Genomic DNA, 225,393 nt, shown 5'->3' on the forward strand with positions numbered 1-225,393 from the left:
AGCGCGAGCGCCCGGTCGGCGAGGTGGGCGATCTTCTCCGACTTCTCCGTCGCGTAGGCGCGGAAGCGATCGGTGATGCCCATGTTGCGGCCTGTGATGTCGATGTCCATGACAACCTCCCAGTCGAGTACGGCGTGCCGCCTTTCTCCGGGCGGACCGTTCACGCCGTCCACCGAGCGTAGACCCGTGGTCGTCCGATCGTCATCGGGAGTTCATCAGGAAGACGCGCTCCCCCGCCGCGGAGTGCCCGCGAGCGCGACGGCGCCGGCCACCGCTCCCCCGCCCGCGCGGACGGCCCGGCGCAGCTCGAGCAGCGTGGCGCCCGAGGTGACCACGTCGTCGACGAGCAGGATCCGCTCGCCGTCCAGCGGACGCCTGGCGCGGAACGCGCCGTCGAGGTTCGCGCGCCGCTCGGCCCGGGCGAGGCCCACCTGGTCGAGGGCGAGCCGGGTCCGCGCGAGCGGCCGGGTGGGGCGCCCGCCGGCCGCGCGCACCAGCAGGTCGACGGGGTCGAAGCCGCGCCGCAGATGCCGCAGCCGCGAGCGGGGCGGTGCGACCAGCAGCGCTGGAGCGCCGTCGAGCGCCTGGAGCAGGACGGGCCGCAGCAGCGCGCCGAGCGGTCGCGCCGCGGCGACCCGCCCCTCCGCCTTGAGCGCGAGGACGAGGCGGCGCACCGTGCCGGAGTACTCCGCGCCGACGAGCACGTCGAGCGGGTCGTCGTCCGGGCGCAGCCGGCGCACGTCCGGCCGGGCCTCCGCTGCGAGCGCCGACGCGCAGCCCGGGCAGGGCACCCGCGTCGCCGGCAGCTCGCAGGCCGGGCAGTCCACCGGCAGCAGCACGGCGAGGGCGTCGAGGAGGTGATCGCGCAGCATCGGGCGAGTGTGCCCGGTGTCAGGACCCCATGCCGGTCTGCGTCGCGAGAAGCCCGATGCCCGTCGCGACGGTCTGCCAGGCCGAGCCGCGCTGCTGGCGCAGCTCGCCGCCCTCCGCGAGGATCCGGATCTGCGTCGAGGCGTTGCCGGCCGCGATCTGCACGGTGCCGGTCGTCGTGCCGAGCGGGGTGTCCCCTCCGCCGAGCTGGTTCATCGTCACGGTGTCCTCGCCCGTGGAGCCGCGCACGACCGAGACCACGTCGAGCTCGTCGGTCCAGGCGGCGGTGATCGCGGTGCCGAGGGTCGAGCGGAGCACGACGGGCTCGCCGATCGCGATCGGATCGCCGTTGGCCGAGCGGGTGACCCCGGCGACGAGCACCGTCGCCTGCTGCCCGTCCTGCGCGAGCGCGAGCATGCGCGTGCCGTCGCGCGAGAGCGCGAACGAGGCGATCGACTCGATCTCCGGCCAGGCCGTGGCGACCTGGAGCGATCTCGATCCGTCGGACGAGTAGGCGACGAGCTGGTTCGGCGCGGCGGTGGGCACCGACCAGACGTAGCCGAAGGGGTCCATCCCGGGGGCGGCGAGACCGCTCCGGGCGTCGAGCAGCACGTCGTCGGCACCGGGGGTCACCAGAGAGACGCCGGCCCCCGTGAGGACGGCCGCGGACGCGCTCGAGTCGGCACCCCGCTGCTCCCCCAGCACCGCGGCCCGGGGCTCGAGCGCGGCGATCCGCTCGGACACGCCGGTCTCGGCGAGCCCCGAGGAGCCGAGGAAGCCGAACTCGCCGTCCGTCAGCACCAGCGGCCGGGTGTCCACCCGCGGCGAGGTCGGCAGGCCGGTGACCTCGCTCGGGACCTCGATCGGGTTCTGCTGCACCGAGAGGGACACTCCGGTGACGTTGGAGACGTTGGCCAGGCTCCGGCCGAGCTGGAGGGCCATCCGGCGCCACTGCCGCTCGTCGGCCTCGAGCGCCGCGGAGTTCAGGTCGACGACGGCCCGCTGCGCCTCGACCGGCACCGTCTCGGCGGCGAGCGCCGTCCCGGTCGGGAAGGCCGAGACGACGGCGGACGAGTCGCGGAGCCAGGGCGTCGGCCCGCGCAGCAGCTCCGTGACGATCGTGGTGCTCGTGGAGCTGTCGGCCCGCGAGGCGAACCAGCGCAGGTCCGGCACGAGGTAGCTGTAGCTCGGGTCGAAGAAGTAGAGCGCGTAGGTGGAGAAGACCTGCTCGAAGGTGGTCCGGTCGATGACGACGCCGCTGGGCGGCGCGCTGATGCGCCACTCGCCGTTCTCCTGCACGAAGCCGTAGTCGAGCTCGAGCGCGGCGGTGGTCGCGACCTCGGAGTAGACACCGGTCGCATCGACCTCGGCCACCGGCGTGATCGTCAGCGAGAGCGTCGAGGCGCCCGGCTGGGTCGAGGAGCGCTGGCCCTCGTCGACGGTGACGTGCTCGCTCGGCGTCCAGTCGGCTCCGGTGGAGAGGAACTCGCGGGCGATCTTGTAGTTGTTCTGCGGGCTGGACGCGGCGTCGATGAAGCCGGTGAGGATCTCGAGCTGGTCGGCGCCCTCGGCGGGGCCGGAGGGGAGGAAGTCGTACTGCAGGTCCTGCGGCGCGGTGTCGGGCTGCCCGACGCCGACGTCGCCGCCGCGCGGGATGCCCGCGCAGCCGACCACGGCGGCCAGCAGCAGGACAGCCGCCAGGGCGGACCGCAGGCGCCTCACGAGACGACCCCGTGCTCGGGGACGCCGTCGACGGGCGGCATCGGCAGCGGCGGCAGGACGATCGGGCCGGTGAACTCCTGCTCGCCGGCGTCGACGGGCGGCAGCGGGAGCGGCGAGGCGTCGATCCGCTCGCCGCGGCGGCGCGGGACGGTGAGCCGGAAGCAGGCGCCGCGGCCGGGCATCGACCAGACCTGCAGCCAGCCGTGGTGCAGCGCCGTGTCCTCCTGCGCGATCGAGAGGCCGAGCCCGGTGCCGCCGAGGGTGCGGCGGCGCGACGGGTCGGCGCGCCAGAAGCGGTCGAACACGCGGACCACCTCCTCGGAGCTCATCCCGTGACCGTAGTCGCGGACGGCGAGCGCCACCGCCGTCGCGTTGCTGTCGACGGTGACCACGATCTCGCGGCCGTCGCCGTGCTCGATCGCGTTGCCGAGCAGGTTCCGCACGATGCGGCGGATCCGCCGGGCGTCCATTTCGGCGTCGAAGTAGCCGCCGGGGGCGGAGAGCGTCAGCCGCGAGCCGTTCGCCTCGGCGATGCCCCGCATCCCCTCCATCTCCTCGCCGGCGAGCCGCACGAGGTTCACCGGCTCGAGCTCGAGCTCGGCCGAGCCGGCGTCGTGGCGCGAGATCTCGAGCAGGTCGGCGAGGAGGCTCTCGAAGCGGCCGATCTGGCCGTGCAGCAGCTCGACGGTCCGCTCGGCGACCGGCGGGAAGCCCTCGCGCTGGTCGTAGAGCACGTCGCCCGCGAGCTTCATCGTGGTCAGCGGGGTGCGCAGCTCGTGCGAGACGTCCGAGACGAAGCGCTGCTGCACGCGGCTGAGCGTCGCGAGCTCGCTGATCTGCTCCTGGAGGCTGTCGGCCATGCCGTTGAACGAGCGGGCGAGGGTCGCGATCACGTCCTGACCCTTCTCGGGGATGCGCACGTCGAAGTCGCCGGCGGCGAGGCGCTGGCTGGTCTCCGCCGCCACCCGCACGGGGGCGACCACGATCCGCACCACGACCCAGCTGACCGCGCCGATCAGGAGGATCAGCAGGATGCCGGCGACGTTGAGCACCTGCTGGACGAACTGCAGCGTGCGCTCCGCGTCCGCGAGCGAGTAGCCGATGTAGAGCTCGTAGCGCCCGGCGGAGCTCGGCAGCTCGATCGTCGAGCCGACGACGATGCCCGGGAGCTGCTGCCCGGCGGTGCCGAGGGTGACCGACTGCCAGTACTGCCCGTCCGCGCCGGCCTGCACGCGCTCGCGGAGGTCGTCGCTGATCACGCCGTTCTGCAGATCGCGGTTGTAGCTGTCCTGCGGGGCGAGCGAGGAGGCCTCCTGGTCCGGGGCGCGCACCACGGCGATGAGCGCGGAGGAGGAGGCGTCGCGCACCGCGGTGCGCACCGAGTTCATCACCTCCTCCATGTCCTGGCGGGTCGAGACGGTCGCCGCGTCGAGGTAGCCCTGGGCGGCGCGGGTCGCCCGCGAGGTGTCGCCGGTGACCTGGTTCAGCCGCGACTGGAAGAGGTTGTCGCTGATGCTGTACGAGAGGTACGCGCCCGTCGAGCCGATCGCGATGCCGCTGAGCAGCACCGTGATCGCGACGGCGCGGAACTGCAGCGAGCTCCGCCAGGCGCGGAGCACCCTCCGCGGCCAGCGCCGGACCGACGGCATCCGGAAGCGGCGGGTGAGGCTCACGTCAGCTCGAGAGGACGGAGCCGGCGCGGTAGCCGACGCCGCGCACGGTCATCACGATCCGCGGGTCGTCCGGGTCCTTCTCGACCTTCGCGCGCAGGCGCTGCACATGGACGTTCACGAGCCGGGTGTCGGCCTTGTAGTGGTAGCCCCAGACCTGCTCGAGCAGCATCTCGCGGGTGAAGACCTGCTGCGGCTTCGAGGCGAGCGCCAGGAGGAGGTCGAACTCGAGCGGCGTCAGGCCGATGCGGGTCTCGCCGCGGCGGACCTCGTGCCCGGCGACGTCGAGGCTGAGATCGCCGACCTGCAGCACGGCGTTGGCGGCGACCTGGGAGGGGCGCAGACGCGTCTTGATCCGCGCGACCAGCTCCTTGGGGTCGAACGGCTTGACCATGTAGTCGTCCGCGCCGGACTCGAGGCCCTGCACGACGTCGGAGGTGTCGGACTTGGCGGTCAGCATGATGATCGGGACGCCGGACTCGGCGCGGATCCGGCGGCAGACCTCGATGCCGTCGATGCCGGGCAGCATCAGGTCGAGCAGGACGAGGTCGGGCCGGGCCCGGCGGAAGGCCTCGAGGGCCCCCGTGCCGTCGGCGCAGAAGGAGACGTCCCAGTCCTCCGCGCGCAGGACGATGCCGATCATCTCGGCCAGGGCCGCATCGTCGTCGACCACCAGGATTCGCGCGCTCATGGGCCTCAGGCTAACCGACGCGGGTGGGAGCGCCGCCGCGCCGGGACCGGCGGGCCCGGGCGGGGCTGTGACAGCATGGGAGGGATGACCGACGCAGCTCAGTGGCCACCGCCCGCCGGGGCTCCGGAGGGCGCCGACGCGCGGCCGCCGGTGGCGCCGATCGCACCCGTCTTCTCCCCCTCTCCTGTCGCTCCCGTCTCCTGGGCGCCGCTCGCGGGGCCCGGTGGCCCGGCGGCACCGCAGGGCTGGACTCCCCCGCCCAAGCCGGGGCTCATCCCGCTGCGGCCGCTCGGCTTCGGCACCCTGCTCGGCGCTCCGTTCGCCGTGCTCCGCCGGAGCCCGCGCACCACACTCGGCGTCGCGCTGCTCGTGCAGGGGGTCGGCTCGGTGCTCGCCCTCCTGATCTACGGCGTCATCGCGGTCCTGGCGGTCGGCCGGGTGACCCAGGCCGAGATCGCCGACCGCGACGCCGTCGGCGCGGGATCGCTCGCGATCGTCGTGCTCGCCGCGCTGATCCCGCTCGCCGTCACCCTCGCGACCGGAGCGCTCGTCCAGGGCGTCGTCGTGCTGGAGGTGTCGCGCGCCGTCCTCGGCGAGCGGCCGACGCTCCGCGCACTGCTGGGCCGGCTCCGCGGGCGCTTCTGGGCACTGGTGGGCTGGACGGTCCTGCAGGGCGTCGGCGTCCTGGTGCTGGTGCTCGCCGCGGCGGCGCTCTCGGTGCCCCTCTTCCTCCTCGGCGGGCAGGACGCGGGGACGAGCGCGGTGATCGGCGGGATCCTGGTGCTGGTGCTCGCCGGCCTCGCCGCGACCGCGGTCGGGGTCTGGCTCGCGACGAAGCTCGCGCTGGTGCCGAGCCTGCTGGTGATCGAGCGGCTCCCGCTGCGCCGGGCCGTCGCGCGCTCCTGGCGCCTCGTGACCGGCGGGTTCTGGCGGACGTTCGGCGCGCTCGTCCTGATGGCGGTCATCATCCAGGCGGCCGGCCAGGTCGTCTCGACGCCGTTCAGCCTGCTGATCCCGATCGGCGGGGCACTGATCGCGCCGACCGATCCGAACGCGCAGATCGTCGCCTCGGTCGTGGTCGCCCTCCTCTCGGTCGCCGTCGGCCTGGTCGTCGGCGCCGTGGGCACGGTGCTGCAGTCGGCCGTCACCGGGCTGGTCTACCTCGATCGCCGGATCCGGCGCGAGGGCTTCGACCTCGTGCTGCTCCGCCACGTCGAGGAGCGCGCGGCCGGGCGCGACTCCCCCGATCCCTTCCCCGCGCCGCAGCGGACCGCGCCGTGATCCGGCTTGTCCTCGCCGCGGCTCCGCTCGACCCCGACGCCGAGGAGGCCCGGCGCCTGCTCCTGGAGGAGCTCGCCGATCCGCGCTACCGCGCCGCGGAGCCGAGCTGGTTCGACCGCCTGGTGCAGGCGGTGCGCGACTGGTTCACCTCGCTCACCCTGCCGAGCGACGGGGTCGGCGTGCCGTTCGCCGCGGTGATCGGCGTGGCCGTCCTGGTGGTGCTGGTCGTGCTGGCGCTCGTGATCGCGGGGCGCCCGCGGCTGCGGCGGCGCAGCGGCGTGGCCGGAGCGGTCCTGGCCGAGGACGACGGCCGCTCGGCCGCGGAGCTGCGCGCCCTCGCCGAGGCGGCGGCCGCGCGTGGCGACTGGGACGAGGCGCTGGTGGAGCGGTTCCGCGCCCTGGTGCGCGCCCTCGACGAGCGCACGATCCTGACCGTCTCGCCCGGGACGACCGCGCACGGCTTCTCCCACCGGGCCGCCGCCGTCTTCCCCGCCTCGTCCGACGCGCTCCAGCGCTCGGCGGACGACTTCGACCGGGTCCGCTACCTCGGCCTGCCCTGCGGACCCGCCGAGTACGAGCGCGTCGCCGCGCTCGACCGCGCGCTCGCGGCCGCGGCGACGCCGCTCGAGGCCCTCCGATGACCGCGCCGACCGGCTCCGCCGCGCCCGCCGACACCGTCTCGTCGCCGACCCTCGGCGCCCTGCTGCGCCGCGGCCGCGTCTGGGCGCTCCTCGCGGTGATCGTCGCGGTGGGCACGCTGCTGCTGACCGTGGCGACCGGCTCCCCCGTGCCCGCGGACGACCTCGACGTCGACAGCGCGGCACCGGACGGCGCCCGCGCGGTCGCCCAGGTGCTGCGCGACCAGGGGATCGACGTCGTCCGCGCCGACGGGCTCGACGAGGCCCTCGGCGCGCTCGGCCCGGGCAGCACCCTCCTGATCGACGACCCGGGGTCCGCCCTGGACGAGGAGCAGTACGCCCGGCTCGCGGACGAGGCCGGCACCGTCGTCCTCCTGGAGCCGACCGGCGCGGCGCTCGAGGCGCTGCTGCCCGGGGTCGCCTTCGCCGGCGCGCCGCAGGACGACGGCGTGCTCGCCGCCTCCTGCGCGCTGCCCGCCGCGGAGCGCGCCGGCGGGATCCCCGCGGGCGGCAGCACCTTCCGCGTCCTCGACGGCGGGGCGGTGGGCTGCTTCCCGTCCGGCGACGACGCCTTCGCGCTCGTCGCCGACTCCTCCGCCGCGGGTCAGGACGTCCTCGCCGTGGGCGACGCGGACCTCCTGCGCAACGGCACGATCGCCGAGGAGGGGCGCGCCGCCCTCGCGCTCGGCCTCCTCGGCGGCGAGGACCGGCTGGTCTGGTACCGAGCGGGGGCGGCCGACGCGACGACCGCATCCGTCGACCCGGCCGATCTCGCCCCGGGCTGGGTCACGCCGGCGCTGCTGCTCCTCGTCGGCGTCTTCGCCGCCTCGGCCGTCTGGCGCGGCCGGCGCTTCGGGCCGCTCGCCGTCGAGCCTCTGCCCGTCGTCGTGCACGCGAGCGAGACCGCTCGCGGCCGCGCCCGCCTCTACGCCCACGGCGCCACCCGGGTGCGCGCGCTCGACGCGCTGCGGATCGGCACGCTGCACCGCGCCGCCGCCGTGCTCGGCCTCGCCCCGTCCAGCGGAGTCGACGAGGTCGTCGCGGGCGCCGCCGCCCTGCTCGAGCGCGACCCGCGCGCCCTGCGCCGGCTCCTCGTCGACGACGAGCCCGCCGACGACGCGGCGCTCGTCGCCGCCTCGGACGAGCTCCTGCGCTTCGAGAGCGCGCTCCGCGCCGCCCGCGCACCCCGCCTCGACACCGATCGACGCGACACCGCACGACGCGACACCGCACGACCCGACTCCGCACGACCCGACCACGAACGACCGGAAGGCCCCCTCCGATGAGCGACTCCTCCCTCCCTCCGATCGCGGACGACGAGCTCCGCCGCGAGCTCGACCGCGTCCGCACCGAGGTCGGCCGCGCCGTCGTCGGCCAGGACGGCGCCGTCTCCGGACTGCTGATCGCGCTGCTGGCGGGCGGGCACGTCCTGCTCGAGGGCGTCCCCGGCGTCGCCAAGACCCTGCTCGTGCGCGCGCTCTCGGTCTCGCTCGGCCTCGACACGCGGCGCGTGCAGTTCACCCCCGATCTGATGCCCGGCGACATCACCGGCTCCCTCGTCTACGACGCCTCGACCTCGGGCTTCGCCTTCCGCGAGGGACCGGTCTTCACCAACCTGCTGCTCGCGGACGAGATCAACCGCACCCCGCCGAAGACGCAGGCCGCGCTGCTCGAGGCGATGGAGGAGCGCCAGGTCAGCGTCGACGGCCGGACCCTCGCCCTCCCCGATCCCTTCCTGGTCGCGGCGACGCAGAACCCGGTCGAGTACGAGGGCACCTACCTGCTCCCCGAGGCGCAGCTCGACCGCTTCCTGCTCAAGCTGGTGCTCGACGTGCCGCCGCGGGACGTCGAGGTCGAGGTGCTCGCACGCCACGCGGCGGGCTTCGACCCGCGCGACCTCGCCGCTGCCGGCGTCCACCCGGTGCTGGACGCGGGGCGCCTGCGCGCGGCGCAGGCCTCCGTCCGCCGGGTCGGTGCGGGCCCGGACGTGCTCGGCTACATCGTCGACCTCGCCCGGGCGACCCGCGAGAGCCCGAGCGTGAAGCTCGGCGTCAGCCCGCGCGGATCGACGGCGCTGCTCGCCGCGAGCCGCGCCTGGGCCTGGCTCAACGGCTACGGCTCGATCACTCCCGACCACGTGCAGGCGATGGTGCTGCCGGTGCTGCGGCACCGGATGCAGCTCCAGCCCGAGGCGGAGCTCGAGGGCGTGCGCACGGAGGCCGTCCTCGGCGGCATCCTGCAGCAGGTCCGCGTCCCGGTCTGAGCCGTGCACCTCACCGGACGCTCCGTCCTCGTCCTCCTCGTCGGCCTCGTGCCGGTCGTCCTGCTCGGGCGCCGGGCCGAGGTCGCCTTCGCCGTGCTCGGGCTCTGGCTGCTGGTCTGGCTGATCCTGGTCGGCGTCGACCTGGCCGTGGCCGGCTCCGCCCGCGCCGTGGTGCTGGAGCGGCGGACGCCCGACCGGGTGCGGCTCGGCGAGCGCGCGGAGGCGACGCTGCTGATCACGAACACGGGGCGGCGGCGGATCACCGGCGTCGTCCGCGACGCCTGGGAGCCCTCGGCCGGCGCCCTCTCGACCCGCTCGCCGCTGCGGCTCCCACCCGGGGAGCGCCGCGCGATCCGCACCGTGCTCGAGCCGCGCCGCCGCGGGGAGCGCCGGGCGCTGCACGCGACGATCCGCTCGAACGGGATCCTCGGGCTGGCCGGCCGGCAGGCCACGCTCGCCGCGCCCGCGGTCGTCCGGGTGCTGCCGCCGTTCCGCTCCCGCCGCCACCTGCCCTCTCGCCTCGCCCGCCTCCGCGAGCTGGAGGGCCGCACCAGCCTGATGATCCGCGGCCAGGGCACCGAGTTCGACAGCCTCCGCGAGTACGTCCGCGGCGACGACGTCCGCTCGCTGGACTGGCGTGCCACCGCGCGGCGCCGCGAGCCCGTGGTCCGCACCTGGCGCCCCGAGCGCGACCGGCGGGTGGTGATCGTGCTCGACAGCGGCCGCACCTCCGCCGCCCGGATCGAGGACGAGCCGCGCCTGGACACCGCGATCGAGGCGTCCCTGCTGCTGTCTGCGCTGGCCGCCTCGGCCGGCGACCGCGTGGACGTCCTGGCCTTCGACCGCGCCCGGCGCGCCCGCGTCCACGGCGCGACCGGCACCGAGGTGCTGAGCCGCGTCGTCGATGCGCTCGCCCCGGTGCAGCCGCAGCTGATCGAGACCGACTGGTCGGCCGTGCCCGGGCAGGTGCGCACCCTGGTGTCGCAGCGCTCGCTCGTCGTCCTGCTGACCGCGCTCGACTCCGTGGGCGCGGCGGAGGGCCTGCTCGCCGTCCTGCCCCAGCTCACCCGGCGGCACACCGTCGTCGTCGCCTGCGCGATCGACCCGGAGCTGGCGCGGATGGCCGCCGACCGCAGCGACCGCGGCGCGGTCTACACGGCCGCGGCCGCGGAGCGCTCGCTCGCCGACGCGGACCGGCTCGCCGCGGCCGTGCGGCGGCTCGGCGGCGACGTCGTGCTCGCCTCGCCGGAGAAGCTGCCGCCCGCCCTGGCCGACCGCTACCTCGCGCTGAAGGCCACCGGCCGGCTCTGACGCCGGCGCGTCGGTCCGGATCCCCCGCTCAGGCCTCGCTGATGCTGCGCGAGCCCGCGTCGAAGCGGCCGAGGTCGCCGGTCTCCCCCGCCCGGACGGCCCGGCGGCCGAGCACCAGGAAGTAGGCGATGAAGCCGCCCAGCGCGAGCGCGCCGATGCCGATCTTCAGCCACCACGGCCACGGCGCCGGCGTCACGAAGCCCTCGATCACGCCCGAGACGAGCAGCACGAAGACCAGCCCGATCGCGACGGTGAACAGGCTCCGCGCGTCCTCCGCGAGCGCCTGCCCGCGGGTGCGCGGACCCGGCGCGATCCAGGCCCAGAAGATCCGCAGGCCGGCCGCCGCGGCGACGAACACCGCCGTCAGCTCGAGCAGGCCGTGCGGGAGGATGTAGAGGAAGAAGGTGTCGCCCTCGCCGACGTGGAACATCACGGCGACCGAGGTGCCGAGGTTCTGCGCGTTCTGCAGCAGGATGTACGGCACGTAGACGCCGACAATGCCGAAGGCGACGCACTGCGCCGCGATCCAGGCGTTGTTCGTCCAGACCTGGCCGGCGAAGGACGCCGCCGGGTTCTCGGAGTAGTAGTCGACGAAGTCCTCCTGCGCGAAGCGGCGCAGCTGCTCGTCGTCGCCGAGCGCGGCGAGCAGGCGCGGATCGCCGAGGATCCAGACCGCGAAGAGCCCGGCGACCAGCACGGTGGCGAGCGCGACCGCCAGGGTCAGCCAGCGGATCCGGTAGAGCGCGGCGGGGAGCGAGACGACCACGAAGCGGGCGACGGCGGCGAGCGGCTCCTCCCGGGTGCCGGTGAGCCTCCCTCGCGCCCGCGAGAGCGAGACGGCGAGGCGGGTGCCGACGGCGGTCGAGCCCGCGGTCGAGGAGATCGCGGCGAGATCGGCGGAGGCGGACTGGTAGCGCTCCACGAGCTCGTCGGCCTCGCCGCCGGTCAGCCGGCGCTTGCGCGCGAGCACGTCGAGGCGGGTCCACTGGGCGCTGCGCGCGGCCGAGAGAGCGTCGATGTCCATCTGCTGAGATGATAGCCGGGGCCGACGACCGAGGGAGCTGCTGCATGTCCGACGACCGCGACGACGCCGGCTTCGACGGTGCAGGCCTCGTGACGGGCGAGGCGATCGCCCTCGAGATCCCCGTCACCTCGTTCGTCCTGCGGGCCGCCGGCGCGATCATCGACCTCGTCGCCGAGGTCCTGCTCGCCTTCGGCCTGTTCTACCTGGTCGCCGTGCTCGCGGGCGACGGCGGGCTCGATCCCGCCGCCTCGGCCGCCGTCGCGATCGCCGCCCTCGTGGTCTCCATCGTGCTCGTGCCCGTCGCCGTCGAGACCGCGACGCGCGGGCGCTCGCTCGGCAAGCTCGCCGTCGGCGCCCGCGTGGTCCGCGACGACGGCGGCGCGATCGGCTTCCGCCACGCACTCGTGCGCGGGCTCACCGGCGTGCTCGAGATCGTGATGACGGCGGGCGGGCTCGCCGCGGTCGTCGGACTGCTGTCGAGCCGCTCCCGCCGCCTCGGCGACGTGCTCGCCGGCACCCACAGTCAGCTCGAGCGGGTGCCGGCCGCGCCGCCGCTCGTCGTCGAGGTCCCCGCGCCGCTCGCGGGCTGGGCAGCGACCGCGGACGTGGCTCGGCTGCCGGACAATCTCGCGCGGCGGCTGGCGCAGTTCCTCCGCCAGCGCTCGGGCATGACCGAGCCGTCGCGCTCGCAGCTCGCCGCCGCCCTCGCCCAGGAGGCCGCGCCCTTCGTCTCGCCGCTGCCGGCCGCGCCCGCCGAGGACTTCCTGCTCGCCGTGGCCGCGCTCCGCCGTCGGCGCGAGGAGCGGGCGCTGCAGCTCGTCGACCGGCACATCGCGAGGCTCGCGCCGGTGCTGGCGGACGCGCCGCGCGGCTTCCCCGTGCGCGACGAGGCGGGAGCCGGGCCGGTCGCCGAGCCCGCTCAGGCCGACGGCGGCTCGAGGTAGCGGACCGTCTCCCAGCCCCGGGGCACCAGCAGCCGGCGGTCGTGCTCGGCGCACAGGTCGTAGCCGTGCGGATCGGGCTGCGGGCTCAACGGCCCGACGGCGACGAGGGAGTCGCGGTAGTCGTAGGTCAGCGTCACGACCGCGGGGAGGCTGCACCCGGTGCGCGAGCACTGCCGTCCGTCCATCGCGCCACAGTAGCAACAGGCTCCGGGGCAATAAGCTGGTCCAATGCCCCGCGCACGCCGTTCCACCGCTCGTCAGGCGAGCTCGGTGCGCGGCGGCTCGCGCGATCGGCACGGCCGCGGCATCCGCGGTGCCGTCACCGGTCCGCACCTGCCGCCGCTGCAGACCCGGGCGGACTTCTTCGAGACGACCATCGGCTCGGCCTTCGACTACCTCCGCGGCGCCTGGCCGGACGAGCTGGCCGGCATCCGCGTCGACCTCGCCTCGACGCCGGACGTCGATCCGGCGCGACTGGAGGGCACGGGCATCGCCCGCTGGCGCGTGGACCACGCGGCCCGGCGCATCACGCTCTACCGCGTGCCGATCGAGCGGCTGGCCAAGCTGCACCACCGCGACGAGTGGCACCAGCGGATGATGATCGAGAGCTACGTCTTCCGCGCCGTCGCCGAGCTGCTCGGCCGCGATCCGTGGGACATCTCCCCGGACCGCTTCCGGCACCACTGACCCGGCCGGCACGGCTGACGAGACCGGCACCGCCGGCCGGGGGCCGCTCGCTCGGCTCCGGCGGCCCTCAGTGCGAGTAGACGGTGACCGGCGAGGACAGCGGCCCCGGCGGCACGATCGCGTAGCCCGCGATCCGCCCGTCGCTCGCGATCGAGACCGAGGCCTGAACGGGCTGATCGCTCGTCACGACCACGGAGTCGGCGCCGAGCTCGGCGGACACCGAGGCGAACGGACCGACGTCGAGCGTGCGCGATCCCGCCTCCGACTCGAGCTGCACCGACGCCGAGGTGTCGCTGCCGTTGGTCAGGTGCAGCACGGCCCCGGGCTCGCCGGTGTTGCCGACGCCGAACGGCAGCTCGGTCGCGGTCCCGGAGACGAACCAGGCGAAGTCGGTGCCGGCCGAGCCGGTCGACGTCGTGCGGCCGGCCGCGACGACCGGCTGGTCCGAGGTGAGCGTGACGCGGTAGGAGCCGTCCGCGAGACCGGAGAGCGGGACCTCGCCGACCCGGCCGGCGGGGACGACCACCTGGGTCGAGGTGCCGATCCCGCTCGGGTCCTCGTTCGCGACCTCGATCGAGACGGTGCTGTCCGCCTCGCCGGGCGCGAGGATCCGCAGGACCGGGGTGCCCTCGCCGCCGGTCCCGTCGTCGCCGGCGGTATCCGCCGGAGGTGAGGCGACGGTGAAGCCGGAGACGACGGTGAGGGTCGAGGGCGCCGCCGCGGGTCCCGTGGTCTCGACGCCCTGGGGGGTCAGTCCGGAGATGGCGCTGCTCTGCACGCTCGCCGCGATCTCGCCGCCGCGCGCGGTCATCCGGACGACGGGCTGGACGACGTCCGGAGCGAGCCCGGCGAGCGGAAGGGCACGGACGGTGCCGGCGGGGACGACGATGCCGGTGGCGCCCGTCGCGGAGACGACGCCGTTCTCGCCGTAGAGGGCGAGGTCCACGGTGGCCGCGACCTCGCTGGGGTTCGCGAGGACGACCACCGATGTCCGGCCGACGTCGGTCGACCCGGCGACGAGCCAGCTGTCGGCCGAGGGCTCCGCGCAGCCGAGCGCGGAGAGGCCGGAGAGCTGCTCGGTCGCGATCGACTGGGTCGTCACTCCGCCGGGGGTCGGGTCGGACTCCGCGGGGACGTCGAGCCGGGTGACGCCGGTCCCGGGGGCGGCCACGTCGGCCTCCTCGAGGGCCGACGGGTCGCCGGTCGAGTCCCGGGGCCAGATCGAGATCCCGGAGTCCGCGAGGGCGCGGAGCTCCTCGGGGTCGCTCGCGTCGATCAGGTCGCCCGCGCAGACCAGGGTGCTGTCGGCCGCCACCGGAGTGACGACGACGCCATCGGCGGCGACGGTCGCCAGCGGCGTCGGCAGGATCTGCGGCAGCACGACGGCGGCCGCGGCCAGAGCGAGGCCCGCGGCACCGGCGGCGCTGCGGAGCACGGTCCGGCGGTGACGGGCGGCCGAGACCGGCCGGTCACGCGACGTCGGCCGCTCCGACGACGCCGGCTTCGAGGCGCCGCGCTCGGCACGCCGCTCGGCGCGGGAGGGGCGGGACGGGGGCTGCGTCATGCGCTTCTCCTGGGCGGCGGGATCAGGCGTCGCGGAATCGGGCTTCGCGGAATCGGGCTCGGAGGAATCGGGCTTCGCCGCAGCCGGCGTTGAGGGATCGGGCTGCGAGGGATCGGGCGTCACCGAATCGGGCGTCGAGGGATCAGGCATCGTCGGTCCCGTCGTCGAACTGGCCGGTGGCCTCACCGGGCTCGTCGTCGATCCCGGCGACGGCGGCTCCCGAGCGGGAGCGCTCGAGCGAGAGGCCGGTGGGGACGGCGAGCAGGAACGCGACCAGGAACACGATGAGCAGGGCGATCGTATAGGCGACGCCGAACGGACCGACGACGCCCTGCGGCGCCGCGTCGATCCGCGTGCCCTCGGTGTCGACCGCGGTCCAGAGCAGGCCGTACTGGGTGTCGCCGACCGCGGAGAACGCCGCGTTGCCGTCGAGGGAGACCGCGGCGCGGGCGCTGACGGCCGAGGCGGCGTCGCCGGCCTCGGTGCTGGTCGGCGGGGCGAGCACGACGAAGCGGACACCGAGGTCCTGCAGGGCCGTGCCGATGTCGTAGCCGGTCCGCGAGACGAGGTTGCCGGCGAGCTCGTCGATCGCGTCGGTCCGCTCGGTGCCGGTCGCGGCGAGCGTCGACTGCTGGTCGAGGGTCGCTCCTGCACCGCGCTCGAGGCGCGCGAGGATCCCGCCGTCCGACTGCGGGACGAGCACGATCGTGCCCACCCGCGGCTCGTTCAGCGCCTCCGCGGCGACGTAGGCCGGCAGCGAGCGGTCGGAGCCGGCCGTGGTGACCGACGCGAAGCCCGTGGGGAAGAGGACGGCCAGCGGAGCGACCGCGACGATCGCGGCGGCCGTGACGACCAGCGCGGGCACGGGGCGGTAGGAGGGCAGCGCCGTGACCGAGAGCGAGAAGCCGACGACCAGGCCCAGCCAGTACAGGCTGAGGCCCGTCCCGCTCCAGACCGCGACCGTCTCGGAGCCGGTGGTGGCGACCTGGATGCCCTGCGCGAGCGCCGCGGTGAGCAGCCCGGCGGCGGCCACGCCGACTCCGCCGAGGGCCGAGAGGTTGTTCGGCAGCAGCAGGGCCGCGAGAGCCGAGATCACCAGCGGCAGGACGAGGACCGCGGTCGCCAGGCCGGCCGCCGCGGCGGGGATGCCGAGACCGCCGAGGAACCCGAGCCAGCCGGTCGTGAAGCCGGACGGGAAGCCCGCGACGAGCGAGAAGAAGTCCGCGCGGACGGAGGGCAGCGGCACACCGGGGTCGGCGAGGATCGCGAACCAGTCGCCGCGCTGGGCGTGCGCGACGATGATCGGGAAGAGCAGTGCGAGCGCCGGGATCGGCAGCCCGGCGAAGCGCCCGATCCGGCGCCCCGAGGTGGCCAGCACAACGATCCAGATCACCGCGAGCGGCACGGCCAGCACCGGGGCACAGGCGACGACCGCCGCCGCGAGGATCGAGGCGGTCGCCGACGACGACCACGAGCGGTAGGCGCCGAAGCCGGCGAAGAAGAGCCAGGGCAGCAGGACGTGCACGAGGATCGCGGCCGGGCGGCCCTCGGACTGGGCCGCGAAGAAGGCGGGGGCGAGCAGGTAGACGAAGGCGCCGGCGCCGCGCGCGATCGGCCGCGCGGTGAGGCGGGCGATCATCATCCAGGCGCCCATCGTGGCCAGCGGCAGCGCGGTCAGGTAGAGCAGGACGATCGAGAAGCTCGGCGCCCAGAAGGTCAGCGAGCCGAGCACGGCGAGCACCGCGGCGAACGGGTCCGCCGCGCCGATGAAGCCGGAGCCGAGATCGCGCCAGCCGTAGGCGGCGTTGCGCCACAGCTCGCCGACCGACGGCGAGAGGGTCAGCAGGCCACCGCCGCTCATGGCGGTAGCGGCGATCAGGCGCGTGTAGACGATCAGGCCGGCCAGGGCCGCGACCAGGACGATCCAGACTCCCCCGCCCTGGAAGAAGTGCAGCGGGTGCCGCTCGCGGCTCGCCTGCACCCGGACGGCGTCGTGCCGGACCGAGCGGAGCTGCCGGACCACGTCGAGCGGGATGCGCAGCGGGGCGATCGCCTTCCAGCCGACGTTCTTCGACGAGCGGAGGACCTTCCTGGCGTGGAAGACCTTGGTGCCGCCGAACGCGACGACGAAGGCGGCGAGCAACTCGCCGCCGACCAGGCCGGGCTGCTTGCGCAGGAGCCGGACGGCGGCGCGTCCGACGGCGAGCGGCACGAGCGACAGCCAGTGCACGACGAGGAGGGCGACCGGGGCGTAGGCGAGGCGGCGGTGCAGCTGCGCGGTGCGGTGCTGACGGGCGCGCCGGCGCTCTCCGCTGTCGATCCGCCGGCCGTCGGGCCGCTGGAGTCCGATGCGGGCGGTGGTCACGCGGGCGTCGGGGACGCGGCTGACCCGGTGCCCGGCGAGGCGGGTGCGGATCGAGAAGTCGAGGGCGTCGTCGACGACGGGCAGTCCGGGGTCGAAGCCGCCGAGCTCCTCCCAGAGCGCGTGCCGCACGAGCATGCCGCCCGCGGCGACGGCGAGCACGTCGGGTGTGGCGTCGTGCTGGCCCTGGTCCAGCTCGTCCTCGACGAGGTGGACGGTGGTGCCGTAGTTGGTGATCGACTCGCCGTAGCTGCGGATGTAGCCGGAGCGGGTCCAGTCCATCACCTTCGGCCCGGCGACCGCCACGGAGGGAGCGACCTCGACCGCACCGAGGAGCGCGGCGAGCGCACCCGGCTCAGGAGCGGAGTCGGCGGCGAGCAGCCACAGCCACTCGTCCTCCCCCGTCGGCGCCTGCATGACGCGCACGGCGCGGCCGACGGCCTGGCCGAACGGGAGGTTCTCGGCGACCTGCACGAACTGCGTCGGGCCCCAGCCGGAGAGCAGCTCGCCGGTCGCGTCCTTCGAGCCGCCGTCGACGAACACGGTCGCATCGGGCTGACGGGTCTGGGCCCGCAGCGCCGCGAGGGTTCGATCCAGGTAGGCCGCGCCGTTGTGCGCGACCAGGACGGCGGTGACTCGTGGATACATCGCGGACCACCCTAAGCGATGGGCGCACGGCGCCCTGCGGCGGCTCGCCGCCCCCGACGGGTCGGGGCCGTCACGCCCGGCGGCGCAGCTTGCGGCGCTCGCGCTCGGAGAGACCGCCCCAGATGCCGAAGCGCTCGTCGTTCTCCAGCGCGTACTCGAGGCACTGGGCCCGGACCTCGCAGGAGGTGCAGATCTTCTTCGCGTCGCGCGTCGATCCGCCCTTCTCGGGGAAGAACGCCTCGGGGTCGGTCTGCGCGCAGAGCGAGTCGACCTGCCACGACAGCACGCCACCGGGCGCCTGGCTGTCGGAGTCGATGCCCTGGCGGACACCGGGGACGCCGAGCCGGACCGGATCGACGAACCAGTCCTCCGGGACCGCCCGCATCTCGGAGCCGTTGCCGCCGCCGATGTCACTTCCGGAGACGCTGTCGGGAATCGCCATACCGTCTCCTACCCCGCCCGCGAACATGATCGGCGGCCGGCTCCTCCCGGAGCGACTGCCTCAGTAATTACATCGGTGTCATTCGCTGAGGTCAAGTCGCGGACCATAAACCCTCAACCCGCCGTGGAGGGTTCACGACACACCGGCGTGTCGCGACCGTGTCGAAGCTCGCGGCGGGCGTCAGGTCGTCGCGGCGCTCCGGGCGCGCCAGGCGCTCTCGACCATCTCGGCGACCGTGTGGCGCATCTCCCAGCCGAGGTCGCGGGCGGCGGTCTCGCCCGAGGCGACGATGCGGGGCGGGTCGCCCGGGCGGCGCGGGGCGACCTCGGGGGTGAAGGCGATGCCGGTGCTGTCGGCGATCGCGGTCATGATCTCGCCGACCGAGGCGCCGGAGCCGCTGCCCAGGTTGTAGACCGGATCGATCGGCTCGCCGCCGGCCAGGCGGCGGGCCGCCGCGACGTGGGCGAGGGCGAGATCGGCGACGTGGATGTAGTCGCGGACGCAGGTGCCGTCCGGAGTCGGGTAGTCGTCGCCGTTGATCCGCGGCGTGCGGCCGGCCAGAAGGGCCTCGAAGACGAGCGGGAAGAGGTTGTGCGGGCTGGTGTCGTAGACGTCCGGGTAGCCGGAGCCGACGACGTTGAAGTAGCGGAGCGAGGCGTGACGCACCCCGTGGGCGCGGCCGGCGTCGGCGAGCAGCCACTCGCCGATCAGCTTCGACTCGCCGTAGGGCGACTCCGGGCTCTTCGGGGTGCTCTCCGTCACGAGCTCGACGTCGACCGCGCCGTAGACCGCGGCGCTGGAGGAGAACACGATCGAGCGGACGCCGGCGCGCTCCATGGCGGCGAGCACGCGCATCGTGCCGGTGACGTTCTGCTCGTAGGTGTGCAGCGGGCGCTGCACCGAGACCCCCGCGTACTTGAAGCCGGCGACGTGCACGACGCCCTCGATGTCGTGCTGCGCGAAGACCTCGTCCAGCAGCGCCTCGTCGAGGATCGAGCCGCGGTGGAACGGCACGCCCTCGGGGACGAAGCCCTCGTGGCCGGACGACAGGTCGTCGAGGACGACGGGGTCGATGCCCTGCTCGGCGAACGCGCGCACCACGTGCGCTCCGATGTACCCGGCGCCGCCGGTGACCAGCCATGCCATGTGGATCCTCCTCGATGACGGAGCGCCGCGCGCGCACCGACGCCACCCTAGCGGCGGGGCGGAGAGGCCGTTATGGCGGGAAGTCGCGGTGTCGCGATATCCTGCCGTCGTGCTCAGCTCCGTCGCCGTCCTCGCCCTGCCCGGGGTCGCCCCGTTCGAGTTCGGCGTGGTCTGCGAGGTCTTCGGGATCGACCGGCGCGACCACGGCGGACCGGTCTTCGACTTCCGCATCGCGACCGCGGATCCGGGGCCGGTGCGCACTTCCCTCGGCTTCGACCTGATGATCGCCGACGGCCTCGACGCGGCCGAGGACGCCGATCTGATCGCCGTGCCCGCGCATCCGGTCGGCCCCGTCGACCCGCGGGTGCTCGCTCTGCTGCGCCGCGCCCACGAGCGGGGAGCGTGGATCCTCAGCGTGTGCAGCGGTGCCTTCGTGCTGGCCGAGGCGGGACTGCTCGAGGGCCGGCGGGCGACCACCCACTGGATGCACGCCGACGAGCTCGCCCGGCGCTACCCGGCGGTCGAGGTCGACCCGGACGTCCTGTTCGTGCAGGAGGGGCGGATCATCACCGGCGCCGGGACCGCGGCGGGGATCGACGCCTGCCTGCACGTCGTCCGCGAGGAGCTCGGTGCCGCGGCGGCGAACGTGGTCGCGCGCCGGATGGTGGTGCCGCCGCAGCGCCACGGCGGGCAGGCGCAGTTCATCCGCACGCCGATGCCGGAGGCGCGCGCGGACTCGCTCGCCGAGGTCACCGAGTGGATGCTGCGCCACCTCGACGAGGAGCTGAGCATCGACGTCCTCGCGCGGCGCGCGCTGATGTCGCCGCGGACGTTCGCCCGCCGCTTCCGCGCCGACCTGGGAACGACGCCGCTGGCCTGGCTGAACCGCCAGCGCCTCCTGCGCGCCCAGCAGCTGCTGGAGGAGTCCGACCTCACCCTCGAGGCGATCGCCGTCCGCGTCGGCTTCGGCACCGCCGCCGTCCTCCGCCACCACTTCACCCGCGTGCTGCAGACGACGCCGGCGGCCTACCGCCGCACCTTCGCGCCGGCGGCCGCGGCCGCCTCCTGACCATCGGGACCACCGGCACAGGCGGGCTCGATCACGTGGGTCTCGATACGCCCTGCGGGCTACTCGACCAGCATGGTGCGCCCTGCGCGCTGCTCGACCAGCATGGATCGCGCTGCGCGCTGCTCGACCAGCAGGGGAGAGCACATCCGCGAGAGGCACGGCGGTCCATGCTGATCGAGTAGCCCGCGCAGCGGGCGTATCGAGATCCGCGCCCGCAAGAACGACGGGCTGACGGAAGCGGGTCTCGATACGCGCTGCGCGCTACTCGACCAGCATGGTCGGGGCGCCCCGCGGCCTCTCCCCCACCACCGAGACGCGAACCTCATGCTGATCGAGTAGCCCGCGCAGCGGGCGTATCGAGATCCCCCACCGCAAGAACGGCGGGCCGAAGAGCCGCCCGTCAGACCGTGGCGACGAAAAGGGTGCCGCGGCCGGTCACCGAGAGGGCGCGCTCGGACGGCGTGACGTAGACGCTGCCCCCGCGCTCGACGGTCACGGAGCCCTCGGCGCCCTGCACGGTGAACGACCCGGCGGTGGCGATCGCGATGGCCGGACCGTCGAGCTCGACGCGCACCGGCTCGTCCGAGGTCGGCTCGACGACGGCGAGCAGGAAGTCCGGCACGTCCGGCCGGTACACGCGCAGGCCCGGCGCCGGCTCCTCGGCCGGCAGATACGGCACCGGCAGCGGCGAGAACTCGAGCACGCTCACCAGCTCGGGCACGTCGATGTGCTTGGGCGTGAGCCCGCCGCGCAGCACGTTGTCGGAGGCGGCCATCAGCTCGACGCCCGTGCCCGCAAGGTACGCGTGGATGTTGCCGGCGGGCAGGTAGAGCACCTCGCCGCGCGCGAGCCGCACGCGGTTGAGCAGCAGCGAGAGCACGACGCCCGGATCGCCCGGGTAGGCCTCGGCGAGCGAGAGCACCGTCGCGGTCTCGAGGCGGTCGTCGCCCTCCGACGCTCCCACCACGGCCGCGATCAGCGCCGCGACCTCCGCGCGGTCGCCGTCGGCCAGCAGCCACGAGACGGCCCGGCGGAGCACGACCGCCGGCTCGCCCGCGAGCTCCGCGGCGAAGCGCGTGATCGCCGCCGCCTGCTCCCCCGCGGCGCGACCGGCCAGCTCGGCCAGCAGCGCGCGGGTGCCCTCGAGCTCGCGGAACCCGCAGAGGGCGTCGAAGCTCTCGGTGAGCGCGTAGATCAGCTCGGGCTTGTGGAACGGGTCCTTGTAGTTGCGCTCGGCCGCGTCGCGCGGGACGCCGGCCTCGTCCTCCTCGACGAAGCGGCGCTGCGCCGTCTCGGACGAGGGGTGGGCCTGCAGCGAGAGCGGCGCCCCCGCCGCGAGGATCTTGAGCAGGAACGGCAGCCGCGGCGCTCCGGACACGGGATCGACCGAGCCGGCGACTCCGGCGAGCGCCGCGTCGGGCTCGCGGGCGATCCACTCGGCGAGGGTCGACGCGCCGACGGAGGCGGGGTCGAGGAGGCGGGCCGGCGAGCCCGGGTGCGCCCCCAGCCACAGCTCCGCTTCGGGACGGCCGGACGGCGCGATGCCGAGGGCGTCCGAGATGCCGGTGAGCGAGCCCCAGGCGTAGTCGCGGGGGGTGTTGCCGATCGGGATGAACACGGCGAGGGCCTTCCGTTCCGGGGCGGTGTGCGAGTCGGCACCGTCCGGATCCTGCCGGGGCGGGCCGGGCCCGACGCTAGCAGGATCTACAAGAGCGGCCCCGGAGGAGCGGCCGCCGCTTGGCGCCGATCGCCAGCGTCCGCGCCGCCCGGGCACCCCCTTCGTATCCTGGGAGGAGCCGCACCGCCGCCGCTCCTGCGGGCCGAGTCGCTGCGCGCCCGAGCGATGGAGCGATGGACCATGGACAGCACGACCTTCGAACTGCTCAGTGCCGACTTCTACGGCTTCGAGTCGCGGCTCACCCCCGCGGAGAAGGAGCTCCTCGTGGGCGTCCGCGCCTTCCTCGAGGAGCAGGTCCGGCCGATCGCCGACGAGTACTGGGAGCGCGCCGAGTTCCCCCGGCAGCTCATCCCCGGGATCCACGCCACCGGCGTGATCGGCCTCTCCTGGCCCGAGACGCGCGCGATCGAGAACTCGTCGGTGTTCCGCGGCTGGGTCGCTCTCGAGTTCGGCCGGGTCGACGCGAGCATCGCCACCTACGTCGGCGTGCAGAACGGCCTCGTGATGGGGACGGTCGGCGTCGCCGGCTCGGAGGAGCAGCGCGCCGAGTGGCTGCCCAAGCTCGCCTCGGGCGAGGTGATCGGCGCCTTCGGCCTCACCGAGCCGCACTCCGGCTCCGACTCCGCGCAGGGCCTGCGCACCACCGCCCGCCGCGAGGGCGACACCTGGATCCTCGACGGCGAGAAGCGCTGGATCGGCAACGCGACCTTCAGCGACGTCACCGTGATCTGGGCGAAGGACATCGCCGACGGCCAGGTGAAGGGCTTCCTCGTCCCGACGTCCACGCCGGGCTACCGCGCCACGGCCATCGCCCGCAAGCAGAGCCTGCGGACCGTGCAGAACGCCGACATCGTGCTCGAGGGGGTGCGCGTGCCGGAGTCGCTGCGACTGCAGGGCTCGAACTCGTTCCGCGACACCGCGAAGGTCCTCCGCCTGACCCGCGCCGAGGTGGCCTGGCAGGCGATCGGCGTCGCGATCGGCGCCTACGACGCCGCCCTGCGCTACGCCCGCGAGCGCGTGCAGTTCGGCAAGCCGCTGGTCGGCCACCAGCTGGTGCAGGACCTGCTGGTCAAGAGCATCGGCAACATCACCGCGAGCATCGCCCTGGCCACCCGGGTCTCCGAGATGCTCGACGCGGGCGAGCAGCGCGACGAGCACTCCGCCCTCGCCAAGGCGTACACGACGGCGCGGATGCGCGAGACGGTCGCCTGGTGCCGCGAGGTGATGGGCGGCAACGGCATCGTCCTCGACTACGGGGTGGCCCGGTTCTTCGCCGACGCGGAGGCGCTCTACTCCTACGAGGGCACCCGGGAGATGAACACGCTGATCGTGGGCCGCGCGATCACGGGCAGCGCGGCGTTCGTCTGAGCAGCGGCCCGCCCGCTCGCCGGCCCCCCGCTCCCTAGACTGTTCGCCATGATCCGACGCGCTGCGCCCGCCGCTCCCCGAGCGCTCGCGGTGGCGGTGCTCACCGTGATGCTCGGCGGCCAGGCGCTGCGGAACCTCGCCGGCTGGTGGGGCTGGGGCGTCGTCGTCGCGGCGCTGCTCGTCTGGGTCGTCGTCGTGCTGGTCCGCGTCCGGCCGCGCCTGCGCTGGAGCCGCACGCCCAAGGCGCTCGTCGCCTTCCTCGCCCTCGCCGTGCTCTCGCTGCTGTGGTCGGCGTATCCCGGCGCGAGCGCGATCGGCGTCGTCGCCCAGCTCGCCACGTCCCTCGGCGCGGTCGCCCTCGCCCTGACGCTCAGCACGGCGCAGTTCGTGAGCGCCCTCGGGCGCGCGCTGCGGATCACCGTCGGCGCGTCGCTCCTGTTCGAGCTCGTCGTCGCGGTCGTCGTCCGCGCGCCCGTGCTGCCGTTCGTCATCGACCTGCCGGCCGGCCGCATTCCGGACGCCTTCTACTGGTCGCAGGCCGCCCTCTTCACCGGCGAGCCGATCCAGGGACTGGTCGGCAACCGCAACCTGCTCGGCTTCCTCGCACTGCTCGGCCTGATCGTCGTGCTGATCGAGCTGGCCGCCCACAGCCTCCGTCCGCGCTGGGGCGCGGTCTGGATCGTCCTGTTCGCGGCGGCGCTCCTGCTCACCCGCTCCGCCACCGTGCTGCTCTGCGTCGTCGCCGTCGCGGCCGCCGCGGCCTTCGCGCTCTGGGCGAGGCGCCGCGGCGAATCGGAGCGGCGGCCCGTGTACGTCACGGCCGCCGCGACCGCCGTCGTCCTCGCGGGTGGCGCGCTCGCCGGCTGGGGCACCCTGCTGGGCCTGCTCGGCAAGAGCGAGGACGCGACGGGCCGGCTCGACATCTGGCGCTCGGTCTCGGCGCTGGCCGCCGAGCGGCCCGTCCTCGGCTGGGGCTGGGTCAGCTACTGGGCCCCCTGGGCCGCCCCGTTCGACACCCTCGCCGAGCGCAAGGGCGTCCTGTACCTCCAGGCCCACAACGCCTGGCTCGACGTCTGGTTCCAGCTCGGGATCGTCGGGCTGGTGCTCTTCAGCGCCCTCGTCGTCTCGACCCTCTGGCGCGCCTGGTTCCGCGCCGTCGACCGCCCGCGCCGCAGCGCGACCGCCGCGCTGCCCTACTCGGCCGTCTCGCTCGCCCCGCTCCTGCTGATCGTCGCCCTGCTCGCGCAGGCGCTGTTCGAGAGCCGGCTCCTGATCGAGAGCGGCTGGCTCCTGCTCGTCGCCCTGGCGGTCCTGACCAAGCAGCCCGCCAACGAGGAGGAGGACGCGCTCGCCGCCGAGCCCGTCCCCCTCGCCGGCCAGCGCACGGCCCGATGACGGGCGGACGGCCGTCCGCTCTGCCGGCCGCCCTTGCGGACGCGCTGGCGTCCCCGCAGTTCGCGGCGGCGCTCGCGCAGACCTCCCTCGTCGTCGTGCTCTGCGCGCCGGCGGTGCGCGGGATGATCGGCTGGCCCGGCTACATCGCCGCGATCGCCACGCTCACCGCGCTGGCCGCCGTCATGCTCGTGCTGCGGCGCGAGCTGCTCGACTGGGAGGGGCTGCTGCCGACCAGCATCCTGGTCTTCCTGGCCTGGATCGCCCTCAGCACGCTCTGGAGCGGCTACCAGTGGGCCACCGCCTCGAGCGTGCTCTACCAGCTGGCGCTCGCCTTCCTCGCGATCGCGATCGGCCTCACCCGCGACATCATCCAGGTCATCCGCGCGGTCGGCGACGTGATGCGGTTCGTCCTGATCGGCTCGCTGGCGGTCGAGGTGCTCTCCGGCGTCCTGATCGACCGGCCGCTGCACTTCCTCGGCGTCGAGGGACTGCTCGCCGTCGGCGGCCCGATCCAGGGACTGGTCGGCACCCGCAACCAGCTCGGGCTGGTCTGCCTCCTGGCGATCGTCACCTTCTCGGTCGAGCTGATGACGCGGTCGGTCGCGCGCGGCCCGGCGCTCGCCTCACTCGCCCTCGCGGTGCTGACGCTCGTGCTCACCCGCTCGGCGGTCAGCGCCGGCGTCCTCGTCGTCGCGGTGGTCGTGGCCCTGATCCTCCGCTGGGTGCGCCGCGGCACCGGCGAGCAGCGCCGGCGCCGCCAGGTCACGACGCTCGCGGTGGTCGCCGCCTCCGTGCTCACCGCCTGGCTCTTCCGCTTCCGGATCGTCGACCTGCTCAACGCCGGCAGCGAGTTCGAGTTCCGGATCACCCTCTGGCAGCAGGTCTGGCGCTTCACCGATCTCGCGCCGATCATCGGCTGGGGCTGGGTCGGCTACTGGCGCACCGACCTCTACCCGTTCAACGCGATCGACTTCCTCTCCGGCCGGCCGCACTCCTCGAGCCTGAACGCCCTGTTCGACCTCGCGCTGCAGGTGGGCGTCGTCGGGGTCGCGCTCTTCCTGGTGCTCGTCGGCCTCGCCCTCTGGCGCTCGTGGATCATCGCCTCCGAGCGCAAGGCCGTCGTGCACGTCTGGCCCGTGATGGTGCTGAGCGTCCTCGTCGTCACCTCGCTCGCCGAGAGCGCGCTCCTGGTCGACGCCGGCTGGCTCCTGCTGGTGATCTGCGCCATGCGGGCGGCGCAGGGCCTCAGCTGGCGGCGTCTCCTGCACCCCGGCGACCGGCCCGGCGGGCTGCCGCGACAGCCCACAGCACCGCCAGGTGCTCCTCGCGGCAGCGCTCCCAGCTGAACCGGGCCGCGCGCTCGACGCCCTTCGCGCCGAGCTCGGCGGAGCGCTCGATCGCCTCGAGGATCCCGTCGGCGATCGAGCGCGGCTCGAGCGGGTCGACGAGCACGGCGGCGTCGCCGCAGATCTCGGGCAGCGATCCGGAGTCGGCGGCCGCCACCGGGCAGCCCGAGGCCATCGCCTCGATCGGCGGGAAGCCGAAGCCCTCGTAGAGACTCGGGAAGGCGAGGACCGCGGCCCGCCGGTAGATCTCCGCCAGCTCCTCGTCGCCCACGTGGCCGCGCCACTCCACGAAGTCGGGCAGCGGGCCGAGCTTGTCCAGGTCGCCGCCGGTGAGCACCAGCCGCAGATCGTGGCCGTCGGCGCGGAGCAGCCGCATCGCCTCGAAGAGGCGGGCGTGGTTCTTGTGCGGCCAGGCGCGCGCCGGGTAGAAGACGAAGTCCTCGCGCTCGCCCAGGTGCGGGCGGAACCGCTCGGTGTCCACGCCGAGGTGCGACACGTGGATCCGCTCCTCCGGGATGCCGAGCAGCTCGACGATGCGCCCCTTGGTGAAGGCGCTGATGGTGATGATCGCGTCGGCCCGGCGGGCGGTGGCCTCGTAGGCGATCCGCCGGAAGACGCGCTCGACGCGCGGGAAGAGCTGCGGCAGATCGCGGTGCTGGAGGTCGAAGACCATCTGCACGTGCCCCTGGCGCCGCGAGGGCCAGGGCAGCGGCACCGTGAAGGGGAAGTAGAGGATCTCGTCCGGCCCGAGCAGGCGCCGGAGCCGGAGCGTGCGCACGAGCGCCTGGAGCATCCCCGTCGCCCGGCGGCGGTGGCCGGCCCCGCTGACGACGCCCTCGGCCACGATCTCGGGCACGCCCTCGCTGAAGCCGCGCGCGTTCTCCGGGACGAGCGCCTGCACGCGCAGTCCCTCCTCCCCCGGCCTGGTCACGAGCAGCCGGGTCAGCGCGCGGGCGTAGGTCTCGCCGCCGCCCATTCCGCCGGGGTCGACGGTGAGCACGGCGAGCGTGACGGGGAGGCGTTCCGGCATGGCGTCCGATCGGGTCGAGGCTCCATCGAGGAGCGGGCCGGGTCAGACTACCCGCGCCCGGCGCCCGCGCAGCGGACCGTCCCCGGCGGGTGCTCCCCGGCCCGGCGGAGGCCGGTGGGTAGTATGTAGCCCGCTGTCATCGACCCCGACGAAACGGACCACCACGTGCCCCGCGCTTTGATCACCGGAATCACCGGCCAGGACGGCCTCTACCTCGCCGAGCTGCTGCTCGAGAAGGGCTACGAGGTCTTCGGACTCGTCCGCGGGCAGAACAACCCCAAGTACGAGCTCGTCCGCCGCACCGTCCCCGCGGTGACACTGCTCACCGGTGACCTGACCGACGTGTCGAGCCTCGTGCGCGTGCTCGCCGCCTCGCAGCCCGACGAGGTCTACAACCTCGGCGCGATCTCGTTCGTCGCCTACTCGTGGGAGAACGCGTCGCTCACGACCGACGTGACCGGCAAGGGCGTGCTCAACATCCTCGAGGCCGTGCGCCTCTACGCCGGCGACGACATGTCGCGCGTGAAGTTCTACCAGGCGTCCTCGTCCGAGATGTTCGGCAAGGTCCAGCAGGTCCCCCAGAGCGAGGAGACCCTCCTCTGGCCGCGCTCGCCCTACGGCGTCGCCAAGGTCTTCGGTCACTACATGACCATCAACTACCGCGAGTCCTACGGCATGCACGCCTCGTCGGGCATCCTCTTCAACCACGAGTCGCCCCGCCGGGGACCCGAGTTCGTCACCCGGAAGATCAGCCTCGCGGTGGCCCGCATCAAGCTCGGCCTCCAGGAGACGCTGGAGCTCGGCAACCTCGACGCCAAGCGCGACTGGGGCTTCGCCGGCGACTACGTCGACGCGATGTGGCGGATGCTGCAGCAGCCCGAGGGCGACGACTACGTGGTCGCCACCGGCGAGACCCACGAGATCCGCGAGTACCTCGACATCGCCTTCAACCACGTCGGCATCGAGGACTGGACGCCCTATGTCACGCAGAACCCCGCGTTCATGCGCCCGGCCGAGGTCGACCTGCTCATCGGCGACCCGGCGAAGGCGCGCGACGTGCTCGACTGGGAGCCCAAGGTCTCCTTCCCTGAGCTGGTCTCGATGATGGTCGAGAACGACCTCGCCGAGCAGTCCGCGCTGATCAAGTAGCCGCCGTGCCCGCAGCGTTCGTCACCGGAGCGAGCGGACAGGACGGGGGCTACCTCGTCGAGCGTCTGCTCGCCGACGGCTGGGAGGTCTCCGCGCTCGTGCGCGACGAGGACGCCTCCCTGCCCGAGTCCGTCCGCCCGTTCCAGGGCGACCTCCGCGACGCCGCCGGTCTCGGCCGCGTCGTCGCCGAGGCGCGGCCCGACGTCGTCTTCCACCTGGCCGGGATCTCCTCGGTGGCGCAGTCCTGGCAGGAGCCGGTGCTCACCGCCGAGGTCACCGGCACGGCGGTCGCCGCCCTGCTCGAGGCCGCGCTGGCCCTGCAGGAGTCGGCGGGCCGCGAGGTGCGCTTCGTGCAGGCCTCCTCCTCGGAGATCTTCGGCGCGGCGACCGAGAATCCCCAGACCGAGTCGACGCCGATCCGACCCGTCTCCCCCTACGGCGCGGCGAAGGCGTTCGCGCACCACCTGGTCGGCGTCTACCGCGGCCGCGGGCTGCACGCGTCCTCCGGGATCCTCTACAACCATGAGTCGCCCCGGCGCCCGCTGAGCTTCGTCACCCGGAAGATCACCGCCGGCGCCGCCGCGATCGCCGCCGGCACCGCGACCGAGCTCTCGCTCGGCAACCTCGACGCCCGCCGCGACTGGGGCTGGGCGCCCGACTACGTCGACGCGCTCGTCCGCGCCTCGCGCGCCGAAACGGCCGGCGACTACGTCGTCGCGACGGGAGTCGCGCACTCCGTCCGCGAGTTCGTCGGTGCGGCCTTCGCGGCCGCCGGCATCGACGCCTGGGAGGACCGGATCCGCATCGATCCGCGCTTCGCCCGCCCCGTCGACGCCCCGGAGATGCGCGGGGACGCGTCGAAGGCCCGGGCCGAGCTCGGCTGGGCGCCGACGGTCGCCTTCGAGGAGATCGTCGCCCGGATGGTCGAGAACGACCTCGAGCAGGCCCGCGCCGCGAGCTGATCCTGCGGGCCGGCTCCCCGCGAGTGGGCCGGCCCGCAGCCGGACTCAGTCGGCGGCGGTGACGGGCGCAGCTGCGGCGGAACGGTCCTCCACGGGGACCGGCGCAGCCGGGTCGACGTCCTCGACGAGGTAGTCCCAGACCCGCTCGGCGTAGCGGTCCCAGGTGCCGCCGTCGATGGCCAGCGCCTCGGCGGTCAGCCGCTCGTGCAGGCGCGTGTCGGTCAGGAGCAGCTCGAGCGTGTCGGCGATGTCCTGGTCGTCGTGCGGATCGACGAACAGTGCGCCGCCCTCGGACGCGACCTCGCGCATGCTGCCGAAGCCGGAGGTGATCACCGGGGTGCCCACCGAGAGCGACTCGACGATCGGCAGCCCGTAGCCCTCGTTGATCGAGGGGAAGATCGTGCAGTGCGCCAGTCTGTAGGCGCTCCAGAGCAGGGCGTCCGTGATCGAGGACAGCGAGCGCACCGGGCGGCCGAAGCCCTCGAGCACCTCGAGGCGGTACTCGAACTCGGCGCTGCTCCAGGCGTTGCCGCCGATGAAGACGAGGCTGAACTCCACTCCGCGCCGCCAGAGGAGCTCAGCCGCGTGCAGCACGGCCAGGTGGTTCTTGCGCGGCTCGTGGCTGCCGACGCAGACCACGAGCGGCAGCCCCTCGGTCACGAGCGAGCGCGCCGCGGTGGCCAGCTGCTGCTCGGTGACGTCCTCGGGCTGCGACGGCAGAAGGATCGGCCGGATGTCCGGCCCCGCCACGCCGATGCTGCCGAGCATGTGGCGCCAGCCGGAGTACTCGGTCGCCGCGGCCGAGGAGATCGTCGCGATGCGGTCCATGTGCGAGACCGCGACGAGGGTGCGCGAGAAGGCCGCGCTGATGCCGGTGCTCGCCGTCTCCGCAGTGGTCACCGGGACGCAGTCGAAGCCGATCGTGCCGGTGCGGTTGCCGCTGAACTCGGCCAGTGCCGAGATGCGGGAGGTCCGCTCGTCCTCGACCGCGAGCTCGGGGAGGATGTACGTGCTCTCCCACGGGACGGTGACGCGCGAGCGGTCCTCCGCGGCGTCCGGCACGTCGCCGGCGACCGCGTTGCGGCTCTGCTCCGGGGTGAGCAGGACGAGCGACTCGTGCGTGCTGTCCCAGCCCGCGAGCAGGATCTCGTGGTCGCGGGACCACCGGGCGATGCTCTGCCGGACCACGCGCTGGATGCCGGTCGCGAGACCGGTCCGCGCGGTGTGGTGCACGTCGACCACGACGGCGCCGACCACCACCTCGACATCGGGGTGGTGGAAGCGGGCGAAGACGCGGTCCGAGGCGATCGTCGACGCCGCGTGGCGCAGCAGGCCCGCCGTGCCCTCGAGCCGCGCTCGGCGACGGCCGTCGACGACGTCCTCGCGGCGGGGGAGCGTGCCGCGGAGCACGGCCAGCACGAGCCAGACCTCGCGGTCGCTCGGGGCCGGCAGGAGGACGCTGAGCTGCCCGGTGAGCGCGTCGACGCTCGAGAGCGGCTCGACGGCCGGGGCGAGAGTGCGGACGAGGGTCGCGAGACGTGCGACGAGGTACTGCTTACTGCGCACGGCGTGCCTCCTCAGGCTCGGTGGACTCGGCGTCGAGCGTCGCCGGCTCGGCGGTGAGGAAGGCCGAGGGGGCGACCAGCGCCTCCCACAGCTCCTCGGCGTAGTCGTCCCACGTGCGCGACGGGCGCGCCGCAGCCTCGGCGCGCAGCCGCTCGAGCAGCTCGGAGTCCGTGAGCAGAGCGCGCATCGCGTCGATCAGCTCCTCGTCGGACGCTGGGTCGATCAGCACGCAGCCGCCGTGCTCGGCGATCTGCGCCGTGCTGCCGAACTGCGAGGTGAGGACGGGGAGGCCGATGGCGAGCGCCTCGGCGACCGGCAGTCCGTAGCCCTCGTGCAGCGACGGGAAGGCCAGGAACCTCGCCTCGCGGTAGCTGGCGACGAGCACGTCGTCGCCGACCCCGCGCAGCACCTCCACCGGCCGGCCGGCCGCCACGAGCTCGCGCACGCGCGGGTCGAAGACCTGGTGGGCCCACGGGTTCGCGCCGCCGATGAAGCGCACGCGGAAGCGCAGCCCGGCGCGCCAGAGGACCTCAGCGGCGTGCAGGACGGCGAGGTGGTTCTTGCGCGGCTCCTGACTGCCCACGCAGAGCACGAGCGGCAGCGACGACGTCGCCTCGCCGACGGCGCGGATCCCGTCGGGGAGCTCCACCGGCAGCGGCACGGCCTGCACCGAGGGGCCGGTCAGCCCCTGAGCGGGGAGCGCCCGGACGAAGCCCTCGTACTCCAGCGCGGCGGCGGAGCTCACGGTCGCCACTCGGACCGCGTGCTTGACCACGGAGAGGAAGTTCACGTAGCGCACCGTCTCCTCCGGCGGGACCGTGTCGGCGCTGACGACGGGGATGGCGTCGTGCCCGAGGACCACGACCTCGTTGCCCGAGAACTCCGCGAGCGCGGACAGCGGGCCGCACTGGTTGTACTCCGGAACGGACGGGATCACGACGACGCTGCGGTACGGCACCACGAACTCGGTCCGCTCGGGATCGCCGTGGCGCCAGGCGCGGCGGTCGGAGGCGGCCCAGTCGACCACTCGCTCGGTCTCGATCGGGCTGAGCCGGCGGAAGGAGAGCGAGCCGTGCACCCAGGCCACCGGGATGATCCCGTGGGCGGCGTGCCAGCGCGAGACGGTCTGGCGGACGACGCGCTGGACGCCCGTGTTGTGGCCGTGCCGGGCGGGGAAGTCGACGTCGATCAGGACGGCGCCGGTGACGACCTCGACCTTCGCCCCGAGATCGGCGAACCCGGTCGCGGTCCGCGATCCGGCCTCCATGAAGATCCGCAGGGCCGCCTCCTCGGGGGCCAGCGCGATCGCGCGCCGGAACCACTGGAACAGCTCGCTCGTCGGGTAGGCGGCGGTGAAGGCCACCAGGGCCACCCAGGTCAGCTCGTCGTCGCCGCGGCGCCGGATCTCCCGGGCCACCTCGTCGAGGTACACGCCCGCGCCGCGGGCGACCAGGGAGCGGCGGGTCGCGTCGTCGAAGAGGAGGGCGCCGATCTGCTCGAGGCGCTGCAGGATCGCCTCGGAGCGCTCCGCGCGCGCGGCGGCGGCCGTGCTCTCGCTCATCGTGCCCGACCGGACAGCCGGCGCTTGGCGAAGCGCGCCGAATGACCGATGGCGCCGGCCAGCCCGAGCTGCCGGACGCGGATCTGGAAGGTGCGCACGAGCCGCAGGGGCTTCGTGACCCGCCAGGAGAGCGTGTGCTCGAAGCCGGTGGCGGTCACGCCGCCGACCTGGATGCGCTCGACCCAGAGGTCGAACGGGTCGTTGAGCAGGGAGTCGACCTGGGTGCGCAGGCGCCGCAGCTCGGCGCCGTCGTCGCCCGGGCTCGTCTCCTCGGCGGGCCGGAGGGCCTGCAGGCTCGGGTCCTCGGCGATCGGCGCCTCCTCGGCCGAATCGGCGAGATCGGGGACCGGGTCGCCGGCGGTCTGGGCCACTGGCTCCAGCGGGACGTCGGATGGCTGCGTGGGCATGGCGAACACCTCGTTCGTGTCGTTCAGTCGGCGAGCGGGGACAAGACTACCCGCGCAGCGGCGGCGGTCGGCGCGCGCTCCAGCCGTGCCGCTCGGGTGCACACGTATAATGATGCGGTCCGTCGCACGGCGGAGGCCGAGACCTTGGAGTTCCATGCCCATCAGTCCAGTCGATCGCGCACGCTCGATCGCCGACGAGCCCTTCCAGCTCGCCGGCACCACCTCGGCGGTCGGCGGCGGATCCGGCGGCTTCATCGCCTCGCTCCTGGAGATCCTCCGGCACCGCGAGCTCCTGCGCCTCCTGGTCGGCCGCGAGCTCAAGTCCCGCTACAAGGACAGCAGCCTGGGCTTCGTCTGGAGCCTCGTCCGGCCGCTGATCATGCTGCTGATCTACTACGTGGCGATCGGCCAGATCCTCGGCGCCTCGCGCGGCGTGCCGAACTTCGCGATCTTCGTCTTCTCCGGGCTCACGCTCTGGGGCCTGTTCAGCGAGATCGTCACCGCCGGCACCACGTCGATCCTCGGCAACGGCGGTCTGATCAAGAAGGTGTACCTGCCGCGCGAGATCTTCCCGGTCGCCGCGATCGGCTCCGCGCTCTTCAACTTCGCGGTCCAGTTCGTCGTGCTCATGGTCGGCGCGGTCCTCACCGGCTCGCTGGTCTTCGGCCGGGACCTGCTCTACATCCTCCCGGCGCTCGCGATCACCCTCGTCTACGGCCTCGCGTTCGCGCTCGCGCTGTCGGCGCTCAACGTCTACCTCCGCGACGTGCAGTTCCTCGTCGAGGTCGGCCTGCAGATCTTCTTCTGGCTGTCGCCGATCGTCTACGCGTGGAACTTCGTGGTGACCGCGACGACCGGAGCCGGCCGGAGCTGGCTCGAGCAGCTCTACCTCTTCAATCCCATGTCCAACGCGATCCTCGCCTTCCAGCGCGCCGTCTGGGGTGACGGCTCCCGGGTCAGCATCATCGAGGGCAACGAGATCGCCCCCCAGGTGTGGCCGCCGGACATGGCGCTCCGCCTGATCATCGTCTTCGCCGTCGGGGTGGTGTTCGTCTGGATCGGGCACCGCATCTTCCGACGCCTCGAGGGCAACTTCGCCCAGGAGATCTGATCGTGACCCTCACCAGCAAGCCGGAGGCGGCCTCGGGCCCCACGGCCAGCCCCACCGTCGTCCGCGTCCGCGGCGCGTCCAAGCGCTTCGTGATCCGCAAGGACAAGTCGTTCAAGGAGCGCATCGTCAACTTCGGCCGCGGGCGCAAGCACCGGGACGAGTTCTGGGCGCTGCGCGACGTCGACCTCGAGATCCCGCTCGGCTCCACCGTCGGGCTCATCGGCGCGAACGGCTCCGGCAAGAGCACCCTGCTCAAGCTGATCGGCGGCATCGTCCAGCCGACCACCGGGACCGTCGAGCGCCGCGGGCGCCTCGCCGCCCTCCTCGAGCTGGGCGCGGGCTTCCACCCCGACCTCACGGGCCGCGAGAACGTCTACCTCAACGGCGCGATCCTGGGTCTGTCACGGGCCGAGCTCGACGGCAAGTTCGACTCCATCGTCGAGTTCTCGGAGATCGCCGAGTTCATCGACACCCAGGTGAAGTTCTACTCGTCGGGCATGTACGTCCGACTCGCCTTCGCGATCGCGATCCACACCGACCCCGACCTCCTGCTGGTCGACGAGGTCCTCGCCGTCGGCGACGAGCCGTTCCAGCGCAAGTGCATGGACCGCATCCGCGCCTTCCAGCGCGCCGGGAAGACCATCGTCCTGGTGACCCACTCCCTCGAGCAGGTCGGCGAGCTCTGCGACCGCACGATCGTGCTCGAGAAGGGCAACGTCGTGTTCGACGGCGAGACGTCGGAGGGACTCCAGGTGCTCCGCGAGAGCTTCGAGGACCGTCGCCAGGCCCGTCAGGAGCGCGAGGCGGCCGCCGCCGAGGCCGAGGACGAGCCCGCCCCGATGCTCATCGAGATCCTCGGCTGCGAGCTGCGCGGAGGGTCGATCGAGCACGGGGGCGTGGTCGTCCGCAGCGGCGAGTCGCTCGAGTTCGACGTCACGGTGCGCACCAGCCGGCCGGTCGACGACTGGAACATCGGCATGGGCATCGACACTCCGCTCGGCCAGCGGGTCTTCGGCACCAACACCGAGCGGATCGGCACCCCCCTGTCGAGCGTCGACGGCGAGATGACCGTCACCTTCACCCTGCCGGACCTGCACCTCGGTGGCGGCAACTACGCCGTCCATGCCTCGGCCGCCACGTTCTCGCAGGGCGAGACCATGCGGACCCCGGTCGCGGCGACCTTCACCGTCGAGCGCTCGTCCGTGCACGACGGCGTCGTCGACATCGACTCCGAAGTCCGCCTCAGCCGGCCGTGAGCGCTGCGCGCGGCCGGCTCCTGGTCGACGCGACCGCACTGACCGCCCCCCGGCTGACGGGCGTGGGCCGGGTCCTGCTCGGGCTCCTCCGCGCCCTCGACACGGACGAGGTCGCGGCACGCGCCGAGGTGCTGCTCGTCGTGCCGACGAGCGAGGCGCGTTCGCTCGAGCGGTTCGGCTTCCGCACCCTCCGCGTGCGCCCGGTGCTGCTCCCCCGCCGGCTGTGGAGCGCACTGACGAGGCTCCGCGTCCCGGGGATCGACCTCCTCCTGGGGCGCGGCGCCTACTTCTTCCCCAACTTCCGCAACTGGCCCCTCGCCCGCTCGCGGTCGCTGACCTTCGTGCACGACGTCTGCTTCGCGGTCCTGCCCGAGCTGGTCCCCCGCGAGCGCCGCGAGATGCTCGCGCGGGAGGTGCCGCGGTGGCTCGGGCGCTCCGATCTCGTGCTCACCGGGACTCCCTCGTCCGCGCGCGAGATCACGTCCGCGCTGGGTATCGACGCGGACCGCGTCCGCGTGCTGCCGACCACGGTCGACGTCGAGCTCTTCCACGCCCGCTCCGCCACCGAGGTCGCCCGGGCCCGCGAGGCGCAGTCGCTCGGCCGCTACCTCCTCTTCGTCGGCTCCATCGAGAAGCGGAAGAACCTCGTGACCCTCGTCGACGCCTACGCCGAGGCCGTGCGGCCGGCCGGGCACACCCTGCTGCTCGTGGGCGGCGACGGCTGGGACAACGGCGACGTGCACGAGGCCGTCGCGCGGGCGGTCGCCGCCGGTGCGGACGTGCGCTTCGCGACCGGGTACGTCCCGGACGAGGATCTGCCCGCCCTCCTGACCGGCGCCGACGCGGTCGCGATGCCGTCCTGGCACGAGGGCTTCGGCCTTCCCGCGCTCGAGGCGGTCGCCTGCGGGAGTCCCGTCCTCGCCGCCGACGTCCCGGGGCTGCGGGATGCACTCGCGGGCCGGGAGGAGGACGCCGTCTTCATCGCGCCCGCCGACCGGACCGGATGGGTCGCCGCGATCGAGGCGGCGGTCCGCAGCCCGCGGCGGATCCCGCCTCGAGACGTGCCGAGCTGGGACGGCGCCGCGCGCCTGCTCCTCGACCTCGCTCTCGCCGAGCGGACGGCCTGAGTCCGGATCAGCGCGGGTGGCGCATCAGCGCGCGCCGGGATCAGCGCGGGCGGGGGATGCGGCCGGTGTCCGCGGCGGCGGCCGCGTCGTCCTCGAACAGGGCGGCGGCGGCCTGCTCCGCCTCGCGGTTCGCGACAACGCCTCCGCTCCGGTGGTGACCGAAGACCCAGAAGCGGTAGAGCACGAACCGGAACGCCGTGGCGAGCAGGAGGCCGATCACGTTGGCCGAGATGTTGTCGGCGACGAGGTTGTCGAAGCCGAGCACGTAGTGCGAGATGTACAGCGGCAGCAGGTTGACCAGCATGCCGGCGACGGCGACGACGCCGAACTCCGCGAGCTCGAGCAGGTAGTTCGCCCGGCGGTGCTCGCGGAAGGTCCAGTAGCGGTTGCCGAACCACGTGACGACGGTCGCGGCGGCCACGGCGACGACCTTGGCCCCGATCGGACCCGACAGGACGTGCTCCCCGCCGATCCCGCCGACGCGCAGCAGGTTGAAGACGGTGACGTCGACGACGAGGCCGAGGATCCCGACGACGCCGAACTTCAGCACGTAGGAGATCAGGCCGCTGTAGAGCACCTTCGCGAGGGCGATCGGTCCGCGGCGCGGTCCGCTGTCACGAGCCACGGCCTCAGACCGCCGCACTCTGCGGGGGACGGGTGCGCGAGCCCTCGCGGACGCGGATCTTCAGGAGGATCCAGAGGGCCTCGAAGCCGTCCTTGACGGTGATCTTCTTGCCCTCCTCGCGGGTGCGGGCCTTGTAGCTGATCCCGACCTCGTACGGGCGGTAGCCGCGGGCCAGGAGCTTCGCCGTGACCTCCGCCTCCATGCCGAAGCCCTTCTCCTTGATGTGGAGAGAGCGGTAGAGGCTGAGCGGCATCAGCTTGAAGCAGGTCTCGACGTCCGAGACGTAGGCGTTGAAGAGGACGTTGGTGACGAGGTTCACGCCCTTGTTGCCGATGACGTACCAGTAGGAGAACGAGGTGTGGCTGCCGAAGGTGCGGCTGCCGTAGACCAGCTGCGCGTCGCCGTCCAAGACGGGCTGCAGCAGCGTCGGGATCTCGCTGGGCCGGTACTCCTCGTCGGCGTCGCAGATGATGACGTAGTCGCCGGTCGCCTCCTGCACGGCCCGGCTGATCGCCGCGCCCTTGCCCTGGTTCACCGGCTGGTGGAAGACGCGGATGCGCGGGTCCTCGAGAGCGTCGAGGATCTGCTTCGTGCGGTCGCGGCTGCCGTCGTTCACGATGACGAACTCGATCTCGACGCCGTCCTGGAACTCGATCGCGAGGACGCGGTCGACCGCCTTCTGGAGGGTCGCCTGCTCGTTGTAGACGGGCATGAGAATGGAAAGCTTCACGTCGGGATTCTCTCTCGTACGGCGCTGAGCGGACTGCGGCGCGCGGGATGCGCGGCACGCGGCGGGGATGCGGGGCGCAGCGCGGGGGTTCGGGGCGCGGAGGGCTACGGGGCGGCGACGGCGGCGGACCGGAACCAGGCGATGGTCCGGGCCAGTCCGTTCTCGAGGGGCACTGTCGGCTGCCAGCCGAGGATCTCCCGCGCCTTCGTGATATCGGGCTTGCGGCGCTCCGGGTCGTCGACCGGGCGCGGCTCGTAGTGGATCTCGGAGTCGCTGCCGATCAGGGCGATGATGCGGCGGGCGATCTCGCCCAGCTCCAGCTCGTCGACGCTGCCCAGATTGATCGGGCCCGCGTCCGTCGAGTCGGCCATGCGGAGGATCCCGTCGACGAGGTCGTCCACGTAGAGCAGCGAGCGGGTCTGGGTGCCGTCGCCGTGCATCGGGATCGACGTGCCGGCCAGCGCGGCCTTCACGAACGCCGGGACGGCGCGGCCGTCGTCGATGTCCATGTTCGGGCCGTAGGTGTTGAAGATCCGCACCACGCCGGTGTCGACGTCGAAGTACCGGCGGTACGCGAAGGTGATCGCCTCCGCGTAGCGCTTCGCCTCGTCGTAGACGCTGCGCGGCCCGTTCGGGTTGACGTTGCCCCAGTACTCCTCGTGCTGCGGATGCACGTGCGGGTCGCCGTACACCTCCGAGGTGGAGGACACGACGAAGCGGGCGCCGTCGCGCTTGGCGACCTCGAGCAGCGCCTCGGTCACCGTGGAGCCTGCGTGCAAGGTCTCGAGCGGGTGGGCGAGGTAGCGCGGCGGCGACGCCGGCGAGGCGAAGTGCAGCACCACGTCGAAGCGCCCGGGAACGGCGACCGCGTTCGCGGCGTCGTCGTGGACGAAGGTGAAGCGCTCGTGTCCGCGGACGGACTCGAGGTTGCGGGTCGAACCGGTCAGCAGCGAGTCGATCACGACGACGCCGTCGCCGCGACGGAGGATCTCCGCCGCGAGATGGGAGCCGAGGAAGCCGGCACCGCCGGCGAGCAGGTAGTTGCGGGTCACGGTCGTGGACCGCCTCCTCGGGAAGCTGGGTGGTGGGACGTGTGGAGCCCGGCGGAGCCCCATGAAATTACCATAGGGTTCCGGAGCGCCCGCTCCCCCTGCACCGTTCCCGTCCAGGCCGGGTGCCCGAACGAAGGACGATCGCCCAGATGACCCTCGAGGACGCGCCCGACAGCCCGACCGCCCCGGCGGAGTCGACCGCCCCGGCGGAGTCGACGGCTCCTGCGGAGCGGACCGCCCCGGCGGCCCGGCGGTTCCGCCGGCCGCCCGCCCTCCTCGCCGACGCGGGACTCACCCTCCTCACGGCCGTCCTCGCCGCGGCGCTCGGCCTGCTCGCCCTGCGCGTCGGCGTGGACCAGCTCGGGCAGCGCTGGAGCTTCGGCGGCGCCGACCAGGTGCTGCACTACGCGATCTTCTCCAGCGCGCGCGACGTGCTGCCCTTCTTCCCGAACGACCGGCTCGGCTTCCCCGAGGCGCAGAACCTGTTCTTCGCGCCGCTGTTCGACCCGTGGTCGGCCGCCTTCGTCGCCCTCGTCGGCCCGCTCACGCCCGACGGCGTGTGGCTGTTCAACCTGTACAGCCTGGCGGGCTTCCCCGCCGCGGGCGCCACGGCCTACCTCTTCTTCCGCGCCCTCCGCCTGCGCCGGCCGACCTCGCTCGTCCTCGGGGTGCTGACCGCGGTCCTGCCCTACCACTTCTTCCAGCTGGCGCTCGGGCACCCGTTCCTGGCGAACTACTGGTCGGTCCCGCTCATCGGCGTGCTCCTTCTCGTCATCGGCGGCGACGTGACCGATCCGCTCGCGCGCTGGACGTCCGGGCTCGGCAGCCGACGCCGCCGCGTCCTGCGGGGCGCCCTCGTGCTCGTGCTGGCGATCGCCGTCGCGTGGACCCAGTCCTACTACTTCGTCTTCGGCGCGATCGTCCTCGGCGCAGCCTGGGCCGTCGCGGTGATCGCCTCGCTCGTGCGGCGGGCTCCGCTGCGCAGCCTCTCCTGGCCGACGTTCGCGCTCGGAGCCCTGCTCGTCCTGATCGCCGTGCAGCTCGCCGTCCTCTCCGACGATCAGGGCGACCGCTACGAGAAGTACTTCCAGGGCCGCTCACCGCAGGAGTCGGAGCTCTACGGCGGGAAGATCCAGAACCTCCTGCTGCCCTCGCCCCTCAGCGGCTTCGGCCCACTGGCGGGTCTGGCCAAGAGCTACGAAGCGTCGACAGAGGTCGTGCCGAGGTCGGAGAACCCGGCGACGGCCGTGGTCGTCTCGGTCGCCTTCCTTATCGTTCTGCTGATCGTCCTGGTCACCCTCTTCAGCGCCGGCCGCCCCGCCCCCGAGCGCCGGTCGCGGCTCGGCGAGCTGGTCGCCGACGCCCGGGTCGGCCTGCTCAGCCAGGCCTTCGTCGTCGGGCTGCTCTTCTTCGTGGTGACCGGCTTCGGCACGATCCTGGCCTACGTCGTCAGCCCGGAGATCCGTGCCTGGTCGAGGTTCGCCATCGTGCTCAGCGTCCTCGCTCTCGGCGTGGCGGGACTCGCGATGGAGGCCGTCGCCCCTCGGCTGCGCGTCCTGCTCCCGATCCTCGCCGCCGTCGCGGTGGTGGGCCTGATCGACCAGGTCGGCGGCGCGAGCACGGCGGTCGGCATCGCCGCCACGGACGACTCCGCCCTCCGCTCCTTCGTCGACGACACCGAGCAGGTGCTCCGGCCCGGCTGCGGCGTGGTCCAGCTCCCGCTCAAGGACTTCCCCGAGACCGGGGCCGTCGGCGACATGGGCGACTACGACGAGGCCCTGCCGTACGTCTTCTCCTCGGACGAGGACGGACTGCGCTTCAGCTACGGAGCGGTCCGCGGGACGTTCTCGGCGGAGGACTGGGACGGCGCGGTCACGACGGCGGCGTTCGAGCGCGAGTACGCGGCGTCCGGAGCCTGCGCGGTCCTCGTCGACACGGCGGCCTACGTCGACGACCCCGACGGCTGGCGGGCCTTCGTCGACGCGGTCGCCGACGCGGACGCGCCCGTCGTCACCAGCACCGACGACCGGGAGCGCTGGCTGCTGTTCCGCTCGTGATCGGCGCCGCGGTCAGCGGGTGACGGGGAAGACGAGCCAGCGCCCCGACGAGGACTGCGCGGTCGGCGTGAGCGCTCCGCTCACCGAGACGACGTCGGCCTCCCAGACGCCCTCGCGTCCGACGTACGCGGCGGTGTCGACGGAGACGGCGCACGCCCCGCTGGCCCGCACGGCCGCAGCGAACTCCTCCGGCGTCTCGAGGTCGTCGAAGACCTCGTAGCCCTCCGTGCCGCCGACCGAGCCGTAGCTCCAGCTGAGGTCCTCCCCCTCGGTCCGCAGATACGGGAGGGCGGGGTCGTAGTCGCCCATGCTCCCGATGGCCCCGCTGTCGGGGAAGCTCTTGATCGGCAGCTGCACCACCCCGCAGCCGTCCGGCAGCGCGGCGTCCGCCTCGGCGACGAGCGCGGCGACCTCGCTGTCGTCGGTGGGTGCGATCGGCACCATCCGCGCGACGCCGGCGAGCTGGTCGAGGGAGGCGACGAGGACGATCAGGCCGGCTGCGGCGATCCGGACCCAGCGACGGGTGACCCGGCCGAGGGCGATCGCCACCGCTCCGAGCCCGAGCAGGATGATCACGATCGACAACCGGGACCACGCACGGATCGTCGGATCGAGGAACACCGCGATCGCCATGCCGAAGCCCGCGATGACGAAGAAGGCGAGCGTCCAGAGCGCCGCGATCGCGAGGACTCGCAGCCTCTCGTCCGAGAGCAGCCGGCCGACTGCGGTGAGGCGGAGCGCCCGTCCGCCGACCGCGCCGGTCAGCGGCAGTGCCAGCAGCAGGAGGCACAGGCCGACGATCGCGAGCACGGGCATCCCCGGCGGCTCGGTCGTCACCGCGACGGCGGTGCCCGTCGAGTACAGGTTCGTCAGCGCGCCGATCTTCGGCAGCTCGGTGCCCTGCCAGGGCAGGAAGAGCGAGAGGAGCTTGCCCGCGAAGATCTCGGACTCCCCCACGCCTCGGGTCTCGAAGTAGGCCGTCGTGCGCTCGCCGAAGCCGCTCCCGAGGACGGCGATCTCGATCGCCACGAGCGCGCCCAGGACCGCGAGCGGCGATCCCCGGCCGAGGACCGTGCGCAGCGGCACGCGGCTGGCGAGGCCGGCGAGCGCGCAGAGCGCCCACACCCCGCCGAGGACGAGCACGCTGAAGACGTAGTAGTAGCCGCTGCTCGATGCGATCAGGGCCGGGAGCACCAGGACGGGCACAGCACCGCGCAGCAGCCGGGAGCGGCGCGTCGCCGCCCGGGCCCGCCAGGCGCGGAACGGATCGGTCCGATCGCCGGCGGCGACGAGCACGAGGATGCCGAGGAGAGGGATCGCCCAGTACGCGGCGAGGAACGGGTGACCGTAGCCGACCCGCAGGAAGTGGTACGGAGCCAGGCTGAAGACGGCGGCCAGGAGCGACGACGCCCAGACCGGAGACCGCAGGCAGCGGAAGAAGGCGTACCCGGTCAGCGCGGTCGAGGCGAAGGTCAGCAGGGTGAAGACGTTGAGCAGCACGAGGCCGTCCCGGATCACCAGGCTCAGCACACCGGCCGTCACCGCGGCCGCCACGTCGAACTGGGCGGTGAAGAAGGCGTTGAAGCCGTCCGGGAAGCCCAGCGCCCCGTTCTCGGTGAAGGGGAACGCCTGCGTCGCGCTGCGGAAGAGCAGGTAGTGCAGGATCTGGTCGCCACCGCCCACCTGCCAGCGCTGCGCCATCGACTCGGGGGTCACCCCGAGCGCGAGCACGGCGGCGAGCACGCTCGCGCCGGCGGCGGCGAGCGCGGCGCCGACCTCGAGGAGCCACCGACGGCGGGTCGAGCCGCGCCCGCTCCGCGCATCGGGCGCGGACGGCGGCTGCCGCTCAGAAGCCACGATCGGCCTGCGCCGTCTCGATCCCGCGGCGGACGATCGCGTTCAGAGTCGCCTCTCCGTCGGTGCCGGCGTAGTCGTAGACGTCGAAGGTCGGGCAGGCCGTCACCGAGGCGGGCTCGCCGAGGGTGCCGAGCGCGAGCACGGCCCAGTCCGGATCCCGGTCGGCGAGCACGTAGCTGAAGGTCTTCGACCGGTACGCCGCCGCATTGTTCATCCAGAGCTGCGGGGTGAAGTCGAAGTTGACCTGCTGCACGTCGACGACCGTCCCCGCGTAGAGCTCGAGCGGCCGGGTGGTCCAGAACGAGCCGACGCCCGCGAGGTCGCGGCCGTCGAGCCACTGCTCGAGGCACGCGCGCTCGGGAGTCGCGCCGGCCTGGGCCGCGGCACTGCGGATCGGCGCCGCCGCGACGACCGCCCCCACGGCGGCGACGAGCACGACGAGAGCGGCGGCGGCGGCCCGCAGCGGCCGCGGCGGCCGGAGCCGGCGCAGCAGGCCGGCCCCGGGCAGGCCGCGCGGGACCCAGTCCTGGAGCGCGGGGAGCACCATCAGAGCGGGGAAGACCGCCAGCGGCAGCAGATAGCGGCTCACCAGGCTGCCGGTCACGATCTGCCCGAGCACGAGAGAGGCCGAGGCCACCAGGACGAACGTCGCGAGGACCACGCTCGAGTCGGCCACCGCCCAGGGCGTCTCCGGCCGGACCTGGGTCGCCACCGCGATGACGAGGGTGAGCACGGCCGCGAGCAGGAGCAGGGCGACGACGAGGATCTCGACCTTCCCGAACCGGGTGGAGCCGACGTCGCGCATCTGCAGGAGGAACCCGTCGACCGCCGCTCCCGCCCGCTCGAGGTGGAGGTAGGTGGCGGCGTCGACGGCGACGAAGCGCGCGAAGGCGCCCCGCGCCGCGTAGCCGATCCCGGCGCCGGCGATCAGCACCGAGGAGATCAGCAGCGCGCGCCGCCACGCCATCCGCCGGAGCACGAGGACGGCCAGCAGTGCGACCACGGCCGGTGCCGTGAACTGCAGGGCGAACAGCGGGTTGGCGAGCGTGGTCGCCGCCGAGACGACGGCCGCCCCGATCAGGGCGAGCACCGTGCGCCGCGCCGTCGGCAGCCGGGCCGGATCGAAGCCTCCGCTCGCCTCCGCCATCAGGGCGAGGGCCAGCACCGCCGAGAGCGCGACTCCCGAGTAGTACGTGGTCAGCAGGATGCCGCTCGCGAAGGCTCCCGCGTTGATCAGCCCGCGCCCCTCCGTCGCCGCGAGCAGGAGGACCACCGAGGTCGCCGCGACGGCCGCTCCGATCCGCCACCCTCGAGGTCGGCCGGCGAGGACGCGCGCTGCCAGCCAGCGGAGCGCCAGGTGCAGAACGGCGACGTTGACGAAGGCGTTGACGACGAGCGAGGCGACGGCGGACCCGCCGGCCAGCGCCAGGCTCAGCACGTAGAGGGGGAGCTCCGGGAAGAGCAGCAGCTGGCTCGTCATCACCCACTCGAAGGGCTCGCCGCGCTCGACCGACGCGACGAGCAGCGGGAGCGCGAGCGAGTCACCGTCGGTCAGCAGGTAGGACCACCACGGCGTCCGGGACAGCACGGCGAGCACGACCGCGGTCGCGGCGAGGACGAGGAGCAGGCCCGCCGCGTCCGCTCCGAACGCGCGGAACCTCGACCGCGTCGCGTCGACGCCCGTCATCGCGGGCTGCGGCGTCCCAGTCGGATGCGGAGGACGAGGAGGATGCTCTGCAGCATCGTGTTGCCGGGGATCTTCGACGTCCCCTCGGTGCGGTCGAGGAACACGATCGGGATCTCGCGGGCGCGGTTCGCCGCGCCGACCGCCCGGTGCTTGAGCGCGATCTGGAACCCGTAGCCGGTCGCGTCGACCGTCTCGAAGTGGATTCGCTCGAGCAGCTCGCGGCTGAAGAGGTTGTAGCCGCCCGTCCAGTCGGTGAGCCGCGAGCCGAGCAGCGCTCGCGCGTAGAGGTTGCCGCCGCGGCTGAGGATCTTGCGGTCGAGCGTCCAGTCAGGGGTGCCGCCGCCGGGGATGTAGCGCGAAGCGACCACCAGATCGGCGCCGGCCCGGACCTCGCGCAGGAAGTCGCGGAGGTACTTCGGGTCGTGCGAGAGATCCGCGTCCATCTGCAGGATGTGATCGGGCGGCTCCTCGGACGAGAGGACCTGGCCGAAAGCCCAGAGGTAGGCGGCCCCGAGCCCCTCCTTCGCCGTGCGCTCGAGCACGTCGACGGTGAAGGTGTCCGTCGACAGCCGGGCGCCGAGCTCGCGGGCCTTCGCGGCCGTGCCGTCGGGCGACGAGTCGTCGACGATCACGGAGCGGACCCTCACGTCCGTCTCGCGCGCCACCGCTTCGGACAGGCGACGGAGCAGCTCGTCGATGTTGTCCGCTTCGTTGTACGTGGGGGTGACGATGGTGAGGGCGAGCATCTGATCCAATTCCGGCAGGAGCATGAACGGTCCGCCGAGGCGGAGGCAGTGGAACAGTATCAGCGCCTGTCGGCGCCTCCCAAGTGGGAAGGACACGTGCAGGACCGGCCCGGCTCTCAGATTCCGGTGGTGCGGCACCGGGTCCGGCACAGATGCCGCACGTAGTGTGGGGCGCAGCGCGTCTTTTCCGCGCGAGGAATCGAAGGAGTAGTCGTGTCGCGTTGGCCGTTGTCGTCGCGGTGGTTGGAATCGCAGAAGGTGCGGTTCCTCGTCGCCGGCTCGCTCAACACCGCCCTCGACTTCCTCATCCTCAACGCGCTGGCACTGCTCGTCGGCCTGCCCACCCTGGTCGCGAACGTCGCGTCGGTGACCGTCGGCATCTCGATCTCCTACTTCCTCAACCACTACTTCGTCTTCCGGCACCCCGACCGGCCGACGGTGCGCACCTTCGCGCAGTTCTTCCTCGTCACCGGGTTCAGCTCCCTCGTGCTGCAGTCGCTGATCATCTACGGCTTCGAGATCTTCTTCGACACCCGCTTCGGCACCTCCCTCCTCTTCCTCCCCAGCGCGGGCGAGAAGGCGTTCCTCGCGATCAACGCCGCGAAGGCCGTCGCCGTGATGGTCGGCCTGGTCTGGAACTTCTGCCTCTACAAGTTCGTCGTGTTCCGCGCGCCCTCGGCGGCGATCGCCCCCGAGCTGGGCGAGGTCGTCGACGAGGTGGAGTCCGCCGCGCGCTGAGCGCCGGAGCCCCGCTCGGGGCCCGTGCTAGCCTCGTCGAGTTCTTCCGACGGTGCCCCCGCCCGTCGACGCCGCTCCCCCGGAGGCTCTCATCGCCCGTTCGACGTTGCCCATCGCGGTCGTCGTCGTCACCCACTTCTCGGGTGAGGTCCTCCGCGCCTGCCTCGAGTCGATCCCCGAGGCGACCGAGCACGACGTGAGCGTCGTCGTCGTCGACAACGCGACCACCGACGACTCCGTCCGCCGCGTCGTCGAGCGCCGCCCCGAGGTGCTCTTCCACGAGACCGGCGAGAACCTCGGCTACGGCAGGGCGATCAACTACGCGGTCGACCGGCTCGGCCCCGAGATCGAGTGGATCCTGGTGACGAACCCGGACACGGTGTTCCTGCCCGGCTCGATCGACGCGCTCTACGCGGCGGCGACCGCCGACCCCGGGATCGGCTCGATCGGCCCGCGCATTCTCGACTCGGACGGCACGATCTACCCGTCTGCCCGTGCCCTGCCCTCGCTCGGGACCGGCATCGGCCACGCGCTGCTCGCGCACGTCTGGCCGGGCAACCCCTGGTCGCGCCGGTACCGCCGCTCGCGCGCCGTCGAGACGATGCAGCACGGCAGCATGACGGCCGGCTGGCTCTCCGGCGCCTGCGTCATGGTGCGGCGCACCGCGTTCGAGCAGATCGGCGGCTTCGACGAGCGCTACTTCATGTACTTCGAGGACGTCCAGCTCGGCGACTCCCTCGGGCAGCGCGGCTGGTCCAACGTCTACCTCGCCGACGCGGTCGTGTCGCATCTGGGTGGGCACTCGACGCGGCTGGCCTCGGCCCGGATGCTCGCGGTGCACCACCGCAGCGCCTACCTCTACCTCGCGCAGAAGTACGACGCCTGGTACCAGGCCCCGGTCCGCGTCGCGGTCCGCCTCGGCCTCGGCGCCCGCGTCGCGCTGATGCGCCTGCGCCCCAGCCGCTGACGGCGCCCGGTGACCCCGCCCGCTGACGGCGGTGGATCTCGATTCGCCCGCTCCGCGGGCTACTCGATCAGCATGAGAACCATGCTGGGCGAGCAGCCGCGCAGCGGCGTCTCGAGACCCGCCCTGCTCAGCGTCCGAGCTCGAGCAGGCGCTGCAGGTACGCTCCGTAGCCGCTCTTCACGAGCGGGGCGGCGAGCGCCGCGAGCTGGGCGTCGTCGATCCAGCCGTGCCGCCAGGCGATCTCCTCGATGCAGCCGATCTTGAAGCCCTGGCGCTGCTCGATCACGCGGACGAACTCGGTGGCCTCGATCATCGAGTCGAAGGTCCCGGTGTCGAGCCAGGCGGTGCCGCGGTCGAGGACCTGCACGTTCAGCGTGCCTGCCTCGAGGTAGCGCTCGTTCACCGTGGAGATCTCGAGCTCGCCGCGGGCGGAGGGCTCGATCGTCTTGGCGATGCCGACGACGGAGTTGTCGTAGAAGTACAGACCCGGAACCGCGTAGTTGCTCTTGGGCGTCGCCGGCTTCTCCTCGATCGAGAGCGCGTGGAACGCGTCGTCGAACTCGACGACGCCGTACGCGCGCGGATCCGCCACCTGGTAGGCGAAGATCACCGCGCCCTCGATGTCCGTGTTCGCCGCGAGGGCCGTGCCGAGCGCCGTGCCGTGGAAGATGTTGTCGCCGAGCACCAGCGCGACGGAGTCGTCGCCGATGAAGTCCTCGCCGATCAGGAACGCCTGCGCCAGGCCGTCGGGAGACTCCTGCACTGCGTAGGAGAGCGTCATGCCCAGACTCGAGCCGTCGCCGAGCAGCGCGCGGAACTGGTCGTTGTACTCGGGGGTCGTGATGATCAGGACCTCGTCGATCCCGGCCATCATCAGGGTCGACAGCGGGTAGTAGACCATCGGCTTGTCGTAGATCGGCATCAGCTGCTTCGAGATGCCCTTGGTGATCGGCCAGAGCCGCGAGCCGGAGCCGCCGGCCAGGATGATGCCCTTCACGAGCGCGCTCCGTCCAGCTGGGCGTAGAGCGCCTTCGCCTCGGCCCAGGTGGGCAGGATCCCCTGCGCCTCCGCCTCGGCCAGGGTCGGCGCGTCGGTGTCCTTCGGCGAGAGCAGCGGCTCGCCCGCCTCGGCCGGGAAGCGGAGGGCGATCTGCTCGTCGAGCGGGTCGATGCCCTTCTCGCGGATCGGGTCGTAGGTCGAGGAGACGAGGTAGGAGACGACCACCCCCTCCGTCAGCGCGACGAACGCGTGGGCGAGACCCTCGGCGAGGTAGACCGAGCGGCGGTCGACGTCGTCGAGCAGCACCGAGTCCCACTGCCCGAAGGTCGGCGAGCCGACGCGCACGTCGATGATGTAGTCGAGCACCGCGCCGGAGAAGCAGGAGACGTACTTCGCCTGCGACGGCGGGATCTGCGCGAAGTGGATGCCGCGCACGGTGCCGCGCTTGGACACCGAGGTGTTGCCCTGCTGGAGCGAGAGCGGGTGCCCGACCTTCTCCGCGAGGCGGTCGAAGCGGTAGAACTCGTAGAACACCCCCCGGTCGTCGGGGAACTGCCGCGGCGTGACCTCGTAGGCGTCGGGGATCTCGAGCTCTCTGATCTGCACGGTCACGAGTGTACTGAGCGCGCGGCGGCCCGCTGTCGCCGCCGGTGCGCCGTCCCCGCCCGGTGCGCCGGGGTCCGCGCGTCGGAGGCCTCCGGCATGATGAACGGGTGACCTTCCTCCTCACGGGCGCCTCCGGCATGCTCGGCACCGACCTCCGCTCCTCCCTCGGCGATCGCGCCGTCACGGCGCTCGGCCGCGCCGACCTCGACGTGACCGATCTCGACGCCGTCCGCGCCGCCGTCGCCGGCCACGACGCGGTGCTCAACTGCGCCGCGTACACGCGCGTCGACGACGCGGAGAGCGACGAGGAGGAGGCGCGCCGCGTCAACGCGCTCGGCGCCCACCACCTCGCGATCGCCACCGCCGAGGTCGGCGCCGCGATCGTCCAGGTCTCGACGGACTACGTCTTCGACGGCTCGGCGACCAGCCCCTACGCCGAGTCGCACCCCCGCGGGCCGATCTCCGCCTACGGCAGGACGAAGGCCGAGGGTGAGGAGCTCGTCCTCGCCGCGAACCCCGAACGGGGCTACGTCGTCCGGACCGCCTGGCTCTACGGCGCGCACGGCGGCAACTTCGCGAAGACGATGGTCCGCCTGGCCGGCGTGCACCCCACCCTCACCGTCGTCGACGACCAGCGCGGCCAGCCGACCTGGACGGGCGACCTCGCCGACCGCCTGATCGCGCTCGTCGACGCCGCGGCTCCGGCCGGGATCTACCACGGCACCAACGCCGGCGAGACGACCTGGTTCGGCTTCGCCCGCGCCGTGTTCGAGAAGGCCGGGCTCGATCCCGAGCGCATCCGGCCGACCGACAGCGGCAGCTTCGTCCGTCCGGCCCCGCGGCCCGCCTACTCGGTCCTCGGCCACGACGCCTGGACCGCCGCCGGTCTCGCGCCGATGCGCTCCTGGGAGGACGCGCTGGCCGCCGCCCCGCTCGAGGCGGTCACGCCGTGACGACGACGCTCCGCGTGGTCGTCGACCAGATGCTCGCCCGCGTCCCCGGCGGCATCGGCCGCTACACCGAGGAGCTCACCCGCGAGCTGATCCGCACCGCCCCGCGCGACTGCGAGGTCGAGGCCGTCTTCTCCGCGCATCCGCCCGAGAAGGAGGAGGAGCTGCGGCTGCGCCTGCCCGGTCTCGCGCGCCTGCACCGCCTGCACCTGGGCCGCCGCGAGCTCTCCCGGACCTGGCAGTACGGCATCGGGATCCCGTCCGGCGGCGGCATGATGCACGCCCCGAGCCTCTTCGCTCCGCTGCGGAACCACGAGGGCCGCGAGGGCGAGCAGATCGCCGTCACGATCCACGACACGGTGCCGTGGACGCACCCCGAGACGCTCACCCCGCACGGCGCGAAGTGGCACCGGGCGATGGCGAAGCGCGCGCAGAAGTTCGCCGACGCCGTCGTCGTCCCGACCCACGCGGTCGCGCAGCAGCTCTCGCAGGTGCTCGACTTCGGCGACAGGATCCGCGTGATCGGCGGGGCCGTCGGCTCCGGACTCGTCCTGCCCGACGACGCGGAGGAGCGCGCGGCGGCCCTCGGCCTGCCGGCCGAGTACGTCCTCAGCGTCGGCACGCTCGAGCCGCGCAAGGGCCTGGTCTCGCTGATCGCCGCCTTCGGTGAGGCGTCTGCGCCGGAGCTTCCGCTCCTGATCGTCGGGCCGACCGGCTGGGGCGAGCTCGACATCGCGTCCGTCGCGGACGAGCAGGGACTCGGCGAGGACCGGGTGCGCGCGCTGGGCGTGCTCAGCGACACCGACCTCGCACTCGTGCTCAGCCGGGCGACCCTGTTCGTCTACCCCAGCATCGCCGAGGGCTTCGGTCTGCCGGTGCTCGAGGCCATGCACTTCGGCGTGCCGGTCGTGCACTCGGACGATCCGGCGCTGCTCGAGGTCGCGGCCGACGCGGGCGTCGCCGTCGAGCGCGGCGACGCGAAGCACTACCCGGAGCGGCTCGCGCTCGCGATGAGCAGCGTGCTCTCCGACACCGGGCTGCGCGAGCGCCTGTCGGTGGCCGGCCGCGACCGCTCCCGCGCCTTCAGCTGGCGCGACTCCGCCGAGCGCGTCTGGGCCCTGCACGCCGACCTCTGAGCCGCGGCGAGCCTGCAGACCCGACTCCTGACGCCGGTCAATCTCGATACGCCCGCTCCGCGGCCTACTCGATCAGCGTGCTGCCGCGAGCGTCGCCCTTCCATGCTGGTCGAGCAGCCCCGCAGGGGCGTAGCGAGACCCACGCCCGTCAGCAGGGCGGCTCTGCACACCCCGACTCCGGATTCCGGTGGATCTCGATACGCCCGCTCCGCGGGCTACTCGATCAGCATGCTGCCGCGAGGGTCGCGTGCTGCCGCGAGCGTCGCCCTTCCATGCTGGTCGAGTAGCCCCGCAGGGGCGTATCGAGACCCACGCCCGCCAGCACGGCAGGCCTGCAGACCCCCACTTCTGACGCCGGTGGATCTACTTGGAAGAGACGCCCGCAGACATGCTGGTCGAGTAGCCCCGCAGGGGCGTATCGAGACCCACCACCGCAAGGACGTCGGCCTCTTCCCCGCCCTGCGCTGGCGCCGAAGGCGCCCCCTCCGCTCGATACGCCCGCTCCGCGGCCTACTCGATCAGCAGGAACTGCCGCCTACTGCGCCGCCGCGTCGGGGAACAGGCCCTCCTGCACGAGCGAGCGGACCACGTCGTAGTCCGGGTCGCGGTCGACGTCGACCGCGGGCGGGACGAGCTCGACGACACCCACCGGCTGGGACTTCGTCTTCAGCCCCAGCTGCACGAAGTAGCCGAGCATCCCCTGCGGGACGTCGGTCTTGATCACCTGCGAGCCGGCCGCCGCGACGTCCTGGAACTTCGAGAGCACGTTGGCCGGGTCGAACTGCTCGAGCAGCGCGGTCTGCACCTGGCGCTGGCGGGCCATCCGGTCGTAGTCGCTCGTCGTGTAGCGCGAGCGGGCGTAGGCGAGCGCCTGCTCGCCGTTGAAGTGCCAGGGCCCGGGATCGATCCACTGGTTGACGCCCTGCATCGTGCCGTCCGCGCCGGGCAGCCCGCCGAGCGGCAGCGGCTCGGTTCCCTGGTAGTCCACGTCGATGCCGCCGAGCGAGTCGATCAGCTGGGCGAAGCCCTCCATGTCGATCAGCGCGTAGTACTGGATCGGCAGACCGAGCATCCCCTCGACCGCGTCGCGGGTCGCCTCGATGCCGGGCTCGCTGCCCTCGGCGACCGCGTCCGGGTAGAGCTCGGGGTGCTTCAGCTCCACCTCGGTGTAGATCGAATTCAGCTTGCAGACGTCGACCGCGCAGTTGTCCTTCGTGTAGCCGTCCGGGTACAGCTCGTGCATCGGGCTGTCCTCCGGGAACGGGATGTTCACGAACTCCCGCGAGACGCCGATCGTGGTCGCGGCGCCGGTCGAGGCGTCGATGCTGACGACGGAGATGCTGTCGGGTCGCAGGCCGTCGCGGTCCTCGCCGGCATCGCCGCCCAGCAGCATGATGTTGTAGCGGCCGTCGATCGGCGCCTCCATCGCCCCGCCGCCGAAGATCGACGACAGCGTCCCGCGGGTGATCCCGATCAGGTAGGTGCCGTAGGCGGTCGAGCCGACCGAGACCGCCATCAGCGCGATCGTCGCGAAGGCGAGCACGGCCCGCATCCTCGGCCGCGCCCGCACCAGGCGGATCAGCCGGAGGGTGTCGAGGGTGAGCACGAGCCAGACCACGCCGTAGACCACCAGCGCCGCCTGCAGGACGAGCATCGAGAGGTCGAAGGTCGCGAGCGTGTACAGCCCGGTCGGGAAGACGAAGTACAGGATCACGGCGACGAGCAGCGCCGTCCACAGCCCGAGGGTGAAGCCGAGACCGAGCCGGCCGAGGCGGCGGTTGCCCGCGAGCACCTGCGCGGAGCCGGGCACGAGCAGGTTGCCGATCAGCAGCCACCAGGCGCGACGGGTCATCACCGTGCTCGAGCGGACGTCCGGGTGCCGCAGCGGCAGCGTCATCGTCGTCACAGGCCGGCCACCAGTGCCTCGTTCTTCGCGGCGACCTGCACCTCGAGATCGGCCGCGAAGGCGTCGAGGCGCTCGGACAGCGCGTCGTCGCCGATCGCGAGCATCTTCACCGCGAGCAGTCCCGCGTTGCGGGCGCCGCCGATCGAGACGGTCGCGACGGGGACGCCGGCCGGCATCTGCACGATCGAGAGCAGGGAGTCGAGTCCGTCGAGGCGCGCGAGCGGCACGGGCACGCCGACGACGGGGAGGGAGGTGACCGCGGCCAGCATCCCCGGCAGGTGGGCCGCACCGCCGGCCCCCGCGATCACGACGCGCAGGCCCCGCGCTCGGGCGCCGCGACCGTAGTCGATCATGGCCTGCGGGGTGCGGTGGGCCGAGACGACGCGGACCTCGTGGGCGATCCCGAACTCCGAGAGGGTCGTCGAGGCGGCCTGCATGACCGACCAGTCGGAGTCCGAGCCCATGACGACGCCGACGAGCGGAGACGGTCCGTTGACGAGCGCGTCGGCGCTCACGAGGCGGTACCGGCGGGGACGGCGGAGGGGGTGGGGCGGGTCACGGCCACCATGGTACGTCTCAGTCGGTGAGAACGGCCGCCGCGGCACGCGCCTCGTAGACCACCAGCTCGAGCTCGTCGCCGGTCGAGTTCACGTGCCCGACCTTCCGCCCCGGGCGCGGCTCCTTGCCGTAGTTGTGCACCTTGACCGCCGGGTGCGCGGCGAGCACGAGCGGGTAGCGGTCGGTCAGCGACTCCCCCACGGGGCCGCCGAGGACGTTCACCATCACGGTCCACGGATCGCGGCAGCCGGTCGCGCCGAGCGGCAGGTCGAGCACGGCCCGCAGGTGCTGCTCGAACTGCGAGGTGGTGGAGCCGTCCATCGTCCAGTGCCCGCTGTTGTGCGGGCGCATCGCCAGCTCGTTGACGAGCAGCCGGTCGTCCGTCGTCTCGAACAGCTCGACGGCCAGCACGCCGGTCACGCCCAGGCTCTCGGCGATCGTCTCGGCGATGTCGGCGGCGGCGTCCGCCAGACGACCGGCCGAGGCGGGCGCGGGCGCGAGCACCTCGGCGCAGACGCCGTCGCGCTGGATCGACTCGACCACCGGCCAGAGGATGCTCTCGCCCGAGGGGCGCCGGGCCACGAGCTGCGCCAGCTCGCGGCGGAAGCCGACCAGCTCCTCGACGAGCAGCGCGCCGCCGCGGCCGTCCTCGGCGAGCGCCGCGAACCAGTCGTCGGCCTCGTGCGCACCGCTGACGACGCGGACGCCCTTGCCGTCGTAGCCGCCGCGCGCGGTCTTGACCACGCCGCGGCCGCCGTGCTCGTCGAGGAACGCGGCCAGCTCGGCGGAGGAGGACACCGCGGCCCAGTCGGGCACGGGGACGCCGAGCTCGCTCAGGCGCTGCCGCATCATCAGCTTGTCCTGGGCGTAGAGGAGCGCGTCCGGGCCGGGGTGCACCGCCACGCCCTCGGCGACGAGCCGGCGCAGGATCGCCTGGGGCACGTGCTCGTGGTCGAAGGTCACGACGTCGACGGTGCGGGCGAACTCGAGCACCGTCTCCTCGTCGCGGTAGTCGCCGACCCGGGTCGCGGCGAGGCCCGCCGGGGCCCCCTCGTTCTCGGCGAGGACAGCGATCTCGAGGCCGAGCTCGACCGCCGCGGGGATCATCATCCGGGCGAGCTGGCCGCCTCCGATCACACCGACGCGCATGGCGATCCTCCTGATTCCGCCCGCGGGCGCGGGGCGGCTCCATGGTACCGAGGGGCGCCGACGCGGCGGGGCTCAGGGCGCGCGGGTGGGTCGCCCGGAGCGGCGACGGGGACTCGGAACGGCGTGCTCAGACGGGACGAAGTGCTCAGAGCGGATCGGGCGCGGGCCACTCCGGCAGCGGCGCCGCCGCGATCGCGTCGCGCAGCAGCTCGGCGACCAGCTCCGGGTCCTCCACGTCGCGCAGCACGAACGACTCGGCGCCGTCCAGGGTGATCCGCACGTCGCCGCAGCGGGCGATGCGCTGGCCGAGGCTGCGCGAGACGCCCACCGCCATCCGCCGGTCGAAGTCGAGGTCGGCACGGCGCGCCGACAGGACACCGCGGCGGGCGTGCAGCCCGCGCTGCGTGATCCGGTAGCGGATGCTCGCCCAGCCCGCGATGCCGGGCACGCAGAGCAGCAGCACGAGCACCGCGGTGCCGAGGGCGATGATCCAGCGCTGCAGCTCCAGCTCGAACTGCGCGGCGAAGTAGAAGCCCGACCAGGTGAGCAGCAGGAAGCCGGCGACCGGGGCGACGGCGCGTCGAGCGCGCGGCGTGAGCCGGGCGAGCTCCCGGTCCCCCCCCGCGAGCCGATTCCGGCCGCCGGCGCTCACTGGCGCAGGTGGGTGACGTCGCCCGCCGAGAACGGGCGCCGGGCGCCGTCCTGCTCGAGCACGAGCGAGCCGTCGGAGTCGAGCGCGACGGCGGCGCCCTCCGCCACGGAGCCGTCCGGCAGCTCGACCCGCACCGGGCGGCCGAGCGTGCCGAGGTGCGCTCGGACGACGGCGGCGGTCCCGGAGGACTCGGCGTCGCCGAGGGCGAGGAGCGGCGCGAGCAGCGCCGAGAACTCGGTGAGGAAGCCGGCGAGCACGGCGTCGGCGCCGGTCGTCGACGCGCCGGCGAGGGCGAGGGAGGTCGCGGTCGGCACGGGCAGCTCCTCCTCGCTCAGCAGGAGGTTGATTCCGGTGCCCACGATCACGCGGCCGTCGGGGAGGCGCTCGGCGAGGATCCCCGCCGTCTTGCGCCCGCCGAGCAGGACGTCGTTGGGCCACTTGACCTCGACGGCGCCGTCGACCAGCGGGGCGAGCGAGCGGGCCAGGGCCGCGCCGGCGAGCAGCGGCAGCCAGCCGACCGCGCCGGCGGGCAGCGCCGCCGCGTCCACGAGCGTGGAGGCGGCGAGCGTCCGGCCCGCGGGTGCCTGCCAGACGCGCCCCAGGCGCCCGCGGCCCGCGCGCTGGTCGTCGGTCGCCACGACGGAGAGGTGCGGCCAGGCGGCGGGCTCGGCCGTCGCCCGCTCGCGGAGCTCGTCGTTCGTCGACCCCGCGCTCTCGAGCCAGAGGACCTGCGGCGACACGGAGCGGGAGAGCGGGAGCTGCATGCGGCCACGCTACCGGCGGGCCCCGCGAGAACACCGGGGAGCGCTCGTCCCGCTTGTGCGCATCCTCCTGGCGTGGGCACCGGCTCCTGTGCGTCTGCGACAACGGAGGGGTCCATCGCCGCCGATAGGGTGGGCGAGTGACCGCGAACATCGAACGTCCCGCGCCCGATCTCCACACGACCGCGGGGAAGATCGCGGACCTGAAGGCCCGCTACCACGAGGCGGTCACCGCCAGCGGCGAGGCCGCGATCGAGAAGCAGCACGCCAAGGGCAAGATGACCGCCCGCGAGCGGATCGACACCCTCCTCGACCCGGGCTCGTTCGTCGAGCTCGACGAGTTCGTCCGCCACCGCACCCACGCGTTCGGCATGGAGAAGAAGCGTCCCTACGGCGACGCCGTCGTGACCGGCACCGGCACCATCCACGGCCGCCAGGTCGCCGTCTATTCGCAGGACTTCACGATCTTCGGCGGCTCGCTCGGCGAGGTCGCCGGCGAGAAGATCATCAAGGTGATGGACCTGGCGCTGAAGACCGGCGTCCCGATCATCGGCATCCTCGACTCCGGCGGAGCGCGGATCCAGGAGGGCGTCGTCGCCCTGGGCAAGTACGGCGAGATCTTCCGCCGCAACACCGCGGCCAGCGGCGTGATCCCCCAGATCTCGATCATCTGCGGCCCCGCGGCCGGCGGCGCTGTCTACTCCCCCGCCCTCACCGACTTCGTGATCATGGTCGACAAGACGAGCCAGATGTTCGTCACCGGCCCCGACGTGATCAAGACCGTCACCGGCGAGGACGTCGGCATGGAGGAGCTCGGCGGCGCGCTCACCCACAACAAGATCTCGGGCGTCTCTCACTACCTCGCGAGCGACGAGAACGATGCGCTCGACTACGCGCGCACCCTGCTCTCCTTCCTCCCGGACAACAACCTGTCCCCTGCGCCGGTGTTCGACAACGAGGTCGACCTCGAGACGACGGACTCCGACCGCTTCCTCGACACCGTCATCCCCGACAGCCCGAACCAGCCGTACGACATGCGCGCCGTGATCGAGCACATCGTCGACGAGGGCGACTTCCTGGAGGTGCAGCCGCTCTTCGCGCCGAACATCGTGATCGGCTTCGGCCGGGTCGAGGGCCGCTCCGTCGGCATCATCGCCAACCAGCCGAGCGCCATGGCGGGCACCCTGAACATCGAGGCCGGCGAGAAGGCCTCGCGCTTCGTCCGCTTCTGCGACGCGTTCTCGCTGCCGATCCTCACCCTGGTCGACGTCCCCGGCTACCTGCCCGGCACCGACCAGGAGTGGACGGGCGTCATCCGCCGCGGCGCGAAGCTGCTCTACGCCTACGCGGAGGCGACCGTGCCGCTGGTCACCGTCATCCTGCGCAAGGCCTACGGCGGCGCCTACATCGTGATGGGCTCCAAGCAGCTCGGCGCCGACATCAACCTCGCCTGGCCGACGGCCGAGATCGCGGTCATGGGCGGCCAGGGCGCCGTCAACATCCTCTACCGCAACGAGATCCGCAAGGCGGAGGAGGCGGGCGAGGACGTCGCCGCCGTCCGCACCCGGCTGGCGAACGAGTACACCTACAACGTGGCGAGCCCGTTCCTGGCCGCCGAGCGCGGCGAGCTGGACGGGGTCATCGAGCCGTCGGCGACCCGGGTGTCGGTGATCAAGGCGCTGCGCGCGCTGCGGACCAAGCGCGCGAACCTGCCGGCCAAGAAGCACGGCAACATCCCGCTCTGAGCGGCGGTCAGCCGGCCGTCGGCGCCTTCTCGGGCGCCGGCGCCTTCGGCTTCTCCTGCGCCGCCGGCTTCTCGGCGGGCGGCGTCTTCTCCTCCGGCCGTGCGCCCAGCGCCCGGGCGAAGGCGAGCGCCTCGCGCGGGGAGACGTCCGGCAGGTAGGCGCGCCCGATCGCCGCGCCGATCCGCGGCAACTGCAGGGCGTCCGGGTACGCCATCCAGAGCCCCTCGTAGCGCGGGTGGAACTTGGCCTTGAAGCGGAACAGCGAGGTGAAGCCGTAGGCCGGCTCCAGCGTCCGCGCCAGGAACTCGAGCAGGCCCGACAGCGCGGTCGGCTCGGGCGGCTGCTCCCCCTCCGGCACCGGCGCCGTCGCGAGCGGCGCACCGGACAGCGAGACGAACTCCGCGCCCTGCTCCTGCGCGCGGAGAGCGGCGGAGGCGATCAGGAACTCCATGATCCCGGGCATCGCCTCGTCCGAGCGGCGCATGAAGTCGAGCGTCCAGCCGACGATCCGGCCGTCGCGGTGCACGGGCAGCCAGCTGGTGATCCCCTGCAGCACGCCGTCGGGCCCGACGGCGAGCAGCAGCGCGACGTCGGGGTCGCGCGCCTCGTCGATGCCGCCGAGCGTGAAGCCCATCTCGGGCAGCGCCTTCTCGGACACCCACTTCTCCGAGAGGTCGACGATCTGGCTGGCCATCCCCAGCGAGAGCTCCGGCCAGGTCGTCCAGACCGGCTCGATGCCGAGCTTGAGCGCGCGGGTGAGCGGGTAGCGCACCTTCTGCCAGCGCTTCCCGGTCAGCTCGAAGCCGCCGAGCTCGATGATCGTCTCCTCGCCGACCGAGATGCGCGACCAGCCGAGAGCGTCGAAGACCGGCAGCAGCTCGTCGTGGACGCTGTAGAACACCGGCGTCCAGCTCCGCTCGTCGCAGAACGCGACGAAGCCGGCCACGACCTCCTCGCGCCGCTCGGGCGCGCAGGCCGGGTCGGAGAGGGTGATCGCGACCCCGCCGACGACGCGGTAGGCGACACCGCCCTCGCCGTCGGGGGCGATCCAGTGCTCGTTGCCCTGCCAGGTGCCCTGGTGGCCGAGGCTGCCGGCGCCGTGCCGCACGAGCAGCCGGCGGTAAACCGCCTCGTCGCCGCGCACGCCCTGCACGTCCGTGGCCCGCAGGAGGGCGATCACCGCGACGACGACGAGGAGCCAGAAGACCGGCCCGACCGACTCGAAGCCGATCCGCGCGAGCGGCTCGCGCGGCACCGCCAGCAAGCCGTGCCCGCCGAGGAACCCGGACGGCACGAAGCGCAGCAGCCCGTCGAGGAGGAGCCTGCCGATTCCGAGCACCGGCTCGAAGCTGGTCCGGGTCGAGGCGGAGAGCGCGAGGTAGCCGCCGAGCGAGACGACGAAGCCGATCGCCACCACCAGGGCCCAGCGGCGCGCCGGCTCCCGCGGCGCCCGGATCCGGAAGTGCCGGCTGCTGACCGACAGCAGGACGATCACTCCGACCGGGACGATCACGGTGGTGGCCACCCAGAGCAGGTACTCGGCGTAGTACTGGAAGTCGGGGTGCCGTGCCGCGCGCTGCAGCAGGACGACGTCGAGGATCGCGATGGCGGCGTTCACGCCGATCGCGAGCAGCAGGCCGAGGCGGCGCCCGGAGCGCAGCCCGTACGCCGCGACGAGGAGCAGGATCATCGGGACGAAGGTGAGCAGGATCGGCCCGGGCGAGATCAGGTTGAGCCGCACGTGATGCGCGCAGTGCCGCACCGTGGCACCGCAGGGATCGTCGAGATCCCCGCCTCCGGTGAAAGCGCTCTGCAGCAGCCGTCCGAGGAACGAGAACGGCCCGTAGCCCGAGTCCGAGAGCACGGCGACGAGCGGACCGATGGCGGTCACCGCGACCACGGCGGCGAGCAGGGCGCGCGACTCCCGGTGCGAGCTCGGCGCGGGGCGCTGGGGGCGCAGACCGCTGACCCCGTGCGCCATCACCGCGCCGACCACGAGGCCCGCGGCGCCCGCGAGGAGGCGGTACACGTCGGCGGAGTCGCCCGCGTAGAGGACGAACATCAGCACCACCGCGAACACGGTGACGCGGAGGCGACGGCGCCAGAGCCCGCCCATGAAGGCCGTCGCGGCGAGGAGCGCGCCGACGCCGCCGATGAGCGGGTCGAAGGTCAGGTCGCCCACCGTGTCGCCCGCCCACCACTCGCCCACCGACGCGCCGATGCTCTGCAGCGCGGTGCCGAGCGCCGTGCCGATCGCCCCGGTGAGCAGGAAGGCGACGACCAGCCGGCGCGGGCCGAGCCGGTGCTCCGCGGCGATCAGCAGCGGCAGGAGCAGGAGCAGGACGAGCAGGAGAGCCGGCGGTCCGGACGCGATCAGCAGACCGGTGACCGCGGCCCAGGGCCGGCCGCCGAGGACCGTGCCGGCGCTCGCGGCCCACCAGGAGCCGGTCTCCGCGCTCGCCGGGCCGACGAGGGTGCCGGCGACCGCACTGGCGAGCAGGATCACCAGCGTCGTCGCGAACGCCGCGGGCGAGGAGCGCAGCACCGCGGCGAGGCGACGGGCGGAGGTGCGGCCTCGCTTCAGGGACCACGACGGCATGCGGGAACACTCCTGTCCGGGACGGAACGGGCGTCGCTCCGGCGGCGTCCGGCGTCAGCATAGCCACCGGCCCGGGCGCGGGACCGTGAACGGCATGCGGTACCGTCGCGGGATGAGCGCAGCCGACTCCGCACCCTCCGTCGTGATCACTACCCCGGGCCTGGACGCGCGCGAGATCGCCGCCGTGACCGCTGTCGTCACTGCTCTCGCCGCGCAGTCGCACCCCGTCGCCGAGGTGCCGGTCGTCCCCAGCGGCGGCTGGAGCGACCGCGCCGCCGCGGTCCGCGCGCCGCTGCAGCCGGCGCCCGGAGCCTGGCGCTCCTTCTCCGGCTGAGCGCCGGATCGGGCTCGGGCGGCCGGGGCGGGCGCAGAACGTGAATCTTGTACCCCGATTAGTCCCCTAAAGTGCCGACTACCTGCCACTCCCGGTCCTGGGCATGATTATCCGTGTTAGGTGTTCACTCCTCGGAGGGGGCATCGCCAAGCACTCGCCGACCAGGGTAAGCAGGCGGGTGTTTTGGGGGCGAGTGAGGGTGACATTCGGGTTGTCACCCTCACTCGGGGTTTGACGGCGGGCTGGGCCCCCTCTTCGGAGGAGTGGACAGCCCGCCGCACTCTTTTAACCGGTGCTGCGTTCGGAACCGGCGCAGCGCTTCGAAACGAGCCGCGCTTTCCACGGGCGCCGCGCTCGCGCCGTCACCGGTGGCCCGCAGGGCCCGGGGCGCTCAGCCCTCGAGCACACCCCGCTCGTCGCGGCGGATCTCGACCCAGGCGTCGACCTCGTCGCCCGCGTCGTCCGAGCCGAGGGCGCCCGCGCTGCCGTCACCGGCGGTCCGCAGGCCCACCACCGTCACGGCGGAGGGCGAGTCGGCCGAGGCGGTGCGGACCACGACCCGGTCGACGCCCTCGCCGATCCCGCTGAGCGCGTGGGCGAGCTCGCCCAGGACGCGCCGGCTCTCCTCCTCGGTCGTCCGGTCCAGGCCGCCGTCGTCCAGCACCGAGACGGTCACGCCGCGGCGCCGCGCCTCCAGCACGAGCCGGCGGACCTCGTCGTCGAGCAGCCGCCTCCCCCGGATCTCGTCGCGGACGGACGCCTCCAGCAGGGCGCACTCGCGGCGCTCCTCGTCGCTCAAGCCGAGCGGGCTGGTGGCGATCCGCAGCAGCATCTCGGAGGCGATGGCGCGGGTCTGCTCGAGCCGCACCTCCCGCTCCGAGAGGTGCGCCTCCTCCGCCGCCCGCCAGGACGCGGCGGCCCGCTCGGCGGCCTCGAGCACGCGCGCCTCGGAGCCGGCGCGGCCGAGCTCGATGATCAGGAGCTGCGCGATGCCGACCCAGGCGATGCCGCCGACGACGCCGAGGGTGGCCAGGGCGACCGGGCCGGCCCAGACGCTCGTGTGCACGATCAGGAAGCCCATCCCGGTCCAGGCCGCCAGCGGGCGCCGGCGAGCGCAGACGATCGTCATCAGCGTGCCGACGGCCGCGATGTACCAGGTGGAGTAGCCGTTGGAGGCGCCGGGGTCCAGCGACGGCGAGACGAGCAGCGGCAGAGCCACCGCCACCCCCGCCATCGCCCACGCGGTCACCGCGTGCATCCGCGTGGCCGAGCTCGGCAGGAGGGCGATCACGGTGGCGACGACGTAGAGGCCGACGGCGAGCAGATCGGCGGGCGTCGCGGGCGCGAGCCGGTACGAGAAGAAGGCGAGGACGACGTGGTAGAGCGAGAAGCCTCCGCCCAGCGCGTAGAGCAGCGGGCGCGGGTAGGCGATCACGAGCGGCTCCTCGCGGCGGGCCAGACGACGACGACCCGGGTTCCCTCGCCCGGGACGGTGTCGATCCGCGCCGAGCCCTGCACCTGGTGCACCCGGTCGAGGATCGAGAGCCGGATGCCGAGCCGCTCGCGCGGGACGTCGGCGAGGAGGAAGCCGCGGCCGTCGTCCTCGACGACCACCTCCACGGAGCACGCGGAGAGGCGCCCGCGCACCGAGCGCCGGACGGCGTCGCTCGGCCCCGCGTGCTGGACGCTGTTGGTCAGCGCTTGCCAGACCGCGCCGAGGACCGCCTCGGCGACCGGCCGCGGCATCGTGGTCGTCCGCGGATCCGCGTCCTCGTCGACGACCACCTCGACGTCCGCGACGAACGTCGACGCCGCGTGCGACAGCTGGCGCTCGAGCAGCTCCAGCGGGACCTCCCCCGCGTCGAGGTCGGACTCCTCGTCCGGGAGCAGCACCGAGAGGGTCTTCCGCGCCATCGAGGACACCAGCGCCCGCTCGGCGCCGGACTCGGCCGTCGCCGCCGCGAGCAGGGTCGCGAGCACGTTGTCGTGCACGAGGGCGTCCACCTCGACCCGCTCGACCTCGCCGGCGTGCTGGCGCATGGCCCCCTCGTACTGCTCCATCGCGGTCCGCTGCGCGCGGTCGACCGCGTCCGCCGACTGGCGCAGCACGGCGATCAGCACCAGCATCACGAAGCCGACGATGCCGACGTAGACGGCGTCGAGGGCCGCGCGGGTCGGCGAGGCGCCGCCGCCCGAGGGCAGCACGCGGAGGATCCCGAACAGGGCCGTCGTGACGAAGGCGTAGGCGATCGCGAGCCGCAGCGGCGCGACGATCGTGCAGAAGGCCGTGCCGATGGTCAGCAGGTACCAGATCCACGGCGTCTCCTGGGGGACGGCGCCGGTGCGGATCGTCAGCGGCCAGGTGAGCAGGGCGAGCAGGAGCGACGCGGCCACGACGGCTCCGCTGTGCTGCGTCCCGCGGCGGAGCATCGCCGTGGCCACCGAGGCCGCGAGCGCCCCGAAGACGACGACCAGGACCGGCCAGGCGACCTCGGGCCGCAGGACCGGCAGCTGGCCGAGGATCGGCGGGACGGTCTGCAGTGCGAAGCCGAAGCCGAAGAACGAGACGACCGTGCTGATGATCCGGTCGATGCGCTCGCGGTTCGCGGGCGCCCGCGCGGGGACGACCTCAGCGGCCGGCATCGCCGTCGTCCGGATCGATGCCCGGGAGGATGCCGTCCTCGACGGCGCGGCGCAGCAGGTCGACCTTCGTCGGCGCCGGCCGGCCGATCTCGACGTACTTGTCGCGGATCCGGTCGAGGTACTCCTTGGCCGTCGAGACCGAGATCTGCAACCGGTCGGCGACCAGCTTCAGCGGCAGACCGGAGGCGTAGAGGTGCAGGACGTCGCGCTCGCGCCGGCCGAGCACCGCGCGGGCGAAGTCGTCGTCGGCGTCGATCGCGGAGGCCCACTCCAGGTTGTTCAGCACCTCGCCGCGGGCGACGGTGCGGATGGCCGCAATCACCGTCGACATCGGCGAGGACTTGGGGATGACTCCGGCCGCCCCCGCCGCGAGCGCCTCGCGCACGGCGACCACGCGGTCGGCGATGCTGTGCACGAGGACGGCCGCGCCGCGCACCTGGCCCCACTTGACGTTCGCGGTGATGCTCGAGCCGTCGTTCAGCGAGAGGTCGAGCACCAGCACCTCGATCTCGGAGCCGCCGAGCACCTGCTCGAGCGCGCGCACCGTCTCGGCCGCGGCGACCACCTGCATCCCCGCGCCCTCGATCGCGGCGGCGACACCGAGCCGGACGGACTCGTGGTCGTCGACGATGGCGACGCGCACCCTCGGGGAACCGGCGGACTCAGCGATCATCGGTGGTCTCCATCGGGCTCATGCTAGCGACGCGGCGCGGTCAGCCGGCGCGGCGCACGAGGCGGGCGACGGCCTCCACGTGCGAGGTGTGCGGGAAGAGGTCGAAGCCGTCGAGCCGCTCGAGCTCGTAGCCGCCCGCGGTGAGCGCGCCGACGTCGCGGGCGAGCGCGACCGGATCGCAGGCGACGTAGACCAGCTGTGCGGGCGCCAGCTCGACGAGCGCGTCGGTGACGGCGCGACCGGCTCCCGCCCGCGGCGGATCGAGGACGACGGTGGCGGCCCGCCAGCGCTCGCGCTCGCGGGCGTCGGCCTGGGCGAGCGCGTCGCGGAGGTAGCGGTCGACCCGGGCGGTGACCGCGCGCGCCCCGGGCTGGTCGGCGAGGTTCTCCAGGGCGTGCTCGGTGGCGCGCGAGTCGCTCTCGACGCTGGTGACGCGGACGCCGGCGCCGAGGTGGTCGGCGAGCGCCGCGGCGAGCAGCCCGACGCCGCCGTAGAGGTCGTGGTTCGCGGCGCGGACGTCGGCGAGCGCGGGATCGACGGCGGCCTGGACCGCGTCGAACAGGGTCGCCGCGGCTCCGCGGTGCACCTGCCAGAAGCCGGAGCGGTCGACGCGGAAGGTCCGGTCGGCGACGAACTCGGAGACGACCGTGCGGTCCCTCCTGGCGCGCTTGTCGGAGGGGTCGTGCACGAGGACGGCCGCGCCGTCGGAGCCGGCGGCGTCGACCAGGTCGACGACCGAGCCGGGGGCGAGGCGCTGGTCGAGCGGGGCGGCGGCCGAGGAGGCGGCGGTCGCGAGCGGGAGGCCCTCGACGTCGACGACGTGGTGACTGCGGGCGGCGTAGGGCCCGACGCGGCCGGAGTCGTCCACGTGCAGGCGGTTGCGGGTGCGCCAGCCGAGGCCGCCGGACTCGTCGTCGCCCGCGACCGGCGCGACGACGACGTCGACCTCGCGTCGGGCGAAGCAGGAGAAGGAGTCGATGAGCACGGCGCGCTTGAGCTCGCGCTGGTACGCGAGCGCGGCGTGGCCGAACTCGGCGCCGCCGACCCGCTCCTCGGGCCGCCGGTCGATGCCGGCCTGCGCCCAGACGTGCTCGACGCGGTGCGGCGAGGCCAAGAGGACCTCGAGCGCCTCGCCGCGCCAGAAGCTGTCGTGGCGGACCTCGCTGATGCGCGCGCGGACCCGCTCGCCGGGGAGGACGTCCGGGACGAAGACGACGCGGCCCTCGTGCCGGGCGACGAAGACGCCGCCGTGGGCCACGTTGCTAATGTCGAGCTCGATCTCGGTCCCGAGTGCTCCGCCGGTCTCCGCGGCCGGGTCGGACGTTCGGGCCGGAGTCTGTGCCATCCGTCGAGCATCCCACAGCGTGGGCCCGATCGCAGGGAGCCCTCGTGCGCCTCTACCTCGCCTCCACCTCCCCCGCCCGGCTCGCGCTGCTGCGGGCCACCGGGATCGAGCCCGTGGTCGTCCCCTCGGCGGTCGACGAGCCCGCCGCCGTCGCCCGGGCCGAGCAGGAGCGCGGAGCCGCGCTGGACGCCGACGCGACCGTGGCGCTGCTCGCCCGCGCCAAGGCGACGGCCGTCCTCGGGCCGGAGATCGACGGCCTCGTCCTCGGCGGCGACTCCGCCTTCGTGCTCGACGGCGTCGTGCACGGCAAGCCGCACGAGCCCGAGCGGGCCCGCGCGCGCTGGCGGGCGCAGCGCGGCCGCACCGGGCGCCTGCACTCCGGTCACTGGCTGATCGACCACCGCGGCGGGCGGATCGTCGCCGAGACCGGAGTGGTCACCTCCACCGCCGTCTCCTTCGCCGCGGACATCGACGACGACGAGATCGACGCCTACGTCGCGACCGGCGAGCCGCTCGAGGTGGCCGGCGCATTCACGATCGACGGGCGCGGCGCCGGCTTCATCACGGCCGTCGAGGGCGATCCGTCGACGGTGATCGGGATGTCCGTGCCGGCGCTGCGCTCGCTCGTGCGCGAGCTCGGGGTCGCCTGGCCGTCGCTCTGGAACCGCTGAGGCCGGTTCTCCTCCCGGCCCTTGTGCGGAACCGACGAAGCGCTCGCTCTTCTTTGTGGTGAGCCGCGCCGGGCATCCGCGAGGCGCCCTCTAGGGTTGGGGACCATGCCAGGTATCACGAAGGTGCTCATCGCCAACCGAGGCGAGATCGCCGTCCGCGTCGTCCGGGCCGCCCGCGACAGCGGCATCGCCTCCGTCGCCGTCTACGCCGACCAGGACCGCGACGCGGTGCACAGCCGCCTCGCCGACGAGGCCTACGCCCTCGGCGGGACGACCAGCGCCGAGACGTACCTCGTCATCGAGAAGCTGCTCTCGGTCGCCCGCCGCTCCGGCGCCGACGCCGTGCACCCCGGCTACGGCTTCCTCGCCGAGAACGCCGACTTCGCCCGCGCCGTGATCGACGCCGGGCTGATCTGGATCGGCCCGTCGCCGGAGGCCATCGAGCGCCTCGGCGACAAGGTCTCGGCCCGCCACGTCGCCGAGAAGGTCGGCGCTCCGCTCGCCCCCGGCACCCTGAACCCCGTCTCGGGCGCCGCCGAGGTGCTCGAGTTCGTCGACCAGCACGGGCTCCCCGTCGCCATCAAGGCGGCCTTCGGCGGCGGCGGCCGCGGCCTGAAGGTCGCCCGCGAGCGCGACGAGGTCGAGGAGATGTTCGCCTCGGCCACCCGCGAGGCGATCGCCGCCTTCGGCCGCGGCGAGTGCTTCGTCGAGAAGTACCTCGACCAGCCGCGCCACGTCGAGACCCAGTGCCTCGCCGACTCGAGCGGGAACGTCGTCGTCGTCTCGACCCGCGACTGCTCGCTGCAGCGCCGGCACCAGAAGCTGGTCGAGGAGGCGCCCGCGCCGTTCCTCACCGACGAGCAGAACACCGAGCTGTACCGCGCGTCGAAGGCGATCCTGCGCGAGGTCGGCTATGTCGGCGCCGGCACCTGCGAGTTCCTGATCGGCAAGGACGGCACCGTCTCCTTCCTCGAGGTGAACACCCGCCTGCAGGTCGAGCACCCCGTCTCCGAGGAGGTCACCGGGATCGACCTGGTCCGCGAGCAGTTCCGCCTCGCCGAGGGCGGCCTGCTCGACTACGAGGACCCGCAGCCGCGCGGCCACTCCTTCGAGTTCCGCATCAACGGCGAGGACGCCGGCCGCGGGTTCCTGCCCGCCCCCGGCCCCGTGCACGTCTTCAAGGCGCCCGGCGGACCGGGCGTCCGCGTCGACTCCGGCGTCGTCGCCGGCGACGTGATCTCGGGCTCGTTCGACTCCCTGCTCGCGAAGCTGATCGTCACCGGCGCCACCCGCGCCGAGGCGCTCGAGCGCTCGCGCCGCGCCCTCGCCGAGTTCGAGGTCACCGGCCTGCCGACCGTGCTGCCGTTCCACCGCGCCATCGTCGACGACCCGGCCTTCGCCCCCGCCGGCGACGAGCCGTTCTCGATCTACACCCGCTGGATCGAGACCGAGTTCGACAACACCATCGAGACCTGGAGCGGCGAGCCCGGCGCGATCGACGGACCGGCCGCGCGCCAGAGCGTCGTCGTCGAGGTCGACGGCCGCCGCGTCGAGGTCACCCTGCCGAGCGACCTCGTCGGCTCCGGCCCCTCCCGCGGTCCCGCCGCCGCCGCGCCCAAGCGCCGCGGCTCCGCCTCCGTCAGCACCGTCACCGGCGACTCCGTCACCGCGCCGATGCAGGCGACGATCGTCAAGGTCGCCGTCGCCGAGGGCGACACCGTCGTCACCGGCGACCTCGTCGTCGTCCTCGAGGCGATGAAGATGGAGCAGCCCCTCACCGCCCACAAGGACGGCGTCGTCCGCTCCCTGAACGCGGAGGCCGGCACCACGGTCTCCTCGGGCCACGTGCTGTTGTCCATCTCCTGAGCCGCTCCCTGCGCGGCTCAGCGCGGTCGGCCCGTTCACGTGGTGCGTTCCGCAGAGCGTCCTGCGTCGCGCTGCCGAGAAACGCTGGCACGCGTTTCTCGGACTAGCGCTCTCCCTGAGGCCGCACCGCTCCGGACTGCTCCTCCATATGCTGGTCGAGTAGCCGCGCAGCGGCGTATCGAGACCCTCCCTCGACCAGCAGTGCGGTTGAACGCCGCTCCCACCACCACAGCCGACGCCCTGCCCCGGGCGGAGCCGGATCTCGATACGCGCGCTCCGCGCGCTACTCGATCACCATGAGCGGCCGACGCGCGACCGCAGGAAACCACGTCGCAGCCACCTCATGCTGGTCGAGTAGCCGCGAAGCGGCGTATCGAGACCCGCCCACCGATCTGCCCCGCCACCGCCGCACACCCTGACAGCTCCAGTCCCCTGCCTGGGCGGATCTCGATACGCGCGCTCCGCGCGCTACTCGATCAGCATGGGACGGTCACCGCCGGAGCCGCTCGCCCGCAGGGCAGAGCGCCGCGACCGAGAAACGCGTGCCAGCGTTTCTCGGCAGCGCGACGCAACACGCTCTGCGGAACGTGCCACGTCGCGAAGCCGACCGCGCTGAGCCGCGCGGGGAGCGGCTCAGAGATGGGCGCGCACATCGTCAGCGTCAGCTGACGATGTGCATGGCGCGCGCCGCCTCCGAGATGGAGCTGGTGAGGCTCGGGTAGACGGTGAAGGCGCGGGCGACCTGGTCGACGGTGAGGCGGTGCTCGACGGCGAGAGCGAGGGGGAAGATCAGCTCGCTGGCCTTGGGGGCGACGATGACGCCGCCGATGACGGTGCCGGAGCCGGTGCGTGCGAAGACCTTCACGAAGCCGTCGCGGATGCCCATCATCTTGGCGCGCGGGTTCGCGGCGAGGGGGAGCTTGTAGATCTCGCCCTGGGCGAGTCCCTCCTCGATCTCCTTCTGGCTCCAGCCGACGGTGGCGATCTCGGGCTGAGTGAAGATGTTGGCCGCGACGTTGCGCACCTCGGTGGGGTTCACCGCGTCGCCCATGGCGTGGAAGACGCCGGTGCGACCCTGCATGGCGGCGACGGAGGCGAGGGGCAGGAACGTCGTGCAGTCGCCGGCCGCGTAGATCGAGGGGACGCTGGTGCGGGCGACGCGGTTGACGCGGATGTGCCCGGACTCGGTCAGCTGGACGCCCGCCTCCTCGAGGCCGATGCCGGCGGTGTTCGGGATGGAGCCGACCGCCATCAGGCAGTGCGAGCCCTCGACGACGCGACCGTCGGACAGCACGGCGCGCACTCCCGTCTCGGTGCGCTCGACGCGGTCGGCGCGCGACTTGGACAGCACGACCATGCCGTTGCGCTTGAAGACGTTCTCGATCACGGCGGCGGCATCGGCGTCCTCGCCGGGGAGGACCTGGTCGCGCGAGGAGATCAGCGTGACCTTGGCGCCGAGCGCGCGGTAGGCGGAGGCGAACTCCGCGCCGGTGACGCCGGAGCCGACCACGATCAGGTGCTCGGGCACGGTCTTGAGGTTGTAGAGCTGGGTCCAGCTCATGATCCGCTCGCCGTCGGGGGCGGCGGTCGGCAGGATGCGCGGGCTGGCGCCGACGGACACGACGATGGTGTCCGCCTCGATCCGGTCGAAGTCCATGCCCTCGTCGCCGGGGGCCGTCGCGACGATCAGCGCGTTCGAGCCGTCGAGACGCCCGTCGCCCTGCACGATGCGCACCCCGTGGTGCACGAGGTTCGCGCGCATGTCCTCCGACTGCTGGCGGGCGAGTCCGAGGAGGCGCTTGTTCACGGTGGCGAGGTTCACCGCGACCTCGGGCCGGACCGGCTTGTGGGTCTGCTCGTGGCGGGTGAAGAACTGCACGCCCAGGTCGGCGGCCTCGCCGATGGCGTTGGTGGCCTCGGCGGTCGCGATCAGCGACTTCGACGGCACGACGTCGGTGATGACGGCCGAGCCGCCCACGCCGACCCGCTCGACGAGGGTGACCTCGGCGCCCAGCTGGGCTCCGGCGAGGGCGGCCTCGTAGCCGCCCGGTCCCCCTCCGAGGACGGCGATCCGCTGCGTGCGCTCGAACTCGTAAGGCATTCCTCCATTGTCCCCCTGTGCTGGGAGTTCGCCCAATCGACGGTGGTCCGGGAGGGTCGGCGACCCTCGCCCGCCCTCGCACCGCGCGTGGATAGGGTGGGGGAATGGCTGACCAGACCCCCAATCCGCTCGACTCCGCCGACGCCGATCCGTTCGCGATCGCCGCCGAGGCCGCCGCTCAGATCGCCGAGGCGACCGGTGTCGAGAAGCACGACATCGCCCTCACCCTCGGCAGCGGCTGGGGCAAGGCCGCCGACGCGATCGGCGAGACGACCGCCACGGTCCCGGCGACCGACATCGTCGGCTTCACGAGGTCGGCCGTGCACGGCCACGGCGGGAGCCTCCGCTCGGTGCTGCTGCCGACCGGCAAGCGCGCTCTGATCATCGGCGCCCGCACCCACTACTACGAGGGCTACGGCGTGCGCCGGGTCGCGCACAGCGTCCGGGTCGCCGCGGCGACGGGCGCCTCCGTGATGATCCTCACCAACGGCGCGGGCGGCATCAAGGAGCACTGGACCCCCGGCACCCCGGTGCTGATCAGCGACCACATCAACCTCACCGCCGACTCCCCGCTCGAGGGCGCGACGTTCGTCGACCTCACCGACCTCTACTCCGCTCGCCTGCGCGCGCTGGCCCGCGAGACCCGCGCGGACCTCGACGACGGCGTCTACGTGCAGTTCCGCGGCCCGCACTACGAGAGCCCCGCCGAGGTGCAGATGGCCCGGATCATCGGCGGCCACATCGTCGGCATGTCGACCGCCCTCGAGGCGATCGCGGCGCGCGAGGCCGGGATGGAGGTGCTGGGCATGTCGCTGATCACCAACCTGGCCGCGGGCATCCAGAAGACGCCGCTGAGCCACGAGGAGGTCCTCGAGGCCGGACGGAACGCCGAGGACGACCTCGCCCGCCTCCTCGCCGGGATCACGGGCACGCTGTGACGGCGGACGTCCGCGCGCGTGCCGAGGACTGGCTCGCGCAGGACCCGGACCCGGAGACCCGGCAGGAGCTCGTCGATCTGCTCACCGCCGATGCGGCCGGCGACCCCGTCGCCGCGGCCGAGCTGGCCGACCGCTTCCGTGAGCGCCTCGCCTTCGGGACGGCGGGGCTCCGCGGAGCGATCGCGGCCGGCTCGAACCGGATGAACCGCGTGCTCGTCTCGCAGGCGGCCGTCGGCCTCGCCGACCACCTGCGCTCCCAGGGACTCGAGCGCCCGCTGATCGTCATCGGCTACGACGGGCGCAAGAACTCGCGCGTCTTCGCCGAGGACTCGGCCGCCCTGATGGCCGGCGCGGGCGCCGACGCCGTGCTGCTCCCCCGGCTGCTGCCGACTCCCGTCCTCGCCTTCGCGGTCCGCCACCTCGGCGCCGCCGCCGGCGTGATGGTGACGGCGAGCCACAACCCGCCGCAGGACAACGGCTACAAGGTCTACCTCGGCGGCGACGACGACGGCTCGCAGATCGTGCCGCCGGTCGACTCCGCGATCGCCGAGCGGATCCTCGCGGTTGCGACCGAGCGCCGCGTCACCGAGCTGCCGCGGGGCGAGTACCGCGTCGCCGAGGAGTCTGTCGTCGACGCCTACATCGCCGCCACGGCGGGCGTCGGCCGGCAGTCGGCGCCGCTGCGCGTGGTCTACACGGCGATGCACGGCGTCGGGTGGGAGACGGCGCACCGGGTGCTCTCGGCCGCCGGCTTCGACGAGCCGGCCGTGGTGGTGGAGCAGATCGATCCCGATCCGGCGTTCCCGACCGTGGCGTTCCCCAACCCCGAGGAGGCGGGGGCGCTCGACCTCGCCTTCGCGACCGCTCGCTCGGGCCGCGCCCAGCTGATCGTCGCCAACGATCCCGACGCCGACCGCTTCGCCGCGGCGATCCCGGACGCGTCGCTCGAGGACGGCTTCCGCCGCCTCTCCGGCAACGAGGTGGGAGCGCTGCTCGGCTGGCGCGCCGTCGAGCGCGCCCGCACCGCGGGACGGACGGGCGGCGCGCTGGCCTGCTCGATCGTCTCCTCCCCCGCCCTGGGCGCGGTCGCCCGCGACTACGGGCTGGAGTTCGCGGAGACGCTGACCGGCTTCAAGTGGATCTCGCGCGTCCCCGACCTCGTCTTCGGCTACGAGGAGGCGCTCGGCTACCTGGTGAACCCGGAGACGGTCCGCGACAAGGACGGGATCTCGGCGGCGCTCGCCTTCCTCGACCTGGCCTCGTCGCTCGCCGCCGACGGCCGGACGATCGCCGACGAGCTCGACGCCTTCGCCGAGCGGTTCGGCCTCTTCGGCTCGGAGCAGATCTCGCTCCGGGTGACCGACCTCTCTGAGATCGGCCGGATCATGGCGGGACTGCGCAGCGCGCCGCCCGCCGCGATCGGCGGCCTCGCGGTGGAGCACACGGAGGACCTGCTCGCGGCGGGCGGAGCGCTGCCGCCGACCGATGCGCTACGGTTCACCCTCGACGGCGCCCGCCTGATCGCCCGGCCGAGCGGCACCGAGCCGAAGGTCAAGCTCTACCTCGACGCGTGGTCGCACGAGGCGGACGCCGACGCCCGACGAGGGGCCGTCGCCGCCCGCCTCGACGCGCTGCGGACGGGAGCCGCCGAGCTGCTGCGCTGACCCGGGTCAGCCGCGGTCGGCGGCATCCTCCAGCCCCGGGTCGGCGTCACCGGTGTAGACCGGCTGCTCCCGGTCGAGGAGGAAGTCGGACACGGCGGCGTGCGTCCGCTCGAAGGCCGCGTGCCAGGGGTCGTGGTCGGCGCCCGGGATGTAGACCGTCTGCGAACCGGGGATCGCCCGGGCGAGAGCGTGCTGGCCGCGCCAGTCGATGTGGTCGTACTGCGGCCGAACGAGCAGCGCCGGCACGTGGATCCGACCGAGTCCGGAGAGCGTCGACTCCCAGAGCGCTTCGAAGTCATCGGTCAGCAGCAGGTTGGCGAAGAGGTTCAGACCGCTGTCCTTGCCGGTCACCGTCGCCATCGCCTTCTTGCTGTCCTCCTGGGAGAGCAGGTTCCCGGCGGCGTCGGGGCCGACCGTCCGCAGGAGTGCCACGCCGGCGGCCAGGCGGAGCTGCGTGCCCAGGGGAAGAGCGGCGGGCTCCCCCGTGCTCGACGTCTCGCTCACCCGCGCATCGGACTCGGCCCGCGCCTCGGCAGCCGCTCGACGCCCGTCCTCGGACGGGTCGTAGGTCGCCGGAGCGACGAGGACCGCCTTCTCGACGTGCTCGGGATGCGCGGCGGCGTAGGCGGCGGCGAGATAGCCGCCGGCGGAGTGCCCGAAGAGGATCACGCGGTCCGCGCCCGTCTTCTCGCGGACGGCATCGATGTCCGCGACGGACCGCTCGAGCGTGTACTCGCGCAGGGGCAGGTCGGAAGAGTAGCCGGCGCCGGCCTGATCGAACAGGTACACGTCGTGACCGGTCGCGGCGAGGGTGGGCAGCGAGTCGAAGTCGGTGGGGACGACGAACGCACCCGGCCCGCCGTGGAGGTACACGATCGGGACGTCGGACCCGCCGGGGACGGGCGCAGCGGTCTTCCAGTACGCGACGTGCGAGCCGGTGGACAGGTCCCAGTACTGCGGAGCGACGGGGTTGGAAGCGACGGACGATCCGCCGATCGGAGCGAGGACGGTCCCGCCGGCGAGCGCGCCGATGACGGCGGTCGCGACGACCGCGACGACGACCGGAGTGCGCAGCCGGACCAGTCGCCGGGCCGGCCGGGGACGGCGCGGGAGCAGCCGCTGCACGGTCGCGACGAGCAGGAGGACCAGGAGCAGGGAGAGGACGATCCAGACGGCGATCGCGAACGGCAGCGACACGGTCAGGGCGAACGCCGCCGCGATCGTCGAGCCGGCGATCCCGAGGAGGACGGCGACCGCGGACGCGAGCGCGGACAGGACGCGGCGGAGGAACCCCTTCGGCCGGGAGGGGCGGGCGGGGAGATCCGGGGTGGAGAGGACGGGCGGGTTCTCGGGCATGGCGGGGACGACTCCAGAAAGAGGTGATGGGAGGGGTAGAGGAGGGAACAGCGGTGCTCCGCACGGCCGGACGGATCCGGGCCGTGACGGCTTGGGTTGAGGACGGATCGCCAGGGTCGACCTATCGGCGCAGGCCGGGCGCCGGCCGGGCGCCGCCTCGGCGCAGAGCACGGCCCCGGTGCGGCGATCACCGCGACCGGGGCCGTGTCGTTCTGGTGCAGGTCAGTCGGCCCTGTTGACGATCGCGGCGAACGCGCCCGAGGGGATCGCCGTTCCGGAGCCCAGCGGAGACACCACACCCTCCGTGGAAGGAGTGTCCCGGTCGACCGACCAGTGGTGCAGTCCGGCGAGGCCCTGCGTCTTCACGAAGGCGGCGATCCTCTCGAAGTCCTCGACGGAGTTGACCTCCTCGGTCACGTCGTTGACGCCGATCATCGCGGTCAGCTCGAGCTTCGAGTACGGGATGCCGTGCTTCTCGTGCACGTTCCGAGCGGCCTGGATCGCGGACGCCCCCATGTCGGTCCGGCCGGTCGTCTTATCGACGACCGCGTCCGCGGCAGCGGCCGACCCGTAGTCCATCGCCATCAGATTGACGGTGTAGTGCTTCACACCGGAGGCCTTGATCGCCTCGACGGTCGTGACTCCGACGTCGCTCAGGCTCTTCTTCGATCCGTCCGAGGCGGCCGAGGTGGGGAGGGTGAACTGGAAGCGGAGGTCCGGGTACTTTACCTCCGCCACGGCAGCGGCATCCGCGAGCTCCCTGATCTGCGCGGCGGTCTGCCCTCGCTCGATGTCGAAGTCGATGCCGACGAGGTTCTTCGAGGCGTACCGGCTGATGAACGAGTCGAGCTGCGCGGCGTTCGCAGTGAACACCGCCGAGGCTCCACCGGTGGCGAGGACGTAGTCCACGTCGGCGTCGACCAGCTGGTCGATCGAGCTGCGGAACTCGTCCGCCGTGACGCCCGCCCAGTTCGGGGCGTCCCCGGTGCCGGACGCGAAGGCGAGTGTGACCGCGCTGCTGCCGGTGCGGCTGGCCCAGGAGTCCGGACCCACGAGGGGGACGATCCGGCCGTCGACCGCGGTACGCAGCTGGTGGGTGTTCCAGTCCATGGTGATGGTGATGTCCTTGTAGCCGGACCGCAGGACGGCGGGGGACGTTCCGGTGGCGGGCGCCGCCGAGGGTCCCGGAGCCTTCCCGGGATCGGTGGCCGGGGAGGGCGCGGGCGACGGGGTCGTGGTGCTCGCCGGCGTCGGAGTGACCGCAGGAGTCGGCGCCGGTGCCGGAGTCACCGCGCCGGCCGGCTGCCAGACCTTGCCGGAGCCGATCGGTCCGGAGGCCTCGCGGGGGTCCGCGCCGCTGGTCCACCAGCCGACGGTGTAGAGCTTGCCGTCGCGCACGACCTGCTGGCCGCCGGTGTAGGTCGCGGACGCGCTCCACTCCGCGACACCGGGGAACGGGTTCGACGCAGGGCCAGACGGCGCGGGGCTCACGGACGGCGCCGCGACAGTGACGGGAGCGGGAGCGCGGGTCGGTGCGGTAGCGGCGATCGGCGTCGGCGCGGCAGCGGGAATCGGAGCGACCGACGGCGCGGTCACGCCCGCGGCGGGCTGCCAGACCTTGCCTGTTCCGACCGACCCCGAGACCAGCAGAGGATCGTCCCCGCTCGTCCACCAGCCGGCGGTGTAGAGCTCTCCCTCGCGGGTGACCTGCTGTCCTCCGGCGTAGGTCGCGGTCGCCCTCCACTCCGGAGCCGTGCGGCCTGCGGCGGAGACGGTCGAAGCAGGGGCGGAGGGAGTCTCGCGAGCGAACGCCGGCCCCGCTCCGAGGACTGCACCTCCCGCGAGGAGGCCGAGGGTGGTGAGCCCGGCGATCGTGCAGAGGAGTCGAGTGCGCACTTCAGTCCCATCGATTCGGAGAAGAGGCTCGGAGACGGAGCCAGGTCGGAGAATCGCACGGACGTTCCGAGCGCGCCGCCGTGGCGCGGGAGCTGGCGCCGGACGTCCTCAGCGGGAGGGGCCGCTCCCGAGGTGCTCGCCGCGCTTCCAGAGCCACTCGACGGGGCCGACTGCGAAGCGGCGGAGCCAGAGATGCGCGGCGAGCACGACGATCGAGGCGATCAGGACGAAGGCGCCGATCGTCGTCGGCACCCGCCACGGCGCCGCGGTGACCGCGAGCCCGAGACCCCAGCCGTAGAACAGCGCGCCCCCGAGTAGGTTCTGCAGGAGGTAGGCGCTCAGCGCGACCCGGCCGACCTCGCGCGCGCGTCGCGAGACCCAGCCGTCGCTCCCCCGGCGCAGGCCGAGCTCGGCGAGAAGTGCGAGCAGGCCGAGCGCCACCAGCGGAGCGACGAGGTAGCGCTCGGCCAGCAGCCCGGCAGCACTCCCGGTGAGCCCGAGCGTCAGATCGACAGGGGACGCGACGGCGCCGAGGACCATCAGTCGCCGCCGCAGTCGCCGCCCCTCCTCCGCGATGAGGCCGGCGCGCAGTAGCTGAGCACCGAGCAGGAACATCGCCAGGCTCAGGAAGCCGATCAGCACGGGCTCCGCCCGGAAGACTCCCGCGTTCTGCAGCCGGAAGAGGGCGAGGCCGAGGAAGGAGGCGTCCGCATAGGGGCTGCGACCCGTCGGACCCTGACCGGCGGCACCCGGCTGCATCGCGACGGACGCGACGAGCGCCGAGATCAGCAGGATGTGCAGCGCACCGAGGACGATCACCGTGCGGCGCTGCGTCCGTGGCCGGGTGAGCAGCAGCCACGCCACCACGGCCCCCGTCACCGCGTAGCCCATCAGCACGTCGAACTCCGCGATCAGCACGTAGTTGACCGCGCCGTCGAGCAGGAGCAGCGTCGCCCGCCAGAGGTAGCGGCCGGGCCAGCGTCGTCCCCGGCGGGCAGCGGACGCGTGCTGGATCGCGAGGCCGATACCGAAGGTGAGGGAGAGCAGGGCGAGGAACTTCCCCTGCGCGAGCGCCATCAGCACCAGCTGTGCGGTCTGCTCGGCCGGGGACGTCCCCGCCGTCACCGGCTCGGTCAGCAGCCCGAGCATCCCCCAGGGGTGCGAGAACAGCCAGATGTTGGTGCCGAGGGTCCCGATGATCGCCACGCCGCGGACGACGTCCAACGAGTCGATCCGCGCTCTCGCCGTCCCGGCCGCTGGCAATACAGTCGTATTGGTCATGTCCGAGAGCGTAGCCTGCTCGAGCGGACGGAACGAGAGGAGCGCGGATGGCCGATCGGCGCGAGAGCAGGAGCGACATCCTCTCGGCGGTCGTCTCCGTGCTGTCCACCCGCGGCGCCGATCAGCTCAGCATCCGGACCGTCGCCGCCGAGGCGGGCGTCTCGGTGGGCGCCGTGCAGCACCACTTCCCCACCAAGCAGGCGCTGCTGACCGGCGCGATGGCGAGGGTGGAGGAGCGGTTCCGCCTCCGGATGCGCGCCCGCCTCGAGCACGAGCCGTCGCCCGAGGTCCGACTGCGCGCCTTCTGCGACGAGATCGCCTGCGTCGCGGACGCCGATGTCGCCGACGCCGTCGTGTGGACCGCCTTCGCCTCGCGAGCCGGCACCGACCCCGAGATCCGCGCCCTGCACACCACCGGCTGGTCGCGCACGGAGGATGTCGTCCTCGAGCTGTTGCAGGCCGCGCACCCCTCGGCAGGGCTCGGCCCCGACGACGCCGCCCTCCTCCTCGCCGTCCTCGACGGCATCGCCGTCGCCCGCGCCGCCGAGCAGCCGACCCGCCTCTCCCCCACCCGCGCCCGCGCCCTGATCACCCGAACTCTCGCCCTGCTGGCGCCCTGACCCGCCGCCCCTCCTCGCGAGATGCCACTTGCGCTCGCCTTTCACGGCGTGTCGCGTCCACAAGTGGCATCTCGCGACCCGGACCGCCCTCGCACCCACCCAGGAACGCGCGCCCTCAAGGCAGAGCGCGCGATCGAGAATCGCGTGCCAAGCGATTCGAGACAGCGCGACGGAACCCGCTCTGCGGTACGCACCGCGCCGACAAGCCGACCGCGCTGAGCCGCGCAGGGAGCGGCTCAGAGAACGGCACCGCTCGCGTGCCAGCGATTCGAGACAGCGCGACGGAACCCGCTCTACGGGACGCGCCGCGCCGACAAGCCGACCGCGCTGAGCCGCGCAGGGAGCGGCTCAGAGAACGGCACTCGGTTGATCCGCCTATCGGCGGATCAACCCAGCGCCCGCTCGATCTTCGCCGTGATCTCGGTCTGGTCGAGGTAGTTGTCGATGACGACGACCTCGGCGAAGGTCTTGCCGATCTTGTCGATCAGCTCGCTGGAGGTGAGGATGACCTGTGCGTCGGCGGCGAGGGCGTCGACGGAGGCGAGGTCGGAGGCGACGACCTCGGCCTCGAGGTCGAGGGCCTCGAGGGCGCGCTCGGCGCCGAGCTTGAGGATGGCGGAGGTGCCGATTCCGGCGCCGCAGAGGGTGACGATCTTCATGCGCTTCTTCCGTGGTGCGGGGTGTCGTCGGTGAGGACGGCGTTGATGCTGCGGACGGTGCGGGCGGCGGCGAGGGCCGCGACCGCGTCCGGCTTGCTGAGGACGTCGGCCAGGCCGGAGACGAAGCCGACGTGGCCGTGCGCCTGGGTGGCGGCGATGCCGATGACGACCGAGACCGGGTCATTGGTGCTGTGGCCGAAGGCGACGGGCTCGGCGAGGGTGACCACCGAGATCCCGTCCTCGAGCACGTCGTTGCCGGGGCGGGCGTGCGCGAGGGCGAGGCCGGGGGCGATCACGATGTAGGGGCCGAGCACGTCGACCTGCTCGACCATCCGGCGGGAGTAGGCGGGGTCGACCGCACCGCTGCGCTCGAGGGCGCGGCCCGCCTCCATGACCGCCTCGCGCCAGCTGGCGGCGGGGTGGCGCAGGGCCACCGCGGCGTCGGAGAGCGGGTCGAGGGGCATGCTCAGGCCGCCTCGAAGCCGGCGCTGATCGTCTCGATCAGCTCGCGGCGCTCGTCCAGCGGCAGGAAGCTCGCCTCGGCGGCGTTGATCTGGAACGTCTCGAGGTCGTCGAGGTCGTAGCCGAAGGTGTCGGAGAGCAGCGCCAGCTCGCGGCTGAGCGTCGTGCCGCTCATCAGGCGGTTGTCGGTGTTGACGGTGACGCGGAAGCCGAGCTGGTAGAGCAGGTCGAACGGGTGGTCGGCGAGCTCGGTGCCCCACGCGGCGACCGCTCCGGTCTGCAGATTGGAGGACGGGCTGAGCTCGAGCGCGATCCGCCGGTCCTTCACCCACTCGGCGAGCTCGCCGAGGGTGACGTAGCTGGCGTCGTCGTCCTGGCGCTCGACGCGGATGTCCTCCGCGAGCCGGACGCCGTGGCCCAGGCGCAGCGCGCGGCCGTCCAGGAGCGCCGAGCGGATGCTGTCGAGGCCGTCGGCCTCGCCCGCGTGCACGGTCGTCGGGAAGTGCGCGGCGGCGAGGAGCTCGAACGCGGGGCGGTGCCGCGACGCGGGGAAGCCCGCCTCCGCACCGGCGATGTCGAAGCCGATGGCGCCGCGCTCGCGGTGGCGCAGGGCGAGCTCGGCGATCTCGAGCGAGCGGTCGGTGTGCCGCATCGCAGTGATCAGCTGGCCGACGCCGAGGCGGTAGCCGTGCGCAGCCGCCTCCTGGACGCCCTGCTCGAGCCCCTCCTGCACGGCCTCGACGGCCGCGTCGAGGGTGAGCCCGGAGCGGAGATGCTGCTCGGGGGCCCAGCGGATCTCGCCGTGCACGACTCCGTCGGCGGCGAGGTCGAGCACGAACTCGCGGGCCACCCGCTCGAGCGACGCGGCGGTCTGCATGACGGCGATCGTGGTCTCGAAGGTGGCGATGTAGTCCTCGAGCGAGCCGGAGTCGGCCGTGGTGGTGAACCACTGCTCGAGGGCCTCCGGGTCCTCGGCGGGGAGGGCGACGCCGGTCTGCCCGGCGATCTCGACGATCGTCGCGGGGCGGAGACCGCCGTCGAGGTGGTCGTGCAGCGACACCTTGGGCAGGTCGTCGATGAGGATGCCCTCGCCCGGGAGGAGGTACTCCTCGTGGCTGCTGCCGAACTCGGTGCTGTCGGTCACGGTGCTCCTCGGGTCGGACGACGGTTCGCCGACCACCTTACGGTGCCGCCCGCGCCGCCCTCCGCCCGGTCCGCCACCCCGTCCGGGTCGCGCGGTGGACGGGCGACGGGCGGCCGGCCTCCGGTACGTGGGAACAGCCCCGGCACGGGTCAGGCGATGCGCTCCGCCACCAGGGGGCCGCCGTCGAGGACCGCGTCGCCCTCGTCGCCGATCCGGTAGGCGCCGTCCAGCGCCTCGAGGGCACGGGAGAAGCGGGACGGCTCGTCGGCCGACAGCGTGAACAGCGGCTGACCGGCGCGGACCCGGTCGCCGGGCTTCGCATGCAGGTCGATGCCGGCCGCGTGCTGCACGGCGTCCTGCTGGCGCGCGCGCCCCGCGCCCAGGCGCCAGGCCGCGATGCCGAAGGGCAGCGCCTGCTGCTCGACCAGGACGCCGTCGCGATCGGCCAGCACCACGTGCGTCTCACGCGCGACCGGCAGAGCGCCGTCCGGGTCGCCGTCCTGGGCGCGGATGACCGCCCGCCAGGTGTCCATCGCCGCGCCGCCGTCGAGCGCGCCCTCGACGTCCGCGTCGGGCTGCCCGGCCAGTGCGAGCATCTCGCGGGCGAGCGCGAGGGTCAGCTCGCGGACGTCCGCCGGCCCGCCGCCGGCGAGCACCTCGACCGACTCCCGGACCTCGTTCGCGTTGCCGATCGCGAGGCCGAGCGGGACGTTCATGTTGGTCAGCAGCGCCGTGGTGCGGACGCCGGCGTCGTTGCCGAGGTCGACCATCGCCCGCGCCAGCTCGCGCGAGCGCTCGATGTCGGTCATGAAGGCGCCGGAGCCGAACTTGACGTCGAGGACCAGGGCGTCGGTCCCCTCCGCGATCTTCTTCGACATGATCGAGGAGGCGATCAGCGGGATCGCCTCGACGGTGCCGGTGATGTCGCGCAGGGCGTAGAGCTTCTTGTCCGCCGGGGCGAGCCCGGAGCCCGCGGCGCAGATCACGCCGCCGACGGTGCGCAGCTGCTCGAACATCTCCTCGTTGCTGAGGTCCGCGCGCCAGCCCGGGATCGCCTCGAGCTTGTCGAGCGTGCCGCCGGTGTGCCCGAGGCCGCGACCCGAGAGCTGCGGCACCGCGACGCCGAAGGAGGCGACCAGCGGCATCAGCGGCAGCGTGATCTTGTCGCCGACGCCGCCGGTGGAGTGCTTGTCGACCGTCCGCTTGCCGAGCCCGTCGAAGCTCATCCGCTCGCCGCTCGCGATCATCGCGAGGGTCAGGTCGCGGACCTCGTCGCGGTCCATGCCGTTGAGCAGCACGGCCATCGCGAACGCGGCCATCTGCTCCCCCTGGACGTAGCCGCGGGTGTAGGCGTCGATCAACCAGTCGATCTGCGCGGTCGAGAGGGTGCCGCGGTCGCGCTTGGTGCGGATGACGTCGACGGCGTCGAACGCCTCGACGGGGGTGGACGGGGTCATGCGGGGTCCTCGGTTCAGGAGTGGGAGCGGGAGGCGGCGGCCGGCGAGAGTGGCGGGACTACTCGGCCGCGTAGGCCTCGAGGGTGCGCGGACCGAACGCGTCGGGGATGACCTCGTCGATCGTCTTCACGCCCGACACGGTCTGCAGGAGCATCCCGTCGGCGGAGTGCTCGAAGAGCAGCTGGCGGCAGCGGCCGCAGGGCATCAGCACCCCGCCCCTGCCGTCGACGCAGGTGAAGGCGACGAGCCGCCCGCCGCCCGTCATGTGCAGCGAGGACACCAGCGCGCACTCGGCGCAGAGGGTGAGGCCGTAGGAGGCGTTCTCGACGTTGCAGCCCGAGATCACCCGGCCGTCGTCGACGAGCGCGGCGACGCCCACGGGGAACTTCGAGTACGGCACGTAGGCCTTGCCCATGGCCTCGAGGGCGGCGGTGCGCAGCGCGTCCCAGTCGATGTCGGTCATCGGATCCGTCCTCACGATTTGAGATAGGGCTTGCCTGCGGCGGCCGGCCCGCGCGACTGCCCGACCAGGCCGGCGACCGCGAAGATCGTCACCACGTACGGCAGCATCAGCATGAACTCGCTCGGCACCGGCGAGCCGATGACGCCGAGCACGTTCTGCAGGTTGGTCGCGAAGCCGAACAGGAGCGACGCGAGAGTGGCCTTGATCGGGTCCCAGCGGCCGAAGATGACCGCCGCCAGGGCGATGAAGCCCGCGCCCGCCGTCATCTCCTTGCCGAACGCGCCGACCGCGTCGAGCGTGTAGTACGCGCCGCCCATGCCGGCGATCGCGCCGGCCAGCGAGACGTTCCAGAAGCGCGTCCTGGCCACGTTGATGCCGACCGTGTCCGCCGCCTGGGGGTGCTCGCCGACCGCGCGGAGCCGCAGGCCCCACTTGGTCTTGAAGAGCCCCCACCACACGGCGAAGATCGCGAAGTACATCAGGTAGACGATGATCGTCTGGTTGAACAGCACCGGGCCGAGGATCGGCACCTGGCTGAGCCCCGGGATCGGCAGCCGCTCGAACTTGACCGGCGAGTTGAAGACGGCGGCGTCGCTGGTCAGCACCTGCGAGTAGAGGAAGCTCGTCAGCCCCGTCACGAGGACGTTGAGGACCACGCCGACGATCACCTGGTCGACCAGGTACTTGATCGCGAAGGCGGCGAGCACGAACGAGACCAGCACGCTCGCGATCATCGCCGCGAGCAGGCCGAGCACGGGCTGGCGGGTGAGCGAGCCGACCATCGCCGCGGTGAAGGCGCCGGCGAGCAGCTGGCCCTCGATCGCGACGTTGACCACTCCGACCCGCTCCGAGATGACGCCGCCGAGCGAGCCGAAGATCAGCGGGGTCGCGAGGCCGACGGTGCCCAGCAGCAGGCCCGGCAGCGGCAGCGTCGCACCCGCGGACGCCCAGACCAGGAAGCCGACCAGGAAGACGAGCGCGAAGAGCGCCGAGAGCCAGAGCGGGAGGCGGCGGGCCGAGCGGGTGAAGGCGACGGCGACCGCCGTGAGGCCGACCAGGACGATCGCCACGACCACGCCGGTGGCGCGGGTCGGGAACGGCAGGTCCGGCAGGGCGAAGAAGTCGTTGCCGGAGGCGAGGCGGAAGGAGCTGGTGCCGTCGCGACCGAGGGCGACGAACAGGATCACGGCCAGCAGCGCGAAGATCCCGAACGCGATCGGGGCCTTCCAGCTGCGGACGGCGACCCGGGACGCGGTCCCGGGGGCACGGGAGACTGCAGTGGTCATGCGGACACCTCCGTGGTGCGGCGCGTGCGGCGCTTGGGGGCGACCCCGGGCGTCGGGAGGCGGAAGATCGCGCGCACCAGGGGCGGGGCGGCGATGAAGAGGACGATCAGCGACTGCACGACGAGCACCACGTCGATCGGCACGCCCTCGGCGGCCTGCATCGAGTAGCCGCCGGCCTTGAACGCGCCGAAGAGGATGCCGGCGAAGAACACGCCCCACGGCCGCGAGCGGCCCAGCAGCGCGACGGTGATCGCGTCGAAGCCGATGCCCGCGTCGATCCCGGAGGTGAAGCCGGTGGTGACGGTGCCCATCACCTGCGCGCTGCCGGCCAGGCCGAGCAGACCGCCGGAGAGCAGCATCGCGTACACGTAGCTGTTCTTGACGTCGATGCCGGCCACCCGGGCCGCGTGCGGGTTCTCGCCCACCGCGCGGAACTTGAAGCCGATGCTCGAGCGGTTGAGCAGCCACCAGACGAAGACGGTCGCGAGGATCGCGACGACGAAGCCGAGGTTCAGCGAGTAGCCGGAGCCGAGGAGGTCGGGGAAGACCGCCGTGTCCTTCATCCCGGGCGACTTGGGGTTGTTCGAGCCCGGAGCCTGGAGGGCGCCCGGCGTGCGCAGGACATAGGAGACGAAGTAGAACGCGACGTAGTTGAGCATGATCGTGAGGATCACCTCGTGCGCGCCGGTCCGCGCCTTGAGCAGCCCCACGAGTCCGCCCCAGAGCGCACCGCCCAGGATGCCCGCGGCGAGGGTGATCACCAGGTGCACGCCGAACGGCAGGTCGAAGGAGAAGCCGACCCAGCCGGCGCAGGCGGCGGCGATCAGCATCTGACCGCGGCCGCCGATGTTGAAGAGCCCGACGCGGAAGGCGAGGGCGACGCCGAGGCCGCCCGCGATCAGCGGCGTGGCGAAGGCGAGGGTGTCGGTCAGCGGCTTGATGCCGTTCGCGAAGCCCTCGCGGCGGAAGTTGTAGACCGAGCCCTGGAAGAGCGAGGAGTACGCCCCCGCGACCGACTGCCAGATCGCCTGCAGCGTGTCGAGCGGCCGGGCGAGGAAGTAGCCGGCGGCCTGCTGGACGTCGGTGTCGGTCGCGGCGATCAGCACGCCGCCCGCGATCAGCGAGAGCAGCACGGCGAGCACCGACATCAGCGCGGTGCCGGAGAGGATCTCGCGGAGGACGCGCGAGGCCCCGCTCTCGATCGGACCGGGCCGCGCCTCCTGACCCGGCTTCTGGCCCGGCTCGAGGCCGGTCGCCCTCTCGGACTCGGCGTCCGGATCGACGGCGGGCAACTGCGCGTCGCTCATGCGGCCGCACCCTTCTCGGCGGGCGACTGCCCGGCCATCATGAGCCCCAGGATCTCCCGGGGCGTGTCGGCGGGGACGATCCCGATGATGCCGCCCTTGTACATGACCGCGATGCGGTCGGCGAGCGCGGCGACCTCGTCGAGCTCGGTCGAGACGACGATGACGGGCACGCCCGTGTCGCGGGTCTCGACGATCCGCTTGTGCACGAACTCGATCGAGCCGACGTCGATGCCGCGGGTCGGCTGAGCGGCGATGAACAGCCGCAGCTCGCGGCTGAGCTCGCGGGCCAGGACGACCTTCTGCTGGTTGCCGCCGGAGAGCCGGCCGACGTGGGTGGTGATGCCCTGGGCGCGGACGTCGAACTCGCGGACGCGCTCCTCGGCGAACGTCTCCAGCGCCTTCAGCTGCAGGCCGAGGCCCTTGACGAACGGGCCGCTGTCGCTGCGGTCGAGCATCAGGTTCTCGGCGATCGTGAACTCGGCCACCAGGCCGTCCTCGGTGCGGTCCTCGGGGACGAAGCCGACGCCGGCGTCGAGCACGCGGCGGACGGACAGGCCGTCGAGTCGGCGGCCGTCGAGGGTCACCGTGCCCTCGACGCGCTCCTGCAGGCCCATGATCGCCTCGGTCAGCTCGGTCTGGCCGTTGCCCTGCACGCCGGCGATGGCGAGGATCTCGCCGCGGCGGACCTCGAACGAGACGTCGTCGACGACCGCCTGGCCGTTCGCGTCGCGGACGGTGAGGTTGCTGACGACGAGGGCCTCGTCGCCCGCGCGGGCCGGCTCCTTCTGGACGGTGAGCTCGACGGCGCGGCCGACCATCAGCGAGGCCAGCTCGGCGTTGCTCGCGGTCGGCGCCGCCTCCCCCACGACCTGGCCGAGGCGGATGACCGTGATGCGGTCGCCGACCTCGCGGACCTCGCGGAGCTTGTGCGTGATGAAGACGATCGCGGTCCCCGAGGCGCGCAGCTGCCGCATGATCGCGATCAGCTCGTCGGTCTCCTGCGGGGTCAGCACTGCGGTCGGCTCGTCGAAGACGAGGACCTTCGCGTCGCGGGAGAGCGCCTTGATGATCTCGACCCGCTGCTGCACGCCGACGGGCAGGTCCTCGATGATCGCGTCGGGATCGACGTCGAAGCCGAAGCGGTCGGAGATGTCGCGGACGCGGGCGCGCGCGGCGGCCAGGTCGAGCCGGCCGCCCGACTTCGTCTCCTCGTGGCCGAGCATGACGTTCTCGGCGACCGAGAAGACCGGGACGAGCATGAAGTGCTGGTGCACCATCCCGATGCCCGCCTTCATGGCGTCGCCGGGGCCGGAGAAGCGCTGGACCACGTCGTCCAGCAGGATGTCGCCCTCCTCCGCCTGGTACAGGCCGTAGAGCACGTTCATCAGCGTGGACTTGCCCGCGCCGTTCTCGCCGAGAAGGCAGTGGATCTCACCGGGTTCGACGGTGAGGTCGATGTGATCGTTGGCCACGAGAGCGCCGAAGCGCTTCGTGATGCCCCGCAGTTCGAGCTTCATGGGTCCAATCTAACTTTCGGTGCGGGATGCCAGCGCGCGGGACCGGCGGGACAGCCGACGAGAGGCCGGTGAGCCCGAGCAGAACTCGGGCCCACCGGCCTCTTCGTCAGTGCGCTGCGATCGATCCGGAGATCAGGACGCGGCGGGAGCGGACGGCGACTCGACGGTGATCGAGCCGTCGATGATGCCCTCCGTGATGGTGTCCAGCTCGCCCTGCAGGTCGGCCGAGACCTTCGACTCGAAGTCGTGGAACGGCGCGATGCCGACCCCGTCGTTCTCGAGCGTGCCCACGTAGGGGGTCGCGTCGAAGGCGTCGGCGCCCGCGGTGGAGGTGACGTCGGTCGTGCCGGCCTCGATGCCCTTGAGGATCGAGGTCAGGTACAGGTCGCCGCCGTCGGGGTAGGTCTCGTACAGGTCGGCGTCGACACCCACCATCGCGATGTCCTTTCCGGAGTCGCGGATGGCCTCGATGGCCGACTGGAAGATCGGGCCGCCGACCGGGAGGATGACGTCGGCGTTCTGGTCGATCAGCGACTGCGCGGCCGACTTGGCCTCGACACCGGCGGCGAAGCCTCCGGTGAACGAGCCGGTCTGCGCGGCGACGTCCCAGCCGACGACCTTGACGTCGGTGCCCTTCTGCTCGTTGTGGTACGCCACGCCGTCCGCGAAGCCGTCCATGAAGATGGTGACGGTCGGGAACTGCTGGCCGCCGTAGGTGCCCACGACACCGGTCTTCGAGTACGACGCTGCCGCGTAGCCGGCGAGGAACGCCGACTGCGAGGTGTCGAAGGTGATCGGCTTGACGTTCGGCAGGTCGATCGACGCGTCGTCGATGATGGCGAAGTCGATGTCGGTGTTCTCCTCCGCCGCAGCCGAGGTGGCCTCGGCGAGGGCGAAGCCGACGGTGATGATCAGGTTGCAGCCCTGGTCGACGAGGCTCGTCAGGTTGGGCGCGTAGTCCGTCTCGGACTCCGAGGTGACGGTCTTCGGGGTGACGCCGAGGTCCTCGGACGCCTTCACGAGGCCGTTGTATCCCAGCTCGTTGAACGACTTGTCGTCGAACCCGCCCGCGTCGGAGACCATGCAGGGCAGGAAGTCGCCACCGGCGGCGGCGGAAGAGCCGCCCTCCTCGGGGGCGGAGGCGCAACCGGCGAGAAGCGCGGTGACGCCCAGAGCGGCGAGACCGCCGAACGCGGCCTTACGCGTGGTGATAGTCAAGATTCGTCCTCCAAGATTCGGCCCCGCGCGCACGATCGGCACTGCAGGGCATCGATGACCTCACGTTACCCAAGGTGTCGGAACGCTCAGGGGCCGCGGAGGGCCAACTCGGGAAGCGTTACACAGTGTTGATCTTGGGGAGGAGCCGCGCGCGGCTCCTCCCCCGCGGTCGGCTATCAGGAGTGGTGCGTTTCGCAGAGCGTGTCGCGTCGGGCTGGCGGAAATCGCTGGCACGCGATTTCCGCTCGCGGCCCTCGACCCTTCGGGCGAGGGAGTCCGGGACGCTTCGCTCCCGGACGGGTGCGCGACCAGCGGGTGAGAGACAAGATTTCTTCCAGGCGTGCGTCCACGACCATGCTGATCGAGTAGTGCGCGGAGCGCGCGTATCGAGATCCGACGACGCCGGAACGCGAGTCTGCAGAACCCCACTGCTGGGGACGGCGGTCTCTTAGGAAAGATCACCTCATCCGTATGGGGAAAGTCATGCTGATCGAGTAGCCCGTGCAGCGGGCGTATCGAGATCCACCACCGTGAGGACGCTGAGTCTGCAGACCCGTCCTGCTGGTGACGGTGGGTCTCGATACGCCCCTGCGGGGCTACTCGACCAGCATGACGCGGCGCAGCCGCGCCCTTTCCCTGAACACCGAGACGCGAAGCGGCTTCGCCGCTCGATACGCCGCTGCGCGGCTACTCGACCAGCATGAGAGGAGCGCGGCTGCCTCTAGTCATGCTGATCGAGTAGTGCGCGGAGCGCGCGTAACGAGATCCACCAGCGCCAGAACGTGAGTCTGCAGAGCCGCCCTGCTGGGGACGGCGGTCTCGATACGCCGCTGCGCGGCTACTCGACCAGCATGAGAGGAGCGCGGCTGCCTCTGGTCATGCTGATCGAGTAGCGCGCGGAGCGGGCGTATCGAGATCCACCTCTTTCCGGAGGGCGGATCTCGAGACTTCGGCTAGAGGACGTCGGTGCGGCCGGAGAGGCGGAGGGCGTCGACGACGCCCTTGACCTTCTGGGCGTTCTCGGTGGTGGTGACGAGGAGGGCGTCGGGGGTGTCGACGACGACGATGTCCTTCACGCCGATCAGCGCGATGGTGCGGTTTCCGCCGCTGACGACGATGCCGGTGGCGGAGTCGGCCAGGACGCGGGCGTCCTCGCCGAGGATGGCCAGGTCGGAGCGCAGGCCGCTCGCGTGCAGCTTCGCGATCGACGCGAAGTCTCCGACGTCGTCCCAGGAGAAGTGGCCGGGGACGACGGCGAGCTTTCCCTCCGCGGCGGCCGGCTCGGCGACCGAGTAGTCGATCGCGATCTTCTCAAGGCCCGGCCAGATGCGGTCGACGACCGCGCCGCGCTCCGGGGTGTCCCAGGCCTCGGCGAGCTCGAGCAGGCCCGCGAGCAGCTTCGGCTTCGAGCGGCCGAGCTCCTCCAGCAGGCGGTCGGCGCGGGCGATGAACATGCCGGCGTTCCACAGGTACTGACCGCTCTGCACGTAGGTGCGAGCGGTGTCGGCGTCGGGCTTCTCGACGAAGGAGTCGACGGCGAGGGTGTGCGCGGCGCCCTCGATGCCGAGGTGGTCGCCGGTGCGGATGTAGCCGAAGCCCACGGCGGGCTCGGTCGGCGTGATGCCGATGGTCGCGATGTAGCCGGCGTCGGCGGCGACGACCGCCTCGGCGACCGCGTCGTGGAAGAGGTGCTGACCGTTGATCACGTGGTCGGCGGCGAACGAGCCGATGATCACGCCGGGCTCGCGGCGCTCGAGGATCGCGGCGGCGAGGCCGATCGCGGCGGAGGAGTCGCGCGGCTCGCTCTCGAGGACGACGTTGAGGTCCTCGAGGCTCTCGAGCTGGCGCTCCACGGCGGCGCGGTGCGCGCGACCGGTGACGACCATGATGCGGTCGGCGCCCGAGATCGGCGCGAGGCGGTCCCAGGTGTCGCGGAGCAGGGTCTGGCCCGAGCCGGTCAGGTCATGCAGGAACTTGGGGGCGTCGGCCCGGGAGAGCGGCCACAGCCTCGAGCCGATCCCGCCTGCCGGGATCACGCTGTAGAAGCGGTCGAGCGGGGCGCGGCCAACGGTCTCAGGTGATGTCATGACCGCAGGATACAAGGGAGCCCGCACGTGTCCGTCCGTTCACCCGGCCGCGCTCCCGCGTTCACACGGCGCCCGTACCGTCCGGAGGGTGAGAGTCGCGGTCGTCACGGAGAGCTTCCTCCCGTCGTTGAACGGTGTCACCACGAGCGTCCTCCGGGTCCTCGACGAGTTCGCGGCGCGGGGCATCGAGGCCCTCGTCGTCTGCCCCGCCGCGGGTGCGCCGGGGCACTACGCCGGCCACCGCGTCGTGGAGCACCCGGCGATCGCCTACCGCGACTTCCCCGTCGGGATCCCGACCCTCGCCCTCACCCGCGAGCTGGCCGACTTCGAGCCCGACGTCGTGCACGTCGCGTCGCCCTTCCTCCTGGGGGCGCGGGCCATCGCCTCCGCGAACCGGCTCGGGGTGCCCAGCGTCGCGATCTATCAGACGGACGTCGCGCGCTTCGCGGCCCGCTACGGCATCCGCGGAGCCCGGGCACTGGCCTGGCGGGTGATCCGGCAGATCCACGCCGGCGCCGATCTCACCCTCGCCCCCTCGACCAGCGCGCTCGACGACCTCGCCGCGGCCGGGATCGAGCGCACCGCGCTCTGGGGGCGCGGCGTGCAGAGCGACCGCTTCCACCCGCGGATGCGCTGCTCCCCCTACGCCGCCGAGGTGCGGGCGCCGCTCGCCGACGGCGACGCGCTCGTCGGCTACATCGGTCGCGTCTCGCCGGAGAAGCGGGTCGAGCGCCTGGCGGCCCTCTCCTCTCTCCACGGAGTCGATCTGGTGGTCGGCGGCTACGGCCCCTCCTCCTCCCGGGTCGCGGCGGCGCTCGGCTCCGGGGCGCGGATGCTCGGACGGCTCGACGGCGAGCGCCTGCCCGCGGTCTTCGCCGCGCTCGACGTGTTCGTGCACACCGGCACCGAGGAGACCTTCGGCCAGACCGTCCAGGAGGCGCAGGCCTCCGGCACCGCGGTGGTCGCGCCGCACGCCGGCGGCCCGACCGATCTGATCGAGCACGGCGTCGACGGACTGCTCTACGCGCCGGAGAGCGACTCCGATCTCCGGCGCCAGGTCGAGCGGCTCCTGCGCGACCCGCAGCTGCGCTCGCGACTCGGCGAGGCGGGCCGGCGTCGCGTGCTGCACCGCACCTGGAGCGCCCTCACCGACGAGCTCCTCGCGCACTACGCGACGGTCGGCGCGCCCGTCTCGATGGCCCGCGGCAGCTAAGGCTCGCCTAAGCCGCCGCGATCCCGCCCGGCGCTTAGAATGGTGGAGCGAGTGTTCTCGCCGCTCCTCCGCCCCGCCCGCGTCCTCGAGTCGCGGGTCCGGTCAGGCCGACGGAGCAGTCAACCAGGGAGGGTTGTTCGTGTCAGTTTCAGCTGCTCAAACCCTCGCACCCCGGAAGCAGGGGAAGATCCGCCGTCCGGCCGGAACCCTCTACCGCGGTCGCGAAGGCATGTGGTCGTGGGTGCTGCACCGGATCACCGGTGTCGCCATCTTCTTCTTCCTCCTCGTGCACGTCCTCGACTCGGCGCTGATCGCCGTGAGCCCCGAGGCGTACAACGCGGTCATCGGCACGTACAAGAACCCGATCATGGGCCTCGGCGAGACGGGGCTGGTGGGCGCGATCGCGTTCCACGCCCTGAACGGCCTGCGCATCATCCTGGTCGACTTCTGGAGCTGGGCCACCCGCAACCAGCGCGTGCTCTTCTGGGTCGTCATCGGCCTGTGGGTCGTGCTGATGCTCGGCTTCGCACCGCGCCACCTCATGTTCGTCTTCAGCGAGGGAGGTGCCCATTGAGCACCGTCGCCGCACCGCGGACTCCGCACGTCCCCACCCGCTCCTCCGGCACCAACTGGGAGAAGTGGGGCTGGATCTACATGCGCGCCTCCGGCGTCGTGCTGATCGTCCTGATCTTCGGGCACCTGATCTTCAACCTGCTGCTCGGCGAGGGCATCAAGGCCATCGACTTCGGCTTCGTCGGCGGCAAGCTCGCGAACCCGTTCTGGCAGTGGTGGGACGTCGCGATGCTCTGGCTCGCGCTCATCCACGGCGGCAACGGCATGCGCACGCTGGTGAACGACTACGCGACGTCGCCGCTGCTGGCCCGCGTGTTCAAGGGCGGCATCCTCGTCTCGGTCGTCGCGCTGATCGCGCTCGGCACCTACGTGGTCTTCGGCTTCAACCCCTGCCCCACCGGCGGGGACCCGAGCCTGCTGCCCTCCTTCTGCGCCGCCTAGGCGCCCGGTGCCGCGCGGTCCCTCCGCGCGGCACCGTCACGCCCCCGGGAGCGCGCCTCCCCCACTCCCGCCCTTCCACCCCGTTCAACGGAGCAATCACCCAGTGAGCACACCAGGCCACGTCCACAGCGGCGGCGCAGACCAGAGCGCCTTCACCCAGACCCTCGGCGCCGACGGCGTCCACTACCACCAGTTCGACGTGGTGATCGTGGGGGCCGGCGGCGCGGGCATGCGCGCGGCGATCGAGGCCGGGCCCAAGGCGAAGACCGCCGTGATCTCGAAGCTCTACCCGACCCGCTCGCACACCGGAGCGGCGCAGGGCGGCATGGCCGCGGCCCTCGCGAACGTCGAGGAGGACAGCTGGGAGTGGCACACCTTCGACACGGTCAAGGGCGGCGACTACCTCGTCGACCAGGACGCGGCGGAGATCCTCGCGAAGGAGGCCATCGACGCGGTCATCGACCTCGAGAACATGGGCCTCCCGTTCAACCGCACCGAGGACGGCAAGATCGACCAGCGCCGCTTCGGCGGGCACACCCGCGACCACGGCAAGGCGCCCGTGCGCCGGGCCTGCTACGCGGCCGACCGCACCGGCCACATGATCCTGCAGACGCTGTTCCAGAACTGCGTCCGACTGGGCATCAACTTCTTCAACGAGTTCTACGTGCTCGACCTGGTGATGACCGAGGTCGACGGCGTCAACAAGCCGTCCGGCGTCGTCGCCTACGAGCTGGCGACCGGCGAGCTGCACGTCTTCCAGGCGAAGGCGATCATCTTCGCGACCGGCGGCTTCGGCAAGATCTACAAGACGACGTCGAACGCGCACACCCTCACGGGCGACGGCGTCGGCATCATCTGGCGCAAGGGCCTCCCCCTCGAGGACATGGAGTTCTTCCAGTTCCACCCGACCGGCCTGGCCGGGCTCGGCATCCTCCTCACCGAGGGAGCGCGAGGAGAGGGTGCGATCCTCCGCAACGCCTCGGGCGAGCGCTTCATGGAGCGCTACGCCCCCACCATCAAGGACCTCGCGCCGCGCGACATCGTCGCTCGCTGCATGGTCCAGGAGGTGGCGGAGGGCCGCGGCGCCGGTCCGCACAAGGACTACGTGCTGCTGGACTGCACCCACCTCGGCGCCGAGGTGCTCGAGACGAAGCTCCCGGACATCACCGAGTTCGCCCGCACCTACCTGGGCGTCGACCCGGTCGTCGAGCCGGTGCCGGTCATGCCGACCGCGCACTACGCGATGGGCGGCATCCCGACCAACGTGAAGGCCGAGGTCCTCTCGGACAACACCACGGTCGTCCCCGGCCTCTACGCCGCCGGCGAGTGCGCCTGCGTCTCGGTGCACGGCTCGAACCGCCTCGGCACCAACTCGCTGCTCGACATCAACGTCTTCGGGAAGCGCAGCGGCAACAACGCCGCCGACTACTCGCAGACCGTCGACTTCACTCCCCTGCCCGAGAACCCCGCCGGCGCGATCCGCGACATGCTCGCCTCGCTCCGCGGCGCGACCGGCACCGAGCGGATCGCCTCGATCCGCAAGGAGCTGCAGGACGAGATGGACAAGAACGCCCAGGTGTTCCGCACCGACGAGTCGCTCGAGCAGGTCACCGGCACCATCCAGCGCCTGCGCGACCGGTTCCGCAACATCTCGGTGCAGGACAAGGGCAAGCGCTTCAACACCGATCTCCTGGAGGCCGTCGAGCTCGGCTTCCTCCTCGACCTCGCCGAGGTCGTCGTCTACTCCGCCCGGAACCGCAAGGAGAGCCGCGGCGGCCACATGCGCGACGACTTCCCCAAGCGCGACGACGAGAACTACATGCAGCACACGATGGCGTACCTCTCCGGTGACGCCCACTCCTCCGACGCGGGCGATCACATCCGCCTCGATTGGAAGCCCGTCGTGATCACCCGGTACCAGCCGATGGAGAGGAAGTACTAATCGTGTCGACCGCTACCCTCGAGCAGCCCCCCGCCGCCCCCGCGGCCCCGGAGGCGTTCACCGTCACGTTCATCATCCGCCGCTTCGACCCGGAGCAGGACACCGAGCCGCGCTGGCAGGACTTCGACGTCGAGATGTTCTCGACCGACCGTGTCCTCGACGCGCTGCACCGGATCAAGTGGGACCAGGACGGCTCGCTGACCTTCCGCCGCTCCTGCGCGCACGGCATCTGCGGCTCCGACGCGATGCGGATCAACGGCCGCAACCGCCTGGCCTGCAAGACGCTCATCAAGGATCTCGACATCTCGCAGCCGATCTACATCGAGGCGATCAAGGGCCTGCCCCTCGAGAAGGACCTCGTCGTGGACATGGAGCCGTTCTTCGCCTCCTACCGCGAGGTGCAGCCGTTCCTGATCGCGAACACGCCGCCCACCAAGGGCAAGGAGCGCGTGCAGTCGGTCGCCGACCGCGCCCGCTTCGACGACACCACCAAGTGCATCCTCTGCGCCGCGTGCACGTCGTCCTGCCCCGTGTTCTGGACGGACGGGCAGTACTTCGGCCCCGCCGCGATCGTGAACGCGCACCGCTTCATCTTCGACTCGCGCGACGACGCCGGCGGAGCCCGCCTGGACATCCTCAACGACAAGGAGGGCGTCTGGCGCTGCCGGACGACCTTCAACTGCACCGAGGCCTGCCCGCGCGGCATCCAGATCACCCAGGCGATCGCCGAGGTGAAGCAGGCCGTCATCCGCGGCCGCGCCTGACGCTTTCTCCCTTGTTCGGCCCGTCGTGATCCTCGGATCCGGCGGGCCGTTCGTCGTCCCCGGGCCCGGCGAGGCGGAGAGGGGTGGGCACGACGGCTGCCCGGCGCCCCTACGCTGGAGGGCATGACGGAGGCGGCGACCGAGGCACCGCGCGGCATCCCGGCGCTGTTCGAGCGGATCATGCGGACGCGGCCGGTGCGGGTGATGCTGCACTACTCCGAGAGCGGCGGGCCGCTGTTCGCGTCGGGGCTCGCGTTCCAGGCGCTGTTCGCGATCTTCGCGGCGCTGTTCGTGTTCTTCGCGGTCTTCGGCTTCGTCCTGCGCGACAACGCGGCGCTGCGCGACTCGCTGCTGCAGCTGCTCACCAGCTCGGTGCCCGGGCTGATCGGCGAGAAGAACTCGCTGGTGTCGATCGACACGCTGCTCGACTCCTCGATCCTCGGCTGGACCGGAGTGATCGCCGCGACGGGTCTGCTCTGGACGGCGCTGAACTTCCTCGGCAGCCTCCGCCAGGCCGTCCGGATCCTGTTCTCCCTGCCCGGTCCGACCGTGCTGTTCGTGCTGCTCAAGCTCAAGGACGCGGGGCTCGCCCTCGTCTTCGGCGCCGTGCTGATCGTCTCGGCGGCACTGTCGGTCTTCTCGACCTCGTTCGTCGACGTCGCGTTCGACGTCCTCGGGATCGGCAGCGACTCGACCCTCGGCCGGGTCACCGGCACCGTGGTCGGCCTGCTGATCATGCTGGCGCTCGACACCGCCACGCTCGCCGGCTCGTTCCGGATCCTCAGCGGCATCCCGATCCCGTGGAAGAACCTCTGGGTCGGCGCGCTGATCGGCGGGATCGCGCTGGGCGCGCTCAAGGTGCTCGGGACGCAGCTGCTCGGCGGCGCCTCGCGGAACCCGCTCCTGGCGTCCTTCGCCGTCCTGATCGGTCTGCTGATCTGGTTCAACCTGGTCTGCCAGGTGATCCTGATCGTCGCCTCCTGGATCTCGGTCGGCATGAGCGACGCCGGCATCTCGGCGCGGAAGCTCACGCCGGACGAGCTGGAGAAGGAGCGCGAGGAGCAGCTGCGCCGCGCCCGCCGCACGCTCGCCGAGGCCGAGCGCGAGCGCCTGCGCGCCGCCCTGCCCGACGCCTCGCTGCTCAAACGCCGACGCCTGGAGAAGCAGCTCTCGCGCCTCGAGGACGAGCTGGCGGACGCGGCCGCCTGACTCGGCGGCGCCTCCTCCACGGCGCCCTTCTCCCGGTGCCGATACGGCCGCTCGAGCACCGTCGCCGAAAACGACGCCTGCCGAACATGTCCGTTTCTGTTGACATCGGACACGAACGGGTCTAAAAAGATGTAAACGCAGATCCGAGGTCGACACCGACACCGCGGACGAGGCGTAGCATCTCGCGAGACGACGGAGTCCACATGTACGCACCGGAGCGGCACCAGGCGATCCTGGACCGCGCCCGCACCGACGGGCGGGTCGAGGTCCGCGATCTCGCGCAGTCCCTCGCGGTCACGCCCGAGACGATCCGGCGCGATCTCACCAGCCTCGAGAAGCGCGGCCTGCTGCGCCGGGCCCACGGCGGGGCCATCCCCGTCGAGCGCCTGGGCATCGAGCCCGAGGTCGCCGCCCGCGAGGGCCACCTCGCGGCCGAGAAGGACCGCATCGCCACCGCCGCGCTGGCCGAGGTCCCCGACGGCGGCTCGATCGCGATCGACGCCGGGACCACCACGGTCCGCCTCGCGGAGCTGCTCCCCCTGGACCGCCGGCTGACGGTCGTCACCCATTCCCTCCCTGTCGCGGTGGCGCTCGTCGGCCGGCCCAACATCGACCTGCACCTGCTCGGCGGGCACCTGCGCGGAGTCACGCAGGCCGCCGTGGGGCCCTGGGTCACCCAGGTGATCCCCACCGTCTCGGTGGACGTCGCCTTCATCGGCACGAACGGCATCAGCCGGGAGCGGGGCCTCACCACCCCCGACCTCGACGAGGCCGTCGTCAAGACCGCGCTCATCGCCGCCGCGCGCCGGGTCGTCGTCCTCGCCGACCACTCCAAGTTCGGTCGCCAGGACTTCGGGCACGTCGCCCCGCTGTCCGCGATCGACACCGTCATCACGGACACCGATGTCGACGACGAGCTCGCCGACGACATCGAGTCCGCCGGCCCGGAGGTCGTCCGCGCATGATCGTCACCGTCACCGCCAACCCCAGCATCGACGTCACCCTCTCGACGAGCGGCTTCGCCGTCGGCGAGGTCAACCGCGCCCACGGCGTGCGCCGCGACCCGGCCGGCAAGGGCGTCAACGTCGCCAGGGCCCTCGCCCGCAACGGCGTCGAGGCCACGGCGATCTACCCGGCCGACGCCTCCACCGGCCTCGACCTGCGCACCATGCTCGAGGCGGCCGGAGTCGCCTCCGCCAGCGCCGCGATCGCCGAGCCGATCCGCACCAACATCACCGTCGTCGACGACGCGACCGGCCGGACCACCAAGATCAACGAGCCCGGCCCGGCGGTCACCCCGGAGGAGGCGAAGGTGCTCTCCGCTCTCATCTGCGATCACGTCGTCGCCGGCCCGCGCTGGCTCGTCGCCTGCGGCAGCGTCCCGCCCGGTCTCGGCGACGACTTCTACCCGGCGCTCGGCCGCCTCGCCACGCACTTCGGCGTCCCCCTCGCCGTCGACACCTCCGGAGCACCGCTCACCGCGATCATCGCGGCCGGCACCGCGACGCTGGTGAAGCCCAACCTCGAGGAGCTCGAGGAGCTCCTCGGCCGCTCCCTCGCGACCGTCGGCGACGTCGTCGACGGAGCCCGCACACTCCTCCGCCTCCCGGACGCGCGAGCGCTCGTGAGCCTCGGAGAGCACGGCGCCCTCCTCGTCACGGCGACCTCGTCGTGGTGGGCGGGCGCACCCCCCGTCGTGCCCCTCAGCACCGTCGGCGCCGGCGACAGCACCCTCGCGGGCTACCTGTCGGCGACCGAGGCCTCGGAGGCGGAGCGTCTGCGGACGGCCGTCGCCTGGGGCACCGCCGCCGTCACCCTCCCGGGCAGTGAAGCCCCGGGTCCCGACTCCCTCCGCCTCGACGACGTCTCCGTCGTCGAGGATCCCGACCCCACCCTCCCGATTGGAGAACTGAGCGCATGACTGCTCTCACCGAGGCGTCGACGGTCATCGTCGACCTCACCGCCGCCACGAAGGACGACGCCACCGCGCAGCTCGCGAAGACGCTCGCCGACGCCGGCCGCGTCACCGACCTCGACGGCTTCCTCGCCGACGTCCGCGACCGCGAGTCCCAGATGGCCACCGGCATGCCCGGCGGCATCGGGATCCCCCACGCCCGCTCCTCGCACGTCGTCTCGCCCAGCGTCGCGGTCGGCATCGCGAAGTCCGGCGTCGACTTCGGCGCCCCGGACGGCCCGGCGGACCTGATCTTCCTCATCGCCGCCCCCGACGGTGCCGACCAGGCCCACCTCAAGATCCTCGCCCAGCTCGCCCGCAAGCTGATCCACGAGTCCTTCACCGGATCCCTCCGCGCCGCCGGCAGCGGCCAGGAAGTCGCGGACATCATCGCCCGAGAGGTCGTCGTCTCGTGAAGATCGTCGCCGTCACCAGCTGCATCGCCGGCATCGCGCACACCTACATGGCGGCCGAGGCTCTCGAGCAGGCCGCCAAGAAGAAGGGCTTCGACATCCAGGTCGAGACCCAGGGTGCCGCCGGCTCCGACCCGATGTCCGACCAGACGATCGCCGACGCCGACGTCGTGATCCTCGCCGCCGACCTCGAGGTCCGAGGCAAGGACCGCTTCGCCGGCAAGCCGACCCTCGAGGTCGGCACCTCGGAGGCGCTCGCCAAGGCCGCGGACGTCATCGACCGCGCCGCCGCGAAGGTCCAGGACGCTCCCGCCGCCGCCGCGACGAACGCCCCCCGCTTCGTCGCGGTCACGAGCTGCATCGCCGGCATCGCGCACACCTACATGGCCGCCGAGGCGCTCGAGCAGGCCGCGAAGAAGCGCGGCTACCCGATCCACGTCGAGACCCAGGGCGCCGCCGGCTCGGACGAGATGACCGCGGGCGACATCGCCGCCGCGGACGTCGTCATCCTCGCCGCCGACCTCGAGATCCGCGGCAAGGACCGCTTCGCCGGCAAGCCGATCCTCCAGGTCGGCGTCGCCGAGGCGCTGTCCAAGCCGGACGAGGTGCTCGACCGGGCGCTCGCCCTGCGCGGCACCGGCACGGCTCCGTCCGCCGCCCGCTCGACTCCGGCCGCGGCGCCCGTCGCCCCGAAGAAGGTCGGCGTCGGCACGCGCATCCGGCAGAACCTGATGACCGGCGTCTCGTACATGATCCCGTTCGTCGCGGCGGGCGGTCTGCTGATCGCGCTGTCGTTCCTCTTCGGCGGCTACCAGATCGTCAGCTACACGCCGCAGCAGATCATCGACAACGGCTTCAACATCGCGAACATCACCGACTGGGCCGGAGTGATGTTCCTGATCGGAGGCGCGACCTTCGCCTTCCTGGTGCCGGTGCTCTCGGGCTTCATCGCCTTCGGCATCGCGGACCGCCCCGGCATCGCGCCCGGCTTCCTCGGCGGCGCCGTGGCGGTCACCGTCGGCGCCGGCTTCCTCGGCGGCCTCGCGTCCGGCTTCATCGCCGGCTACGCGGCGCTCTACATCTCGCGGATCAAGCTGCCGGCGGCCTTCAAGTCGCTGATGCCGGTCGTCATCATCCCGCTGATCGCGACCTTCATCACGGGCTTCCTGATGTTCGTCGTCCTCGGCGCTCCGCTGCGCGCGCTGAGCGAGGGACTGTCGGCCTGGCTCTCGGGTCTCACCGGCGGCAACCTGATCATCCTCGGGATCATCCTGGGCCTGATGATGGCGTTCGACATGGGCGGCCCGGTCAACAAGGTGGCCTACGCCTTCGCGACCACGGGGCTCGCCTCGGTCCCCGCGGACGGCGACCCGAACTCCGTGCAGTTCAAGGTGATGGCGATCGTGATGGCGGCCGGCATGACGCCGCCGCTGGGCCTCGCGCTCGCCACGTCGCTCCGCAAGCGCCTGTTCACCGACGCCGAGCGCCAGAACGGCAAGGCGGCCTACCTGCTGGGCGCCTCGTTCATCTCGGAGGGAGCGATCCCCTTCGCCGCGGTCGACCCGCTGCGCGTGATCCCCTCCGCCATGATCGGCTCGGCCGTCACCGGCGCGCTCGTCGCGCTCTTCGGCTCGACGCTGCGCGCCCCGCACGGCGGCATCTGGGTGACCGGACTGGTGGGGCAGCCGCTGCTCTACCTGGTCGCGATCCTCGTCGGCATGGTGGTCACGGCGGTCTGCGTCATCATCGCGAAGAGCATCAAGCGCGCTCCGATCGTCGCCGAGGTCCCGGAGCCGGCCACGGCCCGCCCCGTCGCCGTCTGATCCGCACCGACCGACCGTCCTGAGCGGTCCCGCCGGCGGTCCCGACTCCGCGTCGCCCCTCTCCTCCGAGGGGGCGGCGCGGGGCGGGGCCGCCGGCTTCTCCGTGTCCGGGGGCGCGCCGGTCCGCCGCTCCGGGCCGCCGCTCCCCCGCGTGCCGCGCCGTGTCGGCGGTCCTCCGTAGACTGCTCCGGTGACTCGAAAGCCGCTCCGCATCGCCTCCGTCAACGTCAACGGCGTCCGCGCCGCCTTCCGCAAGGGCATGGGCGATTGGCTCGCCGCCCGCGACGTCGACATCCTCGCCCTGCAGGAGGTCCGCGCCTCCACCGACGACCTGACCGGCCTGCTCGGCGACGAGTGGGACGTGCTGCACGACGAGGCGACCGCCAAGGGCCGCGCCGGAGTGGCGCTGGCCTCGCGGAAGCGCGCCACGATCCACCGGGTCGCGCTCGGCGCCGACGACTTCGACTCCGCGGGCCGCTGGCTCGAGGCGGACTACGAGGTCGGCGACCGCACCGTGACCGTCGTCTCCACCTACGTGCACTCGGGCGGCGTCGGCACGCCGAAGCAGGACGAGAAGATGCGCTTCCTCGACGCGATGATCGAGCGCCTCCCCCAGCTCCAGGCCCACAACCCGCTCGCCGTCGTGATGGGCGACCTCAACGTCGGCCACCGCACCCTCGACATCAAGAACTGGAAGGGCAACGTCAAGAAGGCCGGCTTCCTCCCCGAGGAGCGCGCCTACTTCGACCGCTTCGTCGGCGCCGAGGGCGAGGAGGGCTACAACGCCGGAGCGGGGATGGGCTGGGTCGACCTCGGCCGCCGCTTCGCCGGCGAGGTGCCCGGCCCCTACACCTGGTGGTCGCAGCGCGGCCAGGCCTTCGACACCGACACCGGCTGGCGGATCGACTACCAGCTGGCGACGCCGGAGCTCGCCGCCCTGGCCCGCTCGTACGAGATCGACCGCGCCAGCGCCTGGGACACCCGCTGGTCCGACCACGCGCCCGTCGTCGTCGACTACGAGCTCTGATCCTTTCCTCCCCCGGCGCCGACCGCGCCGCCATCGCACACGAGGCCTCACCATGACCCCCAGCACTCCGGGCGCGAAGCCCGTCATCTTCTCCGGCATGCAGCCCTCCTCGGGCTCGCTGCACCTGGGCAACTACATCGGCGCCCTCACGCAGTGGGTCGCGATGCAGGACGACTACGACGCCTACTACTGCGTCGTCGACCTGCACGCGATCACCGTGCCGCAGGAGCCGGCCGAGCTGCGCGAGCGCACCCGCGCGACGGCCGCGCAGTACATCGCCGCCGGCATCGATCCGGAGCGCTCGACGCTGTTCATCCAGTCGCACGTCCCCGCGCACGCCGAGCTGGCCTGGATCCTCAACACGGTGACCGGCTTCGGCGAGGCGAGCCGGATGACGCAGTTCAAGGACAAGTCGGCGAAGCAGGGCGCGGAGGCGGCCTCGGTCGGCCTCTTCACCTACCCCATCCTGATGGCGGCCGACATCCTGCTCTACCAGACCGACGCCGTGCCCGTCGGCGAGGACCAGCGCCAGCACCTCGAGCTGACCCGCGACCTCGCGAACCGCTTCAACACGCGCTTCGGTGCGACCTTCGCGATGCCGGAGCCGTACATCGCGAAAGAGACCGCGAAGATCTACGACCTGCAGAACCCCGGCGCGAAGATGTCGAAGTCGGCGGAGTCGGACGCCGGCCTGCTGAGCGTGCTGGACGAGCCGAAGGTGACCGCGAAGAAGATCATGCGCGCCGTCACCGACACCGAGTCGGAAGTGCGCTTCGACCGCGCCGCCAAGCCCGGCGTCTCGAACCTGCTCACGATCTACTCCGTCCTCGCCGGCCGCACGATCGAGTCGCTCGAGCAGGAGTACGCGGGCCGCGGCTACGGCGACCTGAAGAAGGGCCTCGTCGAGGTCGTCGCGGCGACCTTCGATCCGATCCGCGCGCGTACCGCCGAGCTGCTCGCCGACCCTGCCGAGCTCGACCGGATGCTCGCCCGAGCGGCCGACCGCGCCTCCGAGACGGCCGAGCGCACGCTCGCGACCGTGTACGAGCGCGTCGGCCTCCTGCGCCGCGGCCGCTGAGCCGACCGTGCTGCGGCTCGCCCTCTTCGATCTCGACGACACGCTGTTCGCGCACGCCCGCGCGGTGCGCGAGGGCATCGTCGCGTACGCGGCGTCCCTCGGCGACGCGTACGCGGTCGAGGCGGGCGCGCTGCAGCGGCGCTGGTACGCGCTGGAGGAGGCGCACTACCACCGCTACCTCGCTGGCGAACTCGACTACGAGGGGCAGCGGCGCGCCCGCGCCATCGCCTTCGCCGCGGACGCCGGCGTCGAGCTGACGCCGGAGCAGGCGAGCGCGTGGTTCGCCGCCTACCTGCGGCATTACGTCGCGGCGTGGACGCTGCACGACGACGCCCTGCCGGTGCTCGACCGGCTCGAGGCAGCGGGCGTCCGGATCGGCGTCATCACCAACGGCGACCTCGAGTTCCAGACGAGCAAGACGGACGCGATCGGTCTGACGGAGCGGGTCGAGCACCTCGTCGCGTCGGGCGAGGTCGGCGTGACGAAGCCGGACGCGCGGATCTTCCAGGTGGCCTGCGATCGCTTCGGTGTCGCTCCGGCCGACGCACTGTACGTGGGCGACCGGCTGGGCACCGACGCGATCGGCGCGGCGCGCGCCGGACTGCGCGGGGTGTGGCTCGACCGCGTCGGCGGGCCGGAGCACGGGCGCGAGCTGCCGGCGGAGGCCGTCGAGCTCGGGGTGCGGCGCATCGGGTCGCTGGACGAGCTGGACGCGGTCGCGGGGCTGACGGGCTGAGCGGCCCCGGTCCGGCGTCTCGACGGGTGCCGGGTCTCGTAGGGAAGATCACTTCGTCGAAGTGGGGAAGCCCCCCATGCTGATCGAGTAGCCCGCGCAGCGGGCGTATCGAGATCCACCAGCATCAGAACATCCGTCCGCAGCCCCACCCTGCTGACGACGGCGGGTCTCGATACGCCCCTCCGGGGCTACTCGACCAGCATGTTCGCGGGCGTCTCTTCGAAGTGGATCCACCCGCGTCAGAGGACGAGCCTGCAAACCGCCCTTCTGAGGACGGTGGGTCTCGATATGCCCCTGCGCGGCTACTCGACCAGCATGGAGGGAGTCGACGCGTGGTGGGCACTGAACCCGGCCGACGGGCCGGCTCTACCGCCCGCCGCCGGCCTCTCGGCCCGATTGGGCGGCGGCGGTCGAGCCGCATCTCACGACAGCCACCGCCGGTGTGGCTCGACCGCGTCGGCGGTCCGGCGCACGGGCGAGAGCTGCCGCGGAAGGCCGCCGAGTTCGGCGTGCGGCGGATCGGGTCGCTGGACGAGCTGGACGCGGTGGTGGGGCTGCGCTGACCTCTCGGCTGCGTAGCTCGCAGCGCGACGCGGAGGTTGCTACGGCTTCGGGCCCGCAGCGGTGCCGGTCACCGGTCCTCCAGGAAGAGAACGAGCATCACGGAGATGCAGAGGCAGCAGACGAGGAGCGACACGATCGCATACGGCTCGTCGAGCCCACCGACGAGTGTCGACCCGCCGACGAGAATCACGCCCACTCCCAGGAAGACGATCAGGTTCCGGCGGGCGCGGTCGTCATCCTTTTTCGAGGCGGTCATCCCGAGACCGTTTCACACCGTACGGCGCCCGGCGCCCACTGGCGCGGAACGTCCGAGCACCAGCGCAGGCGCCTGACGAGGGTCGTGAGACGCGCGACGCAGACCGACCAGCAGGGACCTGCGGTCACGGACGCATGATCGCCGCAGCGAACGCCACGACGGCGCAGGCGCCGCACACCGCTGCCGTAGCGACCGCGCCGGGGGTCGGACCCGAGGTCGTCAGCCCTACGGCAGCGCCGACGATCATCACGACTCCCAGCGCGAGAGCCCAGACCCGGCGTCGCTGTCGATGCGGCCGATCTCCTGTGCCGCAGGCTCCCTCCTCCTCCGACCGGGTCCCTCCGTCGTCCATAGCTGCCCTCTCCCTCGTGATGCCTGGAAGCGACTCGATCATACTCGTATGCTCATCCGGCGCTCCGGCATCGGCGTTCATCCGATGTCCCTGCGCACGACCGCGAGAGACGCGAGGCCGGCCGCGACGATCAACCAGATCGCTCCGGCGAGAACACCAGCGGACGTGTCGCCGGCACTACCGGAGCCCGACGAAGCGGAGTCCACGGCCAGGAGCCACGTGCCGAGCGGCGACGCCCAGAGCGCCCACGGCAGGATCCCGGCGACCGGCAGCGCGCCGGCCAGCAGCATCGGAACCGCGAACAGCGCGAGCAGATGCCGTCCGACCATGGCGCCCACGGCGAGACCCAGGAATCCCGCGGCTGCACCGACGATCGCTGCAGGGCCCGCGATCTCCGCCGCGCTCACCGCGAGACCGGCGTCGACTCCGAAGGCGAGTGACCCGGAGCCCGCGGCGACGAGGGCGAGCACGGCGCCTGCCAGCGTCGCCGTCACCGCTCGCACCCCCAGGAGGGGCAGCCGTGCGAGGAAGCCGAGCTGTCGCGCGATGACCCCGCGCTCGAGATCGGCCGTCCAGCCGAAGGAGCCCAGAATGCCCGCGACCACCGCGGAGTTGATCAGGAGAGCGGGTCCGAGCTCGGCAAAGACGGCGCGCCGCACCTCCTCGGGAGCAGCGCGCAGCCCGTCCGGCACCCCGAGGACGACGCTGAGCCCGAGAACGAGGGCGAGGGCGGCGCCGATCGGCAGCGAGCGGTCGATGCGCACGCGGTACCACTCCGTCCGCAGCGCTCGCCCGATCACTCGCTCCTCCGAACGGTCACGAACCAGGCGGCGGTAGTGGCGATCGCACACCAGCCGACGGCGACTCCGAGCGCCGCGGCCGGCGGAAGCAGAGCGAGGGTCTCGGACGCCGTGATCCCGGCGAGGGCTCCCGCGGGGAGGAGACGCTCGATCTCGGGTGCCGCGGAGAGCAGGGGCAGTTCGACGGCGAACGGCACCGCGAGGACGAGACCGCAGGCGGCGTAGTAGTTGCGAGTGATCCACCCTGCCGCTGAACCGAGCACCCCGCCGAGCGCCGAGGACACCGTCGAACCGAGTGCGACCGGCAGCATGTCGACCGACGGAGTGAACGACTCCCCGCTCGAGCGGACGACGATCGCCGTCACCGCTATCCAGGCGGTGGAGGTGACCGCTCCGAGGGCCAGCGAGGTCATCGCGGCCGCGAGCGCCTTCGCGCGGAAGAGATCGACCAGCCGGGTCACGACGAGCGAGCGACCCAGCGAACCGTAGTAGAACTCCCGGGTGACGCCGTAGCTGCCCCAGAACATCGCCGTGACGAACGACGCGCCGCAGGCGGAGTAGACCGCCGCTGTCGGATCCGTCGGTGCCGAGGAGTGCGGAGCGATGGCGAGGACCGCCAGCGGAACCAGCAGCGCGAATGCGAGAACGGCTGCTCCCGCGGAGCCGGTCACGGCACGCAGCAGCTCCGCGCGCAACGCAGCGCTCATCGCCCGTCCCCCTCGTCCGTCGCTCCGCGGTGCCCCTCGACGAGATCGAAGTAGCGGTCCTCGAGCGATCCCGTCTCCGAGCCGAGGAGCTCCTGGAGCCGACCCGCGTAGAGGAGACGCCGACGGAGGACCACCACTTCGTCGACCGACTGCGCGAGCTCCGCGAGCTGATGACTCGACACCAGAACGGTGCCACCGGCATCGGCGTAGGAGCGGAGGAACGTCCGGAGCCACCGGATCCCCTCCGGATCGAGTCCGTTGGCCGGTTCGTCCAGCACCAGGACCTCCGGCTCCCCGACGAGAGCGACGGCGAGCCCCAGGCGCTGGCGCATCCCCGTCGAGAAGTGCTTGACGCGCACGGCCGCCTGTGGAGCGAGATCCACCTCCTCGAGGACCTGCTGCACGCGCGAGCGCGGCGCACCCGCGGCGAGGGCGCAGAGCTGGACGTGACGCCGTGCGGTGATGCCGCTCTCGAAGCCGAAGCCGTCCATGTGCACGCCGACGACGGAGGCGGGGTTCCGCAGGTCGTGGAACTCGTGTCCCTTGATCGTCGCCCGTCCGCTCGACGGGCGGAGGAGGCCCACCAGCCCCTTCATCGCCGTGCTCTTGCCCGCGCCGTTGGGACCGAGCAGGCCGACGATCGTGCCGGCGCTCACGGTGAAGCCGAGATCGGAGACGACCTCGCGCCCTCCGTAGTTCTTGGTGAAGTGCTCGAAGGCGATCGCATGGGTCATCTGTCTACCTCTGGTCGGAGTGATCGTGGACGGAGTGCTGGGGATCCGTGACGACGTCGACGAGACCACGGAGTTGCTCGAAGGCGGCCATCAGGGCCGGGCGGTCGTCACCGATCCTCACCACGGCGGCACCGGCGCGCGGTACCGTCTCGCCCGTATCGAGCAGGAGGGGGCGGGAGGCGACGCTCACCGGCTCGCCGGGGACGCGCACCGGGGCGAAGCAGTCGAGGGGTGCCGTCGTGGGACCGGTCGACAGCGGCGCGCCGACTGCACCGACGCCGACGGGCTCGTGCCGCAGGAGGCCCTGGGTCTCGAGAGCGACGGGAGCACCGGTCCTCAGGGCGTCGAGTGCGTCCGGCTCCGGGGCCACGAGCCAGGCCCCGCCCGCGTCGGAGACGTAGCCGACGGTGACGGTGCGTGGGACCGGGACGGAGAGGGACGCGGCGAGCACCGCGCCGAGCGCGAGAGCGAGGAGAGCGACGCGACGACCGCGACGGCCTGGTCGCTGCACCCAGCGCGCACACGCACGCGCGGCCACCACGGCGAGCAGGACGCCGAGCCCGGACACGAGGACGGCGCCGACGACACCCGCCGAGGACGACCAGTGCGCGATACGCCCGGCGGCGAGCAGGACGAGGACGGTCGGCGCGATCAGACTGCCCAGGCCCAGGACGAGGACCCAGGGCCTCCGATCACCCGGCCTCCCGGTGACGAGCGCGTCGAGCGCCTCGCGAGCGTGTTCTCGCAGGTGCGGGGTGTCCGTCGCGGCGACGAGTGCGTAGTAGCCGTCGAAGCGCACGAACGGGAGCAGGTTGAGCGCCGTGATCCCGGCTGCGGCGAGCGCGAAGGCCGCCGCCGCCTCTCGGATCGGGCCCGCATCGGAGGCGAGGGCGAGCAGCACGGCGACCGAGGCGGCGGAGGCGTGCACCGCCGGACCGGCCAGCGCCACCGCGAGCCGGTGCCGGCGGCGAGGGAGCCGCCATCCGTCGGTCACGTCGACGAAGAACGCGGGGGTCAGGTAGAAGACCATCAGTCCGGTCCGGCGGGCGGTGCCGCCGGCGAGGTGCAGGACGAGGCCGTGCGCCAGCTCGTGGATCCCTGTCGCGAGGACGAGGGCGATCGCGACGGCCGCGACGGAGCCGAGAGGGAGCGGGCCGCCGGCGACCGCCGCGAGCACGGGGAGCTGCGCCACCGCCGCTGCGGCGCCGGCGATCAGCAGCGCGGCGAGAGCCACGAGGACGGTCCGCCGCAGTGCCCGGCGGTCGATCGCCGGACGCAGCCGCGCGGCGATCACCGTCAGCAGCGGCGTGAGCCGCGCCGTCGAGAACTGAACCGTCAGCGGCGGGATCACCGTCACGGCTCCCTGTCGGCGGCGCGGCGCCTGCGCCAGCAGCCCGGAGGCGCTCAGGTGCGCGACGAGTCCGTCGAGCTCCTCGGCGCCGGCCGCGACGATCCGGCCGACTTCGGGGAGGGTGCGCTTCCCGTCGAGGAGGCGGAGCACGTCCACGACGCCGGGTGCGACCCGGGCGACGGGGACGTCGTCGAGCGCGACGATCCACGCCGTCGCTCCGCTCCGCGGCTCGAGAAGAGTCACCGAGTCGAGGAGCCGCGGCCTCTCCTCAGGGAGGGGGGTCTGCGAGCGCTTTCGACGGTCAGACGAGCGGATGCGGCACATCGAACACCTCCCCGGGGCTCGACGCGCTGAGGAAGCCGGTCCGCTCCTGCGCGGAGGCCAGCCGGTCGTGCCGCCAGGTGCTCGTCCGCGCCTCGTCGATCCGCAGCGGCTGCAACTCCCGGCAGAGTGCTTTCACCACGTGCCAGCCGAGCTCACGCGCGGCGACGGGAAGGCGCGCGGTGAGGTCGACGACGAGCGGATGCAGACCCGCGCGGGCGAGGAGCTCCGGGACCGACCCCGGGTCGACCGGACGGAGGACCCCCGTGCCGCCGGCCGGGTCGGGGGCCGGTGGCTCGAAGGTGGCGCTCCAGCGCAGCAGGTGGTGGAGCGCCTCGTCCCCCGACCAGAACGCCGCGCGGTCCTGCTCGGTACGCACGATCGCCGGAGCACATCCTCTGCCCGCCGTGCGGAGGGTGCGGGCGAGGTGGAGGGCCTGCACGGCCTCACGCGATGCACCGATCACGGCACTGTCGAGGTCCGTCGCGGCTCGCGCACCCACCGCACCGGCACCGGTCCCCGGATCGGTGACGACGGCGACGACGGCGTGCACCCCGGGCACGTCGGTCCCCAGGTCCGCGACGACGAGATCGCCGCCCCGGGCGAGGAGCGGAGCGCGGAGCAGCTCGACGACGCTCGAGGCGCGGGACTCGGCGCGAAGACCGACACGGACGAGGGCGAGGCGTCGGGCCCACGCCACGATCAGCGCGTCCCTCTCGACGAGCTCGAGGAGGGCGGACGCCGTCGCATCGGCCACCGAGCCGCCCGCCGCGGCTCCGGACGGCGTGGGCTCGTCCGCGCCGCCACTCCCTCCACCCTCTGCGGCGACACACGGACGTCGCGCCTCCGCGTCGTAGAGCAGAGGTGCCAGCGGGATCTCCCGAGTCCCGCCGTCGAGGGCCGAGACCGCCGATACGAGGAGATCGCCCTCATCGACAGTGGGAACGGGACGGAGCGCCGAGCGCTCGATCGCCTCGCCCGCCGCGCGCGTCATCGCTCCTCGTCGCGAGAGATCGGAAGCGCCCACGAGTCCGAGCGCATCGCGCTCCGACAGGCGTCCCGGGAGCGCGGCGAGTCGGACCACCACCTGCCAGACGGGAGTCTCGGGGCGCGGAGGAAGGACCGTCGTGCCGTCTGCGATCCCCGTGCTCGGGTCGAGCGTCCTCACCGCGGAGGGCATGCGCACTCCAGGAGCACGACGCCGGAGGGCGCGCCGGAGCGGCGGCGCACGGCGGCCTCGTCGGCGAGGTCGAAACCCCGGGCTGCGAGCTCGGTCGTCAGTGTCCGTAGGTCGAGCAGCATCACCGAGCTGGTCAGCACCGTCGCGGCTGCTCCGTCCGTCCGAGGCGGCACGAGGATGTTGACGAGGCGACGATCGCCCCGGATCTCGGAGGACAGCACGGGTCCGGTGGTTCGTCCGGCCGAGGGGTCCTCGCGAGCGGGCGCCCCGTCCTCGGCGACGGTCACCAGGAAGCGGGCCTCTGGAGCGGCCTCCGCGGCGACGGCGCCGTAGAGCGCCTGCCGACCGTCCGGGTCGAGGAGCGTGATGGACGTCGCGCCCAGGACGATCGTCCCGAACGCCCCCCGCTCGACGATCTCCGTCATGTCCGCCCGCACCGCGGTGAGGCGCCCGGCGGGCCGTGTCCCGACGCTGCGCTCGAGCAGGTCGAGCATCGTCGGCGAGGAGTCCACGGCGGTCACACGACGTCCGAGAGCGAGCAGCGGGAGGGTCAGGCGTCCGGCTCCCGCGGCGAGCTCGAGGATCGGCCCGGGCAGCCGCCGGGCAGCCGCGACGATCTCGCGGACCTCCGTGCGGTCGTCCCGCGTGAGGAGCGCGTACACGGTCGAGCCCTCCGGACCGTAGAGGGGCTCGATGCGCACCCGCCAGTTCCGGGAGCCGACGATGTCGATCGTCCGTGCGGTGAGGGCGGACACGTCGGGGAACGACGGCTCCTCGCCCTCTGTTCGGGGTCCGGCGTGAGTGGTCATGGCGCTTCCTTGCAGGTCGATGGGCGGGTGGCGGGCGAGCGGACGGTCCTCGGATCCCGGGCGAGCGCTTCCTTCGGAAGCGGCCCTGCTCGGGATCCGAGGACGTCAAGAGATCAGGTCGCGGCGATCGCGACCAGTCCGCCCACGACCGTGATCACGTACCCCGCGGTCTGCCACCACTCGAGGGGCGCCGCGATGTCCTCGAGTTCCTCGAAGGCCAGTGCTGTCGTCTCCATGTCACCTCCTCTGCTGTGCTCTTCTCTCGTTCCGTCGTTCCGGTGCAGGGTTCAGGTCGCGCTGAGCGCGATGAGACCGAGCCCCACCCCTATCGAGAAGCCGTGGAACCAGTCGAAGCCGTCGTCGGGCGTGTTCAACGCCTCGAGCGGTTGGAAGGCGAGTGCCGTGTCGTTCGTCATCGTGTGTCTCCTTGTTGTGCGAGCCGCCCTGAGACGGCCGCTGTCGTGTCTCGGAACCGGGGTAGTACAGGTCCGTCCGGTCAGGTCGCGACGACCGCGACGATGCCGATCACCCCGACTCCCGCCACCACTCCCTGCCAGAAAGAATCTTCAGACGGGGCGTCGAGCGCCTCGAGCTCGACGAAGGCGAGATCGCCGCCGAGCGCCTGCGTGCTGCTGTGTGTCATGTGTTCACCTCCCTCCGGTGTCGATCTCGGGAACCGTCGCGGGGTCGCCCGCGCCGGAGTCGGAGTGCGGGCCGTCGCCGCGGATCGGGGCCGCTCGCGGGCCGAGGACGGCGGAGATGAGAGCCTCGTCCCAGTCCGGGAGGGCTCCCCTCGCACGGACCCATGTCGTAGCAGTGCCGCGCGCGGCGCGTCGCATCACCGCCGGAAGCGGATCGGGCGGCGGCGCGATCCCCCAGTCCGCTGCGACCGCGAGGACCGCATCGGACGGCGACGCCGGCACCGCCGGTCGCACCTCCCGCCAGAACCGCTCGAGAGCGGCGCGGTCTCCCAGCCGCCGCTCGCCCTCGAGGACGAGAGCCCACAGGCGAGGCAGCACGAGGAGTGTCGCCGCGATCTTGCTGATCGACGCCGCCCACGCGAGTTCGTTCGCGGGGTACCAGTGCTTGAGCACGAAGGGGTCGGTCGGATGCGCGCTCCACGACCAGCGGGACTCGGCGCTGAGCAGCGCGAGCCCACCGCGGGAGGCGATCGTGTCCTCCGTCCGCAGCCGATCGCCCAGCGACAGCATCCGACGCCCCAGGTCGACCGCCGCATCGAAAGCGGCGGGCGAGAGGGCTCCGGAAGCTGCGGTGCCGGCTACCCGGAGGAACATCTCCAGCGCGCCCTCGCGCACCAGTCGAGCGGGCAGCGTAGAGAGCTGCTCCGGGTCGAGCACGGCCAGCTGCGGGCGCAGGTCGTCCCCCGTGACGAGCCGGTGCCCGGCCGCTGTCGTCACGCAGGCCACAGGGCTCACTTCTGATGCCGTGCCGAGGGTGGTCGGCACGGCGATGAGGACCGGAGCGCCGTTCCGGAGCGGCCTGCGAGTCGAGATCGGGCCGCGGTCCAGCTGCCGGAGGAGAGCGGGGAGGCGCCCGATGCCGGTCGCCACCGCGACCTTCACCGCGTCGAGGACGGATCCGCCACCGATAGCGACGATCGCGGCGGGCCGCTGCTCCTCGAGCCGTTCCACGAGCGACCTGACGGTCGAGATCGCGGCTCCCGAGACAGGAACGACGCTCCTTCCTGCTGCGACACGCTCGGCTCGTCCGAGGAGCGCGCTGTCAGCGACGACGAGCGTCGCGTCACCCGCGGGGAGCCCGGCGACCACGCCTGAGGTCGCACCTTCACCGGTCGTGACGCGGGTGGGGCACCAGATCGACCCGTTCACCTCGCGCGCCTGTGCAGGGACGGGTGGGTGGGGAGCGGCGAGCGCATGTCTCGCCGTCCGCGAACCGTGCGGAGGCACCGCGCGAGCTCGTCGACGTGCTCCGCCTCGAAGACGAGCGCCGGCACGAGCTGGATCGCCGACGGACCGGGATGAACGAGGGCGCCCGCCTCTCGGATCTCCGCCACGAGGGCGGCGACCTCGGAACCGCCGAGGAGTGCTCCGTCGGGTCCGCGGAGGCGCGCGGCACGGAAGCAACCGGCGCCGCTGGACGAGTGGATCAGCCCCGTCCGCTGTAGCTCGTCGAGCACGCCGTCGAGCCGCACGGCGAGGGCCGCGGACCGATCAGCGACGTGCAGGCGATCGAACTCGGCGAGCGTGGCGAGGACGGCGGCGCAGGTCGGCGGGGACCCCGCCTGCGTCTCCCCGTGCACGAACACCGCGCCCGCCTCGTCGAAGGCCGAGACGACGCTGTCGCCCACGAGGACCGCCGCCGCCGCGCAGGTCCCGTTCGTCAGCGCCTTCGACAGCACCAGGACGTCGGGCGCGGGATCCCAGAAGTCGGAGGCGAACAGCGGACCGGTGCGGTGGAATCCGGTCGCTACCTCGTCGGCGACGAGCAGGAAGCCGTACCGCTCGCGGAGCTCCTGTACCCGGCACAGGAGATCGTCCGGCAGGGCGACGCACCCCGAGCCGAGAACGGGTTCGAGGACGAGCGCCGCCACTCGATCGCCCTCCCGCTCGAGGAGCCGGGCGAGCCGGTCCCCGCCGTCATGCACGGGGACGTGCCGAACCCCGCGACGATCGACCGCGTAGAGGTCCTGAAGCAGCGCGTCGCCGCTCAGGGCGTGCGCGCCCTGCGTCAGCCCGTGGTAGCTCCCCTCGAGACCCACCACGATGCGGCGCTCCGCGCCCCGGAGCCGCCAGAAGTGGCGCGCCAGCTTCATGACCGCATCGTTCGCCGCTCCACCCGAGGTCGAGAACAGGACTCGGGCGTACCGGCCGCCCGCTCGATCGAGCAGGGCGTCAGCGGCCTGCTCGGCGAGGAGGTGGCTTGAGCGGAAGAGAGGGAGGTAGGAGGCCTCGACGAGGGTCTGCGCCACCGCACCGGCGACGGCTCGATTGCCGTAGCCGAGAGGAACGTTCCAGAGTCCGCTGTCGGCGCAGAGGTAGCGCCGCCCATCGGTCCCCGTGACGTGGACACCGTCCGCCGACACAGCGCGGAAGACCGGTTCTCCGGCGGTGACCAGCGCGGGCCACACCGGAGATCTCCGGCGTCGGCCGCCCGCGTCCGTCACGAGGCTTCCTCCGCGGACGCGGGAACGGCCGCGGCACTCAGCCGCAGCGCGATCTCGGCGATGTGAGCCGCGGCGGACGTTCGAGAGAGTCCGAGCGCGGACGCGCAGCGCTCGACGGCGCGCTCCCGACTCGACGAGGTGTGCAGAGCCTCGACGACGGCCGCAGCACGGGTGGAGATTCGGTGACGGCGACGGGTGGAGAGGTCCTCGAGCAGCCAGTCCTCCGCGTCCCGGGTGAGGAACGGCGCATCGACCGGGACGACGGCGTCCGCTGCCTCGTCCTCGAGGAGCGAGACGCCGAATCCGAGGATCTCCGCGCGTGAGCTGCGTCCGGTGCGCCGGAGCAGCTCGATCGCCGCGATGTAGCGGCCCAGCCAGGGGCGCGCCCGCGCATCGACGAGGATTCGCTCGGGAGCGACGACCCCGCCGTAGGCCTGGACGAGCGGACCGATCGTCGCTGCGGTGGCGGCCGGGCCCTCGGGAGCCCACAGCACGCCGCCGGACGCCGGGACGACCGGGCGGAGCTCTCGGGATCGGCCGGCGGCATCGGCGAGGAAGGCCTCCCGCTCGGCGAGAAGAACGCTCGGGTGCAGGAGATGGGCGGGGAACAGCCCCTCGACCAGGGCGATGTCCGCGTCGTCGACGAGAGCCGCCCACCCGCCCTCGTCGCCCAGGCGGACCACCATCGGCCCGACGACATCGAGGAAGGCGGATGCGGCGTAGTCCTGCAGCTCGAGCGTCCGTCCCGCGATCGTGGTCTCGTCGCCGATCTCGCTGAACCGCCCGCTGTACTCGATCACGGTGCTCGCGGTGCTGTGGGCCCGTCCGACTTCTCTGGACGGCCCGCTCGACCACGTCTCAGCCGGGACGAGCAGCGCTGCGGTCGCGTCCCGGGCGAGGAGCTCGTCCACCCTGTCGTCGTCCGCCTCGGCGAAGATCACACTGCGATGAATCGGGTGCCGCTGCCCGGTGACCCACGCCTCGATGACGGCGGCGACACCGTGATTCTCCGCTGCGCCGTCCGCAGTGCTGCGCGAGAAGAGGCTGTCGCTCGCGCGGCGTGCGCTCTCGACGGCGGGTCGGGAAGTGGGATCGATGACCATACGTAGATGGTCCCATGAGCACGGTCAGTGCGCTCCGTCTGGCGCGGCACGCGCTAGGGCCCGCGCACTGTGCGTGCGCGGGCCCTCGTCGTTCAGTGGTGCAGTGCCTACTGCACGTCCTCGTCGACCCAGTCGAAGGTCTTCGTGACGGCCTTCTTCCAGAGGCGGTACTGGCGGGCGGCCTCGTCCTGGTCCATCTGCGGGGTCCAGCGCGAGTCCTCCTGCCAGTTCTGGCGGAGGTCGTCCAGGTTCTCCCAGAAGCCGACCGCGAGGCCCGCGGCGTACGCGGCACCGAGCGCGGTGGTCTCCGCGACGACCGGCCGGACGACCGGGACGCCGAGGATGTCGGCCTGGAACTGCATCAGCAGGTTGTTGGCGATCATGCCGCCGTCGACCTTGAGCTCCTGCAGCGGGACGCCGGAGTCGGCGTTGACCGCGTCCAGGACCTCGCGGGTCTGGAACGCCGTCGCCTCGAGCGCGGCACGGGCGATGTGGCCCTTGTTGACGTAGCGGGTGAGGCCGACGAGCGCACCGCGCGCGTCCGCTCGCCAGTACGGCGCGAAGAGACCGGAGAACGCGGGCACGAAGTACGCGCCGCCGTTGTCCTCGACCGTCGCGGCCAGCGCCTCGACCTCGGGGGCCGAGCCGATGAGGCCCAGATTGTCGCGCAGCCACTGGATCAGCGAGCCGGAGACCGCGATCGAGCCCTCGAGCGCGTAGTGCACCTCGCCGTCGCCGAGCTTGTAGCCGATGGTCGTCAGCAGCCCGTTCTTGGAGTGCACGATCTCGGTGCCGGTGTTGAAGATCAGGAAGTTTCCGGTGCCGTAGGTGTTCTTTGCCTCGCCCGGATCGAACGCCGCCTGGCCGAAGGTCGCGGCCTGCTGGTCGCCCAGGATGCCGGCGATCGGGACCTCGCGCAGCAGCGAGGACGACTCGACCTGCCCGTAGACCTCGGAGGACGAGCACACCTCGGGGAGCATCGACTTCGGCACCCCGAAGGCCTCGAGGATGTCGTCGCGCCACTCGAGCGTCTCGAGGTCGAGGAAGAGGGTGCGCGAGGCGTTGGTGACGTCGGTCTTGTGCACGCCGCCGTCGACTCCGCCGGTGAGGTTCCAGAGGACCCAGGTGTCGGTGGTGCCGAAGATCAGGTCGCCGGCCTCCGCCTTCTCGCGGGCGCCCTCGACGTTCTCGAGGATCCAGACGATCTTGGTGCCGGAGAAGTAGGTCGCGAGCGGGAGCCCGACGATCGACTTGAAGCGGTCCGCGCCCTCGTCGCCGGCGAGCCGGTCGACGATCGACTGCGTGCGGGTGTCCTGCCAGACGATCGCGTTGTAGACCGGCTTGCCGGTGGTCTTGTCCCAGACCACCGCGGTCTCGCGCTGGTTGGTGATGCCGACGGAGGCGATGTCGTGGCGGGTCAGGTCGGCGCGGGAGAGCGCCTGGCCGATGACCTCGCGGACGTTGTTCCAGATCTCGATCGGGTCGTGCTCGACCCAGCCCGCCCGCGGGAAGATCTGCTCGTGCTCCTTCTGCCCGGTCGAGACGATCGAGCCCTTCTTGTCGAAGATGATCGCGCGGGACGACGTGGTCCCCTGGTCGATAGCGATGACGTAGTCAGCCATGAATGATTACTCCTTCGTAACGGGGTGAAGTGGAGTGCGACTCGTGAGTCGCAGAGCTCGGAGGATCGGCGCCTAGAGGATCGGCAGCAGCGCGGTCGACAGGAGGCCGGCCAGCACACCGCCGACGATCGGGCCCGCGACGGGCACCCAGGCGTAGCTCCAGTCGCTGGAGCCCTTGCCCTTGATCGGCAGCAGCGCGTGGGCGATGCGGGGGCCGAGGTCACGGGCGGGGTTGATGGCGTAGCCGGTCGGGCCGCCGAGCGAGGCGCCGATCGCGATCACCAGGATGGCGACGGGCAGGGCGCCGAGCGCCGCGAGGCCGCCGTCGCCCTGGCGTCCGCCGCCGAAGCCGATGACGACGAAGACGAGGACGAAGGTGCCGATGACCTCGGTGACGAAGTTCCAGCCGTAGCTGCGGATCGCAGGACCCGTGGAGAAGACGCCGAGCTTGTTGGCCGGGTCGGGCTCCTGGTCGAAGTGCTGCTTGTAGGCGAGCCAGCAGAAGACGGCGCCGAGGATCGCACCGATCATCTGGGCGAGGATGTAGACGAGGATCGAGACGATGTTGACCGGGACGCCCGAGCCGAACTCCGTCGCTCCGCTCGCTGCGAGGCCGAGCGTGACCGCCGGGTTGAGGTGCGCACCCGAGTTGTAGGAGACGATCACACCGGCGAAGACCGCGAAGCCCCAGCCGATGTTGACCATCAGAGTTCCGCCGTTGAGGCCCTTGCTCTTCACGAGAGCGACGTTGGCGACCACGCCGCAGCCGAGGAGCACGAGCATCGCTGTTCCCACGACTTCCGCGAGGAACACCACTCCGAGATTGTCCACGTTGACCATTTCCTTTTCGTCAGACGGACACGCGAGCGCGTCCGCGCCGGGCATCGATGCCCGACGAGTGTGAAGTTATCGGCGCCCTGTCCCGGCGACAAGGAACGCCGCGTGCACGTTTGTGCGTTGTCACGACGGAAGTCCCGGCTCGAGATCTCTCCTCGAACCGGGACTCCCGTCGATCCGCGTCTGCCGCCCGCCTAGGAGGCCGCGACCGCCGTCGGAGCCTGCACCGAGGTGCCGCCGACATCGACGCCGTTGTACGTCTTCAGGTGCTCGATCGTCGCGTCGACCTCCTGGGCGCGCTTCGCCTCGTCCCAGCCGAGGACCTCGCCGGTGTGCTGCGCGAGCTCCTCGAGCAGCTCGCGGCTGAGGCCGCCGGTGAAGGCGTGGTTGGTGCGGCGCATGACCAGGTCGATCAGGTGCACGACGCTCTCGCGCTCGGCGAGGTAGCGGATCTCACCGGTGGTGAAGTCCTTGTCGAAGTCGAGCGCCTCGTCGTGGCCGTCGGCCAGGGCCTCGATGACCTCCTGGGCGCGGGTGCCGTAGCGCTCGAGCAGCTGGCCGGTGCGGGCCGAGGAAAGTCCGGAGCGGTGCTGGCTGATCCACTGGGCGCGCGAGGCATCCGTGCGGGGGAAGCCCTTGCCGCCGCCGATCGCGGTCTTGACCGTCGAGACGCGACGGGTGACGCCGATCCGCTTGAAGACCTCGTTGGAGAGGTGCTCCGAGAGGGCGCGGAACGTCGTCCACTTGCCGCCGACCAGGCTGAGGACGGGGGTCTTCCCGCCGGGCAGGGTCGAGGGCTCGATGCGGTAGTCGCGGGAGACGAAGCCGGGGGTCTCGTCGTCGTGACGGGGCAGCGGGCGGATGCCGGAGAACTTGAAGACGATCTGCTCGCGGGTCACCGGGATGGAGGGGAACACGTGGTTCACCAGCTCGAAGAAGTAGTCGATCTCCTCCTCGGTGCAGACGGCCGGCTCGTTCGGGTCGGCCTCGATGTCAGTGGTGCCGACCATGACGCGACCCTTGAGCGGGTAGATCAGGACGATGCGGCCGTCGCTGTGCTCGAAGAACATCTCGCGGCCCTCGCAGGCCTCGACCAGCTCCGGGTTGTCGAGCACGATGTGCGAGCCCTTGGTGCCGCCCATGAACTTCGTGGTGGTGCCGAGCGCCGTGTTGGTGAAGTCGGTCCACGGTCCGGAGACGTTCACGACGACGTCGGCCTGGAAGGCGAACTCCTCGCCGCTCTCGCGGTCGCGCAGCAGCACGCCGCCCTCCGAGGTGCCGACGGCCTCGACGTAGTTGGCCGCGCGGGCCTTCGTGCCGCCGACGAGCGCGTCGCGGAGCACGTCGAGCGCCAGGCGCTCGGGCTCGTGCACGGAGGCGTCGAAGTAGGTGGCGGTGTACTTGATCTTCGGGTCGAGCTTGGGCAGCTCGTTCAGCGAGCGCTTGCGCCCGTGGAACTGGTGGCGCGGGACGACGCCGCCGTCGCGGGAGAAGAAGTCGTAGAGGGTCAGGCCGACCTTGATCAGCAGCGCGCCGCGCTCCTGGGGCTTGCCCGACTTGTGGGTGAGGAAGCGCAGCGGCGCGGCCAGGATGCCCGAGAACGTCGAGTAGATCGGGATGGTGGTCTGCAGCGGCTTCACGTAATGCGGCGCGATCTTGAGCAGGCCGTTGCGCTCGTGCACGCCCTCGTTGACGAGGCGGAACTCGCCGTTCTCGAGGTAGCGGATGCCGCCGTGGATCATGTGGCTCGACGCGCTGGAGGCGCCGGACACGTAATCGCCGCGCTCGACGAGGACGACGTCGACGCCGTTGAGCGCGAGTTCGCGGAAGGTCCCGATGCCGTTGATCCCACCGCCGATCACCAGGACGGTCGCGCGGGGGGTGTCCCGCAGGGCGGAGACGCTCTCGCGGAGAGAGGAGCTTCCGGGAGTTCCGACAGACTGTGCCACTTCGTACTCGCCTTCGTGTCGTAGGTGTTGCGTCGAGTGCCTCGTGCGAGTGTCACTGTCCGAGATGGACGGTTGATATCGCGAGGGAATACAGCCATCCTTGACCCGACAACACATCCGGTCAAGACGGGTGGAAATACGTGCAAGGAGTGGCAATGACCCCTGTCCGACCTGTCGTCGAACTGGACGAGACGACGCACGCGACCCACCCCGACAAGACGCGCGATGCGCTCCGGGCCGCGCAGCTGTACTACATGCAGGACCTGACGATGGACGCCATCGCGCACGAGTTGCACACTTCGCGCTCCTCGGTGTCGCGGCTGCTCTCGCACGCCCGGGCGACGGGGCTGGTCGACATCCAGATCCGCTCTCCCCTCGACCGCGCGAGCGCACTGTCGGCGGAGGTGCGCGCGCACTTCGACATCACGGCGCACATCGTCCCGGTGCCGGACCACACCAGCGAGATCGACCGGCTCGAGCGGGTCGCGCTGTCGGCCGCGCGGATCCTCGGGCCGTTCATCGACTCGAACATGATCGTCGGCATCGCCTGGGGCTCGACGATGAGCGCGATGAGCCGGCACCTGATCGCGAAGGAGACGCACAACACGCAGATCGTGCAGCTCAACGGCGCGGGCAACACCGAGACGACCGGCATCAACTACTCGAGCGAGATCCTGCGCCGCTTCGGCGACGCGTATGCCGCGAAGGTGCAGCAGTTCCCGGTGCCGGCGTTCTTCGACGACCCGATGACCAAGAAGGCGGTCTGGCGCGAGCGCTCGACCAAGCGGGTGCTCGAGCTGCAGCAGCGGATGGACGTGGCGCTCTTCGGCCTCGGTTCGCCGTTCGCGGCGGTCCCGTCGAAGGTCTACATCGGCGGCTACCTGGAGCCGAGCGACTTCACCTCGCTCAGCGCGTCCGGCGTCGTCGGCGACGTCGCCACCGTGTTCTACCGGGCCGACGGCACCTGGGACGACATCCCCATGAACGAACGTGCAAGCGGCCCGGACCTCTCCACCGTGCGCCGCGCCTCCCGCCGCATCTGCGTCGTCTCCGGCGCCTCGAAGCTCCCGGGCCTGCGCGGCGCCCTCGCCGCCGGCCTACTCACCGACCTCATCCTCGACGAGGGCACGGCCCGCGCCCTGATCTCCGACTGACCCTCTCTCCCCCTCCCGCGAGATGCCACTTGGGTACGCCTCCCTCGGCGTGTCGCGTACCGAAGTGGCATCTCGCGGAGGGGATCCTGCGGGTGGGTCAGCAGGTCGGTCAGCGGGTGAGGGCGCGGCGGACTCGGGCGGCCGTCGCCTCGGGGTCGTCGTGCACGCCCGATGCGCGGATGCGGAGGTGCTGGTAGCCGAGCGCCTGGATCGCCTCGCTGCGCGCGATGTCCCGCTCGTACTGGCGCTTGTCGGTCCGATGGTGGTCGCCGTCGTACTCCACGACGACCCGCTGGTCGCGGTAGAGAAGGTCCACCCGTGCGACGAAGTGGCCGTCGGCGTCGTAGAGCTCGACGTTCAGCTCCGGCTCCGGCAGGCCCGCTCGGATCAGCAGCAGCCGGAGCAGCGTCTCCATCGGTGACTCGGAGCCCTCGCGGACCCAGCCGATCGCCTCGCGGGCGCGCTTTCCGCCCCTTCCCCGGTAGCCGGCGACCCTCGCCGCGAGCAAAGTCAGGTCGACGCGGAGACCGTGACGCCGCCCCTCCTCGTCGGGGCGGACGAGGGCGTCGCCGAGCACGACGAGATCATCGAGCGAGCGCGACGAGCTGAGGTGGCAGAAGGTGGACGCCGGATCGGCGACCGGGAATCCCGCGTCGACGACCGTCACCGCCTCGTCCCAGAGATGGTGCGAGCGGACGCCGACCCGCCGCGCCGCGCGCAGCGGCGGTGCGACGGACACGTGCAGCGGTGTCACCTCGGTCGGCGTCCGGCCGGGGAGCCCGAGCAGATGCGCGGCGGTGTCGTGCGAGAAGAACTCCCCCGGCCGCATCACCGCGGAGAACGCCGCGATCCGCTCTCCGTACGTGATCGGCTCCACCGAGGCGCGAGCCCCGCGGAAGGCGACGACGGGAAAATCGGCCGCGAGTCGCCGCCGCGACACCCCGTCCCTCGATGCGATGACTCGTCCCTGCTCCTCTTCCATGCCCGGAACCCTGCCCGCTCCGATGCCACCCCCGCTCGCGTTCTCCACAGCCCCCTCCGCGAGATGCCACTTGGGTACGCGACACGCCGAAGAAGGCGTACCCAACTGGCATCTCGCGAGAGCAGTCAGGACTCGCGGGCGTGGGCGTCGAGGAAGGCGTAGACCTCGGCGTCGTCGATGCCGGGGAAGGTGCCGGAGGGCAGCGGGGCGAGGACGTGCGCGTGCAGGCGGGCGCTCGGCCAGGCGTTGCCGTCCCAGCGCTGGGCGAGCTCGGCGGGGGCGCGGCGGCAGCAGGACTCGTCGGGGCAGCGGGACTGCTCGCGGCGGTCGGTGTCGCGGCCGCGGAAGAAGCGCGCCTCGGCGAAGGGGACGCCGACGGTGATCGAGAACTCCTCCGTCGCGGTGGTGCCGGTCTGCGAGGCCGACCAGAAGGTGCCGGCGGGCGTGTCGACGTACTGGTAGTACTCCGTCGTGCGGTTGGTGCGGCTGAACGCCGAGCGCGCCGACCAGTACCGGCAGACCATCTGCCCCTCGACGGCGCCCGTCACGTCGGTCGGCAGCGGCAGTCCGTCGTTCTCGTAGGCCTTCTGGATCGAGCCGTCGCCCAGCACGCGGAGGAAGTGCATCCGGATGTCGAGGTGCGAGGTCAGCAGATTGGTGAAGCGCAGCGCCGCGGCCTCGTGCGTGACGCCGAAGCCGTCGCGGAAGTCCTCCACGGTGATGTCGCGCTCGCGCTTGGCCTCCGCCAGGAAGGCGACGGCCGGCTCCAGCGGCATCAGGCAGGCGGCCGCGAAGTAGTTGATCTCGAGCCGCTGCCGGAGGAAGTCGGCGTAGGTGACCGGGCGCTCGTGGCCGAGCAGCCGGTGCGCCATCGCCTGCAGGGCGAGCGCCCGCAGCCCGTGCCCGCCGGGGATCGAGGCGGGCGGCAGGTAGATCCGCCCGTTCGCGAGGTCGATCACCGAGCGGGCCGAGTGCGGCAGGTCGCCGACGTGGATGATCTCGAAGCCGAGGTGCCGCGCCATCTTCGAGACGGAGCTGTGCGTCAGCGCGCCACCGCGGTGCCCGACCGTGCGGAGCATCTCACCCGCCACCGCCTCGATCTCGGGCAGGTAGGCGTGGCGCTCGCGCAGCTGGAGCCGCTGGGCGGTGTTGGCGCGCCGCGCCTCCTCCGGTGTCGCGCTGGCCTCGCTCTTGCGGCGGGCCAGCTCGCGGTACACGCCGAGGAACGCCTCGAGCACGGGAGTGGTCAGGCCCTTGTTCACCTTGAACTCGGGCAGCCCGAGCGAGCGGTAGAGCGATCCCTTCTGCACCCGCGCCAGCTCGATCTCGAGGGCGGCGCGCTCGCTCGGCGGCTCGTCCGAGAGCAGCGCGGCGAGCTCGACGCCCAACGCCGTGGCGAGGGCCTGCATCAGCGAGAGCCGCGGCTCGCGGCGGCCGGTCTCGATCAGCGAGAGCTGGCTGCCCGAGACGCCGACGCGCTCGGCGAGCTGCCCGAGGGTCAGCCCGCGCCGGGTGCGGAAGTGCCGGATCCGCTGCCCGAGCAGGGCGGCGTCGGTCCCGGCGGAGGCTGCGGCAACGGGGACAGCGGCGGGGACGGTGGTGTCGGTCACGGCGAGCTCCAGCGATCGGTTGTGACGGAAGCGCAAAAACCGCGGTTCTTGACGGTTAAGGCTTCGCAAATACCCCTCGATCCTCCTCCATCCTGGCTTCAGGCGCCAGAGAGCGCCCCTCGCATCGTCGGATCACGACCGCCACGAGGACCGACTCCCCACCCCGTCGACGACGACTGCACTGAAAGCGGAGCCAGCATGAGCATCTACAGCAACACCCTCCTCCTCGAGACGACCACGATGACCGCCCCGACCCCGGTCGACGCACCGGTCGTGCCGCCCGCCCCCCTCGCGCTGCGCCGCTGGGTGCGCGAGACGGCCGCGATCCTCCAGCCCGACGCGATCGAGTGGTGCGACGGCTCCCCCGCCGAGTGGTACCGCCTCACCGCCCGCATGGTGGACGAGGGGAAGCTGATCGCCCTCAACCCGGAGTGGCGGCCCGGCTCGTTCCTCGCCCGCACCGACCCGGACGACGTCGCCCGCGTCGAGGACCGCACCTTCATCTGCACCACCGACGAGGCCGACGCCGGCCCGACCAACAACTGGCGCGAGGCCTCCGCGATGAAGGCGGAGCTCGCCCCGTACTTCGCCGGCTCGATGCGCGGGCGCACGATGTACGTCGTCCCGTTCTCGATGGGCCCGGTCGGCGGCCCGCTCTCGCAGCTCGGCGTGCAGCTGACCGACTCCGCCTACGCGGTCCTCAACATGCGGATCATGGCCCGCGTCGGCGCCGAGCCGCTCGCCGCCTTCACCGAGGAGACCGCCTTCGTCCGCGGGGTGCACTCGGTGGGCTTCCCCCTCCGCGACGCCGACGGCGTCACCCGCGAGGATGTCGCCTGGCCGTGCAATGCGACGAAGTACATCACCCAGTTCCCCGAAACGCGCGAGATCTGGTCGTTCGGCTCCGGCTACGGCGGTAACGCCCTGCTGGCCAAGAAGTGCTTCGCGCTGCGGATCGCCTCGGCGATGGGCCGCGAGGAGGGCTGGCTCGCCGAGCACATGCTCCTGATCCGCATCGTCTCGCCCGAGGGCCGGAGCTACCACGTGGCCGCCGCCTTCCCGAGCGCCTGCGGCAAGACGAACCTCGCGATGCTGCAGCCGACGATCCCCGGCTGGCGCGTCGAGACGCTCGGCGACGACATCACCTGGATGAAGAAGGGCGAGGACGGCCGCCTCTGGGCGATGAACCCCGAGACCGGCTTCTTCGGCGTCGCGCCCGGCACCGGGCAGAGCAGCAACCCCAATGCCGTGCACACCCTCTGGGGCAACACGATCTTCACCAACGTCGCGCTCCGCGAGGACGGCGACGTCTGGTGGGAGGGCCTCACCGACGAGGTGCCCGAGCGGCTGACCGACTGGCGCGGCGAGCCGTGGACGCCCGCCTCCGGGACCCCGGCCGCGCATCCGAACGCGCGCTTCACGGCGCCCGCCCAGCAGTGCCCGACCCTCTCGCGCGAGTGGGACGCCTTCGAGGGCGTGCCGCTGGACGCGATCGTCTTCGGCGGGCGCCGGGCGAGCAACGTGCCGCTGGTGACCCAGGCCACCTCGTGGCAGCACGGCGTCTTCCTCGGCGCGACCATCGCCTCGGAGAAGACGGCCGCGGCGGAGGGGACGGTCGGCGAGCTGCGCCGCGACCCGTTCGCGATGCTGCCCTTCTGCGGCTACAACATGGCCGACTACTTCGCGCACTGGCTCGCGATCGGCGCGGACCTCGGCGAGAAGGCGCCCGCGATCTTCCAGGTCAACTGGTTCCGCAAGGGCGCCGACGGCTCCTTCCTCTGGCCCGGCTTCGGCGACAACGCGCGGGTGCTGCAGTGGCTCGTCCGGCGGATCGAGGGGCTGGCCGAATCGCGGCCCAGCGCGATCGGCGACCTGCCGGTGTCGATCGACACCCACGGGCTGAACCTCTCCGCCGCCGCGAAGGAGGAGCTGTTCTCCGTGCCGGTGGAGGCGTGGCTCGACGAGTGCGCGCTGACGGAGGCGTTCTTCGCCCGCTTCGGCGACCGGCTGCCGCCCGAGCTGACCGCCGAGCTCCGCGCGCTCCGGCTCCGGCTGCTCGCCGAGGAGCTGCCGGCCGCGCACGCGGCCTGACCCGAACCCGCCGGCCCCGCGCCGGCGCCCCCTGTGGCCCGCGGAGGGAACCATCCCCTTCTTCGCATCCCCCTCCGCGGGTCCACTTCCCTCCTCCGCGCGACAGCGACCGCGCCGCCGCCCTCATGCTGATCGAGTAGCCCCGGAGGGGCGTATCGAGATCCACCACCGCCGAGCACGTGGGTCTCGATACGCCGCTGCCGCGGCTACTCGACCAGCATGGGGGACCCCCGGCGCGGCTAGTCGACCAGCATGCAGGGACCCCCACCTACCGCACGACCAGACGGGCACCATGGACGACCGCATCACCCTCCGCTTCCTCGCCGCGCCGCAGGACGCGACTGCCGACGGCCGCAGTGCCCAGGCCGGCCGCGTGCTCGAGTGGATCGACAAGGCCGGCTACGCCTGCGCCGTCGGCTGGAGCGGCGGCTACTGCGTGACCGCCTACGTCGGCAACGTGCACTTCACCCGGCCGATCGCCGTCGGCAACCTGATCGAGGCGAGCGCCCAGGTCATCCACACCGGCCGCACGAGCATGCACGTGCTGGTGCGCGTCGCCCAGGCCGATCCGCGGACCGGGCGCTACGAGGCGGCGACGCACTGCCTCCTCATCTTCGTCGCGGTCGACGAGGAGAAGCGCCCGCGCCCGGTGCCGGAGTGGGCCCCGCGCACCATCGAGGACCTCGCCCTGGCCGAGGGCGCCGCGGCGCGGATCGACGGCCGACGCGCGCTGCACGAGGTGATGCGCGCGCAGGACTACACCGAGGCGGGCACCGGGCCGCGGATCGTCTTCCGCTTCCTGGCCGCGCCCGGAGACGTCAACTGGGGCGGCAACGCGCACGGCGGCATCGTGATGCGCTGGATCGACGAGGCCGCGAACGCGGTCGCGCAGGGCTGGAGCGGCCGGGACGCGGTCGCCGTCTACTCCGGCGGCATCCACTTCTACCGGCCGGTGCGGATCGGGCACCTCGTCGAGGTGGAGGCGCGGCTGATCCACACCGGACCGCGCTCGATGCACCTCGCGATCCACGTGCGCTCGGGCGATCCGCGGACCGGCGCGCTCGAGCTGACGACGCAGTGCATGAGCGTCTTCGTGGTCCGCGGCGACGACGGAGCCGCCGAGGCGGTGCCTGCGTTGGAGCCGCGGACCGACGAGGACCGCCGGCTCGACGAGCACGCGCGCGAGCTGATCCGGCTGCGCGCCGAGCTGCCGGCGCTGCCGGTCGGCCTCGCGGCGACGCTCGCATGACCGGTCCGCGCCCCCGGGTCGCTAGGGTCGGAGCGTGAAGATCCTCGTCGTGAACGGCCCGAACCTGAACCTCCTCGGCACGCGCGAGCCCGCGGTCTACGGCTCCGACACGCTCGCCGACGCCGATGCGCTGGCCACCCGCGCGGCGGAGCGGCTCGGCCTCGGGATCGAGTTCTTCCAGAGCAACTCGGAGGGCGCGATCATCGACCGCCTGCACGAGGCGCGCGGCACCGCCGACGGCCTGCTGCTGAACGTCGGCGCCTACACCCACACCTCGATCGCCATCCGCGACGCCGTGCTCGCGACGGAGCTGCCGCTGGTGGAGGTGCACGTCAGCAACGTGCACCGGCGCGAGGAGTTCCGCCGCCACTCCTACCTGTCGGACATCGCGGTCGCCGTGATCGTCGGCGCCGGGATCGCGGGCTACGGCTACGCGGTCGACGTGCTCGCCCGGACCCTGGGGACGACGGACGCGTAGCACCGGGGCGAGTCGTCGGGGCGTAGCGTCGGGAGCATGACGCCCTCCGACGCGACACCCTCCGCTTCCTTCGCCGATCTCGGCCGCTCCTTCGGGTCGGCCGTCGACGCCTACGACCGCGGCCGCCCGGGCTACCCGGACGACGCGGTGGACTGGCTCGTCGCCCACGCGCCCGCCCGGGTGGCCGGCGACTTCGTGCCGGAGCGCGCGCGAGCGGCGGGAGCGGACGCCTCCGATCGGGTGCGCGCCGCGGACCTCGGGGCAGGCACCGGGAAGTTCACCGCGTCACTGGTGGCGCGCGGACTCGACGTGTCGGCCGTGGAGCCGGACGCGGCGATGCTGGAGCGGCTGAGCACGCAGCTGCCGTCGGTCCGGGCACTGGCGGGGACCGCCGAGGAGATCCCGCTGCCGGACGCCTCCGTCGAGCTGGTCACCGCGGCGCAGTCCTGGCACTGGGTCGACCCCGAGCGGGCGAGCGCCGAGGTCGCGCGGGTGCTGGTCCCGGGCGGCGTGCTCGCGCTGGTCTGGAACATCCGCGACGAGTCCGTGCCGTGGGTGCGGCGCCTCGGCGAGGTCGCCGGCTCCTCGGCTGCCGAGCGCTTCGAGACCGTGCAGCCGCCGCTGGGCTCGGCGCTGGAGCGCGTCGCCTACGCCGAGTTCGACTGGGCCTACGAGCTCGACCGGCCGGCGCTGCTCGACATGTTCGCGTCGCGCAGCTACGTCATCGCGATGCCCGAGGAGGAGCGCGCCGCGGTGCTCGCGGCCGTCGGCGAGGTCGTCGACGCGCTGCCCGGCGACCGCATCGCGATGTCGTACGCGACCCGCGTCACCATCGCCCGCCGCGCCTCGTAGCAGGATGCCGCTCCTGCTGCGCCGGCGGTCACAGCGGGCGCAGAGCATGCGGAGCCGCGCACGGCAGCAGGCGCAGAACATGCTGCGCCGCACGCGGCAGCGGGCGCGGAACATGCTGCGCCGCGCATCGCAGCTGGCGCAGAACATGCTGGTCGAGTAGCCGCGCCAGCGGCGTATCGAGACCAACGTCTGCAGAACGGTGGATCTCGATACGCCCGCTTCGCGGGCTACTCGATCAGCATGAGACACGGCGTATCGAGCGGAAGGGACGCCTCCGGCACCAGCGCAGGGCGGGGAAGAGACCGATGTCCTTGGGGTGGGAGGATCTCGATACGCCCCTCCGGGGCTACTCGATCAGCATGTCTGTAGGCGTCTCTCCCGAGGAGACCCCGCGTCAGACCTCGTTCGGGTCGCCGCCGACGCGGCCGGCGCGCTCGAGCGCCGTGATGGCGTCGCGCTCGTCGTCGGTCAGCTCGAAGCCGAAGACGTCGATGTTCTCCACGATGCGGGCCTTGGTCGCCGACTTCGGGAAGACGATGTGGCCGCGGTCGAGGTGCCAGCGCAGCACGACCTGCGCGGGCGTCACTCCGTGCGCCTCGGCCGCGCCGGTGATCACCGGCAGCTCGAGCAGCGGGTACTTGTTCTGCCCGAGCGGCCCCCACGCCTCCGTCGCGATGCCGTGCTGCGCGCCGAACGCGGTCACCGTCGGCTGCTGGTGGTACGGGTGCAGCTCGATCTGGTTGACCGCGGGGACGACCTCGGTCGCGGCGAGCAGGCGCTCCAGGTGCGGCACGAGGAAGTTCGAGACGCCGATCGAGCGGGTGCGGCCGGCGGCCTGCAGCTCCTGCATCGCCTCCCAGCTCTCGACGTAGCGGTCCTGCTTGGGCTTCGGCCAGTGGATGAGGTAGAGGTCGACGGCGTCGAGGCCGAGCTTCTCGAGGCTCGCGTCGAGCGCACCGGCGGCCGTGTCGCGGCCCTGGTCGTCGTTCCACAGCTTCGTGGTCACGTACAGCTCGTCGCGCGCGATCCCGGAGGAGGTGAGCGCCCGGCCCACTCCCTCCTCGTTGCCGTAGATCGCCGCGGTGTCGATGTGCCGGTAGCCGGCCTCGAGCGCCTCGGCGACGATGCGCTCCGTCTCGGCGGGGTCGACCTGGAAGACGCCGAACCCGAGCTGCGGGATGCTCGTGCCGTCGTTGAGGGTGAGGGTGGGGATGCTGGTCATCCCTCCACCCTGCCAGCGGCCCCCGACACCGGACAGCGGGTTGCGCTCACCGAGCAGCGCCCGGCGACCGGCGTCGGTGCGGGCGACTACCCTCGAAGGGCGCTCGCGAGGGCGCACCGATTCCGAGGAGGACCGCACGTGAGCATCATCGCCGCCGCAGACGGATCAGCGCTGGGCAACCCCGGCCCCGCGGGCTGGGCCTGGTACGTCGACGACGAGCGCTGGGCGGCCGGCGGCTGGTCGCACGGCACCAACAACATCGGCGAGCTCACCGCGGTGCTCGAGCTGCTCCGCGCCACGGCGCAGGAGAGCGAGCCCGTGCACATCCTCTGCGACAGCCAGTACGCCATCAAGGCCTGCACCGAGTGGCTGCCGGGCTGGAAGCGGAAGGGCTGGCGCAAGGCCGACGGCAAGCCGGTGATGAACGTCGAGATCATCAAGGCGCTCGACGAGGAGCTGCAGGGCCGCGCCGTCACCTTCGAGTGGGTGAAGGGGCACGCCAACCACCGGATGAACGAGGCCGCCGACGTGCGCGCCCGCGCCGCGGCCACGGCCTACCAGCGCCGCACGGCCGTGGACGCCGGTCCGGGCTGGCCGGGAGCGGCGCCCGCGCAGACGCCCGCCGTCGACACCGAGGACGCCCCCGCCACCCTGTTCTGAGCTGCAGCGGCCCGCGGTTCAGGGCAGCAGCGCGCCGCGCTCTGAGCAGCAGCGGCCCGCAGTTCAGGGCAGCAGCGCGCCGCGCTCAGGGCAGCCGCAGCATCCCGGTCGCGACGAGCTCGCGCACCCGCGGCAGCACGGAGTCGAGCACGGCCGGCCCCTCGACGTGCAGGAGCGAGGCCACCGCGGCCGTGATCGCCGCGATCGACAGCTCGCCGTCGCAGGCCCCGACGACCGCGGCCAGAGCGGTGTCGGCCTCCTCCACCCGGGCGAAGCCGCCGCCCTGGCGCAGCCGCAGCACGGTCGGGTCGTCGTTGCCCGGCCAGTAGTGCCGCTCCTCCGTCACGTCGCCGGCGACGACGAGCGCCTGCCGCGCGAGGTCGGCGTCGTCGAGCACCGACAGTGCGTCGAGCGCCTCGAGGCAGTGCGCCAGGTGCCCGCCCAGCCCGGCCGTCGCGACCGCGCCGTCCAGCCGCTCGAGGCGCCGGATCGGCGGCCGGGGCGAGGCGGGGAGCCGCAGAGTCACGTAGCCGAAGCCGACCCCGGTCACGCCGCGCCGCTCGAAGTCCTCGAGCCAGGCGTCGACGAGCGCGTCGGACTCCGCGCCGCGGGTGGTCCCGCCGTCGCGGATCCAGGTCTCGGCGTAGATCGCCGGGTCCTGCTGCTCGCGCTCCACGATCCAGACGTCGAGCGGCGAGGCGGTCCCGTCCATCCACGCGGCGAGCCCGGCGTGCCCGGGTTCGAGCGCCTGCTCGAGCGGGCTGCGGCCGTCGGCCAGCCAGGCGCGGACCCGGTCGAACGCGTCGACGTCCGTCCGATACTCCCAGTTGCCGAGAAGCTGCGCGACGCCGCCCGGGACCAGGTACTCGGCGGCGCCGACGATCACGCGGCGGACGATCTCGTCGCCCTCGAGGCCGCCGTCGCGGTACTCGTAGGCGGGGACGCCCGCGCTCCGCGGGGTGATCACGAACGGCGGATTGGTGACGATCTGGTCGAACCGCTCCCCCGCGACCGGCTCGTAGAGGCTGCCGTGCCGGAACTCGATCGAGTCGATCCCGTTCAGCGCCGCATTGAAGGCCGCGATCGCCAGCGCGCGGTGCGAGATGTCGGTCGCGACGACCCTGTCCGCGTGCCGGGAGGCGTGCAGCGCCTGGATCCCGCAGCCGGTGCCGAGGTCGAGCACGCTGCCGACCCGCCGCTGGATCATCAGCCCGGTCAGGGTGAGGCTCGCGCCGCCGACGCCGAGCACGTGGTCCTCCGCGAGCGGGCGGCCGAGGGCGAGCTCGCCGAGGTCGGAGGCGATCCACCAGGACGCGGCGCCGCGCAGATCGACGAGGTCGTAGGGCCGCAGATCGAGCGCGGCGGTGACGACGGCCCCCGCCTCGGAGCGCACGAGGCCCAGCTCGAGGGCGCCGTCGAGACCGAGCGACGGGAAGGCGGCCTCCGCCTGCTCGGTCGAGACGGGGTCGGCGAGCAGGAAGAGCCGGGCCAGGGTGGCGAGCGGCCCGCCGTTGCCGCCGCGCTCCAGCGCGCGGCGCGCCGGCACGCGGTCGCCGCGGTGCAGCGCCTCCCCCGCGGCCTCGCCCCAGAGCTCGCGGACGGCGTCGACGCGGTAGCGGGCACGGGAGAGGTCGTCGCCGAGGAGCGCGATGCGGGCTCGGTCGAGCTGGTCTGCAGGCTGCACCGCTCCATCCTCGTGCACGCTTCGGCCGCGGACGGCGCGGCCGCCCCGCACAACGTCAGCTGAGAGCGGAGCTCATCGCCGATCGTCGATGAAGGACCTCCTCAGCTGATGTTCTGCGGGCAATACGATCGACTCATGCCTCTCACCGGAGAATACGAACCGAGCACGTCCGTTTGGGCCCGCGAGCAGGCGGAGCTCTACGAGGCCACCGGCGGCGCGGAGGGCAACCTCCTCCGCGGCAAGCCGATCATCGTCCTGACCACGGTCGGCGCCCGCAGCGGCAAGCTGCGCAAGACCGCGCTGATGCGCGTCGAGCACGACGGCTCCTACGTCGTCGTCGCCTCGAAGGGCGGCGCGCCCGAGCACCCGGTCTGGTACCTGAACATGGTCAAGGAGCCGCACGTCGAGCTGCAGGACGGCCCGGTGAAGAAGGACTACACGGCCAGCGTCCTCGAGGGCGACGAGCGCGCCGCCTGGTGGGAGCGCGCGGTCGCGGCCTGGCCCGACTACGCCGAGTACCAGACCAAGACCGACCGGCAGATCCCGCTGGTGCTGCTCACGCCCTGGTCCTGATCCGGTCGGCCGTCACTCCGGAGCGACGACGGTCGTCTCCGGAGCGTCGTCCGCCGGATCCACCCGCGCCGCGATGAGCGCCAGCACCCGCGGGTGCGACAGCAGCACGAAGTGCCCCACCACCGACACCGCGATGTTCTCGCGCGCCCCGGCGAGCCTGCTGCCGCCCGGGATGTACTGGTCGCGCATCCCGTAGATCGAGACGATGCGGCGGTCGGCGTCGCGCTCGGCGAGCAGTGTCCGGATCACGGGCCGGTGCGGGCCGAACTCGCGCAGCGCCCGGGCCGGCGCGATGCGAGCGAGCGGTGAGCCGTTGAACGGCGTCGAGACGGCGATCATCCGGTCGATCCGGCCCTCGTCGCGGTCGTCGACGACCATCATGTGCTTGCCGATCAGGCCGCCCTTGCTGTGCGCGACGACGACCACCCCGCGCAGGTCCTGCTCACGCAGGTACTCCTGCCCGAGCGCGGCCGACGCGACGATCGGCCGGGTGTTGTAGCCGAGTGCGGGCAGCACGTGGATCGGGTGCCCGGCCGCGTGCAGCCGGTCGGCGATCGGCCGCAGGAACTGCCAGGTCTCGTAGATCCCGGGGATCAGCAGGACCGGAGCGCCCTCGCCCGAGGCGTAGCGCGAGACGTCCCAGCCCTCGCGCAGATGTGTGAAGCGCGAGCCGTAGGCGTAGCGGTAGTCGCGCAGATAGGCCGCGCGGAGCGAGGCGGAGGAGCGCCGGAAGCGCCCCCGCTCACTCCCCGGCATAGGCGGCTTCGAGGGCGGCGACGTCGAGCTTGGTCATGCCGAGCATCGCCTGCAGGGCGCGCGCCGCACCCTCCGCATCGGCGCCGCCGAGCACCGCGCCGAGGGCCGTCGGCACGATCTGCCAGGACAGACCCCAGCGGTCGCGGAGCCAGCCGCACCGGCTCTCCTCGCCGCCGTCGGCGATCAGCGCGTCCCAGAGCCGGTCGACCTCGGCCTGCGACTCGACCGAGACCGAGATCGAGACCGCCTCGGAGAACGGGAAGCCGGGGCCGCCGTTCATCGCCTGGAAGAGCTGCCCGTCGAGCTCGAAGCTCACGACCGTCACGGTGCCCGGCGAGGGCGAGCCCTCGGGCAGCACCTCGGTGCTCAGGATCCGCGAGTTCGGCACGAGCTCGGTGTAGAACTCGGCCGCCTCCCTCGCCTGGTCGTCGAACCACAGGAACGTGCTGACTGCACCCATGCCGGCCTCCTCGTCGATCCCCAGTGTGCCCCTTCGCGTGCCGGAGGGGTCAGAGCGGATTCACGCCGAACGCGGTCGCGAGCTTGTCGATCTTCTTGGCCCGGCCCAGGCGCGGCAGGTCGCTGCCGTCGCGGATGACCCGGCCGCGGGCCTCGAAGTCGTCGAGGAAGTCGCGCGCCCACGCCACGTCGGACGGGGTCGGGCTGATGACCTCGTTGATGACGGCGAGCTGCTCGGTGTCGAGGCAGAGCTTGCCGGTGAGGCCGAGCGACACGGTGAGGGCCGACTGCTCGCGGAGCACCGGGTGGCTGTTCGAGACGGTCGGGCCGTCGATCGGGCCGGGCAGGTCGCCGATCCGCGAGGCGACGACGAGGCGCGAGCGCGGGTAGGCCATCGCCAGGTCGTCGGCGCTGGTGCCGGTGTCGCGGCGGTAGTCGCCGCTGCCGAAGGCGAGGCGGAAGGTGCCGCGGGCGCGGGCGATCGAGACCGCCTCCTCGATGCCGAGGGCCGACTCGACCAGGGCGAGCACCGGGGTCGCACCGCCCAGGCGGTCGAAGGTCTCGGTGACGTGCTCGCCGGCCTCGGTCTTGGCGAGCATGACGCCGGCCAGTCCGGGCAGCCCCTTCAGCGCGTCGACGTCGTCCGACCAGAACGGGGTGGAGTGGTCGTTGATGCGCACCCACGCGCGCTTCTCGCCGCTCAGCCAGGCGGCGACGTCGGCGCGTGCCTCGGGCTTGGCCTTCGGATCGACCGCGTCCTCGATGTCGAGGACGACCTGGTCGGCGCGCGAGGCGTGCGCGGCGTCGAAGGTGTCGGTGCGGGTCGCGTTGACCAGCAGCCAGGAGCGGGCGATCTCGGGGGCGACGTCGCGCCCCTTCCGCTTGAGGCCGGTCTCGCCGGAGGTGGCGGGGGTGGTGGGCAGCGTCACGTGAGCAGGTCCTTCCGGTGGCGCGGTCTTCGCACCGCGAGCCCCGCCGCTCAGCGACGGTGCCGGGGTCCAGGGTAACGGCTCGGGGCGGAGTGGCCGCGCGTCAAGGCCGCTGCCAGAGCGTGATCGTCGAGGTCGGCACGGTCGCGCTCCGGTCGGCCTCGAAGCCCTCCGCGGCGAGCCAGTCGAAGGCGCCGGGGTCGGCGGCGGGCGCGGCGGCCCAGACGCGCTGCTCGTCCGCGAGGGCGGCCCGCAGCGCGTCGTCCTCGAGCAGGACGTCGGAGTAGGTGCCCGTCGTGGCGTACGAGCGGACGAGGGCGACGTCGTCGAGTCCGTCGAACGCAGAGGGGTAGGCGGCGAGGGCGATCCGCGGCCGCAGCGAGACCGTCCCGCTGTCTCCGAGCAGGAACGCGTCGCCCGGGAGCGCGCCGTCGCGGACGGTCTGCGCGAGGGCGCGGAGATCCTGACCGGCCGGCTTCCCGGTCTCGGTCCGCATCAGCACGAGCGCGGGCAGGGTCGCGACCGCGAGCGCGGCGACGAGGACGCCCGCCGTCACCGGCCGCCAGGAGGCGAGAGCCAGCCCGAGCGCCATCGCCAGCGCCGGCGAGCTGAGGCTCAGGTAGCGCGGGGTGAACATCGGCTCGATCAGCGCGGTGCCCAGGAGCAGCACCGCGGCGGGCAGGAGCAGCCAGACGGCGAGTACGAGGACGACCGGGGAGACCGCCCGCGCCTCGCTCGCGCTCGACCGCCCCGCCCGCCTCCGGACCGCCGCGACGGCCAGCAGCCCCACGGCGAGCGCCGCCAGCCACCACGCCGAGCCGAAGAACGACTCGACGACCACCGTGTAGGCGTTGACCGGCTGCGACCGGAGCCAGCCGATCTGCCCGCTCTGGCCCGCCGCGGTGAGGATCACCGGGCTCGCGACCCCGACCGACAGCACGGCACCGAGCACGCCGGCACCGAAGGCGCGGCCTCGCCGGGGCCCGACGGTCGCCGCGAGCAGCACGACGGCCGGCAGCGCGAGCACGCAGTAGAGGAAGACCGCGTTCGCGAGCCCCGCGACCGCGACGAATCCGACCCAGCGCAGCACCCCGCCGTCCCGCGCCGCGCGGACCACCAGCACCGCCGCCCAGACGACGAGCGCGGTGGCCAGCGCGGAGGAGCGCGCCTCCGTCCCGTTGAACGACGTGCGCGGCAGCAGCACGAAGACGGTCGCCGCGAGCAGTGCGGCCCGGGGCCGGCCGAGCGAGCGCAGCAGTACCAGCACGCCCGCCGCGCCGGCCCCCGCTGCGAGGGCGGACGGCGCGCGCACGGCGAGCTCCGACTCCCCCGCCACCGCGATCCAGCCGTGCATCAGCAGCGCGTAGACGACGTGCACGGCGTCCTTCTGCTGCGCGAAGGCGAGCAGCTCGGGCAGCGGCAGCCGGGCGAGGCGGAGGGTCGCGGCCTCGTCGTTCCAGTAGGAGGGGATCCAGGAGCCGAGGAGGGTCAGCAGCGTGGCGACGACGAGGACGGCGCTCGCCGGGACCGACTCCGCCCCGAGACCTCGAGCCCCGACCCCTCCGGCCCTGATCCCCCACCGCACCGTCCCACCGTAGGGGCGGCCGGACCGGCTCAGAGTCCGGCGCGCTCCGCGAGGCCGGCCGAGAACGCGGCCTGCCCCGCGTGCTGGGTGTCGTCGTCGATCACCGAGACGAGCCGGACCGCGAGGGTCACCGGCGGGTCCCAGTCCTCGTCGACCACGCGGGCGAGGTCGGCGTCCTCGAGGGTCTCGAGGTAGGCGAGCGTCTGCTCGTGCACGGCGTCGTAGTACTCGGCGAGCAGCTCGGCCGGCACCGCGGCGAGCGCCGCGACCTCGGAGGGCTCCATCCCGTAGCCGTTCGTCTCGGCCGGGAACGGCAGGCCGGAGCGCTCGTGGAAGCCGCCGGAGATCCAGATCTGCTCGCGGCCGGCGAGCGGCGCGAGGTGGTCGTCCTGCACCCGGGTCAGGTGCCAGACGAGCCAGGCGGCGGAGTTGGCCTGCGCGTCGGCGCGGAAGCCGAGCCGCTCGGGGGTGCTGTCCTCGAGGACGGCGTGCACGGTCCCGTGCACCCGGTCGAAGGCGTCGCGGAGGAGGTCGATGGCTGCAGTCATCCCGCCAGTCTCCTCGGCGCGGCGGCCCCGCGTCACCCCCCTCGATGCGCTCGGAGGATCCCCGGAGGCGGGTGCCGGATACTCGCTCCGTGACCTCCGGAACCTCGAACCTGGCGATGAAGCCCTGGCTGACCTCCTACGCGGAGGGCGTCCCGGCCGAGATCGATCCGCCCACGCAGACCCTCGTCGATCTGCTCGAGGACTCGGTGGCCCGCTACAAGCGCGGCGTCGCGCTCGAGTTCTTCGGCGCCGAGACGAGCTACGCCGAGCTCGGCGAGAAGGTCGCCCGGGCCGCGGAGGCGCTGCGCCGCCTGGGCGTGCGCGCCGGCGACCGCGTCGCCCTGGTGCTGCCGAACTGCCCCGAGCACGTCATCGCGTTCTACGCGGTGCTGCGCCTGGGCGCGATCGTCGTCGAGCACAACCCGCTCTACACGCCGCGCGAGCTTCGCCGGCAGTTCGAGGACCACGGCGCCCGCGTCGCGGTGGTCTGGAACAAGACGGCCGACGTGATCGCCTCGCTGCCCGCCGACCTCGGCGTCGAGCGCGTCGTCTCGGTCGACCTCACCGCGTCCTTCCCGCTCGGCAAGCGCCTCGCCCTGAGGCTCCCGCTGGCCAAGGCCCGGGAGGCGCGCGCCAAGCTGACCACGACGCCGCGCACCCGCTCGCTGATCCCCTTCGACCGCCTCCTCGGCGGCCGCCGGATCGCCCGCTCGCACCCGCGCCCGGCACTCACCGACACCGCGCTGCTCCAGTACACGAGCGGCACCACCGGCACGCCGAAGGGCGCGATCCTCTCGCACGCCAACCTGCGCGCGAACGCGCTGCAGGGCCAGGCCTGGGTGCCCGGGCTCCGCGAGGGCGACGAGACCTTCTACGCGGTCCTCCCCCTCTTCCACGCCTACGGGCTCACGCTCTGCCTCACCTTCGCGATCAGCATCGGCGCCAAGGTCGTGCTCTTCCCCACCTTCGACGTCGGCCTGGTGAAGGCCGCCGCCAAGAAGTCGCCGCCCACCTTCCTGCCCGCCGTGCCGCCGGTCTACGACGCGCTGGCCCGCGCCTCCGAGCGCGGCGAGCTCGGCCTGCGGGGCATCCGCTTCGCGATCTCGGGAGCGATGAGCCTGCCCGTCGCGACCGTCGACCGCTGGGAGCGGGCGAGCCGCGGACTCCTCGTCGAGGGCTACGGGATGACCGAGAGCTCGCCCGTCGCGCTGGGCAACCCGGTCGGTCCGAGCCGTCGGCCCGGCACCGTCGGCGTGCCGTTCCCGAGCACGCGGATCCGCCTGGTCGACCCGGCCGACCCCACCGTCGACCGCGGCCCCGGCGAGTCCGGCGAGCTGCTGCTCCAGGGCCCGCAGGTGTTCCAGGGCTACTGGAAGCGCCCCGAGGACACCGCGGCGACGCTGCTGCCCGACGGGTGGCTCCGCACCGGCGACATCGCCACCGTCTCGGCCGACGGCTTCGTCACGATCGTCGACCGGGCGAAGGAGCTGATCATCACGGGCGGCTTCAACGTCTCGCCCTCCGAGGTGGAGGGCGTGCTCGAGTCGCACCCGGACGTGGTGCGCGCCGCGGTCGTCGGACTGCCCCGCGCGGAGGGCGGCGAGAGCGTCGCCGCGGCGGTCGTGCTGCGCGCCGGGACGGTCGTCGAGGCCGAGGCGCTGCGCGACTTCTGCCGGCTGCACCTGACGGCCTACAAGGTGCCGAAGCGGGTGGTGACGGTCGACGCCCTGCCGACCTCGCTGATCGGCAAGGTGCTGCGCCGCGAGGTGCGCGAGACGCTGCTGGGCTGAGCCGGGCGGCACGCCCTCTTCCCGGTCACCGCTCGACCCCGCCTGATGAAGGAGAACGACATGACGCGATTCGTGCAGTACGCGGAGAACGGCGGCCCCGAGGTGCTCGAGGTCGTCGAGGCGCCCGAGCCCGAGGCCCCCGAGGGCGGTGTCGTCGTCGCGATCCGCGCGGCCGGCGTGAACCCGATCGAGTGGAAGATGCGCTCCGGCATCCGCCCCGGGCCGCCCTTCCCCCGCCGCCTGGGCTCGGACGGCGCCGGCGTGATCACCGCCGTCGGCGCGGGCGTCTCGGGCTGGAGCGTCGGCGAGGAGGTGATCGTGAGCAGCGCGAGCGGGACCTACGGCGAGTCCGTCGTCGTCGCGCCCGAGAGCCTCGACCGCAAGCCCGCGGGCCTCGGCTTCGAGGAGGCCGCGGCGCTCGGCGTGCCGATCAGCACGGCCTACCAGGCGGTCGTCTCGCTCGGCGTCGCGGAGGGCTCCGTCTTCCTCGTGCACGCGGGGGCAGGAGCGGTCGGCCAGGCCGCGGTGCAGTTCGCGGTGGAGCGGGGCGCGCGGGTGATCGCGACGGCGAGCCCGGCCAACCACGAGCGGCTGCGCGAGCTCGGCGCCGAGCCCGTCGCCTACGGACCCGGCCTGAAGGACCGTCTGCGCGCCGCGGCCCCCGACGGAATCGACCGCGTGCTCGACGCCGCGGGCACCGACGAGGCGCTCGCCGCCTCCCTCGCCCTGGTCAGCGACCCGCAGCACGTCGGCACCGTCGTCGTCGGCGCGCGCGCCGCCGAGCTGGGCATCCGCGCCTGGATGGGCGGCAGCCCCGTCCCGCTGACCGACGAGGAGAAGGCGCTGCGCCGCGAGGGCATCCCCCGCGCCGCGCAGCTCGCCGCCGCCGGCCGCTTCTCGCTCGAGCTCGGCCCGCGCTTCGGCCTCGACGACGTCGCCGACGCCCACCGCCTCAGCGAGGACGGCCACCCCCGCGGCAAGATCCTGCTCGTCCCCTGACCCGCGACGAGCGGCCCGCACCCCATGCTGATCGAGTAGCCCGCGCGGCGCGCGTATCGAGATCCACCCGCGTCTGAAGGACGAGTCTGCAGCCCCGCCCTCCTGGTGACGGCGGATCTCGATACACCCCTGCGGTGCTACTCGACCAGCAAGAGTGCAGACGTCTCTGCCAGGCCGACCCGCCACAGGATGCTGCTGCATGCTGATCGAGTAGCCCGCGCAGCGGGCGTATCGAGATCCACCCCATCACGCGGTCGGAGAACATCGCGCATCACCTCCTGATCGAGCACCGCGCACCCTGCATGCTGATCGAGCACCCCGCACACTGCATGCTGATCGAGCAGCCCGCGCAGCGGGCGTATCGAGATCGACCCGCCGACGAAGGAGTCCCGCCATGACCACCGACGACACCACCCCCGTCATCCTCGGCGGCGCCCGCACCCCCTTCGCCCGCTTCCAGGGCGCCTTCGCCCCGCTCTCGGCGGTGGAGCTCGGCGCCGCCGCCGTCCGCGCAGCCCTCGAGCGCTCCGGCGCGCACCCCTCCGACATCGACGCCGTGATCCTCGGCCAGGTCATCCAGGCCGGCGCCGGCCAGGGCCCCGCCCGCCAGACCGCGATCCGCGCCGGCCTCGGCTGGGACGTCCCCGCCACCACGATCAACAAGCTCTGCCTCTCCGGCCTCACCGCCGTGATCGACGCCGCCCGCCTGATCCGCACCGGCGAGGCGTCGGTCGTGGTCGCCGGCGGCCAGGAGTCGATGACGAACACCCCGCACCTCCTGCTCGGCGCCCGCTCCGGTCTAGGCGTCGGCGCGCGGCCCCTCGAGGACGCACTCCTGCACGACGGCCTCCTCGACCCCTTCGACGACCGGATGATGGGCCGCGTCACCGACGACGGCAACGCCGAGCGCGGGATCCGCCGCGAGCGCCAGGACGCCTACGCCGCGCTCTCGCACCAGCGCGCGGCCGCGGCCCGCGACTCCGGAGTGCTCGCCGAGGAGATCGTGCCCGTCCAGGTCCCGCAGCGCCGCGGCCCGGACCTCCTCGTGTCCGAGGACGACGGCATCCGCCCCGAGACCACCGTCGAGATCCTCGCCGGCCTGCGCCCCGCCTTCAGCCCCGACGGGACGATCACCGCGGGCAGCTCCTCCCCGATCACCGACGGCGCCGCCGCCCTGGTCGTCGCGAGCAAGGGCTGGGCCCTCTCGCGCGGACTGCCCTGGCTCGCCGAGATCGCCGAGCACGGCCAGGTCGCCGGTCCCGACAACTCGCTGCACTCCCAGCCGTCCGCCGCGATCCTCCGCGCCCTCGCCCGCCGCGGCGGCACCGTCGCCGACCTCGACCTGATCGAGATCAACGAGGCCTTCGCCTCGGTCGTCCTGCAGTCCGCCGACGACCTCGGCGTGCCGCCCGAGTCGGTCAACCTCGACGGCGGCGCCATCGCCCTCGGCCACCCCGTCGGCGCCTCGGGCGCCCGCCTCGCCCTGCACCTCGCCCTCGCCCTCCGCCGCCGCGGAGGCGGCCTCGGCGTCGCCGCCCTCTGCGGCGGCGGCGGCCAGGGCGAGGCCCTCCTCCTCCGCGCCTGACGCCCCTTGCGCGTCCCGCGAGATGCCACTTGTGCACGCCTTTCACGGCGTGTCGCGTGCACAAGTGGCATCTCGCGGGGAGGGTCAGCAGGCCCGGCTACGCTCGCGGGATGAGCATCCTCAGCGCGGACGGCCTCGAGTTCGTGACCCAGCGGCACCTGGCCACCCTGTCGACCCCGTGGCAGCAGGGGCGGCTGCACGTCGTCGCCGTCGGCTTCACCTACGAGGACGGCGTCGTCCGCGTCATCACCTCGCGCGAGAGCCAGAAGGTGCTCAACATCCGCCGCGGCGGCACCGCGACCGTCAGCCAGGTCGACGGCATCCGCTGGCTCAGCCTCGGCGGCCCCGCCTCGATCGAGGAGGACCCCGAGGCCGTCGCGCACGCCGTCGAGCTGTACTCGCAGCGCTACCGGACGCCCCGCGAGAACCCGCTCCGCGTCGCGATCCGCATCGACGTCGACTTCGCCCTCGCCTCCTCAGGCCTGCGCGCGGAGTAACCCCGTGCACTCCCCCGACGCGCTGCGGGCCGACAGCACCGTCTCGTCGCTGCGGACCTACCGCTACGTCCGGGTGTCACTGGTGGCCGCCGTGCTGTTCCTCGGCGTCGGAGTGACGTGGCACCTCGTCGCGCTCGGCCCGCTGCGCTCGATCAGCGCCGCCTACTACACGCCGGTGCGCTCGATCTTCGTCGGCGCGCTGTTCGCCGTCGCGGTCGGCCTCGTGGTCCTCGCCGGGCGCAGCCTCCGCCGCACGCTGCTCGTGATCGCCGGCTTCACCGCTCCCGTCATCGCCCTGGTGCCCGCGCCGATCCCCTCCGACGAGCTGGAGCTACTGACGGGCACCGGCTGCCCCGCGGGTGTCGCCCGTTGCGTCGCCCCCGGCACGGAGGACGCGATCGCCGTCGGGATGCTCGCCTACCTCGTCGTCGCCGCGGCCGCCCTGGTCGCCTCGCTCGCCTTCCTCGCCGTCGACCGCGCGCTCGATCGCGGCGCCTGGCTGCGCGCCGGCGGTGTTGCCGTACTGCTCGCGGGCCTCGCCGTGCTCGCCACCACCCCGGCCTTCGCCGACCTCGGCCACTACGCCGCCGCCGCGCTCTTCTTCCTGCTCATCGCCGCCGTGGCCGGCATCCACGCCCACGCCGTGCGCTCTCAGGGCGTCCGCGGACCGGGCTCGCTCCGCGCCTACTCGCTCGCCTACTCGGCGCTCGCCGTCCTCCTGGCCGCGGTCGACGCCGCCGCGATCGTCCTCCTGCTGACCGGCCGGGCCTCGGCGCTCCTCGGCGAGCAGTGGCTGCTGATCGTCGAGGCGGTCGCTCTCGCCCTCTTCACCGCCTTCTGGATCCTGCAGACCGTCGAGAACTGGCGCGACCCGGACGCGGCGGCCCGCTGAGCGGTCCTCCACCCGTCCGCCGTTCCGACACGACGACGGGAGGAGGCCTCGTACGAATCCGTCTCAGGTGCCGCCGCCGAGCGGATCGAGGCGGCAGCCCTCCAGCGCCGCCCGGCCCGCGTCCTCTTCGGCGAAGGGGTAGTCGTCATTCGAGACGTCGTTCGCGTAGTCGAACGTCGAGTACGAGGACGGCACGACCCCGAAGCGGATCAGGCACTCCACGATCAGCGTGGTCTCGTCAGCCCGATCCGGGTTGCGATGGGTCCAGCTGGAGAGGGCGCCGATCTCGATCTTTCCCATGCTGCGGCAGTAGTCCTTCACATCCGGGTCCCCGTAGAGCTCCACCGTCCTATGGAAGCGTTCAAGCAGACCTCGGCGCATAGCGAAGGTTGGCGTTTGCGCTCGGCTACGGGCCAGGATGGAGTGTGCCTGATCCAGAGGAAGTCGCTCACGCGAAGCCAACGTCGGCGACAGTTCGTGAGCTGTACTCACATGCGTTCACCTGTGCACAGCCGGAGTGCCCGGAATGGCTGTACCGGCAAGAATCGGGCGTTGCGCGACCGGTGCTGAACAGTCGGGTCTCGCACATTCATGCGCGGCAGCCGGGCGGGCCGCGCTGGAAGCCGGGGATGTCATTGGAAGAAAACCGGTCGGTCGAGAACCTGCTCTTGATGTGCATCCCGCACTCGTACGAGATCGATGAGCACGAGGCGCGGTTCTCACCAGAGTTGCTTCAGGAGTGGCGGATTGGCCAGATTCAGGAGTACTTCGACCGTCGTTATGGTTGGCCGATCAACGAAGACGAGGCGGCTGAGGTGTTGGCGGTCTCATTTGACTCTCCGACGATCGCGGCGCCGGTGCTGACGTCGGTCGTCGCGGCTGCAGAGTTGTACGCACTCAGAGCTGTGAGCACCCGGCCTGGGCCGGCAGCTGCTGCGGCGGCCTGGCGGAGAACGCGCGCCGAGGCGAACGCGATGATGCCCGCGTACGACGACGAGGGTAATCGTGTGTACGTCGAGCCGTCGAACATGGAGCGGCAGCAGCACGAGCGAGCTGTGCTCGCGGCGTTAGATGAGGTGCGGGCGGTGTTAGAGCCGATGTACGAAGACGTCCTGGCGAAGATCGCGACCGCCCGTCACACGTCGGTGCGATCAGTTCCGTGGTGCGACTGGGTGGCACATACTGCCGATGAACTCCTTGCTGCTGCCTCAACCTGGCCTTGGGAACCGCCGTACGAAGACACTGACCGGCTGAGCGACGCTGCTGCCGAAGTGCGTGCCGCGGTCAGCGGCCTCGCCTCATCGCTTCGCGGAGAGAACCCGCCGCCGCCTCCGGCTGTGCCGGAACCGGTCGTCAGCGAGGCGGACGAAGCTCGTGCTGCTCTCGCTGAGGCGATGGCGGCTCACAACGCCCTCCTGGAGCGGGCCCGGCCGTGGGCCCGAGTGAAGACAAAAGCATACGACCCCGACCTGCACGCCGAGCTCGTTGTGGCAGCCGACGAAGTGACGCTGATACCGCAAGTGCTTTCCACCTACGCGTTTGCGTTGGGTTCAGTTGCCAGCCTGGCGGCGTCGGTCGCGCGGAACGCCACCGACGAAGAAGTGGCGGCACTCATCGGGGAGGACCGTGCGCGTCGGCCGTTGGTGGTTGCAGCGGCGCTATTGGTGGAGGTCTGGCGAGAAATGAGCGCCGCCGAACGTGGCGACCTGGCCGACCTTGCCCGCGAGAGTCTTCTCGAGGAGTTCGCCACCCAAGACTGGTCCGTCGAGGACGCATGGGTCGGGAACTATGTGCATGGGGCGACAGTTTTCACGCCGTGGTCGCATTGGATGTCAGCTGAGGTGGTGAAGGCTGGGCTCTCGAATGCGCTGGACGCCGCCCCCGCGCGTCTGGATGACGTCGTGCTCACATGCGCCCCCTGGCTAGAACGTGAGAGCAGGGCCGATGGGTCGCGGCAGGCTGCACGTTCCTACCGTGAACTGCCGCCTTGGTTTCCGACCGAAGCCATCGTCCGCGCCGCTGCAGTCCAGTATCCACACGTGGTCGCCACGACCTCCGACTACGACGACGGCGTCCCCGAAGGAACGCCCGAGGTGGAGCATCACCTGAGCCAGATCCTTCGCCTTGCAACGGAACCTACCGCTCAGACTGGTGACGCAAATTAGGCACGCGGCCCGAGTGGCTCGCGCAGCCGGAATGGTGGCGCGTCTCCGGTACGTCTCGACGTCAGTTCCGCAGTGGATACGGACATGGGAAGAGTTCAGTCCGGACGCTCCGACGCTCGGACGCATCGAGACGACGGCAAAAAACGGATGATGGCGATGGAAGAATTTTTTGACAAGCTGACGGGCACGACACCGCGGGTCGGGCTTCGACGCGAGATCGACTCCGTGATCTGGGACATCGACGAGCGTCGCTTCTTGATCCGGGTGAAGGATGGCCGGATGTTTACAGCAGCCGCCCCGCCCAACGACGATCCGGAACGAGCGATCGTCCGAGTCGTCTATTTGTGGCACGACCGCCACATCGGTTTCGAGACGAATCGCGGCGATCACCTGCTTGGCATCATGCCTAGCCGTCACAACTTGGCACCCGTGGATGGTCGACCTATCGTCTACTTGGATCAGAACCACTGGTCGACGCTGGCAAAGATGTCGAGGGCACCGGGTCGAGTTCCCGAGGTAGAGCGCAAGGCGGCGCTCGAGCTCATTGCACTCGTCGAGGCCGGAAAGATTATTCTGCCGATCTCCGCGGCGCATCACAGCGAGACCAGCCAATGGGTGGACGATGACTCCCGCTACCAGCTCGCGCTCACCATGCTCCGACTCAGCAGGGGGTGGCAGATGCGTGACCCTCTTGCCATTTGGGCGGAGGAACTACAGCGAGGCATCGCCATACACGCCGGAGCAGAACCCTCGTCCTCTGCACCGGTGTTCACCCTCGAACCATGGGTGATTCACGATGCCGAAGCGCACTCCACGGTGTGGGCAGATGACTCCGCCCAGCGCGGCCTACCTGCCGATTTGGAGTTCGCGTTCCAGTCAGCGCTTTCCACCATCGTCTACTTCGATCTCTTGCTCAGCACGGCCCCGATTCACCGCGAGGCGTCGCACGGATGGCGCGCCAAGCAACAACGAACCACTGATGCCCTCGCTGCCGACCATCGACCGAAGACTCAGAAGCGGCAGCTCGCTTACGCCTTCGCACTCGAGGACTTGAGCCGTGAAATGGCCAAAGCCGCGGCGCATACCAACGTCAGTACCGTCGCATTCGACAAGTGGTTGCGGAGCATCTGGAACAAAAAGGTGATCGAAACCCCTGCGGTCGGGATATTTTGCTCGATGTTCATGGATAAGCACCTCAATCCCCGCACAAAATGGCAAGACAACGACCTCAACGATCTCTTCTACCTATCCGCCGCCGCCGGATACGCTAACCACATCGTCGCCGAGCGGCACACAACTGGACTCATCGCCCAAGCAAGCAAGCGCCTGAACGCTTCTTTGGCCGCCCACCGCAGCATCACGGACCTCATGGCAAACCTTTCGCTCGCATAATAATGGCAACGCTCAACCCGCTACCCCGTCCATGCCTCCGTCCCGCTGAGGCTCGGCTAGGGCGTAGCCGCAGAGCCTGGCCGCCGCCCCGCGCGCTCGAACTCAGCCCAGGTAGTTTGCATGGTCCCAGTCGAGATCCGGCGCGAGTTCGACGTAGACGAGCGTCGCAGTGAGCACCAGGTAACTCAACGCCTCAAGGCCAAGCTGGTGCGAGCCCGGATGGCATCCGTCCATCGCCAAGGCCCGCATCGCACTGCGCCAGAGTCCGCCGCTACTGCTTAGATCGAAGCCACGGAAGAACACGAGGACCGTCACGTTGTCGGCGACGGCTGCCATGACCATATCTGACACAGCCTGCGCCTCCTCCTCATCGAAGGCACCTCGATCCTGGGCGGAATCGAGCACGACGTAGACGTCACCGAACGCCTGTTCGGGAGCAGGCTCGTCGCGAACCTCATCGGGACTGTACCGATACCCGTACTCTGCAAACGCCGGTGACTGCCACAGCAACATCTGTGCGAGGGTGCCGCGGATGACCGTCAGCTCACCGACCTGATCCCGTGAAGCCTCGCGGAAGTCATGGGCTCTCAGGATCCGAGTCACTATCTCGCCCCATACCTCGGTCGGGGGGTGCGCGAGCACGGATCTGAGAGGGTCGATTCGGTGCCCGAGCGGACGGCCCCGGAATGCTGGGCCGTCGATACGCATGCTCTGGTGGTTCACTAGCGCCGTAATTCGGGCGAGATTCATGATCGCGGTAGTCGGAACATGCACAGTAACGTCACCGGTGCGGTGGCGCATGGACGCGTAGAACGTCTGCTGCCACTCTCGCTCGACCAACTCGCGGACGTCGATGCCGATGAATGTGTCGATCGACTCGACGTATACGACGAGGTAGACCGGCTCGGGTGCGGCGAACCAGAACTTTAGGTGCTCGACGCCCACGGAGACCGCAACATGGTCGGAGTTGTCGACGGCGTCCGCCGACAGCGTCGCTGCGTGGACGCCTTTGAGCTGGAACCAGACGCGGCCGGCCAGCGCATGCCAAAACGGCTGGTCATCACCCTTCTTCGTGCTCTTCTCACCTCGTGCGAACAGGTGGAGTCCGGTGTCAATACCGGCCCGATCGCGGCGGTATCCGACGATGACGCCGCTCTGGCTCAGCAGTGCCTCGAACTTCGGCATGTACCGATTCTCAAGCTCATCGTGCTCTCCCATACCCACCATGCCACTGAGTTTGCCAGGATCTGACCGGAACGGACACACGCGGAGGAAGAGCAGGACAACAGCAATCTCGGCGTACGACCGCCCAAAGTTCGGCAATCGCACTTACGCGCCCGCCGCGCTACCGTGGACTCATGAGTGATCTTGAGCCGGAGGCGAGCGATGCCGTCGTTCCGAGCGCGACGCCAGGTGCCGAACTCGTGCGGTTTGAGTCAGGCGTGCGCAACATGCTTGAGGAGTTCGGGTTACCTACTGAGCAGCTGTTCGTGCCGGTTTCGGAGCGTGTCGCAATGGTTGGTAACGTCAGCACAGTCCTGTCCGAGCTAGATGCCGGAATTCGTGCAGAGTCACACTACGTCTCGAAGATGGTAGCCGCCGCAACTGTCGGCCTCTTCGATGCTGCGCTCAACTACCTTTGGGATGAGCTCGTTTCGGCGTTGAGGTCGCGCGTCGCCGGATTTGACCTGGCGTACTTTTTCGACATCGCAGCAGGAACGAATTCAGATCTTCGCAGATCCTTGAAAGGAGAGGACGACCTACCGTCCGTCGACGATGCACGCCTGCTGAGAGCTTCACGCGAGATCGGTCTCATTAGCGACGTTGGTTTCGCGCGGTTGGATCACATCCGTTTCATGCGCAACCACGCTAGTGCCGCGCACCCTAATCAGAACGAACTGACCGGTCTCGAACTAGTTACTTTCCTTCAGCTTTGCGTCCGCGAGGTTATCAACACACCGACCGATACTGTCACCGCACACACTGGCCGACTACTAGCAAACATGAAGCGGGATCTTCTCGATCAGGCCTCGGTGGATACCGCCGCAGCTTTCTTCGATCAATTGCCCCCCGACCGTGTGGACACCCTCGCTAATGGTATATTCGGCCTCTACACCTCGCCGGATCGCACACCAATAGTCGCAGACAATGTGCGGCTTCTTTGGCCGCGCTTATGGCCGTTCATTGGGGACGCAGCGCGCAGGAGCTTCGGGCTCCGTCACGGCCGGGCGAGCGCGAGCGCGGAGACCGACCTCGCAACAGCAGCACGCGAACTGATAGACCTGGTGAACGGCACCGCATACCTAACAACTGAAGTTAGGGCGATCGACATGAGCGACGCACTCGACCTCCTTAATAGCGCGCACCACGGTTTCGACAACTTTTATAATGAGGCGACGCCCGCCCGCAGGGTGCTAGACCTCGCTGGCGAGAGAGGCGACGTCCCTGCGGCTATTCGGGAGCGCTATATTGGCGTCGTCGTCGATTGCTTCCTCGGAAACGGTTACGGAATTAGCGCAGCAGCAGCGGTGTCCTACAAGAAGATGTTAGGGCGCTTCTCTTCGACCGACGCTGGTGTCGCGCTACGGCTATTCCTAAACCCGGTTTACAGCTCGCTGATGAGCGGGCGGGTTGGTCAAGCACAGTGGGCCGAGCTCCTCGACATTCTCGAGCCGAAGCTGACCAGCACCATCGATCGCAACCTGATGACCGCCCTAAGGAGCTTCCCTGGGACGCCCGACAAACTCGGGAACGACAGCAACATCAAGCGACTTGCCGAGACTAGGGTCTGACCAACTGCCGAAGAGCTCTACGCGCGGTTTCCGCTTTCGCGGTGGCCGCCCGAATAGCACCGGAGGTGAATCCTCACTGACTGGGGCCTGAAATTTCTCGCCGTCGACCGTGCGCTCGACCGAGACGCCTGGCTGCGCGCCGGCGGTACCGCGGTGCTTCTCGCGGGCCTCGCCGTGTTCTCCACTACCCTGCCTTCGCCGACCTCGGCCACTACGCCGCCGCCGCGCTCTTCTTCCTGCTCATCGCGGCCGTCGCCGGAATCCACGCTCACGCCGTGCGCTCGCAGGGCGTCCGCGGACCGGGCTCGCTCCGCGCCTACTCGCTCGCCTACTCGGCGCTCGCCGTCCTCCTGGCCGCGGTCGACGCCGCCGCGATCGTCCTCCTGCTGACCGGCCGGGCCTCGGCGCTCCTCGGCGAGCAGTGGCTGCTGATCGTCGAGGCGGTCGCCCTCGCCCTCTTCACCGCCTTCTGGATCCTGCAGACCGTCGAGAACTGGCGCGACCCGGACGCGGCGGCCCGCTGAGCGGTCCTCCACCCGTCCGCCGTTCCGACACGACGACGGGAGGAGGCCTCGTGCGAATCCGTCTCAGGTGCCGCCTCCGAGCGGATCGAGGCGGCAGCCCTCCAGCGCCGCCCGGCCCGCGTCCTCTTCGGCGAAGGGGTAGTCGTCATTCGAGACGTCGTTCGCGTAGTCGGACGTCGAGTACGAGGACGGCACGACCCCGGAGCGGATCAGGCACTCCACGATCAGCGTGGTCTCGTCAGCCCGATCCGGGTTGCGATGGGTCCAGCTGGAGAGGGCGCCGATCTCGGTCTCGCCCGAACTGCGGGAGCAGCCCTTCACATCCTCGTTGGCGGCATCGGCATCCGTATCCGGAGCGAACGTCAAGTGGAAAGACCCGTCGAGCGCGTACTCGTCGATGCCGTAGCCGAGATCCGCCACGCACCTGGTGAAGCGGTCGATCATCTCCGCGCGCTCCTCCTCCGAGACGGTCCCGTCCTCGATGACGGACCTGGTGAAGTCGTCCGTCGCCCGGTCGTAGGAGGCGGCGAACTCCGAGGCCCACGGACCACTGAAGGCAGGCCTGTCGAGAGCCGGTTCGGACTGCCTCTCCGAAGCAGCAGGATTCGAGCACGCGGTCAGGGCGAGGAGCAGCGTGGCGCTCACGATGAGGAGCGTCTTCCTGATTTTTCGGCCAGGCTGCCACTGCGGGTTGAGGCCAGGAGTCGCTGTCCAAGCCGGATTGTTCGAACCGGTACGGGTTAAGAGATGCATCACCGTCTGCCGACCTGCTCGAACTGATTCCGGACCCACCGAGGGTGGACGAGCTCTCGCCAGGCCCAGCCGGCCCAGGAGATCTCCGGGTCCGGGATCCGCCGCTTCCAGACGGAGGCGGCGTACGCCGCCGCGCCGAGGCCCGTGGCGGCGCCCGCGAGCAGCGCATTCCCGAGGGCGAAGGAATTCGCAGCGAGCATCGAGAGGAGAACGGCGAGGACGAGGACACCTGCCGCGAGCAGGCCTGGCCGCTGCCGCGGTGCGCGCCCTCCTCCGATCAGCAGGCCCGCAAGGAGACCTCCGACGAGAGCGGCGACGGTCACGGCCCGGTCACCCGGCCGGTGCGGCAGCCTTCGCCTCGAAGACGCGCAGCGACGGGACGGGTGCGAGCCAGGCGAGGTACACGGGTCGTCTCTGTGGATCCGCTGCCGCTCCACCGGTGGACACCCGCCGTCAATTCGACTCCACTCATGACCAGGACCTCCGGAGTCCTCACGCCGCTCCTGCGAACGGTTCCCCAGAGTCAATATCAGTATTGCCCCGCAGTGAAGCCGCTGGCGCGAGACACGGCACTGCCGCGCATCCCCGCGCGACTCCCTGCACGGTGTCGATCCCGGCGTCCGCGGCCGGTCTCAGGCGAGAGCCAGCAATGACCCGCCCGCTCGAGCGATCCCGCCCCGAAACGACAGAAGGCCCGCTCTCCCGAGCGGGCCTTCCGTGTCGTGGTGGATCCGAGGGGATTCGAACCCCTGACCTCTTCATTGCGAACGAAGCGCGCTACCAACTGCGCCACGGACCCGTGCCTTCCGAGCCGTCACCGGCCCGAACAACTCGTCCACACTAGCACGTGGCCGAGGGGGCGTCGGAACGCTCAGGCGCCGCGGCGGCGCTGCAGGGCCTGGTCGAGGTCGATCGCGTCGACGCCCTCGACGACGCCCATCGAGGCGAAGCGCGAGGACGGGCGCGGCGCCTCGGGGACGGGGACCGGGCCGGTCGCGCGCGGCGAGCGGATCGGTGCGACCTCGGGGGCCGACGCGGCGGCGCGCTGGGCGATCTCGGCGTCCGCGGCGGCGGCGCGGAGGCGCTCCACGGCGTCGATCGAGGCCATCGCGCTGGCCGCGACGGTGCCGCGGGACAGGTAGAGGGGCTTCGGCAGCGGCTGCGGCGTCCAGCGGGTCTCCTCGGCGGCGGCGGTCTCCTCCTCGGGGGCGGCGGCCTCCTCGGCGAGCTCGGCCTCGAAGACCTCGGCGCGGCGGCGGGCCACCTCGGCGGTGCTGGTCGAGACCGCGGCGGGAGCGGCGCTGCGCTGCCGGCCGGGAGCGAGCAGGATCAGGGTGCCCAGCCCGGCGGCGAGCACCAGCACGCCGACCAGCGGGACGACGCCCGCGCCGCCGAAGGGCAGCATGACCAGCCCGACGAGGGCGACGACGAGGCCGATCAGCACCGTCAGCGCCGCGCCCTGCCGCCAGCGCATCGCGCCGGGAGCCGTCCGCGTGCTCTGCCGCGTGCTCGCGGCCGCCCGCCGCAGCGCTTCGCGCGCCGCCTTCTCCGCCTGTGCCAGCTCCATCGCCTGTGCCTTCTCTTCGGCTCGTTGTTTGGTCTCGGTCGCCCGGAGGGTGCGCTGCTGCAGCGCGACCTCGCGGGCCGTCGCCTCCGCACGCACGTGCTCGGGCACCTCGGCGGTCTCGGCGAGGATCCGCAGGGTCTGCTGGAGCCTCACCGCGTTGCGCTCGGTCGCGTAGAACGACCGCCGGCGCATCCACGCGGGAATGAGATAGGCGACCCACAGAACGGCGGCGAGCGCCCAGACGACGCCCCCGCCCAGCCAGTCGCTACTCATGCGACCAACGCTAGGAGCACGGGGCGCTCCCGTCCGTCATTACGGGTAGGTGTGTCCGTGCGGATCGCGGATCAATCGGCTCCCCGTCGGGGGGACACCGGCGCCGTCGGGCGGTCCGGAGAGGCCCGATCTGCGGGAGGCGCGCTGGTCGGCGTCGGTCGGCACGCCGACGTCGGACGGCACCTGCCCCTCGAGGTAGCGGCGCAATACTCCGCGCGGCACCTCCTCCGCCACCAGGGCGAAGCAGAAGTGGTCGCGCCAGTCTCCGTTGATGTGGATGAAGCGGCGGCGCAGGCCCTCGTAGCGGAAGCCGAGCTTCTCGACCACGCGCAGGCTCGGCCGGTTCTCGGGGCGGATGCAGATCTCGATCCGGTGCAGGCCGAGATCGAAGAAGGCGTGGTCGGTGGCGAGCGCCACCGAGACGGGGGTGATGCCGCGGCCGGCGTAGCGCTCGGAGACCCAGTAGCCGATCGAGCCGGAGGAGAGGGAGCCGTAACCGATGTTGGAGATGTTGAGCTGGCCGGCCAGCTCGCCGTCCCAGTCGATCAGGAACGGCACGCCGCCGCCGGCGCGCGCGTTCTGCTGCAGCGACCGGATGCTGGCCCGCACGTCGAAGGCCGCGCCGCCGCGGGGGTCGGACGCCTCCCACTGCCGCAGCCAGGCGCGATTCGCGATCAGCTCGCGCTCGAGGGGGCGGGCGTCCCGGACCCGGATCGGGCGGATGGTGACACGACCCTCGGTGAGCGTCGGGATCGGCAGCGGCATGTGCTGACCCTACTGCGCGGCCGCGGCGGTCGAAGGGGGTGGACCGGAGCGCCGGAAAGCGGCAGGGGCTCGAGCAGGGACGATCGCCGGATCATGCTGGTCGAGAAGCGCCGCAGGCGCGTATCGAGACCCACGTCCATCAGGAGGGCGGGTCTGCAACCTCGACCGCCGGCGACGGTGGATCTCAATACGCCCGCTGCGCGGGCTACTCGATCAGCATGCAGGGGCCCGCCCGCTCATGAAGGGGCGACCCCGGCGGACTCCATGCTGGTCGAGTAGCGCCGCAGGCGCGTATCGAGACCCACATCCATCAGGAGGGCGGGTCTGCAACCTCGACCGCGGGCGACGGTGGATCTCGATACGCCCGCTGCGCGGGCTACTCGATCAGCAGGCAGAGCACGCCCGCCCGAGAAAGGGCGGACTTCATGCTGGTCGAGTAGCCCCGGAAGGGGCGTATCGAGACCCATGTCCATCAGGAGATCGAGTCTGCAGACTCGACTGCGGGCGACAGTGGATCTCGATACGCCCGCTGCGCGGGCTACTCGATCAGCATGCGGGGGCCGCGGAGCGGTCCCGCGAGATGCAGCGCCTGCGCAGCAGGCTCCGCGAAGCGGGCTCCGCGCTCAGAGGCCCGCGACGAAGTCCTTCAGCCAGGGCTTGAGGTCCTTCCCGAGGTCCTCGCGGTCGGAGGCGAGCTGCACGATGGCCTTGATGTAGTCGAGCTTGTCGCCGGTGTCGTAGCGGCGGCCTCGGAAGACGACGCCGTAGACGCCGCCGAACTCGGCCGGGTCCTGCGCCATGCGCTCGAGGGCATCGGTGAGCTGGATCTCGCCGCCCTTGCCGGGCGCGGTGTGCTCGAGCACGCCGAACACGTCGGGCTTGAGGACGTAGCGGCCGATGATCGCGAGGTTCGAGGGCGCGTCCTCCTTGGACGGCTTCTCGACGAGGCCGGTGATGCGCACCACGTCGTCCTCGTCGGTGGCCTCGACCGCGGCGCAGCCGTAGAGGTGGATCTGGTCGGGGTCGACCTCGAGGAGGGCGACGACCGTGGTGTCGCGCTGCTCCGCCACGTCGATCATGCGGGTGAGGAGCGGATCGCGCGCGTCGATCAGGTCGTCACCGAGGAGGACGGCGAAGGGCTCGTCGCCGACGTGGCGCTGCGCGCGCGAGACGGCGTGCCCGAGGCCCTTCGGCTCGCCCTGGCGGACGAAGTGCACGTCGGCGAGGTCACTCGCGTACTGCACGTGCGCCAGCTTGGCGTCGTCCAGCTTCTTGGCGAGGTTCTGCTCGAGCTCGGGGACCGAGTCGAAGTGGTTGGCGAGCGCGTTCTTGTTGCGCCCGATGATGACGAGGACGTCCTGGAGTCCGGCGTCCGCGGCCTCCTCGACCACGTACTGGATCGCCGGCTTGTCGACGACGGGCAGCATCTCCTTGGGGATGGCCTTGGTCGCCGGCAGGAAGCGGGTGCCGAGACCGGCGGCGGGGATGACGGCTTTGCGGATTCGAGTGCCCATGGGGCGCCATACTAGCGGCGGCCGTGGTCCGGCACGTTTCGGGTGGATCGGGGCTTGACCGCCGTGTACCCCGCTCGCGGACAGAGCCGCCGCAGGACTCCTCACGATCGCGATCCGGCACTCCTCGCGAGCGCGATTCCGCACTCCTCCCGAGCGCGATCCGGCCGGGGAAGCCGCCCGACACCCCGGATCTAGACTGGGCTCCATGCCAGCCGACATCACCCACGAGAAGCGGGCGCTGCGCGCCGAGCTCCGTGAGCGCCGACGCACGCAGACCGCGACCGCCCGCGAGCAGGCCACCCTGCACCTCACCGAGCACCTCGAGGAGCTGGCGACCCGGGTCGGCGCGCAGTCGATCGCCTGCTACCTGTCGGCGCCGGACGAGCCGAGCACCCGCCCCTTCCTCGGCTGGGCCGAGAGCCGCGGGATCCGGGTCCTCTTCCCCATCTCCCGCCAGGACGGCCTGCTCGACTGGGCGGTCGGCGACGGCCACACCGAGACGCAGGGCCTCTTCGGGATGCCGGAGCCGGTCGGGCAGCTGCTCGGCCCCATCGCGATCAACGACGTCGACCTGATCATCGTCCCGGCCGCCACCGTCGACCATCGCGGCATGCGGATGGGCTGGGGCCGCGGCTACTTCGACAAGACACTCGGCTCGATGGAGAAGTGCCCGCCGGTCTATGCGGTGATCTTCGACAGCGAGTTCGTCGAGCACGTGCCCAGCGAGGTGCACGACCAGGCGGTCGACGGCGTCGTCACCCCCTCGGGCATCGTCGACATCCGCCGCTGACCCGCTCCCTTCTTCCTTCTCTTTCTCCCCCGCCGCCGTCACCCGCCTCAGGAGCACCAGTGCCCACCTACTCCTACCGCTGCACCCAGTGCGGCAACGCCTTCGACATCCAGCAGAAGTTCACCGACGACTCGCTCACCGAGTGCCCGAGCTGCCAGGGCGCGCTGCGCAAGGTCTTCAGCGCGGTCGGCGTGACCTTCAACGGGTCGGGCTTCTACCGGACCGACTCGCGCGCGTCGGGGTCGGGCTCCGGGTCGAAGGAGTCGAAGGGCGAGTCGGGCGGCGGCTCGTCGACTCCGGCGACGACCGGCTCGGGATCCGGCGGATCGTCCTCCGGCGGCTCTGGCTCGTCGTCGGGTTCCTCGGGCTCGGGGTCCTCCGGGTCCGGCTCCTCGGGCTCCTCGTCCTCGGGGTCCTCCTCCGGCTCGTCCGGATCCTCGGGCTCCTCCTCCTCGAAGCCGTCCTCCGGGTCGGGCTCCTCCTCCTAGGGCCGGCGCTCCTCCGGGAGCCGGTCCGCCCCCGCGCATTCCCCACCGCCCGTCGGCAGAAACGGAACAGATCATGATCAACGGCTTCAAAGAGTTCATCCTCCGCGGCAACGTCATCGACCTGGCGGTCGCCGTGGTCATCGGCGCCGCGTTCACCACGATCGTCAATGCGCTCGTGACGGGGATCTTCAACCCGATCATCGGCGTGCTCTTCGACGCCTCGTCGCTGCAGGCGCTCGGCTGGACCATCCGCAAGGGCGTGGGCGGCGAGGACGACACGGTCATCGCCTACGGCGCGGTCCTCTCCGCCCTGATCCAGTTCGTGATCGTCGCCTTCGTGCTCTACTTCGCGTTCGTGCTGCCGATCAACCACCTCAAGAACGCCGCGTTCAAGAAGAAGATGGACGATGCGCCCGCGGCCGAGGACAAGGCGCCCACCGAGCTGGAGCTCCTCGCCGACATCCGCGACCTGCTCGCCAACGGCGGCACCGCGACCACCGCGAACTCCGGCAAGCACGTCGACTGACCAGCGGTGACGGCGCAGAGGGGCGGTGATCGCGAGGTCGCCACCCCTCTCCGCGCGTCGGGCGATGTCCCCGGAGCGCACTACCAGAGCCCCCTCGAGTCAATTCTTGTTAACGGTAACAAAGTGCTCGCGTGTCGCCCTCGCGAGCCTTTAGTGTGTGGTTCCTCACCACCCGTGCGACGGAGCACCGGCGCCCTCGCCCGAGGGTCCGCGGCCTCGTCGCCCTCTCGACGACGAGGAACCCTGCATGAGACGATCACGATCGACGTTGCGGACCGCCCTGGCGACCACGACGATCGCAGCCACCGCGCTGCTCGGAGCCGCCCTCCCGGTCTCCGCCTCCGGAGCGACGGCGCAGCCGCTGCTCCACTACAGCTTCGACACCGCACCGACCGGCACCACCGTCGCCGACAGCAGCGGCAACGGCTACAACGGCACGCTGCGCGGCAGCGGCGCCACCGTCGCCGCGGGCGCGCTCAGCCTGCCGGGCGGCTCGGCCGCCGCGGCCCCCTACGTCGACATCCCGACGACGGGCCTGGTCGGCAAGAAGGACCTCACGATCTCCACCTGGCTCTCGAACCGGACCGGGCCCGCGAACACCGCGGCCGCGTTCCTCGGCGCCCCGGTCGCGGCCGGCGCGTCCTACTCCTCCGGCTACTACCTGCTCAACCCGACGAACCCGGCCGGCTTCGTCAAGTCGGTCGTCACGAACGCGACCAACGCCGGCGCCCCGTGGGGCACCGAGGTCGGCCCCGGCTCGACGAACGCCGCCAGCACCGGCCTGCGCACGCCCGCCGGCTACTCGCTCTACACGACGGTCATCGACGGCACGAACGGGACGCTCTCGGTCTACGTCAACGGCACCCGGATCGGCCAGAACGCTATCGCGCGCAACGTCTCGTCCTTCGGCGCCTCCCTGGTCGGCTACCTCGGCCGCTCGACCTACAACGACGCCGGCTGGAACGGCCTCGTCGACGACTTCGCGGTCTACGACAGCGCGCTCACCGCCGACGCGGTCACCGCGCTCTACTCGTCGCAGGCGATCGACCGCGCTGTCGCCTCCGTCACGATCCCGACGACCGCGACCACCGGCTTCGCGCTGCCCACCAGCAGCGCCGGCGTCGCCGTGACCTGGCGCTCGAACAGCACGGCCATCGCCGTCTCCGGAGGCAGCGCCGTCGTCACGCGACCGGCCGCCGGCTCCCCCGACGCCGCCGTGACGCTCACCGCCACCTTCACCTCCGGCACCGACACGCGCACCGTCGACTACCCCGTGGTCGTCACCGCGGAGCTCGCGGACACCGACAAGGTCCAGCGCGACCTCGACGCCGTCACCGTCGCCCAGGCCGGCGACGTCCGCACCAACATCTCGGTGCCGGCCCGCGGCGCCCTCGGCTCGAGCATCGCCTGGAGCGTCCTCGGCTCGAGCGCCGCGACGATCCGCGACGGCAGCACGGCCGACAGCCGCACCATCGTCGTCGAGCGCCCCGCCGCGGGCAGCCCGGCCGTCGATGTGACGGTCCGCGCGACCGCGACGAGCGGATCGGTGACGCGCACCCGCGACTTCACCCTCCGCCTCCAGCCGCTGCCCACCGGCAAGGACGACACCGAGGCCTACGTCTGGGCCTTCTTCACCGGTGAGGGCGCCGGCGCCGAGCGCGTCAGCCTCGCCGCCTCGAAGGGGAACGACGCCCTCGACTGGAACACTCTGAACGGCGGACAGCCCGTCTTCACCTCGGACCAGGGCACCAAGGGCCTGCGCGACCCGTTCGTGATCCGCTCGCACGAGGGCGACAAGTTCTTCATGCTCGCGACCGACCTCAAGATCGACGGCCTGGCCGGCGGCTTCGACACCGCGCAGAAGTCGGGCTCGAAGTACATCGAGGTCTGGGAGTCGACCGACCTGGTGAACTGGTCGGCGCAGCGCCACGTGAAGGTCTCGACCGACTTCGCCGGCAACACCTGGGCGCCCGAGGCGTACTGGGACGACGAGCTCGACACCTACGTCGTGTTCTGGGCCTCGAACATGTACCCGACGACGAACGCCGCGGACCGCACCGCCGTCACCTACAACCAGATGATGTACGCGACCACCGACGACTTCGTCACCTTCTCGGAGGCGAAGCCGTGGATCGACGTCAAGCGCGGCACCGGCCGCGGCACGATCGACTCGACCATCGCGAAGGACGGCGACACCTACTACCGCTTCACCAAGGACGAGGCGTCGATGACGCTGCGCGAGGAGAAGAGCACCGACTTGCTCGCCACGGTCAGCGGCACGCTGCCCGGCGCCACCGGACCGGCGGACGAGTGGACCCTGGTCAAGGAGCGCGTCGCCTCCGGCCTGCCCAACGGCGAGCCGAACGGCACCTTCACCAGCGGTGAGGGCCCGAACGTCTTCCCCGCGAACGAGGGCGACGTGAACGGCCTCGACTGGTTCCTCTTCATCGACCAGCCGGACTACCACGCGGGACCGAACCACTACATCCCGTTCGGCACCGACGACCTGGCCGCCGACGCCTGGCAGCCGCTCGGCGCGAAGCTGCGGGAGAACCTGCCGCAGAACTCCGACGGCGGCAAGCCCCGCCACGGCACGGTCATCCCGGTGACCCGCGCCGAGTACCAGCGGATGCTCGAGGCGTACGCCCCTGCCATCGCCGTCACCTCGGTCGCTCCGATCGCGGTCTCGACCGCCGCCGGTGTCGCCCCGGTGCTGCCGACCGCGGAGCTCACGACGGCCGACGGCGCGAAGCGCACCGTCGCCGTCACCTGGGACGCCGTCGCCCCCGCCTCCTACGCCGCCGCCGGCACCTTCACGGTGCGGGGCACGGCGCAGGACGACTCGCGGATGCCGGTGACCGCCACGGTCACCGTCCAGTCCTCGCTGAAGCTGACGGCCGCGGCGACCACCCGCTGCGTCGCCGGCAAGGTGGTGCTGACGGTCGTCGCGACCAACGGCGACACCGTCCCGATGGACGTCACCGTCACCTCGACGGCGGGCACCAAGTCCTTCGTCGGCGTCAAGGCGGGCTCGAACGCCTCCGCCGCCTTCACCGTCCGGGCCGCCCAGCTCGCCGCGGGCGAGGCGACGGTCACGGCGACCGCCACGGTCGGCGGCAAGTCCGTCACCTCGACGGTGACGGCCCCCTACTCGGCCCGCACCTGCAACTGACCCACTACCGCGACGACGACGGCCCATCGTGCTCCTGCACGGTGGGCCGTCGTCGTGCGCGGCCCGCGAGATGCCACTTGTGCACGCTTTTCACGGCGTGTCGCGCTCATAAGTGGCATCTCGCGGAAGGGGTCAGTAGTGCGGGGGGACGTCCTGGCGGAGGCGGGCGTCGTTCGGGCCCGTGTCGGGGCGCGCGGGCGGTGCCTCGGGGTCGGGGACGACGGCGTCGTGGGGGGACGGGTCGGTGCCCGGCTTCGCGGGGAGGGTCGCCCGCCGGCCGCCGCGCGAGCGCCGGAGCGGTCGGTCGGCACCGGCGGGCGCGGCGGCCCGGGAGTCCTCGGGCACGCTCAGTCGGCGGGCAGGGGCGTGATCGGCTGCGTCTCGCTCGACGCCGGAGCGGCGTCCTCGACGATCGGCGCGCCGGCGCCCACCGGCACCTCGATCGGACCGGTCGACGTCTCGTCCTGCGGGGCGCCGATCAGCCCGGCGACCCGCGCGGCCACGGCCTCGGGGTCGGCGAACAGCTCGAAGTTGTGCACGCGGAGGTAGTGCCAGCCGAGGCGGCGCAGCAGCTCCGGGCGCAGCCGCAGCGAGACCCGGAGGCTCTGCGTGCTGACGTCGCGGTCGGTCTCGACGACGACGGCGCGGGTGCCGTGCGCCGCGACCAGCGCGAGCTTGCCCTTGTGCCCGATGTTGACGCGCAGTCCGCGGCGCTCGAGGCGCGCGGCCAGGTCGACGAGCATCGGCTCGGAGTAGTCGTCGCGGTCGCTCGGCTGGACGCGGTCCTCCGCCTCCTGCAGCACCTGGGCGAGCGCGACCATGCCATAGCGCATCCGCGACTCGTCGATGTCGCCGGGGCGGAAGCACGAGACGATGTCCATCGAGCGGCGGGCCCGGGTCATGCCGACGGCGAGCAGGCGCTCTCCGCCCGGCTCGGCCAGCGCACCGAAGTTGGAGAGCAGGCGGCCGTGCGGGGTGCGGCCGTAGCCGATCGAGAAGATCACCCGGTCGCGGCTCTGCGCCACCGACTGCTCGAGCGTCACGACCGCGAACGGCTCGGGCCGGTCGCCGAGGATGAAGTCGTTGAGGTCGGCGCGCTTCGCGAACGCGGTCAGCACGGCCTGCTGCACCCGGACGGCGTGCCGCGGGCTCGCGGTGATCACCATCAGCGACTCGCGCGGGCGGATGACCGCGTGCTCGAGCACCAGCTCGACGACCTTCGCGACCTCGGCGTCGACCGACTCGACCGCTCCGGAGTCGTTCTCCGGCATGCCGTGTCCGCTGGCGATGTAGTGGAAGCGGAGCGAGTCGTGCCCGAGGAACGAGCCGGCCCACGGCAGCGAGTCGATCCGGCCGCCGTAGAAGCGGCGGTTCACCAGCTCGGCGAGGTCCTCGCCGCCCGCGCGGTAGCTGCGGGTGAGCGTGACGGTGTTCAGCAGCTCGCCCAACCGCGCCAGCGCCGACTGCGCGTGCAGCGCCTCGACATCGGTGCGCGAGGCGGCGCTGCCGAACTCCACGGTCTCGTCGACGCGGAGCGAGAACGGCGTCGGCGTCTGCGTGACCGGGTCGCCGAACGCGACGACCTGCTTGGCCCGGCGGATCGCTCCGACGTTCTCGGCGAGCGTGGTGGCGCCGGCGTCGACGAGGAAGACCGCGTCGAAGGTGGTCTCGGTCCCGATGCGGTGCACCTCGTAGGGCGAGGCGAGCCAGGCCGGAGCGAGCACGCGGGAGAGGTGCGGCGCGGCCTTCTGCAGCTCCTGCGGCGTGGTCGAGGCCTCGGAGCGCAGCAGCGCCCGCAGCGCGTCGCGCTCGAGCTGCCAGTCGACGAGCCCGATCTTCCAGGTCTCCGAGAGCTTCCAGGCGAGCAGCTCGGCGCTGGAGGCGGCGTGCGCCTCGTCGACGAGCTTGAAGTCGGCCTCGAGGCGGTCGAGCACGCTGGTGTTGCCGCCGAGCAGGGCGCGCTCGTCGGTCAGCATGATCTCGAGCGCCGAGCGCCACCAGGCGAGGTCGAGCTCGATCGCGACCAGCTCGGCCGGCACGTGGCGGCGCGAGAGGTCGGTCAGCAGCGGGTCCAGGCCCCACTCGCGCAGCGTCGAGAGCAGGGTGGTGCGCTCCTGCAGGTTGGCGAGCACCTCGCTGTCCTCGGCGAGGCCGGAGACCATCGAGACGAGCTCGGCGAGCGGGAGCGACGCCAGCGGCGTGCTGCTGCCGCGACGGCCGAGCGGCTCGTCGAGCCGGCCGAGCTGGTCGGACACCTGCTGGAACGCGACCTGCACGTCGGCGACGCCGACCGGCACCTCGGGGACGGTGCCCGCGACGGCGTAGCGCTGCCAGAGCGTGCGCTGCTGCTGCACGCGGCGGAGCGACGCGTTGAGGTCGGTGACGTGCGCGCCGGGCCGCATGTACTCGCGGGCGAGCTTCTTCAGGCGGCGTCGGTTGGTCGAGGACATCTCGGCGGCCTCGCGGCGCGGCGAGGTGGCGACGATGAGGTCCTGGATCGAGCGGTCGAAGACGGCCGGCTGGAACTTGTCGAGCGTCTCGCGGACGTCCTGCAGCAGGCGCAGGTAGATGCCGAGCTCGGCGACCGACTCGAACGGGCGCATGCGCGTCTGCGCGATGACGTCCTGGGCGCGGTCGAGCAGGCGCGGCAGGTCGCGCAGGTGCAGGCGCTTGGCCAGCTCGTGCGCGGCCTCGGCGTCGGCGGTGGAGTCGAACTGCGCGCCGTACCAGGGCGAGTCGCCCGGGCCGTAGCGGAACTCGCCGAGGCGGGCCGACTCGATCAGCATCCGGGTGGCCTCGGGGCGACTGTGCGCGAGGGCGGTCACGGCGCGGCGGTCGAGGCGGGCGGCGGTCGACGGGGGCGTGCGCAGCTGCGAGAGGCGCGCCAGCTCCTCGAGGGCCTGCAGCGCGGAGACGCCGAAGCTGGGGTCACGGCGCGAGAGGGCGCCGCGGTAGTCGAGCAGCACCTTGCGCAGGCGCAGCAGCGCGTCGTCGATCTCGCTGACGGAGGGACGCGCGGCCTTCTCGTTGCGGCCGATCGACTGGATGAGGTCGCGGCGGAGCGTCCGGGGGCTGACGGCGATGCCGCCGAGCCCCGCGGACAGCAGCCGCTGGTGGATGCTGTCGAGGCTGGAGCGGCGGGCGCCGACGACGAGGACGCGCTTGTGCTGGGCGGCGAGCGCGCCGATCGCGTTGACGATCGTCTGGGTGCCGCCGGTTCCGGGCAGGGTCTTCACGACGAGCGAGTTGCCGGCCGCGATGTTCGCGATGACCTGCTCCTGCTCGGCGTCGGCGTCCAGGAGGAGGTTGTCAGTCGCCGGCGGACGCTCGTCCTGCGGGATGATCGACGCCACCTTCTGCGACTGCTGCAGCGCGCGCTTGGCGGCCGGGTTGCCGGCGACCGCGTCGAGGACGGGGTGCTCGAGCATCCGGGCGTCGCGGAGCATGTCGCCGGCGACGTCGGCGAAGCTCGACACCACCAGGCGCGGGTGCACGGCGAACCAGGGCAGGTGCGAGGTGAGACCGCGGAGCTGATCGATCACCGGCTGCGGCTTGAAGACGCCGTTCTGCACCGCGAGCTCGACGAACTGCTCCGGGTCGATCGTGATGCCGAACTGCTGCTTCAGCGCCCGGGCCAGCTGCGGGTTGAAGTAGGGCTGGCCCTTGAGCTTGAGCTCGAAGTCGCGGCCGTAGCGGCGGATCGCGAGCGGTCGCAGCAGGACGGGAGCGGTGAACTCCGTCTCGCCCGCGCGCCACTGAGCGAGGCCGATCGCGAGGTGCACGCCCTCGATGCCGCGGACCGAGCGCAGCTCGATCCCCTTGTCGGTGATGGCGGCGGCGGCGTTCTTCGCGGTGCGCAGCGCCAGCTCGTCGCGGATCAGGGAGGAGAGCAGGGTCGTCTTGCCCGAGATGAACGGCGGCAGCCCGCCGGGGTGCGTCGTCGACAGCTCGATGCGGGTGCGCGGCGAGTCGACGAAGTGCAGGAGGGGCGAGGGACCGCCGACCTTGGCGAGCTCCTCCCGCCAGGACTGCCAGACCGGGTCGGCCGCATTGCCGCCCTGGTAGCCGGCCTCGCCGCTCGTCACCTGGGCGGGCGTCGCGGCGTTGGAGGGGAGCTGGAGGGCGGACGCCTCGCGCGGGTCACCGGACTCGGGGGAGGTCGCCACCGGTCCGGCTCCTGGGAAATCGTCGACACGTTGCACACGGACACCCTAAGCCGGGGATCTGCGAAAGGCCGTAGCGACGCGGAGCGGCAGGACGACCGCGGTGCCACCCGCGTCTGGGGGTGGCACCGGGCCCGGTCAGACGGAGCGGTCCGCGAGGGTGCCGCGGCCGGGCCGGACTCCGCGGTCCGGCCAGACGCCCAGCGGGGGCACGCTCTCGACCCGGCGCTCGCCGTCGACGAGCACGATGCGGCTCTCGACCCGGTCGTGCCCGCCGGCCGAGGCCACCGCGATCATCACGGCCTCGGCGTGGTCGCGGGTCAAGTGCGCGAAGGCCGACTGCAGGTCGACCGGGCGGCCGGTGGCGATCGACAGAGCGATCCTGGCGACCGCCTCCTCGGAGAGGTCGAGCAGGTGCGCGCCGCACCGGAGGAGCACGAGGTCGACGACCGGACCGGCGTCGGTCCCGACGACCCAGGGCAGCCCGGGGCGGGCGCAGCCGGTGCGCAGGAGCAGCTCCTGCGCGAGGGCGACGGAGGGGGCCGCCGCGGACGGGACGGCGAGCACCGCGGTCACGAGGCGGCTCCGGTGGGCGCGGGCGCCCGGCGACCGGTCTCCCGGCGACGGCTCTCCCGGCGCACGGCACGGACGGCCACGGACGCCGCCGCCGTGACGACGCAGATCAGCCCGACCAGCGCCGGCGCGAGCCAGCCGAGCACGCCCGCCCGCTCGACGGTGGGCCCGACGTACGACCACTGGGTGAGGCCGTGCACGAAGACAGCGAAGAAGCCGAGGGCGACGCCGGTCAGCGCGGTGACGAGGTCGGCCGGGCGGAGGACCTCGTCGTCGTCGTCGGAGAGGACGGCGGACGCGGGATCGGAGGGCGGCGCGGAGAGTGCGGGATCGACGGTCGGCAGCGCGAGCGTGCCGGTGGACGGAGTGGACATGGAACCGATGGAACCAGTCCGCGGCGGTCGGCGGCGTCCTCCGCTGGCATGATGGCGCGCGCCGTTCGGCTCACGTCGCCGGGCGCCGCCCGAGCGTGGACTGGAAGCGCAGCAGGTAGCCGTCGGGATCGGTGACGAGGACCTGGCGGACCCCCGCCTCCTCCTCCCCCACCCGGTACCAGCGGGACTCGGCCGGCGCGAAGAGCGGCACCCCCGCGGCATCGAGGGCCGCCGCGACGGCGTCGGCGTCGTCGACGCGGATCTGGAGATTGAGGCCCCGGCCCAGTGGCCGCTCCAGCGGCGCGGTGATCCAGTCGCGGGTGCTGCCGATCCGGTCGATCATCACGTGCGCGCTGCCGCGGACGAGAGACGCGAAGCCCTCCTCCGGCCGCGCGTAGCGGACCGCGAAGCCGCAGGGGCCGCACCAGAAGGCGAGGCTGCGCTCGAGATCCGCGACGAGCAGCTCGGGGACGAGGTCGGGCTCGGGGACGGGGTCGGGCTCGGAGGCGGGGTCCGGCTCGGGGGCGGGGTCCGGCTCGGCGGCGGGGTCGGCGGTGCTCACGGCGCCATCGTGCCACGGGCCCGCCGCGCCTCGCGGGCCGGGCTAGGGTCGACGGCATGGGGGCCGAGAGCACGGGGACCGGGGACGTCGGCGATCACGAGGACGGCCCGCGAGCGGCCGGTGAGCGGGCGACGGGCGAGCGGCCGGTCGGTGAGCCCGAGCACGCGGCCTCCGACCCGCGGCACGACGGTCCCCCGCGGTTCCCGCTGAGCCTGGTGGTCGTCGTCCCGCTCGGCATGCTGGTGCTCGGCGGTCTCTTCGGGAGCGCCCTCGCCCTGAGCGCCCCGTGGCTGCCGCTCGTGCTGACGCGGGCGGGACTGCCGTACGCGGTCCTCGCGCTGGTCGTCGCCGTCGTGCTCCGCTTCCGGGCCGTGCGAGCCGTGCGGGCGGACCGGTCGGAGCCGCTCGACCCGGTGATCGCCTCCGGACGGAGCCTCGCCCAGCGGGCGAGCCGGGCCACCGCCGTCACCCTGCTCGCGATCTGGCTGATCGTCGCCACGGCGTACGCGCTGCAGACCGAGCCGGGTCTCTTCGTCCTCGCCGGCGGACCGGTCATCATCGGGGCGCTGCTGTCGATCGTCGCGAACGCGCCGCTGCTCTACTCGCCGCGGATCGCCCGCTCCGAGGTCGCCGTGGTGCTGGCGCACGCGGACGGGCGTCGGCGGATCCTCGCGAACTGGATCCTCGCGCCGCTGTCCTGGTTCGCCTACGCGATCCCGGTGCAGCTCCTCGGCATCTGGAACGTCTAACGCGCCTCGGCGGTCCCCGGCGCGGTCCTCGTGCGGCCCGGCAGCAGCAGCAGGCCGGAGACGCCGACGACGATCAGCAGGATCGCCGCGACGGTGACGAAGGCGGACAGGGCCAGCACCGGCATGATGACCGTGAGCAGGCCCGCGATCACCGAGGCGATGCCGGCGGCGATCGGCAGCCACACGGGGCCGGCGACGGTGCGGCCACTGGTGATGCTCGAGACGCCGTCGAGGATCCAGCCCAGGCCGATCACGAGGCCGAGGATGCTCAGCGACTCGAACGGGTTCGACAGGCAGAGGATGCCGGCGACCAGGATCAGCGCGCCGAGCAGGCCCGCGAGCCAGCGCACCCGGTTCTGCAGCCGCGTGGCGGTGAAGGCGAGCAGGAGCCGGAAGACGCCCGCGGCGATCAGGTGGATGCCGAAGACGATCGCGACGGTGAGCAGGGTCGGGCCGGGGATCAGCACCGCGATCACGCCGAGGGCGATGGCGATCAGCGAGACGCCGATGATCCAGCTGCGCTCGACGGCGGTGCGGGAGAGAGCGGGAGACGGAGTAGCGGCGGCGTTCTCGGCGGAGTTCTCGGGCATGGCGTTCCTTCTCGTCGGGGGCTGACCCCTCGAACGCTAGGGCACATCCGCGGGACGGCGGAGGGGACACGGGGGACGGTCGCGATCGGCCCGCGCTCCCGGTACCCTCCGGCTCGGACCGAGCGGGATCGGTTCCGACGGGGTCGGCGCCGGCGGGCTCAGTGCGGCGGGCTCAGTGGCGGCGGGAGCCCCGGCTGCTGCGCGCACCGCGGTGGCGGCGGATGCTGCGGACCACGAGCAGCAGCACGACCACGCCGATGGCGCCGTAGATGATCGCGTCGAGCACGCCCGCGTACTGGTCGACGAGCTCGTACTGGGTGCCGAGCGCTGCGCCGAGGCCGATCAGCAGGCCGTTCCAGACGCCGGAGCCGAGGATCGTCAGCCCGGAGAACAGCAGCAGGTTCATCCGCTCGGCACCGGCGGGCAGCGAGATCAGACTCCGGACGCCGGGGATGAGCCGGCCGAAGAGGACGGCCCAGGTGCCGTGCCGGCGGAACCAGCCGACGGCCTTCTCGAAGTCCTCGCGGTCGACCAGGGGCAGCTTGGACAGCAGGCGGATCGAGCGCTCGGTGCCGATGCGGTAGCCGAGCCAGTACAGGATCAGCCCGCCGAGGTAGGCGCCGAGGGTCGCGGTGATCACGACGAGCACCAGGTTCATCCGCCCCTGCTGGGCGAGGAAGCCCGCCAGCGGCAGCACCAGCTCGCTCGGGATCGGCGGGAACACCGTCTCGATCAGCGTCAGCAGACCGACACCGGCCTCGCCCAGCGCCGCGATCACGCGGGCGGCGACGCCGACGAGCCCGGAGAGCTCGTCGATGCTGTCGGTGGAGGAGGCCGCCGTCACGGAGGCAGGGGCGAGGGCGAGGGTCGCGATCGTCATGACTGAGAAGCTACTCAGTCCTGCGGCTCGGCACCTGGGAGATCGGGGTCGGCCCCGGACCCCGCGTCAGGGGCTGCCGGTGAGGACGACCTGCTCGGAGCCCTGGAGGCGCACCTCGACCGAGGCGATCTCGGCCAGCGGAAGGCCGGTCGAGAGGCTCGGCTCCATCGTCGAGCCGGGGGTGCTCGTCCACGAGCCGATCGCCTCGGAGGAGCCGGCGGTGTCGGTCACGTACATGACGTAGCCGACGGGCGCGGAGCCTGCGGACGCGGTCCCGGCACCTGCGCTCTCCCAGCTGCAGTCCATGTCGATCCGGGTGCCCCACTGCTCCGGCACGAACCGGACCGACGCCTCGACCGGCACACCCGGCGCCGCGGCGAGCGCCACGGTGTTCTCGACCACGGCGGGCGGCGTGCCGACGACGAGCGGGAGGGCGATCGCGGCGGCTGCGGAGACCCCGGCGGCGGCGAGCACGAGGCCGGCGATGCGGAAGCGGGTGCGGCGGCGGAGCGCGTCGGTCGCCCGGGCGAGGTGCGCGAGCAGGGCGGGCGGGGCGGACTCCTCGACGCGCTGCTCCGTCTCGAGCAGCGCGAGCGCCTCCTCCTTCGGCAGGTGCGCGAGCAGGCCGGGGATCGCGACGAACTCGCCGAGCGCGTCGCGGCAGCCGGGGCAGCCGCGCAGGTGCTGCTCGTAGGCGCGGCGATCGGCGGGCGAGAGCGCACCGAGGAGGTACGCCGCGTCCCAGTCGCGGAAGGCGTCGTCGCGGAGGGCGTCGTCGCTCTGCTGATCGGTGCTCACGGTTCGGTCACGCCTTTCTCCTGCAGGGCGAGCTTCAGCGCCCGCATGCCGTAGTGCATCCGCGATTTGACGGTGCCGGGCGCGATGCCCAGCAGCTCGGCGATCTCGCCGACCGTGCGCCCGCCGTAGTAGGCGTGCACGATCACCGCCCGGTGGTCGTGGCTGAGGGTGGTCAGCGCCTCCGAGAGCAGCCAGGCGTCGAGCACCTGGTCGGTCCGGTCGCCGTGCGCGCGCTCGGGCACCTCGTCGGTGCCGAACTCGCGGTTGTGCCGCGCGCTGCGCCGGTCGTCGATGACGATGTTGCGGGCGACGGTGTAGAGCCATGAGCGGGCCGCGGCCTCGCCCTGGGCCAGGATCTCCGGGTGCTTCCAGGCGCGCAGCAGCGCCTCCTGCACCACGTCCTCCGCCAGCTGGCGGTCGCCCGTGAGCCGGAGGACGAAGCGCCACAGCGCCGCCGAGTGCTCGTCGTGCAGGGCACGCAGCATCTCGGCCTGATCCTCGGACATCTCCACCTCTCCCTCCTCCAACGTAGAGGCGGGGCATCCGGTTCACCGCGGACGCGGGTTCGCGCCGGGCGCCGCACTCTGGTACTCCGGAGCGGTGACCTTCCCCGATGCCGCCGACGCCGCTCGCGTCCGCACCTTCCTCCGCGACCAGCGCGCGCGCATCCTCGACGACGTCCGACACCTCGTGATGATGGAGAGCCCGAGCGACTCGCTCGACGCGCTCGACGAGTTGCACGCGTTCCTCGTGCACTGGGTCGGCGAGCGGCTCGGGCACGCGGGCGAGGTCGAGCACCTCCGCGAGCAGGACTGCCCGAGCGCCTCGAGCTGGACCTTCCCGGGCAGCGCCGCCGGCCGGGGGCCGCGCGGCTCGCGGCCCTTCGTGGCGCTGCTGGGGCACTACGACACCGTCTGGCCGCTCGGCACCACCCGCTCCTGGCCGTTCGCCGTCGACGGCGACCGCCTCAGCGGACCGGGCAGCTACGACATGAAGGTCGGCCTCGTGCAGATGGTCTGGTTGGTGCTGGCCCTGCGGCACGCCCGCCTGGCCCACCCGGCCGTCCGCCTGGTGATGAACGGCGACGAGGAGGTCGGCAGCCTCACCTCGCGCAGCTTCCTCGAGCACCAGAGCCGCGGGGCGGAGGCGGCGCTCGTGTTCGAGGGGGCGATCGGCACCGCGGTGAAGACCGCGCGCAAGGGGATCGGCAACTTCGTGGTCGACGTCGTCGGGGTCGAGGCGCACGCGGGCGTCGAGCCCGAGAAGGGGGCCAGTGCGATCCACGAGCTCGGCGCGCTGATCCCGCGTGTCCTCGGGATCGCCCGGCCCGAGGCGGGCACGACCGTCAACATCGGCGTGGTCAAGGGCGGCAGCCGCGTGAACGTGACGACCGCGAAGGTGCGGCTCGAGCTGGAGGTGCGGATCCGCGGCTCGGCCGAGGCCGCCCGCGTGGAGGCCGAGATGAACGCGCTCGAGGCCTCCGACGAGCGGATCCGGATCGAGGTGCGCGGCTCGTGGCAGCGGCCGGTGTTCGAGCGGACGGCCGCCGTCGGTGCGCTCTACCGCCGGGCCGAGCGGGTCGCGAAGACGATGGACCTGCCGCTGACCGAGACCGCGGTGGGCGGCGCGAGCGACGGCAATCTGATCGCCGCCCTCGGGATCCCGGTGCTCGACGGACTCGGCGCGCCGGGCGAGGGTGCGCACGCCCGCGGAGAATCGGTCAGCATCGAGGGCATGCTCGAGCGGACCGCGCTCGCGGCACTGCTGGTGGCGAGCTTCGCCGCGGAAGGAGACTGAGATGGTCCTGTACGAGTCGCGCCCGGTCGGCGTCGTGATCGACGCACCCGCCGACGAGGTGTACTCCTTCGTCGTCGATCCCTCGAACCTGTCGCTCTGGGCGGCGGGACTGGCGCAGGCGTCGGTCGAGGAGGTGGACGGGCACTGGTTCGCCGACTCGCCGATGGGGCGGGTCGAGATCGTCTTTGCCCCGCGCAACGACTTCGGGGTCGCGGACCACCGGGTGATCACCGCGGGCGGCCGGGTCTTCGACAATCCGCTCCGGATCCTCGCCAACGGCGACGGCGCCGAGGTCGCCTTCACCGTCCGCCGGTACGACGGGATGACGCTCGAGCAGTGGGACGAGGACTGCGACCGGGTCGCGGCCGACCTCGAGACGCTGCGGGGGCTGCTGGAGCGCGCGGAGGACTGAGCGGGTCTCCTCCCCAGGGGCGGGTCGCGCGGAGTCGTCCACCGGTCTTCCCGGCCGCCGCGATCGGGCGCCGATCCTGCACTACATTCGACAGGATCCGGCGTTCGCCCGGGCCTTCCGCGCGAGAACGAGGGACGCCATGACCTCTCCCGAACCGACCACCCGGCCCGCCGGCGGCATCGAGCTCAACGGTCTCGACACCATCCAGGAGTCGGAGCGGCACGGCCGACCGCGCGACCTGTTCTGGCCGTGGTTCGCCGCGAACGTCTCCGTGCTGGGGCTCAGCTACGGCTCGTTCCTGCTCGGCTTCGGCCTGTCCTTCTGGCAGGCGACCGCGGTCGCCGTGATCGGGATCGTCGTCTCCTTCCTCTTCTGCGGCTTCGTCGCGGTCGCGGGCAAGCGCGGCTCGGCCCCGACGATGGTGCTCAGCCGCGCGTCCTTCGGCGTCGACGGCAACCGGCTGATCGCGGTGATCTCCTGGCTGCTCACGGTGGGCTGGGAGACGGTGCTCGCCTCTCTCGCCGTGCTCGCGACGGCGACCGTCTTCGAGGAGTTCGGCTGGGACGGCGGCGTGCTGACCAAGGTCGTCGCGCTGATCGTCGTCGCGGCGCTGATCGTGATCGCCGGGATCGCCGGCTTCCGGCTCATCATGCGGCTGCAGCTCGCGATCACGATCGCCACCGCCGTGCTCACGGTGGTCTACGTCGTGCTCGTGCTCGACCGCATCGACCTCGCCGCCGTCGGCAGCCTGCCCTCGGGGTCGGCCGGGGCCGTGATCGGCGGGCTCGTCTTCATGATGACCGGCTTCGGGCTCGGCTGGGTGAACGCTGCGGCCGACTACTCGCGCTACCTCCCCCGCACCGCCGGCACCGCCGGGGTCATCGGCTGGACCACGATCGGCGGCGCCGTCGCGCCCGTCGTGCTCGTGGTGGTCGGACTGCTGCTCGCCGCCTCCTCGCAGGAGCTCTCCGACGCGATCGGCCTCGACCCGATCGGCGCGCTCGCGAGCATCCTGCCGACCTGGTTCCTGCTGCCCTTCATCGTCGTGGCCCTGCTGGGGCTGATCGGCGGCGCCGTGATGGACATCTACTCCTCGGGCCTCGCACTGCTCAGCACCGGCCTCAAGGTCTCCCGGCCGGTGGCGGCCGGCATCGACGGCGTGCTGATGGTGCTCGGCGCGATCTACGTCGTCTTCATCGCGGGCGACTTCCTCGGCCCGTTCCAGGGCTTCCTGATCACGCTCGGCGTGCCGATCGCGGGCTGGCTGGGCGTCTTCCTGGCCGACCTGATCCTCCGCCGCCGCGACTACGACCAGGAGGCGCTCTACACCTCCCGCGGCCGCTACGGCAGCGTCTCGATCGCGCCGGTGCTGCTCGTGGTCGTCGGTGCTGTGATCGGCTGGGGCCTCGTCGTCAACTACTCCCCCGGCTTCGAGTGGGAGGGCTACCTGCTCGGCCCGATCGGGGGGCGCGACGGCGAGTGGGCCGGAGCCAACCTCGGCGTGCTGGTCGCCCTCGTGATCGGCTTCGCCGGCACGCTCGTCCTCTCGCGGTCCGCGGTGCGGCGCCAGGAGGCCGACGCGTGAGCCTGCTCGTCGCGATCGACCTGCAGCACGTCTTCGCCGACGCGTCCTCGCCGTGGGCGTCGGCAGAGTTCGCCCGTGCGGCGGAGGGGACGACCCGGCTACTCCCCCGCTTCGGCGAGCGAGTGGTCACCACCCGGTTCGTCGCACCGGCCGAGCCCCGCGGCTCCTGGGTGCCCTACTACCGCGAGTGGCCGTTCGCGCTCGTGCCCGACGACGATCCGCTCTACGCGCTCGTCCCCGGCTTCGAGGGGCACCGCACGATCACCGCGCCGACCTTCGGCAAGTGGGGCGCCGAGCTCGAGGCGCTGCTCGACGACTCCCGCTCCCTGGTGCTCACCGGCGTCTCGACCGACTGCTGCGTGCTGTCGACGGCGCTCGCCGCGGCCGACGCGGGCGTCGCGGTGCGCGTGGTGACGGACGCGTGCGCGGGGGCCTCCGAGGCCGATCACGCCCGCGCGCTCGATGCGATGGCGCTCTACGCCCCGCTGATCACCCTCACCACCGTCGACGAGGTGCTGGCCGACGACCGTGCCGGAGCCTGAGGGCGCGCGGGAGGTCTCGCGACGACGGCGTGCGGACCGGCATGATGGCGGGATGTCCTCCACCGACGTCCGCGACAGCGCGGCGCCCCGCATCCTCGTCATCGGCGAAGCCCTGATCGACATCGTCGAGCGCGACGGCGCGAGCACGGAGCACGTGGGCGGCTCGCCCGCGAACGTCGCGCTCACGCTCGCCCGGCTGGGACGCGAGGCGACCCTCGTCACCGACATCGCCGATGACGACCGCGGCCGCCGCATCGCCGAGCACCTGGGCGCCTCCGGCGTGACCGTGCTGCACGGCGACGCCGAGCGCACCTCGACCGCCCGTGCCCGCCTGCAGGCGGACGGCTCCGCCGAGTACGTCTTCGACCTCTCCTGGAACCCGCCGGCCGCCGATCCGACCAGCGCGACCCATGTGCACACCGGCTCGATCGCCGTGTACCTCGAGCCGGGCGGCTCCGCGATCGTCGAGCTGCTCGAGGCGCTGCCGGCCGGCGTCACCGCGAGCGTCGACGCGAACATCCGCCCCGCCCTGGTCGGCGAGCACAGCGACGCGCTGACCCGGTTCGAGCGGGTCGCGGCGGCCTGCGAGATCGTCAAGCTCAGCGACGAGGACGCCCACTGGCTCTACCCGACGATGCAGCTCGACGAGGTGCTGACCCGCCTGCTCGGGCTCGGCGCGCAGCTCGCCGTCGTGACCCGCGGCGGCGAGGGCCTGCTGCTCGCCTCCGCCGTCGCCCGGGCCACTGTCCCGGCCGCGCGCATCGTCGTCGCCGACACCATCGGCGCGGGAGACTCCGCGATGGGCGCCGTCCTCGACGAGGCGTTCCGCCAGGGCCTGGGCGCGCCGAACGGCCTGCTCCTCGACGAGCCGTCCCTGCGCGCGATCGGCCACTGGGCCGCCCGCGTCGCCGGCATCACCACCTCCCGCTCCGGCGCGAACCCCCCGACCCGCGCAGAGCTGTAGAAGCCGCGCCGTCCGCGCTGGTCGAGTGGCCGCCGCAGGCGGCGTATCGAGCGGCGAAGCCGCTTCGCGTCTCGGTGGTGGAGGAAAGGACGCGGCTGCGCCGCGTCATGCTGGTCGAGTAGCCCCGCAGGGGCGTATCGAGACCCGCCTTCGTCAGCAGAGCGGGTCTGCAGACTCGTCCTTCTGACGCTGGTCGATCTCGATACGCCCGCTCCGCGGGCTACTCGATCAGCATGAGAGGACGATCAGCAGAAGATGCCTGCAGTCATGCTGGTCGAGCAGCCTCCGCAGGCGGCGTATCGAGCGGCGAAGCCGCTTCGCGTCTCGCTGGTGAGGGAGAGGACGCGGCTGCGCCGCATCATGCTGGTCGAGTAGCCCCGCAGGGGCGTATCGAGACCCGCCTTCGTCAGCAGAGCGGGTCTGCAGACTCGGCTTCTGACGCCGGTGGATCTCGATACGCCCGCTCCGCGGGCTACTCGATCAGCATGGTTCTCCCCATACGCACTAGGTGAGCTTTCTCAGCAGACCCACCCCTGTCGGACGCGGGGATCTATTTGGAAAAGACGCCCGCCTGCATGCTGGTCGAGTAGACCCGAAGGGGCGTATCGAGACCCACCTACCGCAAGAACGTCGGTCTCGTCCCCGCCCCGCGATGGCGCCGAAGGCGCCCCCTCCGCTCGATACGCCCACTCCGCGGGCTCGTCGATCAGCAAGGGCGCGCGGCGGGGGCCCGGAGGCGATGGGCACGTCCACGCCGCCATTGTGGGAAGGCGCGACCGGGTCGATACTGGGGCCCTCCTCGACAGGAAGGCGCCCCATGTCCACGAGTCTCAGTCCCTACATCGGCTTCCGCGACAACGCTCGCGAGGCGATGGAGTTCTACCACTCGATCTTCGGCGGGGAGCTGGTGTCGAGCACCTTCGCGGACTTCCACGCGAGCGAGGATCCGGCCGACCAGGACCTGCTCATGCACTCGCAGCTCACCACCCCGAGCGGCCTGATCCTGATGGCGTCCGATACTCCGAGCTCGATGACGTTCGAGGAGGGCGCGCGCATCACGGTCGCGCTCTTCGGCGACGACGACGGCGAGCTCGGCGGCTACTGGGACGGACTCGCCGTCGGAGGCTCGGTCCAGGAGCCGCTGGTCGAGTCGCCCTGGGGCGACCGCTTCGGGATGCTGACCGACCGCTTCGGCGTGCACTGGATGGTCAACATCCTGGGCGCGTCCGCCTGAGCGTCCCGATCGTCGCCCGCGCGGGCGCAGAATGGAGGGACCGCTTGGACACCTGAGCGACCCCTCCCTCTGACGAAGGCGGCACTATGACGATCACGCTCGGGTACAAGGCATCGGCGGAGCAGTTCGGGGCGCGCGAGCTCGTGGAGCTGGCCGTCGCCGCCGAGCGGCACGGCTTCGAGAGCGCGGTGGTCTCGGACCACTTCCAGCCCTGGCGCCACACCGGCGGCCACGCGCCGTTCTCGCTGGCCTGGCTCGCCGCGGCCGGCGAGCGCACCTCGACCATCCGCCTCGGCACCTCCGTGATGACGCCGCACTACCGCTACAACCCCGCCGTCATCGCGCAGGCCTTCGGCACGCTCGGCGTGCTCTACCCCGACCGCATCATGCTCGGCGTGGGCACCGGCGAGGCGCTGAACGAGGTCGCCACCGGCTACCAGGGCGCGGGCGAGCAGAGCTGGCCCGACTTCAAGGAGCGCTTCGCGCGGCTGCGCGAGGCCGTGCGCCTCATGCGAGCGCTCTGGGCGGGCGACCGCGTCTCGTTCGACGGCGAGTACTACTCCACCCACGAGGCGTCCATCTACGACAAGCCCGAGAACGGCGTCCCCGTCTACATCGCCGCGGGCGGACCCGTCGTCGCGAAGTACGCCGGGCGCGCGGGCGACGGCTTCATCTGCACTTCGGGCAAGGGCATGGAGCTCTACACCGAGAAGCTGCTGCCCGCGGTCGAGGAGGGCATCGCCGCGGGCGGACGCGACTCCGCCGCGCTCGACCGGATGATCGAGATCAAGCTCTCCTACGACCCCGACCCGGCGCTCGCCCTCGAGAACACGCGCTTCTGGGCGCCGCTCTCGCTGACGCCCGAGCAGAAGCATTCGCTGACCGACCCGGTCGACATGGAGCGCGCCGCCGACGAGCTGCCGATCGAGCAGGTCGCCAAGCGCTGGATCGTCGGTTCGGACCCGGACGAGACGGTCGCGCAGATCAAGCCCTACGTCGACGCGGGCTTCAACCACCTCGTCTTCCACGCGCCCGGCGACGACCAGCAGCGCTTCTTCGACGCGTTCGAGCGCGACCTCGCGCCGCGCCTGCGCGCCCTCTGACACCGTCGCGACCGGCCGGTGCGCTGCCGCCGGCCGGACCGACCCTCCCGCGCCCCGCCCCGTCGGCGCCCGCCGACCGACCCCTCCGGAAGAGCCGCCACCGCATGACCGTGCCCACCCTCCTCGCCCGCCTCGCCGACGGCGAGCCGATCACGCGCGCGAGCGCCGAGGTGCTCCTCGAGGCCCGCGGGGACGACCTCGACGCGGTGCTGCTGGCGGCCGGGCGGCTGCGCGACGAGGGGCTCGCCCGCCGCGGTCGGCCGGGAGTGATCACTTACTCCCGCAAGGTCTTCGTGCCGCTGACGAAGCTCTGCCGCGACCGCTGCCACTACTGCGTGTTCGTCGAGACGCCGGGCGGCCTCGCCCTCAAGCGCGAGTCGACCTTCATGGAGCCGGAGGAGATCCTCGAGGTCGCCCGGGCCGGCGCCGCGCTCGGCTGCAAGGAGGCGCTGTTCACCCTCGGCGACCGTCCGGAGGACCGCTGGCCCGTCGCCCGCGCCTGGCTCGCCGAGCACGGCTACGCCTCGACGCTCGAGTACGTGCGCGCCATGGCGGTGCTGGTGATGACCGAGACCGGGATGGTCACGCACCTCAATCCCGGCGTGATGTCCTGGGCCGAGCTGCAGCGCCTGCGGCCGGTCGCGCCCTCGATGGGGATGATGCTCGAGACGACCGCCGAGCGGCTGTGGTCCGAGAAGGGCGGCGTGCACTACGGCTCGCCCGACAAGGACCCGGCGCTGCGGCTGCGGGTGCTCGACGACGCCGGGCGCAGCCGGATCCCGTTCACCACGGGCGTGCTGCTGGGCATCGGCGAGAACACGGCGGAGCGGGCCGACGCGCTGTTCGCGATCCGCGACTCGCACGCGCTCTGGGGCCACGTGCAGGAGTGCATCGTGCAGAACTTCCGCGCCAAGCCGCGGACCGCGATGCAGAACGAGGTCGACCTCGAGCTGCAGGAGTACGTCGCGAACGTCGCCGTCGCGCGCCTCGTGCTCGGCGCGGACATGACGATCCAGGTGCCGCCGAACCTCACCGACGAGCAGGAGCTCGGGCTCCTCCTCCGCGCCGGGATCGACGACTGGGGCGGGGTGAGCCCGCTGACCGCGGACCACGTGAATCCGGAGCGGCCCTGGCCGAACATCGACGACCTCGCGCGGCTGACCGCCGACTCCGGCTACCGGCTGCACGAGCGCCTCACCGCGCATCCGCGGTACCTCAGCGACGCGGAGACCTGGATCGACCCGCGGGTCGCGCCGTACGTCCTCGCGCTCGCCGATCGCGAGTCCTGGCTCGCTGACGAGGCCGCACCGATCGTCCCCCGCGCGTACCGGGAGGAGCTCGAGCCCGCCCCGCGTCCGGCGGCACCGACCCTCGCCGCGGTGCTCGGGCGCGCCGCCGCCGACCCGGCCGGCCTCGACGACGCCGACTACCTGGCCCTGCTCGCCGCCGAGGGCGACGACCTCGACGCGCTGGCCGCCCTCGCCGACGACGTCCGCCGCTCGGCCGTGGGCGACACCGTCACCGTGGTCGCCAACCGCAACATCGACACCGCGCTCTGGGGCGCCGGCGGGCTCACCGTCGAGACCCTGGAGCAGCTCGCCGACGAGGCCGTCGCGCTCGGCGCCACCGAGCTGTGCCTCCAGGGCCCGCTCGCGACGCCGGGCGAGGACCACCTGCTGATCGTGCGCACCCTGCACGCGCGGCACCCCTCGCTGCACCTGCACGCGTTCCGGCCGGGCGAGATCCTGGACGCGGCGCTCGGCACCGGCAGGACCCCCGCCGAGATGCTGGCCGCGCTGCGCGAGGCCGGCGTCGACTCCGTGCCGGGGACCGCCGCGCGGATCCTCGACGACCGGGTGCGCGCGATCCTCAGCGAGGGCGCGGACCCGAGCGTCGCCGAGTGGCGGGAGTCGGTGACGACCGCGCACCGCGGCGGGCTGCGCTCGACCGCGACCATGGTCTACGGGCACGTCGAGACGCCGCAGCAGCAGATCGACCACCTCCGCGCGCTGGCCGCGATCCAGGACGAGACGGGCGGTTTCACCGAGTTCATCGCGATGCCGTTCGTGCCCGCCGAGGCGCCGGCGGCGGTCGTCGCGCAGACCCGCGGCGGCCCGACCCGGCGCGAGACGCGCGCGGTGCACGCGGTGGCCCGGCTGCTGCTGCACGGGCGGATCGACCACGTGCAGACGGCCTGGACGAAGCTCGGGCTGCAGCTGTCGCAGGAGCTGCTGCGCGGCGGCGCGGACGACCTCGGCGGTCTGCTGCTCGACGGCGCGATGAGCCCGGAGGCGGGCGCCGAGGCGCACCGCTCCCTCGACATCGCGACCGTGGCGCGACTCACCGGCGAGATCGGCCGGCCCTGGCGCCAGCGCACCACCGACTACGGACACGTCGCCGCCGAGCGCGCGATGACGGTGCCGGCGCCCGGCAGCACCGCGACCCGCCGGCTGCGCCTCCCGGTGCGCGAGGCCGGCCGCGTCTCGTGACGCGGTCGTCGGCGTACCTCGAGCGGCAGGCCGCGCTGATCCAGGAGTCCTCGCTGACGGTGGGCGACGACACGGTCCGCCTCTACTCCGGTGGTGAGCCGGCGACGGACGTCGTCCTGCTCGCGACCGGGCCGGGGCGCGGTGCCCGGGCCGACGGGGCGCTGCTGCTGCCGATGCTCGCTCGCCGGCACCGGGTGGCGGCGGTCGAGCTCGCCGACCTGCGGGATCCGCTGCGCGACGCGCCTAGCGCCGTCTGCGCCGCGCTCGACCGGCTCGGCGCCGAGCGGGCGGTGGTCGTCGGCGTATCCCTCGGCGCCTGGGCCGCGATCACCGCCGCCGAGGCGGATCCGCGGGTGGGCGCCCTGGTGCTGGCCGCCGGCTGGCTGCACCCCACCGAGCGCCTGGTCGCGGTCTCGCGGCTGTGGGAGTCGCTGGCCGACCTCCCCGACGCCCGTGCGGACCTCGCGCGCGTGGTCGGAATCCGCACGCTCGCCGACCTCGGACCCGAGCGCGCGACTCCCCTGGCTGTCGACGCCGCGACCGCCGCGCTCCTCGCCGCGGCCGCCCGCGCCGACGCGACCGAGGCCGCGGCCCGCCTGCGCGTCCCCGCGCTGGTCGTCGGCTGCGCCGCCGACGCCGTCGTCGGCGTCGAGGGGTCGGAGGCGCTGCTCGGCGCGATCGACGACGCCCGCTACGCCGTGATCGACGCGGGCCACTGCGTGCTGGCCGAGCGGCCGGCCGAGCTGCTCGCGCTCGTCGAGCACTTCGTCGCCGACCCGCACCGCGACCCGGCCGGGTCGACGCTCCCCCGGACGATCGTCTGATGGCCACCTCCGTCGACGTCGTCGTGGTCGGCGCGGGTTTCGCGGGCATCGGAGCGGCGGCCCGACTCGCGCGCCGCGCCGACGTCTCCTTCGCGGTGCTCGAGCGGGCCGACCGCGTCGGCGGCACCTGGCGCGACAACCGCTATCCGAACGTCTCCTGCGACATCCCCTCGCACCTCTACTCGTACTCGTTCGCGCCCGAGCCCGACTGGTCGGCCTTCTACGCACCGGGCGCCGAGATCCAGGCCTATCTCGAGCGGGTCGTCGAGCGCGAGCGGCTCGCGCCGCAGCTGCATCTCGGCACCGACGTGCTCGAGATGACCTTCGACGAGCTCGCGGGGCGCTGGCGCGTCCGCACCTCGCGGGGCGACTTCGACGCGGCCGTCCTCGTGGTCTGCGCCGGGCGGCTGTCGGAGCCGCGGCTGCCCGACGTCCCGGGGCTCGAGGACTTCGCCGGGCCGGTCTTCCACTCCGCCCGCTGGCGCGACGACGTCGACCTGGACGGGGCGCGGGTCGGCATCGTCGGGTCCGGCGCCTCGGCGGTGCAGATCGTGCCGCATCTCGCCGAGCGCGCGGCGGAGATGGTGCTGTTCCAGCGCTCGGCGCCGTACGTCGTGCCCCGCCGCAACCGCTCCTACCCGCCTGCGGAGCGCCGGGCGCTCGCCCGTGCGCCGGGCGCCGTGGAGCGGCTGCGCGCCGAGCTGTTCTGGCGCGCGGAGCTCGGCTTCGCGGGCCGCGTGGGCGTGCCCGACGCCATCGACCGGCTGCGGGCGGAGGCGCTCGGCCACCTCGCCGCGCAGGTCGCGGACCCGGCCCTGCGCGCCGTGCTCACCCCCGACTACGAGATCGGCTGCAAGCGGGTGCTGCTCTCGGACGACTACTATCCCGCGCTCGCGCAGCCGCACGTGCAGGTCGTGCCGGGCCCGCTGCGCCGGATCGAGGGCTCGGCGGCCATCGGTGACGACGACGTCGCCCACGAGGTCGACGCACTGGTCCTCGCGACCGGCTTCCTCGCGACCCGCCCGCCGTTCGCCCGCCGGATCCGCGGCCGCGGCGGCGAACTGCTGGCCGACCGCTGGGGCGACGGGATGTCGGCCTACGACTCCACCGCCGTGCACGGCTTCCCGAACCTCTTCGTGATCAACGGCCCGAACGCGAGTCTCGGCCACAACTCCGCCGTGCACATGATCGAGTCACAGATCGAGTACGTGCTCGCCGCGCTCGAGCACCGCGAGGCCGCCGGCGTCGACCTCCTGGAGGTGACCGCCGAGGCCGAGGCCGCCGCCCTCGCCCGCCTCGACGCGCTCAGCGCCGACACCGTCTGGACCAACGGCGGCTGCGAGAGCTGGTACGTCGACTCCGCCTCCCGCCGCCTGACCCTGCTCTGGCCCGACTTCGCCTTCGCCTTCCGCGAGGAGCTCGGCCGCTTCGACCCGTCGGCCTACGCGCACTGAGCATGCTGATCGAGCAGCCCGCGCAGCGGGCGGCACCCTGCTGATCGAGCAATCCGCGCAGCGGGCCTCCCCATGCTGATCGAGCAGTCCGCGCAGCGGGCGTATCGAGATCCACCACCGTCAGAAGCCGAGCCTGCAGACCCGCCCTGCTGATGACCGCGGGTCTCGATACGCCCCTCCGGGGCTACTCGACCAGCATGCAGCGGCGACCCACTGGACGCGCGGCGGTGTCCGGCAAAGCTGCAGGGCCCGGTCCGGGTCCACTCGCGCGCGTCCACACTTCCGACTGGACGCGGGCGGGGCCCTGCTCCGGGTGCGAGGCCCGTTGCGGGTCCGTTCGCGCAGTCATGCTGATCGAGTAGCCCGCGAAGCGGGCGTATCGAGATCCACCACCTTCAGAAGCCGAGCCTGCAGACCCGCCCTGCTGATGACCGCGGGTCTCGATACGCCCCTCCGGGGCTACTCGACCAGCATGCAGCGGCGACCCACTGGACGCGCGGCGGTGTCCGGCAAAGCTGCAGGGCCCGGTCCGGGTCCACTCGCGCGCGTCCACACTTCCGACTGGACGCGGGCGGGGCCCTGCTCCGGGTGCGAGGCCCGTTGCGGGTCCGTTCGCGCAGTCATGCTGATCGAGTAGCCCGCGAAGCGGGCGTATCGAGATCCACCACCTTCAGAAGCCGAGCCTGCAGACCCGCCCTGCTGATGACCGCGGGTCTCGATACGCCCCTCCGGGGCTACGCGACCAACATGCTTGGGCAAGCGGGGGGGGGGGGGGGGGGGGAGACGGCAGGGTCTTTCTCGGGACGCGAGGCCCGTTGCAAGGCCGCTCGCGCAGTCCTGCCGGTGGCCCGCGCGCGCAGAGGGCGCCGAATCCTTCATGTCGCGAGCGCCGTCGCCTACCTTCGTGAAGCAGGAGGGGACGATGAGCGAGAGCAGCACGGAGCGAGTGCTCTACGGCGCGAGCAAGCAGTACGCCCTGCCTCCGAGCCTCGAGGACCGCGACGGCCCGGCTTCCGGCGTCATCGAGCTGCCCCTCGCTGTGTACTGGGGCCCGGACCCGGTGGTCGACCTCGGGACGGACAGTGGCGCGGAAAAGGCGTATCAGGCCCTCATCCAGGAGGGCCATGTGCGGGATCTCGTCGCTCTGATCGACTCGACGCGCCTGCGTACCGTCTGGGCGGAACTCCTGATCCCGCGTCGAGCACGGGCGGAATGGGAGACCCGATTCCCGGAGCTGGTGACGTGATCGCCGATTCGACCGAGCTCCAGCGGGCAGTCGCCCGAGCTGCACTGGAAGCACTGCACGATCACTCCTTCGCGCTCGCAGGCTCGGAGCGATTCGCGAGCACGGCTTCATCCACCGCCTGTCCCACGACGTCGATCTGTTCAGTGACGATCTGCAGTCGTTCGGCGAGGCGGTCGGTGTGGTGGCGAGGGGACTGGTCGCCGACTCCTACTCGGTGGAGATCGTCCGGCGTACGCGCAGCTCCTCGTGACGACCGCGTCCGGAGAGGCGGTCTCGCTGGACCTCGCCGTCGACTGGCGCTCGAGCGCTCCGACGTCGTCCGACGTCGGCCCGGTCCTCTCGGTGGAGGACGCCGTCGGGAGCAAGGTCGTCGCGATCTACGGTCGGACCGAGGCTCGCGACTTCCTCGATCTCGATTCGATCCGCCGATCGGGACGCTTCAGCGATGCCGAGCTGCTGCGTCTGGCAGCAGAGCGCGATGACGGGTTCGAGGCTGGGATGTACGCCCGTCAACTCGGCGCGATCGAGCGGATCCGCGAGGAGCGCTTCGCCGAATACGGCGTGAACGGCGAGGAGCTCGCCGCAGTCCGCAGGCGAATCCTCGAGTGGGCCGACATCATCCTGTCGTCCGACGGTCGGCCCGAGCCCTGATCCCGGAGCCTCGTCACCCGGCCCGAGGTCGGCCGAGGTCTTCGACCGATGCCGGCGATGTCCCAGCCGGGTGACGGCAGGACAGCGACGCGCGATCATGGACGCACCCGATCCCCGCTCGACAGGACCCCCGCATGCCGTCCGCCGCCCCGCCGCCCCCGCCCGCCCTCGACCACGACGCCGCGGCCGCGCTGCTGCGCACGCGCTACCGGCTGAAGGGCACGCTGCGCGAGCTGGGCAGCAACCAGGACCGCAACGTCCTCGTCGACACCGGCGGCGAGCGGCTCCTGCTTAAGATCGCGAATCCGGCGACGCCGAGAGGGCGGATCGAGGCGCAGACGGCGGCCGTCGCGCGCCTCGCCGAGGACCTCGACGGCGTCCGGCTCCCGCGCGTGCGCCCCGACCGCAAGGGCCGCACTCTGCACGAGATCGACCTGGGCGGCACGACCGCCGCGGCCCGGGTCCTCGACTTCGTCCCCGGCCGGACCCTCTCCGGCTCCGGCTACCTGTCCCCCGCCGTCGTCCGGGCGATGGGCGACCTCGCCGCCCGCGTCGACGTCGCGCTCGCCGAGCAGCCACTCGACGGCCTCGAGGAGACCGACCAGTGGGACCTCCGCCGCGCGGGCCCGGTCGTCGACGCGCTGATCGGCCGCGTACCCCGTCGCTCGGCCCGCGCGATCCGGACGGCCGTCGACGCGGCGCGGGCGGTCGTCGATCCGCTCGCCGCCGCGCTCCCGGTGCAGCTCGTGCACGGCGATCTCACCGACGACAACGTGGTGGTCGGCGCGGGCACACTGCCGGACGGCGTGATCGACTTCGGCGACCTCGGCGAGGGCTGGGCGGTCGGCGAGCTCGCGATCACGCTGTCCTCGCTCCTGCACCACGCGGACGCCGACGCGGCCACGGTGCTCCGCGCCGCCACCGCCTACGACGCCGTGCGCCCGCTCGCCGACGCCGAGATCGAGGCGCTCTGGCCGCTCGTCGTGCTCCGGGCGGCGGTGCTCGTCGTCAGCGCCCACGACGTCCTCGCCGGCGATCCGGGCAACGACTACGCCCGCGAGAACCTCGAGCACGAGCGGCTGATCCTCGGCCGGGCGACCGCTGCGCCGCTGCCGGTGCTGCAGGCGCTGGTCCGGCGGGCTCTCGGTCGGCCGGGTGCACCGGCCGCGCTGTCCACCGCGGTCCCCGTGCTCGGCGGCATCGACGCGGTCGTCGTCGACCTCTCCCCCGAGAGCCCGGCACTCGACGCCGGCCGCTGGCTGGACGACGACGCCGAGCCCGCCCTCGCCCGCGCGGCGCTCGCCGGTGGCGCCGGGGCCGCGGTGCTCCGCTACGGCGAGCGCCGCCTGACCCGCGGCCGCCCGCACACCGCGCACGAGCCCGAGACGACCGCGCTGGTCGTGGAGGTCCACCTCCCCGCGCGGACCTCCCTGAGCGCCCCGTTCGACGCGGAGGTGGGCGGCGGCGTCCCCGGCGGAGTCACGCTCCTCGCCGACGGCGTCCGATTGCGTCTCGACGGCGTCGACGAGCCGCCCGCACCCGGCACCCGGGTGGCCGCGGGCGAACCGCTCGGCACCGCCCGCGGACTCCTGCGAGCCCAGGCCGCACCGCGCGCGCTCGACGAGGTCGACCTCCCGCCGTTCGCGAGCGGGCGCTGGGCCGACGCCTGGCTCGACGTCCTCCTCGACCCGACCCCGCTGCTCCTCGGTCGCGCCCTGCCCGCACCGCACCCCGACCCCGAGGTGCTCGAGCGGCGCCTCGCGCACCTCGCCGAGGCGCAGGAGCACTACTTCGAGGACCCGCCCACGATGCTGCGCGGCTGGCGCGAGCACCTCGTCGACGACTCCGGCCGCGTGCACCTCGACGTGCTCAACAACGTGACCTCGATCGGCCACGCCCACCCGCTGCTCGTCGAGCGCGTCGAGCGCCAGTGGCGGCTGCTCAACACCAACTCGCGCTTCTCCTACCCCGCGATCGGCGAGTTCTGCGAGCGGCTGGCTGCCCTGCTGCCGGAGGAGCTCGACACCGTGCTGCTCATCAACAGCGGCACGGAGGCGGCCGACCTGGCACTGCGGATCGCCCGTGCCTGGTCGGGACGGGACGACGTGCTGGCGGTGCGGGAGGCGTATCACGGCTGGTCGGGCCTGTCCGATGCGGTCTCCACCTCCGTCGCCGACAACCCCGACGCGCTCGCGACCCGGCCGTCCTGGGTGCACACCCTGGACGCGCCGAACAGCTACCGCGGCACGCACCGCGGGGCCGAGGCGCACCGCTACGCGCCGGAGGCGGTCGCCCGGATCGAGGAGCTGGCCGCGGCCGGCACTCCCCCGGGCGGCTTCATCGCCGAGACCTTCTACGGCAACGCCGGCGGCATCCCGCTGCCCGACGGCTACCTCGCCGCGGTCTACCCGGCCGTCCGCGCGCACGGCGGGCTCTGCATCGCCGATGAGGTGCAGGTCGGCTACGGCCGCCTCGGCGACTGGTTCTGGGGCTTCGAGCAGCAGGGCGTCGTGCCCGACGTCGTCGCCGTCGCGAAGGCGATGGGCAACGGCCACCCGCTCGGCGCGGTCGTGACGACCCGCGCGATCGCCGACCGCTACCGCTCGCAGGGCTCGTTCTTCTCCTCGGCGGGCGGCAGCCCCGTCAGCTCCGTGGTGGGGTCGACGGTGCTCGACGTGCTCGCCGGCGAGCAGCTGCAGGAGAACGCACGGACGACCGGCGCGCACCTCCGCCGCCGGCTCGAGGAGCTCGCCGAGCGCCACCCGCTGATCGGCGCCGTGCACGGCAGCGGGCTGTACCTCGGCCTCGAGCTGGTCCGCGACCGGGAGACTCTCGAGCCGGCGACCGTGGAGACGCGCGCGATCTGCGAGCGCCTCCGCGAGCGCGGCGTGATCGTCCAGCCCACCTCCGACCGCCAGTGCGTGCTGAAGATCAAGCCGCCGCTCTGCTTCACCGTCGAGAGCGCCGACTTCTTCGCCGACCAGCTCGACGAGGTGCTGACGACCGGCTGGTGAGCGCGGCGAGCCTCATCCCCGCGCCCCGCCCGCCAGCATCCGCCGCACGACCACGCGCTCGGTGAGCGTCCACGTCGTCGTGACCGTCAGGTAGAGCGTCGCCGCGAGCGGCACGAACGCCGCGAACAGCACCGTGAGGAACGGCATCCAGCTGAGCACCCCCGTGAGCTGCGCGACGGCCGCGGGCGTCCCCTCCGGCACCGGGGTGAGCGCCGCCTGCCGCAGCGCGACGCGGCGCGCCAGCCACGAGACGAGCGCGATCACCCCGAGGAGCACCGCGAACACGCCGAGCTGCGCGGGCTCGCCGCCGCCGAGCGCCGTGACGAAGGAGCGGCCCAGCGGCACGTCCAGCAGCCGCGCGTCCAGCAGCGCGTTGCCGTGCCCCGCGATGTCCGGGTGCACGAACAGCCCGTAGAGCAGCGAGACCACGGGCGCCTGCAGCAGCACCGGGAGGCAGCCCGCGAGCGGCGAGGCCTTCTCGTCGGCGTAGAGCTTCATGGTGGCGCGCTGCAGCGCCTCCGGATTCTTCGCGTGCTTCCGCTGCAGCTCGCGCAGCAGCGGGGCGAGTCGGCGGCGGGTGATCTCGGCCCGCCCCTGCGAGATCCCGACCGGGATCAGCAGCACGCGGACGAGGAGGGTCACCAGCACGATCGCGGCGGCGGCCGAGGCACCGCCCGCGAGCGGCTCGAGGGCCGAAGCGAGGCCGGTGACGAGGTGGGAGGCGGCGTCGAGCGCCGCCGCGATGGGCGTGAAGTCGTAGAAGTTCAAGAGAGTCCTGTCGTCGGGAGGTGAGCGCGATCGCGAACGGTCGCGGCTCCCGGGCAGAACTCGGGGCTACGCGACCAGTCCCGGCAGACCCGGCGCGCGCGAGCGCACGCGGCCTGCCGTGCGCGGGTGCTGCGGCGAGGGCTGCGCGGCGAGGCCGAGCCGGTGCTCCCGGGCCCTGCGTCCGATCGACAGCACGGGCCGGCGAGCGCCGACGGCGAGATAGCGCGCTCCGAGGACGAGGGCGGCGACCGCGGTCGTGGTGACGACCAGCACGACGGCGGCATCGGGACTCGACACGAGCGCGAGCAGCAGGAACGTCCCGCTCAGCAGAGCGAGGAGCTGCTCGAGGTGCGCGCGCACGGGAGTCCTTCCGACCCGACCAGGCTAGCGGCCCGTGCGCCGCGGCCGGTCAGGGTAGGCCCCCCGCTCCGCCGCGGCCAGCCGTCGCCGGGCAACGCCCGAGCCGACGATAATCGGGGGATGCGTGAAGACGACGATGTCGATCTGGTGATCGACGCGTGGGCCGACGCCCTGCCCGATCTCGACTTCGCCCCGCTCGACGTCCTCTCCCGTCTGCGCCGGCTCAGCCCCCGCGTGCAGGAGGTGCGGCGCCTCTCCTTCGCGGCCGGCGAGCTCGCCCCGTGGGAGTTCGAGCTGCTCTCGCTGCTGCGCCAGAACCCGGCCGGCACGATGACCCCGTCCGTGCTGTCGACGCGCCTGGGCATCTCGAGCGGCAACCTCGCCAGCCGCGTCGACCGGCTCGGCGCGCGCGGCCTCGTCGTCCGCGAGCAGAACGCCGCCGACTCGCGCAGCAAGATCGTCTCGCTCACCCCGCGCGGCACGAAGCGGGTCGACGACGCCATGCGGCACCTGGTCGCGGCCGAGGGCGAGGTCCTCGCCGACCTCGACTCCCGCCAGATCGGCGTCCTCATCGAGTGCCTGCGCACCATCAGCGCGACCCTCGACCGCCTCGACTGACCACTCGGTCGCCGTGCGCCGGCGGCGCCGCACCGGGGATACTCGACGGGATGCGGATTCTGGTGGTCGACGACGAGGCGGTCTTCGCCGACGGCGTCCGGCGCGGTCTCGAGGCCGAGGGCTTCTCCGTCGACGTCGCGCACACCGGCGTCGACGGGCTGTGGCGTGCCCGCGAGGTCGTCTACGACGCGATCGTCCTCGACTTGATGATGCCCGGCCTCAGCGGCTCCGCCCTCTGCCGCACCCTCCGCGACGAGGGCGACTGGACCCCGGTGCTGATGCTGACCGCGAAGGACGGCGACCGCGACCAGATCGAGGGCCTCGACGCGGGAGCGGACGACTACGTGGTGAAGCCGCTGGAGTACTCCGTGCTCGTCGCGCGCCTGCGGGCGCTGGTGCGGCGCGGACGCCCGGAGCGACCGGTGGTGCACCGCGTCGGCGATCTGCTGATCGACCCCGCGCTGCGCGAGGTCCGACGCGGCGACGTGCCGATCCGGCTGACCTCGCGCGAGTTCGCCGTCGCCGACTTCCTCGCCCGGCACCGCGACCGGGTCGTCTCCAAGCGCGAGATCCTCGAGGGCGTCTGGGACGACGCGTTCGACGGCGACCTCAACATCGTCGAGGTCTACGTGGCACGGCTGCGGGCGAAGCTCGACCGCCCGTTCGGCACGGAGTCGATCACGACCCTCCGCGGCGCCGGCTACCGGCTCGGCGAGGGCTGAGACGCGATGGCCCGGCGCCCGCCCTGGAGCATCCGCGTGCGGCTGACCGCCCTGGTCTCCGCCGCGATCCTCGCCGTCCTGGTCGCCGGCTCCGTCGCCTTCACCGCGCTGCTGGAGCAGTCGCTGATCGACGCCGAGGCGTTCACCGCGAACCAGCAGGCCCGCCAGATCGCGACCGACACCGAGAGCGCCGGTCGGCTGCCGCCGTTCAACACCGACGAGGTCGTGATCCAGCTGCAGCGCGAGGGATCCGTCGTCGCGGTCGCGGACGACGACTTCGTCTACGCCGTGCCCCTCCCCGTGTCGGACACTCCGGAGATCACCTCGATCGACGGCACCCGCTTCGTCGTCGGCTCCGAGAGCCTCCAGCTCGGCGGCGACCCGGGCGAGACCGTCGTCGTCGCGCGCACCCTCGCCGGAGCGGACGACGCCGCGGGCTCGGCCCTCCGGCTCCTCGCGGTCGCCGTCCCGCTCGTCACTGCGGTGGTCGGAGCGCTGGTCTGGTTCGTCGTCGGCCGCTCGCTCCGGCCGGTCGAGCGGATCCGCGCCGACGTCGAGGCGATCGAGGCCGCCGACCTCGAGCGGCGCGTGCAGGAGCCGCCCGGCCGCGACGAGCTCGCCCGCCTGGCCCGCACCATGAACGGACTGCTCGGCCGGCTCGAGCGCTCGCAGGCGGCGCAGCGCCGCTTCGTCTCGAACGCCTCGCATGAGCTGCGCTCCCCCGTCGCAGCGATCCGGCAGCACGCCCAGGTCGCACTGCGGCACCCGGAGGCGGTCCCGCTCGCCGATCTCGCCCGCGTCGTCGAGGACGAGGGCGAGCGGATGCAGCAGCTGGTCTCGAGCCTCCTCCTGCTCGCGCGGGTCGACGAGCGCGATGCCGTGGCCGAGCAGGACGTCGACCTCGACGACCTCGTCCTCGCCGAGGCCGCGCGGCTCCGCGCACTCGGCGTCGCGGTGCGCACCGAGGCCGTCGGACCCGCCCAGGTGCACGGCGACGAGCCGCTGCTGCGGAGCGCCGTGCGCAACGCCGCGGAGAACGCCCGGCGGCACGCGGCAGGTGTCGTCGCCTTCACGGTCCGCCAGGAGGAGGGCGTCGCGGTGGTGCGGGTGGACGACGACGGTCCGGGCGTGCCGGCCGAGGACCGCGAGCGGGTCTTCCTCCGCTTCGAGCGCCGCGACGACGCCCGCGCCCGCGACACCGGCGGCTCCGGTCTCGGGCTGGCGATCATCGCCGAGGCGGCGCGGGCCGGCGGCGGCACCGCGCGCCTGCTCGACTCCCCGCTCGGCGGCGCGCGACTCGAGATCCGCCTGCCGGCGCCCGGCTGAGCGCGAGGCTGTTCAGGCTGGCGAAAGGTCCCGGCGGTCACCCTGGATCCGTGGAAATGCCGACCTACCTCCTCGTCCTCTGGCGCTGCAAGCTCCTCGTCGTCGCGAGCGCAATCCTCGCGGTGATCGTCGCCACCGCCGTGCACTTCACCGTCACCGACGAGGGGCTCACCCTCCGCGGCGACCGCGAGCACAGCGCCGCCGTGACCGTGCTGCTCGGCGGCGGTCCGAAGAACCCCTACGCCGCGCAGATCCCCGGGGTCGAGCGCGTCCCCGGCGTCGAGGACGACCAGTTCAACGACCTCAGCAACACGGCGGTGATCTACGCCTACCTCGCCAGCGGCGAGGAGGTGCGCGCCGCCGTCACCGCGCAGGCCGGTCCGCTCGAGGAGGGCGACGGCGTCGGCGCCGTCCGCCGCACCACCCAGCCGCGCGGCGACGAGTCGAACGGCGGGCGCTTCACCCTGCCCTTCCTCTCGGTGATCGGCTCCTCGTTCGACCCCGCCCGCGCCGTCGAGCTCTCCCGCACCGCGACGACGGCCCTCCTCGACCGGATCGCGCAGGAGCAGGACGCGCAGGGCATCCCGGAGTCGATCCGCGTCACCCTCACCGTCACCGACGAGGGCGACGCCGTCCCCGGCGCGCTCGGCACGGTCGCCATCCCGATCGCCGGGACCGGGCTGGCCGTCTTCGCCGCGGCGCTCGTCGCGATCGTCCTCGGCCACCGGTTCCGCGTCCGACGCGGACTCACCGCGCCCCTCCCCCGCCGCAGCGAGGCCGAGGACGACCTCCTCCTCGACGCCGAGATCGAGACCGCCCTCACCGCCGAGAGGCAGGACACCGTGTCCCGTCGCTGACTACCTCCGAGCGCCTGGGAGGTCAACCCCGTTCGGGAAGGGCGCCCTCGGTCCTAGCGTGAGGACGCACGGTCGAGGCGATGGCCCCCCGAGCACGATGCACGCGAAAGAGCACCATGACCCAGATCCCCATTCTTCAGCCCGCACGATGGAGTCGTAACGGAGTCCGGATCGTCGTCGTTCCCGGGGCGGAGCTGCCCCGCTTCCGACTCGAGATCGACCCCGGACGAGCCGTCCCGACCGGAGCCTTCACCGGCCCCTTCTCGACCGTCGAGGAGGCCGAGCGCGCCGCCGAGGCGCTCACCTCGGCCGCGGACCGCCGGCTCTCGGCCTGACGCGTCAGCCGGCGAGCTCGTCCAGCCGGCAGGTCGGCAGGGCGATCCAGCCCTCGGCGAGGGCGGCCTCCCGGAGCTCCTCCGGCACCGGCACCGTCCGCCCGAGGGCGTGCGCGCGGGCGTTGAGCGCCGCGATCACCGCGTCGAACGCGTCGTTCGAGTGCGCCATCAGTGCGGCCGCGTCCGCCGGCAGCACCAGCCACGGCGCCGCCCGGAGTAGCGCCTCGACGGCGAGCGCCACCGCCTCGGGCCGCGTCTTGTAGCCCGTGGTGTCCACGCCCCAGAGCCGGAGCGCGGCGGCGGGGTACGCCTCGACCAGCCGTCCTCCGCCCGAGCGGTCGACCTCCTCGCCCGCCGCCGCGAAGGCGTCCAGCAGCTCGGCGCAGCGCATCGCCGTCATGCCGAGCCGGTCGGTCGACACGCTCAGCGGCCACCGCCCCGTCACCTCGCGCGCGGCGCGGTCGGTCTCCCGGTAGGCGAGCCGCCGCCGCCAGTCGCGCCCGGCGAGCGACCGCGGCGCGATCTCGCGGCGGGTGTGCGCGGAGACGAACGCGGCGAACTCCAGCGGCCAGCCGAACGCGCAGTCGATGCCGATCGCCGTCGCCTCCCGCGACGCGGCGACGACGTCGTCGTCGGTGGCGCCGAGCACCAGCGAGCGGACGACCGCCTCGCCGCCGCCCCACTCCAGCGCGGCGACCGCCGTCCGCACCGGCTCCGCGGCCAGGTCGACACCGATCGTGAGCATCGGATCAGGCTACCCGCCGGGCGCGCCCCTCCCGTCGGCTCGCTACGCTCGTGCGATGACGCCGATCTCCCCCGCACGAGGGACCCGCGCGCTGCGGATCCTCCTCGCCGTCCTGCGCATCGCGGTCGCCCTCACGGTGCTCGCCGCGGTCACCGCCACCGCGATCGACTCCGCCTCGCGCACGCCGCTGATCCCCGTCAACTTCTTCGGCTACTTCACGATCCAGGGCAACCTGCTGATGGCCGCGGTCCTCCTGATCACCGCCGCGCAGTCCCTGGCCGGCCGGGCGCAGAGCGGAACGATGGCGCTGGTCCGGGGGGCGACGACGAGCTACATCATCGTCGTCGGCCTCGTCTACAACACGCTGCTCATCGGCCTCGCGGGCGGAGTGACGCTGCCGTGGGCCAACACCGTGATGCACCTGCTCTTCCCGGTCTACGGCCTCCTCGACTGGATCCTCTTCACCGACCGCCCGCCGCTGCCCTGGCGCCGCCTCTGGGTCGTCACGATCTACCCGGTGGTCTGGCTGGTCGTGGTGCTGATCCGCGGTGCGACCGACGGCTGGGTGCCCTACCCCTTCCTGAGCCCCGGCATCGGCTACGACCGGGTCGCGGTCTACGTCCTGGTCGTCGCCGCCGTCTTCGTCCTCTCGGGCGCCGTTGTTTGGGCGCTCAGCCGCCTGCAGGCCCCCCGCGCCCGGCGCGAGTGAACCGGCCCGGGAGGAACCCGACCGCGCGGAACCCGACCGCGCGGACCCGGCCCCGTTCTGGGGCCACGCGCGCAGGACCGCCGGTGACCCCGCAGGCCTAACGTCAGGATCGGCGGCCCCCACCGCCGTCCCCCGACCGAGAGCGGTTCCCCTCATGCGCCTCCCCACCTCCCTCCGCCCGCGCCGCACCGGGAGCCGCCGCGTGCGCGCGCTCGCCGTCGGCGCCGTGCTCGCCCTCGCCGCGGCGGTGGTGCCCGCGGGCGCCGCGTCCGCCGCGACCCCGACCCTGTCCGTGCTCAGCCTCGGCGACTCGATCACCCAGGCCTACGGCACCTGCGGCCAGTTCGCCGACTGCCCGCGCAACAACTGGTCCACCGGCACGAACACGACCGTCAACTCCTTCGCGAGCCGCCTGCGCACCGCCAACCCCGGCACCACGGTGACCACCGCGAACTTCGCCCAGACCGGCGACCTGGTCGCCGGCGTCCCCGCGCGCATCGACGCCGCCGTCGCCGCCGGCGTCCGACCCGACGTCGTCACCCTCCTGATCGGAGGCAACGACCTCTGCGCCGCGAAGAACCCGGTCGCCGCCGACGGCTACACGATGACCACCGCCGCCGCCTTCAGCACCGGGGCGAGCGCCGCGATCACCAAGATCCGCAGCACCTGGCCCGCCGCCAAGATCGTGCTGTCCTCGATGCCGAACGTCGCCGCCGAGTGGGCCGTCGTCAAGGGCGGCTTCGGCTCGGTCGTCTGGGCCTCGGGCAACCTCTGCCGCACCACCCGCGGCGTCAGCGCGACGGGCGGACGCCTCAGCACCGCCGCCGCGTCCGCCTCGGCCACCGCCGCGAAGACGCGGACGACCCAGTACAACAGCGCGCTGCAGAAGGCGTGCGCGTCGGCCGGCACCCTCTGCGACTACGACGGCGGCGCGCTCACCGCGACCCCCGTCACCAAGGCGCTGATCGGCACCACCGACTACTTCCACCCCAGCATCGCGGGCCAGGCGAAGATCGCCTCGGTGCAGTGGACGGCGTCGAACTTCGGAGCCGCGGGCTAGCGCTGGACGCGGCCGCTCGGCGCCTCAGGCGTCCTGCGGCCGCTCGCCCTCGCGGAGCCGGCGCTGCTCCTCGGCGAGCCGCGCGTAGTGCGCCTCCTCGCGCTCGAGATCGGCGAGCTGCTCCTCGGTGGTCTTCGTCGGCGGCCGCACGATCATCGTCGGCGGCGGCGGCGTCTTGGAGCGGCGCGGCCGCTTCGTGCGCCCGCCCGGGACGAAGGAGGCGCCCTCGCCCTTCTTCCAGTCGTGCCCGAGCAGGAACCAGATCGTCACGCCGATCAGCGGGATGAACACGATCAGCAGGATCCAGACGATCTTGGGCAGATTGCGGACGACGTTGTCCGGCTGACGCACGACGTCCACCAGCGCCAGCACCATCAGAACGACGGTCAGCAGCGAGAACAGAAACCCCATGCGTCCGAGGGTACGTCCCCGATGCTCTGAGCGTCCTCGCAGTCGCCGTTCCGGCGTGCCCGGCGCCACGGCGGTGCGCCTCGAGGCACGCGGCGACCGCGCCTCCCGCGCCAGCGGCCTCCGAGCAGGGCGCGGTGGCGGCTAGCGTCTCCTCCCGAGCCGAGGGCCGGCACCCGCCGACCGGAGGATCCCCGAGCACGCCTGCGGCCCCGATGCTGCCGCCGCGTCGAGGGGATCCGGCGCGTCCGGAGGAGTGCGAGTGACCAGCGACGACCGCCCGACGACGGCCCTCGCGATCCGCCTCCCTCGGCCGGTCGCCGGCGCGCTGCTCAGCAATGCCGTGTTCGGCGGCATCACGGCCGTCGGCGTGCCCGTCGCGCTCGATGCCGCGGGACTCGCCAAGGTGCAGATCGCGGTCTTCTTCGTCGTGAACGCCGCGATCGCGATCGCGTACAACATCCTCCTCGTGCCCCGGATCCGCAGGGCCGGCTACCCGAGGGCCGCCCTGGTCGCGACGTCGCTCGCGGTCCCGGTGGGGCTCCTGCTCGTGCGCGCCAGCGGCGGCCACGTCGTCCTGCTCTACCTGGGTGGGGCGCTGATGCTGTTCGTCAGCACCCTCGTCCCCCAGCTCTTCGGACGGGTCGCCGCGCAGGGTGGTGACACTCAGGAGTCGTCGATCGCCCGGATGCGCGCGGTCCTCATCTCGGGCTACATTCTCGGGCTCGTCCTCTACGCGCTGCTCGCGCAGGCCGGGCTCGATCCGCTGCTCGCCGCCGTCGCCGCCGCCGTGGTGACCGCGGTCTGCGCGACCGGCTGCCGGTCGACACGCCCCGCGGCGCCGGACGGGCCGCGCAGCGACGGCTCCACCCGCCCGCGCCTCGCCCTCGTCTTCCTCGCCGCCCTGGCGCTGGTCGCACTGCTGAAGTCGGTCGACACGCTCCGGGCGATCTACCTGCCGCTCTTCGCCGTCTCCTCCGGCGTCCCCGCCGCGCTCGTCGCGCCGGTGCTCCTCGCCTCCGCGGTCCTCGAGCTCGCGGCGCTGCCCGCACTGAGCCGGCTCAGCAGCGCCCGCGGCAGCGTGCTCACGCTCGCCGTCGTCGCACTCGCCGGGGTCCTGGCGTTCTCGATCCTCTCGAGCACGCAGTCCTACCCGGCACTGCTCGTCTCGCAGGCCCTCTACGCGGTCGCGGCCGCCGGCTACCAGAGCATCGGCCTGCTCCTGCTCGAGCGGACCAGCGGCGGCGGACCCGGCGCCGGGGCGAGTGCCTACATGGCTGTCGTGCAGATCGGCACCGTCCTCGGCGCCCTGCTCCCGCTCGCCGTCTCCGGCTACGACCCGCGGATCTTCCTCGTCGCGGTCGGCCTCGCGGCGGCGGCGCTGCTGCTCGCGGTCGCCCTCCGGCTCCGGGGCCACCGGCTCTGAGGCGCGCGCGTCCGCCCGCACCTCCCAGCCGCCGCGTGCCACCATCGACGGATGAGCGCGCCGATCCCCGCCCCCGCGAGACGCCGCTTCCTCACCCCTCGCCGCGTGGCGCTGATCGCCGCGCTGACCGCGCTCGTCGTCGGCCTGGCACTCCTCGGCCTGGTGGCGCTGCAGTACTCGACCCTCGCCGCGCAGGGCTTCGACGACGTCTGCCTCGCCAGCGTCGGCCGCGTCCCCGCCGAGGAGGGCTCGCTCGTCGCCGGCTCCTGGTCCTGGTGGCCGCTCGGCAGCACCTGCCGCTGGGAGCTGCTCGACGGCACCGTCGTCGACGCGGCACCGGACTGGTCGACCACCGCCGTCGGGATCGTCGGCGCCGCGCTCGCGCTCCTGGGAGTGCTGGGCACGGCGCTCGCACTCCTCGTGCGGCGCCGCGCCCGCTGACTCAGCGGTCGAAGAGGTTCCCGAGTCCGCCGAGGTCGGGCATCTCGAAGTTCGAGCCGAACTCCGACACCTGCTCGCCGAGCCCCGACACGTGCTCGCCGGCGCCGGAGACGAACTCGCCCGCACCGCCGGTGATGTCGCCGAACTCGCCGAGGTCGCCGAACTCGCCCAGCCCGCCGGCCAGGTTCTCGAAGTCCACGCCCATCCCGGCGGCCTGCGCGAGCAGCGGACCGGCGACGCTGCTGAGCACTGCGCCGCCCGCGACCGCCGCGAGCAGTCCGCCCGCGGCACCGAGGCCGATGCCGGCGACGGCGCCCACTCCGGCACCGGCCAGCGCACCCTTGGTCCCGGGCTTGGAGAACATCTTCTTGAGGAAGCCGGGGTTGTGCGCCTCGCCTCGGGTCGCCGCGCGGGCGAGATCGTCCGGCGCGGAGGAGCGCGGCTGCTCGTTCGCGGGCAGCTCGTCGCGCAGGCGCCCCTCGACCTGGGCGCGCTGCGCCGGGGTCAGCTTGGCGAACGCGTCGCGGTGCACCTGCTCCAGCTGCTCGGGGTCGGCGGTGCGGAGGAGGTAGTCGTAGCGCGCGATCGCCGCGCGGTCCTCCGGCGCGACGGCGGCGGGCCGGGCGTCCTGCGGACGGGCCGAGGGGTGCGGCGAGCCGTAGGCGGGGGTGGGCGTGCGGGGCGCCGAGGCGTTCGATCCGGCCGTGCTGGAGGAAGCGGGGCGGGAGTCGCCCGTCACCGCGTTCGCGGCCGAGCGGACCATGTCGCGCCAGTCCGTGCCGCCCCCGGTCGCGGGGCGCGAGGAGGAGCTCGACGAGCTCTTGGAGTCGAGCGCCTTCGACGCCATGCTGATGATGCGCTTGAGAGTGCTCACAGGGGACCTTCCGTCGGGTAACAGGTTCGATAGTGGCGGGCCCTCCTGAGCGAAGCCCGGTGGAACGCCCTCCGGAAGCCGAGAACGACCTGCTCCGACCCGGAGATCGCCCCCGCGCTCCGCTGTCAGCGGACTCGGGTCCTCTGGGGCGGCGCCGCCGGAGGATCGCGGGCAGACTCCTGCCATGGAACTGCTCTTCGTGCACGGCGCCCTGGTCCGCGACGGCGACTGGTGGTGGCACCGCACCGCCGCGCTGCTCCTCGAGCGCACCGGCGTAGCGAGCCGCGCCGTCGCCCTGCCCTCCTGCGGCGAGTCGGCGGCGGACCGCGCCGGCGCCGGCCTGGTCGAGGACGCCGCCGCCCTGCGCGCCGCACTCGACGACGTCGAGGACGACGAGGCGATCGTCGTCGGCCACTCCTACGGTGGCACCGTCATCGCCGAGGCCGGCGCGCACGCCGCCGTCGCCCGGCTCGTGTACGTCTCCTCCTACCTCCCCGACCTCGGCTCGGCGCAGGGCGACATCATGGCCGGAGAGACGGACCCCGTCTCGATCGCGCCCGGCGACGACGGCACGCTCGGCGTCGCCGGCTACGACGCCGCCTCCTTCGGCCGCCGCTTCCTCCAGGACGCGGACGAGGCCACGCAGCGCGCCGCCTGGGAGCGGGTCACCACCCAGTCGATCGCCGCCTTCACCACCCCGACCTCCGCGGCCGGCTGGCAGGGCGTCGACTCCACCTACCTGGTCTGCACCGGGGACCGCAGCACCTCCGTCGGCCTCCAGCGCGTCCACGCTGAGCGCGCCACCCGCTCGATCGACCTGCCGACCGGCCACCACCCGTTCCTCTCCCGCCCCGATCTCGTCGTGGCCGAGCTCGAGGCGATCCTGCGGTCCTAGCCGATCGGTCCGAACGCCCGAGCGCTGAAGACGTCGCCGGCCGATCCGCGCGACGACCGGCGTTCGTCAGCCGTTCGTCACCCGGCCACCCTCGACCCTCAGCACCTCGTCGCTGAGCATCTGGATGTCACTGTCGCGGTGACTGGTGAACACGATGGTCGTGCCCTTCGCCTTCTCGGCGACGAGGATCTCCCGCAGGCGCTCGACCGATTCCGCGTCGAGGGCGTTGAACGGCTCGTCGAGCAGGAGGACCGCGGGGTGCTCGAGCAGCGCCTGCGCGAGCGAGAGCTTCTGCAGCATGCCCAGCGAGAAGTTCCGCGCCTTCAGCGGCGACGTCGGCGAGAGACCGACCTGCTCGAGGACCTCGCCGATGCGGTCCTCGCTCACCTGCTTGCGGATGGCGGCGAGGTCGGCGAGGTTCTGGCGAGCGCTCCTGCCGGCCAGGTAGCCCGGGCCGTTGATCGAGACACCGAACCGATCGGGGTAGTCCCGACCTCGGGAGAGGAATCTCGGATCGATCGTCGCGGTGCCGCTCGAGGGTCGCAGCAGACCGCACATCAGGAGCAGCAGCACCGACTTGCCGGCGCCGTTCGGTCCGACGAGCCCGTAGGTCCGCCCGTCCCCGATCCGGAGGGACACGTCCCGCAGGATCTCCTTCCGGCCGAAGCTCTTGCCGACCTCGGCGAGGGTGATCACATCCATCGGGCCACGACCTTTCTTCGTGCAGTGCGGGCGAGGAAGCCGACGCTTCCCAGCGGCAACAGGGCGAGCAGGGACGCCACGAGGACGGCGATCCGCAGAGGGATCCGGTCATCGCCCAGGCCGTCGTCGGCGAGTCCGCCGAGGAGGAACGGGTTGTGAGGGGAGATCGAGCGGGACAGGACGACGGCGACGGCGAAGAGGCACACGGCGACGAACCTCGGCTGAACACTCGAGAGCGAGCAGCGCAGGACGACGCCGACGCTGCCGTACAGGGCCGCGCACACTCCACCCGCGGCGACGGCACCCGCCACCGCGATCCACTCCTGCGAGGGCGGGACGAGTCCCCGGGCCGCGCAGAGGACGCCGGCGAGCACGAGCAGAGCCGCGACCGTCCACGCCGCGAACGAACCGGCCGAGCTCCGGACGACCTCGCGCCGCAGCCGAGCCGCCCGGCTCCCGACTCTGATGAGCTCGTGAAGCTCGCGCTGAGGTGTCGGCGACCCCCGGCCGATCATGCCGCCCAGGAGGAACGGGAGGAAGACGAGCAGGTACTGCATCGACTCCGCGATCGATCCGAGCGGACTCGGCACCAGGAGACCGGCGACCTCGAGCAGGTCCCGGCCGGCGGACGCCTGGAGGAAGGAGAAGAGGACGAGCAGCGCCGAGACCGACAGGAGAGCGGAGACGGCGACCCGGTCCGCACGGCTCGAGGCCCGCGCGGCGAATCTCACCAGCAGTCCGACGCCGAGGAGGACGATCATCGGCCTCGATGCCGTCCCGACAAGGGAGGTCCTCTCCAGTCCGACCGCCACGTCGAGGAAGGCGGCCGCGCTGAGGGGCGCACTCGGCGGAACGACAGCGAGCACCGAGAGGACGACCCAGAGGAAGAGCCCGCCGACCGACGCCCAGGCAGCGGCGGCCCTGCCGGAGAGCAGGCGGACGGACACCACGACAGCGGCCGTCGCGCAGAGCGACGCTCCGAGGAGGCCGACCTGCGCGATCAGGGCCGCGACCGGAGCGAAGCCGTGCGCTCGGAAGACGGCGGCGACGCTCTCCGGAGGCGCGAACGACGTCGGCTGGAGACCCGCACCGCAGACGAGGCAGACGGCGAGGGCAGCCGCCGCCGCCTTCGCGTACAGCGTCGCCAGGCCCGAGAGGGTCCCGCCCCAGGCTCGGAGGAGCGACCCGTGGCGGAGCAGCGCTCCGGGCGAGGCGGTCCGAGTCGCCCGCAGCGCCGATAGGACCAGCCACAGCGGGACGACGACGAAGCCGAGGTAGTAGGGGTTGCCGCCCAGGTCCAGGAGGAGGTCCCAGACGCCCAGCGATCGACCGGTTGCCGTCTCCTCGAAGACGCGCGAGTACAGGGCGTACGACCCTGTGAGACCGAGGAACACCAGCGCGGTGAGTCTCTGCCCCGTCACAGGAGGTGCCTGCTCTCGCTGGGGCGCCGCACGATGAACAGCCAGAGCGCGGCCGCGAGTGCAGCCGTGACGAGCGTCGGAGACGCTGCGACCAGCCACGGAGACTGCTGAAGACCCGCGGGGAAGACGGAGAACATCGGCGCCAGGGCCGGCCGATGGAGAACGGAGAGGACGACGGTCATCCCGAGATACAGCGCGAACGGCAGGAGCAGGGCGACGGCTCTGTTCGGGACGAGGACCAGACTCGCTGACGTGAGCACCGAGTAGACCGCCGCCGCGAAAGCGAACCAGAGCGACATCAGCAGCCCGAAGACTAGAACGCTCCCACCGCTGAGATCGGCGAACGTCTCGCGCTGCTGGAACGGAGTGACGTTCGAGTACACCGAAGCATCGACCCCTGGGTGTCCGAGGAGAGGCCAGGCGACCGAAGCGATGAGGGTCGCTGCGAGACCGTAGAGGAAGAAGACGACCGAGGAGAGAAGCCCCGCAGCGACGAATTTGCTCGAGATGAGGGTGGCGTACGACAGTCGCTGCCGTTCGTTGACGACACCTCTCCTCGCGACGTCTCTCGCCAACGGCAGCGAACCGACAAGGGTGACGAGCAACGGAAAGACGATCGCTATCGGCGAGCCGAGCAGTGAACTCAGAACATCACCGTCGTCACGGAAGACGGAGCGCGCATCGGCGAAGATCCTCTGGACGATCACCGCCAGCACCACGCTTCCTGCGAAGCACAGCGTGACGTGCCATCGCCGTCTGACGAGCTCTCGCTGTACCTGCCCGAGCAGACTGCGAGCGGATCGCCCTCCCCGAGACGTCACTGATGGTTCCTTCCGCTCCGCGCCGCGCCGAATCCTGTTGAGACGAGTCGGCAGCTCTCGCATGCCGGGCGCTAGTTGCTGCGCCAGGTTCCCTGAACCTGGACCTGCACGAAGTTGCTGCTTCCGACATGAAGTTGCAGCCTGACCTCGGCGCCCGCTGGAAAACCGTTGGGCAGGTTCGCGTCGTCTCGATCGCGGAGACCCCGCACCTTGTCAGTGCAGACGAGAAGCAGGCTCTGACACAGTTCGACGTCGACGGAGTAGTCGTCACCGACGGTTCCGACGTTCACATGGCCGGCGAGATTCGACACCTCTTTGGTCTGGCTGTTCGTCCACCCGGCGATCTGGAAGCGGGGAAGAGTCTCGTTGAAGGCGATGTTCTTCGTTCCGGCATACGCGGTACCGGTCGCTCCGACTATCAGCGCGGCCACGAGACCGCCGGTCGCCAGTGCTTTCGTCGATCTCTTCATGTCGGTGTCTCCATCTGTGAAGGGTCCACTTCCGTTGTGAACGCCATACGCGTATTGAAGTCGAAGACGGGTGATGCGGACAAGCGATTCCGCTGTTCTGGCGCGAGACGGTGCGCGCGACAGAGGACCATCGCACCGCACTGGACGGAAGGCTCCTACCGAATCCTCGAATGGCGCGGCGCCCTCAGCACCGGGATCCACCCCGCCGAGCGAGCCGCCCGTACACTCGCGAGCATGCCCTCCGCGAGCTCTCTCGAGCACCCGATCGGAGCCGTCTGAGTGCCGGACATCGAGCTCGTCAGCGCCGACGGCTCCGTCCGCGCCTCGATCAACCCCGTCGCCGCGAGCATCCGGACCCTCGAGGTGCGCGGCCGCGCCCTCGTCGAGCCCTACGACGGCGACCAGCCGCCCGGTGCCGCGGGCGCGGTGCTCGTCCCCTGGCCGAACCGGGTCCGCGACGGCCGCTGGCTCCTCGACGGCGCCGTCCAGCAGCTCGCGATCACCGACCCGGCGACGCACTCGGCCAACCACGGCCTCCTGGCGACGACCCGCTACCGCGTCGGCGAGCGCACCGCCGACAGCGTCACTCTGCACGCCCGCCTCGACTCCCCGCCCGGCTACCCCTTCACCCTCGCCACCAGCGTCCGCTACCGGCTGCGCCCCGCCGGGATCGACGCCCGCCACGTCCTCGTCAACGAGTCGAGCAGGAGCGCCCCGGTCGCCCTCGGCGTCCACCCCTACCTCCGCGCCGGCGAGGCGCAGGAGCCGACGATCCGCCTGCCCGCCCGCGAGCACCTCGTCCTCGACGAGCGCCACCTGCCCACCGGCGAGCGCCGTCCGGTCGCGGGCACGCCCTTCGACCTCCGCGCCGGCGTCCCGGAGCGCGACGCACCCTGGCACGCGAGCTTCACCGCTCTCGACCGCGACCCCGACGGCACGGTCCGCGCCGAGCTCAGCGCCCCGGGCCACGGCCGCACCGCGCTCTGGGCCGACGCGTCCTTCACCGTCCTGCAGCTCTACATCGACCGCGACCGGCGCCCGCCCGCGATCGCGATCGAGCCGATGACCGCCCCGCCCGACGCCCTGAACTCGGGCGAGGGACTCCGCCGGCTGGAGCCGGGCGAGCGCGCCGAGTTCCGCTGGGGCATCGACTCCGACTGAGCAGGTTCGTTCAGGCCCACGCGCGCAACACCCGGTGGAGCAGCCACCGAGAAGAGGTGTCGCCCGCGAATCGTCCAGGGGACCTGGCCGATCGCCCATTCCTCCGCCCTCGCCGCGCTCTCTACCCTCGACCCATGGCAGTCATCGCAGAAGCCTCGCAGCTCATCGCGTCCCCGCCGGCGGCGGCCGACCTCCTCGCGCAGGGCGCGGCGGCCGTGTGGGAGACGACGATCACCCTCCCGACCTACACTCCCGAGGAGCCGGTGCAGCTGCCGATGTTCCTCGACCGCCGGGTCTACCAGGGGTCGAGCGGGCGGGTGTACCCGCTGCCCTTCATCGACCGCATCGCCTCGGAGGCCGTCGACCAGGAGTGGCGCGTCGTCGTGCTCGAGAACGAGTTCGTCCAGGTCGTCGTCCTGCCCGAGCTCGGCGGCCGGATCTACTCCGGCTACGACAAGACCACCGGCTACGACTTCTTCTACCGCAACACCGTGATCAAGCCGGCGCTGGTCGGCCTGGCCGGCCCGTGGATCAGCGGCGGCGTCGAGTTCAACTGGCCGCAGCACCACCGCCCCGGCACCTACCTGCCCACCGCCTGGAACCTCGAGCGCGCCGACGACGGCTCGGTCGTGGTCTGGTGCAGCGACCACGACCCGTTCAGCCGGATGAAGGGCCTGCACGGCGTGCGCCTGCGCCCCGGCTCGAGCCTCGTCGAGCTCGACGTGCGCCTGCACAACCGCACCAGCGAGCGGCACACCTTCCTCTGGTGGGCGAACGTCGCGGCGCGGGTGCACGACGACTACCAGTCCTTCTTCCCGCGCGACGTCCGCTACGTCGCCGACCACGCCCGCCGCGCGATCACCGCCTTCCCGGCGGCCGACCGCCCCTACTACGGCGTCGACTACCCCGCCCTCGCGGCCGAGCGCGGCGACGGATCGACACCGGACGGCCCGCCCGCCGACCGGATCGACTGGTACCGCAACATCCCGGTCCCCACCTCCTACATGGTCGTCCGCACCGACGACTCCTTCTTCGGCGGCTACGACCACGGCGCCGGAGCGGGCTTCGTGCACTGGGCCGACCGCCGCTTCGCCCCCGGCAAGAAGCAGTGGACCTGGGGCGACGCCCCGTTCGGGCACGCCTGGGACGCGCAGCTGACCGACGCCGACGGGCCCTACGTCGAGCTGATGGCGGGCGTCTACACCGACAACCAGCCCGACTTCTCCTGGCTGATGCCCGGCGAGACCAAGACCTTCTCGCAGTACTGGTACCCGATCAGCGGCATCGGAGTGGCGCACCAGGCGACCCGCGACGCGGCCGTGCACCTCGACGTCGAGGCCGGGCGCCTCCGCCTGGGCGTCGCGACGACGCGCCGCTTCCCCGCCGCGACCGTGACGCTGCACGTCGACGGCGCCGTCCTGCACGAGTGGACCGTCGAACTCGAGCCCGGCCAGCCGCTGCTCGCCGATCTGCCGACCACCCGCACCGGCCCGGAGGGACTCGGCGTCACCGTCGTCGCCCAGGGCGCGACCGTCCTCGCCTACACGGTGCCGACGGAGTTCGACGACACCGAGCCCGAGGTCGCGACGGAGCCGCTGCCGCCCGCCGAGGCCGCGTCGGTCGACGAGCTCTACCTCGTCGGCGTCCACCTCGCGCAGTACCGGCACCCGACCCGCTCGCCGCTGCCCTACTGGGAGGAGGCGCTCCGCCGGGATCCCGGCGACGCCCGGGTGCACCTCGCCCTCGCCGACCACGCCTACCGCCGCGGCGAGTACGCCGACGCCCTCGCGCACGCCGACGCCGCGATCCGGCGGCTCACCGCCCGCAACGGCAACTCGGCCGACACCGAGGCCTTCTACCTGCGCGGCCTGATCCTGCGCCGCCTCGGCCGCACGACCGAGGCCGCCGCGACGTTCGGCAAGGCAGCCTGGGACGGCAAGTGGGCGCACGCCGCTCTGTTCGAGAGCGCGAGGCTCTCCGCCGCCGCCGGCGACCACGCCGCGGCGCTGGAGGATCTCGCCACCTCGCTCCGCCTCGACTCCGACGACCTCCGCGCCCGCGCCCTGCAGGCGGTCTGCCTGCGCGCGCTCGGCCGCACCGGCGAGGCCGAGCGGGTCCTCCACGAGACCCTGCGCCTCGATCCGCTCGACCAGCTGGCCCGCACGCTCACCGGCACCGATCCGGCCGACGCGCACGAGAGCATCGACGTCGCGCTCGACCTCGCGTCGTTCGGCGAGACCGGCGAGGCCCGCCGGCTGCTCCGCGGCGTCGCGCACGGTGACGGCGGCGCCGCAGGAGCGGGGAACGCCGCACCGGTCGCCGCCTACCTCCTGGCCCGGCTCGGCGAGCCCGCCGACACCCGCGCGCTCGACCTCACCCGCGCCTTCCCCGCCGGTCTCGACGCGCACGACGCCCTGACGGCCGCGGTCGCTGCGGACCCCGCCGACAGCACCGCGCGATCGCTGCTCGGCATGCTGCTCTACGACGCCGGCCGCCGCACAGAGGCCGCCGAGCACTGGCGCCGCGCGATCGAGGACGGCGGCGGCGACGCCGTGACCCACCGCAACGCGGGCCTCGCCGCCTACAACGACGAGGCGGACGACGACGCGGCCTGGTCGCACTACCTCCGCGCCCGCGAGCTCGCCCCGCGCGACGCCCGCCTGCTCTACGAGCTCGACCAGCTCGCCGCGCGCCTCGGCTACTCGGCCGCCGACCGCCTCGCCCGCCTCGAGAGCGAGCGCGAGCTCCTGCTCTCCCGCGACGACCTGACCGTCGAGTACGCCGGTCTGCTGATCGAGGCCGGGCGCGCGCAAGAGGCGCTGTCGCTCCTCGAGTCGCGCCGCTTCCAGCCCTGGGAGGGCGGCGAGGGGCTCACCCTCGCGGCCTGGGACGCGGCCCGCTCGGCGCTCGGCCTCGACCCCGCGACTCCCCCGGCCTCGCTCGGCGAGGCCCGTCCTCGCTTCGACGCCCCGCAGGCAACCCTCGAGGACGGCTCCACCGACTACTTCGCCACGAGCCTGCCCGCGCTGCTGCTCTTCCACCGCGACTGAGCGGGGCAGCGCACACCGCGCGCACGAAGGAGGGCCGGCTGCGAACAGCCGGCCCTCTCCTCGTGCATCCCCCTACTTGCTCGAGCCCACCATCAGCCCCGAGACGAACTGCTTCTGGAACGCGAAGAACACGATCGCGGTCGGGATCGCCGCCACCACCGCGCCCGAGGCGACCACGTTCCACTGGCTCACGTAGCCGCCCTGGATGTTCAGCAGCGCCGCCGTGATCGGGAAGTTCGTCTCGGTCCGCAGCACGGTCACCGCCCAGATCAGGTCGTTCCAGATCCAGGTCGTCGCGAGAGCGCCGAGCGCCGCGAGCGACGGCCGGCACAGCGGCAGCAGGATCCGCCAATAGGTGCGGAGGACCCCCGCGCCGTCGACCTGCGCGGCCTCGAAGATCTCGGCCGGGATCGACCGCATGAAGCCGTGCAGCACGAAGGTGTAGAAGCCCAGCCCGAAGCCGACCTGCACCACGATCAGCGCGAAGAGCGTGTCGTAGATGCCGAGGCTCTCGGTGATCCGCGACACCGGGATCAGCAGGATCTGCGGCGGCAGCAGGTTGCCCGCCAGCATCAGCAGCAGGATCCCCCGGCGGAACGGGATGTGGAACCGGCTGAGCGCGAACGCCGCCCAGGAGGCGAGCAGCAGCGAGAGGAACACGGTGAAGACCGTGACGATCAGGCTGTTCACCAGCGCCTCGCCGACCAGCCCGGCCGTGAACACCGTGACGAAGCCGTCGAAGGTGAAGCTGGCCGGAAGCGCGCCGAGCCCGTTGCCGGTGATGTCGTCGAAGCTGCGGACGGCCACGAAGAGCACGAACAGCATCGGCAGCACCCAGAGCAGCGCGACCGGCGCCATGATCGCGTGGAAGATCCACGAGCCCTTCACCCGGCGGCGCGGGAGGGTCGGCGCGGCGAGACCCGGAGCGACCGGAGCGATGACGGCCATCTCAGTCCTCCTCCTTCGTGGCGCGCACGAGATAGCTGATGATGAAGACGATCGCGAGCAGGAAGATGACGACCGCGATCGCCGAGCCGTAGCCGAGGTTCAGCACGGTGAAGCTCTCCTGGAACATGTAGGTCGAGAGCAGCTGCGTCGAGTTGTACGGCCCGCCGCGGGTCATCGCCCAGACGATGTCGAAGGTGCGCAGCGAGTCGATCACGGTGACCGCGAAGACGACGCCGTTCACGCCCTTCAGCTGCGGCATCACGATCCGCCAGAAGCGCTGCGTCCGCGAGGCGCCGTCGACCTGGGCGGCCTCCTCGAGGCTCGGGTCCACGCCCTTCAGCCCGGCCAGGTAGAGCACCATGATGTAGCCGCACTGCCGCCAGACCGCGGCGACCAGCACCGCGTAGAGCGCGAGCGTCGGATCCGCGAGCCACTGCCGCTCGAGGTCGCCCAGGCCGATCCCGCCGAGGAAGCTGTTGACGACGCCGTCCGGCTGGTAGATCACCCGCCAGAACAGGCCGGTCACCGCGAGCGAGAAGACCATCGGCAGGTAGATCGCGCTGCGGTAGATCCCGACACCGCGCCGCGGCTTGTTCAGCGCGACCGCCAGGGCCAGCCCGATCGCCACCGAGAGACCGCCGAAGCCGACGACCCAGATGACGTTGTTGACCAGCGCGGTCGCGAAGATCGGATCCGAGCCGAGGTCGACGAAGTTGTCGAGGCCGACGAACTCCGGCTCGCCGATCCCGTTCCACCGGGTGAGCGAGAGGTAGAAGGAGTTGATCGCCGGCCAGAAGACCCAGGCCAGCTCGATCGCGAGCGGGATGAGCAGGAGGAGCCAGACCACCCCGGGCACCCGGGTGATCCGGCGCCCCTTCCCGGAGCGGACCAGCGGGCGGGCCGGCGGGAGCGGTGGACTCCCCGGCGCCAGAGCGGGCGGCCGCTCCACCGCGGCCGGCCGGATGGTCCCGGTCACGGGTTGAAGACCTTGTCGGCCGCCGTCTGCCACTCCTTCAGGATGCTGTCGACCTCGCCGGGCTGGGCGATGAACTTGGTGAGCGCCGCGTCGGCCGTGGTCTGCAGGTCGTCGGACGAGTCGCGGTTGAAGAACTGGGTGATCTGCTCGGTGCCGGCCAGCAGCGCGACGCCCTTCTGCACCAGCGGCGAGAACACCGAGGTGTCGACGTCGGGCGAGGTCGGCAGGTTCGACGACTGCGAGGCCGCGATGTAGGCGGACTGGCTCTCGGCCCCCGCGAGGTAGGAGAGGAACGCCTTGGTGGCGTCCGCGTCCTTGGTCTTCGCGCTGGCGAAGTAGCCGTCGGTCGGCGCCTCCTCGGCGGTGGGGATGCTCGCGTCGATCACCGGGACGGAGAAGAAGTCGAGGTCATCGCCCTCGCCCTCCGGCATGTTCTGGCTGATGAACGCGCCGACCAGGTACATCGCGTTCTTCTTCTGCACCAGCGGCGTGACCGCGTCCTGCCAGGCGTAGGAGGGGGCGTTCGGATCCATGAACGGCACGATGTCGGCGTAGTACTTCATGACGTTCTTGACCTCGGTGGAGTCGAACGACGACTTCCCGGCCAGGAGCCCCTTGTGGTAGTCCGCGCCGTTCACGCGGAGGTTGAGGATGTCGAACCAGCCGGACGCCATCCACGGCGTGGAGCCGATGCCGTTCGAGAGCGGCACGATCCCCTGGCCCTGCAGCGTCTCGCAGAGAGCCATGAACTCGTCCCAGGTGGTGGGCACCTCGACGCCCCACTCCTCGAAGGCCGACTTGCGGTAGAAGACGCCCCACCAGTAGTAGTTCGTCGGCAGGAAGATCTGCTTGCCGCTCGCGTCGGTCGAGAGGTCCTTGAGCGCGGCGGAGTAGCCGGCCGCGGCGCCGTCGCCGGTCCAGAGGTCGGAGAGGTCGAGCAGCAGGTCCTGCGCGGCGTAGTCCCGGGCCACCGAGCCGGCGTACCAGGTGAGCACGTCCGGCGGGTTGCCCGAGGTGAGGTAGGTGGAGAGCTGGGCGCGGAACTGCTCGATCGCTACGGTGTTGAGGGTGACGGAGCCGCTCGAGTAGCTCTTCACGAGCGCCTCGAGGGCCGCCTTCGGGGCCGGGTCGGAGAGGGAGGACTGCAGGACGATCCCGCCGCCGCCCGCGCCGCCGCCCCCGCCGCCACCGCCCATGCAGCCGGTGAGGAGCGCGGTGCTGCCGAGTGCGGTCGCGCCGTACAGGAAGCCTCGTCGGGTGAGGTTCGGGAATCGCTGTTCGTTGGTCATGGTGTCCTCCTTGACTCCGTGAAACCGGGGGGCCGTGCTGTGCCGTGGGGCCGGTCGTGCTGCGGTGCTGGTCGTGCCGTCGTGCTGGTCGTGGATCGTGCCGGTGGTGCCGTCGCCGGGTCCGCCTAGGCGGGCGCGGCGAAGATCGCGTTGCACTCGCGCTGCAGGGCGACGTCGTTCCACATCGGGTGCTGGGGAGCGCCGTTCGAGCAGACGATCGATCCCCGGGCGCCGACCCGCCGCGACTCGCGCATCGCGAGCCGGCAGTACTCGGCGCCGATCGGCCCCTCCTCGAAGCGGCCCTCGAGCGGCGTGTAGCCGACCCAGCCTTCGCCGAAGACGAGCGGCACCCCGCGCAGGGCGGCGTGGTCGGCGGCGACGGCGATCCAGATCTTCAGCGTCGAGCGCATCTCGAGGTGGTGCGCCCCGTAGCGCTCGTAGAGCCAGCGGTCGATCCGCTCGGCGTCGCCCCAGTCGTGCGCGTAGATCTCGCCCTTGCCGACGATCGTGGCGGTCAGCTTCCACTGGTCCTCGGCCGGGAGCGTCCACTCGGCGATCGGCGGCGCCCCCTCGAGCAGGAAGGTCTCGGCGGCGAGGTCCTGCTCGAACTCCTCGATCGGGCTGCGGAGCGCGAAGTCGGCGATGAACTCGTTGAGCACCCCGTAGATGTAGGGGTGCAGGACGAGCACGTCCGAGTTCCACGGGATCCCGCGCATCCCGCCGACGGGCACGTGCGCGTAGTTGACGGAGCACGGGACGCCGTCGGTCAGCTCGTGGAACCGGTCGATGCCGCGGGTGAGCCGCGGCCGGAGGGCGAGTGTCGCCGCATCGAGATCGGCGCGGTCGTAGTCGAGCCCCTCGGTGAGGTGCCCCGCCTGCACCTCGTTGTGCAGCTCGACGAAGGCGATCCGGTCGTCGAGGTCGTGCTCGGCGAGGAAGTCGACGAGCGCCGCCTGGGCCTCCGCGAGCCGCTCGGCGCGGTCCTCCGGCGGCACCGCCATCAGCGCGTCGAACCAGTCGCGCTCGAGCGCGAACGAGGAGGACTGCTGGTACTCCCAGGAGGAGACGATGACGAACACCCCGTGCCGCTTGGCCGCCGCGAACAGCGCCAGCAGGTGAGCGCGGCCGTCGATGACGGTCGGCTCGGCCACGTCGTACCAGCGCACCCGCTGCGCGTAGGAGCCGCCGAGCGGCCCGAGCCGGAGCTCCCGGGTGTCGAGCCCGGAGCCGAACAGGAGGAACGGCATCGCGCAGATGCGGATCGTGTTGTACCCCCGTTCGACGGCGCCGGCGAAGGCCGCGTCGAGGTCCTCGAAGGGCTCGCCCTGCCCGGTGCGGACGTACCAGGAGAAGTCCCAGAGGGTGATGGTGAGGCGCTCGGGGAGGTGGTCCGCGAGCGGCACCGGCTGGTAGGGGGACGAGGGGTACTCCGCTGTGAGCATGGCGCCAGCCTAGGCACGCGTAAGGCGCCGACCAATGAAACGTTGTACGCCATTAGCTGGACGATTCTCTGGCCTGACCTACACTCGTCGGCATGCTGATCCCCGACGGCTTCCTCGGCCAGCGCCTGCATGTCCTCCCGAAACCGCGGGTCGCCGAGGCGCTCGCGGCCCCGATCACCGAGCGCCTGCTGGTGACGGATGCTGGACACTTCCCGCACGCCGCCGCCCACGGCCGCAGCCGCTCGCAGGGCGCGCGGGAGACCGTCGTGATCCTCTGCACCGGCGGCCGCGGCTGGGTCCGCATCGCCGACTCGACCGTTTCGGTCGACCCCGGCGAGGTCGCGATCATCACCGCGGGTACGCCGCACCAGTACTGGGCCGACTTCGCCGATCCGTGGACGATCTGGTGGCTGCACGTCGCCGGCGCCGACGCCCCGGCCCTGGTGTCGGCCGTCGTCGACGACCGGACGTCCCCCGTCGTCACCGCGCGCGATGCCTTCTCGGCGAAGACCCTGATCGAGCACGCCGTCGCCGCCCTCGAGCGCGACGAGACCGACTCCAGCCTCTACGCCGCGAGCGGCGCCGCCTGGAACCTCCTCGCCCAGCTCGCCTCCGACCGCACCCGCGGCACCCTCGAATCGGGCGACCGGATCCGCATCGCCCAGGACCACCTCCGCGAGCACCTCGACTCCCCCACCAGCATCACCGAGCTCGCCACACTCGCCGGCATGAGCACCTCGCACTTCTCCGCCCTCTTCAAGAAGGCCGCCGGCATGAGCGCCGTCGAGTACGTCAAGCGCCTGCGCAGCGCCCGCGCCCGCGAGCTCCTGATCACCACCGACGCGTCGATCGCCGACATCGCCCGAGCCGTCGGCTACTCCGACGCCTTCTACTTCTCCCGCCAGTTCCGCGCCATCAACGGCACGAGCCCCTCGGAGTACCGCGCCGAGTTCCACGGCGAGGCGCTGCGCTGAAAGCACCCTCCCTCGTCACTCCGCTCGCGGTTGCAGGGACATCGCACAAGCCGGTCGTTGAGGATCTCTTCTTACCCGTTTCTCCTCGCGAGGACTTGTCCGCGACAACCCGCACCGCTGCTCACGTCGTCGTCGGAGGCGTACAGATCGCCGTAGAGCCCTTCGAATTCCGGCGAGCCGTACTTCTCCTCGGACGAGGGCAGCCCTTCTCCGTTCTGAGAGAGCGGTCGATCCCACCAGAGCACGAAGTCGTAATCGAACCCCTTGTCGCGCATGCACCATGCTGTCGCGGCCTGAACTTCGACCCACTCCCGAGCAGCCGTCAGTTCGACGGAGTCGAACGAAGCGGGGTACTCGATCAGCGAGATGTCACTGGAGGCGCCGTAGTGGGGAACGTCGTCTTCCGCGCCTGCGCCACTCGCCGTCCTCGCAAGGGGTGTGACGCCCACAGCAGGAGTCGGCGCATCCCCAGCAGCACCCTTCGCTAGGCGACTCGACGTCTCGCTCGACGTCGCGCCGGTCGCCTGTTGACCGGCAAAGGCAACATGAACACCTGCAAGCGCACACGCCGCGAGAACGCCGGCTATCCCGAGGACGGCTAGGACACGTCTGACGATGGACATGGCAACTCCCGAGGGTGGAAACGAAAGATTCTGCGACGAAGATCGTGCTCGTCAGCCCCCGTCAGAACTCGAAGTCCCGTCAGGGCGCGAGCGACACTTTGAGCCGGTCCTTCGTGGTGCCGAGACCCTACATCCGGCGCTGCCTGGTCGTCGCGGAATTGGCACTCATCAATCGTCTGGCAGCCGATGTGCACTTCGAACGACGACGCCCTACGCGACCGGGAAGACAAGAGTGTCCACGAAAAGAGACCTCGGATGATCGTCTTTCGACGACAGATCGACCAATCAGTGCCAATAGCGCCGCGAACCGCCTTAACGGTGGTTTACCGTCATGTGTTGTTCACCTAGGCGCGGCCCGTGGCACTGTACTTCACGCACTCCCTCGCGGCTCGTCCAGGCGTTCTCTCGCGGAGATGCGGCCGTGCGCCACACCGCTGCCGACCGCCGCCTCCGGCCGGCCGATCGATCAGGAGATCTCGATGCGTGTCCCCTCTCGTCTCCCGCGCCGAGCTTCCGTCGCGTTGAGCATGCTCGCCGTCGGCGCGCTTCTCGCAGCGGGCGTCCCGTCGGCCTCCTACGCCCAGGACCGCGACTCGCTCTCGTCTGCGGACTCTCCGGACGACGCTCTCGATCCGAGTTCCGCGGAGGACGCGCCTCCTGCTGTGCCCGAAGGCCAGCGTGATGCGCTTCTCGGCCCGCCGGTAGTGTTCGCCGATCCGACGGTCGCGTTCGCTGGTAGGAATCTCTGCGTGGGAATCGCCACAGCCATAAATGGCCTGGTGTACGTCCAGTCGCCCGGGGACGATCCCATGGTGGGCGCACCACGTCCTGGAATAGACGCTCCTTTAGGCATCTCCCAGCAATCCGTCCACCCGAACAAGATCGGAACCACCCTGTACGCGGAGGTCATGCAGACAGCACTCAAGGGCGTGTACCGGTGAAGTTTGGGCTTCAGCATCCGGCGGGCGCGCAATCGAGTAACGCGCCATGTAACCCGCGGTCTCTTGTCTTAGCCGCGCTCGTCGTCATCGTCTCGCTCACGCTGACCGCCTGCATGCCGCCCGCGATCGAGGACTTCGTCTACAGCCGGGCAGCACACCGGGTACAGAGCGTCGGCGAATACCTCGGAAGGATCTTCGCCGAACAGAGCAATCTCCTAGCAATGAGCGAAAAGGTTCAAGGCGACACCGCATCGGAAGGGAGGCAGGCTCGGCTCTGGAACCCGAGCGAATCGAACAGCTTCTACGGCGGGAACTGGATAACCTCATTTCACCAAGGTCAGACAGCGACCGAAGTCTCGGCGGACGTTCTGATCACTATTCCTGGAAGCCGCTCCGGCGGCATCTTCTCCTCGGAGTCCGCCGACGTCCTCCTCTGCATCCGCTATCTCGGTGCGGTCGGCTCGGACGACGTGCACGCTGTCGACGCGGACTGCCCGGAGGGGGTCGAAGCGAACCTCCCCTCCTTCCAGCGGGTGAGCGTCGACCAGCTCACCGACTACGAAGTCGGAGAGTGAGCGACTGCCGGCGAGTGGGTCTCCCACGTCGCGGACGTTGCTGGGCCCCACGCGTCAGCGTCCGCACTCGCCGGACCGCCCCCGGTACTCGGGCGACTCGAGAACTTCCACCTCGCCGATCCTCGCGACGACACATTCCCCGTCCGTTAGGGCGTCGTTTCGGATCGTGGTCGTCCGCAACTCCAGACTGCGCTCCGAGCCCGGCTCCTCCTGACTCAGATCCACGAGGAGAAAGTCGGGCGGCCGACTGAGGACTCCGTGCAATGACACCCAGTTGCTCTGCGTCCCTCAAGAGAACAAGCACAGCCTTGCACACTCAGGTTTTCACAAATGCCCTCAATGGTGTTTATCAGTGATGCGAAAGGGACCACGCTCGATGAGAAGTAGAGTATCGCTTCGACGTAAGATTCACGGTGCGACTGCCGTCGGAGTTGTAACACTCTTGATCGCCGGCTGCGCTCCGACCGAGATCGACGACTTCGTCTTCGGCAGAGCAGCGCGCCGAGTCCATACCGTCGGTGAGTACCTCGGCGACGTTTTCACCGAAGGGAGCGACATCGCTGGCGTCGAGCTGCGACTCAGGCGCGAATCGGAAGCAGAGGTCCCCCGTGCCCGACCCTGGGACGAGACCGAACAGCACGTCGCGTGGGGCGGGAACTGGATCACCGGCGTCGACCAGGGCGCGTCGGAGACCCACGTCGTCGCTGACGCCCTGATCACCATCGCAGCTTCGTCGTCAGATGAGTTCTTCGGATCTGAGTCCGCCAGCATTTTCCTCTGCGTTCACTATCTCGGCGAGATCAACTCGAAGAGAGTGAGTGCCGTTGAGGGACGGTGTCCGGAGGGAGTCGAAGCGAAGCTCCCCTCCTTCCATCGGGTGACCGTCGACCAACTGGCCGACTACGAGGTCGACGAGTGAGTGACGGCCGGCGCGTGGGGCTCCCGCCACGCGGACGTTGCTGGGCGCACGCGTGTCAGCGTGTGCACTCGTCGGACGGCCCCCGGTACTCGGCGGACTCGAGGACTTCCACCTCGCCGAACCTCGCGACGACGCGATACCCGTCCGCCAGCGCGTCGTCGCGGATCGTGGTCGTCCGCAGCGCCAGCCCGCGCACCGACCCCGCAGCCTCCTGACTCAGGTCCAGGAGAAGGAAGTCCGGAACCCGGCGGAGAACACCGGGCAGCGACACCCGGTTGCTCCGCGTCAGCAGCGGCACGAGCCGGTCGTCGGCCGCGATGCACGTGCTCGCCGGCACCCTCTCGATCGCGGCGACCTGATCCCTTCGATGCGCCGTCCGTGACCACGTATCGCCGGTGACCATCCGCGCCAGCGGGAAGGCCTCGTCGTCGAGGCACACGATCGTCCCGATCACCGGCACGGCGAAGACGACCGCGCCGACGACCAGCGCCGACCGAGCTCTCCACTCGGAGGACGGAAGCCGCCGCAGGAGCCGTCCTCCCCCGTCGATCGCGCCCAGGACCAGCACGACCCAGACGGGCGCGTCGTAGTGGAACCCGCTCGTCCAGAGCGCGGGCCGGTCGGAGAGGAACCTCTCGGCCAGGAGCGGCAGCGCGAGCAGCGACACCGGCGAGAGCAGCGGAAGCAGGAGGAGGGGTGAGAGCAGCCCCAGAAGCGTCATCGTCTTCACGATCGGCGTGAAGAAGAGCCCGACCACCATCCACGGCCGATCGAGCATCGTCCGGACGACCTCGCCCCCGCTTGCTCCGAGCGCTCCGTAGTCCCAGTAGGCGTACCCGCGTCCGCCGATCGAAGGGATCACCACCCCGACGACGACCGCGAACGCCGCGGCCCCCGAACACGCCAGCAGCACCCCGACGATCCTCGGTCTCCTGGCCGCTCGCAGCAGGCCGAGGATCAGCACCACCGCCCCCATGTCCTCCCGGATCAGGAGGAGGACCGCCGACGCCGCGACGAGCTGTCGATCACTCCTGCTGTCGAAAGCGTCGACCGCCCAGGCGAGGACCGGCACCGCGAATGCGACCTCGTGGAAGTCGAAGTCGGCCAGCGACTGCAGCGGGCGGCCGAGGAGATAACCGACGGCCAGCAGGCAGCTCGCTCCCACTCCCACGCGCCGCCGCGCGACCCGCCAGACGAAGACGGAGGAACCGGCGATCAGCGCGGCCTGCGCCACGAGCAGCACCCGCGCGTCGTCCCAGATCCAGTACAGCGGAGCGAGGACGACGAGGATCGGATGGAAATGGTCGCCGAGCAGAGTGAAGTCGTCGCCTTTCAACGGCGAGAGCGGCGGACGGAACTGCGAGTACGCCCTCACCGCCTGGTCGAAGATGCCGAGGTCGTACCCCGCCGTGAGCAGCTGGTCGGCTCGGGAGATCGAGTAGACCGAGTAGACCCCGAACGCGAGGAGCGCGAGCGGGACGATCGGCGAGCGCAGCCACGCCAGACGCCCACCGCAGACCGGCCGACTCCCGCCGCGCCCCCTCCAGCGCATCCGCACCTCCGCCGACGGCGGACGGCGCACCGGTGACCGAGGACCACGCGCCGTCTCTGCGTTGAACGATAGACGAGCTTCCCTCAGCAAAGGGGACTGGCGCACGACGCCGCCTCACCGTGCCGGATGGAACGCGGCTGCCCGAGCGCTGCGGACTCAGCCGACGTGCCGGTGGAGAGGTCCCGACGAAGGATCGGACGCTACCCGCGGAGAGAAAAAGTTCTGGTGCCCCTGGAGGGACTCGAACCCCCAACCTGCTCCTTAGGACGGAGTCGCTCTTCCATTGAGCTACAGAGGCCGGTGCCGTCCAGTGTACCGATCGCCCGGTGCCGTCGCTCTTGACACGGCACGAGTCGCATGGTTGGTTAGTTACTGCACCAACTAACCAACGCGCCACGAAGCACCCAGACCGACGGAAGGAGCCCCATGGACGACTCCCGCCCGATCTTCCTGCAGATCGCCGAGCAGATCGAGAACGACATCATCGCGGGCGCGCTGCCCGAGGAGGACCAGGTCCCGTCGACGAACGAGTTCGCCGCGTTCCACCGCATCAACCCGGCCACGGCCGGCAAGGGCGTGAACCTGCTCGTCGACGAGGGCGTCCTGTACAAGAAGAGGGGGATCGGCATGTTCGTCGCCGAGGGAGCGCGCGACCACCTGGTCGAGAAGCGCCGCACGCAGTTCCGCGACCAGTTCGTCGCACCGCTCCTCGCGGAGGCCGCCAAGCTCGGCCTCACCCGCGAGCAGCTCACCGCCATGATCACCGACATCGAAGGAGGATCGCGATGAGCGCGGTCATCGAGGTCGCCGGCCTCAGCAAGCACTACGGCAGCATGCACGCCGTCTCCGACGTCAGCTTCACCCTCGAGGAGAACCGGATCCACGGCCTCCTCGGCCGCAACGGCGCCGGCAAGACCACTCTGATGTCGCTGCTCACCGGCCAGGAGTTCGCGAGCACCGGCAGCATCCGGGTCTTCGGCGAGACGCCCGTCGAGAACGCCGCCGTCCTCTCCCGCACCTGCTTCATCAAGGAGAGCCAGAAGTACCCGGAGGACTTCAAAGTCAAGCACGTCCTCCGCAGCGCCCGCTGGTTCTTCGAGGGCTGGGACGAGGAGTTCGCCCAGCAGCTCGTCGTCGACTTCCGCCTCCCGCTCGACCGCCGCGTCAAGAAGCTCAGCCGTGGTCAGCTCTCCGCGATCGGCGTCATCGTCGGCCTCGCCTCCCGCGCCCCGCTGACCTTCTTCGACGAGCCCTACCTCGGCCTCGACGCCGTCGCCCGGCAGCTCTTCTACGACCGCCTGCTCGCCGACTTCGCCGAGCACCCGCGCACCGTCCTCCTCTCCACCCACCTGATCGACGAGGTCAGCAGCCTCCTCGAGCACGTCCTCGTCATCGACGACGGCCGCCTCCTCGTCGACAGCGACACCGAGGAGCTCCGCGGGGCCGCCGCGACCGTCACCGGCAGCCGCGCCGCGGTCGACTCCTTCACCGAGGGCCGCGAGGTCCTCTCCCGCAGCGGAGTCGGCGGCCTCGCCACCGCGACGCTCCCCCACCTCGGCACCGCCGACCGCGACGAGGCCCGCCACCGCGGCCTCGAGCTCGAGCCCGTCTCGCTCCAGCAGCTCGTCGTCCAGCTGACCACCGGAAAGGCCGCCTCATGACCGCCCTCGCCCCGCAGCGCTCCGTCGCGCGCCACCGCCTGCTCAGCATCGTCCGCCTGCACCTCGCCAACCCGGCGACGCTGCTCGTCACCCCGCTCGCGATCCTCGGCGCGATCTTCGTCGGCAGCCTGATCATCTGGCTGCTCGTGCTGCGGATGGTCGGCGTCCCGGCCGCCGGCGGCGACTCCGGCGTGCAGATCACCGGCGGCACGACCTTCATCTTCATCTACATGCTGGTCGTCGCCGTCCAGGCCACCAACGTCACCTTCGCCCTCGCGCTGGGCTACGGCTCGACCCGCCGCGACTACTCCCTCGGCACGGCGCTGACCTTCGTGGGCCTGTCCGCCGCCTGGACCGTCCTGTACTCCACGATGTCCGCGCTCGAGCAGGCGACGAACGGCTGGGGGCTCGGCGGCTACATGTTCCGCGCCGCCGCCTACAGCGATGTCTCCTGGCTCGCCCAGACCTTCGCGGTCTTCAGCCTCTTCCTGTTCTTCTTCTTCGCCGGCTCGGCCGTCGCCGCGGTCTACGTCCGCTGGCGGGCCACGGGGATGACCGTCTTCTTCCTCGCCCTCGCCGCGCTGATCGTCGGCCTGATCGCCCTGTTCACCCTCACCGAGAGCTGGGACTCCGTATGGCTCGCCTTCGAGGCGATCGGCTTCACGGGCGTCTTCGCAGTGCTGCTCGTCCCGACGGTCCTGTCCGCGGTCCTCGGCGCCCTGATCCTGGGCCGAGCCACCCCGCGCGGCTGATCCGGCCGCACAACATCAGCTGAGAGAGGGGGGCGTTCGCTGAGGAGCGATGCCCTCCCTTCTCAGCTGATGTTCTGCGGCGAGCAGTCCCGTCCGGACGGCGCCCCGCCACCCGCAAGGCCCTTCCGTCCCGCGCGCTCGCCTGGAAGCGTTGCAGCATGGCCGCATCCCTCACCTCCCCCGCCGCTCAGCACGTCTGGACCGCCAGGGACGACAGTCCGCTCGACCCCGCCACCCTCGACACCATCGACGCCTGGTGGCGCGCCGCGAACTACCTCGCGGTCGGCCAGATCTACCTCCTCGCCAATCCGCTGCTGCGCGAGCCCCTCTCGAGGGAGCACATCAAGCCGCGCCTGCTCGGCCACTGGGGCACGACCCCCGGCCTCAATCTGATCTACGCGCACCTCAACCGCGCGATCACGGAGCGGCAGCAGCCGACGCTCTACATCACCGGCCCCGGCCACGGCGGACCGGGCATGGTCGCCAACGCCTACCTCGACGGCACCTACAGCGAGATCTACTCGCACATCGACGAGACCGAGGAGGGCCTGCGCCGCCTCTTCCGCCAGTTCAGCTTCCCCGGCGGCATCCCGAGCCACGCGGCCCCGGAGACCCCCGGCAGCATCCACGAGGGCGGCGAGCTCGGCTACTCGCTCAGCCACGCCTACGGCGCCGCCTTCGACAACCCGGACCTGCTGGTCGCCGCCGTGGTCGGCGACGGCGAGGCCGAGACCGGCCCGCTCGCCACCAGCTGGCACTCGAACAAGTTCGTGAACCCTGCGACCGACGGCGTCGTCCTGCCGATCCTGCACCTCAACGGCTTCAAGATCGCCAACCCGACGGTCCTCGCCCGCATCCCGCACGAGGAGCTCGAGAGCCTGATGCGCGGCTACGGCCACGAGCCGTTCACCGTCGAGGGCGGCTTCGACGGCGAGGACCCGATGCGGGTGCACGAGCGCTTCGCCGCGGTCCTCGACACCGTGCTCGACCGCATCGCCGCGATCAAGGCGCGCGCCGCTGAGGGCGACCTCGCCCGCCCGGCCTGGCCGATGATCATCCTGAAGACCCCGAAGGGCTGGACCTGCCCCGCCGAGATCGACGGCGTGCAGGTCGAGGGCACCTACCGCGCCCACCAGGTCCCGCTCGCCAACGCCCGCGACACCGAGGCGCACACCCGCCTGCTCGAGACCTGGATGCGGTCCTACCGCCCCGAGGAACTGTTCACCGAGGAGGGCGGCATCGCCGAGCGCGTCCGCTCGCTCGCCCCCGAGGGCGACCTCCGGATGAGCGCGACGCCGCACGCCAACGGCGGCCTGCTCCGCCAGACCCTCCGGCTGCCCGACTTCCGCCGCTACGAGGTCGTCGTGCACGAGCCGGGCGGCACCATCGCCGAGGCGACGAAGGTGCTCGGCGAGTGGCTCGCCGACGTGATCCGCGAGAACCCGACGAACTTCCGGATCTTCGGCCCCGACGAGGTCGCGAGCAACCGCCTCCAGAGCGTCTACGCCGCGACCGACAAGCAGTGGAACGCCGAGCTCAGCCCGCTCGACGACCACCTCGCCCGCGCGGGCCGGGTGATGGAGGTGCTCTCCGAGCACCAGTGCCAGGGCTGGCTCGAGGGCTACCTGCTCACCGGCCGCCACGGGCTCTTCACCTGCTACGAGGCCTTCATCCACATCATCGACTCGATGTTCAACCAGCACGCGAAGTGGCTCGACGGCACCCGCGACATCGAGTGGCGCCGCCCGATCGCGAGCCTCAACTACCTGCTCTCCAGCCACGTCTGGCGCCAGGACCACAACGGCTTCAGCCACCAGGACCCGGGCTTCATCGACCACGTGGTCAACAAGAAGCCGGAGGTGGTGCGCGTCTACCTGCCGTTCGACGCCAACACGCTGCTCTCGGTCTACGACCACTGCCTCCGCAGCGTCGACTACGTCAACGTCGTCGTCGCCGGCAAGCAGCCCTCCCCCGCCTGGCTCACCATGGCGGAGGCGATCACGCACTGCACCCGCGGCCTCGGCATCCTGGAGTGGGCGAGCAGCGAGCGCCGCGGCGCGTCACCGGACGTGGTGATGGCCTGCGCCGGCGACGTGCCGACCCTCGAGACCCTCGCGGCCGTCAGCATCCTCCGCGAGGCGCTGCCCGACCTCGCGATCCGCACCGTCAACGTCGTCGACCTGATGCGGCTGATGTCCGAGTCCGAGCACCCGCACGGGCTCTCCGACCGCGAGTTCGACGCGATCTTCACGCCCGACCGCCCGGTGATCTTCGCGTACCACGGCTACCCGTGGCTGATCCACCGCCTGACCTACAAGCGCACCGGTCACGGCAACCTGCACGTCCGCGGCTACAAGGAGAACGGCACCACCACCACGCCGTTCGACATGGTGATGCTCAACGACCTCGACCGCTACTCGCTGGTGATGGACGTCATCGACCGCACTCCGGGCCTCGGCGCCACCGCCGCGGGCCTCCGCCAGGAGATGCAGGACGCCCGGATCCGCGCCCGCGCCTACACCCGCGAGCACGGCGAGGACATCCCCGAGGTCGCGAACTGGACCTGGTCCGGCTCCCGCTCCGGCAACGCCTCCGAGGCCACCGGCGGCGACAACGAGTAGCCCCACCCCCGCCCCCGCTCCCGCTCCCCGCGAGATGCCCCGTGTGCCCGCGACACGCCGGGTCGGGCGGGCCCACGTGGCATCTCGCGGCGGGGGTCAGGCGGCTGCCGCCGTCAGGTAGTCGTCCCACTCGGGCTGGGTGCGCTCGGCACCGCGCACGAGCCAGGAGCCGGCGCGCGGCATCCGCGGCACCGAGCGCAGCTGCCAGCCCATCTCGAGCGGCGTCCGGTCGCTCTTGACGTTGTTGCAGCGGTGGCAGCAGGCGACCAGGTTCTCCCAGGAGTCGCGGCCGCCCCGCGACTTCGGCTGGATGTGGTCGATCGTGTTGGCGTGCTGCCCGCAGTAGCCGCAGCGGTGGTTGTCGCGCCGCAGCACCCCGCGGCGCGAGACCGGCACGCTGCGCGAGCTCGGAATGCGGACGTAGCGCGTCAGCACGATCACGGAGGGCCGGACGTAGTCGCCGGTCGCACCGTGCACCGGGTGCTCCTCGTCGGCGACGATGATCATCGCCTTCTCGGTCATCAGCAGCACCAGCGCCCGCTTGAACGACACCACCGCGAGCGGCTCGTAGCCGGCGTTGAGGACGAGTGTGCGCATCAGTGACCTCCGTGCTGTCGCACGCCGCCGCGAGGAGCCGCCGCGACCACGCGAAAGGGCGCCGTCGTCATGACGGCGCCCTTCGAGGCCGCGGCGCAGAGCCGCACGGTGACGTGGTGCCGTATCCGAGTGTCGGCGGAGCAGACCGCGGCGAGGAGGATCCCCGCTCGGATCGAGTCGGTGCGCCGGACGCGCGAACGCAGCCCCACGCAGTGGTGCCCGTTCCGCTCGGCCATTCCGGCACTCCGTCCCTCGACGAATCCATCCGCTCGCCACGCGGGCGGACTGAGGTTCAGATTAACCCTTCACGGCCGGAACGCCAGTGGATCACGGCTTTTCGTCATCCGCATTTCACACACGCGCCGGCGGGACGGGGGCCCGGGACGCGGAAGAGCCCGCCCCTGGATCGGGACGGGCTCTCGGCGAGCGGATGCGGGAGCGTCAGCCGGAGATGCGGACGATCGTGTAGTCGGTCGTCCAGATCGGCTGCACGCGGACGCTCGCACCGGCGTACGGCGCGTGCAGGATGTTGCCGTTGCCCGCGTAGAAGCCGTCGTGACCGGGCATGATCACCAGGTCGCCGGGCTGCGCCTCCGACACCGGGATCTGCGTGCCCATGGCCGCCTGACCCGCAGCCGAGTGCGGCATCGAGATGCCGTACTGCGCGAAGACGTACATGACGAGACCGGAGCAGTCGAAGCCGCTCGGGTCCGCGCCGCCGAAGACGTAGGGCACGCCCTGGTACTGCAGCGCCGTGTTGAAGACCGCCGAGAGGCTGTAGCTCGTGCTCGGCGCGCTCGCCGCGAGCTCGCTGGCCGAGGCGCCCTCGTAGGAGTTGAAGCTCTCCGCGGTCTCGGCGCGGGCCTCGGCGACGTCGGTGGTGTCGACGACGGGCTCGACCACCGGCTCCGGCTCGGGCGGCGGGGGCGGCGGCGCGGCCTCGGCGGTGAAGCCGTCGCGCGCGATCGCGGCCTGAACCACTCCCCCTGCGACGGCGACGGTCTGCGCATCGCCCTGGCGCAGAAGGTCGGCCTGCGAGGCGGCGAAGAGCCCGTCGTTCTCGGTGCCGGGCGAGAAGGCGTAGGCGGGGAGCGCCATCGTGGCGACGAGCGCACCGGCGAATCCGACGATGGCGACCTTGCCGATCGTGCGGCCGCGGCTGCGCCGGCGGGGCGAGCCCGCGGGCGTCGGGACGAAGTCGGTGACATCGGCCTGGCGCGACGGCGCCGTCGGCACGGCACGACGGGCGACGGGCGCCTCGTCGGTGTAGCGGGCACGGATGACCGGCGGCCGGTTCTCGAAGGAGGAGGCGTTGCGGGGACTGTCCGGGTGGGTGGAGCGGAACCGGTCGGGGGAACCGGCGGGGCTGGCGGGGTTCTGGGGCAAGGGGGAGGACCTCCGACGTCCCGTCAGCCCAGGCAGCTGTCCCGTCTCACGCGCGCGAAGCATCGGCGTTCACGGAGCCCGAGACGGGAAGGGACGTCGGACTCCGCGCCTCACGACCGGGGTTCGGGCGCAGGGCTCCACAGAGCGTAAGCGACCGTTACCGATTTGTCACCAACCGGAGACGAGATCGTGTCCCGCTCCGACCCTCCGATGCGCTAGTACGCGTGGAGCGGACGTTCAGCTGACGAGGAAGATGTGCGCAGCGACCTCGTTGGGGAGCTCGATGCCCGCCTCCGCGCCGTCGATGCGCACGAGCACGTAGCCGTTGAGCGCCGAGAACTCGCCCTCGGCGCCGGGAACCACGCCGGCCTGCTTGAGCTGGAGCAGCAGCTCCGGGTCGACCTGCGCGGGCTCGCCCAGCCGGCGCACGACGCCGCGCTGCGGCTCGGCCGAGCCGGCGACGAAGCGGGGGATGCTGATGACGCCGTCCGCGAAGCGCGACGCGGGCGTGTCGCCCAGCTCGTCGAGCCCCGGGATCGGGTTGCCGTACGGCGACTCGGTGGGGTGGTCGAGCATCTCGAGGAGGCGGCGCTCCACCTGCTCGCTCATCACGTGCTCCCAGCGGCAGGCCTCCTCGTGCACGTACTCCCAGTCGAGCTTGATGACGTCGTGGAGGAGCCGCTCGGCCAGGCGGTGCTTGCGCATGACGTGGATCGCCTTGCGGCGCCCGTCGCCGGTGAGCTCGAGGTGGCGGTCGCCGGAGACGACGACGAGGCCGTCGCGCTCCATCCGGCCGACGGTCTGCGAGACGGTGGGGCCCGAGTGGCTGAGCCGCTCGGAGATGCGTGCCCGGAGGGGGACGATGTTCTCCTCCTCCAGCTCCAGGATGGTGCGCAGGTACATCTCGGTCGTGTCGATCAGATCCGTCATCTCAGCCTTCCGGTCTCAGCGCGCACAACCTTACTGGGCACCGTGTCCCGTCATCGGCGACGGGGCAGGGCGCAGGGCCTCCGATGGTCGAAGGCGGGGCGGGCCGGGAACCCTAGTATTAACGCATGCCGGACGTCACCATTCCTCGCGAGCTCCTCCCCCACGACGGGCGGTTCGGCTGCGGCCCGTCCAAGGTGCGGCACGACCAGCTCGCGCACCTCGCGACGCAGGGCGCGCACCTCCTCGGCACCTCGCACCGGCAGGCCCCGGTGAAGAACCTGGTCGGCTCCGTGCGCGAGCACCTCGCGACGCTCTTCCGGATCCCGGAGGGCTACGAGGTCCTGCTCGGCAACGGCGGTTCCACCGCCTTCTGGGACGCCGCGGCCTTCTCGCTGATCGACCGCCGCGCCGAGAACCTCACCTTCGGCGAGTTCGGCCAGAAGTTCGCCAAGGCGGCGTCGGCGCCGTTCCTCGAGCCCGCGCACGTCGTCTCGGCCCCGGCCGGCTCGCGCAGCGAGGTCGAGATCGTCGAGGGCGTGGACGTCTACGCCTGGCCGCACAACGAGACCTCCACCGGAGTTATGGCGCCGGTCCGGCGCGTGCACGGCGACGAGGGCGCGCTCACGGTGATCGACGCGACCAGCGCCGCGGGCGGGATCGACTTCGACGCCGCGGAGGCCGACGTCTACTACTTCGCCCCGCAGAAGAACTTCGCGTCCGACGGCGGGCTCTGGTTCGGCCTCTTCTCCCCCGCAGCGATCGAGCGGATCGAGCGGATCGCGGCGAGCGGGCGCTACATCCCGGAGTTCCTCAGCCTGCAGAACGCGGTCGACAACTCCCGCCTGAACCAGACGCTGAACACCCCCGCCCTCTCCACGCTGCTGCTGATGGAGTCGCAGCTCCAGTGGATGAATGAGAGCGGCGGGCTGGCCTGGGCCTCGGCGCGCACCCTCGAATCCTCGGCGGCGATCTACGACTGGGCCGAGGCCTCGCCGATCGCGACCCCCTTCGTCGAGGTGCCCGAGCACCGCTCGCAGGTCGTCGCCACGGTCGACTTCGACGCCTCGGTCGACGCGGCGCTGATCGCGAAGATCCTGCGTGCCAACGGCATCGTCGACACCGAGCCCTACCGCAAGCTCGGCCGCAACCAGCTGCGCGTGGCGACCTTCGTCGCGATCGAGCCGGACGACGTCCGCTCGCTGCTGAACTGCATCGACTACGTCGTCGAGCGCCTCGCCGACTGATCGACCGGGCGGATCGGGGAGGCGCGGGATGAGGCTCTGGCTCCGTCCTGACGAGCGCCGCCCCGCTCCCCCGCCCTACGCCTCGGACGACGCGACGGCGCTCCTCGCGGGCTGCGTCGTCTGGCTGCTCGCCCTGATCGGCGTGCTGATCGCCGCGGCGGCGGGCGCGTCGGTGCCGCCGCTCGTCCTGTCGACCGTCGTGATCGGCCTCGTCCTCGGAACGATCGGCCTCTTCTACAGCCGCAACCGCCGCTGACGCACAGCGTCCGTCAGAGATCGAGGGGTCGTCTCGTCAGCACCGGGCCGAGCGAGGGCTTCCCCCGCTCGGCCGAGTCCCGTCAGCGGCGGCGGCGCCGACGTCCGCGGCCGCTGCCGCCGCGTCGTCCGTCGGCCGAAGCGCCGGTCGTGTCGTCGGCGACGACGACCTCGCCGTCTGCGTCGTCGTCATCGGAGTCGTCGTCTTCGTCCGAGTCGTCCTCGTCCGAGTCGTCCTCGTCGTCGGCCTCGTCCGAGTCGTCCTCGTCATCGGCGTCGTCCGAGACGTCGTCGTCGTCCGCCTCGTCGTCGTCGTCGAGGATCTCGTCCTCGTCCGCTTCCGGGTCGCCGTCGACGACGGTGTCGTCGTCGTACTCGTCGTCCTCGGTCTCGTCGCGCTCACCGCTGGCGTCCTGTACCGCTCGGTAGTCCGCGAGCCGGACCGACCACGGCACCCAGTCGGGCGCGAGCACGGAGCCCTCGCCCGGCAGCAGCTCGACCTCGAGGACGTTGACGTCCTCGGACTCGTCGATCCGGGACAGCGTCGCCGTCCAGAGCCAGCCCGGGTATCCGCGCATCAGGTTCGTGAACTGCAGCGAGACCACGTGCTCGCCCTGGGCGAGCGTCGCGACCAGATCGCCGATCGTGTCCGCGGTCGTGATGTCCAGGAGCGCCTCACGCGCTCGGTCCTCGGAGCCGGCGAGCACGACGTCGAGCTCGTAGACGGGCTCGGGCTCCCGCTCTGCGGCGTCCGCCGCAGGCCCGGACTCCGCAGCCGTTCCAGCCTCGGAATCCGCATCGTCGTCGTCCGACTCGTCGTCCTCGTCGATCTCGTCGCTCCAGACGGTCACCGCCCCGGAGTTCGACGGCGTGGAGCCCTGCTCGGCCCCTGCGGGGTCGCCGGCCGGCGCGTCCGCGACGGCGCCGTCCTGGGCGGCGGGCTCCTCGACGGTGCCGTACTGGAAGAGGACGTCGTCCGCAGCACCCCGCGCGGGAGCCGTCTGCTCGGGCTCGGGAGCCGGAGCGTCGTTCCGGGGCGAGAGGTCGCCGGTCGTCTCGTCGGCGTCAGGCATCCAGCTCGTCCGCAACCCGGCGCAGCAGCGTCGCGATCGTGCGCCCGTGCGCCTTGTCGGGGTAGCGGCCGCGCTTGAGGCCCGTGCCGATCCCGTCGAGCAGCTTGACCGTGTCCTCGACGATGACCGACATGTCGTCGGCGGACTTGCGGTTGAGCTTGACCATGCTGGGAGGCGTGTCGATGATCCGGGCCGAGAGGGCCTGCGCACCGCGCTTGCCGTCGGCGATGCCGAACTCGAGGCGGGTGCCGGCCTTGACCGCGGTCCCGGAGGGCAGCGCGGAAGCGTGCAGGAAGACCTCCTGGCCGTCATCAGTGCTGATGAAGCCGAAGCCCTTCTCCTCGTCGTAGAACTTGACCTTGCCGGTAGGCATGCGGAACCCCTCCTGGAAATGAAGCAGCCATCAGTTTAGAGGACGGCGCTCGCCCTATCCTTGACGGGTGAAGCCACAGCAGCCTGCGGGCATCGGACGCGCGGAGCGCACCCTCGCCTACATGTTCGTCGCGATCATCGTCGTGACGGTGCTCGCGTTCATCGCCGTCCTGGTCGCGCCGATGATGGGCGTCCGCGACTACACCGGGGGCCTCTGGCAGTTCGTCCTCGCGCTGCCGCTGGTCGGCCTGCCGATCGCCTTCCTGATGATGATCGCGATGCTCGTGGTCGGCATCCGCCGCCGCCGCGCCTCCTAGCGCGCACCTCTCCGGCGGCACCGAGCGCGCAGCGAGCGGCCGGTCACGCGACTCCCAGACTTCACCCAGGCCACGCGCAGATACTGTCCGCATGGACGGACCCCGCATTCTCATCGTCGACGACGAGCCCAACATCCGCGACCTGCTCACCACGAGCCTCCGCTTCGCCGGCTTCGCCGTGCGCGCGGTCGGCAACGGTGCCCAGGCCATCTCCGCAGTCCTCGAGGAGGAGCCGGACCTCATCATCCTCGACGTGATGCTGCCGGACATGAACGGCTTCGGCGTCACCAAGCGCCTGCGCTCGGCCGGCTACACCTCGCCGATCCTCTTCCTCACGGCGAAGGACGACACCGAGGACAAGATCACCGGCCTCACCGTCGGCGGCGACGACTACGTCACCAAGCCGTTCAGCCTCGACGAGATCGTCGCGCGCATCAAGGCGATCCTCCGCCGCACCATGCACGCCGAGGAGGACGCGGTCATCCGCGCCGGCGAGCTCACGATGGACCAGGACACCCACGAGGTCCTCGTCGGCGACGAGCCCGTCGAGCTCAGCCCGACCGAGTTCAAGCTGCTGCGCTACCTGATGCTCAACCCGAACCGGGTGCTCAGCAAGGCGCAGATCCTCGACCACGTCTGGGAGTACGACTTCAACGGCGATGCCGGCATCGTCGAGTCCTACATCTCCTATCTGCGACGTAAGCTCGACACGCATTCGGAGGAATCGCTCATCCAGACCAAGCGAGGATTCGGATACATGCTGAAGGTCGCGAAGGTCTGACCTCCGCCGCCCCGGCGCCGGCCCCGTGAGGGGGCGGGCGCCCGCACGACTTCGAGGGAGTTCCACCGCCATGCACCAGGGTCTGGCCGAGCGGTGGAACTCCATCTCGTTGCGCACCAAGATCACCGCCGTCACCGTCCTCCTGCTGACGCTCGGCCTGCTGGTCTCCGGCATCGGCACGATGACCATGCTGAAGCCGCAGCTGGTCGCTCAGCTCGACGCGCAACTGGCCGACAAGGTGCAGAAGGTCGCGACCGACCTCTCCGCGCAGGGGGTCTCGCAGTTCTCCGAGTCGGACGACTACTACGGCGCCGTGTACGACTCCTCCGGTGCTCTCGTCTACTCGAACGTCGCGCAGGGCACCGATCCCGCCTTCCCGTCGACCTACACGATCGAGGACGCTCTGAGCGCCTCCAGTGAGCCGAAGACGCTGATGAGCGTCAACGACCGGATCGAGTACCACGCGGTCTCGACGGTCTACTCGCGCGGGAACGACTACCAGACGCTGCTGCTCGCCACGTCGACGCGCGACATCGACAACATCATGACGATCTACCTGACGATCTTCCTCGGGTTCGGCGTCGCGATCGTGGTCATCGGCGCGATGCTGACGCGACTGCTCGTGACCACCACGTTCGCACCGCTGCGGCAGGTCGAGCAGACCGCCGCCGCCATCGCCGACGGCGACTTCAGCCAGCGGCTCGACGGCACCACGCCCAACACCGAGGTCGGCCGTCTCAACCGCTCGCTCAACGCGATGCTCGTCCGCATCGACAGCGCGTTCCGCGACCGTGCGCGCACGATCGACCAGATGCGCCGCTTCGTCGGCGACGCGAGCCACGAGCTGCGCACCCCCCTCGTCTCCGTGCGCGGCTACGCCGAGCTCTACCGGATGGGGGCGCTGCAGACCCCCGAGGCCGTCGGTCAGGCGATGGAGCGCATCGAGAAGGAGGCGATCCGGATGGGCGGACTCGTCG

The 225,393-nt window shown here is 72.2% G+C and carries 211 protein-coding genes and 2 tRNA genes (2 of these 213 cut by a window edge); 102 read left to right on the forward strand and 111 right to left on the reverse strand.

Annotated elements, in window-relative coordinates:
• The 5 genes from raiA to mtrA form a co-directional block, all read right to left on the reverse strand.
• Nucleotides 1-110, reverse strand: partial view of a ribosome-associated translation inhibitor RaiA gene (gene raiA, locus HQQ86_RS03070; RefSeq protein ID WP_173286361.1) — the beginning only. 589 nt of this gene lie to the left of the window's left edge; only the first 110 of its 699 coding nucleotides appear in the window; the start codon lies at nucleotides 108-110; its stop codon lies off the left edge, out of view.
• A gap of 105 nt (nucleotides 111-215) precedes the next feature.
• A complete protein-coding gene (locus tag HQQ86_RS03075; RefSeq protein WP_173286363.1) occupies nucleotides 216-872 on the reverse strand; it encodes a ComF family protein in 657 nt (218 codons plus the stop codon).
• A gap of 19 nt (nucleotides 873-891) precedes the next feature.
• On the reverse strand, nucleotides 892-2,592 hold the full coding sequence (locus tag HQQ86_RS03080) for a GerMN domain-containing protein (RefSeq protein WP_173286365.1): 1,701 nt from the start codon (nucleotides 2,590-2,592) through the stop codon (nucleotides 892-894).
• The gene (gene mtrB / locus HQQ86_RS03085; RefSeq protein WP_367948534.1) at nucleotides 2,589-4,265 is read right to left on the reverse strand and encodes an MtrAB system histidine kinase MtrB; all 1,677 of its coding nucleotides are present in this window, start codon (nucleotides 4,263-4,265) and stop codon (nucleotides 2,589-2,591) included. Before mtrB ends, HQQ86_RS03080 begins: the two co-directional genes overlap by 4 nt.
• A gap of 1 nt (nucleotide 4,266) precedes the next feature.
• Nucleotides 4,267-4,953: an MtrAB system response regulator MtrA gene (gene mtrA / locus HQQ86_RS03090; protein WP_160088143.1), complete on the reverse strand. Its 687-nt coding sequence runs from the start codon at nucleotides 4,951-4,953 to the stop codon at nucleotides 4,267-4,269.
• 84 nt (nucleotides 4,954-5,037) lie between these two features.
• Between mtrA and HQQ86_RS03095 the strand changes: the two genes are divergently transcribed.
• The 5 genes from HQQ86_RS03095 to HQQ86_RS03115 are packed head-to-tail and all read left to right on the forward strand — an operon-like array spanning nucleotide 5,038 to nucleotide 10,446.
• Entirely contained in the window at nucleotides 5,038-6,234 is a 1,197-nt protein-coding gene (locus tag HQQ86_RS03095; RefSeq protein ID WP_173286368.1) for a hypothetical protein, read from the forward strand.
• Complete coding sequence (locus HQQ86_RS03100) at nucleotides 6,231-6,875, forward strand: DUF4129 domain-containing protein (RefSeq protein ID WP_173286370.1); 645 nt, start codon at nucleotides 6,231-6,233, stop codon at nucleotides 6,873-6,875. The genes HQQ86_RS03095 and HQQ86_RS03100 overlap by 4 nt, the downstream gene beginning before the upstream one ends.
• Entirely contained in the window at nucleotides 6,872-8,158 is a 1,287-nt protein-coding gene (locus tag HQQ86_RS03105; RefSeq protein ID WP_173286372.1) for a DUF4350 domain-containing protein, read from the forward strand. Before HQQ86_RS03100 ends, HQQ86_RS03105 begins: the two co-directional genes overlap by 4 nt.
• Nucleotides 8,155-9,135 carry a MoxR family ATPase gene (locus HQQ86_RS03110; protein WP_173286374.1) on the forward strand — a complete coding sequence of 327 codons (981 nt, stop codon included), beginning with the start codon at nucleotides 8,155-8,157 and terminating at the stop codon, nucleotides 9,133-9,135. Before HQQ86_RS03105 ends, HQQ86_RS03110 begins: the two co-directional genes overlap by 4 nt.
• A gap of 3 nt (nucleotides 9,136-9,138) precedes the next feature.
• Entirely contained in the window at nucleotides 9,139-10,446 is a 1,308-nt protein-coding gene (locus HQQ86_RS03115) for a DUF58 domain-containing protein (protein ID WP_173286376.1), read from the forward strand.
• Between the two features lie 28 nt (nucleotides 10,447-10,474).
• Here HQQ86_RS03115 and HQQ86_RS03120 read toward each other — a convergent pair whose 3' ends face one another.
• The gene (locus HQQ86_RS03120) at nucleotides 10,475-11,470 is read right to left on the reverse strand and encodes a stage II sporulation protein M (RefSeq protein WP_173286378.1); all 996 of its coding nucleotides are present in this window, start codon (nucleotides 11,468-11,470) and stop codon (nucleotides 10,475-10,477) included.
• Nucleotides 11,471-11,514: 44 nt separating this feature from the next.
• Between HQQ86_RS03120 and HQQ86_RS03125 the strand changes: the two genes are divergently transcribed.
• Entirely contained in the window at nucleotides 11,515-12,414 is a 900-nt protein-coding gene (locus HQQ86_RS03125) for an RDD family protein (protein WP_173286380.1), read from the forward strand.
• Here HQQ86_RS03125 and HQQ86_RS03130 read toward each other — a convergent pair.
• On the reverse strand, nucleotides 12,390-12,599 hold the full coding sequence (locus HQQ86_RS03130; RefSeq protein ID WP_173286382.1) for a DUF3499 family protein: 210 nt from the start codon (nucleotides 12,597-12,599) through the stop codon (nucleotides 12,390-12,392). The genes HQQ86_RS03125 and HQQ86_RS03130 overlap by 25 nt on opposite strands.
• Before the next feature lie 43 nt (nucleotides 12,600-12,642).
• Between HQQ86_RS03130 and HQQ86_RS03135 the strand changes: the two genes are divergently transcribed.
• Nucleotides 12,643-13,101 (forward strand): metallopeptidase family protein, encoded by a 459-nt coding sequence (locus HQQ86_RS03135; RefSeq protein ID WP_173286384.1) that lies wholly within the window; start codon nucleotides 12,643-12,645, stop codon nucleotides 13,099-13,101.
• A gap of 67 nt (nucleotides 13,102-13,168) precedes the next feature.
• Here HQQ86_RS03135 and HQQ86_RS03140 read toward each other — a convergent pair whose 3' ends face one another.
• From HQQ86_RS03140 to galE, 4 genes are all read right to left on the reverse strand, one after another.
• A complete protein-coding gene (locus tag HQQ86_RS03140) occupies nucleotides 13,169-14,665 on the reverse strand; it encodes a DUF5719 family protein (RefSeq protein WP_173286386.1) in 1,497 nt (498 codons plus the stop codon).
• A gap of 142 nt (nucleotides 14,666-14,807) precedes the next feature.
• Nucleotides 14,808-17,675 (reverse strand): glycosyltransferase family 2 protein, encoded by a 2,868-nt coding sequence (locus HQQ86_RS03145; RefSeq protein ID WP_173286388.1) that lies wholly within the window; start codon nucleotides 17,673-17,675, stop codon nucleotides 14,808-14,810.
• Between the two features lie 70 nt (nucleotides 17,676-17,745).
• The gene (locus tag HQQ86_RS03150) at nucleotides 17,746-18,060 is read right to left on the reverse strand and encodes a WhiB family transcriptional regulator (RefSeq protein ID WP_173250975.1); all 315 of its coding nucleotides are present in this window, start codon (nucleotides 18,058-18,060) and stop codon (nucleotides 17,746-17,748) included.
• A 237-nt stretch (nucleotides 18,061-18,297) separates the two neighbouring features.
• Entirely contained in the window at nucleotides 18,298-19,263 is a 966-nt protein-coding gene (gene galE, locus HQQ86_RS03155; protein ID WP_173286390.1) for a UDP-glucose 4-epimerase GalE, read from the reverse strand.
• A 109-nt stretch (nucleotides 19,264-19,372) separates the two neighbouring features.
• On the opposite strand from galE, the gene HQQ86_RS03160 reads away from it, so the two are divergent.
• Nucleotides 19,373-20,332, forward strand: a complete 960-nt coding sequence (locus tag HQQ86_RS03160) for a helix-turn-helix domain-containing protein (RefSeq protein WP_173286393.1) — start codon at nucleotides 19,373-19,375, stop codon at nucleotides 20,330-20,332.
• Nucleotides 20,333-20,732: 400 nt separating this feature from the next.
• Here the strand turns inward: HQQ86_RS03160 and manA are convergent, their stop codons facing one another.
• Nucleotides 20,733-21,950, reverse strand: coding sequence for a mannose-6-phosphate isomerase, class I (gene manA, locus HQQ86_RS03165; RefSeq protein WP_173286395.1), 1,218 nt, complete (start codon nucleotides 21,948-21,950; stop codon nucleotides 20,733-20,735).
• Nucleotides 21,951-22,190: 240 nt separating this feature from the next.
• Here manA and HQQ86_RS03170 point away from each other — a divergent pair, with 240 nt between their 5' ends.
• Genes HQQ86_RS03170 through HQQ86_RS03180 form a run of 3 tightly spaced genes read left to right on the forward strand, consistent with a single transcriptional unit; the run spans nucleotide 22,191 to nucleotide 26,119 of the window.
• A complete protein-coding gene (locus tag HQQ86_RS03170) occupies nucleotides 22,191-23,378 on the forward strand; it encodes an acyl-CoA dehydrogenase family protein (protein ID WP_173286398.1) in 1,188 nt (395 codons plus the stop codon).
• A 48-nt stretch (nucleotides 23,379-23,426) separates the two neighbouring features.
• Entirely contained in the window at nucleotides 23,427-24,773 is a 1,347-nt protein-coding gene (locus tag HQQ86_RS03175; protein WP_173286400.1) for an O-antigen ligase, read from the forward strand.
• Nucleotides 24,770-26,119, forward strand: coding sequence for an O-antigen ligase (locus tag HQQ86_RS03180; protein ID WP_173286402.1), 1,350 nt, complete (start codon nucleotides 24,770-24,772; stop codon nucleotides 26,117-26,119). The genes HQQ86_RS03175 and HQQ86_RS03180 overlap by 4 nt, the downstream gene beginning before the upstream one ends.
• Here HQQ86_RS03180 and HQQ86_RS03185 read toward each other — a convergent pair.
• The gene (locus HQQ86_RS03185; RefSeq protein WP_173286404.1) at nucleotides 26,019-27,149 is read right to left on the reverse strand and encodes a glycosyltransferase family 1 protein; all 1,131 of its coding nucleotides are present in this window, start codon (nucleotides 27,147-27,149) and stop codon (nucleotides 26,019-26,021) included. The genes HQQ86_RS03180 and HQQ86_RS03185 overlap by 101 nt on opposite strands.
• Nucleotides 27,150-27,314: 165 nt before the next feature.
• Between HQQ86_RS03185 and HQQ86_RS03190 the strand changes: the two genes are divergently transcribed.
• Entirely contained in the window at nucleotides 27,315-28,298 is a 984-nt protein-coding gene (locus HQQ86_RS03190) for a GDP-mannose 4,6-dehydratase (RefSeq protein ID WP_173286406.1), read from the forward strand.
• A gap of 5 nt (nucleotides 28,299-28,303) precedes the next feature.
• Nucleotides 28,304-29,260 (forward strand): GDP-mannose 4,6-dehydratase, encoded by a 957-nt coding sequence (locus HQQ86_RS03195; protein WP_173286408.1) that lies wholly within the window; start codon nucleotides 28,304-28,306, stop codon nucleotides 29,258-29,260.
• Nucleotides 29,261-29,305: 45 nt separating this feature from the next.
• Here the strand turns inward: HQQ86_RS03195 and HQQ86_RS21935 are convergent, their stop codons facing one another.
• Genes HQQ86_RS21935 through HQQ86_RS03210 form a run of 3 tightly spaced genes read right to left on the reverse strand, consistent with a single transcriptional unit; the run spans nucleotide 29,306 to nucleotide 32,794 of the window.
• Nucleotides 29,306-30,826, reverse strand: coding sequence for a glycosyltransferase family 1 protein (locus tag HQQ86_RS21935; RefSeq protein ID WP_173286410.1), 1,521 nt, complete (start codon nucleotides 30,824-30,826; stop codon nucleotides 29,306-29,308).
• Nucleotides 30,816-32,387 (reverse strand): glycosyltransferase family 1 protein, encoded by a 1,572-nt coding sequence (locus tag HQQ86_RS03205; protein WP_173286412.1) that lies wholly within the window; start codon nucleotides 32,385-32,387, stop codon nucleotides 30,816-30,818. The genes HQQ86_RS21935 and HQQ86_RS03205 overlap by 11 nt, the downstream gene beginning before the upstream one ends.
• Nucleotides 32,384-32,794: a hypothetical protein gene (locus HQQ86_RS03210; protein WP_173286414.1), complete on the reverse strand. Its 411-nt coding sequence runs from the start codon at nucleotides 32,792-32,794 to the stop codon at nucleotides 32,384-32,386. The genes HQQ86_RS03205 and HQQ86_RS03210 overlap by 4 nt, the downstream gene beginning before the upstream one ends.
• A 154-nt stretch (nucleotides 32,795-32,948) precedes the next feature.
• Here HQQ86_RS03210 and HQQ86_RS03215 point away from each other — a divergent pair, with 154 nt between their 5' ends.
• Genes HQQ86_RS03215 through HQQ86_RS21940 form a run of 3 tightly spaced genes read left to right on the forward strand, consistent with a single transcriptional unit; the run spans nucleotide 32,949 to nucleotide 36,288 of the window.
• On the forward strand, nucleotides 32,949-33,905 hold the full coding sequence (locus tag HQQ86_RS03215) for an ABC transporter permease (RefSeq protein ID WP_173286416.1): 957 nt from the start codon (nucleotides 32,949-32,951) through the stop codon (nucleotides 33,903-33,905).
• A gap of 2 nt (nucleotides 33,906-33,907) precedes the next feature.
• Nucleotides 33,908-35,161, forward strand: a complete 1,254-nt coding sequence (locus tag HQQ86_RS03220) for an ABC transporter ATP-binding protein (RefSeq protein ID WP_173286418.1) — start codon at nucleotides 33,908-33,910, stop codon at nucleotides 35,159-35,161.
• Nucleotides 35,158-36,288: a glycosyltransferase family 1 protein gene (locus tag HQQ86_RS21940; protein ID WP_173286420.1), complete on the forward strand. Its 1,131-nt coding sequence runs from the start codon at nucleotides 35,158-35,160 to the stop codon at nucleotides 36,286-36,288. Before HQQ86_RS03220 ends, HQQ86_RS21940 begins: the two co-directional genes overlap by 4 nt.
• Nucleotides 36,289-36,328: 40 nt before the next feature.
• Here the strand turns inward: HQQ86_RS21940 and HQQ86_RS03230 are convergent, their stop codons facing one another.
• From HQQ86_RS03230 to HQQ86_RS03240, 3 genes are all read right to left on the reverse strand, one after another.
• Nucleotides 36,329-36,913 carry a GtrA family protein gene (locus HQQ86_RS03230; RefSeq protein ID WP_173286422.1) on the reverse strand — a complete coding sequence of 195 codons (585 nt, stop codon included), beginning with the start codon at nucleotides 36,911-36,913 and terminating at the stop codon, nucleotides 36,329-36,331.
• Nucleotides 36,914-36,917: 4 nt separating this feature from the next.
• On the reverse strand, nucleotides 36,918-37,643 hold the full coding sequence (locus tag HQQ86_RS03235; RefSeq protein ID WP_173286424.1) for a glycosyltransferase family 2 protein: 726 nt from the start codon (nucleotides 37,641-37,643) through the stop codon (nucleotides 36,918-36,920).
• Nucleotides 37,644-37,747: 104 nt separating this feature from the next.
• Nucleotides 37,748-38,695, reverse strand: a complete 948-nt coding sequence (locus HQQ86_RS03240; protein WP_367948535.1) for an NAD-dependent epimerase/dehydratase family protein — start codon at nucleotides 38,693-38,695, stop codon at nucleotides 37,748-37,750.
• Nucleotides 38,696-38,844: 149 nt separating this feature from the next.
• Here HQQ86_RS03240 and HQQ86_RS03245 point away from each other — a divergent pair, with 149 nt between their 5' ends.
• A complete protein-coding gene (locus tag HQQ86_RS03245) occupies nucleotides 38,845-40,752 on the forward strand; it encodes a hypothetical protein (protein ID WP_173286428.1) in 1,908 nt (635 codons plus the stop codon).
• A 12-nt stretch (nucleotides 40,753-40,764) separates the two neighbouring features.
• Here the strand turns inward: HQQ86_RS03245 and HQQ86_RS03250 are convergent, their stop codons facing one another.
• Genes HQQ86_RS03250 through HQQ86_RS03260 form a run of 3 tightly spaced genes read right to left on the reverse strand, consistent with a single transcriptional unit; the run spans nucleotide 40,765 to nucleotide 45,066 of the window.
• Nucleotides 40,765-42,609: a hypothetical protein gene (locus HQQ86_RS03250; RefSeq protein WP_173286430.1), complete on the reverse strand. Its 1,845-nt coding sequence runs from the start codon at nucleotides 42,607-42,609 to the stop codon at nucleotides 40,765-40,767.
• The gene (locus HQQ86_RS03255) at nucleotides 42,599-44,296 is read right to left on the reverse strand and encodes a hypothetical protein (RefSeq protein WP_173286432.1); all 1,698 of its coding nucleotides are present in this window, start codon (nucleotides 44,294-44,296) and stop codon (nucleotides 42,599-42,601) included. The genes HQQ86_RS03250 and HQQ86_RS03255 overlap by 11 nt, the downstream gene beginning before the upstream one ends.
• Nucleotides 44,293-45,066 (reverse strand): polyprenol monophosphomannose synthase, encoded by a 774-nt coding sequence (locus HQQ86_RS03260; RefSeq protein ID WP_254071776.1) that lies wholly within the window; start codon nucleotides 45,064-45,066, stop codon nucleotides 44,293-44,295. Before HQQ86_RS03260 ends, HQQ86_RS03255 begins: the two co-directional genes overlap by 4 nt.
• A 189-nt stretch (nucleotides 45,067-45,255) precedes the next feature.
• On the opposite strand from HQQ86_RS03260, the gene HQQ86_RS03265 reads away from it, so the two are divergent.
• Nucleotides 45,256-45,780: a GtrA family protein gene (locus HQQ86_RS03265; protein WP_367948536.1), complete on the forward strand. Its 525-nt coding sequence runs from the start codon at nucleotides 45,256-45,258 to the stop codon at nucleotides 45,778-45,780.
• Between the two features lie 52 nt (nucleotides 45,781-45,832).
• Entirely contained in the window at nucleotides 45,833-46,747 is a 915-nt protein-coding gene (locus tag HQQ86_RS03270; protein ID WP_367948537.1) for a glycosyltransferase family 2 protein, read from the forward strand.
• Nucleotides 46,748-46,874: 127 nt separating this feature from the next.
• Here HQQ86_RS03270 and rfbA read toward each other — a convergent pair whose 3' ends face one another.
• Both rfbA and HQQ86_RS03280 read right to left on the reverse strand, forming a co-directional pair.
• The gene (gene rfbA / locus HQQ86_RS03275; RefSeq protein ID WP_173286434.1) at nucleotides 46,875-47,744 is read right to left on the reverse strand and encodes a glucose-1-phosphate thymidylyltransferase RfbA; all 870 of its coding nucleotides are present in this window, start codon (nucleotides 47,742-47,744) and stop codon (nucleotides 46,875-46,877) included.
• Nucleotides 47,741-48,352, reverse strand: coding sequence for a dTDP-4-dehydrorhamnose 3,5-epimerase family protein (locus HQQ86_RS03280; protein WP_173286436.1), 612 nt, complete (start codon nucleotides 48,350-48,352; stop codon nucleotides 47,741-47,743). The genes rfbA and HQQ86_RS03280 overlap by 4 nt, the downstream gene beginning before the upstream one ends.
• A gap of 107 nt (nucleotides 48,353-48,459) precedes the next feature.
• On the opposite strand from HQQ86_RS03280, the gene rfbD reads away from it, so the two are divergent.
• Nucleotides 48,460-49,305: a dTDP-4-dehydrorhamnose reductase gene (gene rfbD, locus HQQ86_RS03285; RefSeq protein WP_173286438.1), complete on the forward strand. Its 846-nt coding sequence runs from the start codon at nucleotides 48,460-48,462 to the stop codon at nucleotides 49,303-49,305.
• Complete coding sequence (locus HQQ86_RS03290) at nucleotides 49,302-50,438, forward strand: glycosyltransferase family 1 protein (RefSeq protein WP_320526604.1); 1,137 nt, start codon at nucleotides 49,302-49,304, stop codon at nucleotides 50,436-50,438. Before rfbD ends, HQQ86_RS03290 begins: the two co-directional genes overlap by 4 nt.
• 535 nt (nucleotides 50,439-50,973) lie before the next feature.
• On the opposite strand, the gene HQQ86_RS03295 is transcribed toward HQQ86_RS03290, so the two are convergent.
• The 5 genes from HQQ86_RS03295 to HQQ86_RS03315 form a co-directional block, all read right to left on the reverse strand.
• Nucleotides 50,974-52,335: an LCP family protein gene (locus tag HQQ86_RS03295; RefSeq protein WP_254071875.1), complete on the reverse strand. Its 1,362-nt coding sequence runs from the start codon at nucleotides 52,333-52,335 to the stop codon at nucleotides 50,974-50,976.
• 5 nt (nucleotides 52,336-52,340) lie between these two features.
• A complete protein-coding gene (gene purE, locus HQQ86_RS03300) occupies nucleotides 52,341-52,808 on the reverse strand; it encodes a 5-(carboxyamino)imidazole ribonucleotide mutase (RefSeq protein WP_173287494.1) in 468 nt (155 codons plus the stop codon).
• Nucleotides 52,809-52,920: 112 nt separating this feature from the next.
• Nucleotides 52,921-54,057: a 5-(carboxyamino)imidazole ribonucleotide synthase gene (locus HQQ86_RS03305; protein ID WP_173287495.1), complete on the reverse strand. Its 1,137-nt coding sequence runs from the start codon at nucleotides 54,055-54,057 to the stop codon at nucleotides 52,921-52,923.
• 139 nt (nucleotides 54,058-54,196) lie between these two features.
• Nucleotides 54,197-54,703, reverse strand: coding sequence for a PH domain-containing protein (locus HQQ86_RS03310; RefSeq protein WP_173286440.1), 507 nt, complete (start codon nucleotides 54,701-54,703; stop codon nucleotides 54,197-54,199).
• Nucleotides 54,700-55,467: a biotin--[acetyl-CoA-carboxylase] ligase gene (locus tag HQQ86_RS03315; protein ID WP_173286442.1), complete on the reverse strand. Its 768-nt coding sequence runs from the start codon at nucleotides 55,465-55,467 to the stop codon at nucleotides 54,700-54,702. Before HQQ86_RS03315 ends, HQQ86_RS03310 begins: the two co-directional genes overlap by 4 nt.
• Nucleotides 55,468-55,604: 137 nt before the next feature.
• On the opposite strand from HQQ86_RS03315, the gene HQQ86_RS03320 reads away from it, so the two are divergent.
• Entirely contained in the window at nucleotides 55,605-57,209 is a 1,605-nt protein-coding gene (locus HQQ86_RS03320) for an acyl-CoA carboxylase subunit beta (RefSeq protein ID WP_320526608.1), read from the forward strand.
• A gap of 7 nt (nucleotides 57,210-57,216) precedes the next feature.
• On the opposite strand, the gene HQQ86_RS03325 is transcribed toward HQQ86_RS03320, so the two are convergent.
• Nucleotides 57,217-59,808: a bifunctional lysylphosphatidylglycerol flippase/synthetase MprF gene (locus HQQ86_RS03325; RefSeq protein WP_173286445.1), complete on the reverse strand. Its 2,592-nt coding sequence runs from the start codon at nucleotides 59,806-59,808 to the stop codon at nucleotides 57,217-57,219.
• Nucleotides 59,809-59,920: 112 nt separating this feature from the next.
• On the opposite strand from HQQ86_RS03325, the gene HQQ86_RS03330 reads away from it, so the two are divergent.
• On the forward strand, nucleotides 59,921-60,142 hold the full coding sequence (locus HQQ86_RS03330; protein WP_173286447.1) for an acyl-CoA carboxylase subunit epsilon: 222 nt from the start codon (nucleotides 59,921-59,923) through the stop codon (nucleotides 60,140-60,142).
• Between the two features lie 391 nt (nucleotides 60,143-60,533).
• Here the strand turns inward: HQQ86_RS03330 and HQQ86_RS03335 are convergent, their stop codons facing one another.
• From HQQ86_RS03335 to HQQ86_RS03350, 4 genes are read right to left on the reverse strand one after another with little or no spacing between them, the layout of a single operon-like run.
• Entirely contained in the window at nucleotides 60,534-61,577 is a 1,044-nt protein-coding gene (locus HQQ86_RS03335) for a hypothetical protein (protein ID WP_173286449.1), read from the reverse strand.
• On the reverse strand, nucleotides 61,574-62,785 hold the full coding sequence (locus tag HQQ86_RS03340; protein ID WP_173286451.1) for a sensor histidine kinase: 1,212 nt from the start codon (nucleotides 62,783-62,785) through the stop codon (nucleotides 61,574-61,576). The genes HQQ86_RS03335 and HQQ86_RS03340 overlap by 4 nt, the downstream gene beginning before the upstream one ends.
• On the reverse strand, nucleotides 62,772-63,458 hold the full coding sequence (locus HQQ86_RS03345) for a response regulator transcription factor (RefSeq protein WP_173286453.1): 687 nt from the start codon (nucleotides 63,456-63,458) through the stop codon (nucleotides 62,772-62,774). The genes HQQ86_RS03340 and HQQ86_RS03345 overlap by 14 nt, the downstream gene beginning before the upstream one ends.
• A 40-nt stretch (nucleotides 63,459-63,498) precedes the next feature.
• Nucleotides 63,499-64,803, reverse strand: a complete 1,305-nt coding sequence (locus HQQ86_RS03350) for a class I SAM-dependent RNA methyltransferase (RefSeq protein WP_173286455.1) — start codon at nucleotides 64,801-64,803, stop codon at nucleotides 63,499-63,501.
• A gap of 44 nt (nucleotides 64,804-64,847) precedes the next feature.
• Here HQQ86_RS03350 and HQQ86_RS03355 point away from each other — a divergent pair, with 44 nt between their 5' ends.
• Together HQQ86_RS03355 and HQQ86_RS03360 are read left to right on the forward strand one after the other, a co-directional pair.
• Complete coding sequence (locus tag HQQ86_RS03355; RefSeq protein ID WP_173286457.1) at nucleotides 64,848-65,474, forward strand: Maf family nucleotide pyrophosphatase; 627 nt, start codon at nucleotides 64,848-64,850, stop codon at nucleotides 65,472-65,474.
• A gap of 105 nt (nucleotides 65,475-65,579) precedes the next feature.
• Complete coding sequence (locus HQQ86_RS03360) at nucleotides 65,580-67,340, forward strand: biotin carboxylase N-terminal domain-containing protein (protein WP_173286459.1); 1,761 nt, start codon at nucleotides 65,580-65,582, stop codon at nucleotides 67,338-67,340.
• Between the two features lie 661 nt (nucleotides 67,341-68,001).
• Here HQQ86_RS03360 and HQQ86_RS03365 read toward each other — a convergent pair.
• Entirely contained in the window at nucleotides 68,002-69,441 is a 1,440-nt protein-coding gene (locus HQQ86_RS03365) for an NAD(P)H-quinone dehydrogenase (RefSeq protein ID WP_173286461.1), read from the reverse strand.
• 104 nt (nucleotides 69,442-69,545) lie between these two features.
• On the opposite strand from HQQ86_RS03365, the gene HQQ86_RS03370 reads away from it, so the two are divergent.
• Together HQQ86_RS03370 and HQQ86_RS03375 are read left to right on the forward strand one after the other, a co-directional pair.
• Nucleotides 69,546-70,379: a purine-nucleoside phosphorylase gene (locus tag HQQ86_RS03370; RefSeq protein WP_173286463.1), complete on the forward strand. Its 834-nt coding sequence runs from the start codon at nucleotides 69,546-69,548 to the stop codon at nucleotides 70,377-70,379.
• Nucleotides 70,376-72,043, forward strand: coding sequence for a phospho-sugar mutase (locus HQQ86_RS03375; RefSeq protein WP_173286466.1), 1,668 nt, complete (start codon nucleotides 70,376-70,378; stop codon nucleotides 72,041-72,043). Before HQQ86_RS03370 ends, HQQ86_RS03375 begins: the two co-directional genes overlap by 4 nt.
• Nucleotides 72,044-72,049: 6 nt before the next feature.
• Here the strand turns inward: HQQ86_RS03375 and HQQ86_RS03380 are convergent, their stop codons facing one another.
• The 3 genes from HQQ86_RS03380 to HQQ86_RS03390 all read right to left on the reverse strand — a co-directional run bounded on the left by HQQ86_RS03380 (nucleotide 72,050) and on the right by HQQ86_RS03390 (nucleotide 76,576).
• Nucleotides 72,050-73,399, reverse strand: coding sequence for an alpha/beta fold hydrolase (locus HQQ86_RS03380; protein ID WP_173286467.1), 1,350 nt, complete (start codon nucleotides 73,397-73,399; stop codon nucleotides 72,050-72,052).
• Nucleotides 73,400-73,621: 222 nt separating this feature from the next.
• Nucleotides 73,622-75,295, reverse strand: a complete 1,674-nt coding sequence (locus HQQ86_RS03385) for a carbohydrate-binding protein (RefSeq protein WP_173286469.1) — start codon at nucleotides 75,293-75,295, stop codon at nucleotides 73,622-73,624.
• Between the two features lie 108 nt (nucleotides 75,296-75,403).
• Nucleotides 75,404-76,576 carry a DUF418 domain-containing protein gene (locus HQQ86_RS03390; protein WP_173286471.1) on the reverse strand — a complete coding sequence of 391 codons (1,173 nt, stop codon included), beginning with the start codon at nucleotides 76,574-76,576 and terminating at the stop codon, nucleotides 75,404-75,406.
• Between the two features lie 47 nt (nucleotides 76,577-76,623).
• Between HQQ86_RS03390 and HQQ86_RS03395 the strand changes: the two genes are divergently transcribed.
• Nucleotides 76,624-77,196 carry a TetR/AcrR family transcriptional regulator gene (locus HQQ86_RS03395; RefSeq protein WP_173286473.1) on the forward strand — a complete coding sequence of 191 codons (573 nt, stop codon included), beginning with the start codon at nucleotides 76,624-76,626 and terminating at the stop codon, nucleotides 77,194-77,196.
• Between the two features lie 386 nt (nucleotides 77,197-77,582).
• On the opposite strand, the gene HQQ86_RS03400 is transcribed toward HQQ86_RS03395, so the two are convergent.
• The 10 genes from HQQ86_RS03400 to HQQ86_RS03445 form a co-directional block, all read right to left on the reverse strand.
• Nucleotides 77,583-77,855, reverse strand: coding sequence for a PTS sugar transporter subunit IIB (locus tag HQQ86_RS03400; RefSeq protein ID WP_173286475.1), 273 nt, complete (start codon nucleotides 77,853-77,855; stop codon nucleotides 77,583-77,585).
• A complete protein-coding gene (locus HQQ86_RS03405) occupies nucleotides 77,852-78,319 on the reverse strand; it encodes a PTS sugar transporter subunit IIA (protein WP_127886064.1) in 468 nt (155 codons plus the stop codon). The genes HQQ86_RS03400 and HQQ86_RS03405 overlap by 4 nt, the downstream gene beginning before the upstream one ends.
• A gap of 2 nt (nucleotides 78,320-78,321) precedes the next feature.
• On the reverse strand, nucleotides 78,322-79,401 hold the full coding sequence (locus HQQ86_RS03410) for an adenosine deaminase (protein WP_367948579.1): 1,080 nt from the start codon (nucleotides 79,399-79,401) through the stop codon (nucleotides 78,322-78,324).
• 209 nt (nucleotides 79,402-79,610) lie between these two features.
• Nucleotides 79,611-80,918 carry a thymidine phosphorylase gene (locus HQQ86_RS03415; RefSeq protein WP_173286480.1) on the reverse strand — a complete coding sequence of 436 codons (1,308 nt, stop codon included), beginning with the start codon at nucleotides 80,916-80,918 and terminating at the stop codon, nucleotides 79,611-79,613.
• A 58-nt stretch (nucleotides 80,919-80,976) separates the two neighbouring features.
• Entirely contained in the window at nucleotides 80,977-81,381 is a 405-nt protein-coding gene (locus tag HQQ86_RS03420; protein WP_160088031.1) for a cytidine deaminase, read from the reverse strand.
• Nucleotides 81,382-81,392: 11 nt separating this feature from the next.
• Entirely contained in the window at nucleotides 81,393-82,667 is a 1,275-nt protein-coding gene (locus HQQ86_RS03425; protein WP_173286481.1) for an ABC transporter permease, read from the reverse strand.
• Nucleotides 82,664-83,974, reverse strand: coding sequence for an ABC transporter permease (locus tag HQQ86_RS03430; RefSeq protein WP_173286482.1), 1,311 nt, complete (start codon nucleotides 83,972-83,974; stop codon nucleotides 82,664-82,666). Before HQQ86_RS03430 ends, HQQ86_RS03425 begins: the two co-directional genes overlap by 4 nt.
• The gene (locus HQQ86_RS03435; protein WP_173286483.1) at nucleotides 83,971-85,491 is read right to left on the reverse strand and encodes an ABC transporter ATP-binding protein; all 1,521 of its coding nucleotides are present in this window, start codon (nucleotides 85,489-85,491) and stop codon (nucleotides 83,971-83,973) included. Before HQQ86_RS03435 ends, HQQ86_RS03430 begins: the two co-directional genes overlap by 4 nt.
• 132 nt (nucleotides 85,492-85,623) lie before the next feature.
• Entirely contained in the window at nucleotides 85,624-86,709 is a 1,086-nt protein-coding gene (locus HQQ86_RS03440) for a BMP family protein (protein ID WP_173286484.1), read from the reverse strand.
• Between the two features lie 953 nt (nucleotides 86,710-87,662).
• Entirely contained in the window at nucleotides 87,663-88,796 is a 1,134-nt protein-coding gene (locus HQQ86_RS03445; protein ID WP_173286485.1) for a mannose-1-phosphate guanylyltransferase, read from the reverse strand.
• An 88-nt stretch (nucleotides 88,797-88,884) separates the two neighbouring features.
• On the opposite strand from HQQ86_RS03445, the gene HQQ86_RS03450 reads away from it, so the two are divergent.
• The 14 genes from HQQ86_RS03450 to HQQ86_RS21640 all read left to right on the forward strand — a co-directional run bounded on the left by HQQ86_RS03450 (nucleotide 88,885) and on the right by HQQ86_RS21640 (nucleotide 102,532).
• Entirely contained in the window at nucleotides 88,885-90,009 is a 1,125-nt protein-coding gene (locus HQQ86_RS03450; protein ID WP_173286486.1) for a glycosyltransferase family 1 protein, read from the forward strand.
• Between the two features lie 187 nt (nucleotides 90,010-90,196).
• Nucleotides 90,197-90,583, forward strand: coding sequence for a succinate dehydrogenase, cytochrome b556 subunit (sdhC, locus tag HQQ86_RS03455; protein ID WP_367948580.1), 387 nt, complete (start codon nucleotides 90,197-90,199; stop codon nucleotides 90,581-90,583).
• The gene (locus HQQ86_RS03460) at nucleotides 90,580-91,023 is read left to right on the forward strand and encodes a succinate dehydrogenase hydrophobic membrane anchor subunit (RefSeq protein ID WP_173286488.1); all 444 of its coding nucleotides are present in this window, start codon (nucleotides 90,580-90,582) and stop codon (nucleotides 91,021-91,023) included. Before sdhC ends, HQQ86_RS03460 begins: the two co-directional genes overlap by 4 nt.
• A 199-nt stretch (nucleotides 91,024-91,222) precedes the next feature.
• Nucleotides 91,223-92,965 carry a succinate dehydrogenase flavoprotein subunit gene (sdhA, locus tag HQQ86_RS03465; protein WP_243587270.1) on the forward strand — a complete coding sequence of 581 codons (1,743 nt, stop codon included), beginning with the start codon at nucleotides 91,223-91,225 and terminating at the stop codon, nucleotides 92,963-92,965.
• A gap of 2 nt (nucleotides 92,966-92,967) precedes the next feature.
• Nucleotides 92,968-93,729 carry a succinate dehydrogenase iron-sulfur subunit gene (locus HQQ86_RS03470; RefSeq protein ID WP_160088013.1) on the forward strand — a complete coding sequence of 254 codons (762 nt, stop codon included), beginning with the start codon at nucleotides 92,968-92,970 and terminating at the stop codon, nucleotides 93,727-93,729.
• A 123-nt stretch (nucleotides 93,730-93,852) separates the two neighbouring features.
• On the forward strand, nucleotides 93,853-94,938 hold the full coding sequence (locus HQQ86_RS03475) for a YhjD/YihY/BrkB family envelope integrity protein (RefSeq protein ID WP_173286489.1): 1,086 nt from the start codon (nucleotides 93,853-93,855) through the stop codon (nucleotides 94,936-94,938).
• A 203-nt stretch (nucleotides 94,939-95,141) separates the two neighbouring features.
• Nucleotides 95,142-95,903 carry a DeoR/GlpR family DNA-binding transcription regulator gene (locus HQQ86_RS03480; RefSeq protein WP_173286490.1) on the forward strand — a complete coding sequence of 254 codons (762 nt, stop codon included), beginning with the start codon at nucleotides 95,142-95,144 and terminating at the stop codon, nucleotides 95,901-95,903.
• A complete protein-coding gene (locus tag HQQ86_RS03485; RefSeq protein WP_173286491.1) occupies nucleotides 95,900-96,859 on the forward strand; it encodes a 1-phosphofructokinase family hexose kinase in 960 nt (319 codons plus the stop codon). Before HQQ86_RS03480 ends, HQQ86_RS03485 begins: the two co-directional genes overlap by 4 nt.
• Nucleotides 96,856-97,308, forward strand: a complete 453-nt coding sequence (locus HQQ86_RS03490) for a PTS sugar transporter subunit IIA (protein WP_123445279.1) — start codon at nucleotides 96,856-96,858, stop codon at nucleotides 97,306-97,308. The genes HQQ86_RS03485 and HQQ86_RS03490 overlap by 4 nt, the downstream gene beginning before the upstream one ends.
• Nucleotides 97,305-99,128 (forward strand): PTS fructose-like transporter subunit IIB, encoded by a 1,824-nt coding sequence (locus tag HQQ86_RS03495; RefSeq protein ID WP_173286492.1) that lies wholly within the window; start codon nucleotides 97,305-97,307, stop codon nucleotides 99,126-99,128. Before HQQ86_RS03490 ends, HQQ86_RS03495 begins: the two co-directional genes overlap by 4 nt.
• A gap of 190 nt (nucleotides 99,129-99,318) precedes the next feature.
• On the forward strand, nucleotides 99,319-100,155 hold the full coding sequence (locus HQQ86_RS03500; protein ID WP_123445277.1) for an exodeoxyribonuclease III: 837 nt from the start codon (nucleotides 99,319-99,321) through the stop codon (nucleotides 100,153-100,155).
• Nucleotides 100,156-100,207: 52 nt separating this feature from the next.
• Entirely contained in the window at nucleotides 100,208-101,233 is a 1,026-nt protein-coding gene (gene trpS, locus HQQ86_RS03505) for a tryptophan--tRNA ligase (protein WP_173286493.1), read from the forward strand.
• Nucleotides 101,234-101,240: 7 nt separating this feature from the next.
• Entirely contained in the window at nucleotides 101,241-101,969 is a 729-nt protein-coding gene (locus HQQ86_RS03510) for an HAD family hydrolase (protein WP_173286494.1), read from the forward strand.
• A 440-nt stretch (nucleotides 101,970-102,409) separates the two neighbouring features.
• The gene (locus tag HQQ86_RS21640) at nucleotides 102,410-102,532 is read left to right on the forward strand and encodes a hypothetical protein (RefSeq protein ID WP_301952245.1); all 123 of its coding nucleotides are present in this window, start codon (nucleotides 102,410-102,412) and stop codon (nucleotides 102,530-102,532) included.
• Between the two features lie 68 nt (nucleotides 102,533-102,600).
• Here the strand turns inward: HQQ86_RS21640 and HQQ86_RS03515 are convergent, their stop codons facing one another.
• From HQQ86_RS03515 to HQQ86_RS03580, 16 genes are all read right to left on the reverse strand, one after another.
• Entirely contained in the window at nucleotides 102,601-102,789 is a 189-nt protein-coding gene (locus HQQ86_RS03515) for a hypothetical protein (RefSeq protein ID WP_173286495.1), read from the reverse strand.
• Nucleotides 102,790-103,218: 429 nt separating this feature from the next.
• On the reverse strand, nucleotides 103,219-103,941 hold the full coding sequence (locus HQQ86_RS03520) for a hypothetical protein (RefSeq protein WP_173286496.1): 723 nt from the start codon (nucleotides 103,939-103,941) through the stop codon (nucleotides 103,219-103,221).
• On the reverse strand, nucleotides 103,938-104,648 hold the full coding sequence (locus tag HQQ86_RS03525) for a hypothetical protein (RefSeq protein ID WP_173286497.1): 711 nt from the start codon (nucleotides 104,646-104,648) through the stop codon (nucleotides 103,938-103,940). The genes HQQ86_RS03520 and HQQ86_RS03525 overlap by 4 nt, the downstream gene beginning before the upstream one ends.
• Nucleotides 104,645-105,382 (reverse strand): ATP-binding cassette domain-containing protein, encoded by a 738-nt coding sequence (locus HQQ86_RS03530; RefSeq protein WP_173286499.1) that lies wholly within the window; start codon nucleotides 105,380-105,382, stop codon nucleotides 104,645-104,647. The genes HQQ86_RS03525 and HQQ86_RS03530 overlap by 4 nt, the downstream gene beginning before the upstream one ends.
• Nucleotides 105,383-105,386: 4 nt before the next feature.
• Nucleotides 105,387-106,976: a hypothetical protein gene (locus tag HQQ86_RS03535; protein ID WP_173286501.1), complete on the reverse strand. Its 1,590-nt coding sequence runs from the start codon at nucleotides 106,974-106,976 to the stop codon at nucleotides 105,387-105,389.
• A gap of 58 nt (nucleotides 106,977-107,034) precedes the next feature.
• A complete protein-coding gene (locus HQQ86_RS03540; protein WP_173286503.1) occupies nucleotides 107,035-108,048 on the reverse strand; it encodes a YcaO-like family protein in 1,014 nt (337 codons plus the stop codon).
• 170 nt (nucleotides 108,049-108,218) lie between these two features.
• Entirely contained in the window at nucleotides 108,219-109,043 is an 825-nt protein-coding gene (gene mpaM / locus HQQ86_RS03545; RefSeq protein ID WP_173286504.1) for a daptide-type RiPP biosynthesis methyltransferase, read from the reverse strand.
• A 113-nt stretch (nucleotides 109,044-109,156) separates the two neighbouring features.
• Nucleotides 109,157-109,279, reverse strand: a complete 123-nt coding sequence (gene mpaA3 / locus HQQ86_RS21645) for an MpaA3 family daptide-type RiPP (RefSeq protein ID WP_301952247.1) — start codon at nucleotides 109,277-109,279, stop codon at nucleotides 109,157-109,159.
• A 51-nt stretch (nucleotides 109,280-109,330) separates the two neighbouring features.
• Nucleotides 109,331-109,459: a daptide-type RiPP gene (locus tag HQQ86_RS21650; RefSeq protein WP_279631670.1), complete on the reverse strand. Its 129-nt coding sequence runs from the start codon at nucleotides 109,457-109,459 to the stop codon at nucleotides 109,331-109,333.
• Nucleotides 109,460-109,539: 80 nt separating this feature from the next.
• Nucleotides 109,540-109,686, reverse strand: a complete 147-nt coding sequence (gene mpaA1 / locus HQQ86_RS03550) for an MpaA1 family daptide-type RiPP (protein WP_173286506.1) — start codon at nucleotides 109,684-109,686, stop codon at nucleotides 109,540-109,542.
• A gap of 4 nt (nucleotides 109,687-109,690) precedes the next feature.
• Nucleotides 109,691-110,971: an iron-containing alcohol dehydrogenase gene (locus tag HQQ86_RS03555; protein ID WP_367948538.1), complete on the reverse strand. Its 1,281-nt coding sequence runs from the start codon at nucleotides 110,969-110,971 to the stop codon at nucleotides 109,691-109,693.
• Nucleotides 110,890-112,188, reverse strand: coding sequence for a daptide-type RiPP biosynthesis aminotransferase (gene mpaD, locus HQQ86_RS03560; RefSeq protein WP_216844920.1), 1,299 nt, complete (start codon nucleotides 112,186-112,188; stop codon nucleotides 110,890-110,892). The genes HQQ86_RS03555 and mpaD overlap by 82 nt, the downstream gene beginning before the upstream one ends.
• A complete protein-coding gene (gene mpaB, locus HQQ86_RS03565; protein ID WP_173286510.1) occupies nucleotides 112,185-113,291 on the reverse strand; it encodes a daptide biosynthesis RiPP recognition protein in 1,107 nt (368 codons plus the stop codon). The genes mpaD and mpaB overlap by 4 nt, the downstream gene beginning before the upstream one ends.
• A gap of 107 nt (nucleotides 113,292-113,398) precedes the next feature.
• Nucleotides 113,399-114,913, reverse strand: coding sequence for a glycerol kinase GlpK (gene glpK, locus HQQ86_RS03570; protein ID WP_123445264.1), 1,515 nt, complete (start codon nucleotides 114,911-114,913; stop codon nucleotides 113,399-113,401).
• Between the two features lie 72 nt (nucleotides 114,914-114,985).
• Nucleotides 114,986-115,753 carry an MIP/aquaporin family protein gene (locus tag HQQ86_RS03575; RefSeq protein WP_173286512.1) on the reverse strand — a complete coding sequence of 256 codons (768 nt, stop codon included), beginning with the start codon at nucleotides 115,751-115,753 and terminating at the stop codon, nucleotides 114,986-114,988.
• Between the two features lie 191 nt (nucleotides 115,754-115,944).
• Nucleotides 115,945-117,699, reverse strand: coding sequence for a glycerol-3-phosphate dehydrogenase/oxidase (locus HQQ86_RS03580; RefSeq protein WP_367948539.1), 1,755 nt, complete (start codon nucleotides 117,697-117,699; stop codon nucleotides 115,945-115,947).
• A 155-nt stretch (nucleotides 117,700-117,854) separates the two neighbouring features.
• On the opposite strand from HQQ86_RS03580, the gene HQQ86_RS03585 reads away from it, so the two are divergent.
• Nucleotides 117,855-118,853 carry a sugar-binding transcriptional regulator gene (locus HQQ86_RS03585; RefSeq protein WP_173231967.1) on the forward strand — a complete coding sequence of 333 codons (999 nt, stop codon included), beginning with the start codon at nucleotides 117,855-117,857 and terminating at the stop codon, nucleotides 118,851-118,853.
• A gap of 109 nt (nucleotides 118,854-118,962) precedes the next feature.
• Here the strand turns inward: HQQ86_RS03585 and HQQ86_RS21945 are convergent, their stop codons facing one another.
• Both HQQ86_RS21945 and HQQ86_RS03595 read right to left on the reverse strand, forming a co-directional pair.
• Entirely contained in the window at nucleotides 118,963-119,793 is an 831-nt protein-coding gene (locus HQQ86_RS21945) for a DUF559 domain-containing protein (protein ID WP_173286516.1), read from the reverse strand.
• Nucleotides 119,794-119,960: 167 nt separating this feature from the next.
• Nucleotides 119,961-121,379 (reverse strand): helix-turn-helix domain-containing protein, encoded by a 1,419-nt coding sequence (locus tag HQQ86_RS03595; protein WP_254071883.1) that lies wholly within the window; start codon nucleotides 121,377-121,379, stop codon nucleotides 119,961-119,963.
• Between the two features lie 306 nt (nucleotides 121,380-121,685).
• On the opposite strand from HQQ86_RS03595, the gene HQQ86_RS03600 reads away from it, so the two are divergent.
• The 5 genes from HQQ86_RS03600 to HQQ86_RS03620 all read left to right on the forward strand — a co-directional run bounded on the left by HQQ86_RS03600 (nucleotide 121,686) and on the right by HQQ86_RS03620 (nucleotide 126,275).
• Complete coding sequence (locus HQQ86_RS03600) at nucleotides 121,686-123,536, forward strand: phosphoenolpyruvate carboxykinase (GTP) (RefSeq protein ID WP_173287498.1); 1,851 nt, start codon at nucleotides 121,686-121,688, stop codon at nucleotides 123,534-123,536.
• A gap of 292 nt (nucleotides 123,537-123,828) precedes the next feature.
• Nucleotides 123,829-124,785, forward strand: coding sequence for an acyl-CoA thioesterase (locus HQQ86_RS03605; RefSeq protein ID WP_173286520.1), 957 nt, complete (start codon nucleotides 123,829-123,831; stop codon nucleotides 124,783-124,785).
• Nucleotides 124,786-124,819: 34 nt separating this feature from the next.
• On the forward strand, nucleotides 124,820-125,263 hold the full coding sequence (gene aroQ, locus HQQ86_RS03610; protein WP_173286522.1) for a type II 3-dehydroquinate dehydratase: 444 nt from the start codon (nucleotides 124,820-124,822) through the stop codon (nucleotides 125,261-125,263).
• Between the two features lie 36 nt (nucleotides 125,264-125,299).
• Entirely contained in the window at nucleotides 125,300-126,115 is an 816-nt protein-coding gene (locus HQQ86_RS03615; protein ID WP_173286524.1) for a class I SAM-dependent methyltransferase, read from the forward strand.
• 4 nt (nucleotides 126,116-126,119) lie between these two features.
• Nucleotides 126,120-126,275, forward strand: a complete 156-nt coding sequence (locus HQQ86_RS03620; protein ID WP_173286526.1) for a hypothetical protein — start codon at nucleotides 126,120-126,122, stop codon at nucleotides 126,273-126,275.
• Between the two features lie 234 nt (nucleotides 126,276-126,509).
• On the opposite strand, the gene HQQ86_RS03625 is transcribed toward HQQ86_RS03620, so the two are convergent.
• Entirely contained in the window at nucleotides 126,510-127,337 is an 828-nt protein-coding gene (locus tag HQQ86_RS03625) for an aldo/keto reductase (protein ID WP_173286528.1), read from the reverse strand.
• Nucleotides 127,338-127,475: 138 nt separating this feature from the next.
• On the opposite strand from HQQ86_RS03625, the gene HQQ86_RS03630 reads away from it, so the two are divergent.
• A complete protein-coding gene (locus HQQ86_RS03630) occupies nucleotides 127,476-127,997 on the forward strand; it encodes a ribonuclease H (protein WP_173286530.1) in 522 nt (173 codons plus the stop codon).
• Nucleotides 127,998-128,082: 85 nt separating this feature from the next.
• On the opposite strand, the gene HQQ86_RS03635 is transcribed toward HQQ86_RS03630, so the two are convergent.
• Nucleotides 128,083-129,681: a methyltransferase gene (locus HQQ86_RS03635; RefSeq protein ID WP_173286532.1), complete on the reverse strand. Its 1,599-nt coding sequence runs from the start codon at nucleotides 129,679-129,681 to the stop codon at nucleotides 128,083-128,085.
• A gap of 135 nt (nucleotides 129,682-129,816) precedes the next feature.
• On the opposite strand from HQQ86_RS03635, the gene HQQ86_RS03640 reads away from it, so the two are divergent.
• Nucleotides 129,817-130,254, forward strand: a complete 438-nt coding sequence (locus HQQ86_RS03640) for a nitroreductase family deazaflavin-dependent oxidoreductase (RefSeq protein ID WP_173286534.1) — start codon at nucleotides 129,817-129,819, stop codon at nucleotides 130,252-130,254.
• A 12-nt stretch (nucleotides 130,255-130,266) separates the two neighbouring features.
• Here HQQ86_RS03640 and HQQ86_RS03645 read toward each other — a convergent pair whose 3' ends face one another.
• The 5 genes from HQQ86_RS03645 to HQQ86_RS03665 all read right to left on the reverse strand — a co-directional run bounded on the left by HQQ86_RS03645 (nucleotide 130,267) and on the right by HQQ86_RS03665 (nucleotide 134,531).
• Nucleotides 130,267-131,010, reverse strand: a complete 744-nt coding sequence (locus HQQ86_RS03645) for a triacylglycerol lipase (protein ID WP_173286536.1) — start codon at nucleotides 131,008-131,010, stop codon at nucleotides 130,267-130,269.
• Nucleotides 130,997-131,470, reverse strand: coding sequence for a VOC family protein (locus HQQ86_RS03650; RefSeq protein ID WP_173286538.1), 474 nt, complete (start codon nucleotides 131,468-131,470; stop codon nucleotides 130,997-130,999). Before HQQ86_RS03650 ends, HQQ86_RS03645 begins: the two co-directional genes overlap by 14 nt.
• Nucleotides 131,471-131,519: 49 nt before the next feature.
• Nucleotides 131,520-132,398 carry a CoA ester lyase gene (locus tag HQQ86_RS03655; protein WP_208543743.1) on the reverse strand — a complete coding sequence of 293 codons (879 nt, stop codon included), beginning with the start codon at nucleotides 132,396-132,398 and terminating at the stop codon, nucleotides 131,520-131,522.
• Nucleotides 132,399-132,501: 103 nt separating this feature from the next.
• Nucleotides 132,502-133,983 carry a glycosyltransferase family 39 protein gene (locus HQQ86_RS03660; RefSeq protein WP_173286540.1) on the reverse strand — a complete coding sequence of 494 codons (1,482 nt, stop codon included), beginning with the start codon at nucleotides 133,981-133,983 and terminating at the stop codon, nucleotides 132,502-132,504.
• A 29-nt stretch (nucleotides 133,984-134,012) separates the two neighbouring features.
• A complete protein-coding gene (locus HQQ86_RS03665; RefSeq protein WP_173286542.1) occupies nucleotides 134,013-134,531 on the reverse strand; it encodes a DUF664 domain-containing protein in 519 nt (172 codons plus the stop codon).
• Between the two features lie 89 nt (nucleotides 134,532-134,620).
• Between HQQ86_RS03665 and HQQ86_RS03670 the strand changes: the two genes are divergently transcribed.
• The 5 genes from HQQ86_RS03670 to HQQ86_RS03690 all read left to right on the forward strand — a co-directional run bounded on the left by HQQ86_RS03670 (nucleotide 134,621) and on the right by HQQ86_RS03690 (nucleotide 140,294).
• Nucleotides 134,621-136,321, forward strand: a complete 1,701-nt coding sequence (locus tag HQQ86_RS03670) for a long-chain-fatty-acid--CoA ligase (RefSeq protein WP_367948540.1) — start codon at nucleotides 134,621-134,623, stop codon at nucleotides 136,319-136,321.
• A 60-nt stretch (nucleotides 136,322-136,381) separates the two neighbouring features.
• Nucleotides 136,382-137,320 carry an NADP-dependent oxidoreductase gene (locus HQQ86_RS03675; protein ID WP_173286546.1) on the forward strand — a complete coding sequence of 313 codons (939 nt, stop codon included), beginning with the start codon at nucleotides 136,382-136,384 and terminating at the stop codon, nucleotides 137,318-137,320.
• A 394-nt stretch (nucleotides 137,321-137,714) separates the two neighbouring features.
• Nucleotides 137,715-138,905, forward strand: coding sequence for an acetyl-CoA C-acetyltransferase (locus tag HQQ86_RS03680; protein WP_173286548.1), 1,191 nt, complete (start codon nucleotides 137,715-137,717; stop codon nucleotides 138,903-138,905).
• 110 nt (nucleotides 138,906-139,015) lie between these two features.
• Nucleotides 139,016-139,402, forward strand: coding sequence for a pyridoxamine 5'-phosphate oxidase family protein (locus HQQ86_RS03685; protein ID WP_173286550.1), 387 nt, complete (start codon nucleotides 139,016-139,018; stop codon nucleotides 139,400-139,402).
• Nucleotides 139,403-139,406: 4 nt separating this feature from the next.
• Nucleotides 139,407-140,294, forward strand: coding sequence for a hypothetical protein (locus HQQ86_RS03690; RefSeq protein ID WP_173286552.1), 888 nt, complete (start codon nucleotides 139,407-139,409; stop codon nucleotides 140,292-140,294).
• Between the two features lie 63 nt (nucleotides 140,295-140,357).
• Here HQQ86_RS03690 and HQQ86_RS03695 read toward each other — a convergent pair whose 3' ends face one another.
• Complete coding sequence (locus tag HQQ86_RS03695; RefSeq protein WP_173286554.1) at nucleotides 140,358-140,639, reverse strand: hypothetical protein; 282 nt, start codon at nucleotides 140,637-140,639, stop codon at nucleotides 140,358-140,360.
• An 80-nt stretch (nucleotides 140,640-140,719) separates the two neighbouring features.
• Here HQQ86_RS03695 and HQQ86_RS03700 point away from each other — a divergent pair, with 80 nt between their 5' ends.
• Together HQQ86_RS03700 and HQQ86_RS03705 are read left to right on the forward strand one after the other, a co-directional pair.
• Nucleotides 140,720-142,459: a hypothetical protein gene (locus HQQ86_RS03700; RefSeq protein WP_173286556.1), complete on the forward strand. Its 1,740-nt coding sequence runs from the start codon at nucleotides 140,720-140,722 to the stop codon at nucleotides 142,457-142,459.
• Nucleotides 142,460-142,543: 84 nt separating this feature from the next.
• Entirely contained in the window at nucleotides 142,544-143,851 is a 1,308-nt protein-coding gene (locus HQQ86_RS03705) for a hypothetical protein (RefSeq protein ID WP_173286558.1), read from the forward strand.
• A 102-nt stretch (nucleotides 143,852-143,953) separates the two neighbouring features.
• Here HQQ86_RS03705 and HQQ86_RS03710 read toward each other — a convergent pair whose 3' ends face one another.
• Nucleotides 143,954-145,036, reverse strand: coding sequence for a DUF4365 domain-containing protein (locus HQQ86_RS03710; RefSeq protein WP_173286560.1), 1,083 nt, complete (start codon nucleotides 145,034-145,036; stop codon nucleotides 143,954-143,956).
• A gap of 173 nt (nucleotides 145,037-145,209) precedes the next feature.
• Here HQQ86_RS03710 and HQQ86_RS03715 point away from each other — a divergent pair, with 173 nt between their 5' ends.
• Both HQQ86_RS03715 and HQQ86_RS03720 read left to right on the forward strand, forming a co-directional pair.
• Nucleotides 145,210-146,643, forward strand: coding sequence for a hypothetical protein (locus HQQ86_RS03715; protein WP_173286562.1), 1,434 nt, complete (start codon nucleotides 145,210-145,212; stop codon nucleotides 146,641-146,643).
• A 275-nt stretch (nucleotides 146,644-146,918) separates the two neighbouring features.
• Entirely contained in the window at nucleotides 146,919-147,167 is a 249-nt protein-coding gene (locus HQQ86_RS03720; RefSeq protein WP_173286564.1) for a hypothetical protein, read from the forward strand.
• A 63-nt stretch (nucleotides 147,168-147,230) separates the two neighbouring features.
• Here the strand turns inward: HQQ86_RS03720 and HQQ86_RS03725 are convergent, their stop codons facing one another.
• The 6 genes from HQQ86_RS03725 to galU all read right to left on the reverse strand — a co-directional run bounded on the left by HQQ86_RS03725 (nucleotide 147,231) and on the right by galU (nucleotide 152,039).
• The gene (locus tag HQQ86_RS03725) at nucleotides 147,231-147,920 is read right to left on the reverse strand and encodes a hypothetical protein (RefSeq protein ID WP_173286566.1); all 690 of its coding nucleotides are present in this window, start codon (nucleotides 147,918-147,920) and stop codon (nucleotides 147,231-147,233) included.
• Nucleotides 147,920-148,120 (reverse strand): hypothetical protein, encoded by a 201-nt coding sequence (locus HQQ86_RS03730; protein ID WP_173286568.1) that lies wholly within the window; start codon nucleotides 148,118-148,120, stop codon nucleotides 147,920-147,922. The genes HQQ86_RS03725 and HQQ86_RS03730 overlap by 1 nt, the downstream gene beginning before the upstream one ends.
• Before the next feature lie 523 nt (nucleotides 148,121-148,643).
• A tRNA-Ala gene (locus HQQ86_RS03735) sits at nucleotides 148,644-148,719 on the reverse strand.
• Between the two features lie 72 nt (nucleotides 148,720-148,791).
• The gene (locus HQQ86_RS03740; protein WP_173286570.1) at nucleotides 148,792-149,760 is read right to left on the reverse strand and encodes a hypothetical protein; all 969 of its coding nucleotides are present in this window, start codon (nucleotides 149,758-149,760) and stop codon (nucleotides 148,792-148,794) included.
• Nucleotides 149,761-149,799: 39 nt separating this feature from the next.
• On the reverse strand, nucleotides 149,800-150,525 hold the full coding sequence (locus tag HQQ86_RS03745; RefSeq protein WP_123445236.1) for a GNAT family N-acetyltransferase: 726 nt from the start codon (nucleotides 150,523-150,525) through the stop codon (nucleotides 149,800-149,802).
• Nucleotides 150,526-151,148: 623 nt separating this feature from the next.
• Nucleotides 151,149-152,039, reverse strand: coding sequence for a UTP--glucose-1-phosphate uridylyltransferase GalU (gene galU, locus HQQ86_RS03750; RefSeq protein ID WP_173286572.1), 891 nt, complete (start codon nucleotides 152,037-152,039; stop codon nucleotides 151,149-151,151).
• Nucleotides 152,040-152,244: 205 nt separating this feature from the next.
• On the opposite strand from galU, the gene HQQ86_RS03755 reads away from it, so the two are divergent.
• The 4 genes from HQQ86_RS03755 (at nucleotide 152,245) to HQQ86_RS03770 (ending at nucleotide 157,015) form a co-directional block, all read left to right on the forward strand.
• Nucleotides 152,245-152,829 (forward strand): 5-formyltetrahydrofolate cyclo-ligase, encoded by a 585-nt coding sequence (locus HQQ86_RS03755; protein ID WP_173286574.1) that lies wholly within the window; start codon nucleotides 152,245-152,247, stop codon nucleotides 152,827-152,829.
• A gap of 59 nt (nucleotides 152,830-152,888) precedes the next feature.
• Nucleotides 152,889-153,317 carry an FmdB family zinc ribbon protein gene (locus HQQ86_RS03760; RefSeq protein ID WP_173286576.1) on the forward strand — a complete coding sequence of 143 codons (429 nt, stop codon included), beginning with the start codon at nucleotides 152,889-152,891 and terminating at the stop codon, nucleotides 153,315-153,317.
• Between the two features lie 73 nt (nucleotides 153,318-153,390).
• Nucleotides 153,391-153,843: a large conductance mechanosensitive channel protein MscL gene (gene mscL / locus HQQ86_RS03765; protein WP_173286578.1), complete on the forward strand. Its 453-nt coding sequence runs from the start codon at nucleotides 153,391-153,393 to the stop codon at nucleotides 153,841-153,843.
• 247 nt (nucleotides 153,844-154,090) lie between these two features.
• Complete coding sequence (locus HQQ86_RS03770; protein WP_173286580.1) at nucleotides 154,091-157,015, forward strand: immunoglobulin-like domain-containing protein; 2,925 nt, start codon at nucleotides 154,091-154,093, stop codon at nucleotides 157,013-157,015.
• Nucleotides 157,016-157,147: 132 nt separating this feature from the next.
• Here the strand turns inward: HQQ86_RS03770 and HQQ86_RS03775 are convergent, their stop codons facing one another.
• The 5 genes from HQQ86_RS03775 to HQQ86_RS03795 form a co-directional block, all read right to left on the reverse strand.
• Nucleotides 157,148-157,360, reverse strand: a complete 213-nt coding sequence (locus HQQ86_RS03775) for a hypothetical protein (protein WP_173286581.1) — start codon at nucleotides 157,358-157,360, stop codon at nucleotides 157,148-157,150.
• A 2-nt stretch (nucleotides 157,361-157,362) separates the two neighbouring features.
• Entirely contained in the window at nucleotides 157,363-161,100 is a 3,738-nt protein-coding gene (locus tag HQQ86_RS03780) for a DEAD/DEAH box helicase (protein WP_367948581.1), read from the reverse strand.
• 216 nt (nucleotides 161,101-161,316) lie between these two features.
• The gene (locus tag HQQ86_RS03785) at nucleotides 161,317-161,754 is read right to left on the reverse strand and encodes a hypothetical protein (RefSeq protein ID WP_173286583.1); all 438 of its coding nucleotides are present in this window, start codon (nucleotides 161,752-161,754) and stop codon (nucleotides 161,317-161,319) included.
• Nucleotides 161,751-162,125: a hypothetical protein gene (locus HQQ86_RS03790; RefSeq protein ID WP_173286585.1), complete on the reverse strand. Its 375-nt coding sequence runs from the start codon at nucleotides 162,123-162,125 to the stop codon at nucleotides 161,751-161,753. The genes HQQ86_RS03785 and HQQ86_RS03790 overlap by 4 nt, the downstream gene beginning before the upstream one ends.
• Before the next feature lie 70 nt (nucleotides 162,126-162,195).
• On the reverse strand, nucleotides 162,196-162,687 hold the full coding sequence (locus tag HQQ86_RS03795; protein WP_216844921.1) for a VOC family protein: 492 nt from the start codon (nucleotides 162,685-162,687) through the stop codon (nucleotides 162,196-162,198).
• Nucleotides 162,688-162,743: 56 nt separating this feature from the next.
• Between HQQ86_RS03795 and HQQ86_RS03800 the strand changes: the two genes are divergently transcribed.
• Nucleotides 162,744-163,436, forward strand: a complete 693-nt coding sequence (locus HQQ86_RS03800; protein ID WP_173286587.1) for a hypothetical protein — start codon at nucleotides 162,744-162,746, stop codon at nucleotides 163,434-163,436.
• On the opposite strand, the gene HQQ86_RS03805 is transcribed toward HQQ86_RS03800, so the two are convergent.
• From HQQ86_RS03805 to HQQ86_RS03820, 4 genes are all read right to left on the reverse strand, one after another.
• Nucleotides 163,433-164,026 carry an HdeD family acid-resistance protein gene (locus HQQ86_RS03805; RefSeq protein ID WP_173286589.1) on the reverse strand — a complete coding sequence of 198 codons (594 nt, stop codon included), beginning with the start codon at nucleotides 164,024-164,026 and terminating at the stop codon, nucleotides 163,433-163,435. The genes HQQ86_RS03800 and HQQ86_RS03805 overlap by 4 nt on opposite strands.
• Nucleotides 164,027-164,198: 172 nt before the next feature.
• The gene (locus HQQ86_RS03810; protein WP_173286591.1) at nucleotides 164,199-164,906 is read right to left on the reverse strand and encodes a DedA family protein; all 708 of its coding nucleotides are present in this window, start codon (nucleotides 164,904-164,906) and stop codon (nucleotides 164,199-164,201) included.
• 66 nt (nucleotides 164,907-164,972) lie between these two features.
• Nucleotides 164,973-165,704 (reverse strand): zf-HC2 domain-containing protein, encoded by a 732-nt coding sequence (locus tag HQQ86_RS03815; RefSeq protein WP_173286592.1) that lies wholly within the window; start codon nucleotides 165,702-165,704, stop codon nucleotides 164,973-164,975.
• On the reverse strand, nucleotides 165,701-166,210 hold the full coding sequence (locus tag HQQ86_RS03820; protein WP_173287500.1) for a sigma-70 family RNA polymerase sigma factor: 510 nt from the start codon (nucleotides 166,208-166,210) through the stop codon (nucleotides 165,701-165,703). Before HQQ86_RS03820 ends, HQQ86_RS03815 begins: the two co-directional genes overlap by 4 nt.
• 94 nt (nucleotides 166,211-166,304) lie before the next feature.
• Here HQQ86_RS03820 and HQQ86_RS03825 point away from each other — a divergent pair, with 94 nt between their 5' ends.
• From HQQ86_RS03825 to HQQ86_RS03885, 13 genes are all read left to right on the forward strand, one after another.
• Nucleotides 166,305-167,501, forward strand: a complete 1,197-nt coding sequence (locus HQQ86_RS03825; RefSeq protein ID WP_216844922.1) for a M20/M25/M40 family metallo-hydrolase — start codon at nucleotides 166,305-166,307, stop codon at nucleotides 167,499-167,501.
• A 1-nt stretch (nucleotide 167,502) separates the two neighbouring features.
• The gene (locus HQQ86_RS03830) at nucleotides 167,503-167,913 is read left to right on the forward strand and encodes an SRPBCC family protein (RefSeq protein WP_173286594.1); all 411 of its coding nucleotides are present in this window, start codon (nucleotides 167,503-167,505) and stop codon (nucleotides 167,911-167,913) included.
• A gap of 139 nt (nucleotides 167,914-168,052) precedes the next feature.
• A complete protein-coding gene (locus HQQ86_RS03835; protein WP_173286596.1) occupies nucleotides 168,053-169,498 on the forward strand; it encodes a cytosine permease in 1,446 nt (481 codons plus the stop codon).
• Nucleotides 169,495-170,040, forward strand: coding sequence for an isochorismatase family protein (locus HQQ86_RS03840; protein WP_173286598.1), 546 nt, complete (start codon nucleotides 169,495-169,497; stop codon nucleotides 170,038-170,040). The genes HQQ86_RS03835 and HQQ86_RS03840 overlap by 4 nt, the downstream gene beginning before the upstream one ends.
• A 52-nt stretch (nucleotides 170,041-170,092) precedes the next feature.
• A complete protein-coding gene (locus HQQ86_RS03845; RefSeq protein WP_173286600.1) occupies nucleotides 170,093-171,004 on the forward strand; it encodes a carbohydrate kinase in 912 nt (303 codons plus the stop codon).
• A gap of 817 nt (nucleotides 171,005-171,821) precedes the next feature.
• Nucleotides 171,822-172,238: a VOC family protein gene (locus HQQ86_RS03850; protein WP_173286602.1), complete on the forward strand. Its 417-nt coding sequence runs from the start codon at nucleotides 171,822-171,824 to the stop codon at nucleotides 172,236-172,238.
• Between the two features lie 86 nt (nucleotides 172,239-172,324).
• Nucleotides 172,325-173,341, forward strand: coding sequence for a glucose-6-phosphate dehydrogenase (coenzyme-F420) (gene fgd, locus HQQ86_RS03855; protein WP_173286604.1), 1,017 nt, complete (start codon nucleotides 172,325-172,327; stop codon nucleotides 173,339-173,341).
• 104 nt (nucleotides 173,342-173,445) lie between these two features.
• Nucleotides 173,446-175,830: a 7,8-didemethyl-8-hydroxy-5-deazariboflavin synthase CofG gene (gene cofG / locus HQQ86_RS03860; RefSeq protein ID WP_173286605.1), complete on the forward strand. Its 2,385-nt coding sequence runs from the start codon at nucleotides 173,446-173,448 to the stop codon at nucleotides 175,828-175,830.
• A complete protein-coding gene (locus tag HQQ86_RS03865) occupies nucleotides 175,827-176,654 on the forward strand; it encodes an alpha/beta fold hydrolase (RefSeq protein WP_173286606.1) in 828 nt (275 codons plus the stop codon). The genes cofG and HQQ86_RS03865 overlap by 4 nt, the downstream gene beginning before the upstream one ends.
• Complete coding sequence (locus tag HQQ86_RS03870) at nucleotides 176,654-178,108, forward strand: NAD(P)/FAD-dependent oxidoreductase (protein WP_173286607.1); 1,455 nt, start codon at nucleotides 176,654-176,656, stop codon at nucleotides 178,106-178,108. Before HQQ86_RS03865 ends, HQQ86_RS03870 begins: the two co-directional genes overlap by 1 nt.
• 922 nt (nucleotides 178,109-179,030) lie before the next feature.
• Nucleotides 179,031-179,354 carry a transcriptional regulator gene (locus HQQ86_RS03875; protein ID WP_173286608.1) on the forward strand — a complete coding sequence of 108 codons (324 nt, stop codon included), beginning with the start codon at nucleotides 179,031-179,033 and terminating at the stop codon, nucleotides 179,352-179,354.
• 342 nt (nucleotides 179,355-179,696) lie between these two features.
• A complete protein-coding gene (locus HQQ86_RS03880) occupies nucleotides 179,697-180,005 on the forward strand; it encodes a hypothetical protein (RefSeq protein ID WP_173286609.1) in 309 nt (102 codons plus the stop codon).
• A gap of 134 nt (nucleotides 180,006-180,139) precedes the next feature.
• Nucleotides 180,140-183,019, forward strand: coding sequence for an aminotransferase (locus HQQ86_RS03885; RefSeq protein ID WP_173286610.1), 2,880 nt, complete (start codon nucleotides 180,140-180,142; stop codon nucleotides 183,017-183,019).
• Nucleotides 183,020-183,031: 12 nt separating this feature from the next.
• On the opposite strand, the gene HQQ86_RS03890 is transcribed toward HQQ86_RS03885, so the two are convergent.
• The gene (locus HQQ86_RS03890; protein WP_173286611.1) at nucleotides 183,032-183,787 is read right to left on the reverse strand and encodes a membrane protein insertase YidC; all 756 of its coding nucleotides are present in this window, start codon (nucleotides 183,785-183,787) and stop codon (nucleotides 183,032-183,034) included.
• Nucleotides 183,788-183,853: 66 nt separating this feature from the next.
• On the reverse strand, nucleotides 183,854-184,147 hold the full coding sequence (locus HQQ86_RS03895; RefSeq protein ID WP_123733838.1) for a hypothetical protein: 294 nt from the start codon (nucleotides 184,145-184,147) through the stop codon (nucleotides 183,854-183,856).
• 120 nt (nucleotides 184,148-184,267) lie between these two features.
• On the opposite strand from HQQ86_RS03895, the gene HQQ86_RS03900 reads away from it, so the two are divergent.
• The 5 genes from HQQ86_RS03900 to HQQ86_RS03920 all read left to right on the forward strand — a co-directional run bounded on the left by HQQ86_RS03900 (nucleotide 184,268) and on the right by HQQ86_RS03920 (nucleotide 188,005).
• Nucleotides 184,268-184,765, forward strand: a complete 498-nt coding sequence (locus tag HQQ86_RS03900) for a MarR family winged helix-turn-helix transcriptional regulator (RefSeq protein ID WP_123445211.1) — start codon at nucleotides 184,268-184,270, stop codon at nucleotides 184,763-184,765.
• 50 nt (nucleotides 184,766-184,815) lie between these two features.
• On the forward strand, nucleotides 184,816-185,487 hold the full coding sequence (locus tag HQQ86_RS03905) for a response regulator transcription factor (protein WP_173286613.1): 672 nt from the start codon (nucleotides 184,816-184,818) through the stop codon (nucleotides 185,485-185,487).
• A 6-nt stretch (nucleotides 185,488-185,493) separates the two neighbouring features.
• The gene (locus HQQ86_RS03910) at nucleotides 185,494-186,813 is read left to right on the forward strand and encodes a cell wall metabolism sensor histidine kinase WalK (protein WP_173286615.1); all 1,320 of its coding nucleotides are present in this window, start codon (nucleotides 185,494-185,496) and stop codon (nucleotides 186,811-186,813) included.
• 50 nt (nucleotides 186,814-186,863) lie between these two features.
• On the forward strand, nucleotides 186,864-187,670 hold the full coding sequence (locus tag HQQ86_RS03915) for a hypothetical protein (RefSeq protein WP_173286617.1): 807 nt from the start codon (nucleotides 186,864-186,866) through the stop codon (nucleotides 187,668-187,670).
• 116 nt (nucleotides 187,671-187,786) lie between these two features.
• Nucleotides 187,787-188,005 (forward strand): hypothetical protein, encoded by a 219-nt coding sequence (locus tag HQQ86_RS03920; RefSeq protein WP_173286619.1) that lies wholly within the window; start codon nucleotides 187,787-187,789, stop codon nucleotides 188,003-188,005.
• Nucleotides 188,006-188,009: 4 nt separating this feature from the next.
• Here the strand turns inward: HQQ86_RS03920 and HQQ86_RS03925 are convergent, their stop codons facing one another.
• Nucleotides 188,010-188,750 carry a DUF429 domain-containing protein gene (locus HQQ86_RS03925; RefSeq protein WP_173286621.1) on the reverse strand — a complete coding sequence of 247 codons (741 nt, stop codon included), beginning with the start codon at nucleotides 188,748-188,750 and terminating at the stop codon, nucleotides 188,010-188,012.
• Nucleotides 188,751-188,805: 55 nt separating this feature from the next.
• Between HQQ86_RS03925 and HQQ86_RS03930 the strand changes: the two genes are divergently transcribed.
• On the forward strand, nucleotides 188,806-189,459 hold the full coding sequence (locus tag HQQ86_RS03930) for a Pr6Pr family membrane protein (RefSeq protein WP_173286623.1): 654 nt from the start codon (nucleotides 188,806-188,808) through the stop codon (nucleotides 189,457-189,459).
• A gap of 154 nt (nucleotides 189,460-189,613) precedes the next feature.
• On the forward strand, nucleotides 189,614-190,519 hold the full coding sequence (locus HQQ86_RS03935) for a GDSL-type esterase/lipase family protein (RefSeq protein ID WP_173286625.1): 906 nt from the start codon (nucleotides 189,614-189,616) through the stop codon (nucleotides 190,517-190,519).
• 24 nt (nucleotides 190,520-190,543) lie between these two features.
• Here HQQ86_RS03935 and HQQ86_RS03940 read toward each other — a convergent pair whose 3' ends face one another.
• On the reverse strand, nucleotides 190,544-190,930 hold the full coding sequence (locus HQQ86_RS03940) for a PLD nuclease N-terminal domain-containing protein (protein ID WP_173286627.1): 387 nt from the start codon (nucleotides 190,928-190,930) through the stop codon (nucleotides 190,544-190,546).
• A gap of 259 nt (nucleotides 190,931-191,189) precedes the next feature.
• Between HQQ86_RS03940 and HQQ86_RS03945 the strand changes: the two genes are divergently transcribed.
• Together HQQ86_RS03945 and HQQ86_RS03950 are read left to right on the forward strand one after the other, a co-directional pair.
• Nucleotides 191,190-192,353, forward strand: a complete 1,164-nt coding sequence (locus tag HQQ86_RS03945) for a hypothetical protein (RefSeq protein ID WP_173286629.1) — start codon at nucleotides 191,190-191,192, stop codon at nucleotides 192,351-192,353.
• A gap of 51 nt (nucleotides 192,354-192,404) precedes the next feature.
• Nucleotides 192,405-192,794 (forward strand): hypothetical protein, encoded by a 390-nt coding sequence (locus tag HQQ86_RS03950; RefSeq protein ID WP_173250498.1) that lies wholly within the window; start codon nucleotides 192,405-192,407, stop codon nucleotides 192,792-192,794.
• Between the two features lies 1 nt (nucleotide 192,795).
• On the opposite strand, the gene HQQ86_RS03955 is transcribed toward HQQ86_RS03950, so the two are convergent.
• Nucleotides 192,796-193,668, reverse strand: a complete 873-nt coding sequence (locus HQQ86_RS03955) for a cation-transporting ATPase (RefSeq protein ID WP_173286631.1) — start codon at nucleotides 193,666-193,668, stop codon at nucleotides 192,796-192,798.
• A gap of 184 nt (nucleotides 193,669-193,852) precedes the next feature.
• Between HQQ86_RS03955 and HQQ86_RS03960 the strand changes: the two genes are divergently transcribed.
• The gene (locus HQQ86_RS03960) at nucleotides 193,853-194,563 is read left to right on the forward strand and encodes an alpha/beta hydrolase (RefSeq protein WP_173286633.1); all 711 of its coding nucleotides are present in this window, start codon (nucleotides 193,853-193,855) and stop codon (nucleotides 194,561-194,563) included.
• Between the two features lie 66 nt (nucleotides 194,564-194,629).
• Here the strand turns inward: HQQ86_RS03960 and HQQ86_RS03965 are convergent, their stop codons facing one another.
• From HQQ86_RS03965 to HQQ86_RS03980, 4 genes are all read right to left on the reverse strand, one after another.
• Complete coding sequence (locus HQQ86_RS03965; RefSeq protein WP_173286635.1) at nucleotides 194,630-195,265, reverse strand: ATP-binding cassette domain-containing protein; 636 nt, start codon at nucleotides 195,263-195,265, stop codon at nucleotides 194,630-194,632.
• Nucleotides 195,256-196,686, reverse strand: coding sequence for a hypothetical protein (locus HQQ86_RS03970; RefSeq protein ID WP_173286637.1), 1,431 nt, complete (start codon nucleotides 196,684-196,686; stop codon nucleotides 195,256-195,258). The genes HQQ86_RS03965 and HQQ86_RS03970 overlap by 10 nt, the downstream gene beginning before the upstream one ends.
• Nucleotides 196,683-197,402, reverse strand: coding sequence for a hypothetical protein (locus HQQ86_RS03975; protein ID WP_173286639.1), 720 nt, complete (start codon nucleotides 197,400-197,402; stop codon nucleotides 196,683-196,685). Before HQQ86_RS03975 ends, HQQ86_RS03970 begins: the two co-directional genes overlap by 4 nt.
• A gap of 176 nt (nucleotides 197,403-197,578) precedes the next feature.
• Complete coding sequence (locus tag HQQ86_RS03980) at nucleotides 197,579-197,977, reverse strand: hypothetical protein (protein WP_173286641.1); 399 nt, start codon at nucleotides 197,975-197,977, stop codon at nucleotides 197,579-197,581.
• A gap of 279 nt (nucleotides 197,978-198,256) precedes the next feature.
• Between HQQ86_RS03980 and HQQ86_RS03985 the strand changes: the two genes are divergently transcribed.
• The gene (locus tag HQQ86_RS03985; RefSeq protein WP_173286643.1) at nucleotides 198,257-199,138 is read left to right on the forward strand and encodes an aldose 1-epimerase family protein; all 882 of its coding nucleotides are present in this window, start codon (nucleotides 198,257-198,259) and stop codon (nucleotides 199,136-199,138) included.
• Nucleotides 199,139-199,272: 134 nt separating this feature from the next.
• Entirely contained in the window at nucleotides 199,273-202,188 is a 2,916-nt protein-coding gene (locus HQQ86_RS03990; protein ID WP_173286645.1) for a DUF5107 domain-containing protein, read from the forward strand.
• Between the two features lie 72 nt (nucleotides 202,189-202,260).
• Here the strand turns inward: HQQ86_RS03990 and HQQ86_RS03995 are convergent, their stop codons facing one another.
• The 4 genes from HQQ86_RS03995 to HQQ86_RS04010 form a co-directional block, all read right to left on the reverse strand.
• Entirely contained in the window at nucleotides 202,261-203,136 is an 876-nt protein-coding gene (locus HQQ86_RS03995; protein ID WP_173286647.1) for a carbohydrate ABC transporter permease, read from the reverse strand.
• Between the two features lies 1 nt (nucleotide 203,137).
• Entirely contained in the window at nucleotides 203,138-204,112 is a 975-nt protein-coding gene (locus HQQ86_RS04000; protein ID WP_367948541.1) for a carbohydrate ABC transporter permease, read from the reverse strand.
• Complete coding sequence (locus HQQ86_RS04005; RefSeq protein WP_173286650.1) at nucleotides 204,109-205,401, reverse strand: ABC transporter substrate-binding protein; 1,293 nt, start codon at nucleotides 205,399-205,401, stop codon at nucleotides 204,109-204,111. Before HQQ86_RS04005 ends, HQQ86_RS04000 begins: the two co-directional genes overlap by 4 nt.
• Before the next feature lie 125 nt (nucleotides 205,402-205,526).
• Complete coding sequence (locus HQQ86_RS04010; protein WP_173286652.1) at nucleotides 205,527-206,843, reverse strand: cellulase-like family protein; 1,317 nt, start codon at nucleotides 206,841-206,843, stop codon at nucleotides 205,527-205,529.
• A 92-nt stretch (nucleotides 206,844-206,935) separates the two neighbouring features.
• Between HQQ86_RS04010 and HQQ86_RS04015 the strand changes: the two genes are divergently transcribed.
• Entirely contained in the window at nucleotides 206,936-207,817 is an 882-nt protein-coding gene (locus HQQ86_RS04015) for an AraC family transcriptional regulator (RefSeq protein WP_254071777.1), read from the forward strand.
• A gap of 71 nt (nucleotides 207,818-207,888) precedes the next feature.
• On the opposite strand, the gene HQQ86_RS04020 is transcribed toward HQQ86_RS04015, so the two are convergent.
• Complete coding sequence (locus HQQ86_RS04020; protein WP_173286654.1) at nucleotides 207,889-208,440, reverse strand: hypothetical protein; 552 nt, start codon at nucleotides 208,438-208,440, stop codon at nucleotides 207,889-207,891.
• A 527-nt stretch (nucleotides 208,441-208,967) separates the two neighbouring features.
• On the opposite strand from HQQ86_RS04020, the gene HQQ86_RS04025 reads away from it, so the two are divergent.
• The 3 genes from HQQ86_RS04025 (at nucleotide 208,968) to HQQ86_RS04035 (ending at nucleotide 210,875) form a co-directional block, all read left to right on the forward strand.
• Complete coding sequence (locus HQQ86_RS04025; RefSeq protein WP_173286656.1) at nucleotides 208,968-209,381, forward strand: hypothetical protein; 414 nt, start codon at nucleotides 208,968-208,970, stop codon at nucleotides 209,379-209,381.
• A 113-nt stretch (nucleotides 209,382-209,494) separates the two neighbouring features.
• A complete protein-coding gene (locus HQQ86_RS04030; RefSeq protein WP_173286658.1) occupies nucleotides 209,495-209,956 on the forward strand; it encodes a hypothetical protein in 462 nt (153 codons plus the stop codon).
• Nucleotides 209,957-210,398: 442 nt separating this feature from the next.
• The gene (locus HQQ86_RS04035; protein ID WP_173286660.1) at nucleotides 210,399-210,875 is read left to right on the forward strand and encodes a hypothetical protein; all 477 of its coding nucleotides are present in this window, start codon (nucleotides 210,399-210,401) and stop codon (nucleotides 210,873-210,875) included.
• Between the two features lie 55 nt (nucleotides 210,876-210,930).
• On the opposite strand, the gene HQQ86_RS04040 is transcribed toward HQQ86_RS04035, so the two are convergent.
• Together HQQ86_RS04040 and HQQ86_RS04045 are read right to left on the reverse strand one after the other, a co-directional pair.
• Nucleotides 210,931-212,427 carry a DUF2079 domain-containing protein gene (locus HQQ86_RS04040; protein WP_173286662.1) on the reverse strand — a complete coding sequence of 499 codons (1,497 nt, stop codon included), beginning with the start codon at nucleotides 212,425-212,427 and terminating at the stop codon, nucleotides 210,931-210,933.
• A 223-nt stretch (nucleotides 212,428-212,650) separates the two neighbouring features.
• Nucleotides 212,651-212,725 (reverse strand) — tRNA-Arg (locus HQQ86_RS04045).
• A gap of 128 nt (nucleotides 212,726-212,853) precedes the next feature.
• Here HQQ86_RS04045 and HQQ86_RS04050 point away from each other — a divergent pair.
• The 4 genes from HQQ86_RS04050 to HQQ86_RS04065 all read left to right on the forward strand — a co-directional run bounded on the left by HQQ86_RS04050 (nucleotide 212,854) and on the right by HQQ86_RS04065 (nucleotide 217,461).
• On the forward strand, nucleotides 212,854-213,216 hold the full coding sequence (locus HQQ86_RS04050; protein WP_173286664.1) for a GntR family transcriptional regulator: 363 nt from the start codon (nucleotides 212,854-212,856) through the stop codon (nucleotides 213,214-213,216).
• On the forward strand, nucleotides 213,213-214,088 hold the full coding sequence (locus tag HQQ86_RS04055) for an ABC transporter ATP-binding protein (RefSeq protein ID WP_173286666.1): 876 nt from the start codon (nucleotides 213,213-213,215) through the stop codon (nucleotides 214,086-214,088). The genes HQQ86_RS04050 and HQQ86_RS04055 overlap by 4 nt, the downstream gene beginning before the upstream one ends.
• The gene (locus HQQ86_RS04060; RefSeq protein ID WP_173286667.1) at nucleotides 214,085-214,840 is read left to right on the forward strand and encodes an ABC transporter permease; all 756 of its coding nucleotides are present in this window, start codon (nucleotides 214,085-214,087) and stop codon (nucleotides 214,838-214,840) included. Before HQQ86_RS04055 ends, HQQ86_RS04060 begins: the two co-directional genes overlap by 4 nt.
• A gap of 158 nt (nucleotides 214,841-214,998) precedes the next feature.
• Nucleotides 214,999-217,461, forward strand: a complete 2,463-nt coding sequence (locus HQQ86_RS04065; RefSeq protein WP_173286669.1) for a phosphoketolase — start codon at nucleotides 214,999-215,001, stop codon at nucleotides 217,459-217,461.
• A 96-nt stretch (nucleotides 217,462-217,557) separates the two neighbouring features.
• Here the strand turns inward: HQQ86_RS04065 and HQQ86_RS04070 are convergent, their stop codons facing one another.
• The 3 genes from HQQ86_RS04070 to HQQ86_RS04080 form a co-directional block, all read right to left on the reverse strand.
• Nucleotides 217,558-218,058: an HNH endonuclease gene (locus HQQ86_RS04070; RefSeq protein ID WP_173286671.1), complete on the reverse strand. Its 501-nt coding sequence runs from the start codon at nucleotides 218,056-218,058 to the stop codon at nucleotides 217,558-217,560.
• 441 nt (nucleotides 218,059-218,499) lie between these two features.
• A complete protein-coding gene (locus tag HQQ86_RS04075) occupies nucleotides 218,500-219,444 on the reverse strand; it encodes a C40 family peptidase (RefSeq protein ID WP_254071778.1) in 945 nt (314 codons plus the stop codon).
• 237 nt (nucleotides 219,445-219,681) lie between these two features.
• Nucleotides 219,682-220,374, reverse strand: a complete 693-nt coding sequence (locus HQQ86_RS04080; protein ID WP_173286673.1) for a metal-dependent transcriptional regulator — start codon at nucleotides 220,372-220,374, stop codon at nucleotides 219,682-219,684.
• Between the two features lie 125 nt (nucleotides 220,375-220,499).
• Here HQQ86_RS04080 and serC point away from each other — a divergent pair, with 125 nt between their 5' ends.
• Together serC and HQQ86_RS04090 are read left to right on the forward strand one after the other, a co-directional pair.
• Entirely contained in the window at nucleotides 220,500-221,618 is a 1,119-nt protein-coding gene (serC, locus tag HQQ86_RS04085; protein WP_173286675.1) for a phosphoserine transaminase, read from the forward strand.
• A gap of 28 nt (nucleotides 221,619-221,646) precedes the next feature.
• Nucleotides 221,647-221,874, forward strand: a complete 228-nt coding sequence (locus HQQ86_RS04090; protein WP_173286677.1) for a DUF2530 domain-containing protein — start codon at nucleotides 221,647-221,649, stop codon at nucleotides 221,872-221,874.
• An 82-nt stretch (nucleotides 221,875-221,956) separates the two neighbouring features.
• Here HQQ86_RS04090 and HQQ86_RS04095 read toward each other — a convergent pair whose 3' ends face one another.
• The gene (locus HQQ86_RS04095; RefSeq protein WP_173286679.1) at nucleotides 221,957-222,946 is read right to left on the reverse strand and encodes a DUF3027 domain-containing protein; all 990 of its coding nucleotides are present in this window, start codon (nucleotides 222,944-222,946) and stop codon (nucleotides 221,957-221,959) included.
• Complete coding sequence (locus HQQ86_RS04100; RefSeq protein ID WP_160087822.1) at nucleotides 222,939-223,319, reverse strand: cold-shock protein; 381 nt, start codon at nucleotides 223,317-223,319, stop codon at nucleotides 222,939-222,941. The genes HQQ86_RS04095 and HQQ86_RS04100 overlap by 8 nt, the downstream gene beginning before the upstream one ends.
• 67 nt (nucleotides 223,320-223,386) lie before the next feature.
• Between HQQ86_RS04100 and HQQ86_RS04105 the strand changes: the two genes are divergently transcribed.
• The 3 genes from HQQ86_RS04105 to HQQ86_RS04115 all read left to right on the forward strand — a co-directional run.
• Nucleotides 223,387-223,635 (forward strand): hypothetical protein, encoded by a 249-nt coding sequence (locus HQQ86_RS04105; RefSeq protein WP_320526730.1) that lies wholly within the window; start codon nucleotides 223,387-223,389, stop codon nucleotides 223,633-223,635.
• A 91-nt stretch (nucleotides 223,636-223,726) separates the two neighbouring features.
• Complete coding sequence (locus HQQ86_RS04110; protein WP_085475163.1) at nucleotides 223,727-224,416, forward strand: response regulator transcription factor; 690 nt, start codon at nucleotides 223,727-223,729, stop codon at nucleotides 224,414-224,416.
• A gap of 70 nt (nucleotides 224,417-224,486) precedes the next feature.
• Nucleotides 224,487-225,393, forward strand: partial view of a cell wall metabolism sensor histidine kinase WalK gene (locus tag HQQ86_RS04115; RefSeq protein ID WP_173286681.1) — the 5' portion only. Its footprint extends 746 nt past the window's final position; 907 of the gene's 1,653 nt are visible here — the first part of the coding sequence; its start codon is at nucleotides 224,487-224,489; the stop codon falls past the right edge of the window.

The organism is Rathayibacter sp. VKM Ac-2857 (assembly GCF_013205025.1).
In the GTDB taxonomy this organism is placed as follows: Bacteria; Actinomycetota; Actinomycetes; order Actinomycetales; family Microbacteriaceae; genus Rathayibacter.

Bases quoted from the DNA above. Each gene is read 5' to 3' on its own strand.
- HQQ86_RS03075 (WP_173286363.1), bottom strand. From the start codon at position 872: ATGCTGCGCGATCACCTCCTCGACGCCCTCGCCGTGCTGCTGCCGGTG.
- mtrA (WP_160088143.1), bottom strand. From the start codon at position 4,953: ATGAGCGCGCGAATCCTGGTGGTCGACGACGATGCGGCCCTGGCCGAG.
- HQQ86_RS03095 (WP_173286368.1), top strand. From the start codon at position 5,038: ATGACCGACGCAGCTCAGTGGCCACCGCCCGCCGGGGCTCCGGAGGGC.
- HQQ86_RS03105 (WP_173286372.1), top strand. From the start codon at position 6,872: ATGACCGCGCCGACCGGCTCCGCCGCGCCCGCCGACACCGTCTCGTCG.
- HQQ86_RS03110 (WP_173286374.1), top strand. From the start codon at position 8,155: ATGAGCGACTCCTCCCTCCCTCCGATCGCGGACGACGAGCTCCGCCGC.
- HQQ86_RS03120 (WP_173286378.1), bottom strand. From the start codon at position 11,470: ATGGACATCGACGCTCTCTCGGCCGCGCGCAGCGCCCAGTGGACCCGC.
- HQQ86_RS03125 (WP_173286380.1), top strand. From the start codon at position 11,515: ATGTCCGACGACCGCGACGACGCCGGCTTCGACGGTGCAGGCCTCGTG.
- HQQ86_RS03130 (WP_173286382.1), bottom strand. From the start codon at position 12,599: ATGGACGGACGGCAGTGCTCGCGCACCGGGTGCAGCCTCCCCGCGGTC.
- HQQ86_RS03135 (WP_173286384.1), top strand. From the start codon at position 12,643: ATGCCCCGCGCACGCCGTTCCACCGCTCGTCAGGCGAGCTCGGTGCGC.
- HQQ86_RS03140 (WP_173286386.1), bottom strand. From the start codon at position 14,665: ATGACGCAGCCCCCGTCCCGCCCCTCCCGCGCCGAGCGGCGTGCCGAG.
- HQQ86_RS03145 (WP_173286388.1), bottom strand. From the start codon at position 17,675: ATGTATCCACGAGTCACCGCCGTCCTGGTCGCGCACAACGGCGCGGCC.
- HQQ86_RS03150 (WP_173250975.1), bottom strand. From the start codon at position 18,060: ATGCGGGCGGTCCCGGAGGACTGGTTCGTCGATCCGGTCCGGCTCGGC.
- galE (WP_173286390.1), bottom strand. From the start codon at position 19,263: ATGGCATGGCTGGTCACCGGCGGCGCCGGGTACATCGGAGCGCACGTG.
- HQQ86_RS03170 (WP_173286398.1), top strand. From the start codon at position 22,191: ATGGACAGCACGACCTTCGAACTGCTCAGTGCCGACTTCTACGGCTTC.
- HQQ86_RS03175 (WP_173286400.1), top strand. From the start codon at position 23,427: ATGATCCGACGCGCTGCGCCCGCCGCTCCCCGAGCGCTCGCGGTGGCG.
- HQQ86_RS03180 (WP_173286402.1), top strand. From the start codon at position 24,770: ATGACGGGCGGACGGCCGTCCGCTCTGCCGGCCGCCCTTGCGGACGCG.
- HQQ86_RS03185 (WP_173286404.1), bottom strand. From the start codon at position 27,149: ATGCCGGAACGCCTCCCCGTCACGCTCGCCGTGCTCACCGTCGACCCC.
- HQQ86_RS03205 (WP_173286412.1), bottom strand. From the start codon at position 32,387: ATGAGCGAGAGCACGGCCGCCGCCGCGCGCGCGGAGCGCTCCGAGGCG.
- HQQ86_RS03210 (WP_173286414.1), bottom strand. From the start codon at position 32,794: ATGCCCACGCAGCCATCCGACGTCCCGCTGGAGCCAGTGGCCCAGACC.
- HQQ86_RS03215 (WP_173286416.1), top strand. From the start codon at position 32,949: ATGCCCATCAGTCCAGTCGATCGCGCACGCTCGATCGCCGACGAGCCC.
- HQQ86_RS03245 (WP_173286428.1), top strand. From the start codon at position 38,845: ATGACCCTCGAGGACGCGCCCGACAGCCCGACCGCCCCGGCGGAGTCG.
- HQQ86_RS03255 (WP_173286432.1), bottom strand. From the start codon at position 44,296: ATGACGGGCGTCGACGCGACGCGGTCGAGGTTCCGCGCGTTCGGAGCG.
- HQQ86_RS03260 (WP_254071776.1), bottom strand. From the start codon at position 45,066: ATGCTCCTGCCGGAATTGGATCAGATGCTCGCCCTCACCATCGTCACC.
- HQQ86_RS03295 (WP_254071875.1), bottom strand. From the start codon at position 52,335: ATGACGCTGCCGCTGCGGCACCCGGACGTCCGCTCGAGCACGGTGATG.
- purE (WP_173287494.1), bottom strand. From the start codon at position 52,808: ATGGGCTCGGACTCCGACTGGTCGGTCATGCAGGCCGCCTCGACGACC.
- HQQ86_RS03315 (WP_173286442.1), bottom strand. From the start codon at position 55,467: ATGCAGCTCCCGCTCTCCCGCTCCGTGTCGCCGCAGGTCCTCTGGCTC.
- HQQ86_RS03325 (WP_173286445.1), bottom strand. From the start codon at position 59,808: ATGCCGTCGTGGTCCCTGAAGCGAGGCCGCACCTCCGCCCGTCGCCTC.
- HQQ86_RS03330 (WP_173286447.1), top strand. From the start codon at position 59,921: ATGAGCGCAGCCGACTCCGCACCCTCCGTCGTGATCACTACCCCGGGC.
- HQQ86_RS03340 (WP_173286451.1), bottom strand. From the start codon at position 62,785: ATGCCGGCCGCTGAGGTCGTCCCCGCGCGGGCGCCCGCGAACCGCGAG.
- HQQ86_RS03345 (WP_173286453.1), bottom strand. From the start codon at position 63,458: ATGATCGCTGAGTCCGCCGGTTCCCCGAGGGTGCGCGTCGCCATCGTC.
- HQQ86_RS03350 (WP_173286455.1), bottom strand. From the start codon at position 64,803: ATGGCACAGACTCCGGCCCGAACGTCCGACCCGGCCGCGGAGACCGGC.
- HQQ86_RS03360 (WP_173286459.1), top strand. From the start codon at position 65,580: ATGCCAGGTATCACGAAGGTGCTCATCGCCAACCGAGGCGAGATCGCC.
- HQQ86_RS03365 (WP_173286461.1), bottom strand. From the start codon at position 69,441: ATGCCTTACGAGTTCGAGCGCACGCAGCGGATCGCCGTCCTCGGAGGG.
- HQQ86_RS03370 (WP_173286463.1), top strand. From the start codon at position 69,546: ATGGCTGACCAGACCCCCAATCCGCTCGACTCCGCCGACGCCGATCCG.
- HQQ86_RS03380 (WP_173286467.1), bottom strand. From the start codon at position 73,399: ATGCCCGAGAACCCGCCCGTCCTCTCCACCCCGGATCTCCCCGCCCGC.
- HQQ86_RS03390 (WP_173286471.1), bottom strand. From the start codon at position 76,576: ATGACCAATACGACTGTATTGCCAGCGGCCGGGACGGCGAGAGCGCGG.
- HQQ86_RS03395 (WP_173286473.1), top strand. From the start codon at position 76,624: ATGGCCGATCGGCGCGAGAGCAGGAGCGACATCCTCTCGGCGGTCGTC.
- HQQ86_RS03400 (WP_173286475.1), bottom strand. From the start codon at position 77,855: ATGAAGATCGTCACCCTCTGCGGCGCCGGAATCGGCACCTCCGCCATC.
- HQQ86_RS03405 (WP_127886064.1), bottom strand. From the start codon at position 78,319: ATGCCCCTCGACCCGCTCTCCGACGCCGCGGTGGCCCTGCGCCACCCC.
- HQQ86_RS03415 (WP_173286480.1), bottom strand. From the start codon at position 80,918: ATGACCCCGTCCACCCCCGTCGAGGCGTTCGACGCCGTCGACGTCATC.
- HQQ86_RS03420 (WP_160088031.1), bottom strand. From the start codon at position 81,381: ATGACCGACATCGACTGGGACGCGCTGCGCACCGCCGCCCTCGAGGCC.
- HQQ86_RS03425 (WP_173286481.1), bottom strand. From the start codon at position 82,667: ATGACCACTGCAGTCTCCCGTGCCCCCGGGACCGCGTCCCGGGTCGCC.
- HQQ86_RS03430 (WP_173286482.1), bottom strand. From the start codon at position 83,974: ATGAGCGACGCGCAGTTGCCCGCCGTCGATCCGGACGCCGAGTCCGAG.
- HQQ86_RS03435 (WP_173286483.1), bottom strand. From the start codon at position 85,491: ATGAAGCTCGAACTGCGGGGCATCACGAAGCGCTTCGGCGCTCTCGTG.
- HQQ86_RS03445 (WP_173286485.1), bottom strand. From the start codon at position 88,796: ATGACATCACCTGAGACCGTTGGCCGCGCCCCGCTCGACCGCTTCTAC.
- HQQ86_RS03475 (WP_173286489.1), top strand. From the start codon at position 93,853: ATGACGGAGGCGGCGACCGAGGCACCGCGCGGCATCCCGGCGCTGTTC.
- HQQ86_RS03480 (WP_173286490.1), top strand. From the start codon at position 95,142: ATGTACGCACCGGAGCGGCACCAGGCGATCCTGGACCGCGCCCGCACC.
- HQQ86_RS03485 (WP_173286491.1), top strand. From the start codon at position 95,900: ATGATCGTCACCGTCACCGCCAACCCCAGCATCGACGTCACCCTCTCG.
- HQQ86_RS03490 (WP_123445279.1), top strand. From the start codon at position 96,856: ATGACTGCTCTCACCGAGGCGTCGACGGTCATCGTCGACCTCACCGCC.
- trpS (WP_173286493.1), top strand. From the start codon at position 100,208: ATGACCCCCAGCACTCCGGGCGCGAAGCCCGTCATCTTCTCCGGCATG.
- HQQ86_RS03515 (WP_173286495.1), bottom strand. From the start codon at position 102,789: ATGACCGCCTCGAAAAAGGATGACGACCGCGCCCGCCGGAACCTGATC.
- HQQ86_RS03525 (WP_173286497.1), bottom strand. From the start codon at position 104,648: ATGAGCGCTGCGTTGCGCGCGGAGCTGCTGCGTGCCGTGACCGGCTCC.
- HQQ86_RS03530 (WP_173286499.1), bottom strand. From the start codon at position 105,382: ATGACCCATGCGATCGCCTTCGAGCACTTCACCAAGAACTACGGAGGG.
- HQQ86_RS03540 (WP_173286503.1), bottom strand. From the start codon at position 108,048: ATGACGCGCGCGGCGGGCGAGGCGATCGAGCGCTCGGCGCTCCGTCCC.
- mpaM (WP_173286504.1), bottom strand. From the start codon at position 109,043: ATGACCACTCACGCCGGACCCCGAACAGAGGGCGAGGAGCCGTCGTTC.
- mpaA3 (WP_301952247.1), bottom strand. From the start codon at position 109,279: ATGGAGACGACAGCACTGGCCTTCGAGGAACTCGAGGACATCGCGGCG.
- HQQ86_RS21650 (WP_279631670.1), bottom strand. From the start codon at position 109,459: ATGACGAACGACACGGCACTCGCCTTCCAACCGCTCGAGGCGTTGAAC.
- mpaA1 (WP_173286506.1), bottom strand. From the start codon at position 109,686: ATGACACACAGCAGCACGCAGGCGCTCGGCGGCGATCTCGCCTTCGTC.
- mpaB (WP_173286510.1), bottom strand. From the start codon at position 113,291: ATGGTCATCGATCCCACTTCCCGACCCGCCGTCGAGAGCGCACGCCGC.
- glpK (WP_123445264.1), bottom strand. From the start codon at position 114,913: ATGGCTGACTACGTCATCGCTATCGACCAGGGGACCACGTCGTCCCGC.
- HQQ86_RS03575 (WP_173286512.1), bottom strand. From the start codon at position 115,753: ATGGTCAACGTGGACAATCTCGGAGTGGTGTTCCTCGCGGAAGTCGTG.
- HQQ86_RS03585 (WP_173231967.1), top strand. From the start codon at position 117,855: ATGACCCCTGTCCGACCTGTCGTCGAACTGGACGAGACGACGCACGCG.
- HQQ86_RS03600 (WP_173287498.1), top strand. From the start codon at position 121,686: ATGACCGCCCCGACCCCGGTCGACGCACCGGTCGTGCCGCCCGCCCCC.
- HQQ86_RS03605 (WP_173286520.1), top strand. From the start codon at position 123,829: ATGGACGACCGCATCACCCTCCGCTTCCTCGCCGCGCCGCAGGACGCG.
- HQQ86_RS03615 (WP_173286524.1), top strand. From the start codon at position 125,300: ATGACGCCCTCCGACGCGACACCCTCCGCTTCCTTCGCCGATCTCGGC.
- HQQ86_RS03620 (WP_173286526.1), top strand. From the start codon at position 126,120: ATGCCGCTCCTGCTGCGCCGGCGGTCACAGCGGGCGCAGAGCATGCGG.
- HQQ86_RS03625 (WP_173286528.1), bottom strand. From the start codon at position 127,337: ATGACCAGCATCCCCACCCTCACCCTCAACGACGGCACGAGCATCCCG.
- HQQ86_RS03640 (WP_173286534.1), top strand. From the start codon at position 129,817: ATGCCTCTCACCGGAGAATACGAACCGAGCACGTCCGTTTGGGCCCGC.
- HQQ86_RS03645 (WP_173286536.1), bottom strand. From the start codon at position 131,010: ATGCCGGGGAGTGAGCGGGGGCGCTTCCGGCGCTCCTCCGCCTCGCTC.
- HQQ86_RS03650 (WP_173286538.1), bottom strand. From the start codon at position 131,470: ATGGGTGCAGTCAGCACGTTCCTGTGGTTCGACGACCAGGCGAGGGAG.
- HQQ86_RS03665 (WP_173286542.1), bottom strand. From the start codon at position 134,531: ATGACTGCAGCCATCGACCTCCTCCGCGACGCCTTCGACCGGGTGCAC.
- HQQ86_RS03675 (WP_173286546.1), top strand. From the start codon at position 136,382: ATGACGCGATTCGTGCAGTACGCGGAGAACGGCGGCCCCGAGGTGCTC.
- HQQ86_RS03680 (WP_173286548.1), top strand. From the start codon at position 137,715: ATGACCACCGACGACACCACCCCCGTCATCCTCGGCGGCGCCCGCACC.
- HQQ86_RS03685 (WP_173286550.1), top strand. From the start codon at position 139,016: ATGAGCATCCTCAGCGCGGACGGCCTCGAGTTCGTGACCCAGCGGCAC.
- HQQ86_RS03705 (WP_173286558.1), top strand. From the start codon at position 142,544: ATGGGAAGAGTTCAGTCCGGACGCTCCGACGCTCGGACGCATCGAGAC.
- HQQ86_RS03710 (WP_173286560.1), bottom strand. From the start codon at position 145,036: ATGCCGAAGTTCGAGGCACTGCTGAGCCAGAGCGGCGTCATCGTCGGA.
- HQQ86_RS03715 (WP_173286562.1), top strand. From the start codon at position 145,210: ATGAGTGATCTTGAGCCGGAGGCGAGCGATGCCGTCGTTCCGAGCGCG.
- HQQ86_RS03725 (WP_173286566.1), bottom strand. From the start codon at position 147,920: ATGCATCTCTTAACCCGTACCGGTTCGAACAATCCGGCTTGGACAGCG.
- HQQ86_RS03730 (WP_173286568.1), bottom strand. From the start codon at position 148,120: ATGCTCGCTGCGAATTCCTTCGCCCTCGGGAATGCGCTGCTCGCGGGC.
- HQQ86_RS03740 (WP_173286570.1), bottom strand. From the start codon at position 149,760: ATGAGTAGCGACTGGCTGGGCGGGGGCGTCGTCTGGGCGCTCGCCGCC.
- HQQ86_RS03745 (WP_123445236.1), bottom strand. From the start codon at position 150,525: ATGCCGCTGCCGATCCCGACGCTCACCGAGGGTCGTGTCACCATCCGC.
- galU (WP_173286572.1), bottom strand. From the start codon at position 152,039: ATGGGCACTCGAATCCGCAAAGCCGTCATCCCCGCCGCCGGTCTCGGC.
- HQQ86_RS03755 (WP_173286574.1), top strand. From the start codon at position 152,245: ATGCCAGCCGACATCACCCACGAGAAGCGGGCGCTGCGCGCCGAGCTC.
- mscL (WP_173286578.1), top strand. From the start codon at position 153,391: ATGATCAACGGCTTCAAAGAGTTCATCCTCCGCGGCAACGTCATCGAC.
- HQQ86_RS03770 (WP_173286580.1), top strand. From the start codon at position 154,091: ATGAGACGATCACGATCGACGTTGCGGACCGCCCTGGCGACCACGACG.
- HQQ86_RS03790 (WP_173286585.1), bottom strand. From the start codon at position 162,125: ATGTCCACTCCGTCCACCGGCACGCTCGCGCTGCCGACCGTCGATCCC.
- HQQ86_RS03800 (WP_173286587.1), top strand. From the start codon at position 162,744: ATGGGGGCCGAGAGCACGGGGACCGGGGACGTCGGCGATCACGAGGAC.
- HQQ86_RS03805 (WP_173286589.1), bottom strand. From the start codon at position 164,026: ATGCCCGAGAACTCCGCCGAGAACGCCGCCGCTACTCCGTCTCCCGCT.
- HQQ86_RS03810 (WP_173286591.1), bottom strand. From the start codon at position 164,906: ATGACGATCGCGACCCTCGCCCTCGCCCCTGCCTCCGTGACGGCGGCC.
- HQQ86_RS03820 (WP_173287500.1), bottom strand. From the start codon at position 166,210: ATGTCCGAGGATCAGGCCGAGATGCTGCGTGCCCTGCACGACGAGCAC.
- HQQ86_RS03830 (WP_173286594.1), top strand. From the start codon at position 167,503: ATGGTCCTGTACGAGTCGCGCCCGGTCGGCGTCGTGATCGACGCACCC.
- HQQ86_RS03835 (WP_173286596.1), top strand. From the start codon at position 168,053: ATGACCTCTCCCGAACCGACCACCCGGCCCGCCGGCGGCATCGAGCTC.
- HQQ86_RS03845 (WP_173286600.1), top strand. From the start codon at position 170,093: ATGTCCTCCACCGACGTCCGCGACAGCGCGGCGCCCCGCATCCTCGTC.
- HQQ86_RS03850 (WP_173286602.1), top strand. From the start codon at position 171,822: ATGTCCACGAGTCTCAGTCCCTACATCGGCTTCCGCGACAACGCTCGC.
- fgd (WP_173286604.1), top strand. From the start codon at position 172,325: ATGACGATCACGCTCGGGTACAAGGCATCGGCGGAGCAGTTCGGGGCG.
- cofG (WP_173286605.1), top strand. From the start codon at position 173,446: ATGACCGTGCCCACCCTCCTCGCCCGCCTCGCCGACGGCGAGCCGATC.
- HQQ86_RS03870 (WP_173286607.1), top strand. From the start codon at position 176,654: ATGGCCACCTCCGTCGACGTCGTCGTGGTCGGCGCGGGTTTCGCGGGC.
- HQQ86_RS03875 (WP_173286608.1), top strand. From the start codon at position 179,031: ATGAGCGAGAGCAGCACGGAGCGAGTGCTCTACGGCGCGAGCAAGCAG.
- HQQ86_RS03885 (WP_173286610.1), top strand. From the start codon at position 180,140: ATGCCGTCCGCCGCCCCGCCGCCCCCGCCCGCCCTCGACCACGACGCC.
- HQQ86_RS03900 (WP_123445211.1), top strand. From the start codon at position 184,268: ATGCGTGAAGACGACGATGTCGATCTGGTGATCGACGCGTGGGCCGAC.
- HQQ86_RS03905 (WP_173286613.1), top strand. From the start codon at position 184,816: ATGCGGATTCTGGTGGTCGACGACGAGGCGGTCTTCGCCGACGGCGTC.
- HQQ86_RS03910 (WP_173286615.1), top strand. From the start codon at position 185,494: ATGGCCCGGCGCCCGCCCTGGAGCATCCGCGTGCGGCTGACCGCCCTG.
- HQQ86_RS03920 (WP_173286619.1), top strand. From the start codon at position 187,787: ATGACCCAGATCCCCATTCTTCAGCCCGCACGATGGAGTCGTAACGGA.
- HQQ86_RS03925 (WP_173286621.1), bottom strand. From the start codon at position 188,750: ATGCTCACGATCGGTGTCGACCTGGCCGCGGAGCCGGTGCGGACGGCG.
- HQQ86_RS03930 (WP_173286623.1), top strand. From the start codon at position 188,806: ATGACGCCGATCTCCCCCGCACGAGGGACCCGCGCGCTGCGGATCCTC.
- HQQ86_RS03935 (WP_173286625.1), top strand. From the start codon at position 189,614: ATGCGCCTCCCCACCTCCCTCCGCCCGCGCCGCACCGGGAGCCGCCGC.
- HQQ86_RS03940 (WP_173286627.1), bottom strand. From the start codon at position 190,930: ATGGGGTTTCTGTTCTCGCTGCTGACCGTCGTTCTGATGGTGCTGGCG.
- HQQ86_RS03950 (WP_173250498.1), top strand. From the start codon at position 192,405: ATGAGCGCGCCGATCCCCGCCCCCGCGAGACGCCGCTTCCTCACCCCT.
- HQQ86_RS03960 (WP_173286633.1), top strand. From the start codon at position 193,853: ATGGAACTGCTCTTCGTGCACGGCGCCCTGGTCCGCGACGGCGACTGG.
- HQQ86_RS03965 (WP_173286635.1), bottom strand. From the start codon at position 195,265: ATGGATGTGATCACCCTCGCCGAGGTCGGCAAGAGCTTCGGCCGGAAG.
- HQQ86_RS03980 (WP_173286641.1), bottom strand. From the start codon at position 197,977: ATGAAGAGATCGACGAAAGCACTGGCGACCGGCGGTCTCGTGGCCGCG.
- HQQ86_RS03990 (WP_173286645.1), top strand. From the start codon at position 199,273: ATGGCAGTCATCGCAGAAGCCTCGCAGCTCATCGCGTCCCCGCCGGCG.
- HQQ86_RS03995 (WP_173286647.1), bottom strand. From the start codon at position 203,136: ATGGCCGTCATCGCTCCGGTCGCTCCGGGTCTCGCCGCGCCGACCCTC.
- HQQ86_RS04005 (WP_173286650.1), bottom strand. From the start codon at position 205,401: ATGACCAACGAACAGCGATTCCCGAACCTCACCCGACGAGGCTTCCTG.
- HQQ86_RS04010 (WP_173286652.1), bottom strand. From the start codon at position 206,843: ATGCTCACAGCGGAGTACCCCTCGTCCCCCTACCAGCCGGTGCCGCTC.
- HQQ86_RS04015 (WP_254071777.1), top strand. From the start codon at position 206,936: ATGCTGATCCCCGACGGCTTCCTCGGCCAGCGCCTGCATGTCCTCCCG.
- HQQ86_RS04020 (WP_173286654.1), bottom strand. From the start codon at position 208,440: ATGTCCATCGTCAGACGTGTCCTAGCCGTCCTCGGGATAGCCGGCGTT.
- HQQ86_RS04025 (WP_173286656.1), top strand. From the start codon at position 208,968: ATGCTCGCCGTCGGCGCGCTTCTCGCAGCGGGCGTCCCGTCGGCCTCC.
- HQQ86_RS04030 (WP_173286658.1), top strand. From the start codon at position 209,495: ATGCCGCCCGCGATCGAGGACTTCGTCTACAGCCGGGCAGCACACCGG.
- HQQ86_RS04040 (WP_173286662.1), bottom strand. From the start codon at position 212,427: ATGCGCTGGAGGGGGCGCGGCGGGAGTCGGCCGGTCTGCGGTGGGCGT.
- HQQ86_RS04050 (WP_173286664.1), top strand. From the start codon at position 212,854: ATGGACGACTCCCGCCCGATCTTCCTGCAGATCGCCGAGCAGATCGAG.
- HQQ86_RS04055 (WP_173286666.1), top strand. From the start codon at position 213,213: ATGAGCGCGGTCATCGAGGTCGCCGGCCTCAGCAAGCACTACGGCAGC.
- HQQ86_RS04060 (WP_173286667.1), top strand. From the start codon at position 214,085: ATGACCGCCCTCGCCCCGCAGCGCTCCGTCGCGCGCCACCGCCTGCTC.
- HQQ86_RS04065 (WP_173286669.1), top strand. From the start codon at position 214,999: ATGGCCGCATCCCTCACCTCCCCCGCCGCTCAGCACGTCTGGACCGCC.
- HQQ86_RS04070 (WP_173286671.1), bottom strand. From the start codon at position 218,058: ATGCGCACACTCGTCCTCAACGCCGGCTACGAGCCGCTCGCGGTGGTG.
- HQQ86_RS04080 (WP_173286673.1), bottom strand. From the start codon at position 220,374: ATGACGGATCTGATCGACACGACCGAGATGTACCTGCGCACCATCCTG.
- serC (WP_173286675.1), top strand. From the start codon at position 220,500: ATGCCGGACGTCACCATTCCTCGCGAGCTCCTCCCCCACGACGGGCGG.
- HQQ86_RS04090 (WP_173286677.1), top strand. From the start codon at position 221,647: ATGAGGCTCTGGCTCCGTCCTGACGAGCGCCGCCCCGCTCCCCCGCCC.
- HQQ86_RS04095 (WP_173286679.1), bottom strand. From the start codon at position 222,946: ATGCCTGACGCCGACGAGACGACCGGCGACCTCTCGCCCCGGAACGAC.
- HQQ86_RS04100 (WP_160087822.1), bottom strand. From the start codon at position 223,319: ATGCCTACCGGCAAGGTCAAGTTCTACGACGAGGAGAAGGGCTTCGGC.
- HQQ86_RS04110 (WP_085475163.1), top strand. From the start codon at position 223,727: ATGGACGGACCCCGCATTCTCATCGTCGACGACGAGCCCAACATCCGC.